This window comes from Isoptericola sp. NPDC019693 (assembly GCF_044389085.1).
Taxonomy (GTDB): domain Bacteria; phylum Actinomycetota; class Actinomycetes; order Actinomycetales; family Cellulomonadaceae; genus Isoptericola.
Genome location: NZ_JBIRXP010000004.1, coordinates 1 through 224,538 on the forward strand (window position 1 = coordinate 1; position 224,538 = coordinate 224,538).

Consider the following 224,538-nt stretch of genomic DNA (forward strand, 5'->3'; position numbering starts at 1 on the left):
CGAACCCCCAAAAGAGCCCGCAGCATTCAACGATACTGGCCAGACCAAGCTGAACTGCTCAGTCCGATCCAAAGGAACCACAAAGGGTTCAAAAATTTGGCATTGACTATCAAACACACTGTTGAGTTCTCAAACAACCGACGCACACCGCAGAACCAGAACTTTCCGTTCCGACCCTCCCGGGGCAACCCCTCAAACTTACCAGATCCTTTTCCCTCTTCCAAATCCCCGATCCGAAGATCGGAGAGATCGAAAGGACGATCTGATCCCACCGGAAAGAATGCGCGAAGCATCCCGACCGTTGAAGGTGTGGGTTTTCAGTCCCGGCCCGGCCATCGGTACCCAGCCGCTCGGCTGTCTCCTCGATGTCCGTCGGCCCGTCGGGCTGACGTCGTAGAACATTACCCGGGCCGAGCGCTCCGTGCAACGTGGCCGGACGTGGCGCGCGCCACGTCCGGCCACGCGCCCGTCTCAGGCGGTCACGGCCTCCGGCTCGGACCTCTCCGCCAGCCGGCGCGCGGCGTCGAACTCCTCCAGCACCGCGGGGTCGGGGCGCGGCGTCAGGAGGCTGACGACCACGGCGACGACCAGACCGATCGCGAAGCCGGGGACGATCTCGTAGAGCGAGTCCGCGAGCGACGACCGTCCCCAGGCGAAGGCGACGACCGCTCCCGCCACCATGCCGGTGAGCGCACCCCACCGCGTCAGGCGGCGCCAGTACAGGCTGAGGATCACGACCGGGCCGAACGCGGCGCCGAAGCCCGCCCACGCGAAACCCACCAGGTCGAGGATCGACGAGGTGCGGTCCAGCGCGATGAGACCTGCGACGACGGCCACGACCAGCACCCCCGCGCGCCCCAGCATCACCTCGGCACGCGTGCTCAGCCGGATCCCCGTCATCCTGACGAGGTCCTCGACGAGCGCCGACGACGAGACGATGAGCTGGGACGAGATGGTCGACATGATCGCCGCCAGCACGGCGGCCAGCACGAGCCCGGCGACCAGCGGGTGGAAGAGGAGCTGGGCCAGCACGAGGAAGATCGTCTCCGGGTTGTCCACGTCGAGACCCTTCACCGTCGCGTAGGCGACGCCGACGAGCCCGGTCATCACGGCACCCAGCGCGGTGAGGACCATCCAGCCGATGCCGATCCTGCGGCCCGCCTTCGCGTCCTGCGGGCTGCGGATCGCCATGAAGCGCACGATGATGTGCGGCTGCCCGAAGTACCCCAGGCCCCACGCCAGCGCGGAGATCACGCCGGTGGCCGAGGCGCCGGCGAGGAACGACAGGTGGGTGGTGCCGGTGGCGGCGTCGGCCGCGCGGATCCCCTCCGTCACCGCTCCCCAGCCGCCGAGGTCCACGATCGCGATGACCGGGACGGCGACGAGCGCCGCGAGCATGAGGAGGCCCTGCGCGACATCGGTCCAGGTCGCGCCGAGGAAGCCGCCGAAGAGCGTGTACGCCAGCGTCACCCCGCCCACGACGAGGAGCCCCGTGAGGTAGTCGAGGCCGAAGGAGCTCTCGAAGAAGGTCCCGCCGGCCACCATCCCGGACGACACGTAGAACGTGAAGAACACGAGCACGATCAGCCCGGCCGCGACCCGCAGCAGGTGCGCGGGGTCACGCAGCCGGTTGTCGAAGAAGCTGGGGACCGTGATCGAGTTGTTCGCGACCTCCGTGTAGGCCCGCAGCCGAGGCGCCACGAACTTCCAGTTGAGCCAGGCGCCCACCGTCAGCCCGATCGCGATCCACGCCTCGACGAGGCCGGTCGCGTAGATCGCCCCCGGCAGGCCCATGAGCAGCCAGCCCGACATGTCGGAGGCGCCGGCGCTCAGCGCCGCCACCCCCGGACGGAGCCGGCGCCCGCCGAGCATGTAGTCGTCCAGGTCGTCCGTGCGGCGGTACGCGGCGTAGCCGATGCCCAGCATCGCCAGGAGGTACACGACGATCGCGATCGTCTGCCAGGTCTGATCGCTCATGCGATCGATCACCCTCTCGGTCGTGCGGTGCAGCGTCTGGCGCTGTATGCGCCGTCCGCACGACGGACCGGGGCCAGGTCGGGACGCGGTCGGCGCTGACCTCGCTGCGGTGCCACCCCACTGCTTGGACACCGTGACGGTGCCGAAACGACCAACGGCCCGATCCTGGAGGGATCGAGCCGTTGTGCCTTTCTGTGCGCCCGGAGGGATTCGAACCCCCAACCTTCTGATCCGTAGTCAGATGCTCTATCCGTTGAGCTACGGGCGCAGTCCCGGTCGGCGCTCTCGCACCGGCCGACGGAAACATTACAGCCCCCGGGCCGGTTCCCCAAACCGAGGGGCTGCATCGTGATGCACGACACCGGCGGGGCGCCGTCCGGACAACAGAAAAGGCCCCGGGCGTTCAGCAGCCGGAGCCTTCCTGGCGGAGACGGCGGGATTTGAACCCGCGAACGGGTTGCCCCGTTACCACCTTAGCAGGGTGGCGCACTAGACCAGACTATGCGACGTCTCCTCGCGGCAGCACAGCAACACCGCGGCGCCCAGACTAACCGCCGACGCCGCCCAGGAGCAAAGCCGCGCGCCGTCGTCCCCACCACACGCCGTACCGCGCTACGGTCTGCCGCATGCTGGACGACGACGACCAGGACCGCACGCAGCCCGCCGACCAGGGCACGGACACCCGACGACCCCACGGCACGGCCGCGTCGAGATCCGCCGAGGCACCGGACGACTACGACGTCGTGGTGATCGGATCCGGGTTCGGCGGCAGCGTCGCCGCCCTGCGACTGACCGAGAAGGGCTACCGCGTGGGCGTGCTCGAGGCCGGGCGCCGGTTCGCCGACGACGAGCTCCCGCGCACCTCCTGGGACCTGCGCCGCTTCCTCTGGGCGCCCGCTCTGGGGTGCTTCGGCATCCAGCGGATCCACCGGCTCCGGGACGTGCTCGTCCTCGCCGGCGCGGGCGTCGGCGGCGGCTCGCTCGTCTACGCCAACACCCTGTACCGACCTCTCGACGCCTTCTGGTCCGACCCCGCCTGGGCACACGTCACCGACTGGAAGGCCGAGCTCGAGCCCTACTACGACCAGGCGGAGCGGATGCTCGGCGTCGTCGACTACCGACGCAGCACCCCCGCCGACGAGCTGATGCGCGACGTCGCCGACGACCTCGGGGTCGGGCACACGTTCCGCAAGGTGCGGGTGGGCGTCTACCTCGGGCCGGACGGCGACGAACGGCCGCGCGGCGCCCACGGCCCCGCCGTCCCCGACCCGTTCTTCGGGGGCGCGGGCCCCGAGCGCAACCCGTGCCTGCACTGCGGCGAGTGCATGACCGGCTGCCGGCACAACGCGAAGAACACCCTCGTGAAGAACTACCTGCACCTCGCGGAGGGCGCCGGCGCCCGGGTGCACCCGCTAACCACCGCCACCGCCGTCGTCCCCCGGCCCGACGGCGGGTACGAGGTCCGCACGCACCGCACGGGGCGCCGCTGGGCCGGGCGCCGCACCTTCCGGGCGCGGCAGGTGGTGCTCGCGGCCGGCACGCTCGGCACGCAGCGTCTCCTGCACGCCATGCGGGACAGCGGCGACCTGCCGCACCTGTCGGACCGGCTCGGGCACCTCACGCGGACCAACTCCGAGGCCCTGCTCGGCGCCATGCGCACCCGCCGGCGCGGGCAGGCCGAGGAGCCCGACTACTCCGAGGGCGTCGCCATCACGTCGTCGTTCTACCCGGACCCGCAGACGCACGTCGAGCCCGTCCGGTACGGGCGCGGGTCGAACGCGATGGGGCTGCTGCAGACCGTGCTCGTCGACGGCGTCGGCCCGGGCGAGGGGCCGCGCTGGAGGCGCTGGCTCGGCGAGCTGTGGCGGCAGCGCCGGCACCTGCCCTCGCTGTACGACCTGCGCGGCTGGTCGCAGCGCACCGTGATCGCGCTGGTCATGCAGAGCCGCGACAACTCGCTCACCACGTACACGCGGCGCGGACCGCTCGGCCGGCAGCTCACGTCCCGGCAGGGCACCGGCGAGCCCAACCCCGCCTGGATCCCCGTGGCGCACGACGCCGTGCGCGCCATGGCCGACCGCATGGGCGGCCTGGCGGGCGGCAGCGCCGGCGACCCGTTCGACGTGCCGATGACCGCGCACATCCTCGGCGGGTGCACGATCGGCGACTCCCCCGAGACCGGGGTGGTCGACCCCTACCACCGGGTGCACGGCCACCCGGGCCTGCACGTGCTGGACGGGTCGGCCGTCACCGCGAACCTCGGCGTGAACCCGTCCCTGACGATCACCGCCCAGGCCGAGCGGGCCTGCGCGCTGTGGCCGAACCGCGGCGAGGCGGACGCCCGGCCCGCCCCCGGCGCCGGCTACGCCGTCGTGCCGCCGACGCCGCCCGCACGACCCGCGGTCCCCGGCGCGGCTCCCGGGGCGCTGCGGCTGCCGCTCGTCGAGATCCGCCACTCCTGACAACGCACGGGCGAGGAGACGGCGCGACGCCCCGACGGGAGGACCGTCGGGGCGTCGTGGGCGGAGGGCGAGGGATTCGAACCCCCGGTGCATTGCTGCACAACGGTTTTCAAGACCGTCACATTAGGCCGCTCTGTCAGCCCTCCCGGGACGACCGCGCGGGCGTCCGTCCGGCACAGCAGTGTAGCGGCCGGGCACGGCCGCGGCCCCGGACGCCGAGGCGGTCCGGGGCCGCGGGGGCGACGCGCGGTCTGCTGACGTCAGGCCGCGCCGCCCCCCGAGCGCAGCTGGCGCATCGCGAGCTGGACGAGCGCGATGAGCGTCTGCTTGGTGGCCGCCCGCGAGCGGGCGTCCGTGTAGAGCATCGGCACGTGCGCCGGGATCTGCAGCGCCTCGCGGACGTCCTCCAGGCGGTGCTTCGCCACGCCGTCGAAGCAGTTGACGCCCACGACGAACGGCACGCCCCGCGACTCGAAGTAGTCGATCGCCGGGAAGCACTGCTCCAGCCGGTCCGTGTCGACCAGCACGACGGCGCCGATCGCACCGCGGATGAGGTCGTCCCACATGAACAGGAAGCGGTCCTGCCCCGGCGTGCCGAAGAGGTACAGCCACAGGTTGCCCGGCAGGTTCACCCGGCCGAAGTCCATCGCCACGGTCGTGCTCGTCTTGCGGTCGGAGACCCCGCCCGCGTCGTCGACGCCCACCGAGTGCTCGGTCATCGCGGCCTCGGTGTTCAGCGGCTCGACGTCCGAGATCGAGCCGATGAACGTCGTCTTGCCGACGGCGAAGCCACCGGCCACCACGATCTTCGTCACCGTCGGCGCGCCCGCCGGCGGAGCGGCCGCCCGCGGCGCGGCGTCGTCGGCCGGGCGCTGGGCAGCAGGCTGCGGCGCCGTCGTCGGCTGCGGGGCGGACGCCTGCGGCGCCGGTGCCTGCTGCGGGGCCGAGGGCACCTGCTGGGCCACCGGGCGCGGAGCCGCGTCGGACGGCGTGGCCGAGGCCGACGGCACCGACGCGATCGGGCCCTGGGCCGACCCGGCGGGGCGCGCGTCCTGGGCGGCCGCCGGGGCTCCGCCGAGCACGCTCTGCCGCTGCGGGGCGCCGACCGCCGCCGGCGCGCCGCCGGCCACCGGCGCGCTCACGGCGCCAGGGGCCGGGGACACCGGAGCCCACGCCGGGGACATCCCCCCGGAGGCTCCGGGCGCCGGGCTGTCAGAGGGCGGAAATGCCATTGAGAACACTCTCCAAGACGCTCAGGGACAGGCCCGAGTGGGAACTGCCGTGACCCGTGTGGACGTTCACCGGGGTCGAGGTGTGCACGGTGATGTGCCCCTCCTCCTGCATGTCCGCGACCAGGATGCGGACGACGCCGAGGGGCAGGCGCAGCAGCGCGGAGAGCTCCGCGATCGAGACGTAGGTGTGCGCGGCGTGCTGCAGGATCGCCCGCTTCTCGGGGGTGAGCCCGACGCTCGTCACGGCGCCGGGCAGCACCTCGACCAGCGCCTCGAGGGGCAGGTCGGACAGGGCGGACCGGACGCGGCCACCGGTCACCGCGTAGGGACGCACCGTCGAGGCCTCGTAGCCGTCTGCCGAGTGCGCACCCAGAGAACCGAACGAACCGTGCGTCATGGTCGCGACCTCATCCCACCCGCGCGGAGCGCGTCGAGCCGTCCACCGGAAGGTTCCCGCGCATCTCCGAGATCAGCTGCGGGGTGAGCGTCGCCTCGGTACGGGAGACGAGCAGCGCCATCTCGTAGCCGATGAGCCCGATGTCGCACGACGACTCGGCCACCACGGCGAGGACGGACCCGTTCGAGACGTTCATCAGGAAGAGGAAGCCGTTGTCCATCTCGATGACGGCCTGCCGCACGTTGCCGCCGTCGAGCTGACGCGCCGCCCCGCGCGTCAGGCTCGACATGCCGGACACGATCGCGGCCAGCTGGTCACCGCTGGTGCGGTCGAGCTGGTCGGACATCGCCATGAGCAGACCGTCCGCCGAGACCACCAGCGTGTGGCGGCTGCCCGGGACGGTGCGCACGAAGTTGTCGAGAAGCCACCCGAAGTTGGTCGCTTCAGTACTGAGGGTCACGCTTCCTCCTCGTCAATACGCCGAAGGCGCAGGTCACCGCTGGTGCGGCGCGGATCCAGGGACATCATTCACGGTGGGAGCGGCCTGCGTCGAGGCCTGGACGGCCCCGGCGTCGTTCCGGCCGCGGCTCGTGGCGGACTGGAAGGCCGACAGCCGCGACCTCAGCTGCTCCGGGTCCCGCTCGATGCGGGCCGTGAACCGCTCGGTCGACGCGGTCGACTCCCCCGCCCGCTGGCGTCGCGCGAGGCCACCGGCCTCGTTCGCGACCGTCGTCGGGCGGTACGTCTGCTCGTTCGTCGAAGTCACGTTCCCTTCCTGGAAGACGCCGCGCTGCAGCATCGTGGACATCTCCTCGTAGAGGACGGCGGAGGCCATCCACTCCGACCGCGCCTCGACGGTGTCGGGCACGAAGTGCGGGTCCAGCGGGTCGTGGCCCGCCGGCTCCGTCGGGCGCAGCGGCAGCACCGAACCGCCGTACGACGTCGCCGCCGCCGGGGCGTCCTGCTCGTCGGCCTCCTGCCACGCCGCGTCGTCCTGCGGCGCGGCGGCCCGGGGCGCCTCGTACGCGGACGTCCCGCCGAACGCGGGCGCCTCGGTCCTGGCCGGCTCCGGCGCGGGGCGCGGGGCTGCCGGGAACGGCGCCGAGGTCGGCACCGCGGGGGCGGCCGGCTCGTCGGCCGACGGCTTGCGCCCGAACAGGCCGCGCTTGCGGCCCCCCTGCGCCGGCGTCTCGCGGGTGGCGCGACGCGTCGGCAGGTCGGCGATCAGCTCCTCGAACGGCGGCAGCTGCTGGAGCCTGTCCTGCCGCGCCGCCTCCTCGGGGGCCGGCGAGCCCGTCGGCGCGAAGGGGCTCGACGGTGCGGGCGGCGTCACCGGGGCGAACGTCGGCTCCGCGGCGGGGGCCGCGGCCTGCCCGGCGGCGGGCTCGGTGACCTCGCGCACGACCGGGTCGAACGACGACGTCGCGGGCTCCGCGTACGCGGCGGGCGCGGGCTCGTACCGCGCCTGTTCGCCGACGGGCGCCTGCGGCTCGAACGGCTCCACCGGGTGCACGGGCTCCGGCTCGACGGGCGCCACCGGGCGCACGGGCTCCGGCTCGGCAGGCGCCACCTCCCGGGTCGGCAGCGCCACGGCGGGCGCCGCCTGGGTGGCCGGCCGGTACGGCTCCGGCTGCACGGGCTCGGCCGGCGGGGCGGCGGGGGCCGGGTCGACCGGCGCCGGCGGGGCCGGCTGCTGGGTGGGCACCGCCGCGACGGGCACGTCCTGGGCCGAGAGCGGCGCGACGGCCTGCGCGGGCGCAGGGGCGGCGGGGGCGGCGGGGGCGTGGTCGGCCGGCGCCAGCGGGGCCAGCTCGCCCGGGAGGGCCGCCGGGTCCTCCGTCACCGCGTCCAGCTGCAGGGTGCTCTCGTTCTCCCCGGCGTCCAGGGAGCCCATCGAGCGGAAGCTGGAGAACAGGCCTGCCCGCTGGTCGACGCCGAGCACCGGCGCCGACACGGGCTCCGGCTCGGCGACCGGCTCGGGCTGGGCGCGGTGCCGGCTCGGCAGCGTGCCCGTCGAGGCCTCGACCTCGGCCGGCGGGCGCCACGAGTCGGTGGTCGCCTCGTCCACCAGGTCCGGCAGCTCGGGCGTCGCGAGCGGCGGCAGGACGATGGGACCCGTGTCCGGACGGGTCACGGCCTCGCCGGACCCGACGCCGGAGCGGCGCCGACGGGGCATGCCGACCGACGTCGTGCCGTCGGTGAGGGCGTCCAGGTCCACCGGGACGGCGGCCGGCGGCTCGGGCTCGACCGGCAGGCCGACCGACGCGGCCGAGGCGACCGCCGGGGTCGGCATCGTGGGCGGCTCCACCTCGTCCGGGGCGAACCGGGCAGCGGCCTCCCCGGCGTCGGCCTGCACGCCGGTCGGCGCGGAGACCTGTCCGTGGAACGCCTCCGCGATCTGGCCGCCGAGGTCGGCGGCGGCGTTCTGCGTCGCCGTCTCCAGCGGGTCGGTCGGCTGCGGCAGCGGGAGCGCGTCGTCGGGCAGGAAGAGGTCCGCCGGGAAGACGACCGTGACCTCCGTGCCCGAGCCCGACGCGCCGCTCTGGAACCGGACCTGAGCCTTGAGTCGGTCGGCCAGGCGGCCCACCACGAAGAGGCCGAGGCGCTGGGCGCCGACGGCGTCCGAGGCGGAGCGGCTGGAGACCTTGGCGTTGGCGTCCGCGATCTCCTCGGGGCTCATGCCGAGGCCGTGGTCACGCACGGTGACGACGACCCCGCGCTCGTCGCGCGCCGTCGACACCTCGACGGGGGTGTGCGGCTCGGAGAACATCGTCGCGTTCTCCAGCAGCTCCGCCAGCAGGTGCGCGGAGCTCAGCGCGTTGTGGCCGAGCATGTGCGGGTCGACGCCCAGGTCGAGGCGGACCCGGTCGTAGAGCTCGATCTCGGACGACGCCGTACGCACGACGTCGGAGACCGGCATCGGGTTGCGCACGCGACGCCCGGAGTCGATGCCGGCGAGCACGAGGAGCGACTCGGCGTTACGACGCATTCGCGTGGCCAGGTGGTCCAGGCGGAAGAGGTTCGACAGGGTGCTCGGGTCCTCCTCGGACCGCTCGAGCTCGTCGAGGAACGACAGCTGGCGGTTGAGCAGCACCTGGTCGCGACGGGCCACGTTGACGAACATCTCCGCGATCGAGCCACGGAGCGCGGCCTGCTCGCGGGCGACGACCATGGTCGTCTCGTTCACCTCGTTGAACGCCGCCGCGAGGCGGCCGATCTCGTCGCTCGACTCGACGGGCACCTGCACGAGGTCGATCGACGGCGCCTGCCCCGGCACGGCCATCTGCTCGACCATGCGCGGCAGGCGGTCGCGGACCTCGGCGGTCGCGGAGGTGAGACGGGCCAGCGGCTGGACGATGCGGCGTGCGATGAGCAGCGCGAGCAGGAACGACACGAGCACGACGCCGAACGCCGCGGCACCGGTCAGCAGCGCGGCGGTGCGTGCGCTGCCGGCGAGGTCGTTCGCGTAGTCGACGGCGGCCTGGCGGGCCTCGTCGCGCACCGGCTGCGCCGAGGCGACCCAGGCCTGCGAGATCTCGTTCCACTGGCTCGCGACCTCGGGGTCGATGCCCGACAGGTTGAGGTACCGGAGCTGGAGGCGCGCGCGGTCGAGGTCCTCCTCGTAGCCCGGCACCTCGAGCCCGCCCGGGATCAGGTCCAGCTGCTCCTGCGCGCCCGCGATCAGCGAGTCGGTGGTCTGCAGCAGGTTCACCATCCGGCCGTTGAGGTCCGACGGCGGCGCCTCGCCCTGGCCGACGAGGCCGAGGACGGCCCCGGCGACCGGTCGCTCCATGGTGTTGGCCAGCATCGCCTCGTCGAGGGCGGCGTAGGCGTTGATGTGCCGCGTGAGGCCGCCGTCGTCGCTCGACTGCGCGACGGCGCGGGGGACGTCCAGCGCGTTCTCGATCAGCGCCGTGTACCGCTCGGTCGCGCGCGACTCCGAGAGCTGGCCGGAGATGACGTTGCGCTGCAGGTCGTCGAGCACCGTGCGGTCGCGCAGCGTCCGGTTCACCGCGTCCTGGACGTTCGTGGGCAGCGCGCTGACGTCGAGCACCTCGATCGCATCGTCGCGAGCGTCGAGGGCGCGGTCGGTCGCCTCCTGCGCCTCGACGAGCGCCTTCTTGGCGCCCGGGATCCCCAGCTCCGCGGCGATGTTCGTGGCGCGCTCCGTGGCGACCGCGGAACCCGCGTCGTCCTGCAGCTCCAGCGACTCCATGAGGGCCGCGGTCTGCTCGGCACTGCGGTTCTGCTGCAGCGACTGCCAGGTGATCCAGCCCGCCGTCAACGCCAGGACGAAGATCGGCACGGCGAGTGTCGCAAGAATCTTCCCGCGAACGCCCAACCTGCGGAGCATCTGAACCTCTCTCCAACACTGTTCGTCGAGGCGGGCGACCGTCGTCGTCCGTTCCTCGGATGGGTGCCATCACGTCCGGCACCACTCCCCGCGCCCGGCTGGGCTTCCAGGCACGCGAGTAGGCTCCATCGGTGTGCGAGCGGTCACGATATCGGCACCTGGCGGTCCAGGGAAACTCACCCTATCCCTCGTCAACCCGGGCAAACCGGGCCCCGGCGAGGTTCTGGTCGACGTGGCGGCTGCCGGCGTCAACCGGGCTGACCTGCTGCAACGCGCCGGAAACTACCCTCCGCCCGCCGGCGCTCCCGAGTGGCCGGGCCTCGAGATCTCGGGTACGGTCCGCGCGCTCGGGCCCGGTGTGACCACCTGGGCGCCCGGCGACCGCGTCGTCGCGCTGCTCGAGGGCGGGGGCTACGCCGAGCAGGTCGTGGCACGCGCCGGCCAGCTGCTGCCCCTGCCCGACGGCGTCGACCTCGTCGACGGGGCCGCACTGCCGGAGGCCGTCTGCACCGCCTGGACCAACCTCGTCGACACCGGCCGGCTGCACCCGGGCGAGACGGTCCTGGTGCAGGGCGGCTCGGGCGGCGTCGGCAGCGTCGCGATCCAGCTCGCCGCCGCGCTCGGTGCGCGCGTCGTCGCCACCGCCGGCGGGCCCGAGCGCGTGGCCAGGTGCGTCGAGCTCGGTGCGACCGTCGGCGTCGACCACCGCACGCAGGACGTCGTCGCCGCGGTGCGGGAGGCGACGGACGGGCGCGGGGCCGACGTCGTGCTGGACGTGCTGGGGGGCGGCGGGCTCGCCGACAACGTGCGCGCGCTCGCCCCCGGGGGCCGGCTCGTCGTCATCGGGCTCCAGCGCGGCCGTCGGGGGGAGCTCGACCTCAACGCCCTCATGGCCAAGCACGCGTGGGTCACCGGCACGCTGCTGCGGCCCCGCGGCGCCGCGGAGAAGGCCGCACTGGTCGCGACCGTCTGCGAGCGCGTCTGGCCGATGGTCGCGGACGGGCGGGTGCGACCGGTGGTGCACGCCCGGGTGCCGTTCGCCGAGGCCCCTCTCGCGCACGAGCTGCTCGAGTCCGGCGACGCGTTCGGCAAGGTGCTCCTCGTCCCCTGACCCTCCCGTGCCGTGCGGCCGCCCGGCCCGGGACGCCGGTGTCGGTCCCGTGGGCCAGACTGAGGGCATGACGGAGAGCGACGACGCCCCTCGCGACATCGACGACGTCCGGCCGCGGGTGGTCGCCCCCGACGGGGAGGCCACCGGCACCGAGGCGATCGGCTCCCCCGGGGAGGGCGAACCGGCCGAGGAGTCGTCGCGCATCGAGGAGCCGGCCAAGGTCATGCGCATCGGCGGCATGATCAAGAGGCTGCTCGACGAGGTGCGCGACGCCCCGCTCGACGACGCCGCCCGCACCCGCCTGGCCGAGATCCACGAGCGCTCCCTCACCGAGCTGGAGGAGGGGCTCTCCCCCGACCTGGTCGAGGAGCTCCACCGGATCACGCTGCCGTTCTCGGACGAGGGCGTGCCGTCGGACGCCGAGCTCCGCGTGGCGCAGGCCCAGCTGGTCGGGTGGCTCGAGGGCCTCTTCCACGGCATCCAGACGGCGCTCGTCGCCCAGCAGATGGCCGCGCAGGCGCAGCTCTCGCAGATGCGTCGGGCCCTGCCGCCCGGGGCGCACCCGGCGCCGTTCGGACCGGGCGCAGCCGCGGGTTCGGGCCAGGACGGTCGCCCCGGTCAGGACGACCGGCGCCCCTCCCCCGGCCAGTACCTGTAGGGCCGCCGCGAAGGCGTCCCCGTCACGATCGCGCGGTCATGGCGATCGCCCCGGAGACGAGCGCGAGACCGGCCAGCTCCGGCCAGGTGGGCACCTGCCGCAGCACCACGGCGCCGACGATGACGGCGGTCGCCGGCAGCAGGGCGAGGAGCACGGAGAACGTCGCCATGCCGACGCGGCGGAGCACCACCTGGTCCAGCACGTACGGGACGACGGACGAGCAGACGGCCACGACCAGCAGGAACACCAGCAGGGGCACGTCCGTCACGACCTGCGGCGTCGACCACGCGAAGAACGGCGCGAACGCGACGGCGCCCGCTGCCATGCCGATCGCGAGCCCGTCGACGCCGGAACCGGCGCCGGCGACGCGCTTGCCCAGCACGATGTAGCCGGCCCAGCACGCGGCCGCGGCCAGGACGGCCCCGAGCCCGATCACGGCGTCCTCCCGCGGGATCCCGGAGCCCAGCGTGACGCCGGCGAGCAGGACCACCCCCGACGCCGCCACCACGATCGCCGCCCGCTCCTGCCAGCCACGGCCCGTGACCGCGGCGACGGCCACCGGGCCGAGGAACTCGATCGCGACCGCCACACCGAGCGGCAGGTGGTCCACCGCCACGTAGAACACGACGTTCATCCCCGCCAGGACGACGCCGAACAGCGCGGCGGCCACCAGGTCGCGGCGGCTCCACCGCCGCCGCCACGGACGCCGCCACGCGAGGAGCACGACGGCCGCGAGGACGATGCGCCACCAGCCGACGGTGGGCGCCCCGAGCTGGTCGAAGAGACCGACGGCGACCGCCGCCCCCGCATACAGCGTGAGCCCGGAGACGAGGAACAGGGCGGGCGCCGGCACGCGGTCCAGGGCACCGCGCGGGGCAGGGGCGGGTGTCGGCACCCCCGGAGCATACGGGCGCGGGACGGTCGCTTCCCGTGCCCGCTCCGTGCCCGCTCCGTGCCCGCTCCGTGCCCTCCCCCGGCCCTCTCGGCGCGCCGGGGCGTCTGCCCGGGCCAGATGTGGACGAGATGTGGATGATCTCTGGACGCGCGGTGCACGGAGCCCCTACGCTCACGAGGCCACCGGGGGCAGCGCGCATCGAGCGCGCACCGGCGCCGCCGGCGGCCCCCTCCTACGACCCAGTGAGGCCGTCATGTCCTTCTCGGACGCGATCAAGTCCGCCTTCTCGAAGTACGCCACCTTCTCGGGGCGGGCCCGCCGCTCGGAGTTCTGGTACTTCTACCTGTTCTCCGTCATCGTCAACGCCGCGACGAACCTGCTGGACCGCGTGCTCTTCGACGGCAACGCAGTCCTCAACAGCATCGCCGCCCTCGCCCTGCTGCTCCCGACGTTGGCCGTCGGCGCCCGCCGCCTCCACGACACCGACAAGTCGGGCTTCCGCCTGTTCTGGGCGTTCCTGCCCGTCATCGGCTGGATCATGCTGATCGTCTGGTGGGTGCAGGACAGCCAGGCCGGCGCGAACCAGTACGGCGAGAACCCCAAGGGTGCCCCGGCCGGCGCCTACGGCGCCCCCTACGGTGGTCCGACCGCCCCGCCGGCGGTCTGACGCACCACGCACGCCGACGGCGGCCCGCGCACCGGTCTCGCACCGGCGCACGGGCCGCCGTCGTCGTCTGCCGAGAGGCGACCTCGGCCCTTCCTCAGCCCTTGACCGCGCCGGCGAGCATGCCGCGCACGAAGTAGCGCTGCAGCGCGATGAACACGATGAGCGGCACGATCATCGCGATGAACGCGCCCGCGGTGAGGAGGTACCAGTCCCCGCCGCGCGTGCCGGCCAGCTCCGCGATCTTGACCGTCAGCGGCTGGTACTGCGGCGCCGCGAACGTGAGGCCGACCAGCAGGTCGTTCCACACCCACAGGAACTGGAAGATCCCGAACGACGCGATCGCGGGGACCAGCAACGGGAACAGGACGCGGAAGAAGATCTTCACGTGGCCGGCCCCGTCGACGCGGGCCGCCTCCACGAGGGACGCCGGGATGTCCTTCATGAAGTTGTGCAGCAGGAAGATCGCCAGCGGCAGCGCGAAGATCGAGTGCGACAGCCACACCGTCCAGAAGGTGCCGTTGACCCCCCAGTTCACGTAGTCCGCCAGCAGCGGCACGAGGGCGATCTGCAGGGGCACGACCTGCAGGGAGAACACCGCGACGAACAGGAAGTTGCGGCCGGGGAACTTGATCCACGCGAACGCGTACGCCGCCAGCAACGACAGCGTGATCGGGATGAGGACCGCGGGGATCGTGATGACGAACGAGTTCACGAAGAACGTCGACAGGTCGTTGCTGTTCCCGTAGAGCGCCTCGTTGTAGTTGTCCATCGTGAACTGGGCGTTCCCGGTGAACAGGTCGCCGAACACGGTCCACCAGCCCGTGCGGCGGATGTCCTCCTGCGGGCGGAAGGACGTGATGAGCAGGCCGAGCGACGGGATCGTCCACAGGATCGCGATGATGATCGCGATGCCCGAGGCCCACGGGGAGCTGAGCTTGCCCTTGGTGGCGATCGCCCGCTTCTCGAGCCGGGACAGCTTGCGGGGCGCCTGCGGGACGTCCTCGTCGAGCACGGAGCCCGCGACGGCCTGGCCGGGGGTGGGGGTCGAGGTCATCGGATCTCCTCCGACTTGCGCATCTGCCGCACGTTGTACGCGATGATCGGGATCACCAGGATGAACAGGACGACGGCGAGCGCCGCGGCGAGCCCCTGGTTCCCCTGCCGGAACGCCTGCGTGTAGAACTCGTTGGCCACCACCTGCGTGCCGAACTGGCCGCCCGTCATGGTGCGCACGATGTCGAACGCCTTGAGCGTGCCCATCGCGATCGTGGTGAGGACGACGACGAGGGCCGGCCGGATGCTCGGGACGGTGATGTAGCGGAACATCCCCATGCCGTGCAGCCCGTCGAGCCGGGCGGCCTCGACGATGTCGTCCGGGATGGCCTTGATGGCCGCGGACAGCACCGTCATCGCGAACCCGGTCTGGATCCAGATCATCACCACGATGAGGAACCAGGTGTTCCAGGGCTGCCCGATGAGGAACTGCTGCGGCGGCAGACCCACCCACACCAGCACCTGGTTGAGCAGGCCGATCTGGTTGATGTTCGCCTGGTCGGGCCGGAACTCGTAGACGAACTTCCAGATGATCGACGCACCGACCATCGAGATCGCCATCGGCACGAACACGAGCGCCTTCGCGAGCTTCTCGAACCGGGTGCGGTCCACGAGCACGGCGTACGACAGCCCGATGACGGCGCTCAGCAGCGGCGCGAGGATCACCCAGGCCGCGGTGACCAGCAGGACCTGCTGGAACTGACCCTCCGTGAACGCTCGCACGTAGTTGTCGAAGCCGATGAACTCGGTGCCGTTGCGGTTGAAGAACGACTGCCACAGCGTGATGAGCCCCGGGCGGAGCAGGCCGTACGCGAGGAACAGCAGGGGAACACCCACGAAGCCGAGCGCGACCACCCACGAGGGGATCCGCTTCGGCCGGTCCACCAGGAACAGGATCAGGCCCATCACCGCGGCGAACAGCACCACGGCGACCACCATGAGCAAGAACTTCTGCCCCGTGGTGTCAGGCTCGAGCAACCAGGTCATCGATGACCTCCTCGAGGAGTCGGGACGGAGTCAGGAGCGACGCGCGGTCCGGGGCGTCGTGGGACGTCCCGGACCGCGCGGTCGAGCGGGGGTCACTCGGCGCGTCGGCTCACTTCGGCCAGGACGCCTCGATCTTGTCGGTGACCTCCTGCGTGCTCGATCCGGTGAGCCACTCGACGATGCCCGTCCAGAACGTGCCCGCGCCGACCTCGCCCGGCATGAGGTCCGACGCGTCGAACGCGACGACCGTGTCCGGGTCGGACAGCACGCCGGCGACGTACTGGTCGAACTCCGTGGAGAGGTTCGCCGGGTCGAGGCCGTTGTTGGCGCTGACCCAGCCGCCGTCCGGCGTGCTCAGCGCCTTCTGGTTGGCCCAGTCCGCGCTGGAGAGGTAGGTCTGGAAGGCCTGCACCTCGGGACGGTCGTCGAACGCCGCCACGAACTCGCCGCCGCCGAGCATCGGCTTGACGTCGGTCTGGTCCGTCGGGAGGTAGAACGCGAACACGTCGCCCTGCTCGGAGACCTCGGTGCCCTCCGGCCACTGCGTCTGGTAGAAGTTCGCCGCGCGGTGCATCCAGCACTGCTGGTCGAGGATGCCGTTGCCCGCGTCGGTCCACGACTGCGTGGCGATCGAGTCGACCCCGCCGAGCCCGGCGTTGACGTAGTCGGGGTTCTTGAGGATCTCACCCGCCGTGTCCCAGGCCTTGACGACCTTGGGGTCGTTGAACGGGATCTCGTGGGTGTACCACTTCTCGTAGTCCTCGACACCCGCGGTGCGGAGCATCATGTCCTCGATGAAGTCGGTGCCCGGCCAGCCGGTCGCGTCGCCGGACTCGACCCCCGCGCACCAGACCTGGCCGCCGGTGTCGTCGTGGATCTTCTGGGTGAGGTCCATCAGCTCGGTCCACGTCTGCGGGACCTCGTACCCGGCGTCGGAGAACATCGACGGCGAGTACCAGACGAACGACTTCGCGTTCGCGCCGAGCGGCGCGGCGTAGAAGGTGCCGTCGACCGTGCCGTAGCCCTTCCAGGTCTCGTTGAAGAACTCGTCGACGTTCTTGGCCGTCGCGTCGGGCGCCGGCTTGATGGCGTCCGGGTAGTCCGTGACGATCGTGTTCAGCAGGCCGGGCTGCGGCAGGTAGGCGATGTCGGGCGCGTTGCCCGCCTTGACGCGCACCAGCAGCTGCGCCTCGAACTCGCGGGACGCCTCGTAGTCGATCTTGACGCCCGTGCAGTCCTCGAAGGCCTTGTAGGAGTCCTGCTGGGTGGCCCCCTCGGGGTCGACGATCGAGGTGTAGACGCTCACCGTCTTGCCCTCGAGGTCACCGAACTCCTCGTAGGCGGCGCAGTCGATCTCCGCGCTGGAGGCGGTGGTCTCCTCGCCGACACCGCCCTCGCCGTCGGGGTCGCTGCACGCGGCCAGCACGAGCGCGATGCCCGCGCCGCCTGCCGCCAGCGCCAGTGCGCGTCGCCGCGCCGTCGTCGTTCGTCTGGTCATCCCAAGCTCCTCCACTGCGTCGTGGTCCACGGAGGTATGCCCACCGATCGGCGGCCCGTGATCCTCAGTCCCCCTGACCTGGATCCTGCCTCCCCCCAGAGTTCACCGCACCCCCACACCCGGGTGCAAGTTCCTGCAAGGCCTTTCACGGTCACGACTCGGTGACGATTCATGACACCCTGGGACCCGGACCCCCGTCACCAGCTTTCCCGAGAGGACCGTCATGATCGAGCTGAGGAGCCCGCGAGAGATCGACCAGATGCGCCCTGCGGGGCGCTTCGTGGCCGAGGTGCTCACGGCAGTCCGCGAGGCGGCCGACGTCGGGGTGAACCTGCTCGAGCTCGACGCCCTCGCGCACCGGATGATCCGCGACCGCGGGGCCGAGTCCTGCTACATCGACTACCACCCGTCGTTCGGCGCCATGCCGTTCGGCAAGGTGATCTGCACGTCGGTGAACGACGCCGTGCTGCACGGTCTGCCCCACGACTACGCGCTGCGCGACGGCGACCTGCTGAGCATCGACTTCGCCGCCTCCGTGGACGGCTGGGTCTCCGACTCCGCCGTGTCGTTCGTCGTCGGCGCCTCCGCGACGCCGCAGCGTGCCGCCGCCGACGCGAAGCTCATCGAGACCACCGAGGTCGCCCTCGAGGCCGGCATCGCCGCCGCCGTCGCCGGCAACAAGGTCGGCGACATCTCCGCCGCCATCGCCAAGGTCGCGCGCGGCGCGGGCTACGCGATCAACACGGACTTCGGCGGCCACGGCGTCGGGCGCACCATGCACGGCGACCCGCACGTGCCGAACGACGGCCGCGCCGGCCGCGGCTTCCCGCTCAAGCCGGGCCTGGTCATCGCCATCGAGCCGTGGTTCCTCGAGACCACCGACGAGATCTTCACCGACCCCGACGGCTGGACCCTCCGGTCCGCCGACGGCTCGCGCGGCGCGCACAGCGAGCACACCATCGCGATCACCGCCGACGGCCCGGTCGTCCTCACGGCCCGCGACTGATCGCCGAGATAGAGAAGCTCGGACGGGGCCGCACCTGGTGGCGGCCCCGTCCGAGCTTCTCTATCTCGCGCTCAGGGGTTCGCTATCTCGGCAGGGAGAGCAGCACCGGCACGACGCCGTCCTCGGTGACGGTACCGGTGACCTCGTCCGCCGCACCCCGCACGACGTCGTCCGCGTGCCCCATGGCGACGCCGCGGCCGGCCCAGCGGAGCATGTCGACGTCGTTGCGTCCGTCGCCGACGGCGACGGTGTGCGCGGGGTCGACGCCGAGGCGCTCGCGCAGGCGCTCCAGCCCGGAGGCCTTGGTGACGCCCTTCGGCGCCACGTCCATCCAGGCGGTCCAGCCGACGGCGTACGTGACGTCGCCCAGGCCGATGCGGGCGGCCATGTCGCTGAACTCCTCGGGGGTGCGCTCGGGGCTGCGGATGACGACGCGGGTCACCTCGCGCGCCCACAGCTGCTCGAAGTCGACGACCTGGTGGACGCCGTCGAGCTCGCCGTCGGGGAACAGCGCGTTCATGCGGAAGCCGATGCCGATGTCCTCGACCGCGTACCGGGCGTCGGGCAGCTCCTCCCGCAGCAGGCGCAGGGCCGGGCCCGGGTCGAACGTCCGCACCTCGTCGAGCTCCCACCCGTCCGGGAGAGCCGCGTCCAGGCGCACGGTCACCGCGCCGTTGGAGCACACCATCCACCCGGACGTGATGCCGAGCAGCTCCGCGACCGGCGTCATCGCGATGAGCGACCGCCCCGAGGACAGCACGACGTGGTGCCCCGCCGCCTGGACCGCCGCGACGGCGTCGCGCACCGCCGGCGACAGGCCGCCGTCGTACCCGATGAGCGTGCCGTCGATGTCGAGGGCGACGAGGTACGGGGTCCGCTGCCCGCTCACGCGACCGGCTCGAGCACCTCGAGGCCACCCAGGTAGGGCCGCAGACCCTCCGGCACGCGGACCGATCCGTCGGCCTGCTGGTGGTTCTCGAGGATCGCGACGATCCAGCGGGTGGTGCCCAGCGTGCCGTTCAGCGTGGCGACCGGGCGCGTGGTGCCGTCCGCGGTGCGCTCGCGCACCCCCAGGCGGCGAGCCTGGAACGTGGTGCAGTTCGACGTCGAGGTGAGCTCGAGGAAGCGCTGCTGCGTCGGCAACCAGGCCTCGCAGTCGAACTTCCGCGCGGCGGAGTTGCCGAGGTCGCCCGCGGCCGTGTCGATGACCCGGTAGGGCAGCTCGGCCTTGGCGAGCATCGCCTCCTCCCACGCGAGCAGGCGCTCGTGCTCGGCGGCCGCGTCCTCGGGGGCGCAGTAGCTGAACATCTCGACCTTGTGGAACTGGTGCACGCGGATGATGCCGCGGGTGTCGCGGCCCGCCGCACCGGCCTCCCGCCGGTAGCAGGCGCTCCAGCCCGCGTACCGCTTCGGGCCCGCCGACAGGTCGAGGATCTCGTCCGCGTGGTAGCCCGCGAGCGCCACCTCGCTGGTGCCGACCAGGTACAGGTCGTCCTTCTCGAGGTGGTAGACCTCGTCGGCGTGGCTGCCGAGGAAGCCGGTGCCGCGCATGGTGTCCGGCTTGACCAGCGTGGGGGTGATCATCGGCGTGAAGCCCGCGCCCACCGCCTGGTCGACGGCCGCGTTGAGGATCGCCAGCTCGAGCCGCGCGCCGATCCCGGTGAGGAAGTAGAACCGCGACCCCGACACCTTCGCGCCGCGCGCCGTGTCGATCGCCGCGAGGCCCTCGCCGAGCTCGAGGTGGTCGCGCGGGGCGAAACCCTCGGCCGCGAAGTCGCGGGGCGCGCCCACCTCCTTGACGACGAGGTAGTCGTCCTCGCCCCCGGGAGGGGCGCCCTCGACGACGTTCGCGACGCGGTAGAGCAGCTCGTCGACCTGCTTCTCGGCGTCCGAGGCCTCCGCCTGGCGGGCCTTGACCTGCTCCGCGAGGTGCTTGGTGCGGGTCAGCAGCTCGGCCTTCTCCTCGCCCTGCGCCTTCGCCACCTGCTTGCCGAGCGCCTTCTGCTCCGCCCGCAGCGACTCGAACTCCGTGAGGGAGGAGCGACGGCGCGCGTCGGCGTCGAGCGCCGCGTCCACGAGGGCGGGGTCGTCGCCGCGGGCCAGCTGGCTCGCACGGACGACGTCGGGGTTGTCGCGCAGCAGTCGGAGGTCGATCACGCCCGCAAGCCTAACGGGCACGCTCTGCGCGACCCCACGGATATCCCGGTGCCCGCCACCTCGGCGCATCCGGAACTACCTCGCCGCGGCCGGAACTACCTCACCGGGTGTGGAACTACCTCGCCGGGCGTGGAACTACCTCACCGGGCAAGGAACTACCTCACCGTGCGCAGGACTACCTCGGCGGGCGTCGAACTACCTCGGCGTGAGATGGGCGACTTCGCCGGGTCCGGTGGGCCGATCCGTCGTAGGTTGCCGTCATGCCGGACGAGTACGCGGAGGTCGTCGCGCTGGTCGTCGCGCTGGTGATCGTGCTCGGCGCGCTCACCGCGACGCTCATGGTGTGGCGGCGCGCCCGCACACGGGAGCACGTGCTGGCGACGCGCGACGCGCAGCGCGCGCAGGAGGGCGAGGCCCGCGGGATGCGGCTCGCCGTCGTCATCAACCCCTCCAAGGAGGGCGCGGCGGACGTGCGCGCCATCGTCGAGCGCGTGTGCGCCGAGGCCGCTCTGCCCGCCCCTCTCTTCTACGAGACCACGGTGGACGACCCGGGCACCGGCCAGGCCCGGCAGGCCCTGGCCGACGGCGCGGACGTCGTGGTCGCGGCGGGCGGGGACGGCACCGTGCGGGCCGTGGCGGAGGTCCTGGCCGGGTCGGGCCGGCCGATGGGGCTCATCCCCGTCGGGACCGGCAACCTGCTCGCCCGCAACCTCGACCTGCCCCTGACCTCCGTGACCGACGCGGTCGCGGTCGTGCTGGGCGGCACCGACCGCGCGATCGACGTCGGCCGCGCCCGCGTCACCGAGTTCGCCCCCGACGCGGAGCCGCTCGTCGACGGCGACCCCCACCGGGCGCACCTCTTCCTGGTGATCGCCGGGCTGGGCTTCGACGCGGCGATGGTCGCCGACGCCGACGACCAGCTCAAGGCCAGGGTCGGCTGGGTGGCGTACTTCCTGGCCGGGGCACGTCACCTGCACGGCCGGCGCATGCGCGCGACCATCCGGCTGGACGACGGCGAGCCCGTCGAGGCGCGGCTGCGCAGCATCATGGTGGGCAACTGCGGCAGGCTGCCCGGCGGGATCACGCTGCTGCCCGACGCCGTCATCGACGACGGCGAGCTCGACGTCGCCGCCGTCGACACCCGCGGCGGCCTCGCCGGGTGGGCGCAGCTCCTCGGGGAGGTCGTGGCGCAGGGCATGGGCGTGCGCAACGACCTGCCCGGCAAGATCGGCCGGATCGACCACACCCGCGCACGGCGCGCGACGATCCGCGTGGACGAGGGCGAGCAGGCGCAGGTCGACGGTGATCCCCTCGGCAACGCCGTCGAGCTGGAGACCTGGGTGGAGCCTGGCGCGCTCGTGGTCCGGACGGGATGATCGCGTGAACGTCCCGCGTCCCGCGGCGGCCGTACGGCCCCCGGGAGCGCCGCCTGCATAGGCTGGCCCGCGTGATCCGCCCTGCCCGCGCCCGCGCTCTCGTGCTCGTCGCCACCCTCGTCGCCCTGGTCCTCGGGGCTCCGGCGGCGTCCGCGGCCCCGGCGCCGACCGACGCGGAGCCGCCCGAGACGCCCCTGGTGCTCGCCGGCGTGTCGGGGCTGCAGTGGTCCGACGTCGACGCGGTGCGCACCCCGAACCTGTGGCGCCTCATCGGCGGCGGGTCGGTCGCGTCGATCGCGGTGCGCACCCTCACGCCGACATGCCCGGTCGAGGGGTGGCTCACCCTGTCCGCCGGCAGCAGGGCCGTGGCGCAGCCCACCGGCGTCACGGGCGAGGACGAGGCCGAGGAGAGCTCCGGGCAGGGCCCGGACGACGGCGCCCCCGCCCTCGGGTGTCCCCCCGTCCCCGTCCCGTCCACCACGTCGAGCGGTACGGCGAGCGGTACGGCGGACGGCGCGGCGGACAGTACGAGCGACGCACCGGCACGCACGCAGGTGCCGGGCTGGTCCGGCCTCGGCGCGAGCGACCCCCTGACGCCGCACGCGGCCGAGCCGGGCGCGCTGGGCCAGGTCGCCGACGTCGCGGGAGCCTGCGCGACCGCCGTGGGCCCGGGGGCCGCCGTCGCGCTCGCCGACGACCGGGGCACGGTGGCCCGCTACCTCCCCGACGCGGGCCGGCTCACGGCCGCGCACGTGGCCGAGTGCCCGGCCACCGTCGTCGACCTGGGGGTGCTGCCCGACGCCGCCAGCGAACGCACCTCCGCCGTGGAGGAGCTCGACGCCCAGGTCGGCCGGCTCGCGGACCTGCTCCCCTCAGGCGGGCGGCTCGTGGTGGCCGGCCTCTCCGACACGCCGCTCGGCCCCGCGGACCTGCAGGTGGTCGTGGACTGGACCGCGCCGGGCGGCAGCGCGACGTGGCTCAGCTCGACGTCGTCCCGGTGGGCGGGCGTGGTGGTCCTGGCCGACCTGTCGGCGACCCTCGCCGACACCCTCACCGGCGGCGCCCTGTCCGGCACCGCGCCCGAAGAGGAGACCCCGGCCGACGACGAGACCACCGGGGCCGGCGCGGACGGGACCGAGGAGGCCGCCGACGCGCTCACCCCCGCGCTCGCGCCCTTCACCGGCTCGCCGCTGGAGCGCGGGGACGACCGCCGTATCTCCGTGTCCCGCACGGTCGAGAACCGGCAGTACCTCAGCGTGCTCACCGACACCGTGCCGCGCCTGTCCCCGCTGGTGCTCGGGCTCGTCGGCCTCGCCGACATCGTCGTCGTGGGCGCGCTGCTGCTGGCCCGCCGTCGCGGGTCGGCCCCCTCCCCGGGCCGGCGCCACGCCCGGCGCGCGGGCCTCGCCGTCCTCGTGGTCGCGTCGAGCCTGCCCGTCGCCGCGTCGCTCGCGACCCTCTCGCGCTGGTGGGCGGCGCCGTCACCGGCCACGACGCTGGTGCTCGCGCTCACCGTCGCGGCCCTCGCCGCCGCGCTGGTCGCGTGGTTCGCGCGCCGCCTGCTGCCGCCGTCGCCCTGGCGCCTGGCGACCAGCCTCGCGGGCGTGACCTGGCTGGTCATCACCGTGGACGGCCTCACCGGCACGACCCTGCAGCAGGGCTCCCTGCTGGGCCCGGCGCCCTCGCTCGGCGCACGGTTCTACGGCTTCTCCAACACCGTCTTCGCGGTCTACGCCGTGGTCGGCCTGGTCCTCGCCGCCGGGCTCGCGGCGGCCGTGCGCGCCCGCGGCGGCAGCCCCGCGCGGGCCGGCTGGACCGTGGCCGCGGTCGGCCAGGTCACCGTGCTGGTGGACGGTCTGCCGCCGTTCGGCGCCGACTTCGGCGGCATCCTGGCCCTGGTCCCGGGGTTCGCCGTGCTGGCGCTCGCGATCGCCGGGGTGCGCATCACGTGGCGGCGCGTGCTCCTCGTCGCCGCCGGGACGCTCCTCCTGGTCGCGGTCGTGTCCGTCGTGGACTGGCTGCTGCCCGGCCCGGGCAGCCACCTCGGCGGCTTCGTCGAGTCCGTCGTCGAGGGCAAGGCGCTCGGCGTCGTGGCCGGCAAGGCCGCCGGCGCGTGGGCGACCGTCGCCAACCCCGCGGGCGCCGCGGCGCTGCTCCTGTGCGTCGCCGCCGCGTGGGCCGTGCTCGCCCCGGAGCGTGCCCGCCTCGACGGGCTCGCGCGCGCCTACCGGCAGGACCCGGTGCTGTGGCGGCTCGTCGTCGCGCTCGTCGTCACCGCGGCCGTGGGCACCCTGCTCAACGACTCGGGCGTCGCGGTGGCCGTGATCGTGCTCGCCCTGGCGCTGCCCGTGCTGCTCGCCGGGCGTCTCGCCCACAGGGACGCCGCGGACCCGCCGCCCCGGGACGGCGCCGCGCGCGCCGCGGGCCCCGTGCTCACCCGCGTGCCGGCCGTGCTCGTGGGCGCGTCGGCGGGGCTGCTCGTCGCCCTGCTCGTCGGGACGACGGCGCTGCCCGGCTCGGCGTCCGCGCGCGCCGGCGACGTGTCCGGCACCGGCACCCCCGTGGTGGACGACGCGCACCCGGTCGTCGTCGTCGGGACGCAGGGCGTGCGCTGGGAGGACGTGAGCCCGTCGGCCACGCCCACCCTGTGGGACGTGCTGCGCGACGGCGCCAGCGGCGCCGGCGTGACCCCCGCCGTCGGCGGCGCCTCGGCCACGTGCCCGGCCGCCGGGTGGCTCGGCCTGTCGTCCGGGCGCAGCCCGGTGACCGGCCAGACCACGGACGGCGCCTGGTCGTGCGCCCCGTGGGAGGTCGCACCCGCGTCCGGGAGCGACACCGCGACCGTGGACGGGTGGGACGAGCTCTCCGCCCTGCAGTCGTCGTCGGAGTTCCGCCCGACGCTCGGCGTGCTCGGCGACGCGCTCGCCGACGGCGGCGTGTGCAGCACCGCCGTCGCCCCCGGCGCGGCGCTCGCCCTCGCCGGCCGCGACGGCACCGTGGCGCGGTACCGCGACCTCGACGCGGCGCTCGCCGACCCCGCCGACGCCTTCTCGTGCCCCGTCACCGTGGTCGACGCCGGCAGCGCGCCCTACCACCCGGACCCGGAGGGCTACACGGGTCGCGTCCCGCTGCCCGACGACGTGACGACCGACGGCCCGGCGCGGGACGCCGCCCTGCGCTCCGTCGACGCGACCGTCGGCCGGGTGCTCGCGGCCGTGCCCGCCGACGCGACCGTGCTGGTGACCGACGTCGGCAACCCCGCCCCCGGCCGCCCGGCACTGGGCGTCGGCGTGGCCGACGCAGACGCGGACGACGCGCCCGCCTACCTCACGTCCGGCGCCACGCACTGGCTCGGCGTGGTGCGCCTGCTCGACGTGCCGACCTCCCTCGTGACGGCGTTCGGCCTGCCCGTGCCCGCCGACCTCAGCGGCTCGCCCATCGAGCTCGCGGTTGAGCGGCCCGGCGGCACCGGGGCGACCGTGCGCGAGCTGGCGGGGCTCACCGAGCGCGACCACATGCTGCGCGTCACCACGGGCACCGTGACCACCGCGCCCGCGTACGTGGGGCTCGCGGCCTTCGCCCTGGTCGTGCTCCTGCTGCCGCGCCTGCGCCGCACCTCACCCCGTGCCGCCGGCCGGTGCGCCCGCGTGCTCGACGCCGTCCTCCTGGTGTGCGCGGCGGTGCCCGCCGCCGCGTTCCTCATGACGGCGTGGGGCTGGTGGCGCCTCGAGGACCCCGGCACGGCCCTGTGGCTGACGCTCGGCGCGAGCACCGTCGTCGTGGCGCTGGTCGGCGCCCTCGCGCCCCGGCGGCCCGCGTGGGCCGGCGCGACGGTGATCGCGACCCTCACCTTCCTCGTCCTGACGATCGACGCCGTCCTGGGCACCCCCCTGCACCGGGGCAGCCCGCTCGGCTCGGCCCCGACCCTGGGCGGCCGCTACTACGGCTTCGGCAACCCCACCTACTCGATCTACGCGACCGCGGCCGTGATTGCCGCCGCCGGGCTCGCCACGGCCGTCCGGCACCGCTGGGGGCGGATCCCCGCCGCGGCCGTCGCCTCGGCCGTCGGCCTGGTCACGCTGGTCGTGAGCGTGTGGCCCACCCTCGGGGCCGACGTCGGCGGCGGGCTCGTGCTGCTGCCGGTGTTCGTCGTCCTCGTGCTCAGCGTGCTCGAGGCCCGCGTGACCTGGCAGCGGCTGCTCCTGGCGGGCCTCGCCGGCGTCGCGCTGGTCGCCGCGATCGGCGTCGTCGACTGGCTCCGCCCCCCGGCACAGCGCACGCACCTCGGCGCGTTCGTGCAGTCCGCGGTCGACGGCACGGCCCTCGAGACCATCCTGCGCAAGGCCGGCTACGCGCTCCGTTCCCTGAGCGGCGGGGTGCCCGCATGGGTCGCGCTCGCCGTCCTCGTCGGCCTCGTCGCCGTCCTGTGGGGCGGCCCGAGGCTGCGGGCACGGTGGCTGCAGCGCTCCGAGGACCGGTGGCCGCTGCTGCGGCCGGTGCTGATCAGCCTGATCCTCGCGGGCGTCGGCGGCGCCGTGGTCAACGACTACGGCATCCGGATGGTGTCGATCATGCTCGCCGCCGCCGTGCCGCTCGTCGGGCTGATCGTGCTGCGCACGGGGATGACGGAGCCCGACGAGCGCGGTCAGCCGGCGTCGCCGGAGCGGGTTCCCACGTCGTCGGAGGCGCCGCCCGAGGTGCCGGCGGAGGTGTCGGCGCCGGCGGAGGGCGCGTCGTCGGACGGCGCGGACCGCCCCGGCACGTAGACGGAGACCTCGGGCTCGGGGTGCTGCCGCCCCCGGACGACGAACAGCGCGACGCCCAGCGCGACAGCGACGAAGGACGTCCAGATGTTCGCCGGGATGCCGAGCCACTCGTTGCTCGTGGGGTCGATGCGGAGCGCCTCGAGCCAGCTGCGCCCCAGGCCGTACCAGACCAGGTACAGGGCGAAGAGCCGGCCCCAGCGCAGCCCGTACCCGGGCTCGCCGACGGCGTCCGCCCGGACCTCGGCGCGCCGTCGCGCCGCGCGCTCGACGAGGAGGAGGACGGCGATGCCCAGCAGGTTCCAGAGCATCTCGTACAGGAAGAGCGGGTGGAAGAGGGTCGCGTCCGGGTACCCGGCCACCGCGCCGTCGATCTCCAGGCCCCAGGGCAGCGTGGTGGGCGCCCCGTACAGCTCCTGGTTCATGTAGTTGCCGAGCCGGCCGACCGCCTGGGCCGCGAGCATGGCAGGCGCGAGCGCGTCAGCGAACGACCAGAACCGCAGGCCCGCCCGACGGCACCCGATCCACACCCCGAGCGCACCGCCGAGGAGGGCGCCGTAGATGGCGATGCCGCCGTCCCAGATGCGCACCCACTCCCAGTAGCCCCACGGGCCGGTGCCGTCCGCGTAGTCGCCCAGGTGGGTGAGCACGTGGTAGATCCGCGCGACGACGATGCCGAGCGGCACCGCCCACATCACGATGTCGAGCGTCACCTCGCTCCCCGCGCCCCGCGCGACGAGGCGACGGTGCGTGATCCACGTGGCCAGCACGATCCCGGCGAGCAGGCACAGCGCGTAGACGTGGACCGAGAACGGACCGAGCTCGAGCACCGCCCACGCGGGGTCGGGGCTGGGGATCGACGTGGAGAGTCCTCCGGCTGCGGGCATGGTCCTGAACCTATCGTGCGGCCACCCCGTCAGTGGCCCGTCAGTGGCCGGTCAGTGACCCGTCAGTGGCCCGCCCCGAGCGTGCCGGCGAGCCGGTCGAGCCGCTCGGCGCTGTCGGCGTCGAGGCCGCGGAACTCCACGGTCTTGCCGTGCTGGGCGTACTTGTGCTGGACGGCGTCCAGCGCGGCGACGGTGGACGCGTCCCACACGTGCGTGCGCGACATGTCGATGACGACCCGGCGCGGGTCGCCCGCGTAGTCGAAGCGGTAGACGAGGTCGTTGGACGACGCGAAGAACAGCTCGCCGTCGACGGCGTAGACCCGCTCGTCGTCCTCGTCCGAGGCGTCGAGCCGGGTGACCGTCGTCAGGTGCGCGACCCGCCGCAGGAAGAGGACGGCCGCGACGACGACGCCCACGATGACGCCGTAGGCGAGGTTGTGGGTGGCCACGGTGACGACGACGGTCGCGAGCATGACCGCGGTCTCCGACTTCGGCATCCGGCGCAGCGTGGACGGACGGGCCGAGTGCCAGTCGAACGTGCCGACGGACACCATGATCATGACGGCCACCAGGGCGGCCATCGGGATGGTCGCGACGACGTCGCCCAGGCCCACGACGAGCGCCAGCAGGAACGCGCCGGCGAGGAACGTCGACAGGCGGGTGCGGGCACCCGACGCCTTCACGTTGATCATCGTCTGGCCGATCATGGCGCACCCGCCCATGCCGCCGAAGAAGCCCGTGACGACGTTCGCCACGCCCTGGCCCCACGACTCGCGCGTCTTGTTCGAGTGGGTGTCGGTGATGTCGTCGACCAGCTTGGCGGTCATGAGCGACTCGAGGATGCCGACCAGCGCCATCCCCAGCGCGTACGGGGCGATGATCTGCAGCGTCTCGAGGTTCAGCGGCACGTCCGGGAAGAACAGGGTGGGCAGGGACTGCGGCAGCTCGCCCTCGTCGCCGACGGTCGGGACGTCGAGCCCGCCGAGCAGCACGGCGCCGGTGATCAGCACGATCGCCACGAGCGGGGCGGGGACGACCTTGGTCCAGCGCGGCAGCAGCACGATGATCGCGAGCCCGGCGGCCACGAGCGCGTAGACCCACCAGCGGTTGTCGGGCGTGATCTTCTCGCCGAACAGGTGGGGCAGCTGGGACGTGAAGATGAGGATCGCCAGGGCGTTGACGAAGCCCGTCATGACCGACCGCGGGACGAACCGCATGAGCTTCGCGACACCGAGCAGGCCCAGCACCACCTGGATGATCCCGCCGACGATCACGGTGGCGACGAGGTAGTCGAGGCCGTGGTCGCGCATGACGGGCGCGATGACGAGCGCGACGGCGCCCGTGGCGGCGGAGATCATCGCCGGCCGACCGCCGACGAACGAGATCGTCACCGCCATCGTGAACGCCGCGAACAGGCCGATGCGCGGGTCCACGCCCGCGATGATGGAGAACGCGATGGCCTCGGGGATGAGCGCCAGCGCGACGACGAGGCCCGCGAGGACCTCGGTGCGCAGGCGGGTCCCGGACGAGAACGCGGCGCGGAACGACCCCGAGGACGCGGCCTCCGGGGCTCCTGTCACGGGCACGGGCTCGCCGGCGGGGTCGGGCAGGGCGGCACGCAGGTCGTCGGACACGCCGAGGCTCCGTTCGGTTCCGGGGTGGATGGACACGCGGGTGTGCCCCGACGGCCGCCGGAAACTCTACCCTCACGTGAGGGTAGGGTTCCACCTCGTGCCGCCCGGGGACCCGGCGGCATCGGTCAGACTGGTGCCCATGGCCGAGCCCTCCCCCGACGCGACCCTGCACATCGGCGCGGTCGCGACCCGCACCGAGCTGTCGCTGCGCACCCTGCGCCACTACGACGAGGTGGGGCTGGTGCGCCCGTCGGCGCGCAGCGAGGGCGGGTTCCGCCTCTACACCGAGGACGACGTCGAGCGGCTGCTGCTCGTGCGTCGCATGAAGCCGCTGGGCTTCACCCTCGAGGAGATGGCGGAGCTGCTGGAGATCACCGACGCGCTCGAGGCGGGAACCCTCGACGGCGCCGGGGCCGGCGACGCCCGGACCCGCCTGGACGGCTACCGCGCCGCCGCCGAGGAGCGCCGGGCGGGGCTCGCACGCAAGCTCGCCATGGCGGACGAGTTCATCGAGCTGCTCCGCTCGCGCTGACCGCCCCGCACCGCCCCTCCCCAGAAAGGCTCTCCGCGCCGCCGTGTACTCGCTCCTCCTGTCGATCATCTACGTCGCCTTCGTCAGCCTCGGGCTCCCCGACTCCCTCGTGGGGGCGGGCTGGCCCGTCATGCACGCCGACCTCGGCGTCCCCGTCGCCTTCGCCGGCATCATCACGATGATCATCGCCAGCGGCACGATCCTCTCCAGCCTCGCGTCCGAGCGGGTGACGAAGCGGTTCGGCGCGGGCGTCGTCACCGCCGTCAGCGTCGGGCTGACCGCGGCCGCCCTCGTGGGCTTCTCCGTCTCGGGCTCGTTCTGGCTGCTCTGCCTGTGGGCGATCCCCTACGGGCTGGGGGCCGGCGCGGTCGACGCGGCGCTCAACAACTACGTGGCCCTGCACTACGCGGCACGGCACATGAACTGGCTGCACAGCTTCTGGGGTCTCGGCGCGTCCATCAGCCCGTTCATCATGAGCTACGCCCTCACCTCGGGCCTGGACTGGACCGGCGCCTACCGGATCGTCGGCGTCACCCAGGCGGTGCTGACGGCGGTGCTGATCCTCAGCATCCCGCTGTGGGGGAAGGTGCGCCCGACCCCCGCGGCGGCGCACGCCGACGACGACGCGCCGTCGGACGGCGGTCGTGCGCACGTGCCGCTCGCGACGGCGCTGCGGATCCCCGGCGTCCTGCTCGTCCTGGCCGCCTTCTTCGCCTACTGCGCGCTCGAGAGCACCGCCATCCTGTGGGCCTCGACGTACCTCGTCGCCGACCGCGGGGTCGACTCCGCCACCGCGGCGGCGTTCGCCTCCCTCTTCCTCCTCGGCATCACGGCCGGGCGGTTCCTCGCGGGCTTCTTCGCCGACCGCGTCGGTGACAAGCGGCTGATCCGCGGCGGCTTCGTGGTGGTCGGCCTCGGCGTCGTGCTGATCGCGCTGCCCGTCGCCACGCCGGTGCCCGCCCTGGTCGGGCTCGTGGTCGCGGGGCTCGGGTGCGCGCCGATCTACCCGGCGATCATCCACTCCACGCCGGCCAACTTCGGCGCCCGCAGCTCCCAGGCCGTCATCGGGATCCAGATGGCGGCGGCCTACACCGGCTCGACGCTCGCGCCGCCCGCCTACGGCGTGCTCTCGGCCTGGGCGGGCGCGTGGGTCTTCCCGCTCTTCCTCGGCGTGCTCGTGGTGCTCGGGCTGCTCATGTCCGAACGCCTCAACCGGCTCGTCGCCCGGCGGGGCGCCGGCGCGCCTCAGGGCGTGCCGGCGGAGGCGCTCGGCGCCGCGGAGCGCAAGGGGTAGAGCCAGAAGCAGACGAACGCGAGGGCCGCGAGGGCCACCGGCACGCCGCCGATGAGCAGGCGGATGCCCGTGGCCACCTCCGGCACCTGCGTGGCCGCACCCTCGACGTACCCGCTCGCGGCGAGCACCCCCGCCACGACCACGGCCTGCACCACCACCGAGCCGCGCACGACGAAGCCGTTCGCGCCGAAGTACATGCCCTCCCGGCGCAGGCCGGTGCGGCGCTCGTCGTCGTCGATCACCTGGCCGAGGGCCACCTCCAGCACCTGCATGAGCCCGGCGACGCCGAGGCCGACGGCCAGCCCCGCCGCCGCGGCGCCGAGCACGGTCGTGGGCAGCAGGTACAGGCACGTGGCGAGCCCGTAGACCGCGACGACGGCGAGCATCGTGGTGCGCGGCCCGAACCGGCGCACCACCCACGACCACCCCCAGATCGCCGGGATGGCGGCCACGAAGATCGGCGCCAGCAGCAGCGTCGCGTCGGCGTCGGCGCCGCCCACGGTGTACTTCACGTAGAACGGGATGCCGGCCAGCAGCACCGCCGTGGTGCTCTGCAGCAGCAGCGAGCCGAGCACGTAGGTGACGAACGCGCGGTTGGCGAACGTGTAGCGGAGCTGGTCGCGCAGGCCGACGGCGGACTCGCGCGCCCGCGTCGCGTCGTCGGCGTCCCGCTCCACCATGCCGAGCAGCGACCAGGCGAAGAACGCGGCGCACACCACGGCCAGCGCCACGCCCATCCCCGCCCAGCCGATCGCGTCGTACAGCAGGGGCGCGCCCGCGGTGCCGAGGATCATCCCCACCAGCGCGAAGAGCTGCCGCGGGCTGTTGCCGCGCGCCCGCTCCGCCGTCGTGCGGAAGATCTCCGGGAACAGCGCGGACACGTTGAGCACGACAGCGACGTACGCGACGTCGAACACCGCCACCACGAGCAGGAACCACACCACCAGCCCGGCCGCGGGCAGGGACGGCGGCGCCCACACGAGCGCGAAAGACACGACCAGCGGCACGATCCCCAGCACGATCCACGGCACCCGACGGCCCCAGCGCGTGCGCCGCCGGTCGGAGGCCGCGCCCACCACCGGGTTGAGGACGGCGTTGAGGATGCCGTGCGCCACCATCGCGCCCGCGACCCACCCGGCGGGCACGCCCAGGTGGTCGACGTAGAAGAACACGACGAACGCCGAGAACGTCTGGAGCATGAGGTTCGCCGGGAACGCCGACGCCCCGTAGGCGACGGCCTGGCCCCGGGTGGGCGCCCCCTCGAGGCGCCGGTCGCGCAGCCGCGCGAGCACGCCCGGCCCGGTCACGGTGGCGCTCACCGCTCGCCCCGCTGCACGGCACGCAGGTCCCGCCACCCCACGCGGACCAGCCCCTCCGCCGCGATCACGGCGGCCACGTCCGGGTCGCGCAGCAGGCGCTCCTCGTAGCCGCGCTTGGGCGCCCCGTAGTCGACCGCGTCGGCGAGCTCGTCGCCCGGGAGCATCGGGTGCAGGAAGATCTCCGTGACGCCGGGCTGCGTGGCCCGCAGCAGGTCGAGGAACCCGGCCTTCACCGCGTCGTAGTCCTCCGCGCCGTCGGTCCCCTCCCCCGCCAGCTCGAACGGGTGCGTCCACAGCCGGTCGAGGATGACGACGCCCGCCGCGTCGGCGGCCGACGTCGCCGCGTCGAGGATCTCCTGGGCCCCGGGCGCCTCCGGGTCCGCGCCCATCGCCCGGAGCCCGTCGAGCGAGCGCGGCAGCCGGAACGGCAGCCCTCGCGCGGCCGCCAGCCCGAGGACCTGCGGCAGGAACGTCCGCCCGGTCGCCAGGCCGTAGACCGAGCCCATGTGGTTGTCCAGGTGGGTGACGTCGACGCCCGCGGCGAGCGCGGCGTCGAGCTGGGCCGCGAGCTCGGCCGCGACGTCCTCGTCCCGCGCGTCCCGCTCGACCGCGTCCACCGCGGCGGGGAAGTACCCGGCGTCGTCCACCAGCGACGTGCCCACGCCGGTCAGCGGCCGCCACCGGTACCGCGTCCACTCGCTGGTGAGCACCAGGTGCACACCGACGTCCAGCCCGGGGTCGGCCGCCGCCGTGGCGAGGGCGTCCGGCGCCCACGGGCACGGCACCATCACCGTGGACGAGTCCAGGAACCCCTCGGCCAGCAGCGGCAGGATCGCGCGGTTGGCGGCGCGACACATGCCCAGGTCGTCCGCGTTGAGGATGATCGCGCGGGCGCCGGGGTCGAGGCCGAGGCGGGTGACGAGGTCGGACGGCGGCGCGTCGGCCGCGCTCACCGCCGCGCCCCGTCGACCGTCGCCGCGCCGTCCGCCGCGGCCTGGTCCGCGAGCCGGGCGCGCAGCGCCTCGCCCGCCGCCCAGGCGGCGCCCAGCACCGCGCCGTCCGCGCCGAGCGGCGACGCCTCGATCTGCACGGGCAGGACGCCGATGCGGTCGCGCAGGTAGGCGGCGACGCGGTCGTGGATCGCGGGCCGCGCAGCCTCGTCGGCGAGGACGAAGGCCTCCGGGTCCAGCACGATCGCCAGCGACGCCACGATGACGGCCACCCGGCGCGCCAGCTCCGCCACGACCTCGTCCGCGACGCCGTCGCCGTGCTCGGCACGGTCGATCAGCTCACGGACGGTGATGTCCTCCGGCAGGTCGTGGTCCTTCGCCAGCGTGGCGATCGCGGCGTCTCCCAGCACCTGCTCGCCCAGCGCGTGCCCCGGCTGCGGCAGGAAGGCCACCTCGCCCGCGATGCCCGCGGCCCCGCGGTGCACCCGGCCCTCCAGCACGATGCCGGCGCCGAAGCCCTCCCCGAACGAGACCGTCACGAACGACGACCGCCCGTGCCCGGCCCCGCGGTGCAGCTCCGCCACGGCGGCGAGGTTCACGTCGTTGTCCAGCGTCACGGGGCAGCCGAGGGCGTCCACCAGCGCGTCGTGCAGCGCCGTCCCGCCCTTCTCGTAGCCGGGCACGTGCAGCACCGTCGTGCGGTCGGCGCCGACGACGGCGGGGAACGCGACGACGGCACGGCTCACCTCGACCCGACGGCCCGGCTCGAGGCGCGCCTCCACGTCCTCCCGGCAGGAGTTCGCCAGCACCGCCGCGGCCCGCGCGCGCGCCACCGGGGTGCGCTGCACGTCGCGCCGCTCGGCGCGCGCCCGGACGGCCCCGGTCGCGTCCACCAGCGCCACGCGCACCCGGTCGCGGGCGACGTCAACGCCCAGCCCGAACGCGGTGTCGGGGTCCACCCGGACCCCGCCCTCGGCACCGTCGTCCGCGGCGGCCCCGCTCGCCCGGAGCGCGGCGAGGGCGTCCACGACGGTCGCGCGAGGCAGGCCGGTCGCCTCGGCCGCGGAGGCGTCGTCGGCCGGGCCTCCGGCCACCAGGGCGTCGAGCACCTCGAGCACGTCGGACCCGCGCAGCGGGCCAGGGGTTCCGGTGTGAGGAGTGGTGGGCATCGAGCCTCCGTCGGGGCGGGATGGGACGCTGTTGTCCCGGCGCTGCGAGCCTAGCCACGCCCCCGCGACGTTGTCGACGCGACGTGTCGGCGCTGCTCAGACGCCAGATCGACCCTCGGTGCCCGGGTCAGGACTGCGCGTTCTCGTGCGAGCGCCCGATCCCGCGGACCGCGTCGACCGCCCCGCGCACGCGGCGCGCGTTGACCGCGAGCACGACGTCGCGGTACTGGCCGGCCCGGTGCAGCTGGCCCTTGAGGTCGTTCGACGACGCCCGGTGCTTGAGGTCGCACGGCACCTCGACGGCCACGTACCCCTGCCGCAACAGGTCGATCGTCATGCCCGTCTCGACGCCCCAGCCGTGCGCCAGCGGCGTCGCCGCCTCGAACGCCTCGCGGGTGAGGCAGCGCATGCCCGACAGCGGCTGGCTCGGGCTCCACCCCGTGAGGTGCTGGATGGCGCGCCGCGCCGTGCCGACGACGATGCCGCGACCGCCGGCCCCGGTCTGCTTCGGCAGCAGGGCGATCGCGAGGTCGGCCACGCCCTCGCGCACGGGGGCCACGAGAGGGGCGGTGTTGACGGCCGTGTCGCCGAGGTCGCCGTCCACGAACAGCAGGAGGCGCGGGGCGCGCCCGTCCGCGTCGCGCATGGCGACGACGGCCGCGCCGGTCTCCATCGCGGCCGCCTTGCCCCGGTTGTGCGAGTGGCGCACGACGACGGCGCCCGCGTCGCGCGCGACGTGCTGCGTGTCGTCGGTCGAGCCGTCGTCGACCACGAGCACGAGGTCGACGTGCGGGATCGCGCGGGCGGAGCGCACCGTCGCCGCGATGCGGGCCGCCTCGTCCTTCGCGGGGATGATCACCGCGACGCGCTGCGGGTTGCGCCTCCCCTGGGCGGCCGGCGGCCGCGGGGTCTTGGCGACCGGCAGCGCGCCGACGCGCGTCGTCACGACGCTGCTCTCGCCGCCGGCGACCGAGTTCCGCTCGCCGGCCTCGTCCTGGCTGGTGGACACCTCAGCGCCCGTGCGGGTCGCCCCGTGGTCCGTGTTCACGACTCCCTGCCTGTTTGGGTCTCTCGCCCGTCTCGGCCGGCGGCTCGCCGGCGTGCTGTGCGGTGCCCCCTTGGGGGAATCACCGGGGATCAGAAGCGCAATCTTTCCCTGAGAAACTGTACTCCCCCGGTACGCCCGACATCGGGTCAAGAAACGGTGTCGACCGGGACGGTCCGTGAAGATCGTGCGGAGCCCGCGACGCCGCGGGTGCCGCCGGCGGCCGGGGCCGCCGGGCGGCGCCGCGTCAGCGCAGCGTCACCTGTCGGGAGACGATACCGGCCCGGGCGCGTCGCTCGTTCGCGTCCAGCGGCTCGGAGACCGCGAGCGCCTCGTCGAGCTTGCGCGCGAGCTCCGCCACCGGCTCCTCCAGCTCGTCCGCCTCCGTGCCGCGCGGCAGCTCCCACACCGGGACGACGAGCCCGCAGGCCCGGAACATCCCGAGGAACTTGCCGCCCACCAGGCCGGACTCGCGGCGGGCGTGCAGCCGCGCGATCGCGTCGACCACGGCGTCCTCGTCCTCGGTGCGCGCCCAGCGCAGGAACTCGCGCGACATCCGGCACCAGTAGGCCGCAGGCACCGACGCCAGCTTCACCGTCGGGATCGACGCCTCCGCCGCCTCGTCGAGCGACTCGCGGATCTCGTCCGTCATCTCGGTGCCGGCGTCGATCCAGTAGTCGTAGCCGTCGTGCACCGTCACCTCGAACGCGACGTCGAGGTCCAGCACGTCCTGGAGGCGCGGGTCGTCGTCCGCCGGGGCGGGCAGCTCCTCGGGCAGCACGCCCGTGCCGGGCTCCGCAGCGATCCCTGCGAGGAGCGCCGCCGCCAGGTCGCGGCTCAGGTCGTCGGACGCGCCCAGCCCCTGCAGGGCGAGCAGCACCGTGCCGTCCTCGCGGTGCAGCACGCACCAGCCGCCGGGCAGCACGGTCGTGACGACGACGTCGCGCCCGCCGTGGTCGGCCGTGGTCCGCGCCGTCGCCGTGGCGGACGGGACCACCTCGCGCAGCGCGACCCAGTCCGCCTCCCCGGGAAGACCCTCGAACGGACGCAGGACAGGGGCGGTCGCAGAGCTCTTGGCCATGCCCGCGATCCTATCGGCCCGACGTCCTCCGCCCCCCCGCCGAGGTAGTTCCGAACGTGCCGAGGTAGTTCGAGACTCCGCGAGGTAGTTCGAGACTCCGCGAGGTAGTGCGGGTCGGACTACCTCGGCAGGATCGGAACTACCTCGGCGCGTGCGGAACTACCTCGGCGGGTGCAGGACTACCTCGGCGGGTTCGGAACTACCTCGCGTGGGTACGGTGACGGGATGGAGCCGTGGCGTCGTCTCGTGGCGGACTACCGGACGGGTCTGGGCGACGCCGCCCTGCCCGACGCCGGCCCGCAGCGCGACGCCCGAACCCACTACGCCCTGCCGCCGGACGCCCTGCCGCAGGACGCCCTGCCGCCGGACGACGCGCACGGGGCCTGGCTCGCCGCCACGCTGCCGGTGCTGGACCTGGCGCTGGGGTCGGTCGCTGCCCTCTGCTCGGCCGCGGTACGCGCCGGGGCCACGGGGCCGCTGGTGGAGCGCGGCCCCTCCCCGGAGCGGGTCGCCGCGTCGTTCGGCTCGGACCGGCTGCTGCGGCTCGACGGCCGACCGGTGCCGGGCTTCGCACCGTTGTCGGGGTTCTTCCGCACCCGCGACGGCTGGGTGCGCACGCACGCCAACTACCCGCACCACCGGGCCCGGCTGCTGCACCTGCTCGGCCTGCCCGACGGCACCGGACGTGACGACCTCGCGGCGCGCCTGGCAGACGTCTCTGCCACCGAGCTGGAGGACGACGCCGCCGCCCGGGGCGCGATCGTCGTCCGCGTGCGCTCCGAGACCGAGTGGCGCGAGTCCGCCCCCGGCAGGGCCGCCCACGCGGGGCCGCTGGTCCGGCTCGGCCCCCGCGACGACGTCGCCCGCCCTCCGTCCGCGCCGGCGGGCGGCGCCGCCCCGCTCGCGGGGGTGCGCGTGCTCGACCTCACGCGGGTGATCGCCGGGCCGGTCGCCACCCGGGCGCTGGCCTCGCTGGGGGCCGACGTGCTGCGGGTCGACCCGCCCGCGCCCGCCGAGATCCGGCACCAGCACCTCGACGTCGGGCAGGGCAAGCGCACCACCCTGCTCGACCTGCGCGGCGCGGGCGACCGCGAGCGCGCGCAGGCGCTGCTGGACGGGGCCGACGTGCTGGTCACCGGCTACCGCCCCGGCGCTCTCGACCCGTTCGGGCTGCGCCCGCCGCCCGGCGCCGTCGTCGCGCACGTGTCCGCGTGGGGCGACGACGGGCCCTGGGCGCCCCGGCGCGGCTTCGACTCGATCGTGCAGGCGGCGTCGGGCATCGCGCTGGTCGAGTCGCCCGACGGCGTCACCCCGGGCGCGCTGCCCGCGCAGGCGCTCGACCACGCCACCGGCTACCTGCTCGCCGCGGGGGTGGTGGACGCGCTCGCCGCCCGTGGCGCCGACGGCCGGGGGCGCGACGTCTCGGCGGCGCTGGCCCGCACCGCGGCGTGGCTGCTCGATGCCCCCGCGGACGAGCGCGACCCCGGGCACCCGGCGCCCACCACCCCGGGGCCGGGGACGGTCGTGAGCCACGGCCGCCGTCCGCGCGTCACGACGGCGCGGCCCGCGCTGCCGGGCCACGACGACCACCCGGCACCCGCCCACCCGTGGGGCGCCGACCACGCGGCCTGGGCGACGCCGCCCGGGTGAGAGTCGCCGGCAGGGGGCACGGCCAGGTGCGAGGCGCGCGCTCCTCTGGTCTGATCGGACCTGTCCCCGGAGCGCTCCGCCCGGGAGGGCTGCGGCGAGAGGGGTCTCTGATGGCGGTCGTGACGCGGGGGTTCGGGGGCCGGCGCCCGGAACCGGAGCACGAGATCCCACCGGGGCAGTTCGTCACGGACGACTTCCCCGTGCTGTCGGCCGGCCCGACGCCGAACGTGGACGAGTCGCGCTGGGAGCTCACCGTCCGCACGGAGACGGGCGAGGGGGTGTCCTGGACGTGGGAGGAGCTCCAGGCGCTGCCCGCCGAGGACGTCGTCACCGACATCCACTGCGTGACGCACTGGTCGAAGCTCGGCACCACGTGGCGCGGCGTCTCGGTGGACACGCTCCTGGCCGACGTGGAGACGAGCGCCGAGTTCGTCATGGCGCGCTCCTACGGCGGGTACACGACGAACCTGCCGCTGCAGGACCTGCTCGACGGGCAGGCGTGGGTGGCGTTCGAGTTCGAGGGCGAGCCTCTGGAGCCGGTGCACGGCGGGCCGGCGCGCCTGCTGGTGCCGCACCTGTACTTCTGGAAGAGCGCCAAGTGGCTGCGGGGCCTGGACCTCATGGACGACGAGGACCTGGGCTTCTGGGAGCAGAACGGGTACCACGCCTACGGCGACCCCTGGCTCGAGCAGCGGTACGCGTGAGCCGGCACGTGACCTGGCACATCGCGACGATCGTCGGGGCGCGGCCCCTGACCTCCACGGCTCGGGCGCTGACGCTGTCGGTGCCGGGGTTCGCCGGCGCGCTGCCCGGCCAGCACGTCGACGTGCGGCTGACGGCACCCGACGGCTACCAGGCCACCCGCGCCTACTCGCTCGCCGAGACCGGTCACGACGAGCGCGTCGACCTCGTCGTGGACGAGGTGCCCGACGGCGAGGTGTCGCCCTACCTGACCCACGACGCCCGGCCGGGCGACCAGCTCGAGGTCCGCGGCCCGCTCGGCGGCTACTTCGTGTGGCACGACGCCGACACCACCCCGGTGCTGCTCGTCGCGGGCGGCTCCGGCGTCGTGCCCTTCCTCGCGATGCTGCGCGCCCGCCGCAGCACGGGTCGTCGGGCACCGTTCCGCCTCGTGTGCTCCGTGCGCACGCCCGCCGACGCCATCGAGCGCGGAGAGGTCGACACCCCCGACCGCGGGTTCGACGTGCGCTGGGTCTTCACGCGCGAGGCCCCGCCGGGATGGCCGACGCCGCCGCGCCGGATCACGACCGACGACCTCGTGGCCCCCGGCTTCGGGCCGGACGACGGCACGGACGTCTTCGTCTGCGGCCCCACCGGTTTCGTGGAGGCGGCGGCCGGCCTGCTGACCGACCTCGGGCACCCGCCCGACCGGGTCCGCACCGAGCGATTCGGAGGTGCCTGATGTCGTCCCCCGAGCCGACCGCCCCGGGCGGGCCCGTCCTCGACGGGTCGGCCCTGGCCGGCGCGCTGAGCGAGGTCTACGCCTTCGAGACCACGCGCGCCGTCGTGCGCTGCGCGAGCTGCGGGCACACCGACGTCCTCGCCCGCACCACCGTGCACCTGTCCGCCATGGGCGGAGTCGTGCGCTGCGCGACGTGCGCCGCCGTGCTGCTCGTCGTCGTCGAGCGCCCCGACGGCGTCCGCGTGTCGGCGTCCGGCGCGGCCTGGGTCCAGGCGCCGCCCGGCTATTGAGCCCGTCAGCGCGGCGGTCAGTGCCTCACAGGTGGTCGAGCCACTGCAGCACGGCGCCCTCGCGCAGCGCCCACGGGCAGATCTCGACCTCGTCGACGCCGAGGGCGCGCATGGTCTCCTCCGCCACGACCGCCCCGCCGACGATCTGGTACGTGCGCTCGGGCGTCACGCCGGGCAGCGCGGTGCGGCCCTCGGCGGTGAGGCGGGCCAGCCGCGGCACCCAGTCCGCGAGCTGGGGCAGGCGCAGCCGCCAGCGGTCGTCCGGGCCGACGGCCTCCACCTGCATGCCGGCCAGCCGCGCGAGCGAGCGGAACGTCTTCGACGTCGCGACCACGTGGTCGGGTGCGGGCACGGTGGCCAGCCGGTCGACGACGGGCGCCAGCAGCGCGCGGGCGTGCACGCGCAGGGCCTGGACCTGGTCGGGCGGGGGCGGGTCGTCGGGCAGGTACTCGCGCGTCGTGCGGCCGGCGCCGAGCGGCACGGACGCGGCGAGGTCCGGCTCCTCGTCGACGCCGGACGCGATCTCCAGCGAGCCGCCGCCGATGTCGAGCACCAGGAGCCGGCCGGCCGCCCACCCGTGCCAGCGGCGGGCGGCGAGGAACGTGAGCCGGGCCTCGTCCTCGCCCGACAGCACGACCACCTCGCGACCCACGCGCCCGGCGATCTCCGCGAGCACCGCGGCGCCGTTCGCGGCGTCCCGCAGCGCGGAGGTCGCCATCGGCAGCAGCTCGTCGACGGCGGACTCGCGGGCGAGCTCCATGACGTCGTCGACGGCGGCCAGGATCGTGCGCCGCCCCTCGTCCGTGACCGCGCCGTCGGCGTCGAGGTACCGCATGAGCCGCACCGTGATCTTGCGCTCCGCGTGCGGCACCGGCCGCACGCCGTACCGCGCGTCCAGCACGAGCAGGTGCACCGTGTTGGAGCCGATGTCGATCACTCCGAGGCGGGGCGCGGAGGCCCGGGCTGCGCTGCTCATGGCAGCCGAGCGTAGCGGCGGCGTCGGGCGCCGTACCCGCCCCACGCACGACGACGCCCGGTCCCGCGGGGCGGGGCCGGGCGTCGTGGGCCGCTCAGCGGCCGACGATCAGGAGAGCGCCTTCGCCTTGAGGCGCTCGTACTCCTCCGGCGTGATGGTGCCCTCGTCGAGCAGTTTCTTCGCCGACGCGATGTGGTCGGCGGGGCTCCCCGCGACCTCTCGGATGTAGGCGTCCGTGCCGGCCTTGGCCTCCTTCACCGCCGAGAGCTGGCGCTCCGACATCCCCCGGCCACGGGCGATGAGGTAGACCAGCGCCGTGATCATCGGGACGAAGATCAGGAAGACGACCCAGACGGCCTTCCACCAGCCGGAGAGCTCCCGGTCGCGGAAGAGGTCCGTGAGGATCTGGAAGAGCACGATCAGGTAGGCCACGAACAGGAAGATCCAGACCAGGTACCAGAAGAAGTCCCAGAACGTTTCCATGCTCAGCGCGTCCTTTCGAAGGCGGATCCCACACCGTCGACGGCCGACCGGGGCGGCCAGGTGCCCGCTTTCGGGACGCTAGTCCCGACATGCCGGAAGCGCGCGCCGAAACGGGGTGATCTCGCCGCCGACCCGGCGAACCGGGCCCTGCGGGAGGTTCGCGACAGTCGCGGGGCTCAGCCGCGCTCAGCCTCGCTCGGCGGCGCGCTCGGCGTCCTCGACGAGCTCCTCGGCACCCGCCACGACGGCGGCCTCCTCGGCCCGCGCCCGTGCCAGCGCGTCGGCGCGCACGGCCACGATCTCGTCGTGCAGGGCGGCGTGCACCCGCTTGCGGACGTCGCGCGCGATCGCGTCGACGTCGGCCTCGTCGGGGGTCTCGCCCCGGGCGGTGAGCTCGACGGCGAGGCGGTCGACCGCGGCGTCGACCTCGCGCCGCACCTGCTCCTCCGCGGCATCGAACAGGGCCACGACGGCGGCGTCCGCGGCGCGGCCCAGGCGGGTCTCCTCGAAGTCCGCGGCCGCGTCGTCCACGATCCGGCGCGCCCGGTCGACGACGTCCGCGGCGGTGGCCGGGGCGTGCGCCTTGAGCGTGCCCAGGTCGTACAGCAGCACGCCCTCGACGTCCGCGACCCGCGGGTCGACGTCGCGGTGCAGCGCCAGGTCGAGCACCACGAGGGGGCGGGGCTCCGGCTCGTCGCCCGCGGCGGCGGCGGCCCGCTCGCGCGAGCGCACCACGGCGGCGGCGTCGAGCACGTACTCCAGGGACGCCTCGGCCCGACCGTCCACGACCCCGGCGCCGGGCCGGCGTCCGCGCGCGCCCGAGCACGACACCACGAGGTCGGCGTCGGCCAGCGCCTCGACCAGGTCCGGCGCGGCCTGCACGCCGTGCCCCTCCGCGAAGACCTCCGCGCGGCCGGAGCGCGAGTACACCCGCACGTCGTCGCAGCCGCGGGCCCGCAGCGCCGCCACGGACGCCCCCGCGTACGAGCCCGTGCCGATGAGCACCGCCCGCACGCCGCGCCACGACCCGTCCTGCTCGAGGTCCCGGCCGCCGACGTCCCGGCCGGCGAGGTCCAGCCCGAGCGACACGACGGACCGCCCGGCGGCGCCGAGCTCCGTGTGCGTCCCGACGCGCTTGGACGTGCGCGACGCCGTCTGGAACAGCAGCTCGAGGGTCTTGGACGTCGTGCCGTCCGCGCGGGCCTCGGCGAGGGCGCGCTTGACCTGCCCGGCGATCTCCCGCTCCCCCACGACCATCGAGTCCAGGCCGGCGGCCACGGTGAACAGGTGCGAGGTGACCTCCGGGCCGGTGCGGACCGTGAACGAGTCGGCCGCGACGTCCTCGGACACCCCGGAGCCCGCGGCGACCAGGGCTGCCACGTGCCGCGTCGCGTGGCGGACGGCGTCGCCGTGCACCGGCGCGTCGACGTCCAGGTAGAGCTCGAAGCGGTTGCACGTGGAGATCACGACGGAGCCCTGCACGGGCCCGCACGACCCCACGGCGACGCGCCCGACGGAGCCGGACCCGGTGGACAGCCGCTCGAGCGCGTCCAGGTCCAGCTCGCGGTGCGAGGCGGTCAGGGAGAGGAGTACCACAGTGGCTCCACTTTAAGAGGGCGGAACAAGCGGGGCAGAATCGTGAACCGTGACATCCCCCACGATCCCGGCCGAGACACCTTCGGCGCCGACCCAGCTGCCCGCCGACCACCCGCTGGTCGACGGCCGGACGACGCGCGCCCCGCTGGTGCGTGCCCTGCGGGGCGACCGTCCGGACGTGACCCCCGTGTGGTTCATGCGACAGGCGGGCCGCTCCCTGCCCGAGTACCGCGAGGTCCGTCAGGGGGTAGGGATGCTCGACGCCTGCCTCCGGCCACCGCTCGCCGCGGAAATCACCCTCCAGCCCGTGCGCCGCCACCAGGTGGACGCCGCCGTCTTCTTCAGCGACATCGTCGTGCCGCTGCGGCTCGCGGGCGTCGACGTCGACATCAAGCCCGGCGTCGGGCCCGTCATGGACCATCCGTACCGCACGGCCGAGGACGTCGCCCGCCTCACGTCGCGCACGCTCGACGACGGCGCGCTCGCGCCGATCGCGGAGGCCGTGCGCCTCACCGTCGCCGAGCTCGGCGACGTGCCGCTGCTCGGGTTCGGCGGTGCGCCGTTCACGCTCGCCGCCTACCTGGTCGAGGGCAGGCCGTCGCGCGACCACCTCGCCGCGCGCACCCTCATGCACGCCGACCCGGAGACGTGGGCCCGCCTCACCGCCTGGACCGCCGACCTCACCGGCCGCTTCCTGCGCACGCAGGTGCTCGCGGGCGCGTCCGCGGTCCAGCTCTTCGACTCCTGGGCCGGCTCCCTGGCCCTGGCGGACTACACGGCGCACGTCGCGCCGTCGTCCACGGCCGCGCTCGCACACGTCGCGGACCTGCGCGCGCCTGGCGCCGACGGCGAGGGCCTCCCGGCCATCCACTTCGGCACCGGCACCGGGCACCTGCTGCCCGCGCTGCGTGACGTGCTCGACGCCGCCGGCGTCGCGTACCCCGCCGTCGGCGTCGACTACCGCACGCCGCTCGACGAGGCAGCCGCCCTGCTGGCCGACCACCCGCGCGGCGCCGTCCCCGTGCAGGGCAACATCGACCCCGCCCTGCTGGGCGCACCGTGGCCGGTGCTCGAGGCGCACGTGCGCGACGTCGTCGCCCGCGGTGCCGGGGCCCCCGGGCACGTGGTCAACCTGGGCCACGGCGTGCCGCCGGACACCGACCCCACCGTGCTGACGCGCGTCGTCGAGCTGGTGCACGCGTTGTGAACCCACCCGCCGCCCACGTGCCGCCCCTCCCGCCGCTCGGCGCCCCCGTCGACGCGTCCGCCGGACGGCCCGCGCGGCCGCCCGAGCACGTCGACGCCGTGGTCGTCGGCGGCGGGATCGGCGGGCTCGTCGCGGCCCGCACCCTGGTGCACCGCGGCCTGCAGGTGGTGCTGCTCGAGGCGTCCGACCGCGTGGGCGGTCCCGTGCGCGGCGGGGCGTTCGGCTCGCTGCCGGTGCGGCTCGACCTCGGCGCCGAGTCGTTCGCGGCACGCGGCACCGCGGTCACGGACCTGGCGGAGGAGCTCGGGCTGGACGTCGTGAGTCCGGCGGGGCTGTCCGCCTGGGGGTACGCGGCCGGCCACGCCTTCCCGCTGCCGAAGGCGGGCGTGCTCGGCATCCCCTCGGTGCCGTGGGCGCCTGACGTGCGGCGCGCGATCGGCTGGCCCGGGGTCGTGCGGGCGACCCTCGACCGGGTGCTGCCACGGTTCGTCGCGGACACCACCGACCTGGGGACCCTGGTGCGGTCCCGGCTCGGGCGGCGCGTGGCCGACCGGCTCGTCGCCCCGGTCGCCACCGGGGTGCACTCCGCGCCGCTCGACCGCCTCGACGTCGCCGCCGTCGCGCCCGGCCTGCTCGACGCGTTCGCCCGCACCGCGTCGCTGTCCCGCGCCGTCGCGGAGCTGCGGGCCGCCGCTCCCGCCGGGTCCGCCGTGCGCGGGATCGACGGCGGCATCCACGCCATCGTCGAGGCGCTCACCGGCGAGGTCGCCGCGAGCGCCGAGGAGTTCGCCGACTCCCCGCGCACCGACGCGACCGGCCCCATCCACGCCGCGGTGCGCGTGGGCCGGCAGGTCGACGGCGTGCAGCGGGTCGGCGCGGACTGGCAGGTCACCACGACCGTCGGCGACACCGTGCGCGCCCCGCGGCTGGTCGTGACGACGCCGCTCGTCGCGCCGCTGCTGGCGCCCTGGGTCACCGGGCCGGGCGGGGCCGAGGCGGGCGCGGTGCCCGTGCCGACGCCGGAGACCGGCGCGGACATCTGGCTCGCGACGCTCCTGGTCGACGCGCCCGAGCTCGACGACGCCCCGCGCGGCTCCGGGCTGCTCGTCGCGCCCGACGCCGAGGGCACGGGGTCGGGCACGGGGTCGGGCACGGGCACGGGGTCCGGGCGGACGACCGGGGTGCGCGCCAAGGCCCTCACCCACGCCACGGCGAAGTGGCCGTGGCTGGCCGACCGGGTGCGCGCGGTGGCAGGGCCGGGGGTGCACGTGGTGCGGCTGTCGTACGGGCGGATCGGCACCCCGACCGAGGTGCCGACGGTCGAGGAGGTCGCGCGCGACGCGTCCGCCCTGCTCGGCGTCGACCTCACCGACCGCGTGCGCGACCACCTGCTGCAGCGCTGGGACGGCGCCCTGCCCCCGCCGACCCCCGCCTACCGGGCGCAGGTCGCCGCGTTCAGCGCCGCCGTCGGGCACACACCCGGGCTGGCGGTGACGGGCGGCTGGGTCGCCGGGACCGGTCTCGCCGCGATCGTCGCCCACGCGCAGGCCGCCGTCGCCGCCCTCTGACCCGCGACCTGTCAGGATGCGCGCGCGGTATCCCGGGCGCCGGCCCTGACAGGTCGCCCGCGCCCCCGGGCTGTCAGGACCCGCGCGCGGTATCCCCGGCGTGCATCCAGACGGCGGTGGTGACGCATCGTCGTGACCCCGCGTCAGGACGTCGGGAAGAACCGTGTGAGATCGACCTCCCGGCCCGCCGGAGTTGTCCACGGGCCGCACCGCTGCGCGACACTGGACCCGTGAGCACCCCCGAGACCGCCCCCGCCCCGCTGCGCCTCGGCACCCGCGGCAGCGCCCTCGCGACGACGCAGTCGGGCCTGGTCGCGCGCCGGCTGGAGGAGCTGCTGGGACGGCCGGTCGAGCTGGTGCGCATCCGCACCGAGGGCGACGTGAAGACCGGCTCGCTGGCGTCCCTGGGCGGCACCGGCGTGTTCGTCACCGCGCTGCGCGAGGCGCTGCTCGACGGTCGCTGCGACGTCGCCGTGCACTCGCTCAAGGACCTGCCCACGGCCCAGCCGGCCGAGCTCACGATCGTCACCCCCGAGCGCGAGGACCCGCGCGACGCCCTGTGCGCCCGCGACGGCCTCACCCTCGACACGCTGCCGCGCGGCGCCCGCGTCGGCACCGGGTCCCCGCGCCGGGCCGCGCAGGTGCAGGCCGCGCGCCCCGACGTCGAGCTGGTGGACATCCGCGGCAACGTCGAGACCCGGCTGGCCCGCGCGCTCGGCCCGGACGCCGACCTCGACGCCGTGGTGCTCGCGCTCGCGGGCCTGTCGCGGCTGGGCCGCACCGAGGTGGTCACGCAGGCCCTCGACCCGGCCGTGGTCGCGCCCGCCCCCGGCCAGGGCGCCCTCGCCGTCGAGGCCCGCACCGCCGACCTGGCGCCCGGCACGCCCCTCGCGGACGCGTTCGCCGCGCTCGACCACCGCCCGACGCGGCTCGCCGTGCTGGCGGAGCGCGCGGTGCTCGCGCGGCTCGAGGCCGGGTGCGCGGCACCCGTCGGCGCGCACGCCCGCGTCGAGGCCGGCGAGCTGCAGCTCACCGCGGTCGTCGCCCGCGTCGACGGGACGGAGCAGCTCACGCACAGCGCGTCCGCCGCGCTCGCCGCGGACCACGTCCCCCTCGATCACCTCGCGCAGGACGACGCCGCGACCGCCCTGGGCGTCCGCGTGGCCGAGGCGCTGCTCGCCGACGGCGCGGCCCGCCTCGCACCGCTGGTGGGCGGGGCCGGCGAGCCGCGCACCGGCGAGGCGGAGGAGGTCGCGCCGCGGTCCGACGTCGAGCCCCTGCACACCCCCACCGGCACCGACGACCCGGAGGGCGCGTGACCGGCGAGGACGCGTCCCGCGAGAGCACGGCCCCGGCCCGGTCGGTGCTGGTGGCCCGGGCGCCCCGGCGCGCCGCCGCGCTCGCCGAGCGCCTGCGCGACCTGGGCCTGGAGGTCGTCGTCGCGCCCGTGATCGAGCGCGCCCCGGCGGACGACCTCGCACCGCTCGACGACGCCGTCCGCGGCCTGGCCCGGGGGGCGTTCGTCTGGGCGGTCGTGACCAGCGTCAACGCCGTCGACGCCCTCGTCGACGCCGCCGCCCGGACCGGCACGAGCCTCCCGGAGGCCCGCGTCCGCTGGGCATCCGTCGGGCCCGCGACCACCCGTGCGCTCGCGGCGGCAGGCGTCACGACCGACCTCGTGCCCCAGGACGACGCCACCGCCGCCGGGCTGGTCGCGGCGTTCCCCGACCCGGCCGTCACCGACCCGGAGACGCCGGCCGTGCTGCTGCCGCTCGGGGACCTCGCCCGCCCGACGCTCGACGAGGGCCTCGCCGACCGCGGCTGGGTGCCGCACGTCGTGACCGCGTACCGCACGGTGCACCACGACCTGCCCGCCGACGTCGCGGACCGCGCCCGGGGCGGCGGCTTCGACGTCGTCGTCGTCTCGTCCGGCTCGGTGGCGCGGGAGATCGCCGACCAGGCGGGCACGGGCACCCCCGTCGTCGCCATCGGCACGCCGTCGGCCGACGCCGCCCGCGAGGCCGGCCTGCGGGTCGCGGCCGTCGCGGCACGCCCCACGGACGACGCGCTCGCCGCGGCGGTCGCCGCCGCCCTCGACCTCCCCCTCCGCACCGGCCCCGCCGACCCGACGGCGACGGCCCCCACCTCCACGAAGGAGCACCCGTGAGCACCTCGGGCACCGGCATCGTGTACCGACCGCGCCGCCTGCGCACCACCCCCCGCATGCGGCGCCTGGCCGCCGAGACCCGCCTGCACGCGGCGGACCTCGTGCTGCCGCTGTTCGTCAAGGAGGGGCTGGCCGAGCCCGCCCCCATCACCTCGATGCCCGGGCAGGTCCAGCACACCGAGGCCACGCTGGCGGACGCCGTCGCGGACGCCGCCCGCGCGGGCCTGGGCGGCGTGATGCTGTTCGGCATCCCCGCCGAGCGCGACGCCACCGGCACCGCCGGCGACGCCCCGGACGGCATCCTGCAGCGCGGCATCCGCATCGCGCGCGAGGCCGTCGCCGCCGTGGAGGCGGAGGGGGCGTCGGGCGCGGCCGGGCGCCCGGGCCCCGTCGTCATGGCCGACACGTGCCTGGACGAGTTCACCGACCACGGCCACTGCGGCGTGCTCGCCGCCGACGGCACCGTGGACAACGACGCGACGCTCGAGCGGTACGCGGCGATGGCGGTGGCGCAGGCCCGCGCGGGCGCGGAGGTCGTGGCGCCGTCCGGGATGATGGACGGCCAGGTGGCCGTGATCCGCGACGCGCTCGACGACGCCGGGTTCGAGCAGGTGAGCATCCTCGCCTACAGCGCCAAGTATGCGAGCGCGTTCTACGGCCCGTTCCGCGAGGCCGTCGACAGCGCCCTCCAGGGCGACCGCCGGACCTACCAGATGGACGCCGCCAACGCCCGCGAGGGCCTGCGCGAGGCGGACCTCGACCTCGCCGAGGGCGCGGACATGGTCATGGTGAAGCCCGCCGGCACGTCGCTCGACGTGCTGCGCGGCGTCGCCGACCGCTCCGACGTCCCGGTCGCGGCGTACCAGGTCAGCGGCGAGTACGCGATGATCGAGGCCGCCGCCGCCCAGGGCTGGATCGACCGCAAGGGCGCCGTGCTCGAGTCCGTCCTGGCGATCAAGCGCGCCGGCGCCGACGTCGTCCTCACCTACTGGGCCAACGAGATCGCGGAGTGGATCAAGTGACCATGACGACCGACAACCATGCCGCGTTCCTGCGCGCGCAGGCCGCCATCCCCGGCGGCGTGAACTCCCCCGTGCGGGCGTACGGCTCGGTGGGCGGCGACCCGCGGTTCCTCGCGAGCGCGCGCGGCCCGTACGTGACCGACGTCGCCGGGCGCGACTACGTCGACCTGGTGTGCTCCTGGGGGCCGGCACTGCTGGGGCACGCCCACCCGGAGGTCGTCGCGGCCGTGCAGGACGCCGCCGCGCGCGGCCTGTCGTTCGGCGCGCCCACCGTGGCCGAGGTGGAGCTCGCGGAGGAGATCCGCCGCCGGGTGCCCGTCGCGGAGCGGGTGCGGCTCGTGTCCACGGGCACCGAGGCGACGATGACGGCGGTCCGGCTGGCGCGCGGCGTCACGGGGCGGCCGCTCGTCGTGAAGTTCGCCGGCTGCTATCACGGCCACGTCGACGCGCTGCTGGCGGAGGCCGGGTCGGGCGTCGCGACGCTCGCCATGCCGGGCACCGCCGGGGTCACGGAGGCGTCCGCGGCCGAGACGCTCGTGCTGCCGTACAACGACCTCGCCGCCGTGGAGGCCGCGTTCGCCCAGCACGGCTCGCGCATCGCCGCCGTCATCACCGAGGCGAGCCCCGCCAACATGGGCGTCGTGCCGCCGGCCGAGGGCTTCAACGAGGGGCTGCGCCGCATCACGCGCGCGCACGGCGCCCTGTTCGTCATGGACGAGGTGCTCACCGGCTTCCGCGTCGGCCCGTCCGGCTGGTGTGGCCTGGAGAACACGCGCCTCCGGGGCGAGGGCGGCGAGGGGTACACCCCCGACCTGATCACCTTCGGCAAGGTCGTGGGCGGCGGGATGCCGGTGGCGGGCCTGGGCGGCCCGGCGTCGATCATGGACCAGCTCGCCCCGACCGGGCCGGTCTACCAGGCGGGCACGCTGTCCGGGAACCCCGTCGCCGTCGCGGCCGGCCTCACCACGCTGCGCCTCGCCGACGACGCCGTCTACGCGCGCGTCGACGCCGTCGCGGACACGATCGCCACCGCCCTGAGCGAGGCCCTGTCCGCCGAGGGCGTGGAGCACCGCGTGCAGCGCGCCGGCTCCCTGTTCTCGACGTTCTTCGGCCCGTTCGCGGCCGCCGAGGGCGTGCGCGACTACGCGCAGGCCCAGGCGCAGGAGGCGTACCGCTACCGGGCCCTGTTCCACGCGCTGCTCGACGCCGGCGTCAACCTGCCGCCGTCCGTCTTCGAGGCGTGGTTCGTCTCCGCCGCGCACGACGACGCCGCCGTGAACCGCATCCTCGACGCCCTGCCCGCCGGCGCCCGCGCCGCCGCCGCGGCGACCGCCTGACCGCCGGTGGCCTCGAACGTGACGCCCCGGACCACCGGGGCCGAGCGGACCGTGCTGCTGGTGATCGACCTGCAGGTCGGGGTGCTCGACGGGTGCCTCGACGCCGACGGTGTCGTGCGCCGCACGGCGGCCCTCGTGGACCGCGCGCGGCGCGAGGGCACCCCGGTGGTCTGGGTGCAGGACCACGGCGGCCTCCCCGAGGGCTCCCCCGGCTGGCAGCTCGCGGCGCCGCTCGAGCGCGCGCCCGGAGAGCCGCTGGTGCGCAAGACCTACCGCGACTCGTTCGCGGACACCGACCTCGCAGAGGTCCTGGGCGAGCTCGGCGCGACCCGGCTCGTCGTGGCCGGCGCGCAGTCGGACTACTGCATCCGGACCACGACGCAGGCCGCCGCGGCCCGCGGCCTCGACGTCACGCTGGTGAGCGACGCCCACACCACGACGGACGCCGAGTGGGAGGGCGTCGTCGTGCCCGCCGAGCACATCGTGGCGCACACGACCATGTACTTCTCCGGGCTGCGCTACCCCGGCCGCGCCTACGGCGTCGCCGCGCACGACACCGTCGACCTGCACGCCTGACGCGAGGCCTCTGACGCGAGGCCCGTCGTGACCGTGGCGCACCGGCCGTGCTCGACGCGGCCGTCGCGCTCGGGCGAGCCTGGCCGGCCACGATGCAGAGATGTATGCGCGTTCACTATCGTGGGACCGCTCGCACGGCCGTGCGGGCGAGGGATGCGGTCAAGGAGTTCCGGTGGCGAAGGCCCCCACGGTGTACGACGTCGCGCAGCGCGCGGGGGTCTCGATCGCGACGGTCTCGCGGGTGCTGCGCCGCCCCGACGACGTCCGCGAGCGCACGCGCACGGTGGTGCACGAGGCGATCCGCGAGCTGGGCTACGTCCCGTCCGGCGCGGCCCGCGGGCTGGCGGCGCGATCGACGGGCGTGCTGGGCCTGTGCTTCCCCGACGTCGACGGCATCGACGAGGTCGCAGACCTGCCCGACCCGGTGCGGGTGGGCGAGGCGGTCGAGGTGGTGCGCGACGTCGGCGGCCCCGTGACGGCGCGCTGGAGCAACCTGTACCTCGGCGAGGTGATGCGCGGCGCCGAGCTCGAGGCGTGGCGCACCGGGCACGCGGTGATGATCGGCGTCGCGCGCGGGCTGCGGCGGGCGCAGGCGGTCAACGAGCTCGCCGGCCGCGTGGACGGCCTGGCGGTGCTGTCGAAGTCGGTGCCCGACGACCTCCTGGCGCACATCGCCCGCCGCGTCCCCGTCGTCGTCATGGCGGGCCCGCCGCAGGACGACGCGTACGACCACATCTCGGTGGACAACCGCGCGGGCACCCGCGCCCTGGTGGACCACCTCGTCGCCGACCACGGCCTGCGCGACCTCGCGTTCGTGGGCGGGCCGGCCGACTCGCCCGACGCGCACGAGCGTTTCCAGGGCTTCCGCGACGCCCTCGCCGCCGCGGGGCTCACCGTGCCCGACGAGCCGGCCGCGCGCAGCGACTTCACGCGGGCGGGCGCCCGCGACCTCGCCCGCCGGATGCTCCAGGCGCACGTGACCGGACGCGGCACGGGGGCCACGGGTCACGCGCTCCCCCGCGCCCTCGTCTGCTCGAACGACCAGACGGCGCTCGGCTTCCTCGACGTGCTCACCGAGGCCGGGGTCGACGTGCCGGGAGACGTCGTCCTCACCGGGTTCGACGGCATCGACGCCACGCAGGCCTCCATGCCCCGCCTCACGACGGTGAGCCAGCCGATGGTGGAGCTGGGGCGAGCGGCCGTGGAGCTGCTGCGCTCGCGCCTCGCCGACCCGTCGGCACCGGCGGCCACGGTGAACCTTCCCGTGCGCGTGCTGCTGCGCGAGAGCTGCGGCTGCTCGTGACCCCGCCGCCCGGGAGCACCTCGCACCGCACCCCGGGCCGTTGGCCACACGGTTTGCCGCGCCGAAATGTATGCGCATACACTCGCCGGGACGTCGCACGCCGACCCCGGTGTGCGCGGGCCCTCACAGGAGAGGCCTCGACGAAGAGGAGTGGATGTCCATGACGCGCACAGCGCGCTCGGCGCGGCGCCTGGCCGCCATCACGGCCGCCGTCGCGGTGCTGGCCACGGCGGCCTGCTCGGCACCGGTGCAGAACAAGGGGGACGACGGCGCCGCCGGTGGCGCGACGTCGATGCTCATCGCGGCCGACAACGGCTCGCCGACGTTCGACCGGAACTTCAACCCGTACTCGTCCGGCAAGCGCAACACGACGACGTACCTCTACGAGCCGCTGGTCATCATCAACGAGATGAGCGGCGAGGAGACCCCCTGGCTCGCCACGGGGTACGAGCAGCCCGACGCCAAGACCGTCGTCTTCACCATGCGTGACGGCGTGACCTGGTCGGACGGGGAGCCCCTCACCGCCGAGGACGTCAAGTACTCCTTCGACCTCGTCAAGAAGCACCCCGAGATGGACCTCAAGGGCGCGTGGTCGCACCTGAAGTCCGTCGAGGTGGACGGGACCACCGTCGTCATGCACCTGCAGACCGAGGACGTCCCGGCCGCGAAGATCCTCGCCCAGCAGCTCATCGTGCCCGAGCACATCTGGAAGGACGTCGACGACCCGGTCACCTGGACCAACGAGGAGCCCGTCGGGTCCGGCCCGTACACGCTCGGCGAGTTCACGCCGAACCAGTACACGCTGAAGAAGAACCCCACGTACTGGCAGGCGGACAAGGTGGCCGTCGAGGAGCTCGTGCAGCCCGCCGCCAACTCCGAGCTGGACATCGTCAACAACGGCTACGACTGGGCCTACGCGTTCATGAGCGACGTCGAGGACACCTGGGTCAAGGCCGACCCCGAGAACAACACCTACTGGTTCCCGGCGGGCGCGGCGATCTCGCTCATCCCGAACATGACGAAGGCGCCGTACGACGACGTCGACTTCCGCAAGGGCATCGCGCTGGCGCTGGACAAGCAGGTCATCGCCGACAAGGCCGAGCAGGGCTACGTCGACCGGGCCAGCCAGACCGGCCTCATGCTGCCCAACCAGGAGAAGATCCTCGACCCGTCGATCCCCAACCAGGGTTACGTCGACCAGGACACCGACGCGGCGCTCGCCTCGTTCGAGAAGGCCGGCTACACGAAGCAGGGCGACAAGCTCGTCGACTCGTCCGGCAAGCCGCTGAAGATCACGATCACCACCCCGAACGGCTGGTCCGACTGGCTGCAGGGCGTCGAGCAGGTCAAGAACCAGCTCACCGCGATCGGCATCGACGTCACCGTCGTGCAGCCGCAGGCCGCGGCCTACCAGAAGGAGCTCCGCACGGGCGACTTCGACATGATCATGGGCACCGTCGGCGGCACCGGCCAGCCGTTCCAGGACTACAACGGGCTCATGGGCTCGGAGTTCCTGCTGCCCGTCGGCAAGACCGCCGCCGGCAACTTCGGCCGCTTCGAGTCCGCCGAGGCGGACGACCTGCTCGCCGAGCTCAAGGTCACGACCGACGAGGCGAAGCAGCTCGAGATCACGCACCAGCTGGAGCAGATCACCTACGACCAGCTGCCGATGATCGCCCTGTTCTACGGCGGCTCGTGGGGCCTGTTCTCGAACAAGAACTTCACCGGCTGGCCCAGCGCGGACGACCCCTACGCCTCCCCGAAGACCTGGGACTCCACGCCGCTGCTGATCCTCACGCACCTCAAGCCCGCCCAGGGCTGACCCCTCGCGGGTTTCGCTCGGCACTTCCGCGCTACGTCGGCACCTCCAGATGCCGAACAAGCGCGGAAGTGCCGAACGAAACCCGTGACCGACCGATCGACCACCGACCCGGAGGCTCCGTTGCGCTACGCGCTCCGCAAGCTCGGCCTGCTGGTCCTGACGCTGTGGGCGGCGGTGACGCTGAACTTCGTCATCCCGCGCCTCATGCCCGGCTCGCCCGCTGACGCGGCCATCGCCAAGCTCGCACAGAACGGCCCCGTGACGCCGTCGGTGCAGGCGGCGATCGAGGCCCAGCTCGGCGTGCCCGGCGGCAGCATCTGGGACCAGTACGTCACGTACCTGAACAACGTCATCCACCTCGACTTCGGGGTGTCCTACACCTTCTTCCCGCAGCAGGTCTCCGAGCTCGTCGCGGGCGCCCTGCCCTGGACGCTGATCATGGTCGGCGCCGTCACGATCATCGCGTTCGTGCTCGGCACGCTGATCGGCATCGGCGCCGCCTGGAAGCGCGGCACCTGGATGGACTCCCTGCCCACCGTGGCCGGCAGCTTCCTCTCCGCGTTCCCCTACTTCTGGACCGCGCTGCTCATCGTCTTCTTCCTCGGCTACGTGCTCGGCTGGTTCCCCACCTCGGGCGCGTACTCGGCCACCGCGGTGCCGAACCTGTCGTGGGAGTTCCTCGGCGACGTGCTGTACCACGCGGCCCTGCCCGCGATCACGATCCTCATCACGTCGCTCGGCGGCTGGATCCTCGGCATGCGCAACACGATGATCAACACCCTCGGGGACGACTACGTGACGTTCGCCGAGGCCAACGGCCTGCGCGGCCGCACGGTCGCGATCCGCTACGCCGCCCGCAACGCGATCCTGCCGAACCTCACCGGCTTCGGCATGGCGCTCGGCGGCGTCGTCGGCGGCTCCCTGCTCGTGGAGCAGGTGTTCGCGTACCCCGGCGTCGGCTACCTGCTGTTCAACGCCGTCACCAACCAGGACTTCCCGCTGATGCAGGCCCTCTTCCTCATGATCACGGTGAGCGTGCTGCTCGCGAACTTCCTGGTGGAGATCCTCTACGGCGTCCTCGACCCCCGAACGAGGCGGTGACCCCGATGGCTGCTGACCCGACCACCACGACCACCGCGACGATCCCCGACCCCGAGGGCCCGGCCCCCGAGGCCGCCCGGGGGCCGAGGCGCCCCGCCCGCACCCGCCTCGGCCGCACGGGCCAGGTGCTCGGCCGCGCGTTCGCCACCGTGTGGGCCAACCCGAAGGCCCGCGTGGGGCTCGTCATCCTGGGCGTGTTCGTCCTCATGGCGGTCTTCGCGCCGCTGCTCGCCCCGTACTCCCCGCACGACGACTCGTTCGGGCGCAACGAGCCCGGCAGCGCCGCGCACTGGCTCGGCACCACCGGCGCCGGCGAGGACGTGCTGTCCCAGGTGATCTACGGCGCGCGCGTCTCCCTGCTCGTCGGCTTCGTCGCCGGCGGCCTGTCGACCGTCGTCGCCGTCGTCATCGGCCTGTCGTGGGGCTACCTGCGCGGCTGGGGCAACGACGTCGTCAACTTCCTCGTCAACCTGTTCCTCGTGATGCCGGGCCTGCCGCTGATGATCATCATCGCGGCGTACCTGCAGAACGGCGGGCTGCCGATGATCATCCTGGTCGTCGTCATCACCGGCTGGGCATGGGGCGCCCGCGTGCTGCGCTCGCAGACGCAGTCCCTGCGCTCGCGCGACTTCGTGACGGCGGCGATCTTCTCCGGCGAGAGCTCGGCGCGCGTCGTCTTCCGCGAGATCCTGCCGAACATGACCTCGATGATCGCGGGGTCGTTCTTCGGGGCGGCGACGTCGGCCGTGCTCGCCGAGTCGGGGCTGTCGTTCCTCGGCCTGGGCGACATGGCCACCGTGTCCTGGGGCTCGATGATCTTCTGGGCCCAGAACTCGATGGCGATCCTCACCGGCCAGTGGATCCTGCTGTTCGCCCCGGGTCTGTGCATCGCGCTGCTGGCGACCTCCATGACCCTCGTGAACTTCGGCGTCGACGGGTTGAGCAACCCGCGCCTGCGGGAAGGGACCGGCCGATGAGCCTGCTCGAGATCCAGGACCTGTCCGTCGTCTACGAGCCCCGCGGGGCCGTCCCGACGCACGCCGTCAAGAACGCGAACCTCACCCTCGAGCAGGGCGAGTTCGTGGGCCTGGTCGGCGAGTCCGGCTCCGGCAAGTCGACGCTCGGCTTCGCCGTGACCCGGCTCGCGAAGGCGCCGGCGCGCATCTCCGGCGGACGCATCGTGTTCGACGGCACCGACATCGCGCACCTGGACGCCGAGGAGCTGCGCTCCCAGCGCCGCGGCGGGTTCGCCATGGTGCTCCAGTCGGGCATGAACGCGCTCAACCCGGTGCGCACGATCGCGCACCACTTCGGCGACATCTTCGCCGCGCACGGGCACGTGCCGAAGGCGAGGCGGCGCCAGCGCGCCGTCGAGCTGCTCGACAAGGTGCAGCTGCCGTCCACGGTGCTCGACCGCTACCCCGGGGAGCTGTCCGGCGGCATGCGCCAGCGCGTGTCCATCGCGCTCGCCCTGTCGCTCGAGCCGCGCCTCATGGTGTTCGACGAGCCGACGACGGCGCTCGACGTGCTGGTGCAGCACGCCGTCATGGACACCATCCGCGAGCTGCAGGCCGCGGAGGGCTTCACCGCCGTGCTCATCTCGCACGACCTGGGCGTGGTGCTGGAGTCCGCGGAGCGCGTCGTCGTCATGCACGACGGCGAGATCGTCGAGGACGGCGCGTCGCGGCAGATCTTCTCCGCGCCGGCGCACCCGTACACGCAGATGCTGCTGAGCCACTACGCCGACCCGCGCGCCGAGGTCGTCGAGCTGCCGGGCTTCGAGCGCAAGGCGCCGCACGACGGCGCCGCGGGCGACGGCGGCGAGGCGCGGGCCGCGGCCCACGACGCGATCGTCGTCGACCACGTGTCGAAGGTGTACCCCGCGCCGCGGCGCGGCGAGAAGCCGGTGACGGCCGTCGACGACGTGTCGTTCCGGCTCGAGCCGGGCGCCGCGATGGCGCTGGTCGGCCAGTCGGGTTCCGGCAAGTCGACCATCGCCAAGATGGTCACCGGGGTGGAGCGGCCGACGTCGGGCACCGTGACGTTCGGCGACCTGCGGGTCGACCGGCTCCGGCGGCGGAAGCTCAAGACGCTGCACGCCGACGTCCAGATGGTGTTCCAGGACCCGTACTCGGCGCTCAACCCGCTGCACACCGTGGAGTACACGCTCACCCGGCCGGTGGAGAACTTCACCGGGCTCACGGGCGAGGCCGCGCGCGGGCGCGTCCTGGAGCTGCTGGAGACCGTCGGCCTCACGCCCGTCGAGCAGTACGCGGCCAAGCTGCCGCACCAGCTCTCGGGCGGGCAGCGCCAGCGCGTCGTCATCGCGCGCGCCCTGGCGTCGAACCCGCAGGTGCTCATCGCCGACGAGCCCGTCTCGATGCTCGACGTGTCGCTGCGCGCCGGCGTGCTCAGCCTGCTGGAGGACCTGCGCGCCGACCTCGGCGTCTCCCTGCTGTACATCACGCACGACCTGCTCTCGGCCCGCGTCGTGACCGACCAGATCATGGTGCTGCACCACGGCAAGGTGGTGGAGTCCGGCGGCACCGCGCAGGTGCTGCGCTTCCCGGAGGACGCATACACGACCCAGCTGCTGGACGCGATCCCGCAGCCCGCGCGGCGGTTCGCCGACGGGGCGGCGTCGTGAGCGCGGCCCCGCAGGTGCGCCCCGGGGCGCCGTTCTCCGTGCTGCCGCTGCCCGACGGCGTCGAGCCGCTGGTGCTCGACGTCCCGGTGGGCCCGCTCACCGCGCTGCGGTCGGTCGTGCCGGACGGCGTGCCGCGCCGCGCGGCGGCCCTGCTCGTGCCCGGGTTCACCGGGTCGCGGGAGGACCACCGGCTGCTGCTGCCGCTGCTGGCGGAGCGCGGCATCGAGGCGTGGACGTACTCCCAGCGCGGGCAGGCCGACTCGGTCGCGCCGCGCGGGACGGGCGCCTACCGCCGCGACGACTTCACGGGCGACGCCCTCGACGTCGCCGCGCTCGTGACGGCGACGGCCGGGATCACGCCCGGGAGCCTGCACCTGCTGGGCCACAGCTTCGGCGGCACGGTCGCGGCGGCCACCGCCGTGCGCGACACCACGCCGTTCGCCAGCCTCACGATGCTCTGCTCGGGCCCGCACGGCTGGCCGGGACGCAAGGACGCCGAGCGCGACCGGCTGCTCGCCGCCGCCGGGCTCGTCGACCTGTGGACCCTCGACAACCCGGCGCTCGCGCGGCGACTGGCCGAGGACCCGCAGGCGTCGGCCGACCTCGACGACGACACACGCTTCCACCGCGACCGCTCGGCCGCGACCAGCACCGACAACCTGCTGGGCGCGATCGACGTCCTCGCCGACGTCCACGACGTCACGCCCCACCTGGCCGCCACCGGCCTCCCGGCACTGGTCGCGCACGGCGTGGACGACGCCGCCTGGCCGCAGCCGTGGCAGCGCGCCATGGCCGAGCGGCTCGGCGCCCGCTACGCCGTGATCGACGACGCGGGCCACCTCCCCAACATCGAGAACCCCGCCGCGACGGCGGACCTCCTGGCCGACTTCTGGTCGACCGCCGGCGGGCGCTGACCGCCCGTACGGCCACGGCGGCGCCAGTGCGCCGCGCCCCTGCACCCCGCACCACAACGTAAGGACCATCCCGTGCTGCACTTCCCCGAGGGCTTCCGCTGGGGCGCCGCCACCGCGGCGCACCAGATCGAGGGCAACAACGTCTCCAGCGACTGGTGGGTGCGCGAGCACGCCGCCGGCACCTCGATCGTCGAGCCCAGCGGCGACGCCGCGGACAGCTACCACCGCTACCGCGAGGACATGACCCTCCTGCGCGACGCCGGCCTGGACACCTACCGCTTCTCGATCGAGTGGGCGCGGATCGAGCCCGAGGAGGGCTTCGTCTCCCGCGCCGAGATCGCGCACTACCGCCGCATGGTGGAGACGTGCCTCGAGCTCGGCATCACGCCGATGGTCACGCTCATGCACTTCACCGTGCCGCGCTGGTTCTACGACGAGGGCATGTGGCGCTCCCCGAAGGCGGCGGACCGCTTCGCCCGCTTCACCGAGCTGGCCCTGCCGATCCTCGGCGACGACGTCGACTACGTCTGCACCATCAACGAGCCCAACATCGCCGCGATGATCGCCGGCGGCGAGGACCCGGCCAACCTGGTCGCCTACGGCCTGCCCGAGCCCGACCTGCAGGTCGCGGACACGCTGCTCGAGTGCCACACCCGCTCGCGCGAGATCCTCGCCGGCGTGGGGGGCATAAACTCCGGCTGGACCGTGGCGACGCAGGACTTCCAGCCCGAGCCGGGCTGCGAGGACGTGGCGCACGAGTACGGCTACCGGCGCGACGACTGGTACCTCGAGGCCGCGCGCGGCGACGACTGGGTGGGCGTCCAGGCCTACACCCGCACGATCATCGGCCCCGACGGCCCCCGCCAGGTGCCGGACGGCGTCGAGACCACCCTCACCGGCTGGGAGTTCTACCCCCTCGCGCTGGAGCACGGCGTCCGCGCCGCGTGGGAGAAGACCGAGGGCGTGCCCGTGTTCGTCACGGAGAACGGCATGGCGACGCAGGACGACGCCCGTCGCATCGACTACACCGAGGGTGCGCTGGCCGGCCTGCACGCGGCGATCCAGGACGGCGTCGACGTGCGCGGCTACCTGCACTGGAGCCTGCTGGACAACTACGAGTGGGCCTCCGGCTTCCGCCCCACCTTCGGCCTGGTCGGGTGGGACACCGAGACCTTCGAGCGCCGGCCCAAGCCGTCGCTGGGCTGGCTCGGCTCCGTCGCGCAGGCGAACGGCCTCACCGTCCGCTGACCCCGCCGAGGTAGTTCGAGTGGCCGCGAGGTAGTTCAAAAACCGCCGAGGTAGTTCGTCATCGGGCGAGGTAGTGGACTACCTCGCGCGGCCTCGAACTACCTCGGCGATTTTTGAACTACCTCGCGAAATCCTGAACTACCTCGCGAAATCTCGAACTACCTCGCGGAGAGCTGAACTACCTCGGCGCAACCCATCCCGACGGGAGACCCTGAGCCATGACCGACCTGCCTTACCGCGACCCGTCCCTGTCCCCGGCCGAGCGGGTCGAGGACCTGCTGCGCCGCATGACGCTGCCCGAGAAGGTGGGGCAGATGCTGCAGCTCAACGCGATGGACGACCTCACGGAGATCGTCGTCGAGCGGCTGGCGGGGTCGATCCTGCACGCGTCGCCGCAGCGCGTCGTCGAGGCGATCGAGCTGGCCCGCGGCACACGGCTGGGCATCCCCCTGCTGGTGGCGGACGACGCCATCCACGGGCACGGCTTCTTCCCCGGTGCGACGGTCTTCCCCAGCCAGCTGGGGATGGCGGCCACCTGGGACCTCGACCTGGTGGAGCGGGCGGCGCGCGCGACGGCGGTCGAGGCCGCCGCGACCGGCCTGCACTGGACGTTCTCCCCCGTGCTGTGCGCGACGCGCGACCTGCGCTGGGGCCGCGTGAACGAGACGTTCGGCGAGGACCCGTTCCTCATCGGCGAGATGGGCGCCGCGATGGTGCGCGGCTACCAGGGCGACGGGCTGACCGACCCCACCGCCGTGCTCGCCACCGCGAAGCACTTCGCCGGCTACTCCGAGACGCAGGGCGGCCGCGACGCCACCGAGGCCGACCTCACGCCGCGCAAGCTGCGCTCGTGGTTCCTGTCCCCGTTCGAGCGGGTGGTGCGCGAGGGCGTGCGCACCGTGATGATCGGCTACCAGGCCATCGACGGCGTCCCCATCACCACGAGCCGCTGGCTGCTGCAGGGCGTGCTCAAGGACGAGTGGGGCTTCGACGGCACCCTCGTGACCGACTGGGACAACGTGGGCCGCATGGTGTGGGAGCAGTTCGTGAGCCCGGACCACGCGGCCGCGTCGGCCGCCGCCGTGGCCGCCGGGAACGACGTGATCATGGCGACGCCGCGGTTCTTCGAGGGCGCGCAGGAGGCCGTCGCGGACGGGCGCATCGACGAGGCGCGGCTCGACGACGCGGTGCGGCGCATCCTGCGCCTCAAGGTGGACCTCGGGCTGTTCGAGGACCCGCGCGCGCCGGTCGCCGCGCGCATCGAGGCCGTCGTGGGTTCCGCCGAGCACCGCGACCTCGCCCTCGGCGTCGCGCGCGGGTCTCTCGTGCTGCTGGAGAACGACGGCACGCTGCCGCTCGCGGGCGGCCTCGTGGCGGACGACGACGGGCGCGCCGTGGCCCCGAGCGGTGCTGCGCCGCTGCGCGTCGCCGTCGTCGGGCCCAACGCCGACGACCCGCACGCGCAGCTCGGCGACTGGGCCGGCGCCTCGGGGCAGGTGAGCTGGATCCGCGACGGCCACCCGCGCGAGCTCACCGAGACGGTGCTGGACGGGCTGCGCGCCGTCGCACCGGCGTCGTGGGAGGTCACGCACGCCCGCGGGGCGGACATCGTCGAGCTGGGCCCCGACCCGGACGGCACGCACTTCCCCGACGGCCAGCCGCGGCCGCCGGCGGCGCTGCCCGCGCCGTCCGACCCGGCGCTGCTCGCCGAGGCGGAGGACGTGGCCCGCGCCGCGGACGTCGTCGTCGCCGTGCTCGGCGACGAGGTCGCGCTGGCCGGCGAGGGAAAGTCCACCGCGACGCTGGAGCTGCAGGGCGGGCAGGTGGAGCTGCTGGAGCGGCTGGTCGCCACGGGCACGCCGGTCGTCGTCGTGCTGGTCGCCTCCAAGCCGCTCGTGCTGCCCGACGCCGCGCGCCGCGCCGCCGCCCTGGTGCACGCCGCCAACCCCGGCATGCGCGGCGGCCGGGCCGTGGCCGAGCTGCTGCTGGGCCTGGTCGAGCCGACCGGCCGCCTGCCGATCTCCTACGCCCTGCACGCCGGGCAGCAGCCGGTGTTCTACCACCAGGTGCGCGGCCAGCACGGCACGCGGTACGCCGACCTCACGCAGCGGCCGCCGTACGTCTTCGGCGAGGGCCGGTCGTACACGACCGTCGAGTACTCCGCCCTGGAGCTGGACGCCGCCGACGTCGCGGCCGACGGCGTGGTGCGCGGCCGCGTCACGGTCGCCAACACCGGGCGGCGTCCCGCGGTCGAGACCGTGCAGGTCTACGTGAGCGACCGCGTCACCTCGGTGACGTGGGCCGACCGCGAGCTCGCGACCTTCCGGCGCGTGCCGCTCGCGCCCGGCGAGAGCGTCGTCGTCGAGGTCGAGGTGCCCGCGGCGAGCTGCACGATCGTGGACGCCGCCGGCCGCCGCGTCGTCGAGCCGGGCGAGTTCGAGCTGCTGGTGGGCCCGAGCTCCCGGCGCGAGGACCTGCTGGTCGCGCCCTTCCGGATCTCCTGACCACCCGCCGCCCCGTGCTGGCGCCGGAGGTCGGGCGGCGGAGCGACGGGCGGCGGACAGGACCTCTCCTGCCCGCCGCCCGTCGGTGCGCCGGCTAGCGCGCGATCAGCGCGAACACGCCCCACCCGTAGTGGGCGCGCGTGCAGGCCGCGTACTGCTGCGGCTCGGTCGCCAGCAGGCGGCGGACCTCGTCGTGCAGCTCGTCGTCGGGGTGGGCGTCCGCCCAGCGGCGCATGCTCAGCCACTGCGGCGCCATGTACCGGTCCCACGACTCCTCGGTCGCGCAGACCATCTCCACGACGTCGTAGCCCTGGTCGTCGAACGACCCCAGCAGCCCGGGCAGGGTCAGGTAGTCGTCGACGGACTGCGCCCCGCACCCGGCCAGGATCTCCGGGGTGGCCGGGACGGTGCGCCAGTACGGCTCCCCGACCAGCAGGATGCCGCCGGGCGCGAGGCTCCGGCGCAGGAGGTCGAGGGTGCCGGGCACCCCTCCGCCGATCCAGGTCGCGCCCACGCAGGCCGCGACGTCCACGGGCTCGTCGACGACGTAGCCGGAGGCGTCCGCCTCGACGAACCGCACGGCGTCGCTCACACCGAGCTCGTCGGCGCGGGCCCGGGCGTGCGCGACGAAGTCCGGGTTGAGGTCCACGCCCAGCCCGGTGACCTGGTGGTCGCGTGCCCAGGTGGACAGCAGCTCCCCCGACCCGCACGCGAGGTCGAGGACGCTCGTCCCGGCCGGGAGGTCGAGCGAGGCGCCGAGGTCGGCGAGCTGTCGCTCGGTCAGGGGGTTGTGGATGCGGTGGCGGGACTCACGGATGGAAAAGATTCGAAGATCGAACACGGTGGTGCTCCTTGCACGGGTTCCGACGGGTGTGCGCGTGGGAGCGGGCGGGCCGCTCGCTGGGCACCAGGACCGTCATCCGGCATCGAACCTTTCTCAGTCTCCCGCTCGACGGCGCGAGGGGGCGGCTCCGTGCGAGCCACCGGTGACCCTACGGACGGCGCGGGCGGGACGCCAGGGCATTGTTCGTCCGCCCGGCCACCCGTTGCCACTGTTACCCCCTAGGGGTATTCTGGCGTCATGACCGAGACGACCGCCCCCGCCGACGTCCTCGGCGGCACCGCGCACCAGCACGACGGCCCGCACGGCTACGCCTCCGACAAGGAGGCCTACCTCAAGCGCATGCGCCGCATCGAGGGCCAGGTGCGCGGCATCGCGCGCATGATCGACGAGGACGTCTACTGCATCGACATCCTCACCCAGGTGTCCGCCGTCACCAAGGCCCTCCAGGCCGTGTCCATCGGCCTCGTCGAGGACCACCTGGGCCACTGCGTCGTCGACGCCGCCCGCGCCTCCGAGGCCGAGGGCGCCGCGAAGGTCAAGGAGGCCGCCGACGCCATCGGGCGGCTCGTCCGTTCCTGACCTGCCCGTCCCTCCGACCCACCCCTCCATCGAAGGAGCACCGATGAGCACCGTCACCACCCTGGGCGTCACCGGCATGACCTGTGCCAACTGCGTGGCCCACGTGACGAACGACCTCTCCGCCGTGCCCGGCGTCGTGGACGTCTCCGTCGAGCTGCACGCCGGCGGCACGTCCGACGTCGCCGTCTTCTCCGACTCCCCGCTCGACGAAGCCGCGCTGCGCGAGGCCGTCGACGAGGCCGGCTACGAGGTCGAGTCCGTCGCCGTCCAGACCGACGCCCTCGCCGCCCAGCAGGCCGCGCAGGCGCCCGCCCGCCAGGAGGCGCACAACTGCGCCTGCGGCTGCGGCACCGGCGAGGCCTCCGCCACCGGGAACGCCCCGGCGCAGAAGACCTACGACCTCGCCGTGCCCCCGCGCGCCTGAGTCCCCCGCTCCCCCGGAGCCACCTCCCGCGGACCGCCTGCCGAACCGTCGCGCCGCCCGACCGCTCGCCCGAACCGAGCCGCAGCGACCCAGGCCCTCCGCGCCGCGCCGTCGTCGACCCGACCGGCGCCCCCACCGCGACCCCGCCGCCCCGGGCCGTCGCGGGTGACCTCCACCCAGCACCTCAGGGAGTCACCCTCATGAGCACCCCCACGTCCTCGCCGGTCGACCCGGCGGGCCCCGCCGCCGGCCCTCCGATCCTGGAGATCGACCTCGCCATCGAGGGCATGACCTGCGCGTCGTGCGTGGCCCGCGTCGAGAAGCGGCTCAACCGCGTCGACGGCGTCACCGCCACCGTGAACCTGCCCCTCGAGAGCGCGCACGTCGCGCTCACCGCGCCCGTCGACGACGCCGCGCTGGTCGAGGCCGTCGAAAAGGCCGGCTACGGCGCCCGCATCACCGCGCGCCGCGACCTCGTCCCGTCGGACCGCCGGCCCGGGGCCGCCCCGCCGTCCGACGCCCCGCCTTCTGGCGCCGCACCGTCCGAGCCGTCCGAGCCGTCCGCGCCGTCCGGGGCGAGCCCCGCCGGGGCGCACGACGCCGCCGACACGTCGGCGCCGAGCGACGCGCGCGGCAGGGACCTGCGCCGCCGGCTCGTGGTGTCCGCCGTGCTCACCGTGCCGGTGGTGGCGTTGTCGATGATCCCCGCGCTGCAGTTCACGGGGTGGCAGTGGGTGGTCGCGGCCGCCGCGCTGCCGGTCGTGACGTGGGGCGCGTGGCCGTTCCACACCGCGGCGGCACGGGCGGCCCGGCACGGCGCGTCCACGATGGACACGCTGGTCTCGCTCGGCGTGATCGCCGCGACCCTGTGGTCGCTGTGGGCGCTCACGCTGGGCGGCACGGGCGAGCTCGGCATGCGGATGCGGCCGTCGCTGATCCCGTCGGAGGCGGGCGGCGTGCCCGAGCTGTACTTCGAGGTCGCGGCCGTCGTCACGACGTTCCTGCTCGCCGGCCGGTACGCCGAGCACCGCTCCCGTCGCCGCGCCGGGGACGCCCTGCGCTCCCTGCTGGAGCTGGGTGCCAAGGACGCCGAGCGCGTGCGGCTCGCCGCGGACGGCACGCCGCTGACCGGGCCGGACGGCGGCCGCGTCACCGAGCGCGTGCCCGTCGCGGACCTGGTTGTGGGCGACGTGTTCGTGGTGCGGCCGGGCGAGAAGGTCGCCACCGACGGCGAGGTGGTCGAGGGCGCGAGCGCCGTCGACACGTCGCTGCTCACCGGTGAGCCGGTGCCGGTCGACGTCGGCCCGGGCGACGCCGTCACCGGCGCGACCGTCAACTCCTCCAGGCACCTGCTGGTCCGGGCCACGCGCGTGGGCGAGGAGACGACGCTCGCGCAGATCGGGCGGCTCGTGTCGCAGGCGCAGACCGGGAAGGCGCCCGTCGCCCGGCTCGCCGACCGCATCTCCGCCGTCTTCGTGCCGGTCGTCATCGGGCTGTCCGTGCTCACCCTGGCGGGCTGGCTCGTGGCCGGCGCCGACGTCCAGTTCGCCTTCACCGCCGCCGTCGCGGTGCTGATCATCGCCTGCCCGTGCGCCCTCGGGCTCGCCACGCCCACCGCCCTGCTGGTGGGCACCGGACGGGGCGCCCAGCTCGGCATCCTCATCAAGGGGCCGGAGATCCTGGAGTCCACCCGCCGCGTCGACACCGTCGTGCTCGACAAGACCGGCACCGTCACCGAGGGCCGTATGCAGGTGGAGCGCGTCCTCGTCCCCGAGCTGTCAGGACGAGCGCAGGGTATGCCGGGCGCTGAGCCTGACACCGTGCGGGAGCGGGAGGTGCTGGCTTACGCCGGCGCCGTCGAGGCGCTCAGCGAGCACCCCATCGCGCACGCCGTCGCGGCCGCCGCCGCGGAGTTGTCAGACGCTGAGCCCACCGGAGTGCGACCTGCTTCTGACACCTCGGCCGGGGGCACGCGGTTGTCAGACGCACAGACTGCTCCGGTGGGCTCAGCGTCTGACACCTCGGCCGGGACGGGGGCGGACGGCGTCGGCATCGGCGCGCTGCAGGCGTTCGACTTCCGCGCGACGCCGGGTGGCGGCGTCGAGGCGGTCGTGCGGCGCGCGCACTCCGGGCTCGCGGGCCTGGCGGCCGACGGCGGGCTGAACGCCCGGCGGGTGCTCGTCGGGCAGCCGTCGTGGCTGGCCGGGCAGGGCGTCGCGTTCGACGGCGACCTCGCCGCCGCCTTCGCCGACGCCGAGGCGACCGGCGCGAGCGCCGTCGTCGTCGCCTGGGACGGCGCCGCCCGCGGCGTCGTCATGCTGCGCGACCCGGTCAAGGCGACGTCCGCCGAGGCCGTGCGCGAGCTGCGCGACCTGGGCCTGCGGCCGGTGCTGCTCACCGGCGACGGCGAGGGCGCGGCCCGCGTCGCCGCCCGCGAGGTCGGCATCGCGGAGGAGGACGTCATCTCCCGCGTGCTGCCGCAGGACAAGGCCGCCGTCGTGGCGCGGCTGCGTTCCGAGGGCCGGGTGGTGGCGATGGTCGGCGACGGCGTGAACGACGCCGCCGCCCTCGCCACCGCGGACCTCGGGCTCGCGATGGGTACGGGCACGGACGTCGCGATCGAGGCGAGCGACATCACGCTGGTGCGCGGCGACCTGCGCTCCGCGCCCGCCGCCGTCCGCCTCTCGCGCGGCACGCTGCGGGTCATCAAGCAGAACCTGTTCTGGGCGTTCGCCTACAACGTGGCGGCCATCCCGCTCGCCGCGGCGGGCCTGCTCAACCCGATGATCGCCGGGGCGGCCATGGCCGCGTCGTCCGTCATCGTCGTCGGCAACTCCCTGCGCCTGCGCCGCGCCGGCTGACCCGGCACCGCGACGTGTTGTGAGCGCGATTTCGGGGACTATTCGGTCGCGAATAGTCCCCGAGATCGCGCTCACAACACACGGGCGGGGTCAGCGGAAGCGGCGACCCTCGTCGCGGCGGTAGGCGCCGACGGCGAGGACGGCGAACAGCGCCGTCCAACCGAGCAGCACCACCCACGCCAGCCCGTAGGCCGGCTCGCCGGTGAGCGCCTGCACCAGCAGGTCACGGCCGGCGCGGGTCGGCGTGAACTGCGAGATCGCGTCCAGCCACGGCGGGAACGCCTGCGGCGGCAGGAACAGGCCGCCCGCGAACGCCAGCGGGAACAGCACGACCTGCACGACCGGCAGCGCCGCCTTGGCCGACAGCGAGTACCCCACGGCCATGCCGAGCAGCACGAACGGCACGGAGACGAGCAGGATCGTGCCCACGCCGGCGAGCAGCTGCCCGGGCGTCACCGTCGCGGCGGTGAACAGCCAGCCGATGAGGATGAGCGGCACCAGCCCGAACAGCGCGAAGATCGCGCCGTTGCCGACCCGCGCGACCATGCGCGGGCCGGGGCCGGCCGGCAGCGAGCGCAGGAACGGGTCGAACGGGAGCTGCCGGTCCTCGGCCACGCCCAGCCCGTAGGTGAACAGGCTCGCCGAGCAGACGGCGAACAGGCCGAGGCTGGCCACCGACATCGTGGCCCACAGCGGGTTCTGCGCGACGTCGCGCTGCGGCACGACGAAGAAGAACATCGCCAGCGCGGGGAACAGCATGTTGCCCAGCACCGCGATGGGCACGCGCACCGTCTCGAGGAACTGGTAGCGCAGGTGCAGCCAGGTCAGCGCCAGCGGCCCAGGGGCAGCCGCCGGTCGGGCAGGGGTCGTCGCGCTCATCGTGCCGCCTCCGTCACCATCTCCTCGAACGCCTCCTCGAGGCTCGCGCCCCGGATGCGGAGGTCGTGGAAGTCCACGTCGGCGCGCACCAGGGAGCGCACCAGCGCGTCGGCGTCCGCCGTGTAGAGCTCCTGGCTGCCGTCGTCGAGCCGTTCGGCCCGCACGACGCCGGGCCACGCGGCCAGGTCGGCCGTCGCGCGGAGCGTCACCCGGCGCAGGCCCACACGCCGCAGGACGGCGTCGAGCGCGTCGTCGGCCCGCACCACGCCGCGGTCGATGACGACGACGCGCTGCGCCAGCGCCTGCACCTCCTCCAGGTAGTGGCTCGTCAGCAGCACCGTGCCGCCGCCCGCGTGGTAGGCGCGGATCGCGTCCCACAGGGCCTGGCGGGCGCCGACGTCGAGACCGGTGGTGGGCTCGTCGAGCAGGACGACGCGCGGGCGGCCGACGAGCGACAGCGCGACGGCGAGCCGGCGCTTCTGCCCGCCGGACAGCGCCCCCGTCTGCCGGCGCGCCAGGTCGGTGAGCCCGAACTGGTCGAGCAGCTCGCCGGTGGGCACCGGGTCGGCGAAGTGCCCGCCGACGAAGTCGACCACCTCACGCACCCGCAGGGTGGCGGGCAGCCCCGTCTCCTGCGGCGTGATGCCGAGACCGGCGCGGCTGGCGGCGTCGCGCGAGTCGCCGCCGAGCAGCCGCACGGTGCCCGCGTCGGGGCGGCGCTGGCCGCTGACCAGCGACAGCAGCGTGGACTTGCCGGCCCCGTTGGGCCCGAGCAGGCCCACGAGCTCGCCAGGGCCGACGTCGAGGGACACGTCGTCGAGCGCGACGACGTCGCCGAACCTCCGCGTCACGCCCCGGACGGCGACGGCAGCGCCGGGGCCGGTCTCCGGGAGGGCGGGCGCGCGCTCCGGCGGGTGGGTGCGGGTCATGATCCGGCTCCTCTCAGCAGGCCGGTGAGGGCCTCTTGGTAGTCCTCGAACGCCCGGCGCCCCTGCTGGGTGAGGGCGAGGTACGTCGCGGGCGTGCGCCCCTCGTGGGTCTTGGTGACGCGGACGTAGCCCGCGTCCTCGAGCTTGCGCAGGTGGGTGGACAGGTTGCCCGCGGTCATGTCGAGCAGCTTCTGCAGCTTGGGGAAGCTCAGCTCGTCGCCGGGGTCGAGGGCCGCGAGCGTCGCCACGACGCGCAGCCGGGCGGGTGCGTGGATGACCGGGTCGAGCGCGTCAGCCACGGCCCGCCCCCGCCTCCGCGCCGCGCCGTGCACGCACGACCCGCAGGTGCTCGACGCCGGCCATCACGAGGAAGCCGCCCCCACCCGCGAGCGCCATCACGAGGTAGGTGACGGGCAGCCCGGCGAAGGTCGCGGCCGCCGCGACGAGCAGGATCCAGGCACCGAGCACGAACAGGCTGCGGTCCCCGAACGCCGCGGCGCCGCCGAGATAGAGGAGGCCCACGACGACGCACGCGCCGCCGTTGCTGGCGAGCGCCATGACCTCGTCGTCGGCACCGGCCCGGGCGAGACCGCCGAGGAAGACGCTCAGGGTGAGGAATCCGAGCATCCACGACCAGCCGTACATCGCGCCCGTGCGCGCCGAGACGCCGCGGGTGCCCGCCGTCCGGCCGATCGTGTGGACCATCGTGAAGACGACGGCGGCGGTGATGGCGGCGGCGAACACCCAGAACGCCCAGGCCTCCGGTTCACCACGGCCGCGGGCGCTCGTCCACAGCACGAGGTAGCCGGCGAGCCAGGCGACGCCCCACGCCCCGTAGAGGGCGCGACCGTCGGGCTCCAGGGCGGCACGCGCGCGATCCTGCTGCTCGCGGATGAGGCGCAGCGACTCGGCGGCGGGCAGCCCGGCCTCGTCGCCCGGGCGGTCAGGGGTGGCGGTCATCCATACCTCACAGAGTGCTTTGCGCTGCAAACCTGTTTGCCAAGCATCGCAGTATCCACCCCCTCGCACAAGGCCCTATTAATGTGATATCACTTTGCTATCGCATCGCCGGACCACCCGGCCCGAGCACAGGAGCTGCCATGCCCGAGAGCACCACCCCCGTCCAGGACTCCGTGGGCGGGGCGCCCACCGGACGGCCCGTCGGTCACGACGGCACCCGCGTCGACGTCGAGGAGCGCTCCGCCTGGTCCCTCGGCGCCGGGGGCGCGCTCGTCGCCGTGCTCCTGATCCTCGTACTGGGCGGCGCCGGCGTCGCCGCTCTGGCCAGCGGCACCGCACTGGTCGTGCTCGGCGTCCTCGCGCTCCTCGTGGCCGTCCTGCTGCTCACCGGCATCGGCGTCATCAGCCCGGGCCAGACCCTCGTCGTGCAGCTCTTCGGCCGCTACCTCGGCACGATCCGCCGCACCGGCCTGGTGCTCACCGTGCCGCTGACCACCCGCCGCCGCGTCTCCGTGCGCGTGCGCAACTTCGAGACCAGCGAGCTCAAGGTCAACGACGCCGACGGCAACCCGATCAACATCGCCGCGATCGTCGTCTGGCAGGTGGCCGACACGGCCAAGGCGAGCTTCGCGGTCGAGGACTACGACGACTTCGTCTCCGTGCAGGCCGAGTCGGCGCTGCGGCACGTCGCGATGTCCCACCCGTACGACGGCGGTGACGGCGTCGAGTCGCTGCGCGGCGCCACGGAGCTGGTGTCCGCGGAGATCGCGACGGAGGTCGCGGCCCGCGTCGCCGTCGCCGGCGTCGAGGTGGTCGAGGCCCGCATCTCCAACCTGGCCTACGCCCCGGAGATCGCCCAGGCGATGCTGCAGCGCCAGCAGGCGGGCGCGATCATCGCCGCACGGTCGCGCATCGTCGAGGGTGCCGTGTCGATGGTCGAGGACGCGCTGCACCGCCTCGAGTCGGACGGCGTGGTCACGCTCGACGACGAGCGCCGCGCCACGATGGTGTCCAACCTGCTGGTGGTGCTGTGCGGCGAGAGCCGCGCCACCCCGGTCGTCAACGCGGGATCGCTGTACCAGTGACGCCCGCCGCCCCTGCACCAGGGGACGACGAGCCCGGGGACGACGCGCCGTCGTCCCCGGGCTCGGGGCGTCCTGCCCGCCCTGCCCGGCCCACGCGCAAGCAGGTGCTGCTGCGCCTCGACCCCGCCATCCACGACGCCGTCGCCCGGTGGGCCGCCGACGACCTGCGCAGCGTCAACGCCCAGATCGACCTGCTGCTGCGCCGGGCGCTCAAGGACGCCGGCCGGCTGCCCCGCGACGCGCCGCCCGCCCGGCGCCCGGGCCGCCCCGCGCGCGACGACTGACGACCTGACCGCCGTCTGGGAGCCGCGACCGGGCGGCCGCCCTACCCTGGGCCCGTGACCGTCGAGCCGTCCCCCACGCTGCTCTCCCCCGTCGCGCCCGCCACCACGCCCGGCGCGCGACGGCGCACCACCGCCGAGATCTGGATCGTGCTCGGCCTCAGCCTGGGGCAGAGCGGCGTGTACGCGCTGGTCAACATCGTCGCGCGACTCACGGCCGACACGCCCCTCGCCGAGCAGTCGGCGACCCTCAACGCCAGCCGGTCCGACCGCTCGCTGCTCGACCTCACCTACCAGCTGCTGGGGGTCGCCTTCGCGCTCGTCCCGGTCGCGCTGGCGCTGTACCTGCTCAGCGGGCGGGCGGGCACGACGTGGCGGGCCACGCGTCGCCGGATCGGCCTCGACTGGGGCCTCGAGGACGCACGGCCCGGCCGCGACGTCGCGTGGGGGTTCGCCCTGGCCGCCGCCATCGGCATCCCTGGGCTGGCGTTCTACCTGCTGGGGCGCGCCCTCGGGATCACCGTGTCCGTGCAGGCCAGCGCCCTGAACGAGCACTGGTGGACGGTGCCGGTGCTGGTCGTCGCCGCCCTGCAGAACGGGCTGCTCGAGGAGGTCGTGGCCGTCGCGTACCTGCACGAGCGCACGCGCGACCTCGGCTGGTCACGGGTGTGGTTCGTGGTGTGGAGCTCGTTGCTGCGCGGCTCGTACCACCTGTACCAGGGCATCGGGCCGTTCTTCGGCAACGTCGTGATGGGCGTGGTCTTCTCGTGGTTCTACACCAGCCGGTGGGGTCGCCAGCGGGTGGTGCCGCTCGTCGTCGCGCACACCCTGCTCGACGTCGTCGCGTTCGTCGGCTACGCGCTCCTGCCGCAGGAGTGGAAGGACGCGCTCGGCCTCTGAGCGGGGCCGAGCGCGTCCCTGCGGGTCAGCCCGCCGACGCCCGAAGGGCGTGCAGGCCCTCCCGGTGCGCGGCCTGCGCCTCCGGGTCGGGCAGCGGCAGCGAGGCCAGCAGCTGCTTGGTGTAGTCCTCGCGCGGGCCGCCCAGCACCTGCTCGCCCGTGCCCTCCTCCACCAGCTGCCCGCGGTAGAGCACCGCGATGCGGTCGGCGAGGAGGTCCACGACCGCGAGGTCGTGCGACACGAAGAGGCAGGCGAAGCCCAGCTCCTTCTGCAGCTCGGCGAAGAGCTCCAGCACGCGCGCCTGCACCGACACGTCGAGGGCCGACGTCGGCTCGTCCGCGATCAGCAGCTCCGGGTCGAGAGCCAGCCCGCGCGCCAGGGACGCGCGCTGCCGCTGCCCGCCGGACAGCTCGTGCGGGAACCGGTCGCCGTAGCTGCGGGGCAGCTGGACCGCCTCGAGCAGCTCGTCGACGCGGCCGCGCGCGGCCTCCGCCGTGCGGGCCCGCCCGTGCACCACCAGCGGCTCGGCGACGCACTCGGCGATCGTGAGCAGCGGGTTGAACGACGTGGCCGGGTCCTGGAACACGAACCCCAGCCGTGGGCGCATCGCCTTGAGGTCGCGACCCCTGGCGCCGCGCATCTCGGTGCCGAGCACGCGCAGCGACCCGCCGCTGACGGGCGTGAGGCCGGCGATGGCGCGGGCGATCGTCGTCTTGCCCGACCCCGACTCCCCCACCAGGCCCAGCACCTCGCCCGGCCGGATCGCGAGGTCCACGCCGTCGACCGCCGTGAACGCCGGCTGCCGAAAGCGGCCCGGGTAGGTGATCGTGAGGCCGTCGGCCCGCACCACCGGTTCCGCCTCCACCCAGCCCTCGGGCCGGGCCGCCCTGCGCTCGACGGCGCGGACGGTGCCCTCCCCGACGCGCGGGACGGCCTTGAGCAGCGCCCTCGTGTAGTCGGCCTGCGGGTCCGCGAACAGGTCGCGCACCGGCGCCTGCTCCACGACCTTGCCCTGGTACATCACGGCGACGCGGTCGGCCAGGTCGGCCACCACGCCCATGTTGTGCGTGATGAGCACGATGGCGGTGCCCGTCTCGTCGCGCAGCCGCCGGAGCAGGTCGAGGATCTCCGCCTGGACGGTGACGTCCAGGGCGGTCGTCGGCTCGTCCGCGACGATGAGGCTGGGCCCCAGCACCAGCGCCATCGCGATGACGATGCGCTGCTTCTGCCCGCCCGAGAACTGGTGCGGGTAGTGGTCCACGCGATGCTCCGGGTCGGGGATGCCGACCGTGCCGAGCACCTCGATCGCGCGGCGCCGCGCCTCCTTCTTCGACACCTCGCCGTGCGCCCGGATGCCCTCCGCGATCTGCCACCCCACCGTGTACACGGGGTTGAGCACGCTGGACGGCTCCTGGAACACCATCGCCACGTCGCGGCCGCGCACCTGCCGCAGCTTCGCCGCGGAGACGTTCACGACGTCCGTCGTCGCGCCGTCGCGCCCCGTGAGGACGACGGCGCCGCTGGTGGTGGCCGTCTCGGGCAGCAGGCCCAGGATGGTCTTGGCGGTGACGGTCTTGCCCGAGCCGGACTCGCCGACGACGGCGAGCACCTCCCCCGGCCGGACCTCGAGGCTCACGCCGTCGACCGCCCGCACGGGGCCGGCGTCGGTGGCGAACGAGACCGCGAGGTCGGTGATCCTCGCGACGGCGCCGTGCGTCGCGACGGTGCCGTTCGTTGCGGCGGCGCTCATGCGTCGCCTCCCTTCGGGTTCTCGCCCTGCTCAGCGGAGGCGGGGTTCGTCGGGTCCGAGGCGTCCGCCTCGACCGACGTCGCCGCGACCGCGCCCGCCACCTGTCCCGACCGTGCGCGCGAGCGCAGGCGCGGGTCCGCCAGGTCGTTCAGCGACTCGCCCATGAGCGTCATGCCCATGGCGGCGAGCACGATGGCGAGGCCCGGGAACAGCGCCGTCCACCAGATGCCGGAGGTGACGTCGGCGAGGGAGCGCTGCAGGTCGTAGCCCCACTCCGCGGCCGCCGTCGGCTCGATGCCGAAGCCCAGGAAGCCGAGCCCCGCCAGCGTGAGGATCGCCTCCGACGCGTTGAGCGTGACGATGAGCGGCAGCGTGCGGGTGGAGTTGCGCAGCACGTGGCGCGTCATGATGCGCCAGTGCCCCGTGCCGAGCACGCGCGCCGAGTCGACGAACGCCTCCGCCTTGATGCGCACCACCTCGGCGCGCACCACCCGGAAGTACTGCGGCACGAACACCACCGTGATCGACAGCGCGGCGGCGAGGATGCCGCCCCACATGCTCGACTGCCCGCCCGAGATGACGATCGCGAGCAGGATCGCGAGGAGCAGGGACGGGAACGCGTAGATCGCGTCCGCGATCACCACGAGCACCCGGTCGAGCCAGCCGCCGAAGTACCCGGAGACCAGGCCGAGCAGCACCCCGACGACGATCGACGAGGCCACCGCCACCAGCACCACCAGCAGCGCCGTGCGGGCGCCCCACACGACGCGGGACAGCACGTCGTAGCCGCCCACCGTGGTGCCGAACCAGTGCTCCGCGGACGGCGGCTGCTGGGCGCCGAACGCGCCGTCGAGGTCGCGCAGCTGCGACCAGCCGTACGGCGCGAGCAGCGGCGCGAGCACCGCGACCAGCACGAACAGGGCCGTGAGGACGAGGCCCGCGATGAGCATGCCCCGCTGGAGCCCGACGCTCTGGCGCACCTGGTGCACCACGGGCAGCTTCCTGAACCAGGCCCCGCGTCCGTCGACGTGCTCGGGGGCCGCGCCGGCCGTGCCGACGCTCGTGATCTCTCCGCTGGTCATCAGTACCTCACCCTCGGGTCGATCAGGGCGGCGAGGACGTCCACGAGGAAGTTCGTCACCGCCACGACCACGGCCATCAGCACGACGATCCCCTGGACGGCGACGAAGTCGCGCGCCTGCAGGTACTCCGACAGCTGGAAGCCGAGGCCGCGCCACTCGAACGTGGTCTCGGTGAGCACGGCGCCCACCAGCAGCATCGCGACCTGCATGCCGGCCACGGTGATGATCGGGATGAGGGCCGGACGCCACGCGTGCTTGCGCACGAGCCGGCTCTCCTTGACGCCGCGCGAGCGGGCGGCGTCGACGTACCCGGTGCCCAGCGTGCCGATCATGTTGGTGCGCACGAGCCGCAGGAACACGCCGGCCGTGAGCAGGCCGAGGGCGACGGCGGGCAGCACGGCGTGGGAGAGCACGTCGAGCACGACCTCGGGGTCACCGGTCTTGAACGCGTCGACCAGCATGAAGCCGGAGTCCGCCCCGGCGAGCTGCATCGCGATCTCCCCGTCCGTGGACACCCGGCCGGCCACCGGGAACCAGCCCAGCCAGACGGAGAACACGAGCTTGAGGATGAGGCCGGCGAAGAACACCGGCGTCGCGTACGCGAGGATCGCGAGGATGCGCAGCACCGCGTCGGGCAGGCGGTCGCGGAAGTAGCCGCTGACCATGCCGAACGGCACGCCCAGCACCAGCGCCACGAGGATCGCGTAGAAGGCGAGCTCCAGGGTCGCGGTGCCGTACGTGGTGAGGACCTCGGTCACGGGCCGGTTGTCGCTGATCGTGGTGCCGAAGTCGCCGGAGAAGATGCCGGTGAGGTACTCCCAGTACTGGACCACGATGGGGCGGTCGTAACCGGCCGCGTGGATCAGCTCGGCGAGCTGGTCGGGCGGCAGCTTGCCGCCGAGTGCGGCGGTGATGGGGTCACCGGTCGCGCGCATGAGCACGAAGACGGTGGTGACCAGGATGAACACGGTGGGGATGATGAGCAGGAAGCGCACCAGGATGTAGCGTCCCAGTGCGCTTCCTGCCGTACTACGTGAGGCCACGGGAAGAGCTCGGTTCCGTCTCTCAGCCCTTGGCCAGCGCGGCGTAGCGGAACTTGAACGACGCGTCGAGCGTGTCCTCCGTGCCCGTGACGTCGGCGCCCGTGACCGCGACCTGCGCACCCTGCAGGTACGGGACGGTCGACAGGTCCTTGGCCTCGGCCTCCTGGATCTGGCCCAGCAGCTCGGTGCGCTTCGCCTCGTCGGCCGTGACGGCCTGCTCGAGGATCATGTCCTCCACGTCCTGGTTCACGTAGTGGTTGCCCAGGAAGTTCTCCTTGAGGAAGAACGGCGTGAGGTAGTTGTCCGCGTCCGAGTAGTCCGGGAACCAGCCGAGCTGGTACGCCGGGTAGACGTCGGCCGTGCGGTCCTTGGAGTACTGCACCCACTCGGTGGTCTGCAGGTTGACCGTGAACAGGCCGCTCTCCTCGAGCTGGTCCTTGATGAGCGCGTACTCGTCGCCCGACGACGGGCCGTAGTGGTCGTTCGAGTACTGCAGGTTGAGCTCGACCGGCGTGGTGACGCCGGCGTCCTCGAGGGTCTTCTTCGCCTTGTCGGCGTCGGGCCCGCCCTGGCCGTCGCCGTACAGCTCCTTGAGCGGCTCCGTGGCGCCGGTCAGGCCGTCGGGCACGAAGGAGTACAGCGGCGTGTAGGTGCCCTTGTAGACCTGGTCGGCCAGCGCCTGCCGGTCGATGAGGTCGGCCACCGCCTGGCGCACCGCGGTCGCCTTCTTCGGGTCGGCGTCCGCCTGCTTCTCGCCGTAGGGCTGCGTGTTGAAGTTGAACGTGATGTAGCGGATCTCGCCGCCGGGGCCGTCCACGACCTTGACCGCGTCGTCGCCGCGCAGGTCCTCGATGTCGGTGGGCGACAGCGAGCGGAACGCGACGTCCACCGAGCCGTCCTGCACCTCGAGCTTGAGGTTGGAGGCGTCCGTGAAGTACTTGGCGGCGACCTTCGGCGTCTTGGCCGCGCCCAGGACGCCCTGGTAGCCCTCGTACGCCTCGTAGCTGATGAGCTCGTTGGCCTTGTAGCTCGTGATCGAGTACTGGCCGGCGAACGCCTTGCCGTCGACGATCTCCTGGTCCGGCGTGACGGCGTCGGCCGAGAAGACGTCCTCGTCGACGATCGGGCCCACGGGCGACGACAGGATCTGCGGGAAGATCTGGTCGTTCTCGCTCTTCAGCGTGAAGACGACGGTCGTGTCGTCCGGCGTCTCGACCGAGGCGAGGTTGTACAGCAGCGACGACGGGCCGTTCTCGTCCGCGATCGCGAGCTGGCGGTCGAAGGTGAACTTCACGTCGGAGGACGTGAGGTCGTTGCCGTTGGCCCACTTGAGGCCCGGCTTGAGCTTCACCGTGTACTCCGTGGGCGACGTGAACTCCGCCGACTCGGCGATGTCCGGCTCCACGTCCGGGCTGCCGTACGGGGTGTTCAGCAGGAACGGGTAGATCTGGTTCATCACCGCGAACGACCCGTTGTCGTACGACCCGGCCGGGTCGAGCGACGTGATCTTGTCCGTGGTCCCGATGACCATCGACTCGGCGCTGCCTCCGCCGTCGCCGTCCCCGCTGCCGCTGCCGCCGGAGCCGCCGCCGCACGCGGTCAGCACCAGCGCCAGCGCTGCCGTCCCTGCGGCGCCTGCGAGCAGCCGTCGCGAGCCTCTGATGGCACTCATGGTCATGGTCCCCTTCGTCCAGGCCGGCCGCGGCGGGTGGCCGCGGACTCGTCACGATGCGGACGTTCTAGCACGCCGTCGTGTCGCCCTCGTCACGGGTGTGGGTCACAGCCGGACGCGGTTACGCATCGTGGTCCGGGAACCTACCACCGCTCTCCACCTCGTGTCACAGGCCGTGAGGCCCGGTTCCACCTAGACTTTCCGGCATGTCCGGAGCGAGCACCGCGGGTCCCGCCGGGGATCCGTCGCACCGGGACCCGGCGTCGGAGGCCGCGCCACCCACCGGTCCGTTGCAGGCCCTGCTGGGCGGCGACGCGTCCGAGCACGGCACCACGGCCGACCTCGTGCGCGTCGTGGACACCCCCGAGGCCCGCGTGCGGCACCCGTCCGACATGCTCGGCATGGTGGTGAGCGCGCTGGGCGTGGCCCTCGTGCTGGTGCTGTCGGTGGTCGCGCACGCCACCACCGAGGGCGTCACCCAGGACGTGCGGACGTTCAGCTCCCTGCTGGCGCGCATCCTGTTCGTCCCCGTCCAGGTGCTCGAGGGGCTCATCACCCTGTTCGTGCCCGCCGCGGTGCTCGTCGAGCTGGGCTGGCGCCGGCTGGGCCGTCAGGTCGTGGAGTCCATCTGCGCGGCCGCCCTCGGCCTGGTGCTCGGCGTGACCGCGTCGCTGACCATCTCGCGGTTCGGCAGCGACGAGCTGGTGCGCGGGCTGTCGGTGTTCCGCGACGGGGTGTGGCAGCTCACCATCCCGGAGTACGTCGCGGCGATCGCCGGCCTGCTCACCACCGCCGGCCCGCGCACCCGCCGGCGCTCGGTGCGCTGGTCGTGGAACGTGCTGTACCTGGCGCTGTTCATCGTGCTCATCACCGGGCAGGTGTCGCTCCCGGGCGTGCTCGTCGCGCTCCTGCTGGGACGCCTCGCAGGGCAGGCCGTGCAGTACGTGTCCGGCGTGCGCAGCGAGCGCGCGTACGGCGCCGACCTCGTGGCGGCGGTGCGCCGGGCCGGCTTCCAGGCGACGGCGCTGGTCCGCGTGCGCGACGTCTCGGCCGTCGTCGACGACGAGGTGGACGCCGACCGCGCGCCCGCGGTGCCGGAGGACCCGGTGGCGTCGTACGACGCCGACGGCGACGTCGTCCACGCGCCCACCGACGACGAGGTGACCCTGCCGCCGGACCCCACGACCGCCGACGCGGCCGCCGTGGCCCTCACCCGTTCCGGCGACAACCGGGTGTACGCGCTGTTCACGGGCGACGGCGAGCCCCGCCGCGACGTCGTCGTGCTCGACGGCGACCGCCAGGTGCTCACGACGGTGCAGCGGCTGTGGCGGGCGCTGCGGCTGCGCGGCCTGGAGGGCCGGGCGGCGATCTCGCTGCGCGCCGCGGCCGAGCGCACCGCGCTCCTCGCGTACGCCGCCCAGGCGGCGGGGGTGCGCACGCCGCGGCTGGAGGGCATCGGCGTGGCGGACGACTCGGTCGTGCTGGTGCAGGAGCACGCGCGCGGCGCCGTCTCGCTGCGCGACCTCGAGCCCGACGACCTCGACGGCGCCCGCGGCGACGCGGTGCTCGCCCAGGCGTGGGAGCAGCTGCGGCGGGCGCACGACGCCGGGCTGACGCACCACGCGCTGACGCCCGACGTCGTCCTGGTGCACCGCGACCTGGCCGGCGCGCCGCACGTGTGGCTCACCGGGTGGGAGCAGGGCGAGATCGCGTCGGGCACGCTGTCGCGGCGCCTGGACCTCACGCAGATGCTCGCCCTCCTGGCCCTCCGGGTCGGCGCGCGGCGCGCCCTCGCCTCCGCGGTGCGGGCCCTGCCCGACGAGGACATCGCCGCCATCGGGCCGCTCCTGCAGTCCATCGCGCTGCCCAGCCCGACGCGCGAGGAGGTGCGGCGCACGAAGGGCCTCCTGGACGAGCTGCGCGAGGCGCTCGTGGAGCGGCTGCCGCAGGCCGACGTCCAGCCGCAGAACATCACCCGGTTCGGCGCGCGCACGGTCGTCACGCTGGCGCTGACGATCGTCGCCGTCACCGTGGTCGTCACGACCCTGAACTTCGAGGAGATCGCCTCCGCGATCTCCGAGGCCAACCCGTGGTGGGTCGCGGCGTCCTTCCTGCTCGGGGCGATCACCTGGTTCGGGGCGGCGCTGACGTTCAGCGCCTTCTCCCCGGAGCGGCTGCCCCTGTGGCGCGCCACGCTCACCCAGATGGCCGGCTCGTTCGTCGCGCTCGCCGCGCCGGCCGGGATCGGGCCGGCGGCCCTCAACCTGCGCATGCTCACGCGCCGCGGCGTGTCCACGCCGATGGCGGTCGCGACCGTCGCCCTGGTGCAGCTGTCGCAGTTCGTCGTCACGGTGCTGCTGCTCGTCGTGCTGTCGGTGCTCACCGGCTCCGGCGGCCTCATCGACCTGCCGTCGACGACGGTGCTGCTGGCGATCGCCGGCGTCGCCGTCGCGGTCGTCGCCACGCTCCTGGTGCCGACCGTGCGCCGGTGGGCGTGGGAGAAGGCGCGACCGACGCTGGAGCAGGTGTGGCCGCGGCTGTCGCAGATGCTGGGCCAGCCCACGCGCCTGGCGCTGGGCCTCGGCGGCAACGTCATCATGACGCTGGGCTACGTGCTGGCGTTCGACTTCGCCCTGGCCGCGTTCGGGCAGTCGCTCAACCTCATCGACGTCGCCGTCATCTACCTGGTCGGCAACTCCGTCGGCGCGATGGTGCCCACCCCGGGCGGCCTGGGCGGCGTCGAGGGCGCGCTCATCGCCGGGCTCACCACCGCCGGCATCCCCGCGTCCCTGGCCGTCACCGTGACGATGCTCTACCGCGTCGTGACGTACTGGGCCCGCGTGCCGATCGGCTGGGTGGCGATGAAGCGCCTCGAGAAGACCGGGGACCTCTGAACGACCTCAGCGACCGCCGCTCCCCCGCGCGGTTGAGACAGGTGTCTCATACCTGAGCCCGTGAACCGCAGCAGGGGGGACGCCCCCGCGGTCAGGCGGTGAGCATCCCCGTGGCGGAGCGCACCAGCTGGTCGGTGAGCACGTCGAGCGGCGGGGTGTCGAGGACGCCGCGCTCGTCGTCGGCCTCCCACGCCGCGACGGCGGCCACCACCGCGCGCGAGACCATCGCGACCCGCAGGCCCGCCAGCGGCTCGACGCCGTCGCACGCCACGGCGCGCATCATGTCCTGGAGGTCGAGCGTCGTGGCCACCGGCACGTCGACGCCCTCGTAGCGCTTCACGTCGCGCCGCACCCAGTCCATGAAGACCAGCGGTCGGTCCTGCAGCACGGCCTGCGTGTAGCGGGCCCAGGAGCTGGGTCGCATCCCCTCGACGGCCGACACGAACGGCACCACGTACGCCCGCACCAGCGCCTCCGGGTCCCGCTCGCGCCCCTCGGCCACCAGCTCGGCGACCAGGCGCGCGCGATGGGCGTTGATCGGCGTGCTGCGCCAGTGGTACAGCGCGTCGAGCATCGTCTGCCGGGAGCCGAAGTGGTACGTGACCGCCGAGTTGTTCCGGTGGCCCGCCTCCCGGACGATCGCCCGCGAGCTCGCGCCCTGGAATCCGTACCGCGCCACGAGCCGCTCCGTGGCGGCGAGCAGGACCAGCTGCGACGGGTTCGGGTCGAGAACGTTCCGCGAACGCCGGAGGCCCGCCGCTCGCAGGGTGCGAGCGGCGGGCCTCCGGAGCGCTGACCCGACCGGTGGCCGGGTCAGCGAAGGATCACTTGGCGACGGCCTTCTTCAGCAGCGAGCCGGCGCTGATCTTCACACCGAAGCCGGCCGGGATCTGGATCTCCTCGCCCGTGCGCGGGTTGCGACCGGTACGGGCCGCGCGCTCGACGCGCTCGACCGAGAGCAGACCCGTGACCTTGACCGCCTCGCCCTTGGCGAGCGACTCCTCGAGCACCTCCTGGAAGGCACCGAGGAACTTCTCCGCGTCCGCCTTGCTGAGCTCAGCCTTGCCGGCGATGGCCGAGACCAGCTCGGACTTGTTCAGCGACATGTGCATCCCTTCTCCGGTTCACGACGCACGCGACCCGCGCGTCGTCACGTTCGTGCGCCACCCCGGCGCACGCCGGGTGGACGGGGAACACACTAGGGAACATCCGCGGATTCCTGCGACTTTTCCGCGCGTGGCGTGCCGGACACCTCGGATCGGGAACCTTTCCGGCACGGGATCTGTCCCGGTATCTGCCGCCATGGCGGGACAGATCGCCGGGCGAGGCCCGCGCTCAGGAGGCCGGGCGGCCGCCGTTTCCGGGCCCTTCGCCCGGTCCGTGAGGTTCGCGCGGCTCGTCCGGTCGCTCCGTGCCGGCGTCGTCGTCGAGCGCCGCGCGACGGCGACGCTGGAGCAGGACGGCGGCCGCGACCCCCACCACCGCCAGCACCGCCACCGGGAACAGCCACGCGGTCGCCCACCCGGCCTCCCCGTCGGCGTCCAGGTCCACGCCGGGCGTGCCCCCGCCCTCGTGCACGTGCCCCGCGGACGCCGTCGGCGTCGTGCTGGGGCTCGGGGGCGTGCTCGCCGTCGCGACGGAGGGCGACGCGCTCGGGGAGGCCGACGGGCTGGGCGAGGGCGACGCCGCGGCGACCGTGAACGCCAGCTCGCCCTCGATGGGGTGACCGTCGGAGGAGACGACGCGCCACGCGACGTCCCAGTCCCCGGCGGGCAGGTCGTCCGGCAGCGGGGCCACCACCTCGTCGCCGTCGACGGTGACCTCGGTCGGGACGGTGCCGTCCGCCGTCGTGACCGCCACCTGCGCTCCCGCCGCCAGCACGTCGGCGCTGAACCGCAGGGTGAGCTCCGTGGGAGCCCGGTCCACGGTGGCGCCGTCGGCGGGGTCGGACGACAGGAGCCGGTCGTGCGCGCTGGCAGGCTGCGCGACCGCGACGCCCAGCACCGGGGTCAGAGCAGCGGCGAGCAGGACGACGACGGCGCGACGGCGACGCGCGAGGTTCAGGTGCACGGCCCGACCCTAGCGACCCACCCGCCCGAGCTGTCAGGGCCAGCGCTGGGTTGATGCGCCCCTGGTCCTGACAAGTCTCGCGGGGGCGGGCGGCGTTCCTACACTCGGGGGGTGGACTTCACCTCGGCCTACGCCCACGGCTTCGCCCGCGTGGCGGCCTGCACCGTCCCCGTCACCGTCGCCGACCCCCGCGCGAACGCCGCCGCGGTCCTGGCCGAGGCGCGCGCGTGCCACGACGACGGCGTCGCGGTCGCCGTCTTCCCCGAGCTGTGCGTCTCGGGGTACGCCATCGACGACCTGCACCTCGCGGACACGCTGCTGGAGGCGACGTCGGACGCGCTCGCGACGATCGTCGAGGCGAGCGCCGACCTGCGCCCGCTGCTCGTGGTGGGCGCGCCGCTGGAGGTCGGCAACCGGCTGCTGAACTGCGCCGTCGTCGTGCAGGGCGGCCGGGTGCTCGGCGTCGCGCCCAAGTCGTACCTGCCGAACTACCGCGAGTTCTACGAGAAGCGCTGGTTCGCCCCCGGCGACGACCGCCGCGGCGCCACGGTGACGCTCCCCTTCGCCGAGGAGCCCGTGCCGTTCGGGCCGGACCTGCTGTTCGCGGCCGACGACGTCGCGGGCCTCGTCGTGCACGTCGAGGTGTGCGAGGACCTGTGGGTCCCCGTGCCGCCGTCGGCGGAGGCCGCCCTGGCCGGCGCGACCGTGCTGCTCAACCTGTCCGCGAGCCCCATCACCGTCGCCCGGGCGGAGGACCGGCGGCTCATGGTGCGCTCGGCGTCGCACCGCGGCCTGGCCGCGTACGCCTACGCGGCCGCGCAGGGCGAGTCGAGCACCGACCTGTCGTGGGACGGCCAGACGATGGTCTACGAGGTGGGCGACCTGCTCGCCGAGACCGAGCGCTTCCCCGACGGCGCGCGGCGGTCGGTGGCCGACGTCGACCTCGACCGGCTGCGCCAGGAGCGGCTGCGGATGGGGTCGTTCGACGACAACCGGCGCGCGCTCGGCGCCCGCGTCGAGGGGTTCCGCACCGTGCTGTGGACGGTCGACCCGCCGGCCGGCGACGTCGGCCTGCGCCGCAAGGTGGACCGCTTCCCCTTCGTGCCCGACGACCCGCAGCGCCTGGCCCAAGACTGCTACGAGGCGTACTCGATCCAGGTGGCCGGGCTGGAGCAGCGGCTGCGGTCGATCGGGCAGCCGAAGATCGTCATCGGGGTGTCCGGCGGCCTGGACTCGACGCACGCGCTGATCGTCGCGGCCCGCGCCATGGACCGCCTCGGCCGGCCGCGCACCGACATCCACGCGATCACGATGCCGGGCTTCGCGACGTCGTCGGAGACGAAGGACCGCGCCACGCGGCTCGCGACGTCGCTCGGCGTGCACTTCGAGGAGCTCGACATCCGGCCCGCCGCCGAGCAGATGCTCCGCGACCTGGGCCACCCGTTCGGCGCCGGCGAGAAGGTCTACGACGTCACGTTCGAGAACGTGCAGGCCGGCCTGCGCACCGACTACCTGTTCCGGCTCGCCAACCACCGCGGCGGCATCGTGCTCGGCACCGGCGACCTGTCCGAGCTGGCGCTGGGCTGGTGCACGTACGGCGTGGGCGACCAGATGTCGCACTACGCGGTGAACACGGGCGTGCCGAAGACGCTCATCCAGCACCTCATCCGGTGGGTGGCCGACTCGGGCCAGTTCGAGGCGGACACGAACGCCCTGCTCCTCGAGATCCTGGGCCAGGAGATCTCCCCCGAGCTCGTCCCGGCCGGCGAGGGCGAGGCGCCGCAGTCCACCGAGGCGGCCATCGGCCCGTACGCGCTGCAGGACTTCACCCTGTTCTGGACGCTGCGGCACGGGCTGCGGCCGTCCAAGATCGCGTTCCTCGCCTGGCACGCCTGGCGCGACCCCGACGCCGGCGAGTGGCCGCCGAACTTCCCGCACGACGAGCGGTCCGCCTACGACCTCGCGACCATCCGGAAGTGGGAGACGGTGTTCTTCCGGCGGTACTTCTCGTCCCAGTTCAAGCGCTCCGCCATCCCCAACGGGCCCAAGGTCTCCGCCGGTGGCTCGCTCTCGCCGCGCGGGGACTGGCGGATGCCGTCCGACGCGTCCGCCGCCGCCTGGCTCGCCGAGCTGGAGGAGAACGTGCCGACGACGGTGTGAGCCGCCACCGACCCCCGCCGGGCGCGCCGGGCGGCCGTCAGGGGCGCTCGGCCGGGCCGAACCCGGTCCAGCGCAGGTCGGGCGGCAGGTGACCCATATCGTTGTAGACGATCAGGGACGAGGAGCGGTCGTCGCGGTACTCGATGGTCGTGAGGGCGGCGTTGCCGTAGGGCAGCCCGAGCCAGCTCGTGGGCGGCGCACGGAGGGCGTCGCGCACCAGCCACGCGACCTGGAAGGCGTGGGTGACCAGCACCTCGTGGGTCTCGACGTCGACGGCGCGGGCGAACCGGGTGGTGAGCGCGGCCGCGAGCCGCGAGCCCTCGGCGGCCTCTGCGGCGTCGTACCCGTCGAAGAACCCCGCCCAGGCGCGCGGCATCGGGTCGGGCAGGTACGGCACGTGGTCGATCAGCTCGACCGCCTCCCGGACCGGGACGCCCGGGAGCTGCGCCCCGAGCACCTGCGCGGACCGGACCGCGCGCGGCAGCGGCGAGTGCCAGACGGCGTCGATCGGCAGCGCGGCGAGCCGGCGTCCGGCCAGCTCCACCTGTCGTTCCCCCTCGGCGGTCAGCTCGCCGAACGGGTCCGCCGCGCCGTGGCGCAGCACGTGGAGGTGGCGGGTCGGCATCCGCCGACGCTATCGCGGCATCCGCGTCCCCCGGCAGAACGCCCGGCAGCCGGCGCGGCCCCTGCCCCCCGGCGCGCCGGCTCTGCCCTGTCCGGTCGCGAGGCGACCATGCGCGACGACCGTGCAGGATGAGGTGCATGACCGCACCGATCCGCACCGCCCGCTCGTCCGTCGCGATCACGAACGGCTACGTCGTCCCGGTGGACGGGCCGCCGATCGAGCACGGCACGGTCCTGATCACGGACGGTGTCATCGAGGCCGTCGGCGCGGACGTCGCGGTGCCGGACGGCGTGCGCACCCTCGACGCGGGCGGCCGGTGGGTGCTGCCCGGCTTCGTGGAGTCGCACGGGCACGTGGGGGTGCACGAGGAGGCCGAGGGCTGGGCCGGCGACGACACCAACGAGAAGACGGGGCCCGACGGCGCGCACCTGCGCGCGCTCGACGCGATCAACGTGGAGGACGAGGGCTTCCGGGACGCCCTCGCGGGCGGGGTGACGTCCGTCGTGGTGAAGCCGGGCTCCGCCAACCCGATCGGCGGCCAGACCGTCGCGATCAAGACGTGGGGCGGGCGGACCGTCGACGAGCAGGTGATCAGCGACGCGGTCTCGGTGAAGTCCGCGCTCGGCGAGAACCCCAAGCGTGTGTACGGCGAGCAGAAGAAGCAGCCGTCCACGCGCCTCGGCGTGGCCGCCGTCATCCGGCAGGCGTTCCTCGACGCGCAGCACTACGCGGCGCAGCGCGACGCCGCCGAGGCCAAGGGCGAGCCCTTCCGGCGGGAGCTGGGCAAGGAGACGCTCGCGCGGGTGCTCGCCGGCGAGCTGGCCTGGGACCAGCACACCCACCGCGCCGACGACATCGCGACCGCGCTGCGCCTCGCCGACGAGTTCGGCTACCGGCTCGTCGTCAACCACGGCACGGACGGCGCCGCGATCGCCGACGTCCTCGCCGAGCTGGACGTGCCGGTGATCTACGGCCCCCTGCTCACGTCGCGCTCCAAGGTGGAGCTGCGCGACCGCGACATCGCGAACCTCGCCCGCCTCGCCGAGGCCGGCGTGCGCATCGCCATCACGACCGACCACCCCGTGGTGCCGATCAACTTTCTCGTGCACCAGGCGTCGTTCGCGGTGAAGGAGGGCCTGGACCCGCAGGTCGCGCTCGAGGCGCTCACCGTGAACCCGGCGTCGTTCCTCGGCCTCGACGACCGCGTCGGCGCGCTGACGCCCGGGCTCGACGGCGACGTCGTCGTCTGGTCCGGCGACCCGCTCGACGTCGGGTCGCGCGCCGAGCACGTGTTCGTCACCGGCACCGAGGTGTACACCTGGGACGGCGCCGCCGACGGTGGCCGCGGCGCCGGCCGGGTCCACGAGCGCGGGCAGCGCCTCGGCCGCTGACCGCACCGTCGGCGCGGCACTTTCCGTTCAGCGCGGCAGTTCGAACTGCCGCACTGAGCAGAGACTGCCGCGCCGAGCGACCACGCCCCGCCGCACCAGCACGGCGCCTGGCCGGTCACAGCCCGTCGAGGAAGTCCTCCATGAGCGGGCCGGCGGTGTCCGACCCGCGGTGGCCGTCCTCGACGAAGACCGCCACCGCGAGGTCGTCGACGATCGCGAGCATCCACACGTGCTGCTGCGACCCGTCGCCGTACTGGGCGGTGCCCGTCTTGGCGCCGACGATGCCCGGCACGTCCTGCAGCATGTCCGCGCTGCCCTCGGTGACGACACCGTGCATCAGGTCGCGCACCACCGCGGCCTCGTCCTCGCCCACCCCCGGCGTCGAGGGCTCCTGGGGCGCCTTCTCCTCGGCCGAGGCCTCCGCCGACGGCGACGCGGAGGCGTCCGCCTCGTCGCCCGCCTCGTCTCGCACGAGGACGGGCTGCACCCGGTGGCCCGCGGCGACGCTCGCGGCGACCGTCGCCATCCCGAGCGGCGACGCCTGCACCTTGCCCTGCCCGATCATCGACGCCGCGTGCTCCGTGCCGCCGGCCTTGGCGGGAACCGCGCCGAGGAAGGCGGGCACGCCCAGCACCGGCGAGGCCACCTCGTCGTCCACGAGCCCCAGGTCGGAGGCCGCGGTCGCCAGGTCCGCCTGCGCCACCTTGTCGCGCTGCGCGATCATCGCCGTGTTGCACGAGTGGGCGAACGCCGTGCGCAGCGGCACGTCGCCGGTGGCCGACTCCGGGTAGCCGGGCACGTTGCCGAACGTGCGGCCGTCCACCGTGATGGTGTCGGTGCAGGCGACCTCCGAGTCCGGGGTGAGGCCGGCGCGCTGCATCGCCAGCGCGTCCACCACCTTGAACGTCGAGCCCGGCGGGTACTGGCCGAGCGTCGCGGTGGACCAGCCCTCGCTGCCCGGCCCGCTCGCGGCCGCGAGCACCGCGCCGTCGGACGGCCGGATCGCGACGATCGCGCTGGCCGGGTCGACGTCGTCGAGCACGTTCTCCGCGTGCTTCTGCAGGTGCTGGTCGAGGGTGGTGGCCACGGGCGTGCCGTCCACGGCGTCCACGCGGTACAGCTCGCGGGCCTCGTCGTCGTCCTCCCGGGGCTCGCCGTCGAGGCCGACGGCGCCGTCCCCGGACGGCACCACGCGCACCAGCACGCCCGGGGCACCGGTGAGCTGGTCGTCGTAGGCACGCTCCACGCCGGACAGCCCCACGACGTCGCCCGCCTGCACGGCGCCGTCCGACTCCTCGACGATCTCCTTGGTCGCCTCGCCGACGCGGCCCAGGATCGGCGCGGCGAACGTGCTCGTGGGCCCCAGCTCGAGGGTGTCCTCGACCGCCTGGACGCCGATGATCTCCCGGGCCTCGTCCACCGTGAAGTCCACGCCCGGGTTCTCCTGGCGGATCGTGATCGCCTCGACGAACGCCTTGTCGCCGGCGGCCTCGACCCGGGCGAAGAACTCGTTCGGCTCGAGGCCCACCAGCTGGGCGAGGTCGCGCGCCGCGGACTCCTGCCCGAGCCCCTCCACCGCCGTCTTGTCGACCCCGATGCGCCAGACGCCCCGCTCGGTGACCATCGGCTTGCCGTCGCCGTCCAGCAGGTCGCCGCGGTCCGCGTCGAGGGTCCTGACCTGCAGCCGCTCGCCCGGCTCCAGGTCGGGCACGAGCACGTCCGGCCGCCACACCGCCCGCCAGGTGCCCTCGCCGTCGCCACTCTCCGGCGGCGTGTAGGCGAGGTCGACGTCGGTGCTGTACTGCCACGTGACGTCCCGCCCCACGGGCCACGACCAGTCCAGGGTGGCCACCGCCGTCGTCGCGCCGTCCTTCGTGACGGGCTTGCCGACGTCGGCCACCGTCACGCTGCGCTCCCGCTCGCCCGACGCGTCGACCAGGGGCTCGAGCACCTCGGACAGCTGCGTCTGCACGTCCACGGAGCCCTGCGCCTGGAGCGACACGTCGCTCACGTCGCCGGCCCGGAGCGCCGTCGCGAGCGCCTCGGCGGCGGGCTCCGCGGGCGGCACGTCGGAGCCGGTGCAGGCCACCAGGGGCACGCCGACGACGGGGGTCAGGAGAGCGGCGAGGGCGAGGCGGTGTCGGCGGCGCACCTTGGCGAGATTATCGGCTTCCTGGCAACCTGGTCAGCATGTCCCCCCGTGTCGTGGTCACGGTCGTGCATAGATTTCGTGGCCCCGTCGTGACGGGCGCCCTGGCGGGCGCCCTGATGGTCGCGGGGACGGCCGTCCCGGCCTCGGCCGCGAGCTCCACGCTCCCCGACCCGCGGCCGGGCGGCGACTCGGTCCTGGCCCGCACGTGGGCGCCGTCGTCCGACCCCGCGGACCCGACGGTGCTGGTGAACAAGGCCCACCCCCTCGCCCCGCGCGACTGGGCTTCGGACGGCCTCGTGCGTCCCGACGTCCCCGCCCTCGGCGCGCACGACCTGCTGCGACCCGACGCCGCCCGGGCTCTGGAACGGCTGGCCACCGCCGCCCAGAAGGCCACGGGCCACGAGCTCGTCCTCGTCTCCGGCTACCGCTCGGCGGAGTACCAGGCCCGCCTGTACGGGCGGTACGTCGACGAGCACGGCCGGCGCGCCGCCGACACCTTCTCCGCCCGCCCGGGCCACTCCGAGCACCAGACCGGTCTCGCCGCCGACGTCGCCGAGGCGGGCGCCCCGTACACCGAGTTCGGCAGCACCGACACCGGGCGCTGGGTGGCCGCCCAGGCGTGGCGGCACGGGTTCGTCGTGCGGTACCCGGAGGGCGGGCAGGCCGTGACCGGCTACGCCCCCGAGCCCTGGCACCTGAGGTACGTCGGCACGGAGCTGTCGGTCCCGATGCACCTCACCGGCACCGCCACCCTGGAGGAAGCCTTCGGCGTCGGGCCCGCCCCGGACTACCTCGCGAAGTAGTCCCCACCCCGCCGAGGTAGTCCAGCCCGCGCCGAGGTAGTCCCGGCCCCGCCGAGGTAGTCGCGGCCGCGCCGAGGTAGTTCAGACCGTGCCGAGGGCCCGCGCCAGTCGCTGCACGGCCTCGGTGAGCACGGCCGACGACGTCGCGAGGTTGAGCCGCAGCCACCCCGCGCCACCGGCGCCGAAGCGCACGCCGTCCTCGAGGGCGAGGCGGCCGTGCTCCAGGACGAAGGCGGCTGCCTCGGCGGCGGGGACGCCGCCGGGCAGGGCGGCGCGCAGGTCCAGCCAGGCGAGATAGGTGGCGTCGGCGGGCTGCAGCCGCACGGCGGGCGCGTGCTCGTCCAGCAGGCGCGCGAGCAGCGCACGGTTCGCGTGCACCCCGTCGAGCAGCGCGTCGAGCCACGACCCTCCGTCGCGGTACGCGGCGGCGTGCGCCAGCACCGCGAGGTGGTTGACGGCGTGGCCCGCCTCCTCGGGGATGCGGCGCAGGTCGTCCGCCGCGCCCGGCCCTGCGAGCGCGACCGCGGCCCGCAGCCCCGCGAGCTGGAACGCCTTGGACGCGGAGTGCACGACGACCGCCCGCTCCGAGCCGGCGACCGACAGCAGCGGCACGAACGCGGGCGCACCCTCGGCCACGCGCTCGAACGTGAACGGGGCGTGGATCTCGTCGGCCACCACGCGCACGTCGTACCGGTCCGCGAGCGCCAGCACCGCCTCGAGCTCGGCACGGGTGTGCACGGTGCCGGTCGGGTTGTGCGGATTGCAGAGCAGCAGGACGGCGCGGCGGCCGGACCCCGGCCCCGTACCGTGCGCGGCGGCGCCGGTGGCGCGCGCGAAAGCCTCCTCGAGGGAGCCGAGGTCGAGCCGCAGGTCGGCCCCCAGGGGCGCCTCCAGGACCTGCCGTCCCTCGTTGCCGGGGAAGCCGTAGAACGGCGGGTACACGGGCGGCGTGACGACGACGGCGTCGCCGGGCGCGGTGAGGACGCGCAGCGTCTCGACGATCGCGACCATGACGTCCGGCATCGTGCGGCTGGACCCGACGTCCGGCGTCCACCCCCAGCGCTCCCGCGCGAAGGGGACGAGCCCCTCGGCATAGGTGGCGCCCAGGTCGTAGCCCGTGTCCCCGAGGGCGAGGGCGCGCTGCACGGCGTCGACGACCACGGGCGCGACGGGCGTGTCCATCTCGGCGACGAACAGCGGCAGCACGTCGGGCGGGTACGCGCGCCACTTCACGGACGTGCGACGGCGCAGGTCGTCGAGGGTGAGCTGCTCCAGCGGGTTGTCGGTCACGGCTCCGGTCTACCAGAGACGCCCGCGCAGGACGCCACGGCCACCCGAACTACCTCGGCACGACCGGAACTCCCTCGGCATGGGGTCAGGCGGACGGGACCGTCTTCACCACGGGGGCCCACTGCTCCTCGACGAGCGCCGGGCGGTCCTCGTCGGTGTGGCCGGCCCAGCGACGGGCGTCGTCGATGGTGGCTGCGAGCAGGGTGCGCAGCCGCGCGTCGGTGTCGGGCACGAAGGCCTCGCTGATGCCCTGCACCGCCGTCGACACGACGGACGGCGCGGCGTCGCGGACGAACCGCTTGGGCCGCACGCGCGTGCCCTCGCAGAACCGGTACGCCCACTCGGCCGTCTTCGGGGACGCGGCCAGGGCGTCGGCGCTGGCCGGGTCGAGCGTGCCCTCGGGACGACCGTCCAGGGCGTCGAGCATCCGCTCCGCGCCGATGATCGCCACCGCCAGCGTCTGCTGCCGGTCGGCGGGCGCGACGGGCAGGGCCGTCTGCGCGGCGCGCAGCGCGATGCGCACGTCCCACCGCGGGTCGCTGCTCGTCAGCCCGATGACGGACGGGATGAGCGGCGCGAGCTGCGGCCGGTTCCCGTCGGAGGTCAGGTCGTTCACCGCGCGCGCCAGCATCGCGAGCAGCGGGTGCGTGCACTGCGGATGGTCGCTCCAGCGTTCACCGGCCAGGAACGACGCCAGCTCCATGAAGCACGCGCCCTTCTTGGGGTTGCGGTGCTTGCCACGCCCGAGCATCGGCAGCGCGTCGAACGCGCCTGCAACAGATCCAGCCACGAGTCCACCCCCGTATCGGTCCGGTCCCCTCAGTGTGCGACCGCTGTGACCCAGGTCGCAACGGCTGGCGCGGGCGAAGCCTCGACCGCACCGCGCCGGGCCGGTCCCGGAGGTACCTCAGACGGGCGGACGCCCTGGTCGTGGCGCGTCTGAGGTACCCCCGGCCCCGAAGACAGGTCGGTTGCCCGATCCGGGGCCGGGGGCCTCAGGACGAGCGTGGTCACCACGAGATCGAGCAGCCGGCGGTGGCCGGCACGAGGGCCGGGACCCCGGCCGGTGAGGGGACGAGGACATGAACGAGTCGACGTCGCGGGACCTGGCTGTCCTGGCCGAGCTGGAGTACCGCCGCGAGCGCCTGGCGGAGTCGTACCGGCGGGGTGCCCCCGCCTGGGCGGTGGCCCTGGGCCGCGGGGTCCGCGACCTGGCCCGCCGGGCGCGGTCCCGGGCCGCGGACCGCGAGGCCGTGCAGCGCCTCGGCGCGACGCTCGACGCCGTGGCGGCGCGGACCGACGCCCGTGCGTGGGAGCTCCAGGTGACCCGCCGCGCCCGCCAGATCTCCCAGGGGCTGGAGGCGCTGCGGCCGGAGGACGGCGCCGGCCGCCGGGCCGCGTGACGTGCCCCGCGTGGCGGCGGTGCCCGGAACGCGCACCGGGACCGGCGCGGGGACGGTCACGGGAACGGGCTCCGCGACCGGGGGCACCCCCGGAAATCCTGCGGCGGGTGTGGGTGCAGGGTGGGACGATCACCTGGTGCGACGTTCCAGCGAGGTGCCCCTGATCGCCCGCCAGGAGGAGGTCACCGCCTTCCGCGCCGCCCTGGAGCGCGCCGCGGAGGGCGAGCCCGGCGTCCTGCTGCTCGGCGGCGACGCCGGGGTGGGCAAGACGCGGCTGGTGACGCACCTCGCGGACGCCGCCCGGGACGCCGGGGCGCGCGTCGTCGTCGCGCACTGCGTGGACCTGGGCGACGTCGGCATCCCCTACCTGCCCTTCACGGAGGCCCTGACGGAGCTGCGGGGCGTCCCGGCGGTGGCCGGGGTGGTGGCCGAGCGCCCCGCCCTCGCCCGCCTGCTCGACCCCGCCGGGGGCGCCGAGCACGGCGCCGACCACGCGGAGCGGCTCCAGCTCCTCGACGGCGTCGCGGGCAGCCTCGCCGCCGCGGGGCGTGCCGGCTCGCCGCTCGTGCTGGTCCTGGAGGACGTGCACTGGGCGGACGAGTCCACGCGCGACGTGCTGCGGTTCGTCGTCGCCCGGCTGCGGTCGGAGCACCTGCTGCTCGTCGCCACGTACCGCAGCGACGACCTGCACCGCCGCCACCCCCTGCGCCCCGTCCTGGCGGAGCTGTACCGGCAGCGCCCGGTGGAGCACGTCGAGCTCTCCCCGTTCACCCCGGACGAGCTGCGCGAGTTCACCACCGCCACCCGCGGCGAGCCCCTCGACGAGGCGGAGTTCGACGCCGTGCGCAGCAGGTCGGACGGCAACGCGTTCTTCGCCGAGGAGCTGCTCGACGCGGGCCAGTCCTCCGCGGGCCTGCCGTGGTCGCTGGCCGACGTGCTGCACGCGCGGCTGCAACGCCTCGACCCGGCCGTGCAGCAGCTCGTGCGGCTCGCGGCCGTCGCCGGGCGCCAGGTGGACGAGGCGCTGCTGCGCGCCACCGCGCCCCGCCTGCCCGGGCTGGAGGCCCCCGGTGCCGCCGACGCGGCGCTGCGCGAGGCCGTGGCGCAGCAGGTGCTCGGCGTCGAGGGGCAGCAGGTCGCGTTCCGCCACGCGCTCGTCGCGGAGGCGCTCGTCCTCGACCTGCTGCCGGGCGAGCGCACCAGGATGCACCGCGCCTACCTCGACGCCCTGACGGCCGACCCCGCCCTCGGGAAGGCGGCCAAGCGCGCCCACCACGCCCTGGAGGGCCACGACCTGCCCGCCGCGCTCGTCGCGTCGCGGGACGCCGCCCGCAGCGCGGCGACGATGCTCGCCCCCGCCGAGGAGCTGCGGCACCTGGAGCAGGTGTTGTCCCTGTGGGAGTCGGTGCCCGACGCCGCGGAGCTGCTCGGCACCGACCGCGTCGACGTCGCGCTCGACACGGCGGCGGCCGCCAGCTCCGCGGGGCAGGCGTCGCGCGCGGAGCAGCTCGCCCGGCGCGCCGTCGAGGGGCTGGACGACGACCCGGAGCGCCAGGCCCGCCTGCGCCACGTGCTGGTGCGGTACGTCCTGGACCTGGAGGACCTGGACGACGCCCTGGCGCAGTCCACCCGCGCGCTCGACGTGCTGCTGCCCGGCGCGACCGGCGCCGGCGGGCCGGCCGCCGGCGCCCAGGTGCCCGACGACGCCGCGACCTCCGAGCTGGCGTGGACGCTCGCCGTGCACGCCCGCGTGCTGCTCAACAACGACCGGGACGACGAGGCCGGCGCGTTCGCGCGGCAGGCCGTGGACGTCGCGCGCCGGGCCGACGCCCCCGACGCCGAGGCCGACGCCCTGACGACCCTCGCCATGCTGGAGGTCGGCACGCCGGACGCCGCCGCCGACCTGCTCGACCTCGCCCGGCAGCGCGCCGTCGCCGCGGGCGACCTGCGCACCGAGATGCGCTGCTGGTACAACCTGGCCGCCACCCACTTCTACGCGGGCCGCCTCGACCTGTCCGCCCGGGTGCTCGACGCCGGCATGGAGCGCGCACGGTCGACCGGCGTCACCTGGGGCGCGTACGGCCTGGAGATGGTCGACCTCGCGCAGATCCGCGCGTACATCACGGGCGACCTCGCCCCGTGGCCCCTGCCCGAGGGCGCCCCGGCCAGCGTCGTGCCGTACCTCTCCGCGGGCGGGCTGTACGCGCGGGTCGCGCGCGAGGGCGGGGACGCGATCGGCGCGGCGCAGGACATGCGCGCGCACTGGGGGAACGACGGCCAGATCGCGCTCATCGCCGGAGGCACCCAGGCCGACGCCCTGACCTGGGCCGGCCGGTACGACGAGGCGGTCGCGACGGCGGAAGAGGTCGCCACCCACCTGGGCACCACCTGGTCCGAGTTCTTCCTCGGCCGCATCTGGCTGTCCGCGCTCGCCCTGGCGGCGCTCGCGGAGGACGCGGAGAGCGGCTCGCACGCCGCCGACGCCGCCCAGGACCTGATCGACCGCGGCGACGCCCTCCTCGCCGTCGCGCGGGAGACCGCACGCCGCGGGCGGCCCCGCGGCGGGCGCCTCGGCCCGGAAGGACGCGCCTGGCTGAAGCGCGCGGAGGCGGAGCACTCCCGGCTGCGGGCCGCGCTGACCGGCTCGCCGGCCGAGCCGGAGCTCTGGGAGGCGACGGTGCGCGAGTTCGACTTCGGGTACCGGTACGAGGTGGCCCGGACGCGGTTCCGCTGGGCGCAGGCGCTGCGCGCCGCCGGCGACGTGCCGGCGGCCGAGGTGGAGGCGGCCGAGGCGCTCGGCGAGGCCGTCGACATGGGGGCCGCACCCCTCGCGGACGCGATCCACGCGTGGGGCCGGCGCGCCCGCGTGCCCCTTCCCGGCGCCCGCCGCACGTCGTCCCTCCTCACCGAGCGCGAGGAGGAGGTGCTGGTCCTCGTCGCGCAGGGGCTCAGCAACCGGCAGATCGGCGAGCGGCTGTACATCTCGACGAAGACGGTCAGCGTGCACGTGTCCAACCTGCTCGCGAAGCTCGGCGTGTCCGGGCGGGCGGAGGCGGTCGCCGTCGCGCACCGGCGCGGGCTGATCCGCGTCTGACGCATCAAGGTCCATACTGGGCGCGTGCCGGAAGCCCAGGCTGTCGGCTCCCTGTCCGGCCCGTCGCCCGGTCCGGTGCCCGGTCCCGCGTCCGAGCGCGTGCCCGGGCCGCCGCCCGGGCCGGACCCCGGTGAGCCCGTCGCAGACGAGGTGTTCGACCGCATCGCGCGGCTCGTGCACCGGCAGCTCGGCGTGCCCGCGGCCGCCGTCGTCATGCTGACCGACGAGGGCGACGTCAAGACCCTGCCCGGTGCCGTCGGCTTCCCCGACCACGCGCAGCGCAGCCGCCGCCTCGAGCTCCCCCGGCCGCTGACGGCGATGGTCGCGCGCACCCGCACCCCCCTGGTCGTGGGTGACGCCGACGCCGACGCGCGCGTGGCGGGGCGGCACACGATCGGCGACCTGGTGCTCGCCGCGTACGCGGGCTACCCGATCGAGGACGCGCGGGGTCACGTCGTGGGCGCGCTGTGGGCCGTGTCGTCCGTGCCGCGCACCTGGACCGAGACGGACCTCGCGACCCTCGCGGACCTGTCCGCCGCGGCGTCGGGCGAGCTGCGGCTGCGCGCGGAGCGGGAGCGGGCGCGGCTGGCCGAGCAGGTCGCATTCCGTGCGCACCGGCGCTCGCGGTTCCTGCTGGGGCTGTCGGAGCGGTTCGCGCGGGTCACCACCCTGGACGAGGTCGAGGACGCCATCGCGCACGTCATCGGCACCGGCACGGGCGCCCGCTGGGTGTCGCTGGCGCTCGTGGACGCCGACCGGCGGCACCTGTCGTTCTTCACCGTCGGGCACCACCACCCCGGCGAGGCGGCGCTGCGCAGCACCCGTCTGGACGCGCTGCGGCCCGACACGCACGTCGTGCGCAGCCGCGCGCCCCTGCGGTTCCGCGACCACGCGGAGATGGTCGCCACCTACCCGGAGATGGGCCCCGTGGGGTCCGTGTCGGCAGGCGCCCGGTCGTTCCTGCCGGTCATGTCCAACGGCATGGTCGTGGGCGTCATCGCCTGCGTGTGGGACCAGGCGCGCGAGCACGACGCCGACACGGCGGCGCTCGAGTCCACGATCAGCCGCTACGTGGCGCTCGCCCTCGAGCGGGTGGCCCTGCTGGAGGCGCGGCGGCGCGTCGCGACCACGCTGCAGGAGTCGATGCTCACCGCGCCGCCCACGGTGGCGCACCTCGACATCGCGACCACCTACTCCCCCGCGGCGCGCACCGACCAGGTGGGCGGCGACTGGTACGACGCGGTGGTGCGCGACGACGGCACCGCGATCGTCATGATCGGGGACGTCGCGGGCCACGACGTGCACGCCGCGGCGCAGATGGGCCAGCTGCGCTCCATGCTGCGCGCGCTGGCCTGGAGCCACGACGAGTCGCCGGCCGGCCTGCTGACCCGCCTCGACAGGGCGAACGCCCGCCTGGGCCCGCGGGCGATGGCGACCGCCGTCGTCGCGCGCCTGGACCGCGACCCGGCGCCGTGCCCGCAGGACGTGCCGAAGGGCGCCCCGGCGGCCGCGCCGCCCGAGCGCGCCTACACGCTCACGTGGTCGGTGGCCGGGCACCCGCCGCCGATGGTGCTGCGCCGCGACGGCCGGGTCGAACGGCTCTCGGAGACCCCCGACCTGCTGCTGGGCGTGGTGCCCACGACGCCGCGCGTGGACCGCACCGCCCGCCTCCTGCCCGGCGACACGCTCGTGCTGTACACGGACGGGCTGGTCGAGCGCCGCGGCGTGCCGAGCGACGAGCGGCTCTCGGACCTGGAGGCCGTGCTGCGCTCCGCGCACGGGGAGGCCACGTCCGCCGTCCCCCGCGCGCTGGTCCGCGGTCTCGTGGGCGACGCGCAGCGCGACGACGTCGCCGTGCTGGCGCTGCGCGTGCGCGTGCCCGCGCCGTCCGGCCCGCCGTCGTCGGCCGGCCCCGCGAAGGCGGAGCGGAGGGTGGCCGACGACGACCTGAGCGACCTCGGCCCGGCCCGCCGGTGGGTGGACGACGTGCTCGAGTCGTGCGACGTGTCGGACGAGCAGCGGCGCACCGCGATGCTGCTGACCAGCGAGGTGCTCACCAACGCGCTGGAGCACGGCGAGGGACCCATCACGGCGACCGTCGAGGTGGACGGCCGCCGCCTGCGCGTGGGCGTGCGGGACGGCAGCACGGCGGAGCCGGAGCTGCAGTCCCCCCGGCCCCAGGACCTGTCGGGCCGGGGCGTCCTCTTCCTGGACCGCCTCGCCTCCCGGTGGGGCGTCCGGCTGCACGACGGCTCCGACGCCGTCGGGCGCCACTCCGGCGTCGTGGAGGGCAAGACCGTCTGGTTCGAGATCGACCGCGAGGCCCGTCCGCTCACCGGCACGGTGTCGCGCGTGCGGCCCCCGACGCCCGCCACGGGCGCCGTCCCCCTGGTCGAGCGCGTGCTGCGCGACGACCGCCGCTGAGACGGCGCCGTCGCCCCGGGCGACACCCCTCCCGGGTGTCGGCGGTACGTCGTACGGTGTGAGACGTGACACACACCGCCCAGCGCTCCGCCGCACCGCCCCGACCCCGGGCGACGGCGGCCGGCGCCTCCCCCGCGACCACGGCCACGTCCGACGGCGACGGCGAGGACGTCGGCGCGCTGCTGGAGCCGTACCGCCGCGAGCTCACGGGCTACTGCTACCGCATGCTCGGCGGCGCGTTCGAGGCCGACGACGCGGTGCAGGAGACGCTGCTGCGCGCCTGGCGCTCCTACGACCGGTTCGAGGGCCGGTCGTCGCTGCGGTCGTGGCTGTACCGCATCGCGACGAACGTGTGCTTCGACCACCTCGGGTCGTCCAAGCGGCGCGAGCGCCCGATGGGGCTGGGCGGCCCGCAGCCCGCGGAGGAGCAGTACTTCGGCGACGTGCTGGCCGAGGACCGGTGGCTCGAGCCCGTCCCCGACGACGCGGTGCTGCCGCTCGAGGGCGACCCGGCCGACGTTGCCGTGGGCCGCGAGTCGATCCGCCTGGCGTTCGTGGCCGCGCTGCAGCACCTGCCGGCCCGGCAGCGCGCCGTGCTGGTGCTGCGCGAGGTGCTGCGCTGGTCCGCCGCCGAGGTCGCCGCCCTCCTCGACACGACCGTCGCGTCCGTGAACAGCGCGCTCCAGCGCGCCCGCGCCACCCTCGGCAGCAAGGGCCTGCGGCGCGCGGGCGACGACGGCGCCGACGCCCCGGAGCCGCAGTGGGACGCGATCGACGAGGACCTCCTCGAGCGGTACCTGGACGCCTTCGAGCGCTACGACATGGACGCCCTGGTGGCGCTGCTGCACGAGGACGCCGTGCTGAACATGCCGCCGTACACGATGTGGGTGCACGGGCGCTCCGAGGTGATCCGCTGGATGACCGGGCCCGGCGCCGGCTGCGAGGGGTCGCGCTGCGTGCCCGTGCAGGCCAACGGGTCCATGGCGTACGGGCAGTACCGGCGTGACCCGACCGGCGGCTGGTCGCCGTGGGGGCTGGCCGTGCTGGAGGACGACGGCAGCGGCCGGATCACCGGGATCACCACCTTCCTCGACACCGCCACCTGGTTCCCGCGGTTCGGCCTCGCCGACCGGCTGCCCGCCCTCTGACCTGCGCCTCGGCGCGCCCCCGCGGCGCTGCTGGGCTACGTTTCCCGCATGACCACGGACGCCCCGGACCCCGAGGGCGTGCCCCGCACCGGGACGCCCGCGCCCGCGCTCGACGGTCCTGCCGACGACGTCGACGACTCCCGCCGCCCGGTCCAGCACGACAGCAAGAACCCGCCACGGTGGCTGCCGCGGGCGCTCGTCATGGTCGTGGTGGCCGTCTTCGTGGCCACGTTCCTGTCCTACGCGTTCGGGCAGCTCGGCGGGCTGGCCGTCAACGTGCTCATCTCCTTCTTCGTCGCGCTCGCGCTCGAACCGGTCGTCGTGTGGCTGGTGCGCCACGGGTGGCGCCGCGGCGCGGCCGCGGGCGTCTCGCTCGGCGGGGCGATCGTCGTCGTCCTCGGGGTGTTCGCCCTGTTCGGCAACCTCTTCGTGCAGCAGCTGGTCCAGCTGGTCGCCTCGCTGCCCGAGCTCTACACGTCCATCCAGGAGGGCATCGAGGCGCGCTGGGGCGTCACCGTGCCCGACTCCGACGACCTCGTCGCGCAGGCCCTCGACCAGTGGGGGCAGGACGTCGCCACCGGGGCGATCAGCGTGGGCGCGTCGATCGTGGGGGTCCTGTTCGCGATCACGACGATCCTGCTCATCACGTACTACCTCATGGCGGCGGGCCCGAAGTTCCGCGCGGCGATCTGCGCGTGGCTGCGGCCCGACCGGCAGCAGGAGGTGCTGACGCTCTGGGAGATCACGCAGGTGAAGGTCTCCGACTTCATCAGCTCCCGCGTCGTCCTCGCCGCGCTGTCGAGCGTGTTCACGTTCGCGTTCCTGCTGATCGTGGGCACCCCGTACGCGCTGCCGCTGGCGGTGTTCACCGGTGTCGTCTCGCAGTTCGTGCCCACCATCGGCACGTACATCGGCGGGGCGCTGCCGGTGGCCGTCGCGCTGGCGGCGCAGGGCCTGCCGCAGGCGATCGCCGTCCTGGTCTTCATCGTCGCCTACCAGCAGGTGGAGAACCTGATCTTCTCCCCGCGGGTCAGCGCCCGGGCCCTGGAGATGAACCCGGCCGTGTCGTTCGTCGGCGTCCTCGCCTTCGGCGCGGTCTTCGGCGCGCTCGGCGCCTTCCTGGCCCTGCCGATCCTCGCGACCGTGCAGGCCCTCGGGAACACCTACCTGCAGCGGCACGAGCTCGTCGAGTCGCAGCTGCTGCACGACCCGGAGGCCGCGGCCGGCCGGTCCGCCGGCGACCGCCCCGCCGGGGGTATCGGACCGTGGTCGTCACGACGACGCCGCAACCTCGAGGCCGGCGAGCGCGCCGCCCGGGAGGCGGAGGCCAGGCGCCGCGACGGCGCGGAGGAGTGAGCATGGATCTCGTCGGTGGTATCGCGCTCGTCGTCGCCCTGGGCGTGGCCGGGCAGGTCGCGGCCCGCTCGCTGCGCGTGCCGTCCATCCTGCTGCTGCTCGTGCTCGGCCTCCTCGTCGGGCCCGTCCTCGGCTGGCTCGACCCCGACGAGCTGTTCGGCAACGCGCTCTTCCCGCTGGTGTCGATGGCCGTCGGCCTGCTCCTCTTCGAGGAGTCGCTCAAGCTGGACTTCGGGCGTCTGCGCGGCGGCGCGCGCCGCCCCGTGCTCGGCCTCGTGACCACCGGCGCCCTCGTCACCGGGCTCGGCGCCACGGCCATCACCTACCTGTTCCTCGACCTGACGTGGGGGCGTGCCGCCGTCATCGGCGCCATCCTCATCGTGTCCGGGCCGACCGTCGTGGGGCCGCTGCTCGCGATCATCCGGCCCCGCCAGCCCGTGGAGTCGGTGCTCGCCTTCGAGGGCATCTTCATCGACCCCATCGGCGCCACCGTGGCGCTCGCGGTGGCGAACGTGGTGCTGCACGCCGAGCCCGTCAGCCTGCTCAAGACCGGCGGCTGGGGCCTGCTCGTCGGTGTCGTGGCCGCGGCCCTCCTCGTGCTGCTCATCCGGTTCGGGCGGGTGCCGAAGGAGACCGAGGTGGTGCTCGCCTTCGCGTTCGCCCTCGGGGCCTATGCGCTCGCCGAGGGCCTGCACGACGAGGCGGGGCTGTTCGCCACGACCGCGCTCGGCGCCGTCCTGGCGAACCAACGGGTGGCGCGCACCGAGCCCCTGCACGAGTTCGGCACGCACATCGGCCTGCTCCTCATCGGCGTGCTGTTCATCGTGCTGTCGGCCCGCGTCGACCTGGTGGCGCTGGCCCGGTACGCCCTGCCCACGCTCGCGATCGTCGCCGTGCTGGTGGTGGTGCTCCGGCCCGTGGTCGCGGTCGTCTCGACCTGGCGGACGGGACTGCGCTGGTCGGACCGCGCGATGATCGCCTGGATGGCGCCTCGCGGCATCGTGGCCGCGTCCACGGCGTCGGTCTTCGCGCTCCGGTTCGACGAGGCCGGGGAGCCGTTCCCCGAGCTGGTCCCGGTGATCTTCGGCGTCGTGCTGCTCACCGCGATCGTCTACGGGTTCTCCGGCACCCCCGTGGCACAGCTGCTGGGCGTGCGTTCCGACGACCAGGTGCGGCTGGACGACGACGGCGTGCCCCTCACGGACCGGGCCTGACCGCGCCCGACCACACCTGACCACGCCTGACCGCGCCCGAGCGAGCACGCCCCGCCTAGCATGGCGGCATGGCGGGTCCGGTCCTGGTAGGTGTGCCGCACGACCACCGCCCCGACGTGCCCCGGCGGGCGGCGGACCTGGCAGCCCGGCTCGGCACGGACCTGGTGTGCGTCGTGGTCGACGAGGGCGCCGTGCGCGCGGGGTCGGGGGGCGTCGTGCCGGTCGACCCGGACGCGGGCGGCGACCCGCGCCCCGAGGACGAGGCCGGCGCCCGTGCCGCCGTCGCCGGCGCGCTGCGCGACAGCCCGGTGGCCTGGCGGCTGGAGCGCACCGCCGGCGACCCTGCCGCGGAGCTCGCCCGCCTGGCCGACGTGCACGACGCCGTCCTGATCGTCGTGGGCGCCCGGCGCGCGGGCGTGCGCGGGTGGGCCACGCACCTCGTCGGCGGCACCGTCGCGGGCCACCTGATCCACGACCAGCCGCGGCCGGTCGTGGTGCTGCCCGACGTGCCCGCGGGCGCCGCGTGACGGCGGGCGGCCCGCCCGCGCGCGTGCGTCAGGCGCGGAACCGGCCGGCGCACCGCCGGCCCGGCCTGGTCGCGCTGGTCGCGGCCGGCGGCGCCGTCGGCACCGCGGCCCGGTACGGCCTGACGCAGGCGTGGCCCGCCGTGGACGGGTGGCCCGTCGCGACGTTCGCCGCCAACGTGCTCGGCGCGTTCGTGCTGGGCTGGCTGCTCGAGTCCCTGGCCGCGCGGGGGCCGGAGACGCCGACCGTGCAGCGGGTGCGGCTGGCGGTCGGCACGGGCGTGCTGGGCGGGTTCACCACGTTCTCGTCGCTCGCGCTCGAGACGGAGCGCCTCCTGGCCGCCGGGTCGCCGGGCCAGGCGCTCGCCTACGCGGGCGGCACGCTCGTCCTCGGGTACCTGGCCTGCCTCGCGGGCGTCCTGCTCGGCTCCCGCCGGAGGGCGGCATGACCGCCGCCGTCGCGCTGCTCCTCGTCGCCGTCGCCGGCGGCCTGGGGGCCGCCGCCCGGTTCGTCGTCGACGGCGCGGTGCGGACCCGGACCCCCCACGCCGCCTTCCCGTGGGCCACGGTGGTGGTGAACGTGTCGGGCTCGCTGCTCATCGGCCTCGTCACGGGCGTGCTGCTCGGCGCCGGCGACCCCGCGCACCTCGAACCGTGGCGCCTCGGCGTCGCGACCGGGTTCTGCGGCGGCTACACCACCTTCTCCACGGCGATGGTCGAGACCGTGCGCCTCGCCCGCTCCGGCCGCACCCGCCTCGCCGTCGCCAACGCGCTCGGCACGATGGCGCTCACGCTCGTCGCCGTCGTCGTCGGCATCGGCCTCGGTGTCCTGGTCGGCCGGCTGATCTGACGCGTCGCGGTGGCGCAGGAGCCTAAGGACGGCTGCGCCCGGGGACGGGTTCACCCTCCTTTCACCCTGGCAGCGACTCCCGCTCACCGTCCCTCCCGTGGTCCGATGAGTTGCCAGGAGCACCGGAGGCCTCATGAAGAACTCGATCACGTCGCTGCTCGCACTCGGCGTCGCCGCGACCATGCTCGCCGGGTGCGCAGCATCGCCGGACGACGATGCGTCCCGCGCCGCCGAGCCGGCGCCAGAGGTCACCGTGACGGCGACGGTCACCGCCACGGTCACGGCGACTCCCCCTCCGGAGGACGTCGAGGACGAGTCCCTCGAGGAAGCGGCCGACGAACCAGCCGAGGAAGCAGTCGACGAACCTGCTGAGGAAGCAGCCCCGGAGGAGACCGCTGCGGAGGACCCGCCGAAGCCCGAGCGATCCGTCTCTCAGGCGAATGCCGTCACCAAGGCGGAGGAGTACCTCGGGTTCACCGCCTTCTCGAAGTCCGGACTGATCGAGCAGCTCGAGTACGAGGGGTTCTCCACGTCGGACGCGAAGTACGCCGTCAAGCACATCGACGTCGACTGGAAGGATCAGGCTGCGAAGAAGGCCGAGGAGTACCTGGACTTCACGTCCTTCTCGCGTGCCGGGCTCATCGAGCAGCTCGAGTTCGAGGGTTTCTCCCAGGACCAGGCCGCGCACGGGGCCGACTCCGTCGGGCTCTGACACGGGGCGCCACCGATCCGAGATTCCGCGAAGGGCTGTGGCACGCTGACCCGGTGAGCCTCATGCTGCTGGACTCGGCGAGCCTGTACTTCCGCGCCTTCTACGGCCTGCCCGACTCGCTGCGCTCCCCCGACGGCAAGCCGGTCAACGCGGTGCGCGGCCTGCTGGACATGATCGCGTTCCTCGTCACGGAGCACCGGCCCGACCGGCTGGTGGCGTGCTGGGACGAGGACTGGCGGCCGGCGTTCCGGGTCGAGGCGATCGGGTCGTACAAGCAGCACCGGGTCGCGGCCCTCACGCCCGGCGACGAGCCCGACGTCGAGGACGTGCCCGACGCGCTCACGCCGCAGGTGCCCGTGATCGTCGACGTGCTGGCGGCGCTCGGCATCGCCCGCGTCGGCGCGCCCGGCTTCGAGGCGGACGACGTCATCGGCACCCTCGTCACGCGCGAGGTGGCCCGCAGCGCGGCGACCGCGCTCCCCGTGGCCGGTGCGGTCGGGATGGTGATGCCCGCCAGCGTCGACATCGTCACGGGTGACCGCGACCTGTTCCAGCTGGTCGACGACGCCGCCGGTGTGCGGGTGCTGTACCCGGCGCGCGGCGTGCGCGACCCCGACGTCGTGGACCAGGCGAGGCTGGCCGAGAAGTACGGCGTGTCGAGCGGCCAGGCGTACGCCGACATGGCGACCCTGCGCGGCGACCCGTCCGACGGTCTGCCCGGCGTGCCCGGTATCGGCGAGAAGACGGCCGCCAAGCTGCTCGCCACGTTCGGCGACCTGGCCGGCCTGCGCGCGGCCGCCGAGTCGGGCGCGAAGGGACTCACGCCCACCCAGCGGCAGAAGCTGCTCGACGCCGCGGCCTACCTCGACGTCGCGCCCACCGTGGTGCAGGTCGCGCACGACGCCCCCGTCGGCGAGGTCGACGACGCGCTGCCGGCCGCCCCGCGCGACCCCGAGGCCCTGGACGCCCTCGCCGAGCGGTGGGGCATCCGCTCCAGCGTGGACCGCGTGCTGACGGCCCTCGCCGCCCGCGCGGCCTGACCGCCGGGGCGGGGCGGCGTGCGCCGCCCCGCTCGCACGGCTCAGCAGGCCGTGCCGGCCACCCGGTCGGGCGACGCGAGGTCGTAGGCCTCGAGGGCCGCGACCTTCTGCGCCGACGGGGACGCCTCGTCGAACGTGTGGTCCAGCCACTGCCCGACGAGCGTGCGCGCGAGCTCCAGCCCGATGACGCGCTGCCCGAGGGTGAGCACCTGGGCGTTGTTCGACTTCACGAGCCGCTCCACCGAGAACGCGTCGTGCGCCACGGACGCGCGCACCCCCGGGACCGTGTTCGCGGCCATCGCCACGCCGATCCCGGTGCCGCACACGAGCAGGGCACGGTCCGCGCTGCCGTCCGCGACCGCCCGCCCGGCGGCCACCCCGATGTGCGGGTAGTCGGTGTCCTCCGCGGCCCCGACGCCGACGTCGATCACCGCGTCGACGCGGGGGTCCGCGTCGAGCTGCGCGCGCAGCGCCTCCTTGTACTCGAAGCCGGCAGAGTCGGAGCCGACGACGATGCGCCATCCCATGGGTCGTGTCCTTCCGTCGTAGGGGTCAGTGGCGGGCGGCGGGCACGGCCGCCGCCACGCACAGGGCGAACGAGACGGCGCCCGGGTCGGGGGTCCCGACCGAGCGCGCGGCCAGCGGGCGGGCACGGCCCACCTGCGGGACCAGGTCGGCGGTCGCGACGGCCGCACGGTCCGCGACGTCGGCGGCCGCGCGCCACGCGTCGCCCAGCCCGCCGGACGCACCCTCGGCGGTCGCCCGCTCGAGCACGTCGACGAACGGCCCCGCGGCGTCCAGGAGCGTCTTGTCCCCGAGGCTGGCCTTGCCGAGGTCGCCCAGGGCGTCGAGGTACGCGCGGCACGCGGCCGCGACGTCCGCCGCGGCCGGGGTGCCGGCGTTGCCCAGCCGCGCCCCGGCGGCGCGCAGCCCCGCGCCCCACAGGACTCCCGACGTCCCGCCGGCGTGCTCGGCCCAGGCGTCGCCCGCCGCGGTCAGGACGCCCTGGACCCCCCAGCCCGCGTCGGCGGCCTGCCGCGCGGCGGCGAGCCCGTGGTCGAGGCCGCGCACCATGCCCCGGCCGTGGTCGCCGTCCCCGGCGACCGCGTCCATCCGGCCGAGCTCCTGCTCGGCCTCGTGCACGGCCGCGGTGGCCGCGGCGAGCCCGGCGACGACCAGCGCCGCGGCCTCGCGCGACGCGGCGTCGCCCTCGACGGGGACGGCCTCGGCCGTCAGGTCCGCCAGCTCCTGGTCGACGTCGGTGTCGTCGCCCCCGGTGGTGTCGCCGCGACGCCACGCGGGCGTGGTCGCCGGGTCCAGCCACAGCTCCTCGAGCTCGTCGTCCAGCCAGGTGACGGTCAGCGACACCCCGCCCATGTCGAGGCTCGTGACGAGCTCGCCCACCTCGGGGGCGACGAGCGTCAGTCCTGCCTCGCGCAGCAGCGGCGCGACGTGCGCCCACAGCACGAAGAGCTCCTCGTGCTTGGTCGAGCCCAGGCCGTTGAGGATCACCGCGGCCCGGCCGTCGGCGCCCGCGGGCCGCTCCGCCAGGAGACGGTCGACGAGCAGGCGCGCCATCGCGGGCGCGGGCATGGTGGGGACGTCCTTGAGGCCGGGCTCGCCGTGGATGCCCAGGCCGAGGCCCATGGCCCCGTCCGGGACGGTGAAGTGCGGGGTGTCGGCTCCGGGGAACGTGCAGCCCGAGAACGCCAGCCCGATCGTGAAGGTGCGCGCGTTCGCCTTCTCCCCCGCGCGGACGACGCCGTCGAGGTCGAGCCCGCGCTCCGCCGCGGCGGCCAGGGCCTTGAAGACGACGAAGTCGCCCGCGATACCGCGGCGCCGGTGCCCCTCCGACGCGTCCGCGGACGCGACGTCGTCGGTGACGACGACCTGGCGGGCGGGGATGCCGTCGGCCTCGAGGCGCTCGCCCGCGAGGCCGAAGTTCATGACGTCGCCCGCGTAGTTGCCGTACGTGAAGACGACGCCGCGGCCGCTCTGCGCGAGGCGGCCCACGGAGTACGCCTGGGCGGTCGACGGCGAGGTGAAGATGTTCCCGACGACGGCGCCGTCGGCGAAGCCCGGGCCGACCAGGCCCATGAACGCCGGGTAGTGGCCCGACCCGCCCCCGACGACCACGGCGACCTTGCCACCGGGAGGCCGGGACCGGCGCACGACCCCGCCGGGGACGGCGCGGACCAGGCCGGCGTGCAGGTCGGCGAAGCCGGCGACGGCGTCGGCGGCGAACTCGGCGGGGTCGTCGAAGATGCGCGTCATCGGGCCTGCACCTCGCCCAGCAGCGCCGCCATCTCGTCGAAGGACCGCTGGGCGTCCGCCTCGCGGTCCTCCTCGGCGACGTCGTGCGTCTCCAGCTCCAGCACATAGGTGCCGGTGAAGCCGCCCTCCTCGAGGGCGGTCATCACGCCGTCGAAGTCGACCCGCCCGCGACCGATGCCGAGGTTGAGGTTCCCGGGCACGGCGTCGCGCAGGTGCACCCGCTCGACGCGGGAGGCGTGCCTCGTGGCCCACGCGACGACGTCCTCGTCCGAGGCGACGACGTGCGACGTGTCGAGCAGCAGCCCGACGACGTCCGGACCGAGCAGGTCGAGGACACGGTCGGCACGCGCGACGGACCACGCGAACCGGCGGTGGTGGAGCACCTCGACCATCAGCCGGACGCCGTGCTCGGCGCACAGGGCCCCCACCCGGCGGAGGTTCTCGGCGATCCGCCGCAGGTCGGTGTCCTCGTCGGTGTACGGGTCCCAGGACTGGCCACCGGCCGGGAGGATGAGCGCCCCGCCCGCCGCGGCCGCGAGCCGGACCAGCGGCAGGGCCGTCGCGGCGAGGGTCTCCGGGTCGAGCGCCGGGTCGTTGAGCGGGCCGACGTCGCCGTTCACCGCGCCGGCGCGCAGGCCGTGCCGGTCGAGCACGGCCACGTGGTCCGCCGGGTCCCCGGTGAAGGGCACAGGGACGTGGTCGCAGACGCCGGGCAGCGCGCCGAGGTCCACCTCGGTGGCACCGGTGGCGGCGATGAGGCGGACCGCCTCCTCGTAGGGCCGGAACCGGAAGGTGATGGTCGAGATGCCGATCCGCCGCGCGGTCGCGGGGGCTGCGGTAGTGCTCATGGGTTCTCCGTCCGCTCGTCGCCGCCGTCAGGCGATGTACGAGCCGCCGTTGATGTTCTGGGTGGTGCCGGTGAGGTACGAGGCGTCCTCGCTGGACAGGAAGACGATCAGGGCCGCGACGTCCTCCGGGGTGGCCTGCCGGCCGAGCGGCACGGACGCGGCCAGGCGCGCCTCGTTGTCCGCGTCGGTCGCGCCGGCGCGGATGTCCGTGTCGACGACGCCGGGGCTGATCGAGTTGACCGTGATGCCGTGGGGCGCCATCTCGCGGGCGAGGGAGCGGGTCAGCCCCAGCACGCCGGCCTTGGCGGCGGAGTACGGCGTCTTGGAGAAGACGCCGCCGCCCTGCTGGGCGGACACGGACGACATCGTGACGATCCGGCCGTAGCCGCCGTCGATCATGGCCGGGAGGAACGCCTGGCACGCGAGGAAGGTGCCGGTGAGGTTGATGTCGACCACGCGGCGCCACTCCGCGAGGTCCACCTCGAGGAACGGCACCGGCGACGCCACGCCCGCGATGGTCGCGAGCGCCCCGACGGGCGGGAGGTCGGACGCGGCGACGACGGCGGCCGCGCCGCGCACCGACTCCTGGTCGGTGACGTCGACGCCCAGGCCGAGCGCGGGCACGCCGTGGGCCGCCGCCAGCTCGTCGGCCGCGGCCTTCGCGCCTGCCTCGTCGAGGTCGAGCAGGGCGACGGCCCAGCCCTCGGCGGCGAAGCGGCGGGCCGTGGCGAAGCCGATGCCGCGGCGCGACGCCGCGCCCGTGACGACGGCCGTGCGGGGGCCGGTTCCGGTCTGGTAGCTCATGGTGGTCCTTCCGTGGGGATGGGTGGTGGGGGCCCGGTCAGGCGCTCGTGACGTAGGAGGTGGGCCGGCCGGCGGGACCGCCGGTGCTCCCCTCCTCGGCCAGGGCCGCCGCGGTGGCGCGCTCGGCCTCGGCCCGGCGGGCGGGCCCGTAGGTCTCGGGGGTGGCGAGCGCGGCGACCAGGCCGATCGCGCCGTAGGCGATGAACAGGACCGCGGGGCCGCCCCAGCCGAACGACTCGTACAGCGACACGGCCCAGAAGGCGGTGAAGCCGGAGACGACGGCCGCGAGCTGGTAGGCGAGCGACGCGCCGGACGAGCGGGTCGCGGTGGAGAAGAGCTCGGAGAACCACGAACCCTGGGTGCCGGCGAGCGAGTTGTGGCAGAAGACGAACGCGACGACGAAGACGGCGATGACCATCCCGAGCTGGCCGGTGTTGACCATGAGGAACATCGGCACGCCGAACAGCAGCATGAGCGTCGTCCCGAACAGGTAGACGGGCTTGCGGCCCACCCGGTCGGTGAGGCGGCCCCACAGGAGCGTGGCGGGCAGCCCGAGCAGCGCGGCGACGACGATCGCGAGGATCGTGTGGGGGCGCGTCGCGAGGCCGTTGTTCTCGACGTAGGAGGTGACGTACGTGATCGACACGGCGTACCCGGCCGTCTCGGCGACGCGCAGGCCGAAGGCGCGCAGCAGGTTGCGCCAGTCCTCGCGGATCACGGTGGCCAGCGGGTTCTTGGCGAGGGCGCCCTGGTCCTTGGCCTCCTCGAACTCGGGCGACTCCTCGACCTTGAGGCGGATGTACAGGCCGGCGAGGATGAGGACGGAGCTCAGCAGGAACGGCACGCGCCAGGCCCAGTCGCCGGGCAGCCCGGCGCTCGAGAGGAAGGCGATGTTGGCCAGGAGCAGGCCGAGGGGGAAGCCCGCCTGCGGGATGGCGGTGAACGCGCCCTTGCGGCGCCACGGGGCGTGCTCGTACGACATGAGGATCGCACCGCCCCACTCGGCCCCGAAGGCGAGACCCTGGATGACGCGCACGGCGACGAGCAGGATCGGCGCGAGGACGCCGACCGTGGCGTAGGTGGGCAGCAGGCCGATGGCGACGGTGGCGAGGCCCATGACGAGCAGGGAGCCGACGAGCACCGGCCGGCGGCCGATCTTGTCACCGAGGTAGCCGCCGACGATGCCGCCGATCGGCCGGGCCGCGAAGCCGATGCCGAGCGTGGCGAAGGACATGAGCAGGCCGGTCGTCGGGTCGCTGTCCGGGAAGAACGCGTCGCCGAAGTAGAGGGCCGCGGCGGTCCCGTACCCGATGAAGTCGTAGTTCTCCACGGTCGTGCCCACGGCGCTGCCGACCGCCACACGGGTCTTGTGGCGGGTGCCGAGCACCGGGGTGCCGTCACCCGGCGCGGACGTCGTCGATGTCATCGCATCTCCCTTGATGTGGAGCCTCGTCGGTGAGTGGTGTTCTACTGTTAACAGTCGAACACAGGAACCATGCAGCGCCGCGACGAGTGTTGTCAAGACCCTCCGCACGACCTCGCGGACCCGCGACGACGTCGTCGCTGGTCAGGCCGGAAGGTTCAGTGTCGGCGGCGTCGGACGGGCACGGCGTCCTCCGGTGTCAGACGGCGGCGTGGTCGCGCATCCGCGCGACGATGCGGCCGGCGGCGTCTCGCATGTGCGTCCGGAGGAAGTCCGCTCCCCCGGCCGCGTCGCCGGCCGCGACGAAGGCCACGAGCGGCGCGTGCCGCTCGTACGCCATGTTGTGCAGGGCCGTCTCGGGGCCGGCCGCGGTGATCGCCGCGCGGGTGAGCCCGGAGACGGACCGCCACCCGTGGACGAGGGTCTCGTTGCCGCTCAGCTCGCACAGGAGCTCGTGGAACGCCAGGTCGGCGTCGATCTGGCCGGCGAAGTCGCCCGCGGTGCGCTGCATCGCCTCCAGCGCCTCGCCGAGCCGCACCGCCGCGGAACCGTGGTCGTCGCGCTCGCACACGAGCTCGAGCGCCAGGCTCTCGAGCGCGCGGCGGACCGCGAAGATGTCGTCGACCTCGCGCTCGGAGACGACCCGGACCGACAGCCGTCCGCGCGCGTCCGCGGAGACGAGGCCCTCCTGCTGCAGGTGACGCAGGGCCTCGCGCAGCGTGCCCCGGCTGACGCCGAGGGTCTCGCTGAGGTCGACCTCGGCGAGGTGGGTCCCCGGGGGCAGGTCCCCGGCGCTGATCGCCAGCCGCAGCCGGTCGAGGATCATCTCGCGCCGCGTCTGCGACGCGATCGATCCCAGCGCGCTCAACGAACCCTTCGACCCACCCGGCATGGGACCAGCCTACGGTCGCCGCATCAGCCCCCGAGCGTCGTGGGCGGGAAGGCGCAGAACTCGTTGCCCTCCGGGTCGGCCATCACGGTCCAGCGGATCTGGTCGTCCTGCGGGCGCAGCACCCGCGCGCCGCGCGCGACGAGGTCGTCCAGGGTGACGCCGTCGTTCAGCCTGACGTCCCAGTGCCAGCGGTTCTTGACCGTCTTCGGCTCGGGCACGGGGACGAAGTCGAACGACTCGAACGGGACGCCGGCGGCCTCGTCGAGGTAGGCGTAGTCCATGGCGTCGTCCTGCGTCAGCGTGCCGCCCAGCAGGTCCTGCCAGAACGCGGCGACCTTCCGGTAGTCCGCGCAGTCCACGACGACGTCCTTGAGCCGGTAGTCCGGCACCTCGTCGTAGGTGAAGACGCAGAACTCGCCGCCCTCGGGGTCGGCCAGCGTCGTGTAGTGGTACTGGCCGGGCTCGGTCAGGCGCGGCTGGTCGGGGAACGCGTCGAGCGACAGGGCACGCACGTCGGGGTGCACGCGGTGCTTCACCGTCTTCGCCTCGGGCACGGCGTTGACCCAGACGGTCCGCCCCGGCACCGGCTCAGGGCTCGGGTCGCGCAGCACCGCGCCGCCGCCGTCCAGCATCTCCAGGCGCAGCCCCAGCGTCCGCGCCCAGAACTCCCCTGACGCGGCGGCGTCCACGGCGTCGACGCAGAGGGCTTCGAAGGTCACCAGTGTCATGCCGCCGAGCCTAGGACCCCGTGGGTACGACATCGGCGGGAACTCGCGCGCGAGCTCCCGCCGATGCCCTGCCCACGACCCGGGCCGGGGTCAGCCGGTGTTCTGCAGGCCCGCGGAGACTCCGTTCACGGTGAGCAGCAGCAAGTGCTGCCAGCGGTCCTTGTGGCCGCCGTCCACCCACTCGCCGTCGTCCACGGTGAGGCCCTCGCTGAGGCCCTGGCTGCGCAGCGCACGCAGGGCGCGGACCTGGAGCAGCGACAGGGCGTCGACGTACGGCGAGCGCAGCTGCACGGCGCGGCCGAGGACGCGGCGGTTGGCGAGCGGCCACTCGTTGCCGGTGACCCGCAGCACCCACTCGCGGGTCAGGCGGAGCTCGCCGAGCACGAGCTGCGCGAGGTCGTCACGGTCGCCGAGGCCCAGGTACTGGGCGGCGATGTCCTCCTGCGTCTTGGCGAGGCCCATCTCCACGGTGTCGAGCAGCGTGGTGAACAGGGGCCACTCGCGGTAGGCCGCCTGGAGCTCCTCGAGCCCGCCCGCCTGCTCGGCGGCCGAGCGCAGCGCCGTCCCGAGACCGAACCAGCCGGCGAGGTTGATGCGCGCCTGCGACCAGGAGAACACCCACGGGATGGCGCGCAGGTCGTCGAGCGAGTTGACCGACAGGCCGCGCTTGGCGGGCCGGGAGCCGATCGGCAGCAGGCCGACCTCCTCCAGCGGCGTCACCTGGGCGAACCACTGCGGGAAGCCCTCGGACCTCACCAGGCCGTGGAAAGCGGCGCGCGACGTCTCGTCGAGCGCGGCGGCCAGCGGCGCGAACCGCTCCCGGGCGTCGGCGTTCCGCTTCTCGACCGTCGGGGCCGAGGCGAGCAGCGTCGCCGCGGCGACCTGCTCGATGTGCCGGGCGGCGATCGTCGGATCGCCGTAGCGGGCGAGGATGACCTCGCCCTGCTCGGTGAGCTTGAACCGGCCGTCCACCGAGTGCGGCGGCTGGGCGAGCACCGCCCGGTTCGCGGGGCCGCCGCCGCGGCCGAGCGAGCCGCCGCGGCCGTGGAACTGGGTGAGGGTGATGTCGTGGCGCTGCGCCCACTCCGCGATCCGCGACTGCGCCTTGTGCAGGGCGAGCGTCGCCGCGACGGGGCCGACGTCCTTCGACGAGTCGGAGTAGCCGAGCATGACCTCGACGCGCCGGCCGTTCTCCGCGAGGCGCTGCTGCACCTCGGGGAACTCGAGCATCGCCTCGAGGATGTCGACCGAGTTCTCCAGGTCGTCGAAGGTCTCGAACAGGGGGACGGCGTCGACGACGGGGGCGTCGTCCGAGCCCTCGAACGCGAGCGCGGCCAGCCGGTAGACGGCGGCCAGGTGCTCGGGAGCCTGCGTGAAGGACACGATGTAGCGGCGGGCGGCGCGGATGCCGAACCGCTTCTGCACGGCACCGAGGGCGCGGTAGGTGTCGAGCACCTCGACCGTGCGCTCGGAGAGGTCGCCGTGCAGCCCCTTCTCCTCGATCTCGGCGAGGGCCGCGGCGTGCACCTGGGAGTGCTGGCGCACCTCCAGCTCGGCGAGGTGGAACCCGAAGGTCTGCACCTGCCACACGAGCTTCTGCAGGTCGCCGTACGCCGCGCGGGGGGCCCCGGCCTCGACGAGGGAGCGCTGCACGACCTCGAGGTCGGCGACCAGCTCCTCCGGCTCGCGGTACCCGAGGTCCGCGTCCCGGCGACGGGTCGCGGCGACCCGGCCGGCGATCGCGAGGACGGCGGCCCGGTGCGGCTCGTTCGGCGAGTCGGCGGCCGCGCGGGTCACGAGCTCGTCGGAGAGCTGGCGCATCCGCTGCCACAGCGACTTGAGCTCGGCCGACGCGGGCGTGCCCTCCTCGTCGAGCGTGAGCTTGCGCCCGGTCTCGACGGCGGCCTTCTCGAGCGCGCCGAGCGCGTGCTCGGCGGCGAGGGTCGCGGCCTGGCGCGTGACCTCGGCCGTGACGTTCGGGTTGCCGTCGCGGTCGCCGCCGATCCAGGAGCCGAGGTGGACGAACGGCCGGGCGACGGGCGGCACGCTGCCGGCCTCGCCGTCGAGCAGCCAGTCGTCCAGGCGGCGGTACACCTCGGGGAAGGTGGAGAACATCGTGGCGTCGAAGACGCCCATCGAGGTCTTCACCTCGTCGAGCACCGACGGCTTGTGCGCGCGGATGGGCGAGGTGCGCCACATCGTGTCGATCTCGGCGAGCAGGCGGCGCTCGTTCTCGGCCAGCGTGGTGCCGCCGGGGCGCATCGTGTCGCGGGCGGCGACCAGCCCGGAGATGCGGCGCACGGCGCCCGAGACGGCGCGGCGGCGCGCCTCGGTGGGGTGCGCGGTGAGGACCGGGCGGAACTCGATCTCGCCCAGGCGACGCAGCGCCTCGTCGCGGCCGACCTCCTCCGCGAGCTGCGTGAACGCCTGCGGCAGCGAGTCCTCGATGACGACGCCGGACGCGGCGTCGGACTCCCGCGCACGGAGCACGCGGACGCGGTGGTATTCCTCCGCGAGGTTCGCCAGGTGGAAGTAGCAGGTGAAGGCACGCGCCACCTGCTCGGCGCGCTCCGGCGTGAAGCCGGCCACGACCTCGGCCGCCTCCGCCAGCGCCGCGCCGCCGTCGTCCGCCCCGTAGGCGCGGATGGTCAGGCCGCGGAGACGCTCGACGTCGTCGAGCAGGCTCTGACCGCCCGCCTCCTTCAGCACGGTGCCGAGCAGCCCGCCCAGCAGGCGGATGTCGTCCCGCAGCGGGTCGGGCATCTCGTGGCGCGCCACCACGCGTTCGATCGAGCCGGTGGATCCCAGGTTCTCGCTCACGGGACTAGAGCGTAAGCCGTCTCGCCGTCCGGGCGTCGAGACGTCCGGCTGGTGACCCCCTCGACACCGTGGCGGCGTGACTCATCCCACCCAGGACGGCGCGTCCAGGAGCTCCTGCAGCTCGTTCACCAGACGCGCCGTGTGGAAGCCGTCGGCGGCCGCGTGGTGGACCTGCACTGCCAGCGGCAGCAGCACCCGCCCCTCCCGCTCGACGTACCGGCCCAGGGTGACGATCGGCGCGAGGTGGTTCCAGGCGTCCCGGATGTTCAGCGTGAACCCGGTGAACGACGCCCACGGCAGGCTGGACACGTCGAACGCGTTCGGCGGGGGCGGGCCCTGCGGGAAGAGGTCCGTCGAGGCCCCGTGCTCGGCCAGCACCGCGGTCGCGGCGTCGTGGAACGCGCCGAAGTCGGCGTCGTACGGCACCCAGACGCACGAGAAGGTCTCCGGTTCCACGTGAAACACCGTGAACGCCGGGTGCACGACCGGCCAGACGGCCGGCGCTCCTTCGTCAGTGAGGCACATCCGGAACTCGTCGTGCCGGTTCACGACCGTCGCCAGCGCCCACACCTGCGCGACGTACGACTTGCGCGTCGACCGGCCCATCGCCGCGACGAACGCCGTGACGTCCAGCTCCACCGTCATCGCGTACGTGCACGGCGACGCCCGGTAGTGCTCGAAGTGCTGACGGCGCGGCCAGGAGGCGAGGTCGATCGGGCGGGGGGCGTCCATGCGTCCCAGGGTTCCCTACGGGCGGGGCGGGGTCGCAGGGAATTTCGGTGTCGGCGCGCGTCGGTCCGGTCTAGGCGGTCGGCCCTCCGCGCCGCAGAAGCCGCACGACGACCCCGGCCCCGACGAGGAGCACCGCGACCAGTGCGACCAGGCCGAGCTGCGCGCCCGTCACCGGCAGCCCGCCGATCCCCGGCGTCGTCGGCCCGTCCGCCCCGGGAGGTGCCGCGGGTGGTGCGGCCGGGGGCGGCGTCGTGGTGGCGGTCACGGTGGGCGCCGGCGTGGGTGTCGGTGAGGGTGTCGGGCCGGCGGGCTCCGGAGGCGTGACGTGGGTCGTGGTGCGGCAGTCGGGCTCCGTCCCGGGCTCCGGGCACTCCTCGGCCCCCTCCCCCGTCACGACGTTCGCCAGGGTGACGTCCCACGCGTCCTCGTCCACCACCACCTGGTAGGTGAGCGTCGCCGTGTCCTCCAGGAGCGGGACCCCCCAGGTCAGCGTCGTACCGTCCACCGCCGCCGTGCCCGTGCTCGCCTCGACGCTGCCGGGGACCAGGGCCGCGTGGGCCAGCACGTCCGCGAGGTCGTCGGTGATCACCAGGTCGTGCGGGCGCTCCGCGCCGCCGCCCAGGTTCGTCGCCGTGACCGTGTACGTGATCGTGCTGCCGGGTTCCACGGTGGAACCGGACGCCGGGTCGCTCGACTTCTCCAGGGTCCACGTCGACGGGTCGGCCACGTTGCGGAAGGTGCAGATCATCCCGGCGAGCGGGTCGACCGTGACGGTCGGCGTCTCGCGCGGCGTGGGCCCGGCGATGCAGTCGACGCCGGCGAGCGTGTAACCGGCGGGGGCGTCGGGCGGCGTCGTCTCCGTCAGCTCGTACGGCGTGCCGGGACGCACGAGGAACCGCAGGCCGAGCGGGCCCGACGTGCCCTCGACGGTCACCGGCTCCAGCCCCGCGGGCACGTCGGGCCCCGTCGGCGTGGCGGTGAGCGACCAGGCGTCCGGCGACGCCGGGAAGCCGTCGGCGTTCTCCACGACCTTGCGCAGGGAGAGCTGGGCGGTCTGGTTCAGCAGCTGGCAGGACGTGTGCTGACCCGTCGGGGGCACGACACCCCCCGTGAGCCCGTCGACGACGTCGCCCGCCGACGTCCCGTCGGCGGCGATCGTGCGGCAGAACGCCGACCCCGTCGACCCGGGATACTCCGTGCTCCCGTCGCGGCGGTCCAGCTGGACGTACCAGGGCGCACCGCCCGACTCAGCGATCGTGTACGGCACCTCGGGGTCGACCTCGACCTCGGTGACCGCCTCGGTGTTCGCCTGCCCGGTCACCACCCCGGGCTCGCTCCCCGCCGGCCCGGTGGCGGTGACGGTCCACTCCCGCGGGCTCGTCGTGCCGCCGAGCACGGTCTTGGTGAGCGTGAGCAGGGTCGGGCATGTCACCGAGTTGGTCACCTCGACCGTCGTCTCCGGCTCCGTGAGCGTCACGGGGTAGAAGTCGACGTCGGGCGGGGCCCCCGGGTCCGCGGGATCGCGCGGCGCCGACGGGAACGGGTCGTCCACCGGGTCCCCGTTCACGGCGGTGACGGTCGCGCTGTCGAGCGTGCACAGGTCACGGGAGCCGAAGCCGACCTTCTCCGCCAGGCCGACCTGTGCGCCCTGCTCGAAGACGATCGGAGGGTTGGGCGCCCAGCCCGGCGTGATCGGGCCGGTGCCCCCCGGGACGTCCGGCGGGTCGAGCCAGAGCTCGGCCGTGAGCTCCGGCGGCTGCTCCCCCTGCGCGTACGGCTCCCCGTTGACGACCCAGGTCTTGCTCACGCTCAGGCTCGCGCGCGGCGTCGGCGCCTCGTTGTAGATCACGCAGCTCACCGCGCTGCCCGGCCCCATCGAGAACGAGAACCCCGGGCCGTCCTCGCCAACGGTGTTGTCCACGTCGAGCGTGATCCCGTCGGGTTGCTCGGAGGTACGCAGCGTGCACACCGCGTTGGCCCCGGCCTGCGGCACGATCTCGTACCCGTCCTGCTGCACCTCCGACACCGTGACGGTGGACTCGCCCGTGAAGTCGTCGAGCGGGAAGTTCACGGCCCCGGTGCCGTCGCCGGTCGTGACCTCGGTGCCGGGCAGGCCGCCGACGTCGGGCTCGGCGTCCGCGGTGAACGTCCAGCCCGGGCCGGCGGGCGTCGCGTCGTCGATCTCGCCGCCCGGCGGGACGATCGCCTTGACCACCGAGAGCGACGGCGCGCACCGGGAGAACACGAGCTCGCGCAGCGCAGGCCCTGCCGCGGCGAAGTCCGTCTGGTAGTAGTCCGCCGTCTCGGCGTTGTCGCCGGTGAACACCTCGGCGCCCGAGATCGCCGCCAGGTTGAGCGCAGCCTCGTCGCTGGCGACGCCGGCGCCGACGCCCACGGCGAGGGACCGCGTCTGCCGGGCCTTGACGGCGTTGGCCGAGAAGATGCCGTTCTCCACCTCGCGGAAGCGGGTGTTGGAGCCGTTCCCCTGCGGGGGGTCGCTGTAGTACGTGGGGTTCCCGTCGGTGATGGTGACGACGAGATCGTAGGTCTGGCTCGCCTCGGCGACGGCGGCGAGCCCACGGTCCCAGTTGGTGCCACCCCCGACCCCCCAGTCCGCGTACAGGTCCTTGAAGGCGTCGGCGTCCGCGGTCGTCGACACGGGGAAGTGCTCCGGGTGGTTGGCGGTGCCGTCGGCCGGGGAGACGCGCGAGAACGTGAACAGGGACATGCGCGACGGCGTCCCGGTGAGGGCGTCGACGAACGTGTCCGCAGACTCCTTGAGGTCCGGAAGGTTGCCGCCCACCGACCCCGACAGGTCGAGGACCAGCGCGACATCCAGACCGCACCCCTGCGGCAGCGGCGGGTTGACGCGCGACTGCTGCCACACTCCGCCCGACGCGTTCCTCGTCTGGGTCTGGGAGACCATGAACGTCGAGTCCGCGCCCGGTTGCCCGGAGGTGTAGGTGTGCCCGCCGTACACCTGCGGGGTCTGGAACTCGTACTGTGCCGCCTGCGTCGAGCCGCTCACGGTGGTGCTGAGCGGGTTGTTCGTCTCGAAGCCGTCCGGGGCCGCGACCTGGCGGACATAGAACCGGTCCCCGCACTGCGCCCCGCCCCCGGTGCACGTGCCCTGCGGGCCCCGCTGTGCGTCCGGGACCAGGAAGCTGCAGTCGCCGTCCGAGTCGGAGGTGCACGTCCCCCATGCGTCGGTCACCGGGGTGGCACCGTTCGCGCCGCGGAACAGCTGGAGGACGACGCCGGGGAGCCCGGCCACCGAGTTGACCCCGGTCCGATCGCTGCCGGCGCGGACGCTGATCACCGCCTCGTTCGCCCCCGGTCCGGGGACGGCCGCGCGGACCGTCGTCCCGAGGCCGAGCGCGAGCACCCCTGCCAGCAGAGCGAGCAGTGCGGACCCCGCGATCACGCGGCGCAGTCGAACCGTGGCCATACGGATTCCTCCCGCGACGGGACGCCGGCACCCTCGGTGCCGGCCTCAGCGGCACGCTGCGGTGCCAGGCCTTCGTCGGACGCCCCCGTCACCCATCATCGGCACGCCGGGTGGAGGTCGCACGCGGGCGCCGGGTCACCTCCGTGGCGAGGTCCGCCCGGCCCGTGCGTAGCCCGCCGCGACGGCGGCACCGACCAGCGCGAACCCCGCCCACGCCCAGCCGCCGTGGGCGAGCGGCCCGGCGAGCAGCGCGCCGACGACGGACGACCCGACGACGCCGCCGACAGCCAGCGCCAGGCCGTTCACGCCGAACCGGGTGGCGACGGACGCCGCCGGCGCGCCCGCGGCGACGACGGCGCTCATCGCGGGCTGGAACACCATCTGCCCGAGGGTGAAGACGACCATGCCGGCCACGAGGGACGCGACGCCCGGCCCGCCGCCGAGGACGGCGATGCCGCCGCCCATGGCGGCGACGCCGAGGGCGAGGACGGCGGGCATCCGCAGCCGCGCCTGGAGCCAGCGGGTGACGGGCACCGTCGTCGTGAGGACGAGGACGGCGGCCGCGGCGTACACGGCGCCGACGCCGACGGCGCTGCCGAGCACGGCGTCCAGCCGCAGCGGCACGACGAGCTGGAGCTGCGTGAAGATCGCCCACGCGCCCGCGTTGAGCAGGCACAGCACGACGAGCGCGCGGCGCGCCTCGCGCCGCATCCCGCCCGGCGCGGGTGTGGCCGCCGCCGCGGGCGCCTCGTCCGTCCGCACGGCCGGGGCGTGGGGGCCGGCAGGCTCGGCCACGGGTTCCGCCGCCCGCCCCAGCCCCCACCACGTGAGGGGCGCGGCGGCGAGGAAGAGCCCGGCAGCGACCCAGCACACGACGTCGAACCCGGTGGTCACGAGCAGCCCGCCGAGCAGCGGCCCGACGACGAACCCGGCGTTGCTCAGCGCCTCGCGTCGCGCAAAGACGTCGGGCCGGGCGCCGCCGAGCCGGGCGTACGCGGCGTAGCTGGCCGGGTGGAACAGGGCTCCCCCGAGGCCGACGGCGATCCCTGCGGCACCGACCGCGAGCGGCGTCGTCGCGACCGCGAGGGCGCCGAAGCCCGCCGCGCGCACCAGCACGCCGGCCACGATGGTGCGACGCACGCCCCACCGGTCGGCGAGGAGGCCCGCCGGGAGCTGCAGACCCTGCTGCGCGCCGGCACGGATCCCCGCGAGCAGCCCGACCAGCGCCAGGCCGAAGCCCAGACCGTCGGCCAGGTGCACGGCCAGCAGCGGCACGAGCACGTAGAAGCCCGTCGCCATGACGAAGGTGTTGCCGTACAGGGCGAGCATGGCGCCGCGGGGCGCGGTCCCGTCGGGTGGTGTCACCGGGGGCCGAGCACCCCCGCGAGCGCGGCGAGCTTGCGCGGCATGTCGTACGCCGCGCCGCCCTCGTGCCCGTTGTACGGGAAGACCTCGATCTGCGCGGGCCCGCCGTAGCGGTGGTAGGCGGCGAACACGGTGGACGGCGGGCAGACCTTGTCCATGAGCGCCACGGAGAACCAGCCCGGGCAGCGGGCGCGCGCGGCGAAGTTGGTGGCGTCGACGTAGGACAGGGTGCGCATCACGTCCTCGACCTCGAAGCGGTGGCCCTTGAGGTAGCGCGCGATCTCGGCGTACGGGCCCTCGTCGGTGATCTGCGACGCGCGGCGGTAGTGGCTGAGGAACGGCACGTCGGCGATCGTCCCGGCGAGGTCGTCGCGCAGCCCGGCGACGGCGAGCGCGAGCCCGCCGCCCTGGCTGCCGCCGAGCACGGCGACGCGGGCGGGGTCGACCTCGGGCAGCGCCTTGACGGCGTCGACGGCGCGTACCGCGTCGGTGATGAGCCGCCGGTAGTAGTGCTTGGCGGGGTCCTCGATGCCGCGGGTGAGGAAGCCCGGCGACGACGAGCCGTGCCCCTCGGGCGCGACGTCCGGGGTGTCGGCGGTGGTCTTGCCGCCGCCGCCCTGGCCGCGGTTGTCCATGACGAGGTGCGCGTACCCGGCCGCGGACCACGTGAGCCACTCCCACGGCACGCCGCGCCCGCCGTTGTACCCGATGTACTGGACGACGGCGGGCAGCGGCCCGCTGCGCTCGCGGGGCAGCAGCAGCCACGCCTTGACCGGCTGACCGGCCCACCCGGAGAAGGTCACGTCCCGCACCTCGACGGTGGCGAGCCCGGCGTCGAAGGGCGCCTGCTCCGATTCCGTGGCGGCGGCCGCCGCGTCGTCGAGCGTCTGCTTCCAGAACGCGTCGAAGTCCGCGGGCTCCTCCGGCTCCGGGCGGTAGGCGCGCAGGTCGTCGAGGGGCTTGTCGAAGAAGGCCATACGGTGCTCCTGGGTCGTGGCGTGCGGTCGGTCGGGCTGTCGGCGCGGCGGCCGCCGCCCGAGGGGGTCAGGGGGCAGCGGGTCCGACGTCGTCCCGCTCGAGCGCCTGCCGGGTGACCGGCGCATCGGACACCTCATCCGCGCCGACGTCGGGACGCCGGTCGCGCGGCTGGCCGTCGACGTCGTCGACGAGGAACGGGTAAGCCCCGGTCGCGGTGTTCAGGGCCGGGCCGGGGCGCAGGCGCCACCTCCCGTCGACGCGCTCCAAGCGCGGGTCGGCGACGCGGATCTCCCGCGGCCCGACGGCAAGGCCGACGGTCGCGGCGCCCGTCGGCCAGGCGATGTTCCCGGAGTACGTGACGCCGGCGGGCTGCTTGAGCTCCTGGAAGAGCGGGCCGGCGGTGCCGACGACGAGGTTGTCGGCGACGACGGAGTCCACCGGCGGGTAGGTGTAGTTCGCGCCGACCTCGACGTTCGAGGTGTTGTCCACGAACGTGTTGTGGACGACGGTGGCCCGGTGCACGCGCCAGTGCGCCGACGTCGAGCCGGAGCCGTCCACGTCGCCCCCGTCGATCTGCAGCGCCGCCGTGTACCCGGAGCCGCGCAGGCCCTCGAAGTAGTTGCCGTAGACCACCTGGTCGTCGCCGTACAGCCGCACGCCCCCGGTGCCCGCCTTGCCCTCCCCGAGGAAGACGTTGCCCTGGATGACGTTGCGGTCCCCGCGCCGGGCGCTGACCACGCCCGCCGACGACCGGATCGTGTTGTGGCGCACGGTGTTGTCGTCGCTCTTGAGGGACACGATCTCGGCGTCGGAGTCGCAGTCCTCGAAGAGGTTGTCCTCGACAGTCGCGAACGAGCTGGAGTCCGACAGGGCGGAGACGCCGAGCCGGATCGCCTCGCCCCCGTTCTCGGGCTGGGCGGGGCTGGTGCCGAAGTAGTTGTGGTCGATCCGGTCGTGCTGGGAGATCTGCGTGGTCCCGCCGTACACCGTGACGTAGTTGCCGAGCACGGTCTTGTCGTGGAAGGAGTTGTGGTCGATGCGGTGGTAGCCGCTGCCCTCGCCGGAGATCTGCAGCCAGTGCCGGGCCGACGTCGGGTCGGCGGGTTGCGCGAACGTCAGCGCGAGATCGTTGCGGGTGAACCGCACGTTCGTCGAGGCGGTGATCTTCAGCGTGCTCGCGTTGCGCCAGGTCAGCCCGCGCACGACGACGTGGCTGGAGCGCGCGATCTCGAGCTGGCCGGCGGTGATGACGGCGCCGCCCAGGGTGGAGCCCTCGATCTCGATCGGGTGCTCGGCGGTGGCCGCCTTGTCGGCGAGCTTCACCATCGAGTACTCGCCGTCGGCGAGCACGATGCGGTCTCCCGGCAACGCGTCCGCGAACGCCGCGGCGAGCTGGGCGCTGGTGCTGACCCGGACGGTGCGCAGGGGCTCCGGGTCGGCGGCCACGGCGGCGGGCGCCGCGGCCTCGACGGCCGTGCCCGGCAGGGCGCCCGGTGCGGAGGCAGGGGCCGCCGCCGCGCCCAGGGGCACGGCGAGGGTCAGGGCGAGGGACAGTCCGAGCGGCAGGGCGAGGCGGTGCGTCATGGTGATCGCTCCAGTGCGGGTCGGTTGGTCAGACGAAGGACGCGGTGACGGTGGCGCCCGCCAGGCCGGCGGTGGCGGCCACGATCCGCCAGCCCGCGCCGCGGCGGGTGACGGTGACGCCCGGGTCGGCGGACACGAACCGCAGCCCGTCGCGGTTCAGGTCGACGACGACGGTGTCGCGGGTCTGCGTCGGGTCGCTCAGCGCGACGGTCGTGGGCCGGGTCCACGCCGTGCCCCCCGCGCCGTCCGCGCCGCCGCCCGTCTCGTGCACGACGACGGACGCCGGGCCGTCGGCGTGCAGCGACCCGCTCACCCCCGGCACGGCGGCGCCGACGGGGACGGACGCGGGCGCCCAGAAGTTGGCGGCGATCGTGCCGCCGAGCGCGACGGCGTGCACGTCGGCGTCCTGGGCGAGGACGCGCAGCCCGTCGGCGGTGCCGCAGGCCTCCGCGAACGCGCGCGTGCCGTCCGCGTCGGCGGCCGGGAGCATCACGTAGGCGTACGCCGCGTCCGCGGGCGCGGCGCCGTGGTCGAGCCAGGCCGTGACGTACGGGCGGGTCACCGGGGTGTCCGTGCCGTACTTGATGTTGATCTCGCGCCAGGTGTGGGTGCGGTCCTCGCGCAGGGCGTGCAGCCGCGCGCCGCCGGGGAACACGTAGCCGGCCGTGCCGGACAGGTGGGCCCAGCGCACGTCGTCGAGCGTCGCCGACCAGCCGTTCCCGATCCCCTGGGCGACGCCGTCGACGACGAGCGCGGCGCCGTCGCGCACCTTGCGGTTCTCCACCACCGTCTCGACGCCGCCGGCCGCGGGCGCCGTGATGCCGGAGCCAACGCAGACCACGACGTCGTCGACGAGGAACCAGCTCTTGAGGGCCCGCAGGTCGGAGCCGCGGGCGTGCAGGTCCTGCCCGTACGCGCCGACCGTGGCGCCGGGCACGGCGGCCCCGCCCACCCAGGTGGCGTCGCTCGTCTCGCGGAAGTTCGCGCTGTTCGCGAGCCGCGCCGTGTCGACGGTGGTGCCGGGCAGCCGGTACGGGTCGACGGTGGGCCAGTAGTCCTCGCTGTAGTGGCCCAGGTCGTCCGTGTACAGCAGCACCATGCCGTCCGACAGGTGCCAGCCGTGCAGGTTCTCGTTCTGGATGGACTCGTAGTTGTAGACGCGGGCCGAGTAGGCGCTGACGCTCACCGCGAAGCCCGGCCGGCGGTGCACCATCTTGTCCATCGCCGGGTACTGCCGGTGGGTGACCAGCACGCCGCGCGGCGTCGGGCCGCCGGCGAGCAGCGCGTTCGCGGCGACGACGGACGCGGGCGTCGTGGCGGCGAGGAAGTCGCGGTAGGTGTCCTCGGCGATCCACTGGGCGACCAGCCCGGTCAGGGTGGAGGCCGTCGCCTCCGGCGCGGAGGGGATGAGCCGCAGCGTCCCCTCGATCACCGTCTGGGCGGCGACGTGCCCCTGCTTGCTGGGCCGTGCGATCTCGCGCCCGCACACCGATGCGGCCATGTCGCCGCGCACGATCAGCGGGTCGAAGGCGTCGGTGACCCACGCGTAGACGTTCGCCAGCTCCGGGTCGGTGACCTGCCAGGGCGAGTCGCCCAGCAGGTGCAGCAGCGACGACAGCGTGCCGAGCAGCTCCTTGCCGTAGCCGCCGTTGTAGGGGTGCTTCCAGTGCTGCAGGAACGAGCCGTCGCGGAAGAAGCCCTCCCCCGTGCCCTCGCCCTCCGCGGTGCCGCCGTCGACGAAGGCCAGCACGCTGTTGGCGCCGCCGCCCTCGACGTCGCTCAGGGCGTCGCGCACGCGCCCGAGGGCCGCCTCGTCGCCGTCGAGCGCGGCGCGCACGGCCACGACCGTCGCGATCCACACCCGGTTGGCGCCCGTGGCGATCTGCCGGTCGGCGCGCCACAGGTTGGGGTCGGGCGTGTAGTGGTCGATGGCGGAGGTGCTGCGGGCGAGGGCGTCGCCGAGGGGCTCGCGCAGCACGACGAGCGCGTCCGCCAGCGCCGACGCCGACCCGATCTCCCAGTCCCAGTCGTTGTCGAAACGCGGGATGCCGGGGCCGTAGACGTGGTCGTGCATCCACGTGATGCCGTCCACGACGTCGGCGGCCACCGTGGCGTCGCCCGCCATGGACGTGCCCGGCGTCGCCCAGGCGACGGCGATCGAGCGCAGCCGCTTGAACGTCGTGGTGACGGTGTTGGAGCGGGTCCAGTCGGCGAGGTCGGGCCAGAGGGCGGCGCGACCCGCCGTCCGGTCGAGCGTGGCGAGGACGGTGGTCGCCGCGCGGTCGACGCGGCGCACGGCGCCCTTGACGTGGGCGTCGGCCAGGTCGAGCCCGGGGCCGCCGGTCTGCAGCACGGCCCACCGCTCGACCAGCTCCGCGGTGGTCGAGGCGGGAGCCGCCCGGGCGGGCAGGGGCAGCGCCGGGGCGAGGGCTGCGGCGCCCGCGAGTGCGCCGACGCCCCGCAGCAGGCTGCGCCGGGTGACCCCGGTCGTCGTGCGGGCAGGCGCGGTCACGGTGTCGTTCTCCATCACGGTCCCTCTCGTCGTCGAGCAGGTGGGGTGGAACGGTCGTGCGGGTGGGGTGGGTCGTCAGCCCAGGAGCGCGCGGCGGGTGACGGCGGCGGCCATCGCCGCCGCGCCGGCCGGGGTGGGGTGCAGGCCGTCGCCGCTGTCGAAGGCGGGCGCCAGGCGGGCCGGGTCGGCCGGGTCGGTGAGGGCCGAGGCCACGTCGGCGACGGCGTCGAAGGCGCCCGCGCCGCGACCCGCCTCCGCGAGCAGCGTGGCGTTGACGACGCGGCGCTCCTCCTCGAGCGCCGGCGTCCAGCGCTGCCAGCCGCCGAACGGCGTGATCGTGGTGCCGACCACGCGCAGGCCCCGGTCGCGGGCGCGCAGCACGAGCTGGCGGTACCCGGCGAGCAGCACGGCGGGGTCGGTCTGGCTGGGCGGCTGCTGCAGGTCGTTGACGCCGAGCACCACGAGCAGCGTGTCGATGCCGGGCAGGGCCAGCGCGTCGCGGTCGAGGCGCGCCTGGCCGCTCGGGCCGAACCGCTCGTCGTCGAGCAGCACGCGGTTGCCGCTGATGCCGAGGTTCGCGACGCCGACGGCGCCGCCGCGCTCCGCGAGGCGGCGGGCGAGATGGTCGGTGAGCCGCTGGTCGGCGTCGTCGGGCGTACCGACGCCCTCGGTGATCGAGTCGCCCAGGACGGCGACGCCGGGCACGCCCGGCCGCTCGACGTCGACCCCCACCAGCAGCACCGCCGACCGCGTGACCTCCGCGCCGTCGAAGCCGGGACCCGCGTCGGCGGTGAGGTCGCCCGTGCCGACGTACCCGGTGGCGTGCGTGTTGCGGTGGAAGCTCAGCGCGCCCGTGGGGCCGGGCAGGTGGACGCTGACCACGAGGTCGCCGCCGTCCGGCACGGCGAGGGACGCCGGGTCGCTGACGAGCGTGGCGCCCGCCGCGAGGAGCGCGCCGCGCTCGCCGCCGAAGGTGACGGTCGTGACGGTGGCCGGGTCGACGGCCGCGCCCGCGCCGGAGACCCCCGGCGCCCGCCGGGCCACCGTCACCGCGCCCACCCGGACCGGCGCGGCCGAGAACGTGCCGGCCAGTCGCACGCGCAGCGTTCCCCCGCGGGCGGTGCCGGCGCTGAGCCGCAGCACGTGCCGCACGGTGCGGTCGGTGACGCCGCCGAGCACCAGCGGGTCGGTCGCCGTGGGGCGGGTGTGGGCGGTGGTCCACGACGGCACCCACGCCGTCGTGCGCGGCCGGGCGGCGGCGGTGTCCGCGAGCGCCGTGACGCCGTCGAGCGCCGTGGCGCGCGGCGCGAGCAGCAGCGCCCCGGTGGTGGCGAGCGCCCCGGCGAGCAGGGAGCGGCGCCCGACGGTCCCGGCGTCGACGGCGCGGGGCTGGGTCTGTGCGGTGGTGCCGGTCATGCGTCGTCCTCCGTCTGGTCGAGGATCACGAGCCCCACCAGGACGGGGACGCTCGCGCACAGCAGCAGGGGGCCCGCGGGGAGCACGAGCGAGAAGACGGGTGTGGCGACGGCGGCGCCCAGGAGGGCCGTGCCGCGCGGTACGGAGCCGAAGGCGAACCACAGCGCGCCGGGCGCCCAGGTGCGCACGCTCCCGCCGGGCCGGGCGGCGGCGACCACCGCCAGGGCCAGGTGGTACGGCACGGCCGCGACCAGCAGACCGACGGCGAGCATCACGAGCACGAGTGCCGCGGGCCCGGTACGCCCGACGAGGAACACGACGTCCACGACGAGCAGGGCGAGCCCCGCCGTCGAGGCCACGGCGTGCCCCAGCAGCGGCCGCCAGTACGTGCCGAACGCCCGGAAGACGCCGGTGAACGAGCGGCCGTCGCCGTCGGTGCGCCACGCCCGCAGCGTGTGGCCGACGGCGGCGAGCGCCGGGAGCCACGTGACGACGCCCAGGCACAGGATCGCGAACGCCGCGCCCGCCGCCACCGGGTGGGCCAGCCACTCCAGCCAGCCGAGGAACGTCTGCGACCAACGGCGCGAGCGGTCCTGCCGCACGGGCGCCGGCGCGGCCGTCATCGTGCCCCCTCGTCGGCGAGCACGCCGGTGAGCTCGGCGTCGCCGTCCAGGAGCACCCGGCCGTCCACCTCGACCCGCGTGGCCCCGACGACGGCGACCCGGCCGCCCGCGACCAGCACCGCGCGCGCCCGCGCCGTGACGCCGTCGGCCTCGATCGCGCCGTCCGGCCCGGCGAGGTACACCCGCTCGCCCGCGCCCAGGTCCACCCCGAGCTCGGGGAGGAGGCGGGCGGCGGGCGGCGTGGGGCGGAAGGCGTCGAACGGCTCGATCGTCGTGACGGCGAGCAGGTCGCGGGACGCCGGTGGGGTGACGCGCAGCGTGTGCAGCCGCCGGGTCACGAGCAGGGACGGTGTGCTCGACGTCGGGTTGGCCTCGACGTCGGTGACGACCTGCTCGGCCGCGGCGCCCGGGGCGTGGGTGGTGAGCCACGCGCCCGCGCGGCCGTTGCGCAGCACGCGCCGCACGGCGCCGTCGTCCGGCCCGGGCTCGCCCACCTCGTCCGTGGGGTGGTCGGCGTGGAAGAGGACCGTCCACTCCCGCGGCTCGGCGGCGCGCCCGCGGTCGACGACGACGGTGCGCCCGGACGGCATGACGACCAGCGTGCGCTCCAGCGACTCGACCCCCAGCTCGCCGGGGTACATCCGGCCGGTGCGGGCGCGGCCGTGCAGGAAGCCGCCCTCGGCGAGCACGTCGACCATGTCGGCGGTGCGGTCCGGCGGGGCGTCGGCGTAGACGTGGTACCGGCCCTCCCCCGCGAAGCCGTGCCCGTCCACGAGGACGAGGTTGTGGTGCCCGGCCCGCTTCTTGTTGGAGTAGCCCTCGTCGACGAGCAGCCACGCGCCGCGCGAGGCGAGCACGAACGACCCGGCGTCCGGGTGGTGGTGGCCCGCGCTGAGGGTGTCCCAGCCGCGCTCGGCGTCGATGCGGCGCGACGTGTCCCAGGCGGTGTGCCCGCCGCCGGGCGACGACTTGAACGACACGAGCGTGGCGTCGGCGTCCCACGACGTGCGGTGGGTCAGCAGGCCGAGGTCCTCGAACGCCGCCTGGCCCGCGACCGTCGTCGCGGGGTCGACCGGCGCCACGGACGCGTCGTACCAGAGCAGCTCGGCCCACGCCTCGGGCAGCACGCCCGGCTTCACGCCGCTCTCGTACGCCTCCCGCCAGAAGAACCGCTCGGCGACGGTGTCGGCCAGCCACTGCGCCTCGCCGATCCCGTACCGCGACGCGAGGATCCGGTACAGGGCCACGCTGTGGCCGCTGCGCCGGTCGTGGCAGTCCCCGTGGTCGACGATCTCTTCGTACCCCGGCGCCGCCTGGTGCAGCCGGTAGAAGAACGTGCGCGCCAGGAACCGGCACCGGTCCCACCAGTCCAGCCCCTCGGCGTCCTGCAGCAGGTCGAGGTACGTCGCGAGCCACGGCACGCCGTAGCGCCAGTACACGACGCCCTCCATGTCGGAGCCGTCGGCGGGCAGCACGTCGACGACCGTGCCCATCGCCGCCTTGGCACGCTCCGTCCACGCGGGGACGCCGAGGGCGTAGCCGGCGGTCGCGAGGCCGGTGTGACAGATCCAGTGGTGGTTCTGCCACCAGGAGCTGCTCCACCAGCCGCCCTCGCTCTCGACGGCGAAGTCGTGCAGCCGCTCGCCCTGCAGGGCGAGCTTGGCCCGCAGGGCCTCGCGGCGCTCCGGCCCGAGGTCGTCGCCGAGCCACGAGTACGCCAGCGACAGCCCGTGCAGGATCCACCCGGCGTCGAGGTCGTGGTCGGGCAGGTGCGCGCGGCCCCAGTGGTCGAGCGAGACGGCCGCGGAGATCCAGCGCCACGCCTCCTCGAGGTAGTGCCGCTGGCCGGTGAGCCGGTACGCCAGCGCGAGGTTCGCGGCCGCCGGGCCCAGGTAGGTGATGCTCGCCATCGGGTGCTCGGCCGGGGGCGCCGTGCGGCGGTACAGGTCGCACTGCTCCGCGAGCCGGCGCCACTGCGGGGTGAGGTCGCCGTCGAGCCGGGAACGCAGGTCGGCCAGCCGGGCGTCGTCGAGCAGCAGCATCCGGCCCGCGCCCGCGCCCGGGTCGGCGGCGGCCGGTGCCGTCGTCGTGTCAGTCATCGGTCGCCTCCACCGGGATCGGGTGCACCTCGACGGCGCCGTCGGCGCGGTGTACCCGCACCTCCGCTCCGGCCGGGTCGAGCTCGACGCGGACCACGTCCGCGCCGCCCCCGCGCCCGGCGGCGTCGGCCTGGAACGCCGACACCCAGGTCGCGCTCGTGGCCGCCTCGGCGGCCCAGTCGACGTGGGCGCGTTCGCGCTGCGGGTCGTCCGCGGGCCCGGGTCCCGGGCGGACGACGGCCCGCACGGGCACGGAGGCCTCGGCACCGGTGCCGTCCGGTCCGGCGGCGCGCGCCGTGTGCAGGCCGTCGAGCGCCTCCGTCCCGCGCCACGCGGTGTGCACCTCGCCGGCGTCCGGTCCGCCGACGCGCACGCCGAGCGGGACGTCCGGGCGCAGGCCGAGCGTGAGCCACCGCGGCCGGTCGGTCCGGGCGTGCACGACGTCGAGCAGGTAGCCGTCGGCGACCACGACGTGCCGCACCGCGCGAGCACCGTCGAACCACGACTCCGCGTCGCCGCGGACCTCGACCGTCACCGACCGCTCGGTGCGCGCGAGCAGGCGGCCCGTCGCCTCGGCGGGGTCCGCGTCGTCCACCCGCACCACCGGGTGCGCGGCCGCCGACGCGTAGTGCGCCCGCCAGGCCGGGTGCCCGTACGGCACCTGGCCCGGGTCGGGCTGCCACGGAGTGTCCCGCCCGTAGAGGGCGAGGGACAGCTTGTCGTGGTGGCCGTGCCCCGCGCCGTGCGGGCCTTGGTCGAGCACGGCGTGGATCCCCGCGCCGCGCAGGACGACGATCCCGACCTCCTCGTCCACGCTCACCGCGGGGCGCGGCGCCCGGTCGACCGTCAGCGGCGGCCCGGCGAACCAGCCGGGCGTGCCGTCCGTGCCACCTGGCGTCATGGCCCGCAGCTCGTCCTCCAGCCCGTCCGGGCCGGCGTCCGGGGCCGCGCCGGGCCCCTCCGTCACCAGCGCCTCGGCCCGGGCACGGGCGGCGACCGCGTCCAGCCCGGCGTCGGCGACGAACCCGTCCGCGAGCGCGGCCAGCTCCGTCCACTCCAGCCCGAGGGCGGGGCGCACGGCCGGGCCGTCGTGGACCGCCGGCAGGATGCCGCCGTCCGTGGCCAGGCCCGCGAGCACGTCGATCATCGCGACGAGGCGCTCGCGCGCACCGGCGGGCAGCGTCGCCGGGTCCGTCCCGCGCAGGGACAGCAGGTACGCCCGCACGACGAAGCCGTGGTAGTAGGTGCTCGCCTCCCACTCCCAGCCGCCGCGGGTGCTGGCCGCCAGCGCGTGGGCGAGCTGCCCGTGCTCCCCCGCGAGCCACTCGTCGTCGGCGACGGCGGGCGCCTCGGCGCCGCCGCGCACGAGGGCCGCGGCCCTGCTGCACACGCGGCCGGCGGCGTTCAGCCAGGCCGTGTAGTTCGACGTGAACTTCCCGTCGGCCACCAGCCGCCCGCGGGCGGCACGCGCGGCCTCGGCCGTCGCGTCGAGCATCCCGAGCGTCGGTTCCAGGTCGCCGGCCCGGTCCGGGTCGGCCTCCGCGAGGGACCACACGGCGTGGCCGACCGACACCGACCAGATCGCGTCCGTCAGCGCCTGGTGGAACAGCCGCCCGCGCAGCATCCAGTCCTGCGCCCGCTCGTGCTCGCCCCCGCCCGCGACCTCGGCGTAGACCTCGGCGTAGCCCACGAGCAGGGCGACCGCCTCGGCCCGCGCCGCCTCGTCCCCCGTGCGGGCCGCACGGTGCGCGAGCACCCGGGCCCGCCGCGCCCAGGCCTGGTGGCTGAGCACCAGCCACGCGCCGCGCACCGGCTCCGTGTCGACCACGCAGCCGTGCGGGCAGCGCACGCCGCCCGCGGGCGGCACCGGGCCGGGGACGCCGTCGTGCAGCAGCTCCGTGCCGTGCGCGGGGCAGACGAAGTCGTGCCACCAGCCGCCGCGCTCACGCGGCAGGCCGGGGTGCGCCGCCGGGTGCGCGACGACTCCCTGGGGGGCCGTGGGGACGGGGACGAGGGAGGTCATCGGGGCCAGGTCCCCCCGTCGATGTCGAGGGTGGTGCCCGTGATGTACGACGCCTCCCGCGAGGCGAGGTACTGCACCGCGGCGGCGACGTCCTCGACCGAGCCCGCCCGCCCGATCGGGGTGCCGGCGACCATCTTCTGCTGCGCCTCGTCCGTGCTGAACGTGCCGTGGAACGCCGTGTCCGCGATGTAGCCGGGGGCCACCGCGTTCACGGTGATGCCCTGCGGGCCGAGCTCCTTGGCGAGCCCCTTGACGAAGCCGCGCACCGCCGCCTTCGACGCCGCGTACACGACCGACCCGGGCCCACCGCCGTTGTGCGCGGCGAGCGACGACATCGCGACGATCCGCGCACGGTCGGACTCGGCCAGGTGCGGGATCGCGGCCCGGCAGGTGCGGAACGTGGCGCCGAGGTTGACGTCCACCACCGCCTGGTAGTGGTCGTCGCTCATCTCGGCCACCGGCACGCGGCCCACGAGGTGGCCCGCGTTGCACACCACGGTGTCGAGCCCGCCGAGGAACGCGACGGCGTCGGCGACCAGCCGGTCCACGTCCTCGGTGGAGGTGACGTCCGCCTGCAGCGCGACCGCCTTGCGGCCGAGCGCCTCGACGTCCGCCACCGTGCGCGCCGCCGCGTCGGCGGAGCTGCCGTAGTGGACCACGACGTCGGCCCCCGCCGCCGCCAGCCCCAGTGCGACGCCCCGGCCGATGCCGTGCCCCGCGCCCGTGACCAGCACCTTCGCGTCCGTCATGTCCATCGCCATCTGCTTGCCTCTCTCTCCGACGTGCGGCGTGGTGCCGACCGTCACTTGATGCCCGCGTTCGCGAAGCCGCGGACGAAGTACTTCTGGCCGAGGAGGAACAGCGCCACCATCGGCAGGGTCGCCAGCGTGGTGCCGGCCATCAGGAACGCCCACTGGGTGTCGTTCTCCGTGCGGAACACCGACAGCCCCACCTGGATCACGCGCATCGAGTCGGTGCTCGTCACCAGCAGCGGCCACAGGAAGTTGTTCCAGGAGCTCTCGAAGGTCAGCAGCGCCACGGTGATGAACGCGGGCTTGACCAGCGGCGTCATGATCCGCGCCCAGATGCCGAGCTCGCTCACGCCGTCGAGGCGGGCGGCCTCCTCCAGCTCCACCGGCAGGTCCAGGTAGAACTGCCGGAACAGGAAGACGGCGAAGGGTGTGACGGCGCCGGGGACGATGAGCGCCCACCACGTGTCGAGCCAGCCCGTGCCGCCCTGCCCGAGGATGTCGTTGCCCCCGAACAACGGCATGAACCGCACGATGAGGAACTCGGGGATGATCTTCGTGTAGGTGGGGATCATCAACGCCGCCACGAACCCGAGGAACACCAGCTCCGAGCCGCGGAAGCGCAGCCGGGCCAGGGCGTACCCCGCCATCGACGCGACCAGCAGGTTGATGGCGGTGTGGCTCGCCGCGATGATCAGGCTGTTGCGCGCGTAGGTGAGGAACGGCGCGGCGGCCAGCGCGTCCGCGTAGTTGCTCCACGCCCACTCGGTGGGCAGGAACGTGGGCGGGCTCGCAGCGATGTCCGCCGGCGTCTTGAGCGACGTCAGCACCATCCAGACGAACGGCACCACCATCACGAGCGCGATGACGCTCAGGGCCACGTAGAGCGCGGCCCGCGTGAGCCGCCGGCGCGACGCCGGGGTGCGCCCGACGACGTCGAGCGTGGTGCGCGGCGAGGTCGCCGCGAGATCAATGCCGGCCACTGTCGCCTCCGTTGAGCCGTCGGTTCGCGAGGGTCAGGAGCAGCAGGAAGACGAACAGGATGATCGACTGGGCGCACGCGTAGCCGACGCGGAACTCCCGGAACGCCGACTTGTAGATCTCGTACGTCATCATCGTGGTCGTGTTCGCCGGCCCGCCGTCCGTGAGGATGTAGATGAGGTCGAACGCCTGGAACGCGGAGATGACCGAGGTGACGAAGACGAAGAACGTGGCGGGCTTGAGCAGCGGCAGCGTGATGCTGAAGAACTGCCGCGTCTTCGACGCGCCATCCACCGACGCCGCCTCGTAGACGTCCTTCGGCAGCGACTGCAGCGCCGCCAGGTAGATGAGCATCTTCAGGCCGATGCCCTGCCAGACGCCGACGGCGATCACCGACGGCATGGCCCACGTGGTCGACGACAGCCAGTTCTGCGCGGGGATCCCGAAGAACCCCAGGACCGCGTTGAGCAGGCCGCTGCGGGGGTCGTAGATCCACAGCCACACCAGCGCGACGGCGATGGTCGCCGTCACCTGCGGGATGAACACGGCGGTGCGGAACAGCGCCCGGGCGCGCAGCTGCGTGTCGAGCATCAGCGCGATGAGCAGCGCGAGCCCCATCGCCACCGGCACGGTGAAGAACGCGTAGACCAGCGTGTTGAGCATGCCCCGGCGGAAGACCGGGTCGGTCAGCGCGTCCACGTAGTTCTGGATGCCGTTGAAGCGCGGCTGCGTGAGGACGTCGTAGTTGGTGAACGACAGCACGAAGGCCGCGACCACCGGGATGCCGATCCAGATCAGCGCGTGCAGGAATGCCGGCGCCACCATGAGCATGCCGGCGCGGCGGCGGGCCGCCCCGGCCCGCCGGCGCCGGGGCGCGGGCGTGCGGGGCGGGACGGCGGGTGGTGCGCTCACGTCGCGCGGCGCGGAGACGACGGCCATGACGACCCCCTCTTCATCGATCGGTGTGTCTGGTCATGCCAGGTCATGGGACGAACCAGGTCACAGCCGGGAGATCGCGTCGTTCGCGATGTCGGCGAGCTGGTCGATGGCCGCCTGGGCGGACTGCTGCCCGACGATCGCCGTCTCGAGGGTCGGCTTGATCTTCTCCCGGATCTCCATCCAGGCCGGGGTGCCGCCCTCGGACCGCGCCTTGCCGAGGTTCTCCAGGGCGAAGGCGACCATCGGGTTGCCCTTGACGTAGTCGCTGTCCTTGAGGTCCGAGATCGCGGGGACCGAGCCGCGCTGCTCGCTCGCGACCAGCACGGCGTCGGGCGAGCCCATGTACTCGACGAAGGCGCGTGCCGCGGCGGGGTGCTTCGAGGTGGCCGACTGCGAGACCATCGTGCCGCCCTGCAGCATCGCGGGGTTCGTGTTCCCGAGCACGAACGTGCCGATCTTGTCGACCAGCTCCGGCGACTGCTGCTGCAGCTGCACGTACAGCGAGTTGTTCGTCATCATGATCGCCGAGGTGCCCTGCTGGAGGCTGGTGGGCTGGCCCGCCTCCGTCTTGAGGGCGAAGTCGGCCGAGCCGTCCGCCATCATGTCGAGGAAGAGCTGCAGCGACGCGACGCCCTCAGGGCTGTCGAACAGCACCTCGCGCCCGTCCGCGGAGAAGAGCTCGCCGGAGTTGCCGAAGAGGAACGTCTCCCAGCACTGGCGCAGGTCGATGGAGAACGGGTCGAACCCGACGCGCGTGACCTTGGTGCCGTCCTTGACGGTGAGCTGCTTCGAGATCTCGCGGAGCTCGTCCCAGTTCTTCGGGGTGTCCGTGATCCCGGCCTCCTCGAAGAAGTCCTTGCGGTAGGCCACGATGCGCGTGTCCAGCACCATCGGCAGGGCGTAGAGCGTGCCGTCGAACCGCGACGGCTCGAGCACCCGCTCCTCGTACGTGTAGCGCGTGGCGAGCGACTCGGGCAGCGGGGCGATCGCGTTCTTGAAGGCGAACGGCGGGATCCAGCCGACGCCGAGCGTGACGACGTCGGCCATGAGGCCGCTGGCCAGACCCGTGGTGATCTTCTCGTTGAGCGACCCGTAGTCCGTGTAGTCCACGGTGACGTTGACGTCCGGGTACTTCTCGTTGAACTTCTTGATGAGGTTGCCCTCGAGGGTCTCCTTGCCCGTGGCGCCCTCGAAGAGCGCGCAGAGGAAGGTGATGTCCCCCTCCACCGGGCCGTCGGGGTCGGCGGCGGACGAGCCGCTGGGGCTCGTCGTGGCGCAGCCCGCCAGGGTGGCCGCGGTCCCGAGGCCCATGGCCGTGAGGAAGCTGCGACGGCTGAGTTCCATGACAAGCCCTTTCGATCGGCGTTGATCTCGCGAAGGCGTGGGGAGTCGACTGCGACTCCGGTGTAACGATGCACCGACCTTAGGGGCGGAGAACTTCAACGTCAAGCACGGACTTTTCGCGCTCTCGATGGCCTATGATCGGCCCAGACAGTCCATCGATGCACTGGACGGGTGGGCTGAATCCGGAACCGGAAGGGGCCGCACGCGCGCATGGCTGGAATCACGATCCTGGACGTCGCCCGCGCGGCAGGCGTGTCCACGAGCACCGTCTCGAACCTGCTCAACGGCCGGACCGGGCGCATGCTGCCCGAGACCCGCGAGCGGGTCGAGTCCACGATCCGCGAGCTCGGCTACCGCCCCAACCGCGCCGCGCGACAGCTGCGCACGGGCAAGCCGCAGGTGATCGGGCTCGTCGTGCCGTCGGTGGGCAACCCGTACTGGGGCGCACTGGCCCGCTACCTCGAGGCCGCCGCGCTCACCGAGGGCTACCACGTGCTGCTGTGCAACTCCGAGCGCGACCCCGACCGCGAGCGCCAGTACGTGGACGAGCTGGTCTCCGACGGCATCCGCGGCATCGTGCTGTGCTCGTCCCTGCCGTCGCTGGAGCACGTGTCGGGGCTGATCGACGACGGGCTGCGGCTCGTCGCGTTCGACCGCACGGCGCAGGCCGACGACCCGGCGGGGCTCGTGAACGTCAGCGTGGACAACACCATCGGCGCCGAGCTGATGGGCGAGCACCTGGTGTCCCTGGGCCACCGGCGCATCGCCTTCGTCTCCGGCGCGATCCGGTCGGTCAACCGCACCGAGCGGTTCGAGGGCTTCCTGCGCGCGCTCGAGCGGGCCGGCATCGCACGGCCCGACGTCGTCACCTGGCCGGGCAGCAGCGCCGCGGACGGCACCTTCGGCGACGTCGAGGCCGCCGAGCTGGGCCGCGTCGCCGCCACCGAGCTGCTCGCCGGGCCGAACCCGCCCACCGCCATCTTCGCCGTGAACGACATGACCGCCATCGGCGCCTGCCGGGCCGTGCGCGACGCCGGCATGGAGGTCGGCCGGGACGTGTCCGTGGCCGGCTTCGACGACATCGTGCTCGCCGAGCTCTACTCCCCGCGCCTCACCACCGTGCGCCAGCCGATGAAAGAGATGGCCGCCGCGGCGTTCCGGGCCCTGCACGGCTCCGCCGAGGGGCCGACGTCGCAAGGCTCGTCGCTGCTGTTCCGGCCCGAGCTCGTGGTGCGCGACTCGACGGCGGCGCCGGTCGCCTGACGCGCACGCCCCTCAGAGCGCGGCGGCGGCCAGCGTCTCGCCGCCGGCGTGCGCGATCTCGACGCGGGCGATGCGGTCCAGCGGCACCGACGACGCCGCGCCCAGGCCGGTGGAGGCCGCCCCCGACCCGGTCCACGTCGCCGCGACGGTGCGCCCGCCGTCGTCGTCCACCAGGACGAGCTTGTAGGCCGGCGCGTCCGCGGGGTCGTAGGCCCCGGAGCGCGGCGGGTACGTGCAGCTCCACTCCAGGCTGGTGCCCCACGGCCGGGCGGTCGCGCTGAGCGAGGCCCGCACGTCGGCCGCGCCCACCGGCTCCAGGTCCACCACCGTGGCCTGCGCGACGGGCGCCGACGGCGAGGGGTCAGGGCCCGGCCCCTCCCCCGCGCCACCGAGCGCCAGCCCCGCGCCGACCCCGCCCACCAGCAGCGCCGACGCGGCCACCGCGACCAGTGACCGCCGGCGGCGTCGCGCCCGCCGGGCCGCCCCGGCCAGGGCCGCGAGGGGCACGACGCCCGCCAGGACCCCGCCGTCACCATCCCCGTCGCCACCGGATCCGTCCGCGACGGCGCCCTGCGGGACGGTCGCGAGGGCGTGCTCCGCGGGCACGGAGGCGAGCAGCCCGGGCAGGCCGGCCAGCTCCGCGACGGCCGCCCGGCAGGCGTCGCAACCGGCCAGGTGCCCCTCGTAGTCGCGCCGGTCGGCCGGGCTCAACGCGCCCAGGACGTACGCGGCGTCCCACTCGCGGTACGGGTCGGTCGGCTCGCGGTACGGGTCGGTCGGCGCGGTCGGCGCGTTCATGGGGTCACTCCCTTCTCCTGCAGGGCGAGCCGCAGGGCGCGCAGGGCGTAGTGCATGCGGGACTTCACGGTCCCGGCCGGGACGTCGAGCTCGTCGGCCAGCTCGGCGACCGACCGCCCGCGGTAGTAGGCGCCCACGACGACGGCGCGGTGCTCGGCCGACAGGTCCGCGAGCGCGTCGGCGACCAGCCAGGCGTCCAGGACGGCCTGGGTGCGGTCGGGTTCGGGCCGCTCGGGCAGGCGCTCGGTGGCGCGCTCGCGGGCGTGCCGCGCGCTGCGGAGCTGGTCGACGACGAGGTGGCGCGCCACCGTGAACAACCAGGCGCGCACGGACTCCTCCGGACGCTCCAGCACCTCGGGGTGGCGCCACAGGCGCAGCAAGGACTCCTGCACCACGTCCTGCGCGTCGGTGTCGTCGGGCACCAGCCGCGCGACGAAGCGCTGCAGGTCCGGGGCGTGCGCGGCGTGGATGGCCTCGAGGAGCCGCTCGTCGGCGCGGGACCGCGGCGTCACGACCGCTCCAGCACCAGCGAGATCTCGACGGCGCCCTCGTGGTCGACGCGGACGAAGCCGAGCGACGGCGCCGCGACGTCGAAGTCGGCGAACGTCACCGGCACCTCGGCGACGACCTGGACGCCGTCCCCGACGGCCGCGACCTGGGCCGCTGCCACGACGTCGCGCGTCACGCCGTGCACGGTCAGCTTGCCCGGCAGGTCCACCTCGGTGGCGCCGGCGGCGAGCGGCACCGGCCCGGTGACCGTGAACGCCGCGGTCGGGAACGTCCCCACCTCCATCACGCTGCCACGGAAGTACGCGTCCCGCGGCGGTTCGTCGGTGTGGATGCTCGCGACGTCGACCGTCACCTCGCCCGACGTCAGCGCGCCGCCCGCGACGGACACGGTGCCGGTCACCTGGTCGGTCCGCCCGGTGACGGTCACGTCCTCGCCCCGCAGCACCTCGTGCACGCGGTAGCCGGCCTCCGACCCGGGCGCCACGGTCCAGGTGCCGTCGAGGCCGGCCGGGTCGGCGAGCGGAGCCCCCGACGTGGAGAGCGTCGGGACCTCCGCCGCGGCGCGGTTGGCGTGGTCGGCGTACAGGCCGGGCCCGACGAGGACGGCGGCGCCGCCGAGCAGGACCAGCCCGGCTCCCGCCCCCACCAGCACCTTCGTCCGTGTCCGCACGACTGCTCCTCCCGCCCCGGGCCGCGCCCGCCCGCGCGGCTCCACCCCGCACGACGAGGCAGGCCCCGGAAAGGTTCAGCAGCTCCCGTGCGTGCCCGGTGAACCGCCGGCACCGCGGTCTCGTCGTCCCTCGTAGCAGCACCCGAGCGGAGCGTCCGAGCCGGAGGAGTCATCATGCGCACCACGAGGTCACGACTGGCCGCCCTCGCCGCGGCGGCGGCGCTCGCCACCACCCTGGCCGCGTGCGGCTCCGGAGGCGGCGGCTACGGGGGCGGGGCGAGCACCCCGACCGACACCACGACGGGCAGCGCGACGGGCTCGTCCTCCGGCGACGGGTCGGGGAGCGCCGGCCCGCTGGCCACCGCCGACAGCGACCTGGGCACGATCGTCGTCGACGGCCAGGGCATGACCGTCTACTATTACACCCCGGACGAGCCGGGCTCCGGCACGAGCGCCTGCACGGGCGAGTGCCTGGCCGCGTGGCCGCCGGTGCACGCCGGCAGCGGGACGCCGGAGGTGCAGGGCGTGACGGCCGAGGTCGGCACGATCACCGGCAACGACGGGGAGCCCCAGGTGACGCTCGACGGCCGCCCCGTCTACCTGTACGCGGGGGACGCGGCGCCGGGCGACGTCGCCGGCCAGGGCCTCCAGGACATCTGGTGGGTGGTGGCGCCCGACGGCTCCGAGATCACCACGATGCCCGGCTCGGGCGGTGGCGGGGGCTACTGACGCGGGCCCTCGCCGCTCGTGGTCACGGCGCGGGGTCACGGCGCGGGGTCACGGCGCAGTGTGCCGCCGCAGGATCGCTGCGGTGCCGGTGCCGCGCGGCAGGACTCCGTAGCCGTGGCCTCGCCCGGCGCCGAGGCGGGCGGCGACGAACGCGTCGGCCGAGGGCGTCGGCGCGTGCCGCACCATGAGCGACGCCTGCAGGCCGACGGCCAGCGCCTCGACGACGCGACGCGCGGAGGCCTGCTGCTCGGCGGGGTCCGCGGCGGCGAGGTCGGCGAGCAGCGCGCGGGTGGCGGCGAGGTGGGCGTCGAGGTCGGGGTGGGCACCGTCCGCGAGGGCGAGCTCGGCGTCGACCGCGGCCAGGGACTCCGGCTCGCGGGCGATGGCACGGAGCACGTCGAGCGCGACGACGTTGCCGGAGCCCTCCCAGATCGCCATCACCGGCTGCTCGCGGTAGCGCCGCGCCAGCGGGAACGCCTCGGTGTACCCGTTGCCGCCGAGGCACTCCATCGCCTCGTAGGCGTGCTGCGGGCCGCGCTTGCACACCCAGTACTTCGCGACGGCGGTGGCCAGGCGGCGGAACGCCTGCTCGCCGTCGTCGCCGTCGGGCCCGACGTCGTGCGCCGCCGCGAGGCGCATCGAGGTGAGCGTCGCAGCCTCGGACTCCAGCGCGAGGTCGGCGAGCACCGCCGTCATCGCGGGCTGGTCGACGAGCCGCGCGCCGAACGCCGTGCGGTGCCGCGCGTGCCACAGCGCCTCCGCGACGCCCTGGCGCATGCCGGCGGCGCTGCCGTGCACGCAGTCGAGGCGGGTGCGCTGCACCATCTCGATGATGGTGCGCACACCGCGCCCGGGCTCCCCCACCCGGTGCCCGACCGTGCCGTCCAGCTCGATCTCGGCCGACGCGTTCGACCGGTTGCCCAGCTTGTCCTTGAGCCGCAGGAGACGGAGCTCGTTGCGGGTGCCGTCCTCGAGGACCCGCGGCACGAGGAAGCAGGACAGCCCGTCCGGCGCCTGGGCGAGCACGAGGAACGCGTCGGACATCGGCGCGGAGCAGAACCACTTGTGGCCGGTGAGCGCGTGCGTCCCGTCGCCGGCCGGCACCGCGCGGGTCGTGCCCGCCCGCACGTCGCTGCCGCCCTGCTTCTCCGTCATCGCCATGCCGACGAGCGCGCCGGGCTTGGCGCCGGGCGCGGCGAGGGCGCCGTCGTACCCGGTGGCGAGCAGGCGCGGCTCCCAGACCGCCGCCAGGTCGGGCGCCTGCCGCAGGCTGGCGACGGCGGCGTGCGTCATCGACACCGGGCAGGCGTGGCCCGGCTCCACCTGCCCGAACAGGGAGAACAGGGCCCCGCGGACGACGTTCGCCCCCGGCCGCGGATCGGCCCACGCGCCGGTGTGCGCGCCGCGGGCGACGGCGGCCGAGATCACCTCGTGGTAGGCGGGGTGGTACTCGACCTCGTCGATCCTCCGGCCGCGCCGGTCGTGGGTGCGCAGCACGGGCTCGTGGGTGTTCGCGAGCTCCGCGGCCCGCTGGAACGCCGCGCTCCCGACGTGCGCACCTGCCACGACGAGCCGCTCCTCGCCCCAGCCGCCGCCGAAGGCGTGCACGGCGTCGCGCAGCACCGGGAAGTCGAGGTACTCGTTGACGTCCACCCGCTCGGGTGGCTGGTTGGTCACCTCGTGCGTGCGGTGCCCGCCCGCGTGCCCGCCCGTGCGCGCGTCCTCGTCGACGGTCACGGCGGCCCCCTTCCTCCGGCCGGCGGTCAGCCGGCGTACGCGCCCTGCCACACGGTGTCGAACGGGGTGCGGGCCTCGACGCGCGCCTGGATCCCCTGGGTCACCATGTTCTTCGCGACGCGGACCGCCTCGGGCACGTCGGCCCCCTTGGCGAGCTCCGCCGTGATGGCCGCGGCGAACGTGCAGCCCGCGCCGGAGACGCGCTCCTCGCCCACCTTGGGGGTCGCGTAGACGGTGACCTCGTCGCCGTCGAACAGCACGTCGACGGCGTCCGGGCCGGGCAGCTCGACGCCGCCCTTCGCGACCACGTACCGGCGCCCGTGGCCGTCGCCCAGCCGGGCGTGGATGCGGCGCGCGGCCTCGGTCAGCTCCTCGACCGACGCGATGTCGTCCATGCCCGCGAGCGTCTTGGCCTCGAACAGGTTGGGGGTCACGACGGTGGCCAGCGGCAGCACGCGCTCGCGCAGCGCCGTGTCCGTGTCGAGGGCGGCGCCGGGCTCCTGGCCCTTGCAGATCAGCACCGGGTCGAGGACGACGTGCCGCCACGGCTGCGTCTCCAGCGAGCGGGCGACGACGTCGATCGTGGCCGGGGTGCCGAGCATGCCGACCTTCACGACGTCCAGCGCGTGGGTCGACGTCGCGGCCTCGAACTGGTCCGCGATGACCTGCGGCTCGACGGGCACGAACCGGTGCCCCCAGTCGTGCTTGGGGTCGAACGAGACGATGCAGGTCAGCGTCCCCACCCCGTAGGTGCCGAGCTGCTGGAAGGTCTTGAGGTCGGCCTGGATCCCGGCCCCTCCCGTGGCCTCGGACCCGGCGATGACGTACGCGAGCGGCGGCGTGGTGCTCATGGTGGGCCAGCCTACGACGGTGTCGCCGGGTGTCCGTAGGGTGGTGCGCATGAGCGTGAAGATCGGTGCGCACGTCGGGCTGCAGGACGCGGTGGCGGAGGCGAAGGACATCGGGGCCGAGGTCGTCCAGGTGTTCCTGTCCGACCCGCAGGCGTGGAAGGTGCCGCCGCTCGACTACCCCGGCGGCGCGGAGGCGTTCCGCGAGGAGACCGCGACGGCCGGGCTCGACGTCTACGTGCATGCGCCGTACGTCATCAACGTGGCGTCCACCAACAACCGCATCCGGATCCCCAGCCGCAAGCTGCTGCAGCAGATCATGACGGGGGCCGGGTCGATCGGGGCGAAGGGCGTCGTCGTGCACGGCGGGCACGTCACCGCGAAGGACGACCCGGAGGTCGGCTTCGACAACTGGCGCAAGGCGATCGACGCGCTCGAGACCGACGTGCCGGTGCTCATCGAGAACACCGCGGGCGGCGACTTCTCGATGGCCCGGCGGCTCGACCGGCTGGAGCAGCTCTGGGCGGCGGTGATGCGCGCGAACGGCGCGGAGAACGTGGGCTTCACCCTCGACACGTGCCACGCGTGGGCGGGCGGCATCGACCTCGCGACGGCGGTCGACGACCTCCGCGCCATCACCGGCCGCATCGACCTCGTGCACGCCAACGACTCGCGCGACACGGCGGGCTCCGGCGCCGACCGGCACGCGCACTTCGGCGACGGGAACATCCCGCCCGAGCTGCTGGTCGGCGTGGTCGCGGCCGCCGGCGCCCCGGTCGTGTGCGAGACGCACGGCGACATGGGGCCGGACATCGCGTGGCTGCGGGAGCGCCTGGCCGACTGACGGTCCGTCAGCCGCCGGCGAGCCCCGCGTCGTGCACGACGATGGCGGCCTGCACGCGGTTGGCGGCGTCCAGCTTGGTGAGGATGCGCGACACGTGGGTCTTCACGGTCGGGACGCTCATGTACAGCTCCCCGGCCACCTCGGCGTTGGACAGCCCGCGCGCGAGGGCGAGCGCGACGTCGCGCTCCCGCTCCGTCAGGGTCTCCAGGCGCTCGGCTGCAGCGCGGCGGCCGTCCGGCGCGGAGCGGTCCGTGACCCGGGCGATGAGCTGCTCGGCGACCCGCGGCGACAGGGTCGGCTCGCCCGCCGCGGCCGCGCGGACGGCCGCGACCAGGCGGTCGGGCGGGGTGTCCTTGAGCAGGAACCCGGCGGCGCCGGCGCGGAGGGCCTCGACGATCATGTCGTCCGCGTCGAACGTCGTGAGCACGATGACGCGCGCGTCGGGCACCGACCGGAGCCGGCGCGTCGCCTCGATGCCGTCCAGGCGGGGCATGCGGATGTCCATGAGGACGACGTCGGGCCGCTCGCGCGCCACGACGTCGAGCGCCTCGAGCCCGTCCGACGCCGTCGCGACGACCTCCAGGTCCGCGTCCCCGCCCAGGATGAGCGTCAGCCCCGAGCGCACCAGCGCGTCGTCGTCGACCAGCACCACGCGCGTCCGCCGGCTCACGCCGTCCCCTGTCATGCCGCCCACGGTAGCCATGCCTCCAGCACGAACGCCGCGCCGCGCCCGTCGCGGGCCGCCGGGTCCGCCGTCGTGCCGTACGACAGGCGGCCGCCGACGAGCTCCACGCGCTCCGTGAGCCCGACCAGGCCGAGGCCCGACGGCGGCGGCGCGGGCGCCTCGGGCAGCGGCCCGACGCTGCGCACCGGGTTGCGCACGACGATCGTCAGGCCCTCGCCCGGCGCACCCACGACCGACACGGCCACCGGCGCCCACGGGGCGTGCTTGCGCGCGTTGGTCAACCCCTCCTGCACGATCCGGTACGCGTGCCGGCTGACCGCCTCGCCGAGCCCCGCGGCCCGCGCGCCCAGGTCGTCCACCGGCCCCTCGACCCGGACGTCCGCGCCGTTCGCCCGGGCCTCCGCGAACAGGTCGGCCAGGTCGGCCAGCGACGGCTGCGGGGGCTCCGGCGGCGCGTCCCCGGCGAGCGGGTCGCGCAGCACGCCCAGCACCTCCCGCAGCTCGGTGAGCGCGGCGTGCGCGTTGTCCCGCACGACGCCGGCCGTCTCCGCGACCTTGTCCGGCGGCAGGTCCGTGCGGTACGCCAGCGCACCGGCGTGCATCGCGACGAGCGAGATGCGGTGCGCGAGCACGTCGTGCATCTCCCGGGCGATCCGCGTCCGCTCCGCCGTCTGCGCCTGCGCGACCCGGCTCGCCTGCTCCCGCTCCGCCGTCTCCGCCCGCTCCTGCAGCGACACGAGGTGCTCCCGGCGCAGGCCGATGTACGCGCCGATCCAGACCAGCAGCGCGAAACCGAACGTGCTGGCGATCAGGTTCACCAGCCAGTCCGAGGCCCCGGGGTCGACCAGGGGGTGCAGCCGCTCGTACACCCCGGCCGCGGCCACCCCGACGACGAGCGCGAGGCTGATCTTCCACCACCGGCGGTGCGTGGACAGGGAGACCAGCGCGACCATCTGGGCGCCCGAGACGAGGATCGACACCGTCGATGCCGCGCCCAGCAGCAGCGCCACCGTCAGCGGCGCACGGCGACGCAGCAGCAGCAGGGGCAGGCCCAGGACGCCGACCAGCAGGTCCAGCGCCGCCTGGGCGTCCGTGACGGTCCGCTGCCCGGTGTCGGTCTCCCAGGCGATGAACGCGATGCCGACGAAACCGATCCCCAGCGCGGCCAGGATCCGCCACGTCTCGCCCCAGACGCGGCGGGCACGGGACGGTCGGGCGGGGGCAGTGGGCACGACGTCGAGCCTAGGCAGCGACACCGCCGCGGGCATCCGCCGGGCGGACACGGCGCATCCTCCGGAAGGAGGACACGAACCATCCCCTCGCCGGACGCGGCGGGCGCCCGCGCCCGGGCAGGGTGGACGCATGATCACCGTGGAGCACCTGACCAAGAGATACGGGCCGGCCGTGGCCGTGGACGACGTGTCGTTCACCGTCGAGCCCGGTCACGTGACCGGCTTCCTCGGCCCCAACGGCGCCGGCAAGTCCACGACGATGCGCATGATCTGCGGCCTCACCCCCGCCACGTCGGGCTCGGCCCGCGTGCTCGGCCTGCCGTTCACCGCGCTCGCCAACCCCGGCCGGCGCGTGGGCGTGCTGCTCGACGCCGCCGCCCAGCACTCCGGCCGCACCGGCCGCGAGGTCCTCACCCTCGCCGCGCTCATGACGGGCGTCGACCGCCGGCGCATCGACACCACGCTCGACCTGGTGGGCCTCACCGAGCGGGAGGCGGCCCGCCGCGTGGGCCAGTACTCCCTCGGCATGCGGCAGCGGCTCGGCCTCGCGTCCGCGCTGCTCGGCGACCCGGAGGTGCTGATCCTCGACGAGCCGGCGAACGGCCTCGACCCCGCGGGCATCCGCTGGATGCGCGACCTGCTGGACGGCTTCGCCCGCCGCGGCGGCACCGTGCTGCTGTCCTCCCACCTGCTGCGCGAGATGGAGGCCGTGGCGGACCGGATCGTCGTCATCGGCCGTGGCCGTGTGGTCGCCGAGGGGCACAAGGACGACCTGCTGCGCCAGGCGGGCACGTTCGTGCGCTCCACCGACGACGCCGCGCTCGCCCTCGCTCTGCGGCAGGGCGGGGCCGGCGTGGAGGAGCTCAGCACGGGCGGCCTGTCCGTCGAGGCCGAGCCGGTCGACGTCGGCCGGGCGGCCGCCGCGGCGGGCGTCGTGCTCGCCGAGCTGCGCGCCGCCGACTCCCGCGGCCTCGAGGACCTCTTCCTCGAGCTCACCGCCGACGACGCCCGCGAGCAGACCCGGATGGAGGTGTCGGCATGACCACCGCGACCCCGACCCGCGCCGCCGGCGCGACCCGCACGGGCGGCACCCTGAGCCCGGTGTCCTTCGCGACCCTCACCCTGGTCGAGTGGCGCAAGCAGCTCGACACCCGCGCGGGCCGCTGGATCGTCGCCGTCATCGCGATCGTCACCGCCGGCGTGCTCGCCGTGATGATGGCCGTGGGCGGTGGCGACCACTCGTTCAGCGCGTTCGTCGTCGGCACGACGATGCCGATGGCGATGCTGCTGCCCATCGTCGGCGTGCTCGCCGCGACGTCCGAGTGGTCCCAGCGGACCGCCCTGGTGACGTTCACGCTCGAGCCGCGCCGCACGCGTGTCGGGCTGGCCAAGGTGGTCGGCGCGATCGGCTCCGGCGTCGCGCTGCTCGTGGTGACCGTGGGCCTCGCCGCCCTCGCCCACGTCCTGGTGGTGGCGTTCCGCGACGCGACCCCCGCCTGGGACGCCACGGGGGCGCTGGTGGGCGGCCTCGCGATCACCACGGTGCTCTACATGGCGCAGGGCGTCGGGTTCGGGCTGCTGCTGCGCAGCACCCCGGGCGCGATCGTGACCCTGTTCCTCGCGCCCACGCTCTTCAACCTGCTCGGCGGGCTCGTCCCCGGGATGGTGGACGTGCTGCCGTGGGTCGACCTGACCACCGCGGCGATGCCGCTGACCGGCCTCACCTGGCCGGACGGCGCCGGCTGGGCGCACCTCGCCACCTCGACGCTCATCTGGGTCGTCGCGCCCCTGGTCGGCGGCCTGTGGCGCACGGCGCGCAGCGAGATCTCGTCCTCCTGACCGGTCACTCGCCGTCGAGGTGCCCGCGCATCTCGACGGCGATCTGGTCGGCGTCGAGCTGGTCCAGGGCCCTGCTCAGCAGGTCCGAGTCGAACGTCCCCAGGGCTCGGGCCTCGAGCAGGGCCTTGCGCTGCGCGGCGATGGTCGCGAGGCGCAGCTCGAAGAACTGGTCCGACAGTTCCTCGGGCGTGGCTTCCTCCTCGTCCTGGTCGGCCTGCTCCCGCACGACGACGGTGCGCACGCGCTCCACGACGTACGGCGCGTAGGGGGTGCCGTCCTTGCGGCGCAGGTCCGGGTCGTCGAGCACGTCGCGCGCCGTGCCGTCGACGATCTCGCGCAGCCCCTCGGTGCCCTCCACGAACCGGGACGACGTGACGCCCGCGAGCCCCAGCCGGCGCACCACCCACGGCAGAGTGCCGCCCTGCACCAGCAGGGTCCCCGCCGCGACGCCGAACGCGATGAGCACCAGCAGGGACCGCTGCGGGAAGTCGTGCGGCAGCGTCTGCGCCGCCGCGAGCGTCACGACGCCGCGCATGCCGGCCCACACGATGACGACGCCCTCCTTCGGCCCGAGCGGGGCCGCGAGCAGGTAGTCCACGTCGGCGATCCGCCGCGTGAACCGGCGGCGGAACTCCGCGATCCGGTCCGTCCGACGCTGCCGGATCCGCTCCTTCTGGTCGTCGGACAGCCCGCCGGCGGCCGCGGCCCGCCGCTTGTCGGCCTCGAGCTGCACGCGGCGCTGCACCCGCCGCACCTGGCGGCGCGGGTTGCCGGCCTCCCACACCCGCCGGTCGCCCTCGGTCCACATGGCCGACAGGGTCTTCGCCGCGTCCGGGGTGATGATCCCCTGCGGGTCGGCGAGCTCGTCGAGCTTCGCGGAGACCCGCTGCTCCATCCGGTCGAGCGTCTCGCGCACCTGCTCGGCACGGCGCCGACGGGCGGCGAGGTAGCGCAGCAGCGGCAGCACGAAGAGGGCCCGCAGCGCGACGACGACGACGGCCGCGAGCGCCGCCACGCCGACCGCCACCCACAGCGACCCGTGCGCATGGCGGACGTCCTGCACGAGCCCGAACACCTCCAGGCCCATGGCCAGGAACAGCCCGCCCTCGAGCAGCGTCTCGATGGTGCGCCAGTTCATCCGCTCGGCCACCCGGTCCTGCGGGCTGAGGTGGCGGGCGGAGAGCGTGCTGGTCACGAGGCCCGCGGCGACCGCGGCCACGATGCCCGACGCGTCGAGCTCCTCGGTGGGCAGGTAGGCCACGAACGGCACGACGAACGAGACCGCGGTGGACAGCGCCGGATGCCGGAGGTGCTCGCGGACCCACAGCCCCAGGCGCCCGACGACGACGCCGATGAGGACGGCGAGCAGCACGGCCTTGAAGAAGCTGCCGACCACGCCCCAGAGGCTGACGCTGGCCGCGGTCGCGGCGATCGCCGAGCGCAGCAGCACCAGCGACGTCGCGTCGTTGAGCAGCCCCTCCCCCTCGAGCATGACGACGACGCGCTGCGGCGCCCCGAGCTTCTTGATGATCGACGTCGCGACGGCGTCCGTGGGGCTGACGATGGCGCCGAGCGCGATGCCGGCGGCGAGGTCGATGCCGGGGATCACCCACGAGAAGACGAACCCGAGCAGCACCGCGGTGATGACCACGAGCAGCACCGCCATCCCGCCGATCGCCGTGAAGTCGCGGCGGAAGTCCATCGACGGGAACGACGCCGCGGACGCGTACAGCAGGGCGGGCAGCACCCCGACGAGGATGACCTCGGGGTTGATCTCGATGGCCTTGACGGCCGGCACGAAGCTCACGGCGACGCCGATCAGCACCAGGACCAGCGGTGCGGCGACCCCGGCCCGGGGTGCCAGCGCGGTGACGGCGATGACGACGACCGCCGCGAGCACCGCGACGAGTAGCACCTCCATGCCGAACAACGTAGGCGCACCTTCGCGAGTTCTCCTGGGCCCGGCACCCCACCGACACCGGAGTGATCCAGGTCACAGTCGAGAGAGTCTTGCGTAACGATATATCGCGTCCTATCGTAGATACGTCGCCGGGGTCGAGACGCACCTCCCCCGGGACACCCACCACACACTTCCCGACACGTGAGGACACCCCACATGCGAACCCCTCGAGACCCCTCTTTCGACCCCCGCATCTTCGACCCCCGGTCCTTCGACCGGCACCCCTTCGACCGTCAGCCCGGCCCGCGCGGCGACCGTCGCCGGCGCGGCGACTTCCCCGGCCCCGAGGGCTTCGGCCCCGGCTTCGGTCCGGGCTTCCGCCCGGGCCCGGGCTTCGGCCCCCGCGGCCACCGGGGCGGCGGCCGCCGCGCCGGTCGCGGTGAGATCCGCGCCGCCCTGCTCCTGCTGCTCGCCGAGCAGCCGATGCACGGCTACCAGGTGATCACCGAGCTCGCCGAGCGCACCGAAGGCCGCTGGCGCCCCAGCCCGGGCGCCGTCTACCCGGCGATCTCCCAGCTCCAGGACGAGGGCCTCGTCACGGTGGCCGACGACGGCGGCCGCCGTCTCGCCTCGCTCACCGACTCCGGCCGCGCCTACGTCGAGGAGCACCGCGACGAGCTCGGCACCCCGTGGGAGAAGGTCGCGGAGGACCCGCGACGCCAGGGCCACGAGCTGCACCACGCGATGCGCGCCCTGGGCGGCGCCGTCGAGCAGGTCGCGCGCGCCGGCACGCGGGCGCAGGCCGAGGCCGCGGCCGCGGTGCTCGACAGGGCCCGGCGCGAGGTCTACCTCGTGCTCGCGGACGACGCCGCCCCCGCCGCCGGCGGGGACGACGACACCGACGACCCGTCAGCCGAGGCCGACGATCTCGGTCGGTGACCAGCGCACCAGGCGACCGGCGACGGCGAGCTGGACCCCCCAGCCCTCGCCGCCGAGCTCGACCTGCCACAGCTGACGGCCCGAGGCGGCGTCGAGCGCGACCCAGTGCACGACGTCGCCCCGGGCGTAGTCCGGCACGACGAACGCGGCGAGCCGCCCGTCCGTGAACGCCGCGTCGACGAACTGCGGCCCGTAGGCGCCCATCGCGTCGAGCCCCTCCACGAGGTCGGGGCGCACCCACAGCACGTCCCCCGTGCCGAGGTCCAGGCCGTACACGCGCCGCCCCTCGTCCACCACCACCGCCACCTGCGCCGTCCGCACCAGGAGGCTGGTGCTGCGCACCTCGGTGCGCCACAGCTCGGACCCGTCGGGGGACGACCCCACGGTCACGTCGCCCCGCCGCGCGAGGTGCACCCGGTCCCCGCCGCCGTCCGTGCTCAGCGGGACGAGGTAGCGCCCACGCACCTGGCGCACCTCGGAGCCGTCGTCACGCAGGAGGCGGTCGGCGGTGGCGGCCTCCGCACGGAGGCCGTTGGCGTCGGTGCGCGCCACGTAGCCCCCGCCGGTCAGCGGCTCCACGGCGAACCCGTCGAACGTCCCCGGGTCGCCCGGGCGGTCCAGCCGCACGCCCTCGGGCGTGAACCACGCGTCGATGCCGCAGCCGCCCAGCCACAGCACGCGGTCGGTGACCATCGTCTGGACGCCCCCGCGCAGGTCCACCCCGGACGTCGTGCCGTCGTCCGACCAGCGCACGCACATCGACGGGTCCACCCCGCCGTCGTACCGGACCGTCTGCTGCCACCGGCGCTCGCCCGTGACCGCGTCCTCGACGCGGACCCGCAGGTCGTACCCGTCCGGGATGGCCCCCGCGTCGGCGGTGCCGGCGACGACGTCGTCCGCCACCCGCGGGTCCACGGGCGACGCCTCGCCCACCCACTCCACGGAGACGAGCGTGCCGTCGCCGCCGGGGTAGAGCGTCTCCGGGGAGCCCGCCACCTCCCGGGTGCCCTGCACGGTGCCGTCGGCGTCGACCACGGTCACCGTGCTGCGTCGCACCGGGTCCCCGTCCGCCGTCCCGTCGGTCGAGGCGGTCACGCACACGACCCGGTCCGCCGTGTCGGCCTGGACACCGCCCGTCCACAGCTGCATCCCCGGCCCGCACGAGCTCGCCCCGGACGGGAGCCCCACCCGCCAGTGCCGCTCGCCCGTCTCGACGTCCAGGCCGAGGAGCGCGTCCTGGTGCTGCGCGACCACCAGCCCGCCGGCCATCGCCATCAGCCCGCCGGGCACGCTGCCCTCGGCCTCGACCCGCCACACCTCGTGCGGCTCGGCGCTCAGGTCGAGCACGCCGCCGGGCGCGGCCCGCAGCGCCGCGAGTCGCCCGCGGTCGCCCGCCGTGTCGACGACCACCGCCGTCAGCGCCGCCGCGACGACCACCACCGCGGCCACCAGCCGGCGTCCCTGCAGGGCACCACGCGCACGGTCCAGGGCGCGGCGCCACGTGAGCGGCTCGGGCGCCGCCTCCGACGACGGCGGGAGCTCGCCGGGGTAGTCCTCGGCGTCGTCGGGGTCGAGGTCGATGAGGAGCGGGCCGCGAGCACCGGCACTCCGGGGGGCCTCGACGGCCGGGACGACGAGGGGCGTGCCGGGCGGTACGTCGGCCCGTGCAGGGCCCCGCGCGTCCGCGCGGTCCTCGCCGTCGTCCGGCTCCGCGCCGTCCGGGTCGAGGTCGAACGTGTAGGCGTCCGGGCGGGCGCCCCGTCGTCGGGCCACCTCTCGAACCTAAGCCTGGCCCCCGCCCCCGGCGACCCGTGGGCGGCCCTGCTGCTCAGGCCACCGCCCGACCTCGTCAGACCGTGCGGCGACGTTCCACGGAGCGCGCCACGGCCAGCTCCAGCAGCGCGGTGCGGGCGCGCCGACGCCGGTCGTCCGGGTCGACCGTCAGCCGGTCGCCGGGGTTGGCGCGGCGTGCCGCCCCGGGCGCGGTCACCGTGTGCGGCGACGGCAGGACGATCCGGGACGGGGCGGGGGTCGGGACGGGCATCGTGGCAGCCATGAGGGCCTCCTTCGCGCGGCCCGGCGGCCGCTCCCTGCCCATGCTGCGCGCCCGCCGTTTCCGCGGTGTTGCCCGGGCGTCACGACCAGGTCAGAGGAAGACGGCGGTGCGCGGACCGAGCGGTCGCACCAGCACCCGCCAGGTCACCGCCTGCGCCGCGAGGACGCCGGCGAACGCCGCCAGCACGGGCCACGTCAGGCCGTGCAGCACCGTCGGGGGCGCGGCGAGCGCCAGCACCTGCGGACCCACGACGGCGACGGTCGCGACCACCGGGACGACGGCGAGCACCGGCCCCGCCGCGCGGACGGCGCCGGTCCGGTGCGCACCACGGTCCAGGTCGAACCGTGCGGCGAGCGCCACGCCGGCCGCCGCGATCAGCGCCGCGGCGGCGAGCAGCGCCGACGACGTCCCCAGGGCGGCGACGTCCAGCGCACCGAGCGCCGCCAGGGTGGCCAGCGCGGCGGCCGGCACGAGGGCCCGGCGCACGCGGCGGCGCGCCTCCCGCGCGACCGCCTCCGGCGCCCTCGCCGCGACCACGAGCGCGCCGTGCACGCGCGTCGTCGCGACGCAGAGCCCGGCCGTGACGGTCGGCAGGGCGACCGCGAGCGCCTGCGCCGCACCGGACCCCCCGTCAGCCTGCCCCGCGACCACGGAGAACCGCACCCACGCCACCCCCGCCAGGGCGCCGAACGCCGCCGGGAGCGCGAGGCTCGCGACCTGGCCGACGCCGTCCCACCCCTGCCGCCAGCGGGGCGACGGCAGCCGGCTGCGCAGCCAGAGCGCGGCGTCGCGCAGCACCCACGCCACGAGCAGCGCCACGACGCACGGGTAGCCGGCCGCCCAGAGCGTCGCCTCGGCGTGCCCGAACGCGGCGAGCAGCACGCCCGCCGCCGCGACCAGCCACACCTCCCCCAGCAGGAGGAACGGTGCGACCGTGGCGAGCACGGTGCGGCGGCGCGGGTCGTCGCGGCCGCCGAGGGCGCGCACGAGGGGCACGCCGCCCTGCACGGCGCCGTCGAGCACCGCCCAGCCGGCGAGCAGGACGGCGAGCAGCAGGCCCCAGCCGAGCGCGTTCATCGGACACCTCCGAAGGTGAGGACCTCGCGCCGGTCGGCGGGGTCGGTCGGGCCGGCCGGGGGCGCGTCGTCGTCCCGCAGGACGTCCGCGGGCGGGGCGCCGAGGGCGAGTCGCGTCGTGCCGCGGCGGGCCAGGCGCGCCATGACGGTCCAGTCGACGACGGCGAGGGCGACCATCACGCCGACGAGGACGACGAGGGACGTGACGACCGCGGCCGCCGACGCGCCCGACACGGCGTCCTCCGTGCGCAGCACGCCCGCGATCGCCCAGGGCTGGCGGCCGATCTCGCGAGCCGCCCAGCCGAGCAGCGCGGTGAGGAACGGCACCGGCAGCAGCACGGTGAGCGTGCCGTAGAGGCCGACGCGCAGCGGCTGCCACAGGCGGAACAGCACGTTGCCGGGCAGCAGGAGCAGCAGCACGCACCCGACGACGAATGCCAGGCCCGCGACACCCTGCATCACGGCGTAGGCGATGCCGACCACGGGCGGCTCCCCGCCGGGCAGGTCCTGCAGGTAGGCGAACTGGGCGTACCCGAAGGAGGTCGCGACGAACGCCCCGAGGGTGCCGGCGACCAGCCCGATCCGCATCGACCGCCGCCACACGTCGTTCTCCGGCGACATCACCGCCCCCGGCAGCCCGGCCGCGACCACGCCGGGCAGCCGCGACGGCGCCCGGCGCAGGTGCCACGCGCTGACCCCCACCAGCAGGAACGCGCCCGCCATGAGGCACGCGCCCACCACGTGCAGCGCCGACAGGAGCGCCGCCGGGTTGGTGACCAGGGCCGCCGCGTCGGTCACGCGGGCCACGCCGTCCACCAGCTCGACGCCCACCGGGTTGCGCAGGAAGCCGTTCGCCACCATCACCGTGAACGCCGACAGGTAGCCGGTCACCACCACCGCCCAGAACGCCGCGGTGTGCGCCCACCGGGGCAGCACGTGCCACCCGAACACCCACAGCCCGAGGAACGTGGACTCCAGGAAGAACGCCGCCATCGTCTCGATCACCAGCGGGGCGCCGAGCACGCCGCCGGCGACGTCGAGCAGGCCCGGGAAGTGGAGGCCGAGCTGCAGCTCCATGACGATGCCGGCGGCGATGCCCAGCGCGTAGTTGACCAGGTAGAGCTGCCCCCAGAAGCGGGTGGCGGTCTCGAGCGTGGCCGCCCGCCCGGCGTCGCGGGCGGCCGCCCACCGCGTCTGCAGGATCGCCACGACGGGCCCGAGCCCCAACGTCACGAGGACGAAGAGGAAGTGGGTCCCGGCGAGCAGCGCGAACTGCAGGCGGGCGGCGTCGACGGCGGTCATGGGGCTGACGCTAGGGTGCCCGAACCCCGCGATCCCAGGGTTTTCGGGACCTTCGGGGGACAACCCTGAGCGTTTTCGGGGGACTCCCCTACCCCGCGGTCGGCGTCAGACGACGGGACGCTTGACGACGACCACGACCTCGATGGCCTGGCCGGCGCCGTAGCTCGGCGACAGGGTCCCCACGGCCTCCCAGCCCTCGCGGCCCAGGTCGTTCAGGTCGCGCTCCATCTGGGCGTAGTCGAAGCCGCGCATCGCGAGCTTGTACGTGAGCACCTTGTGCTCCCACGCCGTCGGTGCGGTCGGTGTCGTCGGTGTCGTCATGTTCGGTCTCCTTCGTCTCGTGCCGGGGCGTGCCAGGTTCGGTGGATCGGGTCAGGCGCGTGCCGCGAGGGCCGCCTTCCAGCCGAGGCGGCCGCCGGTCTGCAGCAGCGCACCGCGGTAGGCGCGCTCGCTGACGAGCAGGGCGACGGCGGCGAACGCGGCGAGGATCAGCAGCGAGACGATCGGCTCCCACCACGTGGTGTCCCCCGACAGCACCCGCACCGGCATCGACACGACGTTCGCCACCGGGACGTAGGACAGGACCGTCTCGAACGTGCCGCTGGCGGAGAACGTCAGGAAGTACACGCCCATGATCGCCATCGTCATCGGGGTGGTGGTGTGCTGCAGGTCCTCGGTGCGCGACGCGAGCGCACCCGCGACGGCGTACAGGGCCGCGAGGCCGAGGAACCCGACGGCGAAGAAGAGCACGAACCAGACGAGCGACGTCGACAGGGACGGCAGGATCGACGCCGTCGGCGTGAACGACAGGGCGGCGAGACCCACGGCCGCGAACACCACGTTCTGCGCCAGCGCCACGACCGAGCTGCCGAGGATCTTGCCGACCAGCAGGTGCCGCAGCGGCACGGCGGTGGCCATGATCTCGACCAGCCGGGACTGCTTCTCCTCTACCACGCTGCCCGCGATCATCTGCCCGGAGCCGAGCGCCCCGATGAAGAACAGCAGCGCGAGCGCGAACGACGCGAAGAACAACGTCTGCGAGTCCACGGCGTCGCCGGCGATCCGGTCGGTGGTGAGGGTGCCGCCGGCGGTCAGCTCCGCGGTGGTGGTCCCGGCCGCCTCGGCGTTCGACGCGAGCGTCTCGGCGGCGACCCCTGCCGTGAGCAGGCGCGTCAGCGTGCCGTCCGGGTCCGCCTGGCCGGTGAGCACCCAGCCGCCGTCGGTGTCCCCGTCAGCAGGGTGCAGCCAGCCGTCCGCGTCGCCGTCGGCGAGCGCGGCCCGCGCGGCCGCGTCGTCGGGCACCTCGAGGGTGGTGAGCTCGGCGCCGCCGCCCTGCTCCTCGGGGATCGCGGCGGCGGACTCGACCGCCGCCGTCGCGGCGGCGTCCCCGGCCGGCACCGCGACCGTGAAGCTGTCCGTCTTGCTGCCCTGCCAGGCCATGAAACCGGCCAGCGCGGCGATGATCACGACGGAGACGAGCAGCCCCACGAGGAACGTCTTGTTGAGGGCGTGCACCACGATCTCGCGCTTCATCACGACGAGCCACGCGCCGCGGGTGCTCTCCTCGCCGGTCCGGTCGAAGGTGGCCGTCGTGTCCGGGCGGGTCGGGGTCGTGGTGGTCATGCCGTCACCTCGCGGTAGATCTGGGCCAGCGTGGGCTTCAGGGGGGTGAGCTCGCGGACGCCGCCGCGCTCAAGGCCGGTGGCCAGCAGCCGCTGCAGGGCGGCGTCGTCGAGCACCTCGAGGAGGGCGACAGGTCCGTCGACGTCGACGGCGAGCACGCCGGGGACGCCGCGCACCCAGCCGGCGTCGCCGGTCGTGACGAGCCGGTGCCGCAGGGCGCCGGTCCGCTGCAGGTCGGCGGGCGCGCCGTCGGCCATGACCCGCCCGGACTTGAGGATGACGAGCCGCTCGCACAGCCGCTCCACGAGGTCGAGCTGGTGCGAGCTGAACAGCACCGGCACGCCGCGGCCGGTGTGCTCGGCCAGCAGGTCGACCATGCCGTCGACGGCGGCCGGGTCGAGGCCGCTGAACGGCTCGTCGAGCACCAGCAGCCGCGGCGTCCCCATCAGCGCGGCGACGATCTGCACGCGCTGCTGGTTGCCGAGCGACAGCTTCTCCACGTGCTCCTTGGAACGGCCGGCCAGGCCGAGCCGGTCGAGCATGTCCAGCACCTCGGCGCGCGCCCGGGCCGCCGAGATGCCTCGCAGGCGCGCCAGGTAGACCAGCTGGTCGAGCACCGGCTGCTTCGGGTAGAGCCCGCGCTCCTCCGGCATGTACCCGAACGCGCGGCGGTCCGCGCGCGTCACCGGGGCGCCGCCGAACCGCACCTCGCCGGCCGTGGGCGCCAGGACGCCCATGATCATCCGCATCGTCGTCGTCTTGCCGGCGCCGTTGCCGCCGACGAACCCGGTGAGCAGCCCGGCGGGGGCGGCGAACGAGACGTCGTCGACGGCCGTGAGGTCGCCGAACGTCCGGGTCAGGCCCCGGACCTCGAGGGAGTCGTTGTCCATGACCACGACGCTACGGACCGGACGGCTCCGTGTGATCCGCCCGGCGGCGGAGATCCCCGCCTCCCCCGCCGGGCGGACGGCTCACCCGCGCGCCTGACGTCGACGTAGCGATCGGTCTTCGTCCGGACCGAGGACGAGGACCGATCGCTACGTCGGTCGCCCGAGCCTGTGGATGAGTGCCACCGCGCCGCCCTCAGATCTGGTCTGCTTCCGGCGTGCATCGTCGCCTCGTCGTCTCCCCGTCGCTCCGGCAGGTCGCCGCCGCGCAGGAAGGGCTCGTCTCCTCCGGGCAGTGCCGCGAGCACGGGCTCACGAAGCAGAACGTCGCCGCTCTGGTGGGACGCCAGGAGTGGGGTCGCGTGGCCCGCGGGGTGTTCGACACCGGCGTGGGGGGCGGGACGGCCGACCTCTACGACCTCCCGCGGCGGCGCGCGGCGCTCGTCGGGGTCCTCGCCCGCCCCGGCTCGGTCGCGACCGGGCTGTGCGCCCTGGTGTGGCAGGGCGTCCAGGGCGCGCCCGCGCGCATCGCACCGGAGGTGACGTTCCCCGATGGCTCCCCCAGGTCCGGCGGGCCCGGGCGGGTCCGCCGCGAGCGGCTGCGGCGATGGGTCGTCGTCGGCGGTCTCCCCTGCGTGCCGGCGGAGCTCGCGCTGGCACAGGCGGTCCCTGAGCTCGACCGAGAACACGCCGTCGCGATGATGGACTCCGCGCGCCACCAGCGGATCGTCACGGAGGACGAGTTCCACCGGGCACGCGAAGCCACGCGCGGTCGACGCGGGGCGGCGCGCACGTCGCCCTGGTGGGGCGAGTCGGACCGGCGGGCGGAGTCGCCGATCGAGACGGCGGCACGACTTGCCTGCACGGATGCGACGTACCCGCCCGACGCCCTGCAGCTCGTGGTCCGTCGCGCCGACGGCCGGTTCCTGGGGCGTTCGGACCTGGCGTGGCTCCTGCCGGGCGGCCGGGTCCTTCTCGTGGAGCTCGACGGACGCGACGCGCACACGACACCGACGGCCCTCTTCGGCGACCGGAGCCGGCAGAACGGGCTGACGAGCCACGGAGCCGTCCTGCTGCGGTTCACCGGACGAGACGTCGCTCGCGGTGTGGTCGTCGACGAGGTGCGCCGCGTCCTGGCTGCCGCGGGTTGGTCCCCGCACCCCTGGCCCGCGGACCGGGCCTTCGTCCTGCTGACGTAGCGACGGGTCGTCGTGCCCGCACGGGACGGCGACCCGCCGCTACGTCAGGGCACGGTGGTAGAAGACGACCGCCTGGACGCGGTCGCGCAGGTGCAGCTTGGCCAGCACGTTGGAGACGTGCGTCTTGACGGTGGCCTCGCCGAGGAAGAGCTCGCCGGCGATCTCGGCGTTCGACATCCCCTTGCCGACCAGCACCAGCACCTCCCTCTCCCGCGGCGTGAGCTGGTCGAGCCGCGGGTCGGAAGGCGCACCGGCGGTCATGCCCGGGGGCGGCGCGCCCTCCCCCGTCACCATGCGCTCGATGACGCGGCGCGTGACCTCCGGGGCGAGCAGCGCGTGACCGGCCGCGACGGTCCGGACGGCGTCCACCAGCCGGTCGGCGTCAGAGTTCTTCAGCAGGAAGCCGGACGCGCCGGCGCGCAGGGCGTCGTCGACGTAGGCGTCGTCGTCGAAGGTGGTGAGCACGAGCACCTTGGCGAGGTCGTCGGCGACGATGTGCCGGGTCGCCTCGATGCCGTCCATCACCGGCATCTGCACGTCCATGAGCACGACGTCGGGGCGCAGCGCCCGCACCTGCTCCAGCGCCTGCGCGCCGTCGGCCGCCTCGCCCACCACCTCGACGTCGGGCTCGACGGAGAGGATCATCGCGAACCCGGAGCGCACCAGCCGCTGGTCGTCGACCAGGAGGACGCGGGTGGGAGGACCGGCGGCGGTCACAGGCTGTCCTCGGGCAGGGGCAGGCGCACCCGCACACGGTAGCCGCCGGTGGCGCGGGGCCCGACCTCCGCGAGGCCGCCGTGGGTCGCCACCCGCTCGCGCACGCCGACCAGGCCGAGGCCGGTCCCCGTGGACCCGGGCCGCGGCCTGCCGTCGTCGAGCACCTCGACCTCGGCGTACCCGTGCGGGAACCGGTCGGCCGCGGGCTCGTCCCGACGTGCCGGGCAGCGGTCCACGCGCACGACGACGCGCGCGGACCGGGCCGTGGAGTGCTTGCGGACGTTGCTCAGCGCCTCCTGCGCCGTGCGGTACAGGCTGAGGCCCACCGGTGCGGGCACGGCCTCGACCGCGCCCGGGTCGGCCACCACCCGCACCTCGACGTCGAGGCCGGAGTCGTCCGCGAGCGCGGGCACGTCGGCCAGGCCGGGCTCCGGCGCGCGGCCGCCGGCCGGCACCTCGCCGTCGTCGATCCCCCGCAGGGTGCCGAGCAGGCCACGCATCTGCGTCACCGCCTCGCGGGACTCGACCTCGATGGTGGCCAGGGGCGCGGCGGCCGACGCCGGGTCGCCGGCGAGCATGCGCCGGGCGGCGGCGGCCTGGATGCCGATGACGGAGACGTGGTGCGCGACGACGTCGTGCAGCTCGCGGGCGATGCGCAGCCGCTCGGTGACGACCGCCTGCCGCTGCAGCTCCGCCGCCTGGCGCTCGATGGTCGCGGCCTGCTCCTCCAGCTGCTCGCGGCGGCGCGCGCCGTGCCACATCAGCTGACCGGCCACGACCGCCCCGTAGAAGTAGGCGAAGTTGACGAGCAGGTTGTACACGGTGAACGCCATGCCGGGGTCGACCAGGCCGGGCTGCTCGTCGGCCAGCCCCATCTGCTCGACGATGCCGTCGATGCCCGCGCCGACCGCGATCTGCCAGGTCAGCCAGCCGAACATCGCCAGGAGCGCCGCCCCCACCACGAGGGCCATCGCCTGCCGGTCGCGCGCCCACGCCACGGCGCTGAACAGCGCGACGAAGTAGACCACCTGCAACGGCACGAGGACCGTCACCATCGGCACGGTCAGGCCGACGACGAGGAAGTGCAGGTACACCACGGACAGCACGACCAGGGGGAACCGCCGCCGCCACGCCAGGGGCGCGGCACCCACGGCCGCCAGCAGGTAGAGCAGCCAGGTCGGGGCCGACTCGTCCTCGAAGTACCCGAAGCTGCGGGCGAGCTCGGTACCCAGCACGGAGACGACGACGAACGCGGCACCGAGCCAGAGGTCGCGGCGGTACGCGCGGGCCGGGTCGGCGGGGACCCGCTCCCACCCGGAGTCGATCCCCCACCAGTCGGAGAGGCGGGCTGACCACCCGGCGGCTTGCTGCGGCATCCCCCCAGCCTAGGAAGGCTCGCCGTCCTGGCGCCTCCCCCACGAGTCGGAGTTCGCGGGCAGGATGGGCAGCGTGACCACGACGACCGGGATCGCCACGACGCCCCCCGCCCCGCTCACCGTCTCCGTGTGCCGCACCTGCGCCGTCGAGCACGCCGAGCGCCCCGACGTGTGCGCGATCTGCGCCGACGAGCGCCAGTGGGTGCCCACGACGGGGCAGGCCTGGACCACGCTCGAGGAGCTGGCGGCGGAGGGCTGCGCGGTGTCCGTGCGGGAGCTCGAGCCGGGCCTCGTGGCGCTCGAGGTCGCCCCGGGCGTGGGCATCGGGCAGCAGTCGAAGCTGGTGCTGACGCCCGCCGGGGCGTTGCTGTGGGACCCGCTGGGGTTCGTCGACGACGCGGCCGTGGACGCCGTCGCGGGGCTGGCCGGCGGCGGCGGTGTCGTCGCGGTGGCCGCGAGCCACCCGCACATGTTCGGGGTCCAGGTCGAGTGGTCGCGACGGTTGTCCGCCGTCACGGGGCGCGACGTCCCGGTGCTGGTCAGCGAGGCCGACGCCGGCTGGGTGGCGCGCCCCGACCCGGTGATCGAGACGTGGTCCGGCGAGCGCGAGGTGCTGCCCGGCGTGTGGCTGAGCCAGCCGGGTGGGCACTTCCCGGGCTCGGCGGTGGTGCACTGGGAGGCCGGCGCCGACGGGCGCGGCGTGCTGCTCTCCGGCGACACGATCTTCGCCAACCCGGACCGCACGGCGAGCTTCATGCGCAGCTACCCGAACCGCATCCCGCTGTCCGGGGCGGTCGTAACGCGCGTGGCCGAGCACGTGGCGCGCCGGCCGTTCGACCGGCTCTACAACAACTTCGAGGGCGTCATCCCGGCCGACGCACGCGACGTCGTGCTGCGTTCCGCCGCGCGGCACGCGGCCTGGGTGCGCGGGGACTTCGACCACCTCACGTGATCACCGGGGCTCCGGCGCGACGGCGGTCGCAGGGGGCTCGACGGACGCGACGGGCTCAGCGGGCTCGACGGCGGCCCCCGCGGGCTCAGCCGCCGGGCCCGGCACCACGACCGCGGCGATCGCCGTCGTGATGGGGATGGCGAGGACCAGCCCGATGGACCCGACCAGGGTGCGCACGATCTCCTCCGCGATCTCGCCCGAGGTGAGCGCCATCACGGGCGACTGGTCGAGCAGCCACACCGTGAGCAGCAGGGGCAGCGCGGCGCCCACGTAGGCGAACGCGATCGTGTACACCGTGGACGCGATGTGGTCGCGGCCGATCCGCATGGCGCGCGCGAACAGGGCACGCCGCGACGCCAGCGGGGCGAGCGCGCGCAGCTCCCACACGGCGGAGGCCTGGGTGATCGTCACGTCGTTGAGCACGCCCATGCCCGCCAGCACGAGCCCGCACAGAGCGATCCCCCGGAGGTCGACCCCGGCCGCCATCGAGGGCAGCATCTGCGCGGTCTCCGACGTCGCGCCCGTGATGTTCGACGCGGCCGTGGCCCACGTGCCGATCGCGGCCGTGAGCGCCAGCCCGGCCAGCGTGCCCAGCAGCGCCACCGACGTCCGCGTCGTCAGGCCGTGCGCCAGGTAGAGCACGGCCAGCATCACCGCCGACGACGTCACCAGCGCCACGGCCATCGCGTTCTCGCCCGCCAGGAGGGCGGGGAACGTGAACCCGAGGAAGACGGCGAACGCGACGCCGAGGCCCGCGATCGCGGCCAGCCCGCGCCACCGGGCCACGAGGAGCACCACGAGCACGTACGCCGCGGCGAGGAGCGCCAGGGGCAGCTCGCGCTGGTGCTCCATGAAGACGTAGGGGGCCGCCACCTCGCCCTGGAGGTCGGCGATGAGCAGCGCCACCAGCCCGTCGCCCGTCTCGAACTCGAACCGCGGGTCGACCTGCATCCGCGACGTGCCGCCGTCGGGCAGCTCGATCGGCACCGTCAGCTCGCCGGACCCGTCCTCGCCGGGCGGACCTGCCACCGTCACGTGCACGAAAGCGCTGCCGTCGACGACGACGGGGACGCGGTCGGGGACGTCGCCCGCCGACGGCCACAGCATCCACAGGCCGAGCGCCGTCGCGACGATCGCGGGCAGCACCAGGCAGGCGATCACCACCCGGGTACGGCGCGGCGCGGGCGCGACGGCGCCCCCGTGCGCATGGCCGTGCGCATGGCTGTGCGCACGGCCGTGCGCATGCGCAGGGCCGCGGGGCGAGGTGACGTCGGTCGGGGAGGCAGGCGTCATGCGCGGATCCTCACACGGGGGTGCGCCGATCCGGCGGACGTACACTCCCCGGGTGAGCCAGACGACCGACCCCGCCGCCGGGACCGGGGCCGGCCGGGCCTTCGGGGTGGCGCTCGCGATCGTCGCGGGGCTCGCCGCCGCGCTGCAGAGCCGCGTCAACGGCTCGCTCGCCACCGCGATGGACAGCCCCTTCGTGGCGGCGTTCTTCTCGTTCGGCTCCGGCCTGGTGCTGCTGCTGCTCGCTCTCGCGTTCTCGCGGACGGGGCGTGCCGCGGTGCGCCGCGCCGCGTCGGGGCTGCGCTCCGGCGGCCTGCGGTGGTGGGAGTGCCTCGGCGGGCTGGGCGGCGCGTTCTTCGTGATGTCGCAGGGCCTGACCGTCGACGTGCTGGGCGTGGCCGTCTTCACCGTCGCGCTCGTGGCCGGGCAGTCGGTGAGCTCGCTCGTCATCGACCGGGTCGGCCTCGCGCCCGGCGGCGTCCGCCTGGTCACGCTGGGGCGGGTGCTCGGCCCGGTGCTGACCGTCGTGGCGGTGGTCGTCGTGTCCGGGGCGGGCGCGTCCACGGCGGCGCTCGGCCTCGCGCTGCTGCCCCTCGTGGCCGGCGTGCTCCAGTCGTTCCAGCAGGCCCTCAACGGCAGGGTGCGGTCGGCCGTGCGCGAGACGACCGCGGCCGGCACCCGGGCCCGGCTCGGCGGCGACGGCGGCGTGATCGCCGCGACCCTCATGAGCTTCGTCGTCGGGACGGCCGCGCTGCTCGTCGTCATGGTCGTCGCGCTGGCGGCCGGCGGTGCCCCCGCGGACGGCCTGCCGCCCGACCTCCTGCTCTACTCCGGCGGGCTGCTGGGCGTCACGTTCATCGCCCTCCAGGCGGCCGTCGTGCAGCGCATCGGCGTGCTGCTGCTCGGGCTCGGCATGATCGCCGGCCAGGTGGTCGGGGCGCTCCTGCTCGACGTCGCGTCCCCCTCCGTCGCGCCGCCCGGCGCCGCGACCTACGTCGGCGCCGCGCTCACCCTCGTCGCCGTCGCCGTCCCGCTGGTGGAGGGCGCGCTGCGCCGGCGTCGCTGACCAGCGCCGACGTCCCCGGTCGGCGGCGCTCTGCGCCCTGAAACCGGGAGGTTGCGCGGTCGAGACGCGCGCATTTCAAGAAATGTTCGCCTGGAGCACGAATAGGTAACGATTCTTCCGGCGCTGCCGATGTGGTCTGGAACACGCTCGGGGCGCCGCTAATCTCGCCGCACCGACCTTCGTCCAGAGAGCTCCCTCCGACCTTGACTCGATATCTGCTGCGCCGCACCGCTGGCTGGTTGCTGATGGTGGTGGCCGTCACGAACCTGACGTACTTCCTCGCCTGGGCGTACCTCGACCCCCGCAGTAACTACGTGGGGCGCCGGCCCCCGTTGAGCGAGCAGCAGATCGTCAACCTGCTCGAGCCGCGCAACCTCGACGAGGGCACCCCGCTCCTGGAGCGCTGGTGGACGTGGTTCAGCGGGATCCTGTTCCACTGGGACTGGGGAGTGAGCCCCACCGGGCAGTCCGTCAACGAGCAGGTGGCCTACCGGATGTGGATCTCCGCGGAGCTGATGCTCGGCGCGACGATCCTGCTGACGCTGATCGGCATCGCGCTCGGCGTCTACAGCGCGTCGCGCCAGTACCGCCTCGGCGACCGGATCGCCCAGGGCACGTCGATCATCACGATGAACATCCCGATCGTCGTCGCCGCGCTCGGGCTCGTCCTGCTCGCGATCGCGTTCAACGGCGCCGTCGGCACCACCGTCTTCTACGTCACCGGGTCGTCCAGTCCGGGCGTGAGCGGGTTCTTGCCCACGCTGGTCGACACGGTGCAGCACCTCGCGCTGCCGACGCTCGCCCTGATCATCGTCGGGTACGCGCAGTACCACTTCCTGCAGCGATCCCTGCTGCTCGACAACATCAAGTCCGACTACGTGCGGATGGCGCGGGCCAAGGGCCTGACCAAGCAGCAGGCGATCCGCAAGCACGCGCTGCGTACGTCGCTGATCCCCGTCACGACCCAGGTCGCCTTCTCGATCCCGGGCATCTTCACCGGTGCGGTGCTGACCGAGTCGATCTTCGCCTGGAAGGGCATGGGGCAGTACTTCATCCAGACGATCTCCCAGAACGACGTCAACGGTGTCGTGGCGGTCGCCGCGTTCGGCGCGGTCATGACCGCCATCGGCGCGATCCTCGCCGACGTCGCCGTCGTCGTCCTCGACCCTCGAGTGCGGGTGAGCTGACGTGACCAACGATCCCTCCATGGTCGACCCCCTCGCCGACGGCGAGGTCCTGCCCCCCGCGGCGGCACCCCGTCAGCGGCAGCGCCTGTCGAAGTGGCGGCTCTACGGGCGTCGGTTCGCGCGCAACCGGCCCGCCGTCGGTGGCGTGGTCATCTTCGTGCTTCTCGTGCTGTTCGCCCTGTTCGGCTCGTTCTTCCAGAAGTACGACCACGTCGAGCTGGACTTCCTCGCCCTGTCCGACCCGCCGAGCGCCGAGCACTGGTTCGGCACGAACAACGCCGGGAACGACCTGTACGCGATGGTCGTGGTCGGGCTGCAGCGCTCGCTCCTCATCGCGGTCGTGGTCGCGACCGGGACGACGATCCTCTCGGCCGTCATCGGCACCGCCGCCGCCTACTTCGGCGGGCGCGTGGAGCGCGTGTCGCTCTTCATCATCCACTTCCTCATGGTGGCGCCGACGTTCCTGCTGCTCGCGATGATGTCCAACGACTCCGGCGGCGACTGGAAGGTCATCGCCCTGGTCCTCATCCTGGTGAGCTGGTTCTTCCAGGCCCGCACGATCTGGACGCTCTCGCTGTCGTTGCGCGAGCGCGAGTTCGTCCACGCCGCGCGCTACATGGGCGTCCCCGGCTTCAAGATCGTGCTGCGCCACCTGATCCCCAACATCGGGTCGCTGCTCGTCATCAACTTCACGCTCGGCGTCGTCGGCGCCGTCATGGCCGAGACAGGGCTGTCGTTCCTCGGGTTCGGCGTCAAGCTGCCGGACGTCTCGCTCGGCTCCCTCATCGGCATCGGCGCCTCGAGCATCTCGAGCACGCCGTGGATGTTCTACTTCCCCGCCGCCGCGCTCACGCTGCTGACCGTCTCCATGGCGCTCGTCGCCGACGGCCTGCGCGACGCCCTCGACCCCACCTCCGCTGCGGGAGGCCGCGCATGACCACCCCTGTCCTGTCCGTCCGCGACCTCACCGTGAGCTTCCCCTCCGAGGCCGGCCGTGTCGACGCCGTGCGCGGCGTCTCCTTCGACCTCGCCGAGGGGCGCACCCTCGGGATCGTCGGCGAGTCCGGCTCGGGCAAGTCCGTCACGTCGCTGGCCGTCATGGGCCTGCTGGACGAGAACGCGCGCGTCGGCGGCTCCGTGCTCTTCGAGGGCGAGGAGCTGCTCGGCAAGAGCGACGCGCAGATGTCCAAGATCCGCGGCAACGGCATCGCCATGATCTTCCAGGACCCGCTGACGTCGCTGACGCCCGTCTTCACGGTCGGGGACCAGATCGTCGAGGCGCTCACGATCCACGACCCGCGGCTGTCGCGCCGCGCCGCGTGGGCCCGCGCCGTGGAGCTGCTCGACATGGTCGGGATCCCCCGCCCCGCGGAGCGCGTCAAGTCCTTCCCGCACGAGTTCTCCGGCGGCATGCGCCAGCGCGTGGTCATCGCCATCGCGATGGCGAACAACCCGAGGCTGATCATCGCGGACGAGCCGACCACGGCCCTCGACGTCACGATCCAGGCGCAGATCCTCGATCTCATCAAGACGGCGCAGCGCGAGACCGGCGCCGCGGTCATGATGATCACGCACGACATGGGCGTGGTCGCCAACGTCGCGGACGACGTCGTCGTGATGTACGCCGGGCGGCCCATCGAGCAGGCCCCGGTGGACACGTTGTTCGCCGACACGCGCATGCCGTACTCGATCGGCCTGCTGGGCGCGATCCCGCGCATCGACACCTCGGTCAAGCAGCCTCTGGTGCCCATCAAGGGCAGCCCGCCGCTGCTCGTCGACCTCCCGGACGCCTGCCCGTTCGCGGCCCGCTGCCCGATCGTGACGGAGGCCTGCCGCACGGCAGAACCCGCGCTCCTGCCCGTCGACGGCCAGCCGGACCACCGCGCCGCGTGCATCCGCGCGGAGGAGATCCGGGCCGGGCGGCTCGGTGACGGCCCGGTCTACCCCGTCCCCGAGGTCCCCTCGTCGGACCTGGAGACGGTGCCGCGCGACCTCCGCGCGCCCACTCTCGAGGTCGAGAACCTCACGAAGACGTTCCCCCTCCTCAAGGGCTCCTTCCGCAAGAAGAAGGTGGGCGAGGTGCACGCCGTCAAGGGCGTGAGCTTCGACGTCCGCGAGGGCGAGACGATGGCGATCGTCGGCGAGTCCGGGTCCGGCAAGACCACCACGCTGCTGCAGATCATGGACTTCGCCCCGCAGGAGGACGGCGAGATCCGGATCGTCGGCACGCCCGTCGGCGACATCAAGGGAGGCCGCGCCGAGCGGGAGGTGCGCCGCGACGTCCAGATCGTCTTCCAGGACCCGGTCGGCTCCCTCGACCCGCGCATGACCGTCTTCGACGTCATCGCCGAGCCGCTGCGCACCGTGGGCACGCCGTCGGCGGACGTCGGCCCGCGGGTGGACGAGCTCATGGACCTGGTCGGCCTCGACCCGGCGCACAGCGACCGCTTCCCGGCGGCGTTCTCCGGCGGTCAGCGGCAGCGCATCGGTATCGCGCGCGCCCTGGCGACCAACCCGAAGCTGGTCGTGCTCGACGAGCCGGTCTCCGCGCTCGACGTGTCGGTCCAGGCCGGTGTCATCAACCTGCTCGACGAGCTGAAGGTGCGTCTCGGGCTGTCGTACCTGTTCGTCGCGCACGACCTGTCGGTCGTGCGGCACATCGCGGACCGTGTCGCCGTGATGTACCTCGGGGCGTTCGTCGAGCACGGCGACGTCGACGCCGTGTTCGACGACCCGCAGCACCCGTACACGCAGGCCCTGCTGTCCGCGATCCCGGTGCCGGACCCGGTGGTGGAGCGCAGCCGCGAGCACATCGTGCTCCAGGGCGACCTCCCGAGCCCGACCGACACCATCCCGGGGTGCGCCTTCGTCTCCCGCTGCCCGCTGTACCAGACGCTCGACGACGCCGAGCGCGCGGTCTGCGACACGAAGGTCCCCGCTCTCAGCGGCCGCACCGGCGTCCACGTGAACGCCTGCCACCACCGCTGACCACGTTCCCCCGTCCCACCTCTCACCACCATCAAGTCAGCGCCCACGGGCGCGAAAGGAGCCCCTATGAGGCTGCAGAAGAGACTGGCGGGCAGTGTCGCCGTCGCCGGCGTGCTCGCCCTGGCCCTCACCGCCTGCGGCGGTGGCGGCAACGACGGCGGAAGTGACGAGCCCACCGCCGAGGCCCAGGCGGTCGAGGGCGCGGACTACAACCCGCAGCCCCGCGAGAACCTCGAGCAGGGCGGCGAGGTGACCTTCCCGCTCAGCGAGATCACGCCGCAGATGAACCCGAACCACTCCGACGGCTCGGTCGACACGGCCCGGATCTGGGAGTGGTACAACCCGCAGCCGATCCTCATGTCGCCGGAGGGCGAGGCCTCGGCGAACCCGAACTACCTCACGGACTGGACCACCGAGGTCGTGGACGGCAAGACGGTCGTCACCTACACGATCAACCCGAAGGCGGTCTGGAACGACGGCAGCCCCATCACCTGGGAGTCGTACAAGCTCGCCTGGGAGGCCAACCGCTCGACCGAGGAGGAGTACGTCCCGAACACCACGGACGGCTACTCCCAGATCGAGTCCGTCGAGCAGGGCGAGGACGAGCGCCAGGCCGTCGTCACCTTCAAGTCCGAGTTCCCGTGGACCGAGGGCCTGTTCTGGCACATCATGAACCCCGCGGTGAACTCGCCGAAGGTGTTCAACGAGGGCTACATCGAGGACGCGCACGCCGACTGGGGCGCCGGCCCGTACAAGATCGACGAGTTCGACCTCAACGGCGGCGTCATCACGTTCGTGCCGAACGACAAGTGGTGGGGCGAGAAGCCGCTGCTCGACAAGGTCACCTTCCGGGTGCTCGACGACGTCGCCGCGGTGAACGCCTTCCAGAACGGTGAGACGGACTACGTCGAGAACCTCACCGCCGACAGCCTGGCGCAGCTCAAGGATGTCGAGGGCGCGGTCACGTACAAGGCGCAGCGCGCGGCGACGAACCTCCTCGAGCTGAACGCCGAGCGCCCGCAGTTCAAGGACCTCAAGGTGCGCGAGGCGCTCCTCAAGGCGATCGACCGCGAGCAGATCAAGGAGGTCATGTGGAACGGCCTCAACTACACCGAGCCTGACGTCGGTTCGCTGAACCTCTACCCGTTCCAGGAGGGCTACGTCGACGCCCTGTCCGAGGCCGGCTGGAAGACCGACGTCGAGGGCGCGAACGCGCTGCTCGACGAGGCCGGCTGGACGATGAACGGCGAGGTGCGCGAGAAGGACGGCGAGAAGTTCGCCGGCCGGCTGCCGATCTTCGGTGACGACCCGATCGTCGAGGCCCGCGCCAAGGTGGTCCAGCAGCAGCTCGCCCAGGTGGGCTTCGAGCTCGAGATCGACAAGCGCCCGTCGAGCGACTTCTCCACCGTCCTGACGACCAAGGACTGGGACCTCGTCATGCTCGGCTTCTCCTCGAGCGACCCGTACGGTGTCGCCTGGATGTGCCAGCTGTACTGCTCGGACTCCGGCCTGAACCTGTCGGCGACCGGCACCAAGGCGATCGACGAGAAGATCGCCGAGATGTCGGCCCTGCCCACGGCCGAGGAGCAGACCGAGGCCGGGATGAAGCTCGAGTCGGAGATCATCGCCGAGACCTGGGGCATCCTGCCGCTGTACAACGGCCCGTGGATCTCCATGGCCAAGGAGGGGCTCGCCAACCTGACCCCCGAGACCTACACCGGGCTCGACCTCTTCGGCCTGCAGCCGGTGGAGAACGTGGGCTGGGAGAAGGCGGCTGCCGCGGAGTGATCCGCGTCGGCTGAGCGCTTCCGCTCTTCCGCAGCAGACGACGGCGGCCGGCCCACCCTCCAGGGTGGACCGGCCGCCGTCGGCGTTCCCGGCCGCGCGGGCCGGGATCAGCGACTCAGAACTTCTCCTGCATCTGCGGGTTCAGCGACTTCAGGTTGGTCTTCGCCTTCCCGTCGATCGCGTCGTCGATCTCGAACGTGTCGAAACCGATGCCGAGGTCGTTGGAGTAGGCGTAGCCGTTGTACCAGTAGGTGGACCAGGTGCCACCGCTGGAGATGCCGGCGCCGCGGTCGAACCAGGCGAGCTCGGTCGGGTTGGACGAGTCGGTGAAGTCGAACACCGACACGCCGCCCTGGTACCAGGACTGCACCATGAGGTCCTTGCCCTGGACGGGGATCAGCGAGCCGTTGTGCGCCACGCAGTTCTCGGAGGCGTCGTTGATGCGCGGGATCTTGTAGTAGCTCTTGAAGACGAGCTCCTTGCCGTTCTTCCCGCCCTTCTTGACGACCTTCTCGATGTCGTAGATGCCGTTGGCGCCGAGCTCCGGGGCGTACTCGCCGGTGCAGGTCGCCAGGCCGCCGCCGCCGAGCTCGTCGGTGAAGACGACCTTGGTCGCGTCGTTGTTGAAGGTGGCCGAGTGCCAGAAGGCGAAGTTCTCGGTGTCGCGGACCGTGCTGATCACCTTCGGGTGGGCGCGGTCCTTGATGTCCATGAGGATGCCGTCACCCATGCACGCACCGGCGGCGAGGTCGTACTTCGCGTAGGTGGTGATGTCGTGGCAGCCGGACGTCGCCGAGGCCCGGCGGGTCGAGTCGCCCTCGTAGCCGCCGTCGGGGAAGAGGTTCGGCGTGCCGACGAGCTCGGCGCCCGCCGGGTTCTTCACCGGGATCTTCACGACCGAGATGATGTCGTGGGGCGGCTGGCAGTCGGGAAACGACGAGCTCGGGCTGTACGACGAGACGTAGACGTACAGGTCCTTGCCGTTCTTCGTCGGCGCCAGCGAGTGGGTGTGGGACCCGCACGCCGTCTCGACCGACTTCACGTACTCGGGCGCGAGCGGGTCGGAGATGTCCCAGACCTTGATGCCCTCCCAGGCGTCCTTCTGCGTGGCGGGCCGGGTCGTCGAGGCGCAGGAGTCGTCGCTGCGCGACGAGTCGGTGGACAGCACCAGGATGTCGCCGTAGACGGAGATGTCGTTCTGCGAGCCGGGGCAGTACACCTGGAGCGCCTGGACGGGCTCCTCCGGGTCGGACAGGTCGTAGACGGTGAAGCCGTCGTAGTTGCCCGCGTAGGCGTACTTGCCCTGGAACGCGATGTCCGAGCCGGTGCCCTGGAGGGCGCCGTTCTTGGGGCTGTTGCTGAGATGCTCCATGTTCGACGACGCCACCTCGCCGGGCGGGACGTCCGGCTCGGCGGCATCGGAGGCCGATGCGGGGGCCGCGAGACCCAGCGCACCCGCGGCCAAGGTCAACGAGAGGGCGACACCGGCGACGCCTCTCATCCGTGAACTGCTCGTCCGTGAACTCCGCATCCGTGAACTCCTCATCCGTGAACTCAGGTTGGACGACGCGCAAGCGCCACACCTCGTTGTGTTGGTCACACTGAGTGTTGTCTGGAAGCATCCTCCCCACCAGGTGTGCGGGCATCTTTTTACGCCGTGGCAACACCCTCAGGAGAGGATCTTCCGGTGATCACAGACCGCTGGCTCCGTCCCGCGCACGGCCGTCGCGCCGCCCTGACCTGTGCCGCCGTCCTCGCGGTGGGACTCGTCGCGGGGTGCACCGCCGAGGAGCCCGAGCCTGCGTCGACCCCGTCGTCGGCCGTCCTCGCGCCGGGAAAACCGGGCGAACCGGCCGAGACCATCGCCCCGGAGGACTACGAGGGCATGGGCGACGAGGACGTGGTCACCGACGCCGACGCCGACTTCATGACGCGGATGATCGGCCACCACGCGCAGGCGGTGGAGATGGCGCAGCTGGTCCCCGACCGGTCGACCTCGGAGCCGCTCGCGAAGTTCGCCGACCGCATCCGCCTGACGCAGACCGGCGAGATCGACTACATGAGCCGCTGGCTCGAGGACCAGGGTCTCCCGGTGCCCGCCGTGGCGACGGCGTCCTCGGCCGCGCCGTCGGACGGGAGCGGGCCGCGCGCGCCGCAGGCCCACGACCACGACTCCATGCCGGGCATGCTCACCGACGCCGAGATGACGGCCCTGGAGGACGCCGACGGCACGGCGTTCGACCGGCTCTTCCTCGAGGGCATGATCAAGCACCACGCGGGCGCCCTGGAGATGGTCGACGACGTCAGCGCGGGCGGGCGGGACGAGACGGTCCAGGAGTTCGCGGCGAACGTGGCGGCGGACCAGATCGCGGAGATCGACCGGATGTCCCGCCTGCTCGACGAGCTCCCCGGCTGAGCGCGGCCGGTCGTCGCCGGTGGTCGCCGGCGCCCCGCCGTCAGCGGCGGCCGGGCGCCGTGATCATGAGCATCGTGGAGTCGTCGTCGGACTCGAGGCCGGCGAGCTTGTGCTCGATCACCTCGAGGTCGCGGGTGAGTCCCACCGTGGAGCGCAGGTCCTCCAGCCGCTCCAGCAGCCGGGTGCCGCGCCGCTCCACGAGGCCGTCCGTGTAGAGCAGCAGGGACTCGCCCGGCGCGAGCTCGATCCGGCCCGCCCGCACGGCCTGGCGCATCGCCCCGACCGGCGGGTTGCGCACCACCTCGACGAACCGCGCGCCGTGCGTGTCCGCGAGCACGGGCGGCAGGTGCCCGGCGCAGACGTAGTCCACGACCCCCGCGACCCCGTCGGCGTCCGCCGGCCCGGCCTCGAGGATGCCGACGAGCACCGTGGCCATGTCGTCGGTGAGGAGCGTGCGGGCGAGCCGGTCCAGCCCGGCCGCGGCCGTCGCGACGTCACGGTGCTCCAGGAGCAGGGTCCGCAGGCCGTTGCGCAGCTGGTTCATCGCGGAGGCCGCGGGCAGCCCGTGCCCCGCGACGTCGCCGATGACCAGCGCGGCGCGGCCGTCCGGCAGCTCGAACGCGTCGTACCAGTCGCCCCCGACGCTGCCTCCCTCCGCCGGCCGGTAGCGCGCCTCCAGCTCCCACCCTGGGACGGTCGGCAGCTCCGCCGGCAGCGAGGAGTGCTGCAGCACGAGCGCCGCCCCGAGGTCGGGCCGCGAGCGCCGGTACAGCAGCTCGACGATCGTCCGCCGCGCCACGAGCGCGGCGCGCACGTCGTGGTCCGACCAGGGCTCGCAGGTGCCGTGCACCGCCTCGCGCCACGCCGCGAACGACTGCCGCGGGCCCACGCGCACGACGGCGCCGTCCTCGTCGCGGTCGACGGTCTTGGCGTGCGGGTCCCCGCCCCACGTCAGCTCGCGCGCGACCTCGCGCCGGAAGAGGGCCAGGAGGTCGCCGTCGGGCAGCGGGGCCACGAGCGCGCCGGCGACGTCGCCGAGGCGACCCGCGAGCTCCGGGTGCTCGAGGCGCAGGTCGTGCGACGTGTACACGGGCTCGGTGCCGCCGTCCTTGCGGGGGCGCGCGGCCCGCCGCACGGCCTCGACGACGGCGTCCGGCGCGTCCGGCACCAGGCCGACCGACGCCGTCACGTCCCCGGTGCGGACCACCGCGCCGTCGACGCCGAGGATCCGCAGCAGCCCCGGCTGCGCGACCGCCTCGGCCACCGGGTCGTCCTCCGCCCGCACCATGGCCCCGAGGGCGCGGGCGACCTCGCGGGCGTGCTGCGCGTCGTCGGCGGCGGCACGTACCACCATCTGCAGGGACAGCCCCGACGCGAGCGCCTCGGCGGCCGCGCGGACCTCGAGCGACGGCGTGTGCGGGCCGTCGACGTGGTGGCACGCGACCATGCCCCACAGGCGCCCGCCCCGCAGCAGCGAGATCGACATGGAGGCGCCGACCCCCATGTTCCGCAGGTACTCCACGTGCACGGGCGACACCGCGCGCAGGCTCGCGAACGAGAGGTCGGTCGGTTCCCCGGCGGGCAGCAGCGGCGGCACCAGGGGGCGCGGCACGGATGCGACGTCGTGGATGAGGCGCAGCCAGCTCTTCTCGTACAGCGCCCGCGCCTGCGGCGGGATGTCGGCCGCGGGGTAGCGGTGGCCGAGGAAGGGGTCCAGGCCCGGGCGGAGGGCCTCTCCGACGACCTGGCCGTGGTGGTCCTCGTCGAACCGGTAGACCATCACCCGGTCGAAGCCGGTCACCTCGCGCACCCCGCGCGCGGTGAGGTCGTACAGGTCGTCCAGCGACCCGACGGTCGCCGCCTGGGCGAGCACGGTGTACGCGGTCCGGTACGGCTCCGCCGGGTCGGCGTCCTGGTCCACGAGCGGCTCGAGCTCGACGACGACGGCGCCCTGCGGGTTGCGGTGGGTCGAGGCCACCCAGGTGCGGCCGTCCAGCGTCACCCGCCGCAGGCCGTCGGCGAGCGGCCCGCCCTCGGTGACGTCGTCCAGCCGCAGGGCCGCCGCGGCGTCGTCGCCGAGCACCGCGGGCAGGGACAGGCCGAGGACGTCGGACGGCGCCGGGCCGAGCAGCTCGGCGAGGTTGGCGGAGGCCTGCACCACGACGTCGTCCTGCAGCACGAGCAGCACGCCGCGGGGCTGCACCGCCCCGGGCACGTGGATGGGTTCCGCGGCGCAGGTGTCGAGATCGCTGTCGTCCGGGCCGTGCTCTGGGTCCTGCATGTCCGACCACACCCGTCCGGGCTCGTCACCGCTAGCTGCCGCGTCTTGGCATGCGCGAACCCTCCCACGGCCGACGAGCGCGCTCCAAACCCGGCCCGGTCTCAGGGGGCGGTGACGAAGACGTCGAACAGCTCCGGATGGTGCCCGTGCACCAGGACGGCGAACACGACGAGGTCGAACAGCAGGTGCACCGCCACCACGTAGGTGAGGCTCTTGTAGCGGCTGAAGATCCACCCCTGCACCAGGGCGAACGGCACGGTGAGCAGCGGACCCCACTCCCGGTAGCCGAGCTCCCACAGGAAGGACACGAAGATGACGGCCTGCAGCACGTTCGCCGTCCACAGGCCGAAGTGCCGGCGCAGCAGCGCGAACACGGTGCACACGAAGAACAGCTCGTCCCAGATGCCCACCGCGTTGACGCCGAAGAACAGCCGGGCGATGTCCTGCCCGCCGTCGAGCTCCGGCCAGTTGAGGTAGGCCCCGGAGCCCAGGAAGTACCACGGCAGCACGAGGTAGCCCACCGCCACCACGGCGACGAGGTACGCGTACTGCCCGCGCGACCAGCGCCGCCCCGTCGCGACGGGGAACCGCACCGCGCCGGCGCCGTCGTCGTCGCGGAACCAGAACTTCGAGGCCGCCCACGGCACCAGCACCGCGAGGGACAGCACGACGGCGAACCGGGCGATGCCGCCGTCCGACAGGTCCGCCTCGAGCGAGATGGTCGAGATGATGCCGAGCGCGACGGCGATCAGCGCGAGGTCGCGGCCGAGCCGCCGGTCCACGAGCAGCCCGAGCGCCACACCGGCCACCAGGGGCAGGTAGGCGAGGGGTCGCACGTGCACCGCGAACAGCAGCACGGCCGACGCGGACACGAGGGCGGCGGCCAGGATCCGTGGCATCTGGGCGGGGGCGCGGCGGGTGAGGTCCATCGTGCGGCGAGGATATCCGGGCGTCCGCGTGGGAGAATCCGGCACATGGTCGCGGGTCGCGGGGCGCACAGCCGTGACGGGGGTGCGCGCCGGTGACCTCGCGATCCTCGGGCACCGGGGCGACGCCCCTGGGCGCCCCGACGGCCGCCGCGGTGCAGGCGCTCGTCGCCGCCGGGCTCGCCCGGCCCGCCGCGGACGAGTCGTTCGACCGCTTCGCACGGCTCGTGCAGCGCCAGCTCGGCGTCCCCACGGCCCTCGTGACGCTCGTGCTCCCGGACGCCCAGGTGTATCCCGGCGCGCTCGGGCTGCCCGACCCCTACCAGGTGACCCGGCGCACCACCCTCGCCGAGCCGTTGTGCGGCGAGACCATCCGCACCGGGCAGCCCCTCGTCGTCGAGGATCTGCGCGGCGACCCGCGCTTCGCCAGCCGGGAGACCGTCACCGAGCTCGGGATGGGGTCCTACGCAGGCTTCCCGATCTTCGACCGGCACGGCACCGCCGTCGGAACCGTGTGCGCACTGGACACCGAGGCGCACGCCTGGAGCGCCAGCGACCTCGCCACGCTGGCCGACCTGGCCGCCGCGTGCACCGCCGAGCTGCGCCTGCGCCTCGAGCGGCAGCGGGCGCACCGCATCCAGCAGGTGGCCGTGCACGCCACGCGCCGCACCCGCATGCTGCTCGACCTCACCGACCGGTTCGCCGCCGCGACGACCCTCGACGAGATCGTGGACGCGCTGCGCGCCTCCGGTCCCGGGCTCGGCACCGTGTGGGCCGCCCTCGCGCTCTGCGACCCCGGCGGGGCGGGCCTCACCCTCGTGGAGCGCGACGGCGCCTACCCGTACCTGCCGCGGCACTGGCGGCTCGACGACCCGGCCGTGGCGGCGGTCGCGCGGGCCCGCCGGGCCGCCTTCTTCCGGGACGGCGCGGCGGCGCTGCACGAGCAGCCCACCTGGGCGCCGTGGGTCGACCCGTCACTCGGCGGGCTCGCCCTGGTGCCGATGGTCGTGGACGACCGGCTGCTCGGCGTCGTCGTCCTGCTCTGGCGCGGGCCGCACGAGCACGACGACGAGAGCCGCCGCACGGCCGCCACCCTCGCGTCGTGCGTCGCGCAGGCCCTGGTGCGCGTCCGGGTGCTGGAGGACCGGCACCGGGTGGCCACCACGCTGCAGGCCGCGATGCTCACCGACCTGCCGCACGTGCCGTACCTCGAGCTCGCGTCGACGTACGCGTCCGCGACCCGCACGGACAAGGTGGGGGGCGACTGGTACGACGCGGTCGAGCTCGACCCGCGCTCCACGGTGCTGATGATCGGCGACGTCACCGGGCACGACATGCAGGCCGCCGCACGCATGGGTCAGCTGCGGGCGATGCTGCGCACGCTCGCCTGGTGCCAGGACGCTCCGCCCGCCCGCCTGCTGCGCGAGCTGGACCGCGCGAACCGCGGCCTGGGGCTGACGGCGAGCGGCACCGCCGTCGTCGCGCGCCTCGACCGCACCGGGCGCGGCGAGCCCGGCAGCGGCGACGACCGGTGCCGGCTGTGGTGGGCGAGCGCCGGCCACCCGCTGCCGGTGGTGCTGCGGGCCGACGGCAGGGTGCACGAGCTCGACGGCCGCCCCGACCTCATGCTGGGCGTCGACCCGTCGGTCCCCCGGCGGGACCACGCAGCCGAGCTCGGCCCCGGCGACACGCTGGTGCTGTACACGGACGGGCTCGTGGAGTCGCGCACCGAGTCCTTCGCCGTCCGCGCCGCGAACCTGCGGGGCGTCCTCGCGGACCTGCACGGGACCCCGACGGCCGAGCTGCCGCAGCGGCTCGTCGACCGGATGGTGCACGGCCAGCAGCGCGACGACGTGGCCGTGCTCGCCGCCCGCGTCCGCTGACGTCAGCTGCAGCGGGACCGCCACAGCGGCCAGGCGACCGCGGCGGCGGCGACGAGCACGACGACGCCGAGCAGCGCCCAGGGGACGGCCCAGCCCGCGGCGGTGCCGGTGGCGGTGGTCGCCCCGCCGCCCCCGACGCCGACGACGAGCCCGTCCGCGCGCACGTCGGCGGTGACGCGGAACGTCGGGCGGACGCCGTCGACCTGCACGGTGCGGCGCACGACCGCGCCGGGCAGCAGCTCCTCCGCCGGCTCGCCGCCGCCGACCGCGCTCGTCCCGGGACCGGTGAGGCGCACCGTCTCGGTCGGCACGACGCGCGCGTTGCCGGTGTTGGCGAGGGTGTAGGTCACGGTGGCGCGCGCCGCGCCCACCGGGTTGGCGGTCGGGTGCACTACGACGCCGACGTCGGACACCGCCAGCCCGGGCGCGAGCGCCCCGCCGACCCGGGCGTGCACCCGCAGCGCGAGCCGCCGGTCCACGCTCAGCGCGCCGTCGCCCACCAGCTGGCGCAACGAGGTCACGACGCCGCCCGCATGGTCCCCGGGCGGGGCGTCGGCCGGAACACGAAGGACGAAGGGCACGTCGGTCGACGCCCCCGGCTCGATCGTGACGGTGCCGTCGTCCCCGCCGTCGAGCGTCAGCCACGACCCGAGGCCGGACGGTTCCTGGTCGGCGGGCAGCAGGTCGAGGTGCCCGCTCGTGGTGCTGACGGCGTCGGTCGCGTAGACGGACAGGTCGAGCGGCGCGCCGGAGCGGTTGGTCACGACCAGGACGTCGCGGACCCGCTCCCCCGGCTCGACGTCGTAGGCGAAGTTGGCGCGGCTGTCGCCCTGCGCGCCGTCCTTCGGGGCGAGGGACCAGGTGAGGTCGTCGGTCGCGGCCTGCGCCGTCGCGGGGACGGGCAGGACGACGGCCACGACGGCGACCGCGGCGGTGGCGAGGACGGCCGCCGCCGCGGCGCGCACCCGAGACGGGGCGCGCCGCGACGACGGACGGTGATGCGTGCTCACGGGACGGTCAGCCCACCGCGGTGAGGGTCAGCACGCCGGTGTAGTCGCCGGCCGGCGTGGAGAGCGGGATGCTCAGGTCGAGCCCGGCGTACACGGCGACCGAGCCGGCCGCGTGCCCCTCGGGCGCGGAGACGAGCGTCGCCCCGCCCCGCAGCCCGGAGCCCGCGCCGGGGGCCACAGCGGCGCCCGCGACCGCACCGCCGGTGTTGGCGCCGAGCGCCGGCGTCCAGCCGAGCGCGGAGCCGCTGAACGACCGGTCGCCGGCGAAGAAGTCCGTCACCGTGCCGGTGACGCTCCAGGCCGGGCTGCCGGCGCGGGTGTCGGTCACCGTGACGCGGCGCAGGTCGCCCGTCGCGGTGAAGGCCGCATCGCCCTGGGTCGCGGTGCCGAGGCTGACCGCGCCGCCGGACGCGATGGTCCACGTGAACTCGCCCGGCTCCGGCTCGACCGGGCCGCCGCCGTCACCCTCGGGCACGGTGACCTCCACGTCGACGTTCTCGCCGTCGCCGCCCGCGGGCGTGAACGCGACGGGGACGGCGAGCTCCTGCGTGGCGTTGGCGGCCGCGCCGCCGGCGGCGTAGGTGTACACGCCGTAGCGGCCCTCGGCGGTGTCGTCGGTCCTCACCTCGAGGTCGGCGGTGAACGTGCCGTCCGCGTTCAGGAGCACGAGCTGGTCGGCCACGTTCGGGCTGGCGGCCTTGAGCTGCGAGTACGACGGCTCGGGCAGCGCCCACTTCTGGCTCACGACCTTGCGGGCCGACGACGCGACGCCGTCCGACGGCCGCCAGTCCTGCGCGAACTTCCCGAAGACCACGTACACGCCGGTCGGCTGGCCGGTGGTGATCGGCGGCCGCGTGGCCGTGTTGGCTGCCGGGTCGAAGCCGCTGCCCGTCACGGTGAGCGTGCCGGTCGTCGCGGGGTCGAAGCCTTCGCTCCTCGAGAGCGACACCGACGGGTTCCAGGTCTGGGCGGCGGCCTCGAGGTCGGCCGTCACGGTGAGGTCGTCGAGCTCGGCGCCCTCCTGGAGGAAGTTCTGCAACGCGGACGCGCCGGCGGCCGTGAGCGTCACGCCGTCCGCGGAGACGGAGACCTGGTCGCCCGACACGTCGACCGTCGTGGTCGCGACGTCGCCGAGGACGACGTCGTCGCCGCCGTAGGTGCCCGGCTCGTAGTCCAGGGTGTTCTCCGGGATGACCACGCTCAGGTCGCCCACGACCTTCCCGACGCCGCCCGCGACCTCGATGCCCACGTTCTCGACCGTGACCGTGAAGGCGTGCGACGGGAAGTGGAACACCGCCCCGCCGGAGGTCTCGACCGCGAGGTCGTCGGCGTCGGTGACGCTGCCACCCGCGACGGGCAGCAGGTAGGGCAGCGTCTCGTTCGGGGGCGTCGTGTCGACGGTGGCGGCGGGCGTGCCGTCCACGTCGAACGTCGCCGGCTCGACGAGGGTGATGCGCTCGCCCACGGGCACCGCGCCGACGGGCGGCAGCGCCGCCGTCTGGAGCCCGACGTAGCGGCGGAAGCTCTCGCGGAAGCCCCACGAGGCGCTGCCGCTGTCCGCGACGACGTCCCGCGGCTCGGCGGCCTGGGCGGAGGGCGCCGCGACGAGCGCGGCCCCGAGGCCGACGGCGAGCGCCCCGGCGCCCGCGACCAGCCGGCCGTACCGGGCCGGACCGAAGGTCTTCGACATGTCTGTTGTCCGTTCGTTCGTGAAGGGAGGGAGGTGGGGTGGGGCGGGGGTCTGGGCGGCCGCTGGGCGTACGGACAGCTAGGGCCGGAAGGGCAGCACGAGCCAGCGCCTGCGGAAGCCGACGACGGCTCCCGAGGCGGCGAGCAGCAGCCCGGTGGTGACGACGGCGAGGCGGTCGGTGCCGGTGCCGTCGCCGGTGCGCAGCAGGTCGGGCACGAGCGCCGGCGCACCGCCACCGAGGGTCGCGGCCTGCACGGCGGGGAACGCGGTGAGCGCAGCGTCGGCGAGCGTCGCGGCGCCGGGTGCGCGGGGCGTGGCGAGGCCGGCAGCCCCGGTCCCGACGCCCGGTCCGCCGCCGGCACCGGGTCCGGGCCCGGCCGCGCCACCGGTCGTCCCGCCGGTCCCGGAGGGGGCGCCCCCCGACGAACCGGGCCCGGCGGGTGCGGCGGTGCCGCCGCCCGTGCCGACGCCGCTCACCGGCGGCGTGCTGCCGATGCTCTCCGCGGCGTCGAAGCTCACGCCGACGACGGCGGGCGGCTTCGCGGCGTCGCGGTGCCCGGAGGAGTACCAGTAGGACGCCTGCCCGGTGCGCTGCTGGAAGTCGACGAGGCTCTGCGGGAACGAGCCCCAGCACGACCCCGCCGGGTCCTGGCGCACCTGCGGGCTGCTGTCGCCCACCGCGACGCGCACGCCGCAGTAGGCGGGCTGCAGGAACCCGCCCTTGCTCCCCGTGAGCTTCTCGCCGTCGAACCGCGCCAGCGTGACCTTCGTCGCGGGCAGCCGGCCCCACCGCGTGACGTCCTCGCGGTCGGCGGCGTACCCGCCGGCGGTCGCGGTGAGCGTGCCGTCGCCGTCGGCGTCCAGCCGCAGCACGGGGTCGCTGGCCCACCAGTACGTCATGCCGCCGTAGAACACGACGGTGAACGAGCCGCTCCACGCGATCTCGACCGAGCCGTCCGCCTCGCGCGTCCCGCGACCGCCGGCCATCACGACCTCGGCGCCCGTGGTGGTGGAGAGCGTGACCTTCTCACCGGTCGGCCCGGTGCACCGGGTGCCGAACGTCGCCTGCCGCTGCGTCGCGTCCGCACCCGTGCCGACCGGTCGCAGCACCCGCACGTGGCCGGCGCGGCCGTGGTACAGCCCGGCGTCGCCGTCGGCCCAGATCCGGCTGCCGCCCGTGTCGCCGTCCGTGCCGGGCGTGCCGGCCATGAGGAAGTTGCAGCCCACGTAGTTGCCGGAGCCGGCCTCGGCGTTCACGGCCCACCGGAGCTCGGCGTCGGTCAGCGTCGCGGCGCCGCCGTCGTCCCCGTCGCCGTCCTCGCCACCGTCCCCGTCACGCTCGGGCACGGTGACGGTGAGCGGGACGACGCCGTCCTGGTCGTCCGCCGCGAGCGCGGGGGCCGCGGGCAGGGCGAGGAGCGCGAGCACCGCCGCCGCGCCGAGGCCCGCGCGGGCGCGCCGCGCGATCACGGCTGCGCCTCCGGGTCGGGCTGCGCCGTGCCGGCCGGGGTCGCGGCGCGGGCCGCGCGGCGGCGGCGCGCTGCGGTGACGGCGGACGTCACGACGAGGATCAGGAGCAGCAGGCCCGCGGCGCCGACGGCGAGCTCCGCCGGGCTGTACGCGAGGCCGAGCGGACCGGCGCCCGCGGCCGGGCCGTCGGCGCTCGCCGTCGCGACGAGGGCGTCGGCGGCCTCGGCCTCGGCGGGGTCGCGCGTGACCGTCACCTCGATCTCGGGTTCCCGCCCCGACGACGCGCCCGTGAGCCGGAGCACGTGGGTGCCGAGCCGCAGGTCGGACGGCAGCTCGAGCAGCCCGGCCACCTCGCCGTGGGTGCCCGCTCCGAGCGGGCCGACGGCGAGCACGCCGTCGTCGAGGGTCGCGACCACCTGCTCCCCCGGCTCGAAGCCCTGCCCCGCGAAGCTCAGCACCCGGCCCGCCACGGCGGTCGCCCTGTCGACGCCGAGGGTGGCCTTGCCGGGCAGCTCCGCCGTCGTGCCGGCGGGCGCGTCGGCGCCGCCGTCCCCGTCCGTCGGGGCTGTCGCGCCCGTGGCGGCCTGCCCGGCGCTCGCACCCTCGGGCTCCTCGCCGTCCCCGTCCTGGGGCGCACCGCCACCGCCGCCCGTGCCGGGCGCGCCGGCGCTCTCGAAGGTGACGGGCGTGAACGTCTCGTTGGCGGCGTTGGCGACGCCGTGGGCGCCGATGGTGATGACGCCGCACCGCACCTGCGTGCAGTCCACGTCCACGGGGCTGCCGGACCGGTCGACGGTGCGGAACTGCGCGCCCGGCACGACGAGCCTCGCGGACCACGAGCCGTCGGCCGCGAGGGTGCCGCCGTTCGCCTCGGCCGCGGTGGTCGACCCGGGGAACGCGACGAACCGCTGGTAGCCCGCGTTGTCCGCGGCCTCGGAGTCGGGCACGTAGCGCAGCGTCTCGCCGGTGGCGCCGCCGGCGCTGGGCCGCCACGACCCGCCGGACGGGTCGGAGACCCAGCCGAACAGCACGTAGACGCCGCCGAAGGCGTTCTTCACGGACTGGAACCCGCTGCCGCGCAGCGTGAGCGTCGTGGGGCCGTCGGCTGCGGCGCGCGCGGCGCCGTCCAGACCGGAGACGGAGACGCGCGCCGCGGCGTGCGCCGCCGGGGCGGTCGCGACCAGCGCGCCGGTGCCGAGCGCCAGGGTCAGCAGCAGGGCGAGCAGGACCGACGCCGGTCGAGCCGGTCGAGCCGGCCGGACGGCGGCCGACGGGAAGCGGGTGGGGTTCATGCGAGGTCCTCGGCGAGCGGCGGGAGCGCCTGGTCGGGATCGGGTGCGCCACCGCCACCGTGGCGGGGCAGCACGAGCAGGGCGCCGGTCACGGGGTGGGGCAGCACGTCGACGGGGTGGTCGTAGACGTCGGTGAGCAGGGCGGTGGTGAGCACGTCGGCGGGCGCGCCGTGCGCGGTGACGCGGCCGCCCGCGAGCACGAGGACACGGTCGGCCCACGCCGCGGCGAGCGCCAGGTCGTGCAGCACGACGACGACGGCGCCGCCGGCCCGTGCGTGGTCGCGCGCCCGGGCGAGCACGCGCTCCTGGTGGCGCACGTCGAGCGCGGCCGTGGGCTCGTCGAGCAGCAGGAGGCGCGGCTCCTGGGCGAGCACGCGGGCGTACGACGCCCGGGACTTCTCGCCGCCGGACAGCGACGGGTAGCGGCGGGCGGCGAGGTGGGTGACGTCGGCGTCGGCGAGCGCGCCGGCCACGACGAGGTCGTCGCGGTCCTCCGCGTCGGTGCCGCGCCAGGGCGCCCGGCCCATGCGCACGACGTCGACGACGCGGAACGGGAAGCTGACCTGGTTCTCCTGGAGCAGCACGCCGCGGTGGCGGGCGAGCTCGGCCGGGCGCACGGCAGCGACCGGGGCGCCGTCGAGGGTGACGGTGCCCGCGTCCGGCGCGCGGTCCCCCGCGAGCACGGAGAGCAGCGTGGACTTGCCCGCGCCGTTGGGACCGACGACGACGAGCACCTCGCCGACGTGCACGTCGACGTCGACGGCGTCGAGCAGGGCGGCGCCGTCGGCGCGCCCGTCCACCCGCACGGTGGCGCCCCGCACCTGGAGCAGCGCGCTCATGCCCAGCCCCCCGCCTGCCGGCGGGTGCGCCGCACGAGCCAGAGGAAGAACGGCCCGCCGACGAGCGCGGTGAGCATGCCGATCGGCAGGTCCGCGTAAGGCACGGCGGTGCGTGCGACGAGGTCGGCGGCGAGCAGCAGGACGGCGCCGCCCAGCGCGCTGGCGGGCACGAGCACGCGGTGCCCGGGGCCGACGGCCATCCGCACGAGGTGCGGCACGACCAGGCCGACGAACGAGATGATGCCGCAGAACGCGACGGCCGCGGCGGTGAGCAGCGCGACCACGACGACCGCCACGACGCGCAGGCGCTCGACGTCGACCCCGAGGTGCCGGGCCGACCGCTCGCCGAGGGCGAGCAGGTCGAGGCGGCGCGCCATCGCCCCCGCGGCGACGAGCCCGACGACCACCAGCGGAGCGACGATCGCGACGTACGCCCACCGGGTGCCGTTGAGGGACCCGAGCTGCCAGAACACGATCTGCTCACGCTCCTGCGTGTCGCCCAGGAACGTGAACAGCGCCAGCACCGCCCCGCACACGGCGTTGATCGCGACGCCCGTGAGCACCAGCGTCACGACCTCCGTGCGTCCGCCGGACCGGGCGAGCGCGTAGACCGCGAAGGTCGCGACGAGCCCGCCGAGGAAGGCGGCGCCCGCCGTCGTCCAGGGGCCCGCGACGCTCACGCCCAGCACGATCGTCGCCGACGCCGCGACGGCCGCCCCGGACGAGACCCCGACCACACCGGGCTCGGCGAGCGGGTTGCCGAACACGCCCTGCATGAGCGCGCCCGCGGCGGCGAGGGCGGCCCCCACGAGCATCGCCATGAGCACGCGCGGGAAGCGGATCGTCCACAGGGCGGCGTACCCGTTCGGGTGCGTGGGCTCGGGCCCCAGCTCGAGGCCGAGGCCCCGGGCGAGGCCGCCGAGCACCTCCACGGGCGGGATGTGCAGGTGCCCCGAGCCGGCCGCGACGACGGCGAGCGCCAACAGCGCCGTCGTCAGGCCTCCGAAGAGCCAGGCCACGCGGGCCGGGACCGCCCGGGGCAGCGCCGTGGCCGGCTCCCGGGGTGTGGCGTCGGGCAGCCCGGCGCGCGCGGGCCGAGGCGCCCGGGGCGTGGTCGCCGTCATCCCTCGCCCCCGGGCACGCTCGCGGGCGCGTAGAGCGCGCGGGCCAGCGCGTCGAGCACGCCGGCGGTCTCCGGCCCGAACGCGAGGATCTGGGCGTCGTCCATCGCGACGATGCGCCGGTTCTCCCCCGCGGGGGTCTGCGCGAGGGCGGGCAGCCGCTCCAGGAGCCCGTCCACCCCGCCGGCGGACTCGAGCCCCTGGGACATCATGAGCAGCACGTCGGGCTGCGCGGCGACGATGCCCTCGTCGTTGACGGGCCGCATGCCCTTCCACCCGATCTCGGAGGCGACGTCGACGGCCCCCACGGACTCGACGAGCGAGTCCGCGCCGGAGCCCTCGCCGAACAGGTAGTAGACGCCCGCCTGGCCGCGCACGTACAGGAAGGCGACGCGCAGCCGGTCGGCCTGCTCGCGGGGCGCGAGCTCCGCGACCTGCGCGACGACGTCGTCGACCTCGGCCCGGGTGCGCTCCGCCAGCTCGGCCCCCTCGTCGGGGACGCCGAGAGCCTCCGCGATCGACCGGACGAGGTCGCCCGACGTCTCCACGCTGCGGTGCGGGTCCAGGACGACGACGGGGATGCCGGCGTCGCGCATCTGCATGAGCACGTCCCACGGCCCGAGCGTGGTGTCGGTGAGGATCACCGTGGGCGCGAGCTCCAGGATCGCCTCCCCCGTGAGCTCGTGGCCGTTCGCCGTCACCAGCGGCAGGTCCGCGATCTCGGGGAAGGTGGAGGACGTGTCGCGGCCCACCACCCGGTCGCCGAGGCCCAGCTCGAAGACGGTGCGCGAGAGCGTGCCGTACAGGTCGAGCGCCAGGATCCGGCTCGTATCGGTGACGGTGACCTCGGTGCCCTGGGAATCGGTGACGGTGACCGGGAGCTGCGGCTGCGGGTCGTCGGCGACGGGGGCGACGGGCGTGTCGGCGGTGCGCACGACCGTCTCCCCGGTCCACTCCCGCGGGTCGTCGAGCGCGTCCAGCTCGGACAGCGGCGTCGTGTCCACCGCGGCCACCCGCTGCTCGACGACGCCGCCCGGACCCAGCGCCGTGCAGCCGGTGAGGACCAGCGCGACGAGCGGGGCGACCAGCAGCGCGAGAGGGGCGAGGGTGCGGCGGGCGTGCCGGACCGGGCGCGAGGGCATGCAGGTACTCCTTGGTGGGGCGACCCCTGGCGGGGCCGGGCCGGACGCGACCTCGCGCCGGGTTTGCTGAGGCGAGCCTAACTTAGGCCAGGCTGGCCTTACTTGTCATGATCGAGGCAGGGATCGGCCCGGGTGATCCGCGTCACCCGGGCCGCGCCGTCGGGGCCGCCGTCGGGGCCGCGGCGGCCGGCCGCGGCTCAGGGGTGGGCGACGCCCAGCTCCACGAACATCGCACGGTTGAGGCGGAACGCCTCCTGCGCCTCGGAGACCGCGAGGTCCACCTCGGTGTCGTCGAGCTCGAGCCCGTCGAGGCGCTCGCGGTACACGTCCTTGAACGGCTTCGCCTTGGGAATCTCCGGGAAGTCGTAGAACTCCAGCCCCTCCGCGCCCATGCCGTAGTGCCGCTGCATCATCCGCTGGATGACCTGGCCGCCGGAGAGGTCGCCGAGGTAGCGCGTGTAGGCGTGGGCCGCGTAGCACGCGACGTCGCCGCCGACGGCGTGCAGCCGCGCGACGTAGCGCTCCGTCGCGGGCAGCACCCGCACGACGTCGCGCCAGCCGGCGCCGTACAGGTGCGCGAGGTCGCGCTCGATGGCGGGGACGCGCGTGAGCTCGTCGAAGACCAGGTCCTGCCCGCGCTCGTCCGCGCGCATCCGCTCGCTCGCCTGCTCGAGGGCCGTGTAGACGGCGAGCTGCTGCGCGGCGAGGTCGGCGTACGCGGCGACGTCGAGCCGGCCCGACAGGAGCCGCTCGACGAACCCCTCGGACTCCGCCTGCGAGTGCTCGGCACGCGTGCCCTCGCGCAGCCGGGTCGAGAGCGGGACCAGCTCCGCGGCGACGACCGTCATGAACGACCTCCAGGGTGAACGGCCGGGCTCCCGGCGCGACAGGTCATGACAGAACGTCACGACACGGCGTCACGATAGCACCCGAGATTAGGCTTGCCTATCCTCATCCCGAGGAGGGAGACGACAGGTCGCCGGCGTGCCCGGGGCGCGCCGGGAGCGCACGACGGCGGCCGGAGCACCCGCGGGCGCCCCGGCCGCCGTCGGCCCGACCGCTCAGTCGAGCTCGATCGTGCGCACGATCCGCTCCCCGTAGCCGGACGTCGCGACCACCTTCACCCGCGCGTCATCGTCCGCCCGGAACGTCCGCCCGAGCGTGACGTTGCCGTACGCCCCGGCCTTCGCCGACGTCGACGCCACCCGCTGGCCGTCGCGGTAGAACGTCGCCTTCCACGTCGAGCCCTTGCGGGGGCTGTTGACCCGCAGCTTCGCCGTCACGCGGTCGTCGTCGCGCTCGGCGACGGCGTAGCCGTAGCGGGCACCCTTGACACCCTTGCCGTTGCGGCAGGCGAGGTCGTCGTCCAGGGTGACGACGCGCTCCAGGCGCTCGCCGTACCCGGAGGCGGCGACCACCTTGATCCGGGCGTCGTCGTCCGCCCGGAAGGTCTTCGCGAAGCTCACGTCGCCGTTGCGCGCCGTGCGCTTCGTCTGCTGGTGGACCTTGGTGCCCCCGCGGTAGACCTTCACGGTCCACTTCTTGCCGGCGTGCTTCGAGTCGATGGTCAGGCCCGCGCGGAGCCGGTCGTCGTCGCGCTCGGTCAGGCCCACGCGGTACTGCGAGTCCTTCGTCGCGTACCCCGAGCAAGAAATGCGGTCGTCGTCGTCCGCGTGCGCGGCGCCGGCACCGGCGACCAGGCCGCCCCCGGCGAGCGACAGGGCGAGCAGCGTTCCGAGAATGCGGTTCTTCAGCATGATGCTCCCAGATCCGGGCCACGGGCGCGGACGCGCGGTGTGGCTTCGTCGGTGACGCTATGGACGGTGCATGAGCCCGTCGTGACGGCTGTGTGAGGCCGCTCTCATCCGTGGTTCACGTCCGGTTCCCCCGCGGTCCCGGCGAGATCCGGAGAACCGTTGCCACCCGCGGCTCGATGCGCGAGCGTGGACCCGTGACGACATCGACGCCGCCCCCGGACGCCAAGGCCGTGCTCCACCGCTCCCTGCGAGGCGCGCGCGAGGCGCTCCTGTGGAAGGTGGAGGGCCTGTCGGAGCGGGAGGCCCGCCTGCCCCGCACGCCCACCGGCACCAACCTGCTCGGGCTGGTCAAGCACGCGGCGACCGTGGAGATCGACTACTTCGGCGGCGTGTTCGGCCGCCCGTGGCCCCGCCCCGACGCCGCGCCGTGGCTCGCCGCGGCGGACTCCCCCGACGCCGACGCGGACGCGCTCCAGGCGGAGTTCTTCGCCACCGCCGACGAGTCGCTCGCGCAGCTCGTCGACCTGTACCGGCAGGTCGGGGACTTCGCCGACGCCACCATCGACGCCCTGCCCCTGGACGCGCCCGGGCACGTCTGGTGGTGGCGCGAGGGCAACCGCGACGTCACGCTCCTCCAGGTCCTCGTGCACGTGTCCGCGGAGCTGAGCCGCCACGCCGGGCACGCCGACATCCTGCGGGAGGAGGCCGACGGCGCCGTCGGGATGCGGCCCGGGAACGGCAACCTCGCCGACGGGTTCGACTACGCCGCGTTCACCACCCGGCTGCGCGGCATCGCCGAGCAGTTCCCCGACGAGGGCCGATGACCGGCGCTGACGTCCCCACGCTCCGGCAGGTCGTGCTCGACACCACCGACGCACGCCGGCTCGCGGAGTTCTACCGCGAGCTGTTCGCGCTCGCGTACCGCGCCGGCGACGAGCCGCCGCCGCCCGGCGAGCCCGACCCGCACGGCGCCGACTGGCTCGTCCTGCGCAACCCCGCCGGGGTGCCGCTCGCGTTCCAGCAGGTGCCGTCGCTGCCGCCGCCCACCTGGCCCGACGACGGCGTGCCGCAGCAGCTGCACCTCGACGCCACCGTGCCGGACGTCGCCGCGCTGGACCGCCAGCACGAGCGCGCCCTCGCCCTGGGCGCGCGGCTGCTCCTCGACCGGTCGGACGACCCGGACGAGCCGCTGCGGGTCTACGCCGACCCCGCCGGGCACCCGTTCTGCCTGTTCGTCGGCTGACCTTCGCCGACCGAACGGCGCCCTGGCCGGCCGCGGCATGCCTGCCTGGGCGCGCCGCGCGTCAGGCGTACGAGTCGCAGCCCCAGCCGTCGCCGTCCCTGTCGAGGTCGTGGTAGTCGTTGCTGCCGACCCAGACCATCTTGCCGATGTCGGGGCAGTCGAGGTCCGGGCCGGGGTAGTTCCACGGCCCCTTGACGTACGTCCGCACGTAGTCGGCGGCGCGGTCCGCCGCGAGGTTGCGCTGCCCCGCGTACTTCACGATCCAGGTGCCCGACCGCGACTGCGAGTGCTTGTAGGTGTAGGCGCCCTTGGTGTTCGTCTTCACGGTGGCGATCTTGACCGGCTTGGCCGTGCCCGCCGGGTCGAACCACACGGCGATCGCCTTGCCGGCGCTCGGTGCCACCCAGCGGCCCGCCTTCTTGTACTTCAGGGAGCCTGCCAGGGTCACGGTGCCCCGAACGGCGACCGGCTCCGGCTTGGCGTTGAGCGTGAGGCTGGTGGGGTAGACCGTGACGGCCTGCGCCGGGAGGGCGGTGGCGCCGAGGCCGACGACGGCCGCGACCAGCACCCCAACGATGCGACGGAACATGAGGAGGCCCTTCGACGAGACGTGTCCCGGGAAGCGTAGGCTCGTCGGTCCCCCCGGACGCTCGTCGCGCCCTCCATTCACCCGCGCTCACGACGATCTTCACCCGTGCCCCGGCCCGGTCGGCAGCACGGCCGGGCCCGGGGACAATGGGCAGGTGCAGTGCCCCCACTTCGACGCCGGCCGCTGCCACTCGTGCACCCTCCTCGCGACGCCGTACCCGACCCAGGTGGAGGAGAAGGTGGCGCACGTGCGGGCGCTGCTGGCCGACGACCGCATCGACTGGCTCCCCGCCGTCACCGGCCCGGAGTCCGGCTTCCGCAACAAGGCGAAGATGGTGGTCAGCGGCACGGTCGACGAGCCGGTGCTCGGCATCCTCGGGTCGGCGGCGGGCCCCTTCGCCGGGCAGGGGATCGACCTCACCGACTGCGGCCTGTACCCGCGCGCGCTGCAGGAGTCGTTCCCGGTCCTGGCGGAGCTGATCACCCGGGCGCGGCTGCAGCCCTACGACGCCACGTCGCCGTCCCGCGGCGCACGCCGCCGCGAGACGCCGCGCGAGTCGGCGTGGCGGGGCGAGCTCAAGCACGTGCTCGTGACCCTGTCCGCGGACGGCGAGCTCATGGTGCGGTTCGTGCTGCGCAGCCAGGAGCCCGTCGCACGCCTCCGCAAGCACCTGCCGTGGCTGCTCGCCGCGCTGCCGCAGGTCGCGGTGGTCAGCGTGAACGTACAGCCCGCGCACGCCGCCGTCCTCGAGGGCGAGCTGGAGATCGTGCTCACCGAGCGCCAGGCCCTGCCGATGCGGCTCGACGGCATCACCCTGCACCTGCGCCCCCAGAGCTTCTTCCAGACCAACACCGCCGTCGCCACCGCCCTGTACGCGCAGGCCCGCGCCTGGGTGGACGAGGTCGCGCCCGCCTCCCTCTGGGACCTGTACTGCGGCGTCGGCGGCTTCGCGCTGCACTGCGCCGCCCCCGGGCGGGCGGTGACCGGCATCGAGATCTCCGCGGAGGCCGTCGCGAGCGCGACCGCCACCCGCGACGGGCTCGCCGCCCTGCCCGCGGACGCCGTCGTCGCCGGGCGTGACGCCGGCTGGTGGGCCGACGCCGTGGCCGGCGTCCGCTTCGCCGCCGGCGACGCCACCGAGCTCGCGCCCGGCTCCGCGCACGACGACGCGGCCCCCGAGCTGGTGATCGTCAACCCGCCACGGCGCGGCATCGGCGCGGACCTGTCGCGCCGGCTCGAGGAGTCCGGCGTCTCGCACGTGCTCTACTCGAGCTGCAACGCCGTCACGCTGGCCGAGGACCTCGCGCGGATGCCGTCGCTGCGGCCGACCCGCGCCCGCCTGCTCGACATGTTCCCGCAGACCAGCCACTACGAGGTGCTCGTCCTGCTCGAGCGCGGCTGAGGGACGTCGCGCCCCAGGGGTTTCCTGCAGCGCCTCCCGGGCCTACGCTCGCGCCATCCGCACCCCGCAGCGTCGCGCCGTGCGTCGTGAGCCCGACCGGGCGCGCGGGGTCACCACCAGGAGGTCGACCGTGAGAACAAGGACGTTCAGCACGGCCGTCGCGACCGCAGCCCTCGGCGGGCTCGTCGTCGCGGCGTCCCTCACCCCCACGGCGACGGCGGCACCGGCCGTCGCCACCGGCCGGCACGGTATCCACGTGCCCGGGCCGGACCTGTCGAAGAAGGTCACCGGCGAGCGGGTCTTCCGCCATCTGGAGGCCTTCCAGGAGATCGCCGACGAGAACGACGGCAACCGCGCCGCCGGGAGCCCCGGCTACGAGGCCTCCGCGCGGTACGTCGAGAAGACGCTGCGCAAGGCCGGGTACCAGCCGGAGCGGCAGTACTTCGAGTTCGACACCTTCGACGTGCTCGACCTGGCCGTCACCGTGCCGGGCGTCGACCTCACGCCCGTGGCGATGACGTACTCGACCTCCACGCCCGACGACGGCGTCACCGCGGCGGCGGTGCAGCCCGCGATCGCGGACGGCTGCCCCGCCAGCGACGACCCCGAGGCCCCGCACGGGGACTCCTGGGCCGGCGTCGACGCCGCCGGGAAGATCGCCGTCGTGCAGCGCGGGGCGTGCGCGTTCGCCGCGAAGGCGCTTGCCGCCGGCGAGGCCGGCGCCGCCGGGCTCATCATCTACAACAACACCGACGGCGCCCTCAACGGGACGCTGGGCGAGACGAACGACGGGTACGCGCCCACGGTCGGGGTCACGCAGGCGGAGGGCGCGGCCATCCTCGCGGCCCTGGCGGCCGACCCCGCGCTGCAGATCTCGTTCGACCTGCAGGCCGTGAGCGGCACCGACGAGACGTTCAACGTCATCGCCGAGACGAAGCGCGGACGGCACGACAACGTCGTCATGCTCGGCGCCCACCTCGACAGCGTGCCGGAGGGTCCGGGCATCAACGACAACGGCACGGGCTCCGCGGCGATCCTGGAGACCGCCGTCCAGCTCAACAAGAAGAGCGCCAAGCTCAACAACGCCGTCCGGTTCGCGTGGTGGGGCGCCGAGGAGCTGGGGCTCGTCGGGTCCGCGCACTACGTCGACGACCTGGTCACGAACGACCCCGAGGCGCTCGACGACATCGCGACCTACCTCAACTTCGACATGGTGGGCTCGCCGAACTACACGATCGGCGTGTACGACGCGAACGAGTCGACCTTCCCCGCGCCGGTCACGGTGCCGGAGGGGTCCGTCGCCACCGAGGCCGTCTTCACGGACTACTTCGACGGCATCGACCAGCCCTGGGTGGACTCGGAGTTCTCCGGCCGCTCCGACTACGACGCGTTCATCAGCAACGGCATCCCAGCCTCCGGCCTGTTCACCGGCGCGGACGCGATCAAGACCGAGGAGGAGGCCGCCGTCTTCGGCGGGGTCGCCGGCGAGGCCCTCGACCAGAACTACCACTCCCCGGGCGACGACCTGTCGAACGTGAGCCTCGAGGCGCTGGACATCATGTCCCGCGCGATCGGGCACGCCGCGCAGCAGCTGGCGTGGAGCACCGAGGCCGTCAACGGCGTCGAGCCCGGTCGTCCGGGCCACGGCCACGGCCACGGGCATGGCCACGGAAATGGCCATGGGCACGGCCACGGGCACGGCGGGGGTCACCACCACCACGGGGCGCACGGCTTCGCCGCACGCTGATCGTGCTGGGTGCAGCTGACCAGCGCTACACGGCGGTCGAGCCTGTCGGGACCCTGTCCTGGCAGGCTCGACCCGCGTCCGTCAGCAGGTCCAGATCCACGCGGGCCAGTTGACGACGCGGTCGACGGTCACGTCGGGAGCGACGCCGGGCGCCGCCTCCACCGTGACGGTGAGCTCGCCGACGTCGTTCCGCCACGACGCCACGTGCCAGCCCTCGCGTCGGCACTCCTTCGCCCGGAGCCAGCGGCGGTCCTCCGAGACCTTGACGACCTCGGCGTCCGGGTCGGTCGCCGTGACCGCGTAGACGCCGCGCAGGCCGGACGTCGTCACGGTGACGGTGGTCCGCACGGGGGTCGGGGTGGGTTTCGGCGTGGGCTTCGACGTCGGAGTCGGCTTCGGCGACGGCACCGACGGGGAGGGCGTGGGAGTCGGGCTCGGCGACGTTCGCGTCGGCGTCGGCGAGGGTGTCGGCGACGGCGACGGCGACGGCGCGGTGGACGCAGAAGGCTCGGGGGACGGCGTCGCCCCGGTGTCCGGGTCGTCCGGCTCCGGCGACGGCGCCGGCGTGGTCCCGGACGGCGGCGGGGCGGGCGCCGGGTCCTGGGCCGGGTCCGGCGTCGGGTCGGCGGTCACCGGCGGCGCCACCGCCTCCTCCGACGCCGTCGGTTCCGCCGACCGGCTCGCGCTCGGCTCGGGCTCGGGCGGGGCGTCGGGGGACGCCGCGTCCTCGGTGTCCGGGGCGGGCGCCACCGCGGACGACGTCGGGCCCGGCACCGGCGGCGCGGCCGAGGGCGTGCCGGCCCCGCCGCTCAGGGCCACCGCGACGGCCGCGACGGCGACCCCGGCGACCGTGCCCGCGCCGATCATCCCGGCCTTGCCGAGCTGACCGAAGCGCAGCACGAGCGCCCGCACCCACTCCACGGCCGCGAGCAGCGCCGCCCCGACGGGCCCGGTCCACCCGAGGAGGCCCACGCCCGTGGCGCCGGCGCCGAGCGCGCCCACGACGATGGGCCCGCCCGCGGCGACGCCGGCGGCCGTGCCCGCGAGCAGCAGCGGGCCGGCGTCGCGCAACGCCCACCCGGCCTCGCGCACGTCGATGAAGGCGCGCATGCAGCCCTGGCAGCCGAAGAGGTGCGCCTCGAGGACGGTGCGGCGCGGCGGCGAGAGACGGTGCCGCACGTAGGAGTGCAGCGCCTGCCGCGTGTCGAGGCAGCTCGGCGGGCACGCGCGGGCGTGCGCGGCGGCGAACGCGGCCCCGAGCCGCTCCTCGGCGTGCCGCAGGCGGCGCAGCACCGCCCGGGCGTGCATGCCCAGCTCGGTGGCGATGGCCGAGAGCTCGCGGCCCACGACGTGCCGGTCCCACAGCAGCCGCTGGTCGTCGTGGGGCAGCGTCGCGAGCACCGTGCGCAGCACCGCGTGATCCACGGTGCCGGCGGTCCCAGGGGCGTCGTCGCGCCCGTCCGCCGCGGCCGCGGCGCGCATCTTCCGGATGGCGTCGTCGACGGCGCCACGGCGCACCGGCGCGTCGCCGTCGTGGATGGCGGTCACGCGACGCCACCTCCAGCCGATACTCGTCTGTGCCCGCCGTCGCGGGCCGTCCAGGGCGCGCGGCACGGCACGCCGGGGCAATGATCGCAGCGGCCCACGGGCCGAAGGCAAATCCCGTGGTCCCGGCCGCCGCGCGGGCCGGAGCCCCCGGACTACTCCGTGGTCGGCTCCGGGTCGGCCGTGGGCTCCGGGTCGGGGGTGCTCGTCGGTGACGGCGTCGCGGTCGGCGTGGTCGTCGGCGTGGCCGTCGGGGTCGTGGACGGCTCCTCCGAGGGCTTCGTGGACCCCGGGTCGGAGGGCTCGCCCGGCAACGTGTCCGGGTCATCTGTCGACGTGTCCGGGTCGTCCGCCGAGGGTTTGGACGTGGACGTCCCGGAGGACGGGGAGCTCGACGACGAGGTCGGCTCGTCGTCGCCGGCGGACGACGAGGTCGGCGAGGTCGACGGGTCGGACGTCGCGCCGTCGTCGTCCGAGGACGCGGTCGGCGACGGCTCGTCCGACGGTGCCGCCGAGGCGTCGGCGGACGCCGTCGGCGCCGCACCCGGGCCGCCGTCCGTGCCCGACGCCGACGACGGGGTCGCCACGGGCGACGTCGCGCCACCGGGCACGGTCCCCACGCTGGTGGCCCCCGGCGACGAGCCGGGGTCGGGGGCCGCGGGCGCCGCGTCCCCGCTGCCGAGCGCGATCGCCACGGACGCGACGGCGACGCACGCAACCGTGCCCGCGACGATCAGCCAGCTCTGCCGACGGGCGGGCCGCGGCACCCCGCCGGGCGCGGTCCCGGGCGTGGTCCCGGCCGCTGTGCCGGACGATGTGCCGGACGCCGCCGTGGGCGCCGGTCCGGTCAGCCCGCCGGACGCCGCGGCAGCCACGACGGCGGGCGGCCGCCATCCCCCGGCGAGCAGCCGCGGGCCGGCGTCCCGCAGCGCCCAGGCGGGCTCGCGCACGTCCACGAACGCGCGCAGGCAGGCGGCGCAGGCGAGCAGATGGTCCTCGGCCTCCGGCTCCTGCCCGGCGGGGACGCGACCCTGAACGAGGTCCTGGACCAGGTCGTGGAGCACCCGCCGCGTGGCACCGCAGCCGGGCGGGCAGCCCTCGGCGTGCACGTCCGCGAGCGCCGCCGCGAGCGCCTGCTCCGCCTGCGGCACGAGCCGGGCCGCCGCACGGGGGTGCATGCCGAGCGCGGCCGCGACGGCGGACGGCTCCGCACGCTGCACGTGCGTGGCCCACAGGAGCCGCTGGTCGTCCGGGGCGAGCGCCACGAGGGCGGTGCGCAGCGCCTCGGGGTCCGCGGTCCCGGCCGCCCCGGGCGCTCCCCCGCGCCCCGCCGCCGCTGCGGCCACCCGCATCCGGCGGATCGCGTCGTCGACGTACCCCGCGCGCACCGGCGCGTCGTCACCGCCGGTCTCGGTCACGGTGCCCCCGTCCCTGGGTCTCGAGCGGCACCCCGACGGCGCGCTCGCGGGGCTCATGATGGCAGCGCGCACCCTGGTCTCGGCAAGTCCCTGTCCAGCCGGGTCTCAGGGGGCGGACCGGCGGGCGGCGTCCGCGCCGCCGGGACGGGCTCGCTCGGGAGGCGCAGTGACGCCACCGCCCGTGGCCGCGCCCGGGAGCGGGTGGCCACGGGCGGGGACGCAGGGTCAGGACCGCGCGGTCGCGAAGGCCTCGACGTGGCCGCGCCCGGCGAGCCCCATGAGCCGGTCCAGCGCACGGCGCGCGTCGGCCCGGTCGTCCTCCTCGGCCGCGAGCACCAGGGAGTACAGGTCCTTCGGGTCCTCCGGCTCGGCGACGAGGTCCAGGTGCTGCAGGAGCCCCGCGGGGACGTCGTCGCGCACGAACCGCAGCGCCGTCCAGTCCTCGACGGCGAACCCGACGGAGTCGAAGACGGTGAGGGTGGTGTCGTCCGGGGTGTGCCGGTCGCCGGCGTGCCGGGTGAACGCCTCCCCCGGTCCCGCGGTGGCGGGTGCGCCGCGGCGCCCGTCGCGACGTCCGGCCACGACCTCCCACAGCTCGGTGACGACGAGGTCCGGCGTCTGCTGGATCTCGCCCTCGATGCGCGTCTGCGGCTCGTACTCGACGAAGACCTCGGCGTCGCGCAGGATCGCGGGGTCGAGCTCGGTCTTGCCGGGGCAGTCACCGCCGATGGCGTTGACGTGCACGCCCGGGGCGGCGAGGCGGACCACCATGTCGTGGGTGAGCACGGTCGCGTTCGCCTTGTCCGCCGTGCAGGTCGTGATGACGTCGGCGCCCGTGACGGCGTCCTCCCCGCTGGTCGCCTCGTGCACCTCGAAGCCGAGGGCGCGCGCGTGCCGGGCGAGCTTCGCCTGCGCGCCCGGGTCGGTGTCCCAGACGCGCAGGTGCGTGATGCCGAGCGCGGCCCGCATCCCCAGCGCCTGGAACTCGGACTGCGACCCGGCGCCGATCAGGGCGAGGGTGCGCGACCCGGTGCGCGCCAGGTACCGGGCGGCGAGGGCCGACGTCGACGCCGTCCGCAGCGCCGTGAGCAGCGTCATCTCGGCGAGGAACGTGGGGTAGCCGTTGCGCACGTCCGCGAGGACGCCGAACGCGGTGACGGTCTGGAAGCCGCGCGCCGGGTTGCGGGGGTGGCCGTTGACGAACTTGAAGCCGTAGGTGGTGTCGTCGGACGTCGGCATGAGCTCGATGACGCCGTCGCGCGAGTGCGACGCGATCCGCGGCCGCTTGTCGAGGTCTGGCCAGCGGGCGAAGTCGATCTCGAGGGCGTCCACGAGGTGGCCGATGACGGCCTCCGGGCCGCGGTGCGCCACCCAGCGCGCCATGGACGCGACGTCGAGGAACGGGACCCTGCTGGTGGACGTGGTCATCAGATCGCCTCCGTCGTGAGCGCCGGGCGCAGCTCGAGCGTGCAGCACTTCACCGAGCCGCCGCCCTTGAGCAGCTCGGACAGGTCGACACCGACCGGCTCGAACCCGCGCTCGCGCAGCCGGGCGTGCATCCCGGTGGCGCGGTCGGTGAGGAACACGTGCCGCCCGTCGGAGACGGCGTTGAGCCCGAGCACGGCGGCGTCCTCGGGCGTGGCGAGGACGGCGTCCGGGTAGCGCTCGGCGAGCACCGCCTGCGAGGCGGGGCTGAACGCCTCCGGCAGGTAGGCGACCAGCGGCGACGGGCCGCCGTCGAGCACCGCGAGCGCCGTATCGAGGTGGTAGTAGCGCGGGTCCACGAGCTCGAGGGTCACGACCTCGATCCCGAGCAGCGCGGCGACCTCGGCGTGCGCGCCACGGGAGGTGCGGAACCCGGTGCCGGCCAGCATGACGTCGCCGGCGAGCAACAGGTCGCCCTCGCCCTCGTTCTGCTCCGTCGCCTGGCCGAGGCTCGTGACGCCGTCGCCCGCGCGGGCGAACCAGGACTCGTAGGCGACGCCCTCCGGCCGGCGCTCGGGGTAGGTGAACCGCGCGGCCAGGGCTCGCCCGCCGAGCATGACCCCGCCGTTGGCGGCGTAGACCATGTCGGGCAGTCCCGGCACCGGGTCGATCACCTCGACGTGGTGGCCGTGTGCCTCGTAGGTGGCGCGCAGGTGCTCCCACTGCGCCAGGGCACGGCCGGCGTCGACCGGGACGCCGAGGTCCATCCACGGGTTGATCTCGTAGACCACGTCGAAGTAGGTGGGCGGGCACATGAGGAAGCGGCGCGGGGTGCTCGTCCGCTCAGGGGTGCGCTCGCTCGTCGCGGGCTGGGGAACCGTGGCCGACGTCGTCGTCGGCGTGGTGAGGGCCGTCATGATCGGGACGCTAGGGCCGGGGACGTTGCGCCCGACGCGCGATCCGTTGCGCGTTCGACGGCCCTACCCCGCGAATCGTGCGCGACGGTGGAAGAAGTCGGGCATCCTGACGGGATGGGGACGGCAACGGGCGGCACGGTGACCACATGGACGCGGTGAACCGGAAGATCGTCGGCCACCTGCTGCGCGACGGGCGCGCGACCTACGCCGACATCGGCGCCGACGTCGGGCTGTCCGCGCCGGCGGTGAAGCGGCGGGTGGACGTCATGCTGGCGCGTGGCGAGATCACCGGGTTCACGGTGCGGGTGGCGCCCGAGGAGCTGGGCTGGGGCGTCGAGGCGTACGTGGAGCTGTTCTGCCGCGGCAACGTCTCCCCCGGCACCCTGCGCCGCGACCTGGCGACCATCCCCGAGATCGTGCGGGTCGACACCGTCACCGGGGAGGCGGACGCGATGGTGCAGATCATGGCCGGCAACATGGCCGACGTGGAGCGCACCGTGGAGGCCATCCGCGCCAGCGCCCGCGTGGACAAGACGCGCACGTCGCTGGTCATGACGCGCGTCATCGACCGGCCCGCCCGCTCGTCGTCGGCGGAGGGGGCGTGAGGTGCGCGCCGGCCGCGCCGCCGTCGTCGTCGCCCTCGCCGCGGCGGGGTTGGTCGGCTGCACCACCGCGGGCGACGACGCCGAGCCGCTGCCCAGCGGTGTCGCGCAGGGGCTGACCGCCGAGCTGCGGCAGGACCGCACCCAGTACGCCGACCACCGCGCCAAGCTGCACGTCGTCAACGGTTCCGACGAGACCGTGACGCTGCTCGGCGGCGCCCTCGACGCGCCGGGCTACGGCCCGAGCAGCCCCGACGGCCCGGTGCGGGCCCGCACCCTCGCACCCGGCGCCGGCCGCGACGTGCGGCTGCGGCTCGGCGAGGTCGACTGCGACGCCGCACCGCCCGCGGCCCTGGCCGGAGCGGACGCGCAGACGACGCCCGTCGCGACCGCGACCGTGCTCCTCGCGGCGGGAGCGGCGCCGTCGAGCACCACCGGTGCGGACGGCGGGGACGGCGGGACCGCCGTCGAGGTGCAGGTCACCGACCCGCTGGCACGCCTCGCCGCCGTGCACCGGGAGGCGTGCGCGGAGCGGCTCGTCGCCTCCGGGGTCACGCTGCGCGTCACCGACGTGCGCGGCGCGCAGGTGCCCGCGCCCGGCGGCGACGCGCCGGGCGGCCGGATCACGCTCGCCGTCGACCCGGTGGCCGGCGGCCCCGACGTGCGGCTCGTGGAGATCTCCGGCACCACGCTGCTCTCCCCCGCCGCGGGCCACGCCTGGACGGGTGACGACCTCGCGGGCCAGGCGGACGGCCAGGTCGTGCTCGACGTCGTGCCCGCACGCTGCGACCCGCACGTCGTGGCCGAGGACAAGCGCGGCACCTTCCTGCCCGTGCACGCCGAGGTCGACGGCGCACGCCAGCCCGAGGTCTACGTGCCGATGACCGACCAGCAGCGCGCCGCCGTCTACGACCTCGTGCACGACGCCTGCGGCTGGGGCTAGGCGACCGAGCGGGTGAATTTCCGTCCGCCGCTCCTCTTATTGAGGCAACATCAGTAGTCTCCTCCTGACCCGTCGATGGCGACGGTCCACGGCCCTGCGCCGTGCCGACTTCCTGCGTCACCGACGACGCGGAGTGAGGCTCCGATGAACCCGAGAAACCCCTTGTCCCGCGGCGCCCGCGGGCCCGTCGCGTCCACCACCGTCGCCATCGCGGCCCTCGCGCTCGCGGCCCTCGCCGCGCTGGTGGTGCTCCTCCTGCTCAACGGCCAGGTCGCCGACGGCGCGACACGCCTCGACGCCGGAGCCGTCCAGGTCGACGACGGCGCGGCCCGCGTGTCCGAGGGCAGCACACAGCTCGCCGACGGAGCCGGCGAGCTGTCCGACGGCGCCGGCGAGCTCGTCGACGGCACAACCCGCCTCGTCGACGGGGCCGGTGACCTCACGGACGGCACCGCAGAGCTCGCCAGCGGAGCGGCCGAGCTGTCCGAGGGCCTCAACGACCGGCTGAGCCCCGGCGCCACCCGTGCCGCCGACGGCATCGTCGAGCTGCACGACGGCACGGTGCGACTCCGCGCCGGCAGTGCCGACCTCGCCGACGGCACGTCCCAGCTCTACGACGGCAGCACCACCCTCGCCGCGGGCGCAGGCGCGCTCGCAGACGGCGCCGCGCGAGCCGATGCGGGCGCGAGCCGGCTGGCAGCGGGCTCCGGCGAGGCCGCCGACGGCGCTCGGGCCGTCGCCGGGGGTACCGAGGCGTTGGTGGCGGGCAGCGACAAGCTCGCCGTGGGCTCCGAAGGGCTCACTGCCGGTGCGGAGGAGCTCTCCAGCGGCGTCCATGACCTCTCGCGGGGAATCGACTCGCTCGTGAGCAAGGGTGGCGCGCTCGCGGACGGCGCCACCAAGTCGGCCGCTGGGGCCCAGGATGTTCTCGCGGGCGCCACGGGCGTCGACCTGGGTGCGGACAAGGTCGTCGCCGGCGCGACGAAGGCCGCGGGCGGAGCGTCCGAGCTCGCGGCAGGCGCCGCGACCGCCGCACACGGAGCCCGGCTGGCGGCTGACAGCAGCACACAGCTCGCCGAGGGGCTGAAGCCGGTCGTCGCAGGGGCGGACAAGACCGCCGCTGGAGCAGCCGGCCTGGCAGCAGAGCTGAGCAAGCTGGCTGAGGGCACGGAGGACGAGGCGACCAAGGCGAACCTGGAGGCGCTCGCCGCCAAGGCCGAGGCGGTCGCGGGCGGAGCCGGTCAGGTCGCGGGCGGCGTCCGCACCGGCCAGGCGAACGTCGCCGCGCTCGCAGGGTCGCTCAGCACGCTCGCCGGAGGTGCCGCGAAGGTCGAGGACGGCGCCCAGGGTCTCTCCGCGGGCCTGAACGACGAGAAGAAGGGTCTGCTCGTCGGCACGCAGGAGCTCGCCGCCGGCACCGAAAAGCTCAAGTCCGGCGCCGATAGCCTCGCCGCCGGCACCGCTCGGGTCAGCGGCGGCGTCTCCGCCGTGCTCGATGGAGGCACAAGGCTCCAGGTCGGCGCGACGAAGGCCGCGGCCGGCGCCGACGACCTCTCGGCCGGCTCCGACACCCTCGACGCGGGGCTCGGCGATCTCGTCGTCAAGAGCGTCACGCTGAACGATGGCGCTCAGCTCGTCGCGTCCGGGACGGGCCGCGTGGCGACCGGCGCCGCCGAGCTCTCGGTCAAGACGCCCGCGCTCTCGGCAGGGGCCGACACCGTCGCCGCCGGCAACGCCCGGCTCTCCACCAAGCTGGGCGACGCGGAAGCGGGCGCGCGGCGCCTGGCGGCAGGACTCGACGACACGGAGGTGGGCGCGAGCCGACTGGAGGACGGCCTGGACGAGCTCAAGACGGGCGCCACCGACGCCGCAGCGGGTGCCGAGCGGCTCAGCAAGGGCAGCGTGCGCCTGGACGCGGGGGCGGCCGAGCTCGCCACGGGTTCTGGCGACCTGGCCGACGGGGCAGGGCGGCTGCTCACGGGGGCCACGCAGCTCTCGGAGGGCAGCACGGACCTCGCGGACGGTGCCACGACGCTCGCGGCGGGCACCACGGAGCTCGCCGACGGCACCGGCACGATGAAGTCCGAGGTCACGAACAGCTCGGCCGGAGACTGGGCGCTCGGCGCCGGGATCCTGGTCGCGCTCGGGCTGCTGGCGGCGGTCGCCGCGCTCGCGCTCCACGTGCGGCGCCGCGCCTGACACCAGGCCGAGAACACCGACGGCCCGGCCGGCGCTCAGGGGAGCGTCGGCCGGGCCGTCGACGTCAGGGCGGTCCGCTCACCACGTGCCGAAGATGACCTCCCAGAGGCTCTTCACGCGGATGGTGGTGGTCGTGGTCGCGGCCTCGGTGGCGTCGTCGCCGGAGTAGCGGACCTCCACCTTGACGGTGCCGGGCTGGAACGGCCCCGCCCACAGGCGGGCGTCGCCCTTCTTGTTCAGCGTGGCGGCGTCGACCTTCTTGCCGTCGACCGTCGCGGTGACCTTCCCGGTGGGCGTGCCGTCCGGGGTCTCGACGGACACCGCGAGGCGCACCGGCTGGAACCAGGCGACGGCGGTCTTCGGGGCGTCGACCGTGAGGGTGGGCGTGGCCTTGGCGGGCTCGGCCACCTGGATCGGCACGGTCACCTCGGTGCCGGTCGCGGCACCCGACAGCGTGAGCACCGCGGCGCCGGCGGCGGCGTCGTCCGGGAGCTCGACGGCGACCGACGCGGTGCCGATCGTGTCGTCCGGCGTGGTGCCCGCGGTCGTGGTGACGGCGGCCGTACCGAGCACCTCGTCACCGAGGGACACGGTGAGCTCCGGGTCGGTGACGTCGCCGGGGGCGGACATCGACCACGACGAGACGTCGAACGCTACGGTCGCGCCCGGCTCGTACTCCTCGGGGGCGTCGGCCGGGAACGAGACGCCGACGGCGCGCTGGCTCGGGTCGACGGCGAGGGGCTCGTCCGCGGCGAAGGTCGCCATGTAGTCGACGAACGCGGCGAGGTCGGCCTTGCCGGTGTCGCGGGCGTTCGCGCCGTCCGCGAAGGCGCGGAAGTTGTCGCCGCCCGACGCGAGGAACGAGTTCACCGTCACGGAGTACGCGGCGGCCGTGTCGATCGCCTCACCGTCCAGCCACATGCCGGTGATGCGGTCTCCCTCGGGCCGGTTCGCGTCGAAGGTGTACGTGAAGCCCTCGGAGACGCCGAGCCGCAGGAACGGCCGCGACGGCACGTTGCCCGCGGCGTCGCGCTGCCACTGCTGCTCCAGGACCGTCTTGATCTGCGCGCCCGTGAGGCTCATGTTGACGAGCGTGTTGGCGAAGGGCTGCACCGCCGCCGCCTGCTTGTACGTGAGCGTGCGCGGGAAGTCTCCCGTGCCGGAGCCCACCATGTCGGCGCGCAGGCCGCCCGGGTTCATGAACGCGATCTGCGCCGCCCCGGACTCCGGGGCCTCGGTGGCCCAGCGCTGCACCTCGGCGACGAGGTTGCCGAGGGTGGACTCGCCGCCCCGGTTCTCCGCGCCGGACGCGAGCTTGGCACGGTTGACGGCCCCGCCGATCTGGCCCAGCGGCTCCGCGCCGAGCACGTCGGCCTCGGCGACGGCGTCGGACACGATCGACGTGACGGCCGGGTCCGCCGGGTAGTTGCCCGCCAGCGGCAGGACGGCGGTCTCGACGCCCGCGACCTCGCCGGTCGCGGCGTCCACCGAGTAGACGAGCTGGTTGAGGTTGTAGCCGTACTGGCCGGCGGAGACGACCGGGCGCTCCGTCACGGCCTCGCCGGCCCACTCGTCCACGGGGAACGCGCAGTCGTAGGCCAGGTGCGTGTGCCCCGAGACGATGGCGTCGACCTCGGGGCTGACGGCGTTGACGATCTCGGCGAACGCGTTGTCCGCCGTCGGCATCGCGGCGCAGTCCGTGGACTCCGCGCCCTCGTGCACCAGCAGGACGACGACGTCGGCGCCCTCGGCCTTGAGCGCGTCGGCCTCCTCGTTCGTCGTGTCGACGATGCTCTGCACCTCGAGGTCGGCGATTCCCGCCGGGCTGACGAGCGCCGGCAGCTCCTCGGTGACGGCGCCGACGAAGCCGACCTGCACGTCGCCGAAGTCCTTGATCCACGTGGCGGGCACGGCGTCGTCGCCGGTCGCCCGGACCTTGAGGTTCGCCGCCACGTACTGCCACTGCGCGCCGCCGTACGGGTTGGTCTCGGCGTCGTAGGGCGCCATGACGCGGTTCAGCAGGTCGTCGTGACCGTGGTCGAGCTCGTGGTTGCCGACGGCCGACACGTCGAGGCCCGCGGCGTTGAGGGCGTCGATGGTGGGCTTGTCGTTCTGGATGAACGACTCGAACGTCGAGGCGCCGATCAGGTCGCCCGCGGCGGCGAAGACGGTGTTCGGGTTCTCGGCGCGCAGCTGCTGCACCGCGCCGGCCAGCACGGCGGCGCCGGCCTCGGCGCCGTTCGCCTGGATGCGGCCGTGGAAGTCGTTGGTGGCGAGGATCTGGACGTCGACGATCGGGTCGGCGCTGGCAGACACGGCGCCGGCGGTCGTGACCCCCGTGAGGGCGAGGGTGACGACCGCGAGGCCGGCGGTCCGCCGGCGGAGGGTGGGCCGAGCAGAGGACATGGGATGCTCCCGGTGACAGGGACTGTGGTGGGCGTCACCGTAGCGGGGCCGTGCGACACCGGCATGACGGCCGCGAGAACCGCGGAAGAACGAGAGCGTGGCGGAGCAGGACTCGAACTACCTCGCCGGGTCCGGAACTACCTCGCCGAGACGGGCTCGGGCTCCGGGGCCGTGGCCGCGGCCTCCCGCGCCGCCGGGTCGCTGAGGTGGCCCGTGCGGCGCAGCCACCACTCGACGAGCAGCGTCGTCAGGGGCGGGACGGCGGCCGCGAACGCCACCAGCGCGCGGAACCAGCCCCAGCGGAGCTTCACCGCGGCGACCAGCGCGACCACCAGGTACGCCACGAACGCCGCGCCGTGGAGCCGGCCGAACAGCCAGACGCCCGCCTCCGTCGTCTCCGTGACGTACTTGAGGAACATGCCGACCAGCAGGCCCGCCCAGGTGAACGCCTCGATCACGGCGACGACGGCGAAGACGCGGCCCGCCGGGGACAGGGGCTGGCGGGTGGGCGCGGGGGTGGCAGGCATGTCGGACCTCTCGCGGTTCGGGTGGTGCAGGGGCGGGCGGTGCGGTCAGTCTGCACGACAACGGTCGCCTGCCGTCGCGAGGAGATGACAGACCGCCACCACGGTCAGGGCGGCAGTTCATGCTCGGAACGGCAGTTCGGGCTCGGGACGGCAGTTCGAACTGCCGCGCTGAGCCGAAAGTGCCGCCCTGACGGATCGCACCTCGCCGCCCGGCCCGGTCGAGGCCCTGGTCACGGCTTCGTCGTCCGCCGGCCACCTGTCGTCCGCCGGGCGGTCACGTGCTCCCGATGGGATGGCGGGGCAACCGGCTGACCCTCACCAGCGTCTCCTGGAGGACGACATGGACCACCGCAGCTCCGACGCTCCCGCCGGCATCACCCGCCGCGGCGCCCTGACCGCCGCCGGCGCGTTGGGCGCCCTGGGCGTGGCGGGCGCCCTCGCCACGCCGGCCGCCGCCGCGACGCCGTCGGCCCGCCCCGGCAAGGGCGCACTGATCGGCCCGGCCAAGGGCTCCACCCTGCACGCGATGAGCTTCAACATCCGCCTGGACCGCGAGGACGCGACCCAGCCCGGGCAGCCCGACCACTGGCCCGACCGCGCGCCGCTGGTCACCGCGTTCCTCGCCCTCGAGCAGCCCACGATCCTCGGGGTCCAGGAGGCGGAGTTCCAGCAGCTCGTCGCCGTCGAGGACGGCCTCGGCAAGCACTACCGCACCGTGGGCTACGGGCGCTCCGGCGGGGCGGACGGCGAGTACTCGGCCGTCTTCTACGACGCACGCCGCCTCACGCTGCTGTGGTGGGACCAGTTCTGGCTGTCCGACACCCCGGACGTCATCGGCTCCGCCACGTGGGGCAACTCGGTGACGCGCATCGTCACCTGGGCCCGCTTCCGCGACGAGCGCACCGGCACCGAGTTCGTGCACGTGAACTCCCACTTCGACCACCAGTCGGAGCACGCCCGCGTGCGCAGCGCCGAGGTGGTGCGCGACCTCGTGGCCGGCTTCGGGCTCGCCGTCGTCTTCACCGCCGACTGCAACGCTCCCGCGGGTGCGTCCGCCCCCTACGACGTGCTCGTCGGCGACGGCGGCATGCTCGACACCTGGGAGGCGGCCGACCGGCAGCTCACCCCCGCCGTCGGCACGTTCCCGAACTACGGCGCCCCCGTCCCCGGCGGCCCCCGCATCGACTGGGTGCTGGCCACTCCGGGCACCGAGGTGCTCGCCGCGACGGTCAACACCTGGACGAAGGACGGCCGTTACCCCAGCGACCACACGCCCGTGCAGGCGCTGCTGCGCTTGGGGTGACCGTCCTCCTCCGATGAGTCCGGGCCCGCGGGGCCGTCAGCCCTCCATGCCCGAGATGCCGACCGCGAGTTCCAGGACCTCCCCGACCTCTCACGTCGGTCCTGCCGACGGCGACGCCCTCGGCCCGGAGCGGTTCGCCGAGGACGGCGGCGTGAGGCTCTGCTACCAGTCCGTCGGCGACCCGGCCGACCCGACGATCCTGCTCGTCGGCGGCGTCACGTCGTCGATGGACTGGTGGCCCGCCGACCTCGTCGCCGCGCTCGCCGACCGAGGCCGGCATGTCGTCCGGTACGACCACCGCGACACCGGCCGCTCCACCACGTGCCCGCCCGGGGCCCCGGACTACACCGGCCGGGACCTCACGGAGGACGCGCTGCGGGTGCTCGACGCCGTGGGCGCCGGCCGGGCGCACCTCGTGGGCCTGTCGATGGGCGGCGCCATCGTGCAGGAGCTCGCGCTCGAGCACCCCGACCGCGTCGCCTCGGCCACGCTGATGTCGACGACGCGCGCGTTCTCGGCGCCCGGCGACACCCCCCTCCCGCCGCCCGACCCGGCGCTGGGCGGCTCCGGGGACGGCGCCTCCCCCGACCCCGGCGACACGGCCGCGCTGGTCGAGGCGGTCGTCGCCGGGGACCGCTCGTACACCGGCCGCGGCGACTTCGACGAGGCGCGCACCCGCGCGGTCGCGGCCCGCGCCGTGGAGCGCTCGATCGACCCGACCGCGGGCGCGAACCACTTCACGGCGGAGCCCGGCGCGCCGTTCGAGGGCACGCTCGCCGACCTCACCGTCCCGACCCTCGTCGTGCACGGGAGCGAGGACCCCCTGTTCCCCGGCCACGGCGCCGCGCTGGCCGCGGAGATCCCCGGGGCACGGCTGCTGGTGCTCGACGGCGTCGGCCACCAGGTCGCGCCGCCGTCCTCGTGGGACGTGCTGCTCCCGGCGCTCGTCGAGCACACCGCGGGGCGCGCTGCCGGGTGACGGGGCGAGGATGGACGCCATGTCCTCCCTCATCCTCACCACCTGGGGCCACGCGGGCGTCCGCCTGGAGCGCGACGACCGCACCCTCGTCATCGACCCCGGCACGTTCACCGACCCGCGGGTGCTCGACGGCGCCGACGCGGTGCTCGTCACCCACGAGCACCCCGACCACGTCGACGTCCCCCGCGTGGCGGCCGCGCTGTCCGCCGACCGCGCACCCGAGCTGTGGGCCCCGGCGCCCGTCGTCGAGCTCCTCACCGCGGCCGGTGCGCCCGCGGACCGCCTGCACGCCGTCGACGGCGGTGCCTCGTTCGACGCGGCCGGGTTCGCCGTGCAGGCCCTGGGCCACGTGCACGCGACCATCCACCCGGACATGACCCCGCCCGCGAACGTCGCGTTCCTCGTCGACGGCGCGGTGCTGCACCCGGGCGACTCCTTCACGCCCGCGCCCGACGGCGTGCGGGTCGAGGTGCTGGCGCTGCCCGTCGCGGCGCCGTGGCTCAAGCTCGCGGAGGCCGTCGACTACGTGCGCCAGGTGGCTCCGCGCGTCGCCGTCCCGATCCACGACGCGATCCTCAGCGACGCCGGGCTGGCGCTCGTAGACCGTGTCGCGGGAGGCCTCGGCGGCGCCGAGTACCGTCGCCTCGCGCCGGGCGAACCGCTCGAGGTCCCGCTCCCCTGACCTTCGAGCAGGCGATCTGTCACGCCATCCCCGCGGATGACGCGACAGATCGCCTGCTCGAAGTCACGAGCGGCGGAGCGGCACGACGTCGGCGAGCGGCGCCTGGAGCTCCGCCGACCCGCCGGCGGGCCGGAAGCCCAGCGCCACGTTGATCGCCAGCATCGGGGCGTTGGTCTCGTTGTTCCACGTGGAGACGCGGCGTGCGGTGGGGCGCAGGCGCGTGTGCTCGCGCAGGTTCACCGCCTTGAGGAGCATCCCGAGCCGGTGGCCGCGGTGCTCGGGCAGCACCACGGTGCTGTCCTGCTCGGTGAGCTCGGGCTTGTCGTCGTCCCAGGTCAGGACCGTCATGCCCGCGAGGGTCCCGCTCGGGACGTGCTCCGCGGCGGTGACGAGGGCGGACTGGCCGCGCTCGACGCGCTTCGCCTCCTCGAGACGGATCCGCGTCCCGTCCCACACCTCCGCCTCCAGCGCGAGACCGCCGTTCGGCTCGTCCTCGGACAGTCGCCGCTCCAGGGCCGCGAGCTGCTCGACCCACTCCTGCGGCACCGGGTCCTGCCAGGTGTGCAGGCGGTACGCGTCGCCGGCCCGGGCGGCCGCGTCGGCCACGAACCCGTCGACGACGTCGTCGGGCAGGGGAACGTCGAGCACGGACCGGCGCGCGACGATCTCCAGCCCCAGCCCGGCCCGGCGGGCGAGCCGCATGCCGGGCAGCTCGGCGGACACGTGGCCCGGGCCCTCGCGGGGCACGAGCGCGTCGGGGGCGCCCGCGGGCGGCTCGTCCGCGAGCTCGACCTCCGCGAACACCATCGAGCGGCCCTCCGTGAGCGCCACCCTCCGCAGGCGGTCCGCGATCGCCGAGCCGATCCCCCGCCCCCGGTGGGTGGGCAGCACGGCGACCCGCACGACGGCCAGGTGCCGGTTGTCCGAGACGGGCAGGATGAGCACACCGTGCCCGACGACGCGCGGCGTCGCGGCGTCGTCGGCGTGCGCGACCGCGACCAGCCGGTGGCACCGCGCGTGCTCCTGGTGCAGGTCGCCGACCAGGAGGTCGACGGCGCGGGGCGCGAAGTCGTCGTGGCCGAGGTCCGCCAGGCCGACGGCACGCTCCAGCGCCGCGATGCCGCGGTACGCCCAGGCCTCGGGCGCGTCGAGACGGTCGGCCCGGGGCGGTTCGACCAGCCGCCACGTCGGTGCGGGCGCGGGGGTGCTCATGCCCTCACGGTGCGCCGCGGCCGGGCTCCGCGTCACGATCTTTTCGCGGCCCGCGTCGCCGTCCGCCCGCTGCGACGCGTAGGGTGCCTGACCGTGACGACCGAGACCCCGCTGCCGGTGACCACGGGCCGGCTGGTCCTGCGCGCGCACCGCGCGGAGGACCTCGAGCCCCTGCTGTCCTACTACGCCGACCCCGAGGTGTCCCGCTACCTGCTCGAGGAGCCGTGGACGCCGGACGTCGCGGAGGCGCAGCTGGCGAAGCGGCTCGCGCGCACCCGGATCGACGAGCCGGGCTCCGCCCTCGCGCTCGTCGTCGAGCACGACGGCCAGGTCGTCGGCGACGTCGCCCTGTGGACGACGGGCGACACCGTCTCCCGCGGGGAGATCGGCTGGGTCTTCCACCCCGACCACACCGGCCAGGGCTTCGCGACCGAGGCCGTGCGCGCCGTCCTGGGCCTCGCGTTCGACTTCTACCGCATGCACCGTGTCGTCGCGCAGCTCGACGCCCGCAACGACGCCTCCGCCCGCCTGTGCGAGCGCGTCGGAATGCGGCGCGAGGGCCACCTGCGGCAGGACTGGTGGTCGAAGGGCGAGTGGACCGACACCCTCGTCTACGGGGTGCTGAAGAGCGACCGGTCGGCCTGACCGTCGTCCGGCCCGCCGTCGGCGTGCCGGTGCACCACCTTCCAGCCGTCGTCCTCGCGGCGGTAGACCTGCGTCACGCGCAGCACGTAGTCGCGCGGGCGGCCGTCGACCGACGTCGACGTGACCTCCCGGTGCACCGTGTAGGCGAGGTCGCCGCTCACGTCGGCGGCGACCAGCTCGACCGCGGCGGACCGGGCGTGCGAGAACCCCTCCGCCAGCCGCGCGAACACGGCGCGCGCCTCGTCGGGGCCGTCCGCCTCCATCCACGCGCCGAAGAGGGTGACCGGAGCGCGCCGGGACCAGGTCCGGTCGCGGGGGCCGGCGTCACCGTCGTGCAGCGCCGTCTCCGCCCGCTGCCACGTCGTGCGGAACCAGCCGAGGAAGTCCTCGCGGTCGCCCATGGCCGCATTCAACAACGGGCCGGCCGCGCTCGGTAGGGCCGGGCGGGGCACGATGGGGCGATGACGTCCGACATCGTGGTCCGCCCGGCGAACGAGGCCTCGTGGGACGAGCTGCAGACCGTGCTCGGCCCGCGCGGCGAGGGGGCCCGCTGCCAGTGCCGCTGGTACCAGACGCCCGGCTCGCGGTGGCCGGAGACGACGCGCGAGGAGCGGGCCGCGGAGCTGCGCCGCGACACGCACTGCGGCGAGCCCGGCTCGCCCACCACCAGCGGGCTGGTCGCGTGGCTGGACGGCGAGCCCGCGGGCTGGTGCGCCGTCGAACCCCGCACCGCGTACGCCCGGCTGCGCACGGCGCGCGTGCCGTGGTCGGGCCGCGACGAGGACAAGGACGACGACGGCGTGTGGGCCGTGGTCTGCTTCGTCACTCGTGCCGGATACCGCCGCCGCGGGGTCAGCGCGGCGCTCACCGCCGCGGCCGTCGAGCACGCCCGCTCCCGCGGGGCGCACGCCGTCGAGGGCTACCCGATGGTGGTGGAGCCCGGCGCGACCGACGACACGGGCACGCTGTTCGTCGGTGTGGCGTCGGTGTTCGAGGCCGCCGGCTTCCGCGAGGTGAGCCGCCCGACGTCGCGCCGTGCGGTGATGCGCGTCGACCTCTGACGGGTTCGCCGGCGCCGGCGGCGGTCAGCGCCGCTCGACGTGCTCCGCGAGGAACTCCGCCCACGTCTGCTTGCCGACGGCGCGGTCGGGAGCGAGGTTGCCGCCCGCCGCATAGGCCCGCGACGCCGCGCCCGGAAAGCGGACCGGCATCGTGGGGCGCCGCGACCCGACGGCGTCGAGGTAGTCCCGCACCATCGTGCGGAACGTGAGCACCTCCGGCCCGGCGACGTCGGGCACCCGGCCCTGCGGGTCGCCGAGCGCCAGCTCCACCAGGCGCGTCGCGACCTCGTCCGCCGCGATCGGCTGCGCCCGCCACCCCGACGGCGTGGGCACCACCGGCAGCTTCGCGAGCCCCCGTGCCGCGATGAGCACCAGCTCGTGGAACTGCGTGGCGCGCAGGTTGCTCCACGGGATCCCCGACTCCTCCAGCACCCGCTCCTGGGCCAGCTTGCTGTCCATGTAGCCGAGCACGCGGCGGTCGAAGCGGGACCGTGCCGGCACCTTCTCCGCGCCCACCACCGAGATGTTCACCAGGTGGGGCTCCGTGCCCGCGTCGCGGACCGCCCGGACCAGGGCCTTCGCCATCGGCTCGTTGTGCAGCTGGTCGCCGGCGAGGTGGACGACCACCTCCGCGTCCCCCACCGCCTGCGCCAGGCCCTCGCCCGTGGTCCAGTCCGCGACGACGTAGCGCACGCCGTCGCCCTCCGCGTGCGGGCTGCGGCTGACCACCCGCACCTGCGCGCCCGTCCGCACCAACCGCGGCACCACCAGCCTGCCGAGGTGCCCCGTCCCGCCGGTGACCAGGATGCGTGCTCCCGACTCCATCTGCCGTCCTCCTCCGTCGTCGACGCGCGGCCACCGCGCGTCCTGCACCACCGACGATCTGGCGGCCGCGGACGTGACCACCGCCCGGGTCGGGCTGCTACGTTCCGCGGGTGATCGACGACCTCACCGCCGAGCGTCTCGGAGAGTGCACGCGGCTGTTCGTCCGTACCTTCTCCGCACCTCCGTGGAACGAGGGATGGGCCGAGGCGGACGCCGCGCAACGTCTCGGCGACCTGCTCGCCACCCCACGCTCCGAAGGCCTGTGCGCGATCGCGGACGACGGTGCGGTCGTCGGCTTCGCCCTCGGGCACCGTGAGCGGGTCGGCCCCGAGGACCACCTGCTCCTCCAGGAGATGTGCGTCGCGCCCGAGCACCAGCGCGAGGGGTGGGGGTCCCGTCTGCTGACCGCCCTCGAGCACCGCCTGCCCGACGTCGAGCACTGGTACCTGCTGACCTTGCGGGACGGCGCTGCGGCCGCGTTCTACGAGGCGCACGGGTTCCGGCCCGCGTCACGGATCGGCGTCTACGTCCGGCCGTGACCTGCCAGGACGCCCGTCGACGCGGCGCGTGCGGGTGGGTACGGTGCCCAGGTGACCGACGAGCACGAGACCACCCACGAACGGCCGCGGGCGAACCTGGTGCGCGCCGGGACGACGCCCCTGCTGTTCGGCGCGCTCGCCTGGTTCGTCGGCCTCGCCACGAGCAGCCCCGCCCTGCTGCAGGTCGGGCAGTCGTTCCAGGCCGTCGGGCTCGGTGCGCTCACGGCCGCCGCGGCCCGCGTGCTCTGGGAGCAGCGGCACGACCGGCTGCACCCGCTCGCACAGATCGGCGCGTTCGTCGTCGGTGCGGTCCTGGCGTACCAGCTCCTCGGCGACGTCGCCGGCTTCACCGGCATCTGAGGTGCGCACCCTGCGGGTCACGCACCGTCGAGCGGGAAGCGGCGCCGCAGCAGGATCCGCTGGACCAGCGTCCACGCCACCGTCACCAGGAGGTACAGCCCCGCGGCGAGCGGGACGAAGCAGGCGACCACAGCGGTGACGAACCGCAGCGTCGAGCGCGCGCTGCATCCCCGCCACGCCCGCGGACGCGGCGGTGAAGGTTGTCGTGATTCTGGCGACCCGCGCTGTCGCGTGACTGGAGCGCTGACGCACCCCGGGTGCTGATCGCGAGGTCCATCGGGTCGAATCTGAACTCGGTCCGGCATTGCTTGGCCAGGACTGGTGGGGTGCGCCCTGCGGCTCGACGTCGTCGTCGCGTCATCTGAGCTCGGCGGACCGGGAGGAGATCTCGCGCGGGATTGCGGCGGCCTGTCGGGTCGGGAGATTGCGGAGAGGATCGGGCGGCCGTCATCGACGGTATCGCGGGAATCACCCGCAACGATGGTCGCGACGCCTGGCGTGCGGCAGCGGCCGATACGGCGGCGTGGTCTCCATCCACCAGCGGCCCGCGGTCGTGACCGCGGCTCAGTCGACCGGGTCCTGCAGGCGGGGCAGGGTCGCGACCAGGGTGTCGCGGATGTAGGTCAGCTCCGGCGTCGGCTCCCACTCGGCGTCGTCCTCGGCGTCGTGCTCGGTACCGTCGCCGGGCTCCTCCCACTCACCTGCGGCGTCGTCCTGCGGGGTGCTGTAGACCCACCACAGGTTGTTCCAAGGGTCGACGAAGCGGGAGAAGACCTCGCCGAAGAACGCTGTGGGCTCCGTCACGACGTCCGCGCCACCGGCTCGCGCCCGCTGGAGCACCGTGTCCACGTCGTCGACGTAGACCTGCAGCAGGGACGGGGTGAACGGCCAGCCGGGCTTGCGCTCGCCGAACATGACGGTGGTGCCGCCGATCTGGAGCTCGGCGTGCAGCAGCAGCCCGTCGTGGTCGACGGTCCGCGCGTCGGGGTGCTCGACGCCGTCGAACACGTCGACGAGGAAGAGGATGAGGTTCTCGACGTCGCGGCTGATGATGAACGGGTTGATCGTCGAGAATCCTGGGGGGACGGCCATGGTGGCTCCTTTCGTCCCCGCCATCACACCCCGTCGGCCGGGGCCCGGTCTTGAACGAGAACGTCACCCGGCGGGCCGCCGGCGGGCGGCGGCCGCGAGCACCGCCGCCGGGGTCCGCCCGCGGATGAGGCGCAGGCTGCGGGTCAGGTGCGCCTGGTCGGCGAACCCGGCACGCGCCGCCGCCTCGGCCGGCGCGACGCCGGCCTGCAGGAGGGCGTAGGCCCGCTCGGCCCGCCTGACCTGCTCCACCTGCCCCGCCGTCAGCCCGACGGTGCGCCGGTAGCGGCGCTGCCAGGTGCGCGGCGACGCGCCCTCCCGCTGCCCGTCGAGCGCCGCGCGCACGCCGTGGTCCACGCCCAGCGGGCCGAGACGCACCATCTCGTCCACCCAGTCCTCGAGCTCGTCGAAGGCCGGCAGCGTCGTCCACCGCTCCCCGAGCCGGACCTGCCCGGAGCGCACCGGCAGGTCGACGGTGGCCCCGAGCACCGGCTGCTTGTCGAGGCCCGTGACCACCACGAACGGCGCCAGCTCCACGCCCCAGTAGCTCTCCCCCACGACGCTCGTCGTGCTGCGCGCGCTCAGGCTCGGCCCGTCGAGCTCGCCGCCGAGGCTCCCGTCGGCGCGGCGGATGAAGGAGATGCCCCAGTACTCCGAGCCCGCCACGAGGTACTCCCCCCGCTCCTCCACGGTCGCGCGCCACACCGTGCGCACCGCAGAGGTCGAACCCGGCCGTTCGAGCCACATGACGTCACGGTATCGCCCGTCCCCCGCCCGGGGCCGCGGGGTCGAGCGGGAAGCAGCGCCGCAGCAGGATCCGCTGGACCAGGGTCCACGCCACCGTCACCAGGAGGTACAGCCCCGCGGCGAGCGGGACGAAGCAGGCGACGACGGCGGTGACGAACTGCAGCGCGCCGAGCGCGCGCTGCACCCCCGGTGCCCCGGCCGGCGTGCCGGCGGTCGCCGAGGGCACGGCGAGACGTCCGCCGGGCAGGGCCGCGCGCCGCGTCAGCTCGCCCACGAGGGCGACGGCGAGGACGAGGGCGCCGAGGACGGCCGCGGTCGCGACCGGGGGCACGCCGGCGGACAGCGCACCGACGAGGCTGGTGCCGAGCGGCACCCCGAGCAGCGTGTGGCCCAGCAGGGCGTTGGCCCCGCCGGCGATCTGCGCGTGCACGAACACCGCGTAGATGACCCCGACCACCGGGGCCTGCAGCAGCATCGGCAGGCAGCCGGCCAGGGGCGTGGTGCCCTCGTCGGCGTAGAGCTGCATCGTGGCGCGCTGCAGCGCCTCGGGGTCCTTGCGGTGCCGGCGCTGCAGCTCGGCGAGACGGGGAGCGAGCCGCACCCGGGTGCGCTCGGCGCGGGCCTGGGAGACCCCGACGGGGATCAGGGCCGCGCGGACGGCGAGCGTCACGGCGACGACGGCGGCCGCCGCGGCACCGGCGCCGAGGGCCGGTTCGAGCAGGTGGGTCAGGCTCATCAGGGCGTGGTAGGCGCCGCCGAGCACGGCGGCGACAGGGGGCAGGGCGAAGGGATCCATGGGGTGTCCTCGGTCGAACGGTCGGGTTCGCGTTCGCCGAACACCCCGCGGGCGTGCGGGGTCCGCCGCGCAGCGCGCGACGGCGTGCCGTCCGGGGCGCGGACGGTCAGGGCAGGGCCCGAGGGGTGATCAGCCGGCGAGGACGCCAGGAGCGCGGGGCCGGGGGCGGCCGGGCGCGTGGGGATCGCTCTGGGTGACGAGCGGCGGGACGTCGTCGGCGCGCCGCACGACGGGTGCGGTCACGGGCACCAGCCGCGGGGCGGTCGCCGTGGCGCGGGCCACGAAGCTCAGCGCCATCGCGGCGAGGCCGGCGGCGCCGACCAGGAGGAGCAGGGTCGTCAGCGTCGGGGTGCCGAGCAGGACGGCGAGCGACGACGCCGCGTCACGCGCGAGCACCAGCAGGGCGTCACCCATGCTGCCTCCCCTCGTGGACCTCGAACCGCCCCGCCACGATAGCGCGCGCTCGTCAGGTCTCGTCAGGTCTCGTCGGCGAGCCGGGCGAAGGTGGCGAGCGGGCCGGCGAGCACGCCGCCCTCGACGGGCAGGGTCACCCCCGTGATCCACGCGGCGTCGTCGGACGCGAGGAACGCGACGGCCGCGGCGACGTCCTCCGGCTCGCCCACGCGGCCGAGCGGGTACATCGGCGCGAGGCGGTCGGGGCCGCCCTGGTCGTCCCAGACGCGGGTGCGGATCGTGCCGGGCGCGACGACGTTGACGCGCACGCCGTCCGGCCCGAGGCGGACCGCGAGGTTCTTCGCCAGCACGCCCAGCCCGGCCTTCGCGGCGGAGTAGGCGTCGCCGCCGAACGCCGCGAGCCCGTTGACCGACCCGACCAGCACGACGGCGCCGCCCGGGCGGGTCAGGTGCGGCGCCGCGGCCCGCACCACACGGGCGGGGCCGGTGAGATTGAGGTCCACCGTGGCCGCCCAGTCGGCGTCGGTGCCGCCGTCGAGCTGGTCCGGGTGCGGCAGCGCGCCGCCCGCGACGTTGACCAGCGCGTCCAGGCGTCCGTGCCGGGTGACGGCGGCCGCCACCGCGGCCTCGACCGACGCGGGGTCGGTGAGGTCGCAGGGCACGACGAGCGCGCGCTCGCGGGCGGGCGGCTCGAGCCCCGCCCGCACCTCCTCGGCCGCGGCGGCGTCGACGTCCGCCAGCACCACCGCCGCGCCCTCGGCGGACAGGCGGCGCGCGACGGCGGCGCCGATGCCGTGCGCGGCCCCCGTCACGAGCGCGACGCGCCCGGCGAAGCGGTCCGTCGCTCTCCCCCGCCCGCCGTCCCGCATCAGGCGCCCACGTAGTCCGCGAGGTGCTCGCCGGTCACGGTGGACCGGGCGGCCACGAGGTCGGCGGGGGTGCCCTCGAACACGAGCGTGCCGCCGTCGTGCCCGGCGCCGGGGCCGAGGTCGATGATCCAGTCCGCGTGCGCCATCACGGCCTGGTGGTGCTCGATGACGATCACGGTCCTGCCGGCGTCGACCAGCCGGTCGAGGAGGCCGAGCAGGTTCGCGACGTCGGCCAGGTGCAGACCGGTGGTGGGCTCGTCGAGAATGTACGTGCCGCCCTTGTCGCCCATGTGCATGGCGAGCTTGAGCCGCTGCCGCTCGCCGCCGGACAGGGTGTTGAGCGGCTGGCCCAGCTTCACGTAGCCGAGGCCGACGTCCTCCAGGTGGGCCAGGATCCGGTGCGCCGCCGGGATCTTCGCCTCCCCCTCCCGGAAGAAGGCGTGCGCCTGCGCCACGGACAGGTCGAGCACGTCGGCGATGTTCTTGCCGCCGAGCGTGTACTCCAGCACCGACGCCATGAACCGCTTGCCGCCGCAGTCCTCGCAGGGCGTCTCGACGGTCTCCATGAAGCCGAGCTCCGTGTAGATGCGCCCGTTGCCCTTGCAGGTGGGGCACGCGCCCTCGGAGTTCGCGCTGAACAGGGCCGGCTTCACGCCGTTCGCCTTGGCGAACGCCTTGCGGATCGGCTCCAGCAGGCCGGTGTACGTGGCGGGGTTGGAGCGCCGGGAGCCCTTGATCGCGCCCTGGTCGACGACGACCACGCCGTCGCGCCCGGCCAGGTTGCCGTGGATCAGCGAGCTCTTGCCGGAGCCCGCGACGCCCGTGACGACGGTGAGGACGCCGGTCGGCACGTCGACGTCGACGTCGCGCAGGTTGTTCTGCGCCGCGCCGCGGATCTCGAGCGCCCCGGACGGCGTGCGCACGGACTCCTTGACCGAGACCCGGTCGTCCAGGTGGCGGCCCGTGAGGGTGCCGCTCGCGCGCAGCCCCTCGACGGTGCCCTCGAAGCAGATCGTGCCGCCGTCGGTGCCGGCCCCGGGGCCGAGGTCGACCACGTGGTCGGCGATCGCGATCGCCTCGGGCTTGTGCTCGACGACGAGCACCGTGTTGCCCTTGTCGCGCAGCTCCAGGAGCAGGCCGTTCATCCGTTCGATGTCGTGCGGGTGCAGGCCGATCGTCGGCTCGTCGAAGACGTACGTGACGTCGGTCAGCGCCGACCCGAGGTGCCGGATCATCTTGGTGCGCTGCGCCTCGCCGCCGGACAGGGTGCCGGCGGGCCGCTCCAGCGACAGGTAGCCCAGCCCGATCTCGACGAACTTGTCGAAGAGGTGCAGCAGCGCCCCGACGAGCGGCGCGACGCCCGGCGCGTCGATCCCCCGCGCCCACGCGGCGGCGTCCGTGATCTGCATGCGGCACACGTCCGCGATGCCGGCGCCGTTGACCTTCGCCGACCGGGCGGACTCGTTCAGCCGGGTGCCGTCGCAGGCCGGGCAGGGCACGAACACCGCGGCCCGCTCGACGAACGCGCGCACGTGCGGCTGCAGCGACTCGGGCGCCTTGCTGAACATCGACTCGCGCAGCTTGGGGATGAGGCCCTGGTAGGTCATGTTCATCCCGAGCGCCTTGATCTTCCCCTTCTCCTTGTAGAGGAAGTCGTGCCGCTCGGCGTCCGTGAAGTCCTGCACCGGCTTGTCGCCGTCGAGCATCCCGGACTCGGAGAAGCCCTTCACCATCCAGCCGTCGGCCTTGTAGCCGGGCACGAGGATGGCGCCGTCGTTGAGCGACAATGACTCGTCGACGATGACGGACAGGTCCAGGTCGGAGACGGTGCCGCGGCCCTCGCACTCGGGGCACATGCCCCCCAGGTACACCTGGTTGCGCACGACCTTCTTCTCGACCTCGCCGCCCGCCTTGCCGGTCGAGAACACGCCGCTCGCCGTCGACGTCGGGATGTTGAACGAGAACGCCGTCGGCGGCCCGACGTACGGCTCTCCGACGCGGCTGAACAGGTTGCGCAGCATGGCGTTCGCGTCCGTGACGGTGCCGACGGTGGACCGCACGTTGGCGCCCATCCGCTCCTGGTCCACGAGGATCGCGGTGGTGATGCCCTCGAGGACGTCCACGTCGGGGCGCGGCAGCGACGGCATGAAGCCCTGCACGAACGTCGAGTACGTCTCGTCGATGAGCCGTCGCGACTCGGCGGCGATGGTCGCGAACACCAGCGAGCTCTTGCCCGAGCCCGACACCCCGGTGAACACGGTGAGGCGGCGCTTGGGGATCTCGACGTCCACGTCGCGCAGGTTGTTCTCGCGCGCGCCCTGGACGCGGATGACGTCGTGGGCGTCGGCGGCGTGCGACGACGTCGCGGCAGGGCGGGATTCCGTGGCAGTCACCGTGGTGCTCCTTCGGGTGGTGGGTGCGGTCGGACGCGGGTGGTCAGACACGGGTGAGCGGCAGGTGCGGCGGAGGCGGCAGCACGACGTCGACGACGTCCCCGGGCCGGACCACGCCGCCGCGCGACACGATGCCCATGACACCGGCCAGCCGCACCACCTCGCCGTCGTCGCCGCGACGCAGCAGCTGCTTGAGCAGGCCGGGCTGGAAGTCGTTGATCCGCTGGCAGGGGTTGCGCAGGCCCGTGACCGTCACGACGGCGTCGCCGACGGTCAGCCGGGTGCCCACGGGCAGCGAGAGCAGGTCGATCCCGCGGGTGGTGACGTTCTCCTCCAGGTCGCCGGGCGCCACGTCGTGGCCGGCGGCGGCGAGGAGGTCGAAGAGCTCGGCGTGGATGAGGTGCACCTGGCGCAGGTTCGGCTGCGAGGCGTCCCGGGCGACCCGGCTGCGGTGCTGCACGGTGACCCCCGCGTGCGCGTCGCCCACGACCCCCACGCCCTCGACCAGCACGATCCGGTCGACGGACGGCTTGCTGAAGCCGTGGACGCCGCTCGCGTGCACCGCGACGACGCTCGCCGTCGTGCCGGACGACGGGGTGGCGGGCGAGGGGTCCGTCACGGTCACCTGTGCTCCTTCGGTCTGCGGGTCCGGCGGCTCGGCTCAGCCGTGCAGCTCTGCCAGAGCCTTGTCGATGCGGCGCGCCTCTGTCGAGGGCTGCCGGGCCCCGTCGACGACGCGTGGCTCGGTGCCGGGCGCCGGCTCGTCGACGGACCGCCACCGCGTGACCGCTCCTTCGCTGCCGTCGGCACCGGTGACGGTACGCCGGGTGAGGCGCGGGAGCCCCGGGACGCACACGTCAGGCACCGGCCGGGACGACGCGGGCGACCGGGTGGGCCACGGCGCTCACCCGACCTGGTCGATGCGGACCATGTTGCCCGCGGGGTCACGGAAGGCGCAGTCGCGCACGCCCCAGGGCTGCTCGGCGGGCTCGGAGACCACCTCGGCGTCGGCGGCCTGGAGCCTGGCGAAGACGCCGTCCAGGTCCTTGGTGCCCAGGATGATCGACTGGTAGCTGCCCTTGGCCATGAGCTCGCGGATGGTGCGGCGCTCGTCGTCGGTGACGCCGGGGTCGGCGGCGGGCGGGGTGAGGACGAGGCGGGTCTCGGGCTGCGCCGGCGAGACGAAGGTCAGCCAGCGCATCTCGCCCTGGCCGACGTCCTGGACCAGCTCGAAGCCGAGCAGGTCGCGGTAGAAGCCCAGGGAGGCCTCCGGGTCGGTGTGCGGGAGGAAGGTCGTGTGGATGGTGATGTCGATGTCGTTCGTGGAGTCGCTCATGACATTCACGCTAGGTGGAGGTCCACGGCCGGCGCTTCTCGATTCCTGACCGGTCGGGTCACCTGCTTCGTGACGCACGAGGGCAGCTCCCCCGCCTCCGACGACCGCGCCCGCCGGGCGTACTCGCTGGGCGCCATCCCGACCAGCTCCGTGAACCGCGTGCTGAACGTGCCGAGCGAGGAGGACCCGACCTCGAAGCACACCTCCGTGACGCTCAGGTCGCCCCGCCGCAGCAGCGTCATCGCCCGCTCGATGCGCCGCGTCATGAGGTAGCTGTACGGCGACTCCCCGAACGCGGCCCTGAACTGCCGGCTCAGGTGCCCGGCCGACATGTGCACGCCGCGGGCCAGCGCCTCCACGTCCAGCGGCTGCGCGAACTCCCGGTCCATCCGGTCGCGCACGCGCCGCAGCAGCGCGAGGTCACGGAGCCGGTCGGCGTCGCTGCTGGTCACGATGCGATGCTTCCACGGCCGGCCGGCACCCGCGCGCCGCTGAGATCACGGCGTCGCCAGCCGGGCGTGCAGGTGCATGTCGTGCCAGCCGTCGAGGTGCCGCACGGACTGCCGCAGCACGCCCTCGGCCTCGAAGCCCGCCTTCTCGGCGACGCGGCACGACGACGGGTTGTCGGTCGAGTGCACCAGCTCCAGCCGGTGGAAGCCGGCGGCGAACGCCCACCCCGCCGCCACGACCAGCGCGGCGGGAGCCACCCCGCGGCCCCGGGCGGCGGGGGCCGTCCAGTACGCGACGGCGCCCACGCCGTGCGGGTCGAACGTCTTGACGGCCGTCCGGCCCAGCACGACCGAGTCGTCGGTCGCGTCCGCGACCGCCCAGCTCGACTCGCGACCGTCGGCCCAGCCCGCCCGCCAGCCGTCGAGCACCTCGCGCGCCTCGTCGTCCGACTCCAGGACGCGCACGTGCCACTGCTGGATCGCGGCGTCGGCGTAGACGGCGCGCACCGCAGCCGCGTCCTCGACGCGCCACGGCCGCAGCCGCGCACCCGCCGCGGGCACGTCGAGCACCGGCTGCTCGGGGTCGGTGAAGGGCGCGAACGTCACGGGCAGCAGGGTGGGCACGCGGCGATCCTGGCACCGTCGTCGGCCGGCGCGCCAGCCCGTTCGTGCTGTTCAGCGGCGCGAGCCGAGGGTGCCGAGACCGCGCACGACGACGTCCGCGACGGTGGCGGCGTGCCGTCCGTCCGGGTCCAGCTCGGGGTCGAAGACCGTGACGGACGCGCCCAGCGCCCACGGCGCGAGGGTGCGGAGCAGCTCGACCAGCTGGTCCGGGTCCAGCCCGCCCGCGTCCGGGCTGTCGACGGCGGGCATCCATGTCGGATCGAGCACGTCGACGTCCACCTGCAGCCAGAACCCGCCCGCCGTGCCGACGGCCGCCAGCACCCGGTCGCCCGCCGCCGTCCCGCCGACGCGGATCACCTCCGCGGCCGGGACCACGTCGGCCAGCAGGCCCCGCACCTCGGCGGCTTCCTCGTCGTCGTCCCGGCACCCCACGTGCACCGCCCGGGCCGGCTCGACGTACGGACCGAGCCCGTCGACGTCCGCGACCTCCGGCAGGTGCAGCCCGACCGCCGCCGCCAGGTCCTCCCCCGCCAGGCTGCCGTAGGCGTCGCTGTTGCCGGGGTGCCGGAAGTCGGTGTGACCGTCCACGTGGACCAGCCCGGCTCCCGGGCGCGCCGCCAGGGACCGCAGCGCCAGGCCGGCGCCGACCAGCAGGCTGCAGTCGCCGCCGAGCACCAGCGGCGTCCGCCCCTCGTCGACCAGCTCCACGATCCGCCGGGACAGTCGCCGCGCGTGGTCGACGACCGCCGCCTGGTTGCGGATCGTGCCGGGCGGCCGGCGCCCGTCGTCGTCCACGTACGGCCCCGGCTCGACGATGCCCGCGTCGACGGCCCCGGCGGACGCCAGGCGCCGGTGCAGGCCCGCCGCGCGCAACGCCTCGGGCGCGCGCCACGTGCCCGGCAGCCTGCCCGGCGCCGGCGGGCGCAGGCCGAGGTTCGTGGGGGCCGACAGCAGCGCGATCACGCCGCCAGCGTGGCAGGTCACCCGTGGTCGTGCAGGGCGGCCGCGCCCCGCGGCCCGTACCCGTCGCCCACCGCCGGACCGGAGGCGTCGTGCCCGGCGTCGTGCCCGGCGTCGTGCCCGCCGCGCCCCGAGAGCGCGGCCGACGGCCCCGGCCGCGCGTCGGACCCCGGCTCGACGACGAGGAGCTGGCCCATCATCCCCTCGTCCTCGTGCAGCAGCATGTGGCAGTGGTACATGTACGGCAGCACGTCGTCCGTGTAGTCCTCGAACCGCAGCAGCAGCCGGTAGGTGCGGCGCGGCTCCAGGTAGACGGTGTCCTTCGGGCCGGCGAGCTCCGGCGGCGGCGCCTGCCCGTCGATCGTGAGGACCCGGAACTGCACGTCGTGCACGTGGAAGCTGTGCGGCATCGGGATGGTGTTGCGCACCTCCCACACCTCGGTGCTGCCGACGGTCGCGACCTCGTCGATGCGGCCGGCGTCCATCCGCTCGCCGTTGATCGTGCGCTCGTCGAGGTCGAACGTGCGGGTCACGGTCGCATCCTCCTCGTGCAGCGCGTCCTCGGCCGCGTGCCGCGAGCGCCCCCACGACGGCTCCGGCGACGGCGCCAGCTCGTCCGCCGCGCGCAGCTCCAGCACGTCGAACGCGTCGTTGCCGCCCATCGCAAACGGCGCCGCGACGCCGCCCAGGTCGGCCTCCGACGAGCGCAGCCGCGCGGTTTCCCCGGGCTCCATCGCGACCACCACCTCGGCCCGCTCCCCCGGCGCCAGCCGGACGTGGTCCAGCCGCACCGGGGCGTCGAGGAGGCCGCCGTCGGTGGCCACGAGGTCCATCTCCCGGTCCGCGAACCCGAGCGCGTACGTGCGCGCGGTCGACCCGTTGAGCAGCCGCACCCGCACCCGCTCGGTCGTGACGCGCTGGTACGCGCCGGCGACACCGTTCGTCACGACCGTGCCGCCGAGCGTGCCCGGCTCGCCGCCGTCGTCCTTCAGCACGAGCCGCCCGTCGTCGCCGATCACCTTGTCCTGCACGACGACCGGGACGTCGTCGACGCCGTACTCCTGCGGCAGGTCGGCGGCGCGCGACGCGTCGTCGTCGAGCAGGAACAGCCCGGCGAGGCCGCGGTACACGTGCTCCTCCGTCTCGCCGTGCGGGTGCGGGTGGTACCAGAGCGTCGCGGCGGGCTGGTCGATCGTCCAGGTGGGCCGCCACGTGGCGCCCGGCTCGACGGGCTGGTGCGGGCCGCCGTCCATCGCTGCAGGCAGGTGCATGCCGTGCCAGTGCACGCTGGTCGTGACGTCCAGGTCGTTGGCCACCTCGACGGCGACCTTCTCGCCGCGCTCCGCCCGCAGCGTCGGGCCGAGGTAGGCCCCGTCGAAGCCCCAGGTGGGGGTCTCGACGCCGGGCAGCAGCTCGGTCGTCCCCTCCTGCGCGGTGAGGCGGAAGGTACGGACGCCGTCGGCGACGGTCGACTCCGCGAGCGGCGGGATCGGCAGCTCGCGCGAGAACTCCGGCTCGTCGACGGGCGTCACCGAGCCGGGGATCGCCCCGCACCCTGCGGCGAGGGCCGTGACGACGGCGGCGAGCGCCGCGACCGCCGTCCACCGCCGGGTCATCGGGCGCCGCCGCGGGCCTTCTGGACGCCGAGCGCGACGACGCCGGCGAGCGCGCCCCAGCCGGCGTCCATCGCGAGCGCCGGGACCGCCGTCCACGCGGCCGCCCCCTCGCCGCCCGGCCCCACGCCGCCGAACAGCGTCGAGACGAGGAGGGCGAGGACACCGGACGCGAGCCCGGTCAGGGTCAGGGTGAGCACGGGTCGGGGCACCCGGCCGAGGCCGACGACGCCGATCCACACGACGGCGGTGAGCGCGACGATGCCGAGCACCCGCGGCGCGCCCGTGCCGCCGATGCCGGTGAGCCCGGTGAGCGGCCACAGCAGCGCCATCGAGGCGAGCCCGGCGACGTCGGGCCAGGAGATGCCGGCACGCGTCGGTGTCGAGGGCGGTGTCGAGGCCGGTGTCGAAGGCTGTGGACGGGGCTGGGGAGAAGGCAGGTTCGAAGTCATGCCCCGACCCTCCCGGCGGGCACGGGGGCGACACATCGGCGCAGGAGCGTCTCCTGCTGTCGCCCCGGGGCGACAGCGACCCTGACCGTTCACCCACCCGTCGTGTGCCGAACAGGCGGTTGACACCGTTATCGGCCCGATTCGTGCGCGATAACGGTGTCAACCGCCTGGTCGGCGCCCTCCCGGGGCGGCGCCTAGCCTGACCGCATGACCTCGTCCGCGACGGCGCCGCCGAGCCCGTGGGTGACCGACGTCGTGCTGGCGCTGGCCTCCACGCTGGTCGTCGCGGTCGTCATCGCGGCCGACCCGTCGGGCCAGGGCGACGCCGGCGCGGCGGCATACCTGTTCGCGGCGGGGTTCGGCGGGCTCGTGCTCCTGCGGCGGCACGCGCCCCGCACGATGCTCGTGCTCACGTTCCTCGGGGTCTGCGCCTACTACGCGCTGGGCTTCGCGCCGATCGGCATGGTGCTCCCCGCGGTCGCGGCGCTGTACGCGGCGGCGGAGCGGGGCCGTACCGCCTGGTCGGCCGGGACCGGCGGCGTGCTCGTCGCGGTCGCCACCTGGTTCCGCGTGACCGGCGACGACGTCGACCCGTCCGTCGCGCTCACCGCCTACGACCTGGTCACCAACGTCGCCCTCACGGCCGCGGCGGTCGCGCTCGGCGTCGCCGTGCGGCTGGCGCGCGAAGCCCGCGAGCGGACGGCGCTGGTCCGCGACCTCACGGCGGCGGAGGAGGCGCACGCCGCGCAGGAGCGGTTGCAGGCGGAGCGGCTGCGCATCGCCCGCGACCTGCACGACACCGTCGGGCACGAGCTGTCCGTCGTGGCCCTGCACGCGGGGGTGGCGCAGGAGGCCGTGGGTCGGGACGACGACGCCGCCCGTGCCGCGCTCCACCAGGTGCGGGAGGCGGCGTCGGGCACGCTCGACGAGCTGCGCGCCACGGTGAAGGTGCTGCGGTCGGCGGCACCCGAGGCCGCGCCGCGCGGGGCGCTCGGCCTGTCGGGCCTCGACGCGCTGGTCGCGCCGGTGCGGGCCGCCGGCGTCGAGGTCGAGGTGGTCGACACCGTCGCGCCCGGCGTGCTCAGCGACGCGATCGACGCCGCCGCCTACCGCATCGCCCAGGAGGCCCTCACCAACGTGCTGCGCCACGCGGACGCCCGGCACGTGCGGGTCCGAGCCGCCGTCGACGACGGGCGGCTGCGCCTGAGCGTGACCGACGACGGCCGCGGCACCGGGCCCGCGCCGGGCCCCGGCACCGGGCTGGCGGGGATGCGCGAGCGCGCGGGCCTGCTGGGCGGCACGCTCACCGCGGGCGACGTGCCGGACGGCGGGTTCGCCGTCATCGCGGACCTCCCGGCGACGCTGCCCCGCTGACGCGCCGGTCCTCGGCGCGGCAGTTCGTGCTCGATGCGGCAGTTTCGGGGGGGGGGGGGGGGGGGGGCGGGCGGGGGGGGGGGGGGCCCCGCGGGGGGGGGGGGGCGGGCCCGGGGGCCTGCGGCCCGCCCCCCTCGCCGCCGCGCCGCCGGGCCCGCGGCCCCGA

At 74.7% G+C, this 224,538-nt stretch carries 191 protein-coding genes and 3 tRNA genes; 79 read left to right on the forward strand and 115 right to left on the reverse strand.

Translation table 11 applies throughout. The features are described from left to right. Window positions 1-471 precede the first annotated feature (471 nt). From putP to ACH436_RS12590, 3 genes are all read right to left on the reverse strand, one after another. On the reverse strand, window positions 472-1,977 hold the full coding sequence (gene putP / locus ACH436_RS12580; RefSeq protein WP_430560538.1) for a sodium/proline symporter PutP: 1,506 nt from the start codon (window positions 1,975-1,977) through the stop codon (window positions 472-474). Window positions 1,978-2,172: 195 nt separating this feature from the next. Continuing rightward, window positions 2,173-2,245, reverse strand: a tRNA-Arg gene (locus tag ACH436_RS12585). Window positions 2,246-2,399: 154 nt separating this feature from the next. Then, a tRNA-Ser gene (locus tag ACH436_RS12590) sits at window positions 2,400-2,491 on the reverse strand. A 112-nt stretch (window positions 2,492-2,603) separates the two neighbouring features. On the opposite strand from ACH436_RS12590, the gene ACH436_RS12595 reads away from it, so the two are divergent. Then, on the forward strand, window positions 2,604-4,439 hold the full coding sequence (locus tag ACH436_RS12595; protein ID WP_430560539.1) for a GMC oxidoreductase: 1,836 nt from the start codon (window positions 2,604-2,606) through the stop codon (window positions 4,437-4,439). 61 nt (window positions 4,440-4,500) lie between these two features. Here ACH436_RS12595 and ACH436_RS12600 read toward each other — a convergent pair. From ACH436_RS12600 to ACH436_RS12620, 5 genes are all read right to left on the reverse strand, one after another. Continuing rightward, window positions 4,501-4,585: transfer RNA gene (locus tag ACH436_RS12600), tRNA-Ser, on the reverse strand. 114 nt (window positions 4,586-4,699) lie between these two features. After that, on the reverse strand, window positions 4,700-5,254 hold the full coding sequence (locus ACH436_RS12605) for a GTP-binding protein (protein ID WP_429731380.1): 555 nt from the start codon (window positions 5,252-5,254) through the stop codon (window positions 4,700-4,702). 397 nt (window positions 5,255-5,651) lie between these two features. Beyond that, a complete protein-coding gene (locus ACH436_RS12610) occupies window positions 5,652-6,068 on the reverse strand; it encodes a DUF742 domain-containing protein (protein WP_430560540.1) in 417 nt (138 codons plus the stop codon). 10 nt (window positions 6,069-6,078) lie between these two features. Beyond that, on the reverse strand, window positions 6,079-6,528 hold the full coding sequence (locus ACH436_RS12615; protein WP_079573344.1) for a roadblock/LC7 domain-containing protein: 450 nt from the start codon (window positions 6,526-6,528) through the stop codon (window positions 6,079-6,081). 33 nt (window positions 6,529-6,561) lie between these two features. Next, window positions 6,562-10,374, reverse strand: a complete 3,813-nt coding sequence (locus tag ACH436_RS12620) for an ATP-binding protein (protein ID WP_430560541.1) — start codon at window positions 10,372-10,374, stop codon at window positions 6,562-6,564. Between the two features lie 181 nt (window positions 10,375-10,555). Here ACH436_RS12620 and ACH436_RS12625 point away from each other — a divergent pair, with 181 nt between their 5' ends. Together ACH436_RS12625 and ACH436_RS12630 are read left to right on the forward strand one after the other, a co-directional pair. Continuing rightward, on the forward strand, window positions 10,556-11,533 hold the full coding sequence (locus ACH436_RS12625; protein WP_430560542.1) for an NAD(P)H-quinone oxidoreductase: 978 nt from the start codon (window positions 10,556-10,558) through the stop codon (window positions 11,531-11,533). Window positions 11,534-11,600: 67 nt separating this feature from the next. Continuing rightward, window positions 11,601-12,191, forward strand: coding sequence for a bacterial proteasome activator family protein (locus ACH436_RS12630; RefSeq protein ID WP_430560543.1), 591 nt, complete (start codon window positions 11,601-11,603; stop codon window positions 12,189-12,191). A 22-nt stretch (window positions 12,192-12,213) separates the two neighbouring features. Here the strand turns inward: ACH436_RS12630 and ACH436_RS12635 are convergent, their stop codons facing one another. Then, a complete protein-coding gene (locus tag ACH436_RS12635; RefSeq protein WP_430561015.1) occupies window positions 12,214-13,044 on the reverse strand; it encodes an EamA family transporter in 831 nt (276 codons plus the stop codon). Window positions 13,045-13,339: 295 nt separating this feature from the next. Between ACH436_RS12635 and ACH436_RS12640 the strand changes: the two genes are divergently transcribed. After that, a complete protein-coding gene (locus tag ACH436_RS12640; protein WP_430560544.1) occupies window positions 13,340-13,753 on the forward strand; it encodes a DUF805 domain-containing protein in 414 nt (137 codons plus the stop codon). A gap of 94 nt (window positions 13,754-13,847) precedes the next feature. Here ACH436_RS12640 and ACH436_RS12645 read toward each other — a convergent pair whose 3' ends face one another. From ACH436_RS12645 to ACH436_RS12655, 3 genes are all read right to left on the reverse strand, one after another. After that, window positions 13,848-14,807 carry a carbohydrate ABC transporter permease gene (locus ACH436_RS12645; RefSeq protein ID WP_430560545.1) on the reverse strand — a complete coding sequence of 320 codons (960 nt, stop codon included), beginning with the start codon at window positions 14,805-14,807 and terminating at the stop codon, window positions 13,848-13,850. Then, a complete protein-coding gene (locus ACH436_RS12650; protein ID WP_430560546.1) occupies window positions 14,804-15,793 on the reverse strand; it encodes a carbohydrate ABC transporter permease in 990 nt (329 codons plus the stop codon). Before ACH436_RS12650 ends, ACH436_RS12645 begins: the two co-directional genes overlap by 4 nt. Window positions 15,794-15,902: 109 nt before the next feature. After that, complete coding sequence (locus ACH436_RS12655) at window positions 15,903-17,291, reverse strand: ABC transporter substrate-binding protein (RefSeq protein WP_430560547.1); 1,389 nt, start codon at window positions 17,289-17,291, stop codon at window positions 15,903-15,905. A 223-nt stretch (window positions 17,292-17,514) separates the two neighbouring features. Here ACH436_RS12655 and map point away from each other — a divergent pair, with 223 nt between their 5' ends. Then, a complete protein-coding gene (map, locus tag ACH436_RS12660; protein WP_430560548.1) occupies window positions 17,515-18,297 on the forward strand; it encodes a type I methionyl aminopeptidase in 783 nt (260 codons plus the stop codon). Between the two features lie 82 nt (window positions 18,298-18,379). On the opposite strand, the gene ACH436_RS12665 is transcribed toward map, so the two are convergent. Together ACH436_RS12665 and serS are read right to left on the reverse strand one after the other, a co-directional pair. After that, complete coding sequence (locus ACH436_RS12665) at window positions 18,380-19,186, reverse strand: HAD family hydrolase (RefSeq protein ID WP_430560549.1); 807 nt, start codon at window positions 19,184-19,186, stop codon at window positions 18,380-18,382. Beyond that, window positions 19,183-20,454: a serine--tRNA ligase gene (serS, locus tag ACH436_RS12670; protein ID WP_430560550.1), complete on the reverse strand. Its 1,272-nt coding sequence runs from the start codon at window positions 20,452-20,454 to the stop codon at window positions 19,183-19,185. The genes ACH436_RS12665 and serS overlap by 4 nt, the downstream gene beginning before the upstream one ends. Window positions 20,455-20,714: 260 nt before the next feature. Between serS and ACH436_RS12675 the strand changes: the two genes are divergently transcribed. Then, on the forward strand, window positions 20,715-21,830 hold the full coding sequence (locus ACH436_RS12675) for a diacylglycerol/lipid kinase family protein (protein WP_430560551.1): 1,116 nt from the start codon (window positions 20,715-20,717) through the stop codon (window positions 21,828-21,830). A gap of 4,645 nt (window positions 21,831-26,475) precedes the next feature. Here the strand turns inward: ACH436_RS12675 and lgt are convergent. Continuing rightward, on the reverse strand, window positions 26,476-27,480 hold the full coding sequence (gene lgt, locus ACH436_RS12680) for a prolipoprotein diacylglyceryl transferase (protein ID WP_430560552.1): 1,005 nt from the start codon (window positions 27,478-27,480) through the stop codon (window positions 26,476-26,478). 62 nt (window positions 27,481-27,542) lie between these two features. Next, window positions 27,543-29,114 (reverse strand): SulP family inorganic anion transporter, encoded by a 1,572-nt coding sequence (locus tag ACH436_RS12685; RefSeq protein WP_430560553.1) that lies wholly within the window; start codon window positions 29,112-29,114, stop codon window positions 27,543-27,545. Window positions 29,115-29,253: 139 nt separating this feature from the next. On the opposite strand from ACH436_RS12685, the gene ACH436_RS12690 reads away from it, so the two are divergent. Together ACH436_RS12690 and ACH436_RS12695 are read left to right on the forward strand one after the other, a co-directional pair. After that, window positions 29,254-29,646 carry a MerR family transcriptional regulator gene (locus tag ACH436_RS12690; RefSeq protein ID WP_430560554.1) on the forward strand — a complete coding sequence of 131 codons (393 nt, stop codon included), beginning with the start codon at window positions 29,254-29,256 and terminating at the stop codon, window positions 29,644-29,646. 43 nt (window positions 29,647-29,689) lie between these two features. Next, entirely contained in the window at window positions 29,690-30,940 is a 1,251-nt protein-coding gene (locus ACH436_RS12695) for an MFS transporter (RefSeq protein ID WP_430560555.1), read from the forward strand. Here the strand turns inward: ACH436_RS12695 and ACH436_RS12700 are convergent. The 5 genes from ACH436_RS12700 to ACH436_RS12720 all read right to left on the reverse strand — a co-directional run bounded on the left by ACH436_RS12700 (window position 30,892) and on the right by ACH436_RS12720 (window position 36,504). Continuing rightward, window positions 30,892-32,259 carry an MFS transporter gene (locus ACH436_RS12700; RefSeq protein WP_430560556.1) on the reverse strand — a complete coding sequence of 456 codons (1,368 nt, stop codon included), beginning with the start codon at window positions 32,257-32,259 and terminating at the stop codon, window positions 30,892-30,894. The two genes, ACH436_RS12695 and ACH436_RS12700, sit on opposite strands and share 49 nt — an antisense overlap. Next, on the reverse strand, window positions 32,256-33,212 hold the full coding sequence (locus ACH436_RS12705; protein WP_430560557.1) for a ChbG/HpnK family deacetylase: 957 nt from the start codon (window positions 33,210-33,212) through the stop codon (window positions 32,256-32,258). Before ACH436_RS12705 ends, ACH436_RS12700 begins: the two co-directional genes overlap by 4 nt. Continuing rightward, complete coding sequence (locus ACH436_RS12710; protein ID WP_430560558.1) at window positions 33,209-34,378, reverse strand: ROK family protein; 1,170 nt, start codon at window positions 34,376-34,378, stop codon at window positions 33,209-33,211. Before ACH436_RS12710 ends, ACH436_RS12705 begins: the two co-directional genes overlap by 4 nt. A 127-nt stretch (window positions 34,379-34,505) precedes the next feature. Beyond that, window positions 34,506-35,303, reverse strand: a complete 798-nt coding sequence (locus tag ACH436_RS12715) for a glycosyltransferase family 2 protein (RefSeq protein WP_430561016.1) — start codon at window positions 35,301-35,303, stop codon at window positions 34,506-34,508. Window positions 35,304-35,670: 367 nt separating this feature from the next. Further along, window positions 35,671-36,504: a DUF5926 family protein gene (locus tag ACH436_RS12720; protein ID WP_430560559.1), complete on the reverse strand. Its 834-nt coding sequence runs from the start codon at window positions 36,502-36,504 to the stop codon at window positions 35,671-35,673. Window positions 36,505-36,729: 225 nt separating this feature from the next. On the opposite strand from ACH436_RS12720, the gene ACH436_RS12725 reads away from it, so the two are divergent. From ACH436_RS12725 to ACH436_RS12740, 4 genes are all read left to right on the forward strand, one after another. Then, the gene (locus ACH436_RS12725) at window positions 36,730-38,154 is read left to right on the forward strand and encodes a CoA transferase (RefSeq protein WP_430560560.1); all 1,425 of its coding nucleotides are present in this window, start codon (window positions 36,730-36,732) and stop codon (window positions 38,152-38,154) included. A gap of 110 nt (window positions 38,155-38,264) precedes the next feature. Beyond that, entirely contained in the window at window positions 38,265-38,858 is a 594-nt protein-coding gene (locus tag ACH436_RS12730) for a sulfite oxidase-like oxidoreductase (RefSeq protein ID WP_430560561.1), read from the forward strand. Further along, window positions 38,855-39,577, forward strand: a complete 723-nt coding sequence (locus tag ACH436_RS12735) for an FAD-binding oxidoreductase (RefSeq protein WP_430560562.1) — start codon at window positions 38,855-38,857, stop codon at window positions 39,575-39,577. Before ACH436_RS12730 ends, ACH436_RS12735 begins: the two co-directional genes overlap by 4 nt. Beyond that, window positions 39,577-39,867 (forward strand): DUF6510 family protein, encoded by a 291-nt coding sequence (locus ACH436_RS12740; RefSeq protein WP_430560563.1) that lies wholly within the window; start codon window positions 39,577-39,579, stop codon window positions 39,865-39,867. The genes ACH436_RS12735 and ACH436_RS12740 overlap by 1 nt, the downstream gene beginning before the upstream one ends. A gap of 25 nt (window positions 39,868-39,892) precedes the next feature. Here ACH436_RS12740 and ACH436_RS12745 read toward each other — a convergent pair whose 3' ends face one another. From ACH436_RS12745 to ACH436_RS12755, 3 genes are all read right to left on the reverse strand, one after another. Continuing rightward, complete coding sequence (locus tag ACH436_RS12745) at window positions 39,893-40,843, reverse strand: Ppx/GppA phosphatase family protein (RefSeq protein WP_430560564.1); 951 nt, start codon at window positions 40,841-40,843, stop codon at window positions 39,893-39,895. A gap of 108 nt (window positions 40,844-40,951) precedes the next feature. After that, window positions 40,952-41,326, reverse strand: coding sequence for an SHOCT domain-containing protein (locus ACH436_RS12750; RefSeq protein WP_430560565.1), 375 nt, complete (start codon window positions 41,324-41,326; stop codon window positions 40,952-40,954). Window positions 41,327-41,512: 186 nt separating this feature from the next. Further along, the gene (locus tag ACH436_RS12755) at window positions 41,513-42,922 is read right to left on the reverse strand and encodes a glutamyl-tRNA reductase (protein WP_430560566.1); all 1,410 of its coding nucleotides are present in this window, start codon (window positions 42,920-42,922) and stop codon (window positions 41,513-41,515) included. A gap of 49 nt (window positions 42,923-42,971) precedes the next feature. Between ACH436_RS12755 and hemE the strand changes: the two genes are divergently transcribed. The 15 genes from hemE (at window position 42,972) to ACH436_RS12830 (ending at window position 62,338) form a co-directional block, all read left to right on the forward strand. Next, the gene (hemE, locus tag ACH436_RS12760) at window positions 42,972-44,129 is read left to right on the forward strand and encodes a uroporphyrinogen decarboxylase (protein ID WP_430560567.1); all 1,158 of its coding nucleotides are present in this window, start codon (window positions 42,972-42,974) and stop codon (window positions 44,127-44,129) included. A gap of 17 nt (window positions 44,130-44,146) precedes the next feature. Next, complete coding sequence (locus ACH436_RS12765; protein WP_430560568.1) at window positions 44,147-45,697, forward strand: protoporphyrinogen/coproporphyrinogen oxidase; 1,551 nt, start codon at window positions 44,147-44,149, stop codon at window positions 45,695-45,697. 230 nt (window positions 45,698-45,927) lie between these two features. Then, window positions 45,928-47,016, forward strand: coding sequence for a hydroxymethylbilane synthase (gene hemC / locus ACH436_RS12770; RefSeq protein WP_430560569.1), 1,089 nt, complete (start codon window positions 45,928-45,930; stop codon window positions 47,014-47,016). Beyond that, a complete protein-coding gene (locus ACH436_RS12775; protein ID WP_430560570.1) occupies window positions 47,013-47,864 on the forward strand; it encodes a uroporphyrinogen-III synthase in 852 nt (283 codons plus the stop codon). The genes hemC and ACH436_RS12775 overlap by 4 nt, the downstream gene beginning before the upstream one ends. Before the next feature lie 56 nt (window positions 47,865-47,920). Beyond that, window positions 47,921-48,886, forward strand: a complete 966-nt coding sequence (gene hemB / locus ACH436_RS12780; protein ID WP_430561017.1) for a porphobilinogen synthase — start codon at window positions 47,921-47,923, stop codon at window positions 48,884-48,886. Window positions 48,887-48,888: 2 nt separating this feature from the next. Continuing rightward, the gene (gene hemL / locus ACH436_RS12785; RefSeq protein WP_430560571.1) at window positions 48,889-50,223 is read left to right on the forward strand and encodes a glutamate-1-semialdehyde 2,1-aminomutase; all 1,335 of its coding nucleotides are present in this window, start codon (window positions 48,889-48,891) and stop codon (window positions 50,221-50,223) included. Between the two features lie 18 nt (window positions 50,224-50,241). Then, on the forward strand, window positions 50,242-50,799 hold the full coding sequence (locus ACH436_RS12790; protein WP_430560572.1) for a cysteine hydrolase family protein: 558 nt from the start codon (window positions 50,242-50,244) through the stop codon (window positions 50,797-50,799). 172 nt (window positions 50,800-50,971) lie between these two features. After that, on the forward strand, window positions 50,972-52,102 hold the full coding sequence (locus ACH436_RS12795) for a LacI family DNA-binding transcriptional regulator (RefSeq protein WP_430560573.1): 1,131 nt from the start codon (window positions 50,972-50,974) through the stop codon (window positions 52,100-52,102). A 160-nt stretch (window positions 52,103-52,262) separates the two neighbouring features. Further along, on the forward strand, window positions 52,263-53,924 hold the full coding sequence (locus ACH436_RS12800; protein WP_430560574.1) for an ABC transporter substrate-binding protein: 1,662 nt from the start codon (window positions 52,263-52,265) through the stop codon (window positions 53,922-53,924). Between the two features lie 120 nt (window positions 53,925-54,044). Continuing rightward, a complete protein-coding gene (locus tag ACH436_RS12805) occupies window positions 54,045-55,025 on the forward strand; it encodes an ABC transporter permease (protein ID WP_430561018.1) in 981 nt (326 codons plus the stop codon). A gap of 5 nt (window positions 55,026-55,030) precedes the next feature. After that, on the forward strand, window positions 55,031-56,002 hold the full coding sequence (locus ACH436_RS12810; RefSeq protein WP_430560575.1) for an ABC transporter permease: 972 nt from the start codon (window positions 55,031-55,033) through the stop codon (window positions 56,000-56,002). After that, window positions 55,999-57,672 (forward strand): ABC transporter ATP-binding protein, encoded by a 1,674-nt coding sequence (locus ACH436_RS12815; protein ID WP_430560576.1) that lies wholly within the window; start codon window positions 55,999-56,001, stop codon window positions 57,670-57,672. Before ACH436_RS12810 ends, ACH436_RS12815 begins: the two co-directional genes overlap by 4 nt. Then, window positions 57,669-58,586: an alpha/beta fold hydrolase gene (locus ACH436_RS12820; RefSeq protein ID WP_430560577.1), complete on the forward strand. Its 918-nt coding sequence runs from the start codon at window positions 57,669-57,671 to the stop codon at window positions 58,584-58,586. Before ACH436_RS12815 ends, ACH436_RS12820 begins: the two co-directional genes overlap by 4 nt. A 72-nt stretch (window positions 58,587-58,658) precedes the next feature. Continuing rightward, window positions 58,659-59,834, forward strand: a complete 1,176-nt coding sequence (locus tag ACH436_RS12825; RefSeq protein WP_430560578.1) for a glycoside hydrolase family 1 protein — start codon at window positions 58,659-58,661, stop codon at window positions 59,832-59,834. A 218-nt stretch (window positions 59,835-60,052) separates the two neighbouring features. Further along, complete coding sequence (locus ACH436_RS12830) at window positions 60,053-62,338, forward strand: glycoside hydrolase family 3 N-terminal domain-containing protein (protein WP_430560579.1); 2,286 nt, start codon at window positions 60,053-60,055, stop codon at window positions 62,336-62,338. 94 nt (window positions 62,339-62,432) lie between these two features. Here ACH436_RS12830 and ACH436_RS12835 read toward each other — a convergent pair whose 3' ends face one another. Continuing rightward, window positions 62,433-63,179: an SAM-dependent methyltransferase gene (locus ACH436_RS12835; protein WP_430560580.1), complete on the reverse strand. Its 747-nt coding sequence runs from the start codon at window positions 63,177-63,179 to the stop codon at window positions 62,433-62,435. A 240-nt stretch (window positions 63,180-63,419) separates the two neighbouring features. Here ACH436_RS12835 and ACH436_RS12840 point away from each other — a divergent pair, with 240 nt between their 5' ends. From ACH436_RS12840 to ACH436_RS12850, 3 genes are all read left to right on the forward strand, one after another. After that, window positions 63,420-63,761: a metal-sensitive transcriptional regulator gene (locus ACH436_RS12840; RefSeq protein WP_430560581.1), complete on the forward strand. Its 342-nt coding sequence runs from the start codon at window positions 63,420-63,422 to the stop codon at window positions 63,759-63,761. A 43-nt stretch (window positions 63,762-63,804) separates the two neighbouring features. After that, complete coding sequence (locus ACH436_RS12845) at window positions 63,805-64,185, forward strand: heavy-metal-associated domain-containing protein (RefSeq protein WP_430560582.1); 381 nt, start codon at window positions 63,805-63,807, stop codon at window positions 64,183-64,185. A gap of 200 nt (window positions 64,186-64,385) precedes the next feature. Beyond that, window positions 64,386-67,046: a heavy metal translocating P-type ATPase gene (locus ACH436_RS12850; protein ID WP_430560583.1), complete on the forward strand. Its 2,661-nt coding sequence runs from the start codon at window positions 64,386-64,388 to the stop codon at window positions 67,044-67,046. 90 nt (window positions 67,047-67,136) lie between these two features. Here ACH436_RS12850 and ACH436_RS12855 read toward each other — a convergent pair whose 3' ends face one another. From ACH436_RS12855 to ACH436_RS12870, 4 genes are read right to left on the reverse strand one after another with little or no spacing between them, the layout of a single operon-like run. Continuing rightward, window positions 67,137-67,925, reverse strand: coding sequence for an ABC transporter permease (locus ACH436_RS12855; RefSeq protein WP_430560584.1), 789 nt, complete (start codon window positions 67,923-67,925; stop codon window positions 67,137-67,139). Then, a complete protein-coding gene (locus ACH436_RS12860) occupies window positions 67,922-68,854 on the reverse strand; it encodes an ABC transporter ATP-binding protein (protein WP_430560585.1) in 933 nt (310 codons plus the stop codon). Before ACH436_RS12860 ends, ACH436_RS12855 begins: the two co-directional genes overlap by 4 nt. Then, a complete protein-coding gene (locus ACH436_RS12865; protein ID WP_430560586.1) occupies window positions 68,851-69,153 on the reverse strand; it encodes a transcriptional regulator in 303 nt (100 codons plus the stop codon). Before ACH436_RS12865 ends, ACH436_RS12860 begins: the two co-directional genes overlap by 4 nt. Then, window positions 69,146-69,814 (reverse strand): hypothetical protein, encoded by a 669-nt coding sequence (locus ACH436_RS12870; protein WP_430560587.1) that lies wholly within the window; start codon window positions 69,812-69,814, stop codon window positions 69,146-69,148. Before ACH436_RS12870 ends, ACH436_RS12865 begins: the two co-directional genes overlap by 8 nt. Window positions 69,815-69,954: 140 nt before the next feature. Here ACH436_RS12870 and ACH436_RS12875 point away from each other — a divergent pair, with 140 nt between their 5' ends. The 3 genes from ACH436_RS12875 to ACH436_RS12885 are packed head-to-tail and all read left to right on the forward strand — an operon-like array spanning window position 69,955 to window position 72,080. Then, window positions 69,955-70,899: an SPFH domain-containing protein gene (locus tag ACH436_RS12875; protein WP_430560588.1), complete on the forward strand. Its 945-nt coding sequence runs from the start codon at window positions 69,955-69,957 to the stop codon at window positions 70,897-70,899. Continuing rightward, on the forward strand, window positions 70,896-71,183 hold the full coding sequence (locus ACH436_RS12880) for a hypothetical protein (RefSeq protein WP_430560589.1): 288 nt from the start codon (window positions 70,896-70,898) through the stop codon (window positions 71,181-71,183). The genes ACH436_RS12875 and ACH436_RS12880 overlap by 4 nt, the downstream gene beginning before the upstream one ends. Window positions 71,184-71,237: 54 nt before the next feature. Further along, window positions 71,238-72,080, forward strand: coding sequence for a CPBP family intramembrane glutamic endopeptidase (locus tag ACH436_RS12885; RefSeq protein ID WP_430560590.1), 843 nt, complete (start codon window positions 71,238-71,240; stop codon window positions 72,078-72,080). 25 nt (window positions 72,081-72,105) lie between these two features. Here ACH436_RS12885 and ACH436_RS12890 read toward each other — a convergent pair whose 3' ends face one another. Genes ACH436_RS12890 through ACH436_RS12905 form a run of 4 tightly spaced genes read right to left on the reverse strand, consistent with a single transcriptional unit; the run spans window position 72,106 to window position 77,627 of the window. Next, on the reverse strand, window positions 72,106-73,830 hold the full coding sequence (locus tag ACH436_RS12890; protein WP_430560591.1) for a dipeptide ABC transporter ATP-binding protein: 1,725 nt from the start codon (window positions 73,828-73,830) through the stop codon (window positions 72,106-72,108). After that, entirely contained in the window at window positions 73,827-74,912 is a 1,086-nt protein-coding gene (locus ACH436_RS12895; RefSeq protein WP_430560592.1) for an ABC transporter permease, read from the reverse strand. Before ACH436_RS12895 ends, ACH436_RS12890 begins: the two co-directional genes overlap by 4 nt. Then, window positions 74,912-75,955, reverse strand: coding sequence for an ABC transporter permease (locus ACH436_RS12900; RefSeq protein WP_430560593.1), 1,044 nt, complete (start codon window positions 75,953-75,955; stop codon window positions 74,912-74,914). The genes ACH436_RS12895 and ACH436_RS12900 overlap by 1 nt, the downstream gene beginning before the upstream one ends. A 22-nt stretch (window positions 75,956-75,977) precedes the next feature. Beyond that, the gene (locus ACH436_RS12905; RefSeq protein WP_430560594.1) at window positions 75,978-77,627 is read right to left on the reverse strand and encodes an ABC transporter substrate-binding protein; all 1,650 of its coding nucleotides are present in this window, start codon (window positions 77,625-77,627) and stop codon (window positions 75,978-75,980) included. A 206-nt stretch (window positions 77,628-77,833) separates the two neighbouring features. Here ACH436_RS12905 and ACH436_RS12910 point away from each other — a divergent pair, with 206 nt between their 5' ends. Further along, on the forward strand, window positions 77,834-80,521 hold the full coding sequence (locus ACH436_RS12910) for a flippase-like domain-containing protein (protein ID WP_430560595.1): 2,688 nt from the start codon (window positions 77,834-77,836) through the stop codon (window positions 80,519-80,521). Window positions 80,522-80,612: 91 nt separating this feature from the next. Here the strand turns inward: ACH436_RS12910 and ACH436_RS12915 are convergent, their stop codons facing one another. From ACH436_RS12915 to ACH436_RS12925, 3 genes are all read right to left on the reverse strand, one after another. Next, on the reverse strand, window positions 80,613-81,338 hold the full coding sequence (locus ACH436_RS12915; protein WP_430561019.1) for a TetR/AcrR family transcriptional regulator: 726 nt from the start codon (window positions 81,336-81,338) through the stop codon (window positions 80,613-80,615). A 7-nt stretch (window positions 81,339-81,345) separates the two neighbouring features. After that, window positions 81,346-81,627, reverse strand: a complete 282-nt coding sequence (locus ACH436_RS12920; RefSeq protein WP_429730220.1) for an HU family DNA-binding protein — start codon at window positions 81,625-81,627, stop codon at window positions 81,346-81,348. A gap of 229 nt (window positions 81,628-81,856) precedes the next feature. Beyond that, window positions 81,857-82,591: a copper resistance protein CopC gene (locus ACH436_RS12925; protein ID WP_430560596.1), complete on the reverse strand. Its 735-nt coding sequence runs from the start codon at window positions 82,589-82,591 to the stop codon at window positions 81,857-81,859. A gap of 111 nt (window positions 82,592-82,702) precedes the next feature. On the opposite strand from ACH436_RS12925, the gene ACH436_RS12930 reads away from it, so the two are divergent. Continuing rightward, window positions 82,703-84,751, forward strand: coding sequence for an NAD(+) synthase (locus tag ACH436_RS12930; protein WP_430560597.1), 2,049 nt, complete (start codon window positions 82,703-82,705; stop codon window positions 84,749-84,751). A 37-nt stretch (window positions 84,752-84,788) separates the two neighbouring features. On the opposite strand, the gene ACH436_RS12935 is transcribed toward ACH436_RS12930, so the two are convergent. Continuing rightward, window positions 84,789-85,376, reverse strand: a complete 588-nt coding sequence (locus tag ACH436_RS12935) for a histidine phosphatase family protein (protein WP_430560598.1) — start codon at window positions 85,374-85,376, stop codon at window positions 84,789-84,791. A gap of 137 nt (window positions 85,377-85,513) precedes the next feature. Between ACH436_RS12935 and ACH436_RS12940 the strand changes: the two genes are divergently transcribed. Then, window positions 85,514-86,767 carry an amidohydrolase gene (locus tag ACH436_RS12940; RefSeq protein ID WP_430560599.1) on the forward strand — a complete coding sequence of 418 codons (1,254 nt, stop codon included), beginning with the start codon at window positions 85,514-85,516 and terminating at the stop codon, window positions 86,765-86,767. 115 nt (window positions 86,768-86,882) lie between these two features. Here ACH436_RS12940 and ACH436_RS12945 read toward each other — a convergent pair whose 3' ends face one another. Further along, entirely contained in the window at window positions 86,883-88,919 is a 2,037-nt protein-coding gene (locus ACH436_RS12945; protein WP_430560600.1) for a penicillin-binding transpeptidase domain-containing protein, read from the reverse strand. Window positions 88,920-88,957: 38 nt separating this feature from the next. Between ACH436_RS12945 and ACH436_RS12950 the strand changes: the two genes are divergently transcribed. Further along, window positions 88,958-89,722 (forward strand): D-alanyl-D-alanine carboxypeptidase family protein, encoded by a 765-nt coding sequence (locus tag ACH436_RS12950; RefSeq protein WP_430560601.1) that lies wholly within the window; start codon window positions 88,958-88,960, stop codon window positions 89,720-89,722. Window positions 89,723-89,803: 81 nt separating this feature from the next. On the opposite strand, the gene ACH436_RS12955 is transcribed toward ACH436_RS12950, so the two are convergent. Beyond that, window positions 89,804-91,012 carry a MalY/PatB family protein gene (locus tag ACH436_RS12955; RefSeq protein ID WP_430560602.1) on the reverse strand — a complete coding sequence of 403 codons (1,209 nt, stop codon included), beginning with the start codon at window positions 91,010-91,012 and terminating at the stop codon, window positions 89,804-89,806. Window positions 91,013-91,097: 85 nt separating this feature from the next. Then, window positions 91,098-91,802: a hypothetical protein gene (locus tag ACH436_RS12960; RefSeq protein ID WP_430560603.1), complete on the reverse strand. Its 705-nt coding sequence runs from the start codon at window positions 91,800-91,802 to the stop codon at window positions 91,098-91,100. Window positions 91,803-92,094: 292 nt separating this feature from the next. Here ACH436_RS12960 and ACH436_RS12965 point away from each other — a divergent pair, with 292 nt between their 5' ends. The 11 genes from ACH436_RS12965 (at window position 92,095) to ACH436_RS13015 (ending at window position 104,777) form a co-directional block, all read left to right on the forward strand. Next, window positions 92,095-92,415: a hypothetical protein gene (locus ACH436_RS12965; RefSeq protein WP_430560604.1), complete on the forward strand. Its 321-nt coding sequence runs from the start codon at window positions 92,095-92,097 to the stop codon at window positions 92,413-92,415. 136 nt (window positions 92,416-92,551) lie between these two features. Further along, the gene (locus tag ACH436_RS12970) at window positions 92,552-95,509 is read left to right on the forward strand and encodes an AAA family ATPase (protein WP_430560605.1); all 2,958 of its coding nucleotides are present in this window, start codon (window positions 92,552-92,554) and stop codon (window positions 95,507-95,509) included. A 24-nt stretch (window positions 95,510-95,533) separates the two neighbouring features. After that, a complete protein-coding gene (locus ACH436_RS12975; RefSeq protein WP_430560606.1) occupies window positions 95,534-97,933 on the forward strand; it encodes a SpoIIE family protein phosphatase in 2,400 nt (799 codons plus the stop codon). Between the two features lie 65 nt (window positions 97,934-97,998). Beyond that, window positions 97,999-99,081: a sigma-70 family RNA polymerase sigma factor gene (locus tag ACH436_RS12980; protein ID WP_430560607.1), complete on the forward strand. Its 1,083-nt coding sequence runs from the start codon at window positions 97,999-98,001 to the stop codon at window positions 99,079-99,081. Window positions 99,082-99,129: 48 nt separating this feature from the next. Next, a complete protein-coding gene (locus tag ACH436_RS12985; protein ID WP_430560608.1) occupies window positions 99,130-100,437 on the forward strand; it encodes an AI-2E family transporter in 1,308 nt (435 codons plus the stop codon). Between the two features lie 2 nt (window positions 100,438-100,439). Next, a complete protein-coding gene (locus ACH436_RS12990; RefSeq protein WP_430560609.1) occupies window positions 100,440-101,651 on the forward strand; it encodes a cation:proton antiporter in 1,212 nt (403 codons plus the stop codon). Window positions 101,652-101,719: 68 nt separating this feature from the next. Continuing rightward, window positions 101,720-102,178, forward strand: coding sequence for a universal stress protein (locus ACH436_RS12995; protein WP_430560610.1), 459 nt, complete (start codon window positions 101,720-101,722; stop codon window positions 102,176-102,178). Window positions 102,179-102,201: 23 nt separating this feature from the next. Continuing rightward, entirely contained in the window at window positions 102,202-102,624 is a 423-nt protein-coding gene (locus ACH436_RS13000; protein WP_430560611.1) for a fluoride efflux transporter FluC, read from the forward strand. Beyond that, window positions 102,621-103,025, forward strand: coding sequence for a fluoride efflux transporter FluC (locus tag ACH436_RS13005; RefSeq protein ID WP_430560612.1), 405 nt, complete (start codon window positions 102,621-102,623; stop codon window positions 103,023-103,025). The genes ACH436_RS13000 and ACH436_RS13005 overlap by 4 nt, the downstream gene beginning before the upstream one ends. A 133-nt stretch (window positions 103,026-103,158) precedes the next feature. Then, window positions 103,159-103,737 carry an Ltp family lipoprotein gene (locus tag ACH436_RS13010; RefSeq protein WP_430560613.1) on the forward strand — a complete coding sequence of 193 codons (579 nt, stop codon included), beginning with the start codon at window positions 103,159-103,161 and terminating at the stop codon, window positions 103,735-103,737. Window positions 103,738-103,799: 62 nt separating this feature from the next. After that, the gene (locus ACH436_RS13015; RefSeq protein ID WP_430561020.1) at window positions 103,800-104,777 is read left to right on the forward strand and encodes a 5'-3' exonuclease H3TH domain-containing protein; all 978 of its coding nucleotides are present in this window, start codon (window positions 103,800-103,802) and stop codon (window positions 104,775-104,777) included. A 41-nt stretch (window positions 104,778-104,818) separates the two neighbouring features. Here the strand turns inward: ACH436_RS13015 and ACH436_RS13020 are convergent, their stop codons facing one another. The 22 genes from ACH436_RS13020 to ACH436_RS13125 form a co-directional block, all read right to left on the reverse strand. Beyond that, window positions 104,819-105,304: a ribose-5-phosphate isomerase gene (locus ACH436_RS13020; protein WP_430560614.1), complete on the reverse strand. Its 486-nt coding sequence runs from the start codon at window positions 105,302-105,304 to the stop codon at window positions 104,819-104,821. A gap of 25 nt (window positions 105,305-105,329) precedes the next feature. Next, window positions 105,330-107,051, reverse strand: a complete 1,722-nt coding sequence (locus ACH436_RS13025) for a dihydroxyacetone kinase family protein (RefSeq protein WP_430560615.1) — start codon at window positions 107,049-107,051, stop codon at window positions 105,330-105,332. After that, complete coding sequence (locus ACH436_RS13030; RefSeq protein ID WP_430560616.1) at window positions 107,048-107,899, reverse strand: sugar phosphate isomerase/epimerase family protein; 852 nt, start codon at window positions 107,897-107,899, stop codon at window positions 107,048-107,050. Before ACH436_RS13030 ends, ACH436_RS13025 begins: the two co-directional genes overlap by 4 nt. A gap of 27 nt (window positions 107,900-107,926) precedes the next feature. Continuing rightward, on the reverse strand, window positions 107,927-108,703 hold the full coding sequence (locus ACH436_RS13035) for an SDR family NAD(P)-dependent oxidoreductase (RefSeq protein ID WP_430560617.1): 777 nt from the start codon (window positions 108,701-108,703) through the stop codon (window positions 107,927-107,929). A 37-nt stretch (window positions 108,704-108,740) separates the two neighbouring features. Further along, window positions 108,741-110,129: an MFS transporter gene (locus ACH436_RS13040; protein ID WP_430560618.1), complete on the reverse strand. Its 1,389-nt coding sequence runs from the start codon at window positions 110,127-110,129 to the stop codon at window positions 108,741-108,743. A gap of 196 nt (window positions 110,130-110,325) precedes the next feature. Then, window positions 110,326-111,018, reverse strand: a complete 693-nt coding sequence (locus tag ACH436_RS13045; protein ID WP_430560619.1) for a GntR family transcriptional regulator — start codon at window positions 111,016-111,018, stop codon at window positions 110,326-110,328. Window positions 111,019-111,041: 23 nt separating this feature from the next. Beyond that, a complete protein-coding gene (locus ACH436_RS13050; protein WP_430560620.1) occupies window positions 111,042-111,746 on the reverse strand; it encodes a VOC family protein in 705 nt (234 codons plus the stop codon). A 90-nt stretch (window positions 111,747-111,836) separates the two neighbouring features. Next, window positions 111,837-114,509 carry a phosphoenolpyruvate carboxylase gene (locus ACH436_RS13055; protein ID WP_430561021.1) on the reverse strand — a complete coding sequence of 891 codons (2,673 nt, stop codon included), beginning with the start codon at window positions 114,507-114,509 and terminating at the stop codon, window positions 111,837-111,839. A 138-nt stretch (window positions 114,510-114,647) separates the two neighbouring features. Next, window positions 114,648-115,298, reverse strand: coding sequence for a type A chloramphenicol O-acetyltransferase (gene catA, locus ACH436_RS13060; protein WP_430560621.1), 651 nt, complete (start codon window positions 115,296-115,298; stop codon window positions 114,648-114,650). A gap of 70 nt (window positions 115,299-115,368) precedes the next feature. Beyond that, window positions 115,369-118,746, reverse strand: coding sequence for a hypothetical protein (locus ACH436_RS13065; protein WP_430560622.1), 3,378 nt, complete (start codon window positions 118,744-118,746; stop codon window positions 115,369-115,371). A 135-nt stretch (window positions 118,747-118,881) separates the two neighbouring features. Beyond that, window positions 118,882-120,111: an MFS transporter gene (locus ACH436_RS13070; RefSeq protein ID WP_430560623.1), complete on the reverse strand. Its 1,230-nt coding sequence runs from the start codon at window positions 120,109-120,111 to the stop codon at window positions 118,882-118,884. After that, window positions 120,108-121,088 carry an acetylxylan esterase gene (locus ACH436_RS13075; protein ID WP_430560624.1) on the reverse strand — a complete coding sequence of 327 codons (981 nt, stop codon included), beginning with the start codon at window positions 121,086-121,088 and terminating at the stop codon, window positions 120,108-120,110. Before ACH436_RS13075 ends, ACH436_RS13070 begins: the two co-directional genes overlap by 4 nt. A 67-nt stretch (window positions 121,089-121,155) precedes the next feature. After that, window positions 121,156-122,673 carry a polysaccharide lyase 6 family protein gene (locus tag ACH436_RS13080; RefSeq protein ID WP_430560625.1) on the reverse strand — a complete coding sequence of 506 codons (1,518 nt, stop codon included), beginning with the start codon at window positions 122,671-122,673 and terminating at the stop codon, window positions 121,156-121,158. A gap of 28 nt (window positions 122,674-122,701) precedes the next feature. Further along, complete coding sequence (locus ACH436_RS13085; protein WP_430561022.1) at window positions 122,702-125,200, reverse strand: polysaccharide lyase 8 family protein; 2,499 nt, start codon at window positions 125,198-125,200, stop codon at window positions 122,702-122,704. A gap of 60 nt (window positions 125,201-125,260) precedes the next feature. Then, entirely contained in the window at window positions 125,261-126,601 is a 1,341-nt protein-coding gene (locus ACH436_RS13090; RefSeq protein WP_430560626.1) for a GDSL-type esterase/lipase family protein, read from the reverse strand. Then, a complete protein-coding gene (locus ACH436_RS13095; protein WP_430560627.1) occupies window positions 126,598-127,224 on the reverse strand; it encodes a DUF624 domain-containing protein in 627 nt (208 codons plus the stop codon). The genes ACH436_RS13090 and ACH436_RS13095 overlap by 4 nt, the downstream gene beginning before the upstream one ends. Further along, on the reverse strand, window positions 127,221-129,323 hold the full coding sequence (locus ACH436_RS13100; protein WP_430560628.1) for a hypothetical protein: 2,103 nt from the start codon (window positions 129,321-129,323) through the stop codon (window positions 127,221-127,223). The genes ACH436_RS13095 and ACH436_RS13100 overlap by 4 nt, the downstream gene beginning before the upstream one ends. After that, window positions 129,316-131,346: a heparinase II/III family protein gene (locus ACH436_RS13105; RefSeq protein WP_430560629.1), complete on the reverse strand. Its 2,031-nt coding sequence runs from the start codon at window positions 131,344-131,346 to the stop codon at window positions 129,316-129,318. The genes ACH436_RS13100 and ACH436_RS13105 overlap by 8 nt, the downstream gene beginning before the upstream one ends. After that, window positions 131,343-132,101: an SDR family NAD(P)-dependent oxidoreductase gene (locus ACH436_RS13110; protein WP_430560630.1), complete on the reverse strand. Its 759-nt coding sequence runs from the start codon at window positions 132,099-132,101 to the stop codon at window positions 131,343-131,345. The genes ACH436_RS13105 and ACH436_RS13110 overlap by 4 nt, the downstream gene beginning before the upstream one ends. Before the next feature lie 47 nt (window positions 132,102-132,148). Further along, complete coding sequence (locus ACH436_RS13115) at window positions 132,149-133,078, reverse strand: carbohydrate ABC transporter permease (protein WP_430560631.1); 930 nt, start codon at window positions 133,076-133,078, stop codon at window positions 132,149-132,151. Further along, the gene (locus ACH436_RS13120; protein WP_430560632.1) at window positions 133,065-134,015 is read right to left on the reverse strand and encodes a carbohydrate ABC transporter permease; all 951 of its coding nucleotides are present in this window, start codon (window positions 134,013-134,015) and stop codon (window positions 133,065-133,067) included. The genes ACH436_RS13115 and ACH436_RS13120 overlap by 14 nt, the downstream gene beginning before the upstream one ends. A 60-nt stretch (window positions 134,016-134,075) precedes the next feature. Further along, window positions 134,076-135,359: an extracellular solute-binding protein gene (locus tag ACH436_RS13125; protein WP_430560633.1), complete on the reverse strand. Its 1,284-nt coding sequence runs from the start codon at window positions 135,357-135,359 to the stop codon at window positions 134,076-134,078. A gap of 210 nt (window positions 135,360-135,569) precedes the next feature. Between ACH436_RS13125 and ACH436_RS13130 the strand changes: the two genes are divergently transcribed. Then, complete coding sequence (locus ACH436_RS13130; protein ID WP_430560634.1) at window positions 135,570-136,622, forward strand: LacI family DNA-binding transcriptional regulator; 1,053 nt, start codon at window positions 135,570-135,572, stop codon at window positions 136,620-136,622. A gap of 12 nt (window positions 136,623-136,634) precedes the next feature. Here ACH436_RS13130 and ACH436_RS13135 read toward each other — a convergent pair whose 3' ends face one another. The 3 genes from ACH436_RS13135 to ACH436_RS13145 are packed head-to-tail and all read right to left on the reverse strand — an operon-like array spanning window position 136,635 to window position 138,600. Next, window positions 136,635-137,420 carry an anti-sigma factor family protein gene (locus ACH436_RS13135; RefSeq protein ID WP_430560635.1) on the reverse strand — a complete coding sequence of 262 codons (786 nt, stop codon included), beginning with the start codon at window positions 137,418-137,420 and terminating at the stop codon, window positions 136,635-136,637. Continuing rightward, window positions 137,417-137,932 (reverse strand): sigma-70 family RNA polymerase sigma factor, encoded by a 516-nt coding sequence (locus ACH436_RS13140; protein WP_430560636.1) that lies wholly within the window; start codon window positions 137,930-137,932, stop codon window positions 137,417-137,419. The genes ACH436_RS13135 and ACH436_RS13140 overlap by 4 nt, the downstream gene beginning before the upstream one ends. Then, complete coding sequence (locus ACH436_RS13145) at window positions 137,929-138,600, reverse strand: YceI family protein (protein WP_430560637.1); 672 nt, start codon at window positions 138,598-138,600, stop codon at window positions 137,929-137,931. The genes ACH436_RS13140 and ACH436_RS13145 overlap by 4 nt, the downstream gene beginning before the upstream one ends. 174 nt (window positions 138,601-138,774) lie before the next feature. On the opposite strand from ACH436_RS13145, the gene ACH436_RS13150 reads away from it, so the two are divergent. Further along, window positions 138,775-139,329: a hypothetical protein gene (locus tag ACH436_RS13150; protein ID WP_430560638.1), complete on the forward strand. Its 555-nt coding sequence runs from the start codon at window positions 138,775-138,777 to the stop codon at window positions 139,327-139,329. A gap of 48 nt (window positions 139,330-139,377) precedes the next feature. Here ACH436_RS13150 and ACH436_RS13155 read toward each other — a convergent pair whose 3' ends face one another. Continuing rightward, window positions 139,378-141,066: an acyl-CoA dehydrogenase family protein gene (locus tag ACH436_RS13155; protein WP_430560639.1), complete on the reverse strand. Its 1,689-nt coding sequence runs from the start codon at window positions 141,064-141,066 to the stop codon at window positions 139,378-139,380. Window positions 141,067-141,092: 26 nt separating this feature from the next. After that, window positions 141,093-141,917: a hydroxymethylpyrimidine/phosphomethylpyrimidine kinase gene (locus ACH436_RS13160; protein ID WP_430560640.1), complete on the reverse strand. Its 825-nt coding sequence runs from the start codon at window positions 141,915-141,917 to the stop codon at window positions 141,093-141,095. Between the two features lie 49 nt (window positions 141,918-141,966). Here ACH436_RS13160 and ACH436_RS13165 point away from each other — a divergent pair, with 49 nt between their 5' ends. Continuing rightward, a complete protein-coding gene (locus tag ACH436_RS13165) occupies window positions 141,967-142,758 on the forward strand; it encodes a deoxyribonuclease IV (RefSeq protein WP_430560641.1) in 792 nt (263 codons plus the stop codon). Between the two features lie 7 nt (window positions 142,759-142,765). On the opposite strand, the gene ACH436_RS13170 is transcribed toward ACH436_RS13165, so the two are convergent. After that, window positions 142,766-143,443: a response regulator gene (locus ACH436_RS13170; RefSeq protein ID WP_430560642.1), complete on the reverse strand. Its 678-nt coding sequence runs from the start codon at window positions 143,441-143,443 to the stop codon at window positions 142,766-142,768. Continuing rightward, on the reverse strand, window positions 143,440-144,675 hold the full coding sequence (locus tag ACH436_RS13175) for a sensor histidine kinase (protein WP_430560643.1): 1,236 nt from the start codon (window positions 144,673-144,675) through the stop codon (window positions 143,440-143,442). Before ACH436_RS13175 ends, ACH436_RS13170 begins: the two co-directional genes overlap by 4 nt. 130 nt (window positions 144,676-144,805) lie before the next feature. Here ACH436_RS13175 and ACH436_RS13180 point away from each other — a divergent pair, with 130 nt between their 5' ends. Beyond that, a complete protein-coding gene (locus tag ACH436_RS13180) occupies window positions 144,806-145,717 on the forward strand; it encodes an ABC transporter ATP-binding protein (protein ID WP_430560644.1) in 912 nt (303 codons plus the stop codon). After that, complete coding sequence (locus tag ACH436_RS13185; protein WP_430560645.1) at window positions 145,714-146,514, forward strand: ABC transporter permease; 801 nt, start codon at window positions 145,714-145,716, stop codon at window positions 146,512-146,514. Before ACH436_RS13180 ends, ACH436_RS13185 begins: the two co-directional genes overlap by 4 nt. Before the next feature lie 4 nt (window positions 146,515-146,518). Here the strand turns inward: ACH436_RS13185 and ACH436_RS13190 are convergent, their stop codons facing one another. Continuing rightward, entirely contained in the window at window positions 146,519-148,435 is a 1,917-nt protein-coding gene (locus tag ACH436_RS13190) for a cation:proton antiporter (protein WP_430560646.1), read from the reverse strand. Between the two features lie 195 nt (window positions 148,436-148,630). Between ACH436_RS13190 and ACH436_RS13195 the strand changes: the two genes are divergently transcribed. Then, window positions 148,631-149,353, forward strand: coding sequence for a PadR family transcriptional regulator (locus tag ACH436_RS13195; protein WP_430560647.1), 723 nt, complete (start codon window positions 148,631-148,633; stop codon window positions 149,351-149,353). On the opposite strand, the gene ACH436_RS13200 is transcribed toward ACH436_RS13195, so the two are convergent. From ACH436_RS13200 to ACH436_RS13230, 7 genes are all read right to left on the reverse strand, one after another. Next, window positions 149,324-151,126 carry a PQQ-binding-like beta-propeller repeat protein gene (locus tag ACH436_RS13200; protein ID WP_430560648.1) on the reverse strand — a complete coding sequence of 601 codons (1,803 nt, stop codon included), beginning with the start codon at window positions 151,124-151,126 and terminating at the stop codon, window positions 149,324-149,326. The two genes, ACH436_RS13195 and ACH436_RS13200, sit on opposite strands and share 30 nt — an antisense overlap. Before the next feature lie 76 nt (window positions 151,127-151,202). Beyond that, window positions 151,203-151,409 (reverse strand): hypothetical protein, encoded by a 207-nt coding sequence (locus ACH436_RS13205; RefSeq protein WP_430560649.1) that lies wholly within the window; start codon window positions 151,407-151,409, stop codon window positions 151,203-151,205. Window positions 151,410-151,499: 90 nt separating this feature from the next. Beyond that, the gene (locus ACH436_RS13210; RefSeq protein ID WP_430560650.1) at window positions 151,500-152,486 is read right to left on the reverse strand and encodes a cytochrome d ubiquinol oxidase subunit II; all 987 of its coding nucleotides are present in this window, start codon (window positions 152,484-152,486) and stop codon (window positions 151,500-151,502) included. Next, window positions 152,483-153,787, reverse strand: a complete 1,305-nt coding sequence (locus ACH436_RS13215) for a cytochrome ubiquinol oxidase subunit I (protein WP_430560651.1) — start codon at window positions 153,785-153,787, stop codon at window positions 152,483-152,485. Before ACH436_RS13215 ends, ACH436_RS13210 begins: the two co-directional genes overlap by 4 nt. 105 nt (window positions 153,788-153,892) lie before the next feature. Next, the gene (locus ACH436_RS13220; RefSeq protein WP_430560652.1) at window positions 153,893-154,108 is read right to left on the reverse strand and encodes a DUF4177 domain-containing protein; all 216 of its coding nucleotides are present in this window, start codon (window positions 154,106-154,108) and stop codon (window positions 153,893-153,895) included. A 51-nt stretch (window positions 154,109-154,159) separates the two neighbouring features. After that, on the reverse strand, window positions 154,160-155,410 hold the full coding sequence (locus ACH436_RS13225; protein ID WP_430560653.1) for an ABC transporter permease: 1,251 nt from the start codon (window positions 155,408-155,410) through the stop codon (window positions 154,160-154,162). Then, the gene (locus ACH436_RS13230; protein WP_430560654.1) at window positions 155,407-156,300 is read right to left on the reverse strand and encodes an ABC transporter ATP-binding protein; all 894 of its coding nucleotides are present in this window, start codon (window positions 156,298-156,300) and stop codon (window positions 155,407-155,409) included. The genes ACH436_RS13225 and ACH436_RS13230 overlap by 4 nt, the downstream gene beginning before the upstream one ends. Window positions 156,301-156,515: 215 nt before the next feature. On the opposite strand from ACH436_RS13230, the gene ACH436_RS13235 reads away from it, so the two are divergent. Further along, window positions 156,516-157,496: a hypothetical protein gene (locus tag ACH436_RS13235; protein WP_430560655.1), complete on the forward strand. Its 981-nt coding sequence runs from the start codon at window positions 156,516-156,518 to the stop codon at window positions 157,494-157,496. A gap of 39 nt (window positions 157,497-157,535) precedes the next feature. On the opposite strand, the gene ACH436_RS13240 is transcribed toward ACH436_RS13235, so the two are convergent. Both ACH436_RS13240 and ACH436_RS13245 read right to left on the reverse strand, forming a co-directional pair. Next, entirely contained in the window at window positions 157,536-158,141 is a 606-nt protein-coding gene (locus tag ACH436_RS13240; protein ID WP_430561023.1) for a response regulator, read from the reverse strand. A 68-nt stretch (window positions 158,142-158,209) separates the two neighbouring features. After that, window positions 158,210-159,589 (reverse strand): sensor histidine kinase, encoded by a 1,380-nt coding sequence (locus ACH436_RS13245; RefSeq protein WP_430560656.1) that lies wholly within the window; start codon window positions 159,587-159,589, stop codon window positions 158,210-158,212. Window positions 159,590-159,662: 73 nt separating this feature from the next. Here ACH436_RS13245 and ACH436_RS13250 point away from each other — a divergent pair, with 73 nt between their 5' ends. Continuing rightward, the gene (locus ACH436_RS13250; protein ID WP_430560657.1) at window positions 159,663-160,541 is read left to right on the forward strand and encodes a hydrolase; all 879 of its coding nucleotides are present in this window, start codon (window positions 159,663-159,665) and stop codon (window positions 160,539-160,541) included. On the opposite strand, the gene ACH436_RS13255 is transcribed toward ACH436_RS13250, so the two are convergent. Continuing rightward, window positions 160,542-161,834: a YibE/F family protein gene (locus ACH436_RS13255; protein ID WP_430560658.1), complete on the reverse strand. Its 1,293-nt coding sequence runs from the start codon at window positions 161,832-161,834 to the stop codon at window positions 160,542-160,544. Window positions 161,835-161,886: 52 nt separating this feature from the next. Here ACH436_RS13255 and ACH436_RS13260 point away from each other — a divergent pair, with 52 nt between their 5' ends. The 5 genes from ACH436_RS13260 (at window position 161,887) to ACH436_RS13280 (ending at window position 168,860) form a co-directional block, all read left to right on the forward strand. Beyond that, window positions 161,887-162,897, forward strand: a complete 1,011-nt coding sequence (locus tag ACH436_RS13260; protein ID WP_430560659.1) for a DMT family transporter — start codon at window positions 161,887-161,889, stop codon at window positions 162,895-162,897. Between the two features lie 203 nt (window positions 162,898-163,100). Next, window positions 163,101-164,084 (forward strand): ABC transporter permease, encoded by a 984-nt coding sequence (locus ACH436_RS13265; protein ID WP_430560660.1) that lies wholly within the window; start codon window positions 163,101-163,103, stop codon window positions 164,082-164,084. A 19-nt stretch (window positions 164,085-164,103) separates the two neighbouring features. Next, a complete protein-coding gene (locus tag ACH436_RS13270; RefSeq protein WP_430560661.1) occupies window positions 164,104-165,021 on the forward strand; it encodes an ABC transporter permease in 918 nt (305 codons plus the stop codon). After that, window positions 165,018-167,072, forward strand: coding sequence for a dipeptide ABC transporter ATP-binding protein (locus ACH436_RS13275; protein WP_430560662.1), 2,055 nt, complete (start codon window positions 165,018-165,020; stop codon window positions 167,070-167,072). The genes ACH436_RS13270 and ACH436_RS13275 overlap by 4 nt, the downstream gene beginning before the upstream one ends. 66 nt (window positions 167,073-167,138) lie before the next feature. After that, window positions 167,139-168,860 carry an ABC transporter family substrate-binding protein gene (locus ACH436_RS13280; RefSeq protein ID WP_430560663.1) on the forward strand — a complete coding sequence of 574 codons (1,722 nt, stop codon included), beginning with the start codon at window positions 167,139-167,141 and terminating at the stop codon, window positions 168,858-168,860. Window positions 168,861-168,975: 115 nt separating this feature from the next. Here the strand turns inward: ACH436_RS13280 and ACH436_RS13285 are convergent, their stop codons facing one another. Beyond that, window positions 168,976-170,232, reverse strand: coding sequence for an LVIVD repeat-containing protein (locus tag ACH436_RS13285; RefSeq protein ID WP_430560664.1), 1,257 nt, complete (start codon window positions 170,230-170,232; stop codon window positions 168,976-168,978). Between ACH436_RS13285 and ACH436_RS13290 the strand changes: the two genes are divergently transcribed. Both ACH436_RS13290 and ACH436_RS13295 read left to right on the forward strand, forming a co-directional pair. Next, window positions 170,231-170,551 (forward strand): hypothetical protein, encoded by a 321-nt coding sequence (locus ACH436_RS13290; RefSeq protein ID WP_430560665.1) that lies wholly within the window; start codon window positions 170,231-170,233, stop codon window positions 170,549-170,551. The genes ACH436_RS13285 and ACH436_RS13290 overlap by 2 nt on opposite strands. After that, window positions 170,548-171,276, forward strand: coding sequence for a DUF305 domain-containing protein (locus tag ACH436_RS13295; protein WP_430560666.1), 729 nt, complete (start codon window positions 170,548-170,550; stop codon window positions 171,274-171,276). Before ACH436_RS13290 ends, ACH436_RS13295 begins: the two co-directional genes overlap by 4 nt. 40 nt (window positions 171,277-171,316) lie before the next feature. Here ACH436_RS13295 and ACH436_RS13300 read toward each other — a convergent pair whose 3' ends face one another. Both ACH436_RS13300 and ACH436_RS13305 read right to left on the reverse strand, forming a co-directional pair. After that, window positions 171,317-173,557, reverse strand: coding sequence for a SpoIIE family protein phosphatase (locus tag ACH436_RS13300; RefSeq protein WP_430560667.1), 2,241 nt, complete (start codon window positions 173,555-173,557; stop codon window positions 171,317-171,319). A 101-nt stretch (window positions 173,558-173,658) separates the two neighbouring features. After that, window positions 173,659-174,486, reverse strand: a complete 828-nt coding sequence (locus tag ACH436_RS13305) for a type II CAAX prenyl endopeptidase Rce1 family protein (RefSeq protein WP_430560668.1) — start codon at window positions 174,484-174,486, stop codon at window positions 173,659-173,661. A 92-nt stretch (window positions 174,487-174,578) separates the two neighbouring features. On the opposite strand from ACH436_RS13305, the gene ACH436_RS13310 reads away from it, so the two are divergent. Continuing rightward, a complete protein-coding gene (locus tag ACH436_RS13310; protein WP_430560669.1) occupies window positions 174,579-176,366 on the forward strand; it encodes a SpoIIE family protein phosphatase in 1,788 nt (595 codons plus the stop codon). Window positions 176,367-176,368: 2 nt separating this feature from the next. Here ACH436_RS13310 and ACH436_RS13315 read toward each other — a convergent pair whose 3' ends face one another. The 9 genes from ACH436_RS13315 to ACH436_RS13355 form a co-directional block, all read right to left on the reverse strand. After that, window positions 176,369-177,376, reverse strand: a complete 1,008-nt coding sequence (locus tag ACH436_RS13315; RefSeq protein ID WP_430560670.1) for a WxL protein peptidoglycan domain-containing protein — start codon at window positions 177,374-177,376, stop codon at window positions 176,369-176,371. Between the two features lie 7 nt (window positions 177,377-177,383). After that, complete coding sequence (locus ACH436_RS13320) at window positions 177,384-179,066, reverse strand: HtaA domain-containing protein (protein ID WP_430560671.1); 1,683 nt, start codon at window positions 179,064-179,066, stop codon at window positions 177,384-177,386. A gap of 78 nt (window positions 179,067-179,144) precedes the next feature. Further along, window positions 179,145-180,536 carry a hypothetical protein gene (locus ACH436_RS13325; protein ID WP_430560672.1) on the reverse strand — a complete coding sequence of 464 codons (1,392 nt, stop codon included), beginning with the start codon at window positions 180,534-180,536 and terminating at the stop codon, window positions 179,145-179,147. Next, window positions 180,533-181,828, reverse strand: a complete 1,296-nt coding sequence (locus ACH436_RS13330; protein ID WP_430560673.1) for a hypothetical protein — start codon at window positions 181,826-181,828, stop codon at window positions 180,533-180,535. Before ACH436_RS13330 ends, ACH436_RS13325 begins: the two co-directional genes overlap by 4 nt. Continuing rightward, window positions 181,825-182,667, reverse strand: a complete 843-nt coding sequence (locus tag ACH436_RS13335) for a heme ABC transporter ATP-binding protein (RefSeq protein WP_430560674.1) — start codon at window positions 182,665-182,667, stop codon at window positions 181,825-181,827. Before ACH436_RS13335 ends, ACH436_RS13330 begins: the two co-directional genes overlap by 4 nt. Further along, the gene (locus tag ACH436_RS13340; protein ID WP_430560675.1) at window positions 182,664-183,791 is read right to left on the reverse strand and encodes a FecCD family ABC transporter permease; all 1,128 of its coding nucleotides are present in this window, start codon (window positions 183,789-183,791) and stop codon (window positions 182,664-182,666) included. Before ACH436_RS13340 ends, ACH436_RS13335 begins: the two co-directional genes overlap by 4 nt. Next, window positions 183,788-184,930, reverse strand: coding sequence for a hemin ABC transporter substrate-binding protein (locus tag ACH436_RS13345; protein ID WP_430560676.1), 1,143 nt, complete (start codon window positions 184,928-184,930; stop codon window positions 183,788-183,790). The genes ACH436_RS13340 and ACH436_RS13345 overlap by 4 nt, the downstream gene beginning before the upstream one ends. A 197-nt stretch (window positions 184,931-185,127) precedes the next feature. Next, on the reverse strand, window positions 185,128-185,778 hold the full coding sequence (locus ACH436_RS13350; RefSeq protein ID WP_430560677.1) for a heme oxygenase (biliverdin-producing): 651 nt from the start codon (window positions 185,776-185,778) through the stop codon (window positions 185,128-185,130). A 213-nt stretch (window positions 185,779-185,991) separates the two neighbouring features. Beyond that, the gene (locus ACH436_RS13355) at window positions 185,992-186,687 is read right to left on the reverse strand and encodes a hypothetical protein (protein WP_430560678.1); all 696 of its coding nucleotides are present in this window, start codon (window positions 186,685-186,687) and stop codon (window positions 185,992-185,994) included. A gap of 194 nt (window positions 186,688-186,881) precedes the next feature. Between ACH436_RS13355 and ACH436_RS13360 the strand changes: the two genes are divergently transcribed. Together ACH436_RS13360 and ACH436_RS13365 are read left to right on the forward strand one after the other, a co-directional pair. Beyond that, window positions 186,882-187,511: a DinB family protein gene (locus ACH436_RS13360; protein ID WP_430560679.1), complete on the forward strand. Its 630-nt coding sequence runs from the start codon at window positions 186,882-186,884 to the stop codon at window positions 187,509-187,511. Further along, window positions 187,508-187,930 (forward strand): VOC family protein, encoded by a 423-nt coding sequence (locus ACH436_RS13365; RefSeq protein WP_430560680.1) that lies wholly within the window; start codon window positions 187,508-187,510, stop codon window positions 187,928-187,930. Before ACH436_RS13360 ends, ACH436_RS13365 begins: the two co-directional genes overlap by 4 nt. Window positions 187,931-187,991: 61 nt before the next feature. Here ACH436_RS13365 and ACH436_RS13370 read toward each other — a convergent pair whose 3' ends face one another. Beyond that, the gene (locus ACH436_RS13370; RefSeq protein WP_430560681.1) at window positions 187,992-188,519 is read right to left on the reverse strand and encodes a hypothetical protein; all 528 of its coding nucleotides are present in this window, start codon (window positions 188,517-188,519) and stop codon (window positions 187,992-187,994) included. Between the two features lie 154 nt (window positions 188,520-188,673). Here ACH436_RS13370 and rlmC point away from each other — a divergent pair, with 154 nt between their 5' ends. Both rlmC and ACH436_RS13380 read left to right on the forward strand, forming a co-directional pair. Next, window positions 188,674-189,921, forward strand: coding sequence for a 23S rRNA (uracil(747)-C(5))-methyltransferase RlmC (gene rlmC / locus ACH436_RS13375; protein ID WP_430560682.1), 1,248 nt, complete (start codon window positions 188,674-188,676; stop codon window positions 189,919-189,921). A 130-nt stretch (window positions 189,922-190,051) separates the two neighbouring features. Continuing rightward, a complete protein-coding gene (locus tag ACH436_RS13380) occupies window positions 190,052-191,668 on the forward strand; it encodes a M20/M25/M40 family metallo-hydrolase (RefSeq protein ID WP_430560683.1) in 1,617 nt (538 codons plus the stop codon). An 81-nt stretch (window positions 191,669-191,749) separates the two neighbouring features. On the opposite strand, the gene ACH436_RS13385 is transcribed toward ACH436_RS13380, so the two are convergent. The 4 genes from ACH436_RS13385 to ddaH all read right to left on the reverse strand — a co-directional run bounded on the left by ACH436_RS13385 (window position 191,750) and on the right by ddaH (window position 196,973). Beyond that, a complete protein-coding gene (locus ACH436_RS13385; protein WP_430560684.1) occupies window positions 191,750-193,216 on the reverse strand; it encodes a zf-HC2 domain-containing protein in 1,467 nt (488 codons plus the stop codon). Window positions 193,217-193,368: 152 nt separating this feature from the next. Next, window positions 193,369-194,631, reverse strand: coding sequence for a hypothetical protein (locus ACH436_RS13390; RefSeq protein WP_430560685.1), 1,263 nt, complete (start codon window positions 194,629-194,631; stop codon window positions 193,369-193,371). Between the two features lie 225 nt (window positions 194,632-194,856). After that, complete coding sequence (locus ACH436_RS13395) at window positions 194,857-196,059, reverse strand: ornithine cyclodeaminase (protein ID WP_430560686.1); 1,203 nt, start codon at window positions 196,057-196,059, stop codon at window positions 194,857-194,859. Then, the gene (ddaH, locus tag ACH436_RS13400) at window positions 196,059-196,973 is read right to left on the reverse strand and encodes a dimethylargininase (RefSeq protein WP_430560687.1); all 915 of its coding nucleotides are present in this window, start codon (window positions 196,971-196,973) and stop codon (window positions 196,059-196,061) included. Before ddaH ends, ACH436_RS13395 begins: the two co-directional genes overlap by 1 nt. A gap of 146 nt (window positions 196,974-197,119) precedes the next feature. Between ddaH and ACH436_RS13405 the strand changes: the two genes are divergently transcribed. The 3 genes from ACH436_RS13405 to ACH436_RS13415 all read left to right on the forward strand — a co-directional run bounded on the left by ACH436_RS13405 (window position 197,120) and on the right by ACH436_RS13415 (window position 200,717). Beyond that, window positions 197,120-197,578, forward strand: a complete 459-nt coding sequence (locus ACH436_RS13405) for an Lrp/AsnC family transcriptional regulator (protein ID WP_430560688.1) — start codon at window positions 197,120-197,122, stop codon at window positions 197,576-197,578. A gap of 1 nt (window position 197,579) precedes the next feature. Next, complete coding sequence (locus tag ACH436_RS13410) at window positions 197,580-198,518, forward strand: hypothetical protein (RefSeq protein ID WP_430560689.1); 939 nt, start codon at window positions 197,580-197,582, stop codon at window positions 198,516-198,518. A 144-nt stretch (window positions 198,519-198,662) separates the two neighbouring features. Further along, the gene (locus ACH436_RS13415; protein ID WP_430560690.1) at window positions 198,663-200,717 is read left to right on the forward strand and encodes a hypothetical protein; all 2,055 of its coding nucleotides are present in this window, start codon (window positions 198,663-198,665) and stop codon (window positions 200,715-200,717) included. A 78-nt stretch (window positions 200,718-200,795) separates the two neighbouring features. Here ACH436_RS13415 and ACH436_RS13420 read toward each other — a convergent pair whose 3' ends face one another. Then, window positions 200,796-203,123: a bifunctional metallophosphatase/5'-nucleotidase gene (locus tag ACH436_RS13420; RefSeq protein WP_430560691.1), complete on the reverse strand. Its 2,328-nt coding sequence runs from the start codon at window positions 203,121-203,123 to the stop codon at window positions 200,796-200,798. 137 nt (window positions 203,124-203,260) lie between these two features. Continuing rightward, window positions 203,261-203,650: a DUF3817 domain-containing protein gene (locus ACH436_RS13425; RefSeq protein WP_430560692.1), complete on the reverse strand. Its 390-nt coding sequence runs from the start codon at window positions 203,648-203,650 to the stop codon at window positions 203,261-203,263. A gap of 340 nt (window positions 203,651-203,990) precedes the next feature. Between ACH436_RS13425 and ACH436_RS13430 the strand changes: the two genes are divergently transcribed. From ACH436_RS13430 to ACH436_RS13440, 3 genes are all read left to right on the forward strand, one after another. Continuing rightward, complete coding sequence (locus ACH436_RS13430; RefSeq protein ID WP_430560693.1) at window positions 203,991-204,953, forward strand: endonuclease/exonuclease/phosphatase family protein; 963 nt, start codon at window positions 203,991-203,993, stop codon at window positions 204,951-204,953. A gap of 151 nt (window positions 204,954-205,104) precedes the next feature. After that, window positions 205,105-205,932: an alpha/beta fold hydrolase gene (locus tag ACH436_RS13435; protein ID WP_430560694.1), complete on the forward strand. Its 828-nt coding sequence runs from the start codon at window positions 205,105-205,107 to the stop codon at window positions 205,930-205,932. Between the two features lie 19 nt (window positions 205,933-205,951). After that, a complete protein-coding gene (locus ACH436_RS13440) occupies window positions 205,952-206,614 on the forward strand; it encodes an MBL fold metallo-hydrolase (protein WP_430560695.1) in 663 nt (220 codons plus the stop codon). 63 nt (window positions 206,615-206,677) lie between these two features. Here the strand turns inward: ACH436_RS13440 and ACH436_RS13445 are convergent, their stop codons facing one another. Beyond that, on the reverse strand, window positions 206,678-207,826 hold the full coding sequence (locus tag ACH436_RS13445) for a GNAT family N-acetyltransferase (RefSeq protein WP_430560696.1): 1,149 nt from the start codon (window positions 207,824-207,826) through the stop codon (window positions 206,678-206,680). A gap of 93 nt (window positions 207,827-207,919) precedes the next feature. On the opposite strand from ACH436_RS13445, the gene ACH436_RS13450 reads away from it, so the two are divergent. Continuing rightward, window positions 207,920-208,471 carry a GNAT family N-acetyltransferase gene (locus ACH436_RS13450; RefSeq protein WP_430560697.1) on the forward strand — a complete coding sequence of 184 codons (552 nt, stop codon included), beginning with the start codon at window positions 207,920-207,922 and terminating at the stop codon, window positions 208,469-208,471. Here ACH436_RS13450 and ACH436_RS13455 read toward each other — a convergent pair. Beyond that, on the reverse strand, window positions 208,438-208,872 hold the full coding sequence (locus ACH436_RS13455; RefSeq protein ID WP_430560698.1) for a nuclear transport factor 2 family protein: 435 nt from the start codon (window positions 208,870-208,872) through the stop codon (window positions 208,438-208,440). The genes ACH436_RS13450 and ACH436_RS13455 overlap by 34 nt on opposite strands. Window positions 208,873-208,932: 60 nt before the next feature. Between ACH436_RS13455 and ACH436_RS13460 the strand changes: the two genes are divergently transcribed. Then, window positions 208,933-209,532: a GNAT family N-acetyltransferase gene (locus ACH436_RS13460; protein WP_430560699.1), complete on the forward strand. Its 600-nt coding sequence runs from the start codon at window positions 208,933-208,935 to the stop codon at window positions 209,530-209,532. Between the two features lie 24 nt (window positions 209,533-209,556). Here the strand turns inward: ACH436_RS13460 and ACH436_RS13465 are convergent, their stop codons facing one another. Continuing rightward, window positions 209,557-210,357, reverse strand: coding sequence for an SDR family oxidoreductase (locus tag ACH436_RS13465; RefSeq protein WP_430560700.1), 801 nt, complete (start codon window positions 210,355-210,357; stop codon window positions 209,557-209,559). A 110-nt stretch (window positions 210,358-210,467) separates the two neighbouring features. On the opposite strand from ACH436_RS13465, the gene ACH436_RS13470 reads away from it, so the two are divergent. Together ACH436_RS13470 and ACH436_RS13475 are read left to right on the forward strand one after the other, a co-directional pair. Next, window positions 210,468-210,896, forward strand: a complete 429-nt coding sequence (locus ACH436_RS13470; protein ID WP_430560701.1) for a GNAT family N-acetyltransferase — start codon at window positions 210,468-210,470, stop codon at window positions 210,894-210,896. A gap of 51 nt (window positions 210,897-210,947) precedes the next feature. Next, window positions 210,948-211,256, forward strand: a complete 309-nt coding sequence (locus ACH436_RS13475; protein WP_430560702.1) for a hypothetical protein — start codon at window positions 210,948-210,950, stop codon at window positions 211,254-211,256. 564 nt (window positions 211,257-211,820) lie between these two features. Here ACH436_RS13475 and ACH436_RS13480 read toward each other — a convergent pair. The 13 genes from ACH436_RS13480 to ACH436_RS13540 form a co-directional block, all read right to left on the reverse strand. Beyond that, window positions 211,821-212,348: a VOC family protein gene (locus ACH436_RS13480; protein WP_430560703.1), complete on the reverse strand. Its 528-nt coding sequence runs from the start codon at window positions 212,346-212,348 to the stop codon at window positions 211,821-211,823. Window positions 212,349-212,411: 63 nt separating this feature from the next. Beyond that, window positions 212,412-213,092 carry a helix-turn-helix domain-containing protein gene (locus ACH436_RS13485; protein ID WP_430560704.1) on the reverse strand — a complete coding sequence of 227 codons (681 nt, stop codon included), beginning with the start codon at window positions 213,090-213,092 and terminating at the stop codon, window positions 212,412-212,414. A gap of 4 nt (window positions 213,093-213,096) precedes the next feature. Further along, window positions 213,097-213,888 (reverse strand): YidC/Oxa1 family membrane protein insertase, encoded by a 792-nt coding sequence (locus ACH436_RS13490; RefSeq protein WP_430560705.1) that lies wholly within the window; start codon window positions 213,886-213,888, stop codon window positions 213,097-213,099. A gap of 129 nt (window positions 213,889-214,017) precedes the next feature. Further along, window positions 214,018-214,302, reverse strand: a complete 285-nt coding sequence (locus ACH436_RS13495) for a DUF6412 domain-containing protein (protein ID WP_430560706.1) — start codon at window positions 214,300-214,302, stop codon at window positions 214,018-214,020. A 62-nt stretch (window positions 214,303-214,364) separates the two neighbouring features. Then, window positions 214,365-215,171 carry an SDR family NAD(P)-dependent oxidoreductase gene (locus ACH436_RS13500; RefSeq protein WP_430560707.1) on the reverse strand — a complete coding sequence of 269 codons (807 nt, stop codon included), beginning with the start codon at window positions 215,169-215,171 and terminating at the stop codon, window positions 214,365-214,367. Beyond that, window positions 215,171-217,564: an ATP-binding cassette domain-containing protein gene (locus ACH436_RS13505; protein WP_430560708.1), complete on the reverse strand. Its 2,394-nt coding sequence runs from the start codon at window positions 217,562-217,564 to the stop codon at window positions 215,171-215,173. Before ACH436_RS13505 ends, ACH436_RS13500 begins: the two co-directional genes overlap by 1 nt. Before the next feature lie 43 nt (window positions 217,565-217,607). Beyond that, complete coding sequence (locus ACH436_RS13510) at window positions 217,608-218,189, reverse strand: MOSC domain-containing protein (protein WP_430560709.1); 582 nt, start codon at window positions 218,187-218,189, stop codon at window positions 217,608-217,610. Window positions 218,190-218,468: 279 nt separating this feature from the next. After that, window positions 218,469-218,879 (reverse strand): VOC family protein, encoded by a 411-nt coding sequence (locus tag ACH436_RS13515; protein ID WP_430561024.1) that lies wholly within the window; start codon window positions 218,877-218,879, stop codon window positions 218,469-218,471. A 26-nt stretch (window positions 218,880-218,905) separates the two neighbouring features. Beyond that, entirely contained in the window at window positions 218,906-219,352 is a 447-nt protein-coding gene (locus ACH436_RS13520; protein WP_430560710.1) for a helix-turn-helix transcriptional regulator, read from the reverse strand. Window positions 219,353-219,397: 45 nt separating this feature from the next. Continuing rightward, window positions 219,398-219,973, reverse strand: a complete 576-nt coding sequence (locus tag ACH436_RS13525) for a GNAT family N-acetyltransferase (RefSeq protein ID WP_430560711.1) — start codon at window positions 219,971-219,973, stop codon at window positions 219,398-219,400. Window positions 219,974-220,024: 51 nt separating this feature from the next. Beyond that, the gene (locus ACH436_RS13530; protein ID WP_430560712.1) at window positions 220,025-220,936 is read right to left on the reverse strand and encodes an arginase family protein; all 912 of its coding nucleotides are present in this window, start codon (window positions 220,934-220,936) and stop codon (window positions 220,025-220,027) included. A gap of 17 nt (window positions 220,937-220,953) precedes the next feature. Continuing rightward, window positions 220,954-222,549 carry a multicopper oxidase family protein gene (locus ACH436_RS13535; protein ID WP_430560713.1) on the reverse strand — a complete coding sequence of 532 codons (1,596 nt, stop codon included), beginning with the start codon at window positions 222,547-222,549 and terminating at the stop codon, window positions 220,954-220,956. Further along, window positions 222,546-222,998, reverse strand: a complete 453-nt coding sequence (locus tag ACH436_RS13540) for a hypothetical protein (RefSeq protein WP_430560714.1) — start codon at window positions 222,996-222,998, stop codon at window positions 222,546-222,548. The genes ACH436_RS13535 and ACH436_RS13540 overlap by 4 nt, the downstream gene beginning before the upstream one ends. A gap of 207 nt (window positions 222,999-223,205) precedes the next feature. Between ACH436_RS13540 and ACH436_RS13545 the strand changes: the two genes are divergently transcribed. After that, window positions 223,206-224,372, forward strand: coding sequence for a sensor histidine kinase (locus tag ACH436_RS13545; RefSeq protein ID WP_430560715.1), 1,167 nt, complete (start codon window positions 223,206-223,208; stop codon window positions 224,370-224,372). The last annotated feature ends 166 nt before the right edge of the window (window positions 224,373-224,538 follow it).

Bases quoted from the DNA above. Each gene is read 5' to 3' on its own strand.
- ACH436_RS12965 (WP_430560604.1), top strand. From the start codon at position 92,095: ATGAACGAGTCGACGTCGCGGGACCTGGCTGTCCTGGCCGAGCTGGAG.
- ACH436_RS12650 (WP_430560546.1), bottom strand. From the start codon at position 15,793: ATGACCTGGTTGCTCGAGCCTGACACCACGGGGCAGAAGTTCTTGCTC.
- ACH436_RS12890 (WP_430560591.1), bottom strand. From the start codon at position 73,830: ATGAGCGCCGCCGCAACGAACGGCACCGTCGCGACGCACGGCGCCGTC.
- ACH436_RS12910 (WP_430560595.1), top strand. From the start codon at position 77,834: ATGTCCGGAGCGAGCACCGCGGGTCCCGCCGGGGATCCGTCGCACCGG.
- ACH436_RS13075 (WP_430560624.1), bottom strand. From the start codon at position 121,088: ATGGCCTTCTTCGACAAGCCCCTCGACGACCTGCGCGCCTACCGCCCG.
- ACH436_RS13050 (WP_430560620.1), bottom strand. From the start codon at position 111,746: ATGACACTGGTGACCTTCGAAGCCCTCTGCGTCGACGCCGTGGACGCC.
- ACH436_RS12855 (WP_430560584.1), bottom strand. From the start codon at position 67,925: ATGAGCGCGACGACCCCTGCCCGACCGGCGGCTGCCCCTGGGCCGCTG.
- ACH436_RS13395 (WP_430560686.1), bottom strand. From the start codon at position 196,059: ATGACCACGTCCACCAGCAGGGTCCCGTTCCTCGACGTCGCGTCCATG.
- ACH436_RS12750 (WP_430560565.1), bottom strand. From the start codon at position 41,326: ATGGAAACGTTCTGGGACTTCTTCTGGTACCTGGTCTGGATCTTCCTG.
- ACH436_RS13130 (WP_430560634.1), top strand. From the start codon at position 135,570: ATGGCTGGAATCACGATCCTGGACGTCGCCCGCGCGGCAGGCGTGTCC.
- ACH436_RS13215 (WP_430560651.1), bottom strand. From the start codon at position 153,787: ATGACCGCCGTCGACGCCGCCCGCCTGCAGTTCGCGCTGCTCGCCGGG.
- ACH436_RS13405 (WP_430560688.1), top strand. From the start codon at position 197,120: ATGGACGCGGTGAACCGGAAGATCGTCGGCCACCTGCTGCGCGACGGG.
- ACH436_RS13535 (WP_430560713.1), bottom strand. From the start codon at position 222,549: ATGACCCGGCGGTGGACGGCGGTCGCGGCGCTCGCCGCCGTCGTCACG.
- ACH436_RS13355 (WP_430560678.1), bottom strand. From the start codon at position 186,687: ATGCTGAAGAACCGCATTCTCGGAACGCTGCTCGCCCTGTCGCTCGCC.
- ACH436_RS13320 (WP_430560671.1), bottom strand. From the start codon at position 179,066: ATGTCGAAGACCTTCGGTCCGGCCCGGTACGGCCGGCTGGTCGCGGGC.
- ACH436_RS12920 (WP_429730220.1), bottom strand. From the start codon at position 81,627: ATGTCGCTGAACAAGTCCGAGCTGGTCTCGGCCATCGCCGGCAAGGCT.
- ACH436_RS13110 (WP_430560630.1), bottom strand. From the start codon at position 132,101: ATGGACATGACGGACGCGAAGGTGCTGGTCACGGGCGCGGGGCACGGC.
- ACH436_RS13445 (WP_430560696.1), bottom strand. From the start codon at position 207,826: ATGAGCACCCCCGCGCCCGCACCGACGTGGCGGCTGGTCGAACCGCCC.
- ACH436_RS13425 (WP_430560692.1), bottom strand. From the start codon at position 203,650: ATGCCTGCCACCCCCGCGCCCACCCGCCAGCCCCTGTCCCCGGCGGGC.
- ACH436_RS13455 (WP_430560698.1), bottom strand. From the start codon at position 208,872: ATGGGCGACCGCGAGGACTTCCTCGGCTGGTTCCGCACGACGTGGCAG.
- ACH436_RS12610 (WP_430560540.1), bottom strand. From the start codon at position 6,068: ATGACGCACGGTTCGTTCGGTTCTCTGGGTGCGCACTCGGCAGACGGC.
- ACH436_RS13490 (WP_430560705.1), bottom strand. From the start codon at position 213,888: ATGGATCCCTTCGCCCTGCCCCCTGTCGCCGCCGTGCTCGGCGGCGCC.
- ACH436_RS12630 (WP_430560543.1), top strand. From the start codon at position 11,601: ATGACGGAGAGCGACGACGCCCCTCGCGACATCGACGACGTCCGGCCG.
- ACH436_RS13300 (WP_430560667.1), bottom strand. From the start codon at position 173,557: ATGCAGGACCCAGAGCACGGCCCGGACGACAGCGATCTCGACACCTGC.
- ACH436_RS13255 (WP_430560658.1), bottom strand. From the start codon at position 161,834: ATGACGCCTGCCTCCCCGACCGACGTCACCTCGCCCCGCGGCCCTGCG.
- ACH436_RS13240 (WP_430561023.1), bottom strand. From the start codon at position 158,141: ATGATCCTCTCCGTCGAGCCCGACGTCGAGGTGGTGGGCGAGGCGGCC.
- ACH436_RS13095 (WP_430560627.1), bottom strand. From the start codon at position 127,224: ATGACGGCCGCGCCGGCGCCCGTGCGGCAGGACCGCTCGCGCCGTTGG.
- ACH436_RS13330 (WP_430560673.1), bottom strand. From the start codon at position 181,828: ATGAACCCCACCCGCTTCCCGTCGGCCGCCGTCCGGCCGGCTCGACCG.
- ACH436_RS12840 (WP_430560581.1), top strand. From the start codon at position 63,420: ATGACCGAGACGACCGCCCCCGCCGACGTCCTCGGCGGCACCGCGCAC.
- ACH436_RS12870 (WP_430560587.1), bottom strand. From the start codon at position 69,814: ATGACCGCCACCCCTGACCGCCCGGGCGACGAGGCCGGGCTGCCCGCC.
- ACH436_RS13280 (WP_430560663.1), top strand. From the start codon at position 167,139: ATGAGGCTGCAGAAGAGACTGGCGGGCAGTGTCGCCGTCGCCGGCGTG.
- ACH436_RS13090 (WP_430560626.1), bottom strand. From the start codon at position 126,601: ATGACCGGCACCACCGCACAGACCCAGCCCCGCGCCGTCGACGCCGGG.
- ACH436_RS12845 (WP_430560582.1), top strand. From the start codon at position 63,805: ATGAGCACCGTCACCACCCTGGGCGTCACCGGCATGACCTGTGCCAAC.
- ACH436_RS12655 (WP_430560547.1), bottom strand. From the start codon at position 17,291: ATGACCAGACGAACGACGACGGCGCGGCGACGCGCACTGGCGCTGGCG.
- hemL (WP_430560571.1), top strand. From the start codon at position 48,889: ATGACGACCGACAACCATGCCGCGTTCCTGCGCGCGCAGGCCGCCATC.
- ACH436_RS12860 (WP_430560585.1), bottom strand. From the start codon at position 68,854: ATGACCCGCACCCACCCGCCGGAGCGCGCGCCCGCCCTCCCGGAGACC.
- ACH436_RS12990 (WP_430560609.1), top strand. From the start codon at position 100,440: ATGGATCTCGTCGGTGGTATCGCGCTCGTCGTCGCCCTGGGCGTGGCC.
- ACH436_RS12720 (WP_430560559.1), bottom strand. From the start codon at position 36,504: ATGGCCAAGAGCTCTGCGACCGCCCCTGTCCTGCGTCCGTTCGAGGGT.
- ACH436_RS13415 (WP_430560690.1), top strand. From the start codon at position 198,663: ATGAACCCGAGAAACCCCTTGTCCCGCGGCGCCCGCGGGCCCGTCGCG.
- ACH436_RS13420 (WP_430560691.1), bottom strand. From the start codon at position 203,123: ATGTCCTCTGCTCGGCCCACCCTCCGCCGGCGGACCGCCGGCCTCGCG.
- ACH436_RS12810 (WP_430560575.1), top strand. From the start codon at position 55,031: ATGGCTGCTGACCCGACCACCACGACCACCGCGACGATCCCCGACCCC.
- ACH436_RS12800 (WP_430560574.1), top strand. From the start codon at position 52,263: ATGACGCGCACAGCGCGCTCGGCGCGGCGCCTGGCCGCCATCACGGCC.
- ACH436_RS13185 (WP_430560645.1), top strand. From the start codon at position 145,714: ATGACCACCGCGACCCCGACCCGCGCCGCCGGCGCGACCCGCACGGGC.
- ACH436_RS13480 (WP_430560703.1), bottom strand. From the start codon at position 212,348: ATGGCCGTCCCCCCAGGATTCTCGACGATCAACCCGTTCATCATCAGC.
- ddaH (WP_430560687.1), bottom strand. From the start codon at position 196,973: ATGACGGCCCTCACCACGCCGACGACGACGTCGGCCACGGTTCCCCAG.
- ACH436_RS13165 (WP_430560641.1), top strand. From the start codon at position 141,967: ATGAGCGTGAAGATCGGTGCGCACGTCGGGCTGCAGGACGCGGTGGCG.
- ACH436_RS12950 (WP_430560601.1), top strand. From the start codon at position 88,958: ATGTCCCCCCGTGTCGTGGTCACGGTCGTGCATAGATTTCGTGGCCCC.
- ACH436_RS13100 (WP_430560628.1), bottom strand. From the start codon at position 129,323: ATGACTGACACGACGACGGCACCGGCCGCCGCCGACCCGGGCGCGGGC.
- ACH436_RS13210 (WP_430560650.1), bottom strand. From the start codon at position 152,486: ATGAACGCGCTCGGCTGGGGCCTGCTGCTCGCCGTCCTGCTCGCCGGC.
- ACH436_RS13180 (WP_430560644.1), top strand. From the start codon at position 144,806: ATGATCACCGTGGAGCACCTGACCAAGAGATACGGGCCGGCCGTGGCC.
- ACH436_RS13080 (WP_430560625.1), bottom strand. From the start codon at position 122,673: ATGACGCACCGCCTCGCCCTGCCGCTCGGACTGTCCCTCGCCCTGACC.
- ACH436_RS13465 (WP_430560700.1), bottom strand. From the start codon at position 210,357: ATGGAGTCGGGAGCACGCATCCTGGTCACCGGCGGGACGGGGCACCTC.
- map (WP_430560548.1), top strand. From the start codon at position 17,515: ATGATCGAGCTGAGGAGCCCGCGAGAGATCGACCAGATGCGCCCTGCG.
- catA (WP_430560621.1), bottom strand. From the start codon at position 115,298: ATGGACGCCCCCCGCCCGATCGACCTCGCCTCCTGGCCGCGCCGTCAG.
- ACH436_RS13085 (WP_430561022.1), bottom strand. From the start codon at position 125,200: ATGGAGAACGACACCGTGACCGCGCCTGCCCGCACGACGACCGGGGTC.
- ACH436_RS12985 (WP_430560608.1), top strand. From the start codon at position 99,130: ATGACCACGGACGCCCCGGACCCCGAGGGCGTGCCCCGCACCGGGACG.
- ACH436_RS12895 (WP_430560592.1), bottom strand. From the start codon at position 74,912: ATGACCAGCGGAGAGATCACGAGCGTCGGCACGGCCGGCGCGGCCCCC.
- ACH436_RS13245 (WP_430560656.1), bottom strand. From the start codon at position 159,589: ATGCCGCAGCAAGCCGCCGGGTGGTCAGCCCGCCTCTCCGACTGGTGG.
- ACH436_RS13545 (WP_430560715.1), top strand. From the start codon at position 223,206: ATGACCTCGTCCGCGACGGCGCCGCCGAGCCCGTGGGTGACCGACGTC.
- ACH436_RS13030 (WP_430560616.1), bottom strand. From the start codon at position 107,899: ATGAGCACTACCGCAGCCCCCGCGACCGCGCGGCGGATCGGCATCTCG.
- ACH436_RS13500 (WP_430560707.1), bottom strand. From the start codon at position 215,171: ATGCGGGACGGCGGGCGGGGGAGAGCGACGGACCGCTTCGCCGGGCGC.
- ACH436_RS13170 (WP_430560642.1), bottom strand. From the start codon at position 143,443: ATGACAGGGGACGGCGTGAGCCGGCGGACGCGCGTGGTGCTGGTCGAC.
- ACH436_RS12815 (WP_430560576.1), top strand. From the start codon at position 55,999: ATGAGCCTGCTCGAGATCCAGGACCTGTCCGTCGTCTACGAGCCCCGC.
- ACH436_RS13120 (WP_430560632.1), bottom strand. From the start codon at position 134,015: ATGGCCGTCGTCTCCGCGCCGCGCGACGTGAGCGCACCACCCGCCGTC.
- ACH436_RS13010 (WP_430560613.1), top strand. From the start codon at position 103,159: ATGAAGAACTCGATCACGTCGCTGCTCGCACTCGGCGTCGCCGCGACC.
- ACH436_RS13275 (WP_430560662.1), top strand. From the start codon at position 165,018: ATGACCACCCCTGTCCTGTCCGTCCGCGACCTCACCGTGAGCTTCCCC.
- ACH436_RS12875 (WP_430560588.1), top strand. From the start codon at position 69,955: ATGCCCGAGAGCACCACCCCCGTCCAGGACTCCGTGGGCGGGGCGCCC.
- ACH436_RS13055 (WP_430561021.1), bottom strand. From the start codon at position 114,509: ATGCCCGACCCGCTGCGGGACGACATCCGCCTGCTGGGCGGGCTGCTC.
- ACH436_RS13160 (WP_430560640.1), bottom strand. From the start codon at position 141,917: ATGAGCACCACGCCGCCGCTCGCGTACGTCATCGCCGGGTCCGAGGCC.
- ACH436_RS12940 (WP_430560599.1), top strand. From the start codon at position 85,514: ATGACCGCACCGATCCGCACCGCCCGCTCGTCCGTCGCGATCACGAAC.
- ACH436_RS13345 (WP_430560676.1), bottom strand. From the start codon at position 184,930: ATGCCCTCGCGCCCGGTCCGGCACGCCCGCCGCACCCTCGCCCCTCTC.
- ACH436_RS13430 (WP_430560693.1), top strand. From the start codon at position 203,991: ATGGACCACCGCAGCTCCGACGCTCCCGCCGGCATCACCCGCCGCGGC.
- ACH436_RS12690 (WP_430560554.1), top strand. From the start codon at position 29,254: ATGGCCGAGCCCTCCCCCGACGCGACCCTGCACATCGGCGCGGTCGCG.
- ACH436_RS13025 (WP_430560615.1), bottom strand. From the start codon at position 107,051: ATGACGCGCATCTTCGACGACCCCGCCGAGTTCGCCGCCGACGCCGTC.
- ACH436_RS13335 (WP_430560674.1), bottom strand. From the start codon at position 182,667: ATGAGCGCGCTGCTCCAGGTGCGGGGCGCCACCGTGCGGGTGGACGGG.
- ACH436_RS13460 (WP_430560699.1), top strand. From the start codon at position 208,933: ATGACGTCCGACATCGTGGTCCGCCCGGCGAACGAGGCCTCGTGGGAC.
- ACH436_RS13015 (WP_430561020.1), top strand. From the start codon at position 103,800: ATGCTGCTGGACTCGGCGAGCCTGTACTTCCGCGCCTTCTACGGCCTG.
- ACH436_RS13225 (WP_430560653.1), bottom strand. From the start codon at position 155,410: ATGACCACCACGACCCCGACCCGCCCGGACACGACGGCCACCTTCGAC.
- ACH436_RS12850 (WP_430560583.1), top strand. From the start codon at position 64,386: ATGAGCACCCCCACGTCCTCGCCGGTCGACCCGGCGGGCCCCGCCGCC.
- ACH436_RS12675 (WP_430560551.1), top strand. From the start codon at position 20,715: ATGCCGGACGAGTACGCGGAGGTCGTCGCGCTGGTCGTCGCGCTGGTG.
- ACH436_RS13485 (WP_430560704.1), bottom strand. From the start codon at position 213,092: ATGTGGCTCGAACGGCCGGGTTCGACCTCTGCGGTGCGCACGGTGTGG.
- ACH436_RS12730 (WP_430560561.1), top strand. From the start codon at position 38,265: ATGGCGGTCGTGACGCGGGGGTTCGGGGGCCGGCGCCCGGAACCGGAG.
- ACH436_RS13270 (WP_430560661.1), top strand. From the start codon at position 164,104: ATGGTCGACCCCCTCGCCGACGGCGAGGTCCTGCCCCCCGCGGCGGCA.
- ACH436_RS13045 (WP_430560619.1), bottom strand. From the start codon at position 111,018: ATGCCGGGTGGGTCGAAGGGTTCGTTGAGCGCGCTGGGATCGATCGCG.
- ACH436_RS12725 (WP_430560560.1), top strand. From the start codon at position 36,730: ATGGAGCCGTGGCGTCGTCTCGTGGCGGACTACCGGACGGGTCTGGGC.
- ACH436_RS13220 (WP_430560652.1), bottom strand. From the start codon at position 154,108: ATGACGACACCGACGACACCGACCGCACCGACGGCGTGGGAGCACAAG.
- ACH436_RS13005 (WP_430560612.1), top strand. From the start codon at position 102,621: ATGACCGCCGCCGTCGCGCTGCTCCTCGTCGCCGTCGCCGGCGGCCTG.
- ACH436_RS12745 (WP_430560564.1), bottom strand. From the start codon at position 40,843: ATGAGCAGCGCAGCCCGGGCCTCCGCGCCCCGCCTCGGAGTGATCGAC.
- ACH436_RS13040 (WP_430560618.1), bottom strand. From the start codon at position 110,129: ATGACATCGACGACGTCCGCGCCGGGTGACGGCACCCCGGTGCTCGGC.
- ACH436_RS12905 (WP_430560594.1), bottom strand. From the start codon at position 77,627: ATGAGTGCCATCAGAGGCTCGCGACGGCTGCTCGCAGGCGCCGCAGGG.
- ACH436_RS13285 (WP_430560664.1), bottom strand. From the start codon at position 170,232: ATGGAGCATCTCAGCAACAGCCCCAAGAACGGCGCCCTCCAGGGCACC.
- ACH436_RS13035 (WP_430560617.1), bottom strand. From the start codon at position 108,703: ATGAGCTACCAGACCGGAACCGGCCCCCGCACGGCCGTCGTCACGGGC.
- putP (WP_430560538.1), bottom strand. From the start codon at position 1,977: ATGAGCGATCAGACCTGGCAGACGATCGCGATCGTCGTGTACCTCCTG.
- hemB (WP_430561017.1), top strand. From the start codon at position 47,921: ATGCGGCGCCTGGCCGCCGAGACCCGCCTGCACGCGGCGGACCTCGTG.
- ACH436_RS12640 (WP_430560544.1), top strand. From the start codon at position 13,340: ATGTCCTTCTCGGACGCGATCAAGTCCGCCTTCTCGAAGTACGCCACC.
- ACH436_RS12995 (WP_430560610.1), top strand. From the start codon at position 101,720: ATGGCGGGTCCGGTCCTGGTAGGTGTGCCGCACGACCACCGCCCCGAC.
- ACH436_RS12740 (WP_430560563.1), top strand. From the start codon at position 39,577: ATGTCGTCCCCCGAGCCGACCGCCCCGGGCGGGCCCGTCCTCGACGGG.
- ACH436_RS13195 (WP_430560647.1), top strand. From the start codon at position 148,631: ATGCGAACCCCTCGAGACCCCTCTTTCGACCCCCGCATCTTCGACCCC.
- ACH436_RS13365 (WP_430560680.1), top strand. From the start codon at position 187,508: ATGACCGGCGCTGACGTCCCCACGCTCCGGCAGGTCGTGCTCGACACC.
- ACH436_RS13290 (WP_430560665.1), top strand. From the start codon at position 170,231: ATGTTCGACGACGCCACCTCGCCGGGCGGGACGTCCGGCTCGGCGGCA.
- ACH436_RS13370 (WP_430560681.1), bottom strand. From the start codon at position 188,519: ATGTTCCGTCGCATCGTTGGGGTGCTGGTCGCGGCCGTCGTCGGCCTC.
- ACH436_RS13440 (WP_430560695.1), top strand. From the start codon at position 205,952: ATGTCCTCCCTCATCCTCACCACCTGGGGCCACGCGGGCGTCCGCCTG.
- ACH436_RS12935 (WP_430560598.1), bottom strand. From the start codon at position 85,376: ATGCCGACCCGCCACCTCCACGTGCTGCGCCACGGCGCGGCGGACCCG.
- ACH436_RS13105 (WP_430560629.1), bottom strand. From the start codon at position 131,346: ATGACCTCCCTCGTCCCCGTCCCCACGGCCCCCCAGGGAGTCGTCGCG.
- ACH436_RS12710 (WP_430560558.1), bottom strand. From the start codon at position 34,378: ATGCCCACCACTCCTCACACCGGAACCCCTGGCCCGCTGCGCGGGTCC.
- ACH436_RS12830 (WP_430560579.1), top strand. From the start codon at position 60,053: ATGACCGACCTGCCTTACCGCGACCCGTCCCTGTCCCCGGCCGAGCGG.
- ACH436_RS13305 (WP_430560668.1), bottom strand. From the start codon at position 174,486: ATGGACCTCACCCGCCGCGCCCCCGCCCAGATGCCACGGATCCTGGCC.
- ACH436_RS13540 (WP_430560714.1), bottom strand. From the start codon at position 222,998: ATGACTTCGAACCTGCCTTCTCCCCAGCCCCGTCCACAGCCTTCGACA.
- ACH436_RS13230 (WP_430560654.1), bottom strand. From the start codon at position 156,300: ATGGACAACGACTCCCTCGAGGTCCGGGGCCTGACCCGGACGTTCGGC.
- ACH436_RS13020 (WP_430560614.1), bottom strand. From the start codon at position 105,304: ATGGGATGGCGCATCGTCGTCGGCTCCGACTCTGCCGGCTTCGAGTAC.
- ACH436_RS13190 (WP_430560646.1), bottom strand. From the start codon at position 148,435: ATGGAGGTGCTACTCGTCGCGGTGCTCGCGGCGGTCGTCGTCATCGCC.
- ACH436_RS13135 (WP_430560635.1), bottom strand. From the start codon at position 137,420: ATGAACGCGCCGACCGCGCCGACCGACCCGTACCGCGAGCCGACCGAC.
- ACH436_RS13340 (WP_430560675.1), bottom strand. From the start codon at position 183,791: ATGACGGCGACCACGCCCCGGGCGCCTCGGCCCGCGCGCGCCGGGCTG.
- ACH436_RS13065 (WP_430560622.1), bottom strand. From the start codon at position 118,746: ATGGCCACGGTTCGACTGCGCCGCGTGATCGCGGGGTCCGCACTGCTC.
- ACH436_RS13350 (WP_430560677.1), bottom strand. From the start codon at position 185,778: ATGACGGTCGTCGCCGCGGAGCTGGTCCCGCTCTCGACCCGGCTGCGC.
- ACH436_RS13125 (WP_430560633.1), bottom strand. From the start codon at position 135,359: ATGGAACTCAGCCGTCGCAGCTTCCTCACGGCCATGGGCCTCGGGACC.
- ACH436_RS13495 (WP_430560706.1), bottom strand. From the start codon at position 214,302: ATGGGTGACGCCCTGCTGGTGCTCGCGCGTGACGCGGCGTCGTCGCTC.
- ACH436_RS13150 (WP_430560638.1), top strand. From the start codon at position 138,775: ATGCGCACCACGAGGTCACGACTGGCCGCCCTCGCCGCGGCGGCGGCG.
- ACH436_RS12595 (WP_430560539.1), top strand. From the start codon at position 2,604: ATGCTGGACGACGACGACCAGGACCGCACGCAGCCCGCCGACCAGGGC.
- ACH436_RS12645 (WP_430560545.1), bottom strand. From the start codon at position 14,807: ATGACCTCGACCCCCACCCCCGGCCAGGCCGTCGCGGGCTCCGTGCTC.
- lgt (WP_430560552.1), bottom strand. From the start codon at position 27,480: ATGCCCGCAGCCGGAGGACTCTCCACGTCGATCCCCAGCCCCGACCCC.
- ACH436_RS13205 (WP_430560649.1), bottom strand. From the start codon at position 151,409: ATGGCTGCCACGATGCCCGTCCCGACCCCCGCCCCGTCCCGGATCGTC.